This window comes from Mycobacterium paraffinicum (assembly GCF_025822865.1).
Classification (GTDB): Bacteria; Actinomycetota; Actinomycetes; order Mycobacteriales; family Mycobacteriaceae; genus Mycobacterium; species Mycobacterium paraffinicum.
Map to the genome: position 1 here is coordinate 340059 of NZ_JACKUR010000025.1, position 226054 is coordinate 566112.

Consider the following 226054-nt stretch of genomic DNA (forward strand, 5'->3'; position numbering starts at 1 on the left):
TCGGTCGACGGGTTGCGGATGACCTCGACGTCCTCCTTGCCCGGGGCGTGGCCGACGGCCGGCGGCACGTCCAGCGGCGAGGGGAGGTAGTCGATGACCGCGTCCAGCATGGGCTGCACGCCCTTGTTCTTGAACGCACTGCCGCACAGCACCGGGTACGCCTCCGAGCTGATGGTCAGCTTGCGGATGGCGCCCTTGATCTCCTCGACGGTGAGCTCTTCACCGCCCAGGTACTTTTCCAGCAGCGCCTCGTCGGTCTCGGCGACGGCCTCCAGCAGCTTGGTCCGGTACTCGTCGGCCTTCTCCTGCAGGTCAGCCGGGATGTCGACGACGTCGTACTTCTCGCCGAGCTTGGCCTCGGCGCTCCACACCTTGGCCTTCATCTCGACCAGGTCGACGACGCCCTCGAAGTCGCCTTCGGAGCCGACCGGCAGCTGAATCGGGATGACGTTGGCGCCCAGGCGCTCTTCCATCGTGCGCACCGAGAAGTAGAAGTCGGCGCCGATCTTGTCCATCTTGTTGACGAAGCAGATCCGCGGCACGTCGTACTTGTCGGCCTGGCGCCACACCTGCTCGGACTGCGGCTCGACGCCCTCCTTGCCGTCGAAAACGGCCACGGCACCGTCGAGCACGCGCAGGCTGCGCTCCACCTCGACGGTGAAGTCGACGTGACCGGGGGTGTCGATGATGTTGATCTGGTTGTCGTTCCAGAAGCAAGTGGTGGCCGCGGAGGTGATGGTGATTCCCCGCTCCTGCTCCTGCTCCATCCAGTCCATGGTGGCGGCGCCATCGTGGACCTCACCGATCTTGTAGCTGATACCGGTGTAGTAGAGGATGCGCTCCGTCGTCGTCGTCTTGCCGGCGTCGATGTGCGCCATGATGCCGATGTTGCGGACCTTGGTGAGGTCGGTCAGCACGTCCTTCTGTGCCACAGAAGTCTTCCCACTCTTTCGTTGCTTGATTGCTGTCTATTTAGCCTCCGGCATCATCGCCGGAAGCTGTCACCAGCGATAATGCGCAAAGGCGCGGTTGGCCTCGGCCATCTTGTGGGTGTCCTCACGCCGTTTGACGGAGGCCCCCAGGCCGTTGCTGGCGTCCAGGATCTCGTTCGCCAGCCGTTCGACCATCGTCTTCTCCCGGCGTTGCCGCGAGAAGCTGACAAGCCAGCGCAGCGCGAGCGTGGTGGACCGGTCCGGACGGACCTCGACCGGCACCTGGTAGGTCGCACCGCCGACGCGGCGGCTGCGCACCTCCAGCGCGGGCTTGACGTTGTCGAGAGCGCGCTTGAGCGTGATCACGGGATCGGTGCCCGTCTTGTCTCGGGCGTTCTCGAGCGCACCATAAACAATGCGCTCGGCCAGCGATTTCTTCCCCTGCAGGAGAACTTTGTTCACCAGCTGGGTGACCAGTTGCGACCCGTAGACGGGGTCGTTGACCAACGGACGCTTCGGCGCGGGCCCCTTGCGCGGCATCAGCTCTTCTCCTTCTTCGCGCCGTAACGGCTACGGGCCTGCTTGCGGTTCTTGACCCCCTGGGTGTCGAGCGAACCGCGGATGATCTTGTACCGCACACCGGGCAGGTCCTTGACTCGGCCACCACGCACCAGCACCATCGAGTGCTCCTGCAGGTTGTGGCCCTCGCCCGGGATGTAGGCGGTGACCTCGACCTGGCTCGTCAGCTTCACGCGCGCAACCTTCCGAAGCGCCGAGTTCGGCTTCTTCGGGGTGGTGGTGTACACGCGAGTGCATACGCCACGGCGCTGCGGGCTGCCCTTCAGGGCCGCGGTCTTGACCTTGGCGATCTTGTCGCGGCGACCCTTGCGGACCAGCTGCTGAATCGTTGGCATCTACCGGCTTTCTGTGTTCGTGTTGTGCGTCTGTCGGCTGTTCTCAAGTCTTCGTGCTGCAGTTATGTCCGGCCGCACTACCCCGCGGCCGGGTGTGTCGCACGCGCTGCGCACCGGAGAAGGATCCGATGCATCGTGGACATGCGAATTCGCCCGGCATTCACTTCCTTACGGTTAGGCGCCGTAAGCCGCCAGGCACGAGCCTCCACAATACCCGCCGCCGGTCTTGCAGGTCAAAGCGGCGGTTAACCGTGCGCCACGCGCCGTTCCAGACCTGCGGCCAGCCGCAGCACCATGTCCGAGAACAGCGCGTCGGTGTCGATGTCGTCCATGACACCGGTCATTTCCAGCAGCACGAAGCCGTGCAGCGCGGACCAGAACTCCAGGGCCGCGTGGAACGCCTCGTCGCCGTCGAGACCGTAGGAGGACAGCACCGAGATCACCGGCGCCGCAGCGCCTCGTGTCGCCGCCGTGTACTCAGGGTCGTCACCACCCAGCGGCATCCGGGTGAACGCCGAGTACCGGCCGGGGTGGTGATGGGCGTAGCTGCGGTAGGCGCCCGCCATGACCAGCACCGCGTCGTCGCGGGCGCGGCCCTCGCCGACCCTGTTCAGCATCGTGATGATGTCGTCGATGACGCGGATCCGCACCGCGCGGCGCAGGTCCTCCAGGCTGTCGACGTGGTTGTACAGCGACGGCCCCTTGGTGCCCAGCTGCATCGCCAGCGCGTTGATGGTGAGGGCGTCCCAGCCCTCCCGGTCCAGGAAGGTGAGCGCGCCGTCGATGATGCCTTCGCGGCTCAGCTTTGCCGGGCGCGAGCCGGTTCTTCCCGCGCGCGGGCGCCCGGCCGCCGACGGCGTTTCCGGCTGAGCTGCCATGGCGGGGCCCTTCGCTTGGGATGATCGTGGTGCTTAACTAATGACTCTAGTTGACGCCGACCGCGAAACCGTTTCAGCCACGGCCGGATGGACGTAATCTCATCGAGCAGATCCACCTGTCAAAGAGGGGGCCCGCAGTGAACTGGACAACCGTCGCCGGGTCGCTGGCAACCTGCGTCATCACCGTCGTCGCGGCACCCGCTCCCCCGGCTCACGCGAAGAACGGCGACACCCACGTCATCGGGCAGGGCATCCAGCAGACGCTGGACTGCAACGACGCCACGCTGTTCGTCAACGGCTCCTTCAACAATGTCACCGCGCTGGGCAACTGCTACGCGGTCACGGTGATGGGCTCGTCCAACACCGTCGTCGCCGACTCGGTCTCGCACGACATCACTGTCTACGGCTACGACCAGACGGTCTTCTACCACAACGGCTCGCCGTTCATCTGGGACCGCGGCCGCGAGCTGGGCATGACCAACCGGCTCCAGCAGGTGCCCGGCTGAACCAGACACCGCATCGCCATCCAAACCGAAGAGGCCATCCAATCGAGGGGAATCGAGAGACAATGTCCGCCCACATCTTTGCCCGCCCCTCGGGGCTGACGCTCGCCGTGGTGCCGGTCGCCGCGGCCGTGTTGATGGCCGGCTGCAGTTCGACGGCCAACCCGCCCGCGGGCTCGACGACCACGACGAAGAGCAGCACGACGACGAGCGCCGGGGCGACCCCCACCACGGGGTCGAGCGGGGCGAGCACCACCGCGTCGGTCGAGATCGGCAACACGCTCAACTACGGGTCGATGGGTACCACCGCGACGCTTGACTGCGCCAGCGGCAAGTCGCTGAACGTGGGCGGTTCCAACAACACCCTGACGGTCACCGGCAGCTGCGCGACGGTGACCGTCGGCGGCACGGACAACAAGATCACGCTGGACAAGGTGGACACCCGCATCAGCGTGGTCGGGTTGAACAACACCATCACCTATAAAGACGGTGAGCCCAAGGTCGACAACCTGGGTTCGGGCAACACCATCACCAAGGGCGGCTAGCCGGCAATGGCTCGCAGGTAGCTTGCGGACGCAGGTTGCAATTGCGCCACAACGACTTTCATACCCCGATGCGTCGCGGGCGGGGCGCATGGCGCCACTACTTCTGCGGCCTCGCGGTGTTTGGCCCGCACACCGCGCCGCCGAGGTGCCGCGGGCAGATCCGGGGCATATGATTCTGCCAGCAGAACGGAATCCAGCCATGCTCACCCGTAGGACTAACCACGCCCGCGCACTGGTTACGGCCATCGTGGTACTGACCGGCGTCGCGATGCTGCCCCACGGGGCAGCGGCGGCCGACCCCAACCCCGACGATCAGTTTGTGGCGCTGCTCGACCAAAAAGGAATCCCTGCGCTCGAGAACGTCCCGAGCCTCATCGCGACAGCCCACAGAATTTGCCGCCAACTCGACGGCGGAATGCCGGTGGACGGCGTGGTCGCCGACATGAAGGAACGGGCGTTCAATGCCAACTCAGGGGGCGGCCAATACCCTCCCGACCGCGTCAACCGCACCATTGCCCGCTTCATCTCTGCCGCGGTCGAGGCCTACTGTCCCAACGATCAACCCAAGATTGCCTCCCTTCAGGCCATGGCGAATCCCGTGCCCGGCTCGAGCGAATCGACCTCGCGGAGCACCTCGACTCCGTACATCGCCGCCAGCTCGTGGAGCGACCTTCGGGAGCCACAATCGACGGTCCCCGTGGTCCCCTTGGGGGAAACCGGCCAGCCGGACCCGCCGCAACTTCCGCCACCGCCGCCGCCGACGGCCCAGATCCTGACGCCGCCCGCGCCGGTCGCGACGCCGTCGCCGCGCCAACAACCGCCACCCCCGCCGCAAGAACCGCAGCCGGGGCCGCAACAGGAGGCGCCTGCTGCTCCCGCGCCGGGCGGCCCTCCCGGCGGTAGCGGCGCTGGTCCGGAGTCGCCGCCCACGCCCACGCCGCCCGGCAGGGTGAGGCTCGCGCCGTAAGAGACCGACCCGAGGCGCCGGCTAGCCGGCGGGTGCCCCGTGCCGGCCCGCGCCCGCGGCGAACCGTCCGGCCCCCTCGTTCGCCTCGGCGGCGACGCGGGAGATGCTGGCGAATTCGAAATCGATCGCCTCGGGTTCCGTTGTCCCCCATTGATGTAGCGCCGAAAGCCGGTCGGACCGCAGGCACTGCTGCGGCAGCGCGGCCAGTTGCGCCGCCAGTTCCTCGGCCGCCTGCCGCGCGTGGCCGTTGGGCACGACGCGGTTGGCCAGCCCCATCTCGAGGGCTTCGTCGGCCTTGACGCCGCGGCCGGTGAGAATCATGTCCATCGCGCGGCTGTGCCCGATCAGCCGCGGCAGCCGCACGGTGCCGCCATCGATCAGCGGCACCCCCCACCGGCGGCAGAACACCCCGAACACGGCGTCCTCCTCGGCCACCCGCAGGTCGCACCAGACGGCCAACTCCAGGCCCCCGGCGACGGCGTAGCCGCTCACCGCGGCGATCACGGGTTTGGACAACTCCATCCGCGTCGGACCCATCGGGCCCGGGCCCGTCCGGTGCACGGCGTTCGCGTCCGGTGTGCCGAAGGCCTTCAAATCGGCTCCGGCACAGAATGTTCCACCGTCTCCCCATAAGACGGCGACCGATGCGGTGTCGTCGCGGTCGAATTCGTCGAACGCCGCGTACAGCGCCGCGGCGGTGGGGCCGTTGACCGCGTTGCGCGCCGCCGGGCGGTTCAGGATCACCGTCGTCACCGGGCCGTTGCGTTCGATACGCACCGGATCGTTCATTTTGCCTCCGCAAATAGTGGTTCGCGCCGCTCGAGCAACTCGGTGGCGAAGTCGTGGTAAGCCGCGCGCAGCCGGGCGCCGGGCCAGTCGTCCGGCAGCAGTTCGTCGGGCAGCACCGGGTCGGTGAGTAGGTGCCGCACCGTCGCCGCCGCGATCACGAAACGGCCGGGAATGTCTGGCGCGCTAACCATCTCGTTGAGCATGCGGCTGCCGGCCCGGGCCCAGGCCGGCAGGTCCCACAGCTGGGCGGCCAGCTGGGCGGGATCGTCGTCGCGTGCCCGCAGGACGCGCACGCGGGCGTCGACCTCGGGGTCGAGGTCGAGCTCGAGGTTGTCGGGCCGCATCCAGACGCCTTCGCGCAGTTCGCCGAATCGCTTGCCGTGCAGGGCGGTTCGAAGCGCCGCCCGGGTGCGTGCGTCGCCGCCCACGCTGGTCACGATCAGGGTGATCCACTCCCCGCGCCACGGGCGGACTCGCGGGTTGATGGCGTCGTCCTGCCGCCGCTGGCGGGCCAGCAGGCGATCCGAGAGCCGGTAGCCGTCGGCGGAGCGGATCAGGTCGCCCGCACCCACCATGCGGGTCAGCGCCACCCGCAGGGTGGTCTCTTTGATGCCGAAATCGGCGGTGAGCCTGACCAATTCACTCGCGCTGGCGCACGCCGGGTGGGCCCCCAGCAGGACGCTGAGCACCACCGACCGGGCCGTCATGGTGGGCATGGGTTACACCTGTGACGCGCGGCGGCCGTAGTCACCGAAGGGTTCGTCGCGATGCCGCACCGCGTCCCGGAAGCCGTGCTCCACGGCGTCGGCGACGAAGGCGTGCCCCTCGGGCGTATGCCGGGCAACGCCGTCGAACACGGTGCTGACCATCCTGCTGGTGGCCACACCCTGTTGCAGCAGAGCCGAATTCAGCGCGAGCTTGACCATCATCAGCTGATTGACGGGCACCGCGGCGATCCGCTGCACGAGCCGTTCGGTGCGTTCGTCGAGATCCGCCGGGTCCGGCGCCTCGACCGCCAGGCCCCATTCGGCGGCCTGCGCGCCGGTGATGCAATCACCGGTGAACAGCAGGCGCTTGGCGCGCTGGTCGCCGAGCCGGTGCGCCCACAGCCCGGCCGCCGGGACGCCCCACACCCGCGTGGGCGGGTAGCCGATTTTGGCGTCGGCGGCGGCGATCACCTGGTCGGCATGCAGCGCGATGTCGGTGCCGCCGGCCACGCAGTAACCGTGGATCTTGACCACGGTCGGCTTGTCGGCGTGCATCAGGCTGGAGAAACCGCGCACGAACCGGCTCATCATCTGATAGTCGATCATCGGGTCCCAGGGCTGGTCGGGTAAGTGGTTGACCGCCTGGGTTTTTCCGCTCAGTACGGTGCCCGCATAGGCCCCGGTCCCGCCGGCCGAGCCGGTGCGGTCGGCGTAGGCGCTCAGGTCGAAGCCCGCGCAGAACCCCTCACCGCGGCCGGACACCAGGATGACGTGCACATTGGGGTCGAGGTCGGCGCGCTCGACCAGCGCCGAGAGCTCCAGCGGCGTGTCCGCGACGATCGCATTGCCCTTCTCCGGCCGGTTGAAGGTGATCCGGGCAACCCGGTCGGTGACCTCGTAGGTCATGGTCTTCAGGTTGTCGAAGTCGACCGGCCTGATCGCGTGAGTCATATTGGGGCTCAGCCCTTGACCAGCGCACGCTCGAGGATCGGGGCCAGGTCCAGGCCGGCGGGCATGGTGCCGTAGGCCCCACCCCACTGGCGGTCGAGCCGGGTTGTCAGGAAGGCCTCGGCGACGGCGGGGTGGCCGTGGCGCACCAACAGCGAGCCCTGCAGCGCGAGACAGATGTCCTCGGCGACCTTGCGGGCCCGGTGCGCGATGGTGTCCAGGTCGGTCAGGTCTTGGCGCAGGCGCTCGACGTGACCGCCCAGTCGCGGGTCCGCGCCGGCGTTTTCGGCCAGTTCGGTGAACACCACCTCGACGCATTCGGGCCGAGTGGCCATGGCGCGCAGCGTGTCCAGCGCACTGACGTTGCCCGAGCCCTCCCAGATGCCCATCAGCGGCGCCTCGCGGAACAGCCTCGGCATGCCCGAGTCCTCGACGTAGCCGTTGCCGCCCAGGCATTCCAGCGCTTCGGCGGCGTGCGGGGTGGCGCGCTTGCACACCCAGTACTTGCTGGCCGCCAGGCCGATGCGGCGCAGCAGCGCCTCCTGGTCGTCGCCGCGCAACGCCTTGTCGGTGGCGCCGGCCATCCGCATCGCGACGATGGTCGCGGCTTCGGCCTCCACGGCGAGGTCGGCCAGCACGTTGCGCATCAGCGGCTGGTCGATCAGGTAGGCGCCGAACGCCTTTCGGTGCTGGGCGTGGTGGATGGCGCGGGTCAATCCGGTGCGCATGCTGGTGGCGCTGCCCAGGGTGCAGTCCAGCCGGGTGAGGTTGACCATCTCGATGATGGTGGGTACGCCGCGGCCCTCCTCGCCCACCAACCACGCGGTCGCACCGTCGTACTCGACCTCACTCGAGGCGTTCGCGTGGTTGCCGAGCTTGTCCTTGAGCCGCTGCAGGAACATTCGGTTGCGGGTGCCGTCGGGGAGGATGCGCGGCAGCAGGAAGCAGGACAGCCCACCGGGCGCCTGCGCGAGCACCAGGAAGATGTCGCACATCGGCGCCGAGGTGAACCACTTGTGGCCGGTCAGGCTGTAGCTGCCATCGCCGTTCGGGTTCGCCTGCGTGGTGCCGGCGCGCACGTCGGACCCGCCCTGCTTCTCGGTCATCGACATGCCGGCGGTGATGCCGCGCTTGGTGGTGGCCAGCTTGAGTTCGGGATCGTATTCACGGCTGGTCAGCAGGGGCTCGTAGACCGCCGCGAGCTCAGGGTTGTAGCGCAGCGCGGGAACGACGGCGTAGGTCATCGAGATCGGGCAGGTGTGGCCGGGCTCGACGTTCCAGACCGACATCTTCGCCGCGCGCACCACGTGCGCGCCCGGGCGGTCGTCCGCCCACGGTGCGGCGTGGATGCCGGCGGCGATCGCCGTGCGCATCAGCTCGTGGTAGGCCGGGTCGTACTCGACCTCGTCGACCCGGTGGCCGTACTTGTCGTGGGTGTGCAGGATGGGCCGGTTGCGGTCGGCGAGCTCGCCCCACCGCTGCGCTTCGCGGCCACCCGCGATCGCGCCCACCTCGTTCACCTCTTCTGAGCCCCATTCCCCGCCCTCGCGGATCAGTGCCTCGACGAGCACCGTGGACGTCGCGGGGTTGTAGTTCTCCAGCGGAGGGACCTGGTTGGTGACGACATGCGTATCCGACATGCCACCTATGTTACATTTTTCCGACAGTCGCACAAGAGGTGTAATAGGGCGTTACCGTGGGTGCGCGGTGAAGAATTCCCACAGCGTCCGCGCGGCGAACGAGGGCCACTCGTGGCCGCCCGCCTCGATCGTGATCAGCGTGACGCCGCGGCTGCCCGCACATCCCGCCGTCGACGTGGTGAGGGGGCCATTCGTCGTGGTGGCCGGCGCGGCGCACCGATCGACGTTGCGCCAGAACGCATTCACGTCGGGTACCGAGGGTCCGTTGATGACGCTGAAACCCTGCCCGCCGCCGTAGGGCACCAGCCGATCCGCGGTGCCGTGGATGTGCATGACCGACACGGGATGCGGGGTCCGGCATTCGTTCAGCTGGATGCCGGCCACCGGGCCGATCGCCGCGAAGATGTCGGTGGCGCACGCCAGCGTGTAGGCCATGATGCCGCCGTTACTCATGCCGCTGACATAGACCCTGGCGGGGTTGGTGCCCACATGCTTGGCGATGTCGGCGACGGCCGCGCTGACGAAGGCGACGTCGTCGACACCCTCCCGGCCCGGTCGGCCGCAGCAGCCCTCCCCGTCGACGTCCCAGGCCCGGTCCAGCCCGTCCGGGTAGGCGACGACGAACTTGGCCGAATCGGCCAATTCGTCCCAGCCGTAATCCCTTTCGACTTGCCTCGCGCTGCCGGAGTAGCCGTGCAGCACCACGACGAGCGGCGCCGAAGCCGATGCTCCCCGGGGCTCGTAGAGCCGATAGCTGCGATCGTGTCCGCCCACATTGATGTGGTGCAAGCTGGTGCCGGTGACGAAGCCCGAGGGCGGCTCAGGTTTCAGCAGCGAACAACCCACAGCCAGGAGGACTACTCCGAGAAGCGCCGCGAGCCGACTGAGCACGCCGTAACTCAGCCGCTGGTCTTTTCCCGCAGGAACGCGATGTCGTCCTTGCGGCCCTCGTCTGCGGTTTCGCAGATGACCGGCGCATCGGCCGCCCTGACGACCGCGGCGAGCAGCTCGGGATCGATCTGGCCGGTGCCGAAGTTGGCGTGCCGGTCGGCACCCGAGCCGGCGGCGTCGCGCGAGTCGTTGCAGTGCACCAGGTCGATGCGTCCGGTCAGGGCCCTGATCCTGTCGACCGCGTCGATCAGCTCCTCACCCGCGGCCCAGGCGTGACAGGTGTCCAGGCAGAATCCAATTCCCTTGTCGCCGATGCGATCCCAGAGCCTGCCGATGGTGTCGAAGTGGCGGGCCATCGCGTGGTCGCCGCCGGCGGTGTTCTCCAGGTAGACCTGCACCTGGGTTTCCAGGTAGTCCAGCGCCTTGACCCAGCGTTCGAAGCCGGCCTCCATGTCGTCGTCGTCGGCATGGCCGCCGTGCACGATCACGGCCGTCGCGTTGATCTCCGAGGCGGCGTCGCAGGTGTCCTGCAGGATCTTGCGCGACGGGATGCGGATGCGGTTGTTGGCCGATGCCACGTTGATCAGGTACGGCGCGTGGACGTACAGCGGGATGGTGGACGCCTTGAGCACCTCGGCGTCGTCGCGCGGCTTGGGCTTCTTCCAGCTCTGCGGGTTGCCCAGGAAGAACTGCACCGCGTCGGCGCCGTCCGCCTGCGCGGCGGCCAGCGGGTCGTCGTTGTGGACGTGTGAACCGATGAGCACGCGGCCAGTGTAGTTGGCGAGCGGGCGTCATCGCCGCCAGAACAAGTGATGCGTGACCCCACTGGCGCTGGGCACGACCTCGTGGTGGAACCTGTCCTGAAGCTCTTCGGGGGACTCCCAGAGGCGCGATCCGGCGCCGATCTCCACCTCCGCGACCGCAACGTGAAGAGCGTCGACGAGCCCCGCGTCGAGAAATCGGCGCACGGTGCTCGCGCCACCGCCGAGCCGGACGTCCTTGCCGCCGGCGGCCAGCTTCGCCTGATCCAGGACGCTCGCCGGATCTCCGGAGACGAAGTGGAACGTCGTGCCCGACAGCGCCAACGGCGGACGGTCATAGTGCGTCATGACGAACACCGGGGTGTGGAACGGCGGTTCGTCACCCCACCACCCCTGCCAGTCGGGGTGGTCCTGCCAGGGGCCGCGGTACGGGCTGAACTTGTTGCGGCCCATGATCTCCGCGCCGATGTTGTTGGTGTAGTCGCGGGTGAAGTAGTCGTCGAGGCCGCGACTCCCGCCGGGTTCGCGGCGGCCCACCCAACTCGCGGTCGCGCCGGCCCAGGCGAACAGGGCAGCCTGGTCGGCGTCGCCGAACGGGCGCTCGAAACACTGGTTGAGGCCGGCGCCGAACCCATCGCGCGACAACATGAAATTCTGGACTCTGAGCAGTTGGGCCACGCGTTCCTCCTGAGGTCTTCGACGGTCAGAAGGTAGACCCGGACCGCTGGCCGAACTCATCGTCGACGGTCGCCGAGCGTAACGCCAGGGTCGCATTCGGTGCCGATCCTCGCCCTAGCGTGACGTTCGGAGAAAGAAAAAGCCCCCGGGACGGATCCCGGGGGCTCTTCCATACTCGACTAGCGGTAGTCGCTGTACCCGTAGTCGTCCAGCGGCACCGCGGCACCGGTGGCCTGGCCGAAGTCCGGGCTGTAGTACTGGTCCTCGTAGGACGGGATCGTGTACGCGGCGGCCCGGGCCTCCTCGGTCGGCTGCACCTGGATGTTGCGGTACCGGTTGATGCCGGTTCCGGCCGGGATCAGCTTTCCGATGATCACGTTCTCCTTCAGACCGTTGAGCTTGTCGCTGCGGCAGTTGATCGCCGCATCGGTCAGCACTCGCGTGGTCTCCTGGAACGACGCCGCCGAGAGCCACGAATCGGTGGCCAGCGACGCCTTCGTGATACCCATCAGCACCGGACGGCCGGCGGCGGGCTCGCCGCCCTCGGCCACCACTCGGCGGTTCTCCGCCTCGAACTCCGCACGATCGATCAGCGAACCGGGCAGGAACTCCGTCGCGCCCGAGTCGATGATGGTGACGCGGCGCAGCATCTGGCGGACGATCACCTCGATGTGCTTGTCGTGGATCGACACACCCTGGGCGCGGTAGACCTCCTGGACCTCGCGGACCAGGTGGATCTGCACCTCGCGGGGGCCCTGCACGCGCAGCACCTCGTGCGGGTCGGCCGAGCCCTCCATCAGCTGCTGGCCCACCTCGACGTGGTCGCCGTCGGACAGCACCCGCTCGGAACCGTCCTCGTGCTTGAACACCCGCAGACGCTGACGCTTGGAGAGCTTGTCGTACACGACCTCCTCGCTCCCGTCGTCGGGAATGATGGTGATCTTGTAGAAGCGCTCGCCCTCCTCCAGTTGCACCCGCCCGGTGAGGTCGGCGATCGGGGCCTTGCCGCGCGGGACGCGGGCCTCGAACAGCTCCTGCACGCGGGGCAGACCGCCGGTGATGTCCTCACCGACACCACCCTGGTGGAAGGTGCGCATGGTCAGCTGCGTGCCGGGCTCACCGATGGACTGGGCGGCGACGATACCAACGGCCTCGCCGATGTCGACCAGTTTTCCGGTGGCCATGGACCGCCCGTAGCAGGTCGCGCACACGCCGGTGCCGGTGGTGCACGTCAGCACCGAGCGCACCTTGACCTGCGTGATGCCGGCCGCCAGCAGGGCGTCGATCTCCGGGTCACCCAGGTCCTCACCGCGGCGCACCACGACGTTGCCGGCCTCGTCGACCGCGTCGGCGCCCAGAGTCCTTGCGTACGCCGAGGTTTCGATGTACGGGTCGCGGATCAGGGTGCCGTCGGGCTGACGCTCGGCCAGCTCGACGAGGATGCCACGCTCGGTCTCGCAGTCGTGCTCGCGGACGATGACGTCCTGGCTGACGTCCACCAGACGACGGGTCAGGTAACCCGAGTCGGCGGTACGCAACGCGGTGTCCGCCAAGCCCTTTCGAGCACCGTGCGTGTTGATGAAGTACTCCAGCACGGTCAGGCCCTCGCGGAACGACGACTTGACCGGGCGCGGGATGAACTCACCCTTCGGGTTGGTCACCAGGCCCTTCATGCCGGCCAGCGTTCGGGTCTGGGTGAAGTTACCCGTGGCACCCGAGTCGACGATCGTGATGATCGGGTTGTCGGCGGGGTAGTGCTCGCGGAGCGCCTGACCGACCTCGTCGGTGGCTTCCTTCCAGATCTCCACCAGTGCCTCGTTGCGCTCGTCGTGGTTCAAAGCGCCGCGCTGGAACTGCTTTTCGACCTTCTCGGCCCGCTCCTCGTACTGGTCGAGGATCTCCTTCTTGCGGGGCGGCACCAACACGTCGGCCATCGAAACGGTGACACCGCTGCGGGTCGCCCAGTAGAAACCGGCGTCCTTCAGCTTGTCCACGGTCTGCGCGACCACGATCATCGGGTAGCGCTCGGCCAGGTCGTTGATGATGGCGGCCTGCACCTTCTTGTGCATCTGCTTGTTAACGAACGGGTAGCCCACCGGCAGCAGCTCGTTGAACAGCACCCGGCCCAGCGTGGTCTCGGCCATCCAGGCGTCGCCCGGCTGCCAGCCGTTGGCACCGAACACCTCCGCCTCGATCTCGGCGGGCGGACGCAGCTGCGTCAGTCGCACCTTGATCTTGGCCCGCACCGAGAGCACGCCGCGGTCGGCGGCCATGATCGCCTCGGCCGGCGAGGAGTACACGCCCACCTCCGGCTGATCCTTTGCGGCCGCCCGGAATTCGCCCTTGTCGCCATCGACCTCGGTGGTGAGGAAGTACAGCCCGGTCACCATGTCCAGACGCGGCATGGCCAGCGGACGCCCGGAAGCGGGCGACAGGATGTTGTTACTGGACAGCATCAGGATGCGCGCCTCGGCCTGCGCCTCCGCGCTCAGCGGCAGGTGCACCGCCATCTGGTCACCGTCGAAGTCGGCGTTGAACGCCTCACAAACCAACGGGTGCAGCTGAATCGCCTTGCCTTCCACCAGCATCGGCTCGAAGGCCTGGATGCCCAGCCGGTGCAGGGTGGGTGCGCGGTTCAGCAGCACCGGGTGCTCGGCAATGACCTCTTCGAGGACGTCCCACACTTGGGGACGCTGGCGCTCCACCATTCGCTTGGCGCTCTTGATGTTCTGCGCGTGGTTGAGGTCGACGAGCCGCTTCATCACGAACGGCTTGAACAGCTCCAGCGCCATCAGCTTGGGCAGACCGCACTGGTGCAGCTTGAGCTGCGGGCCGACCACGATGACCGAACGGCCCGAGTAGTCGACACGCTTACCGAGCAGGTTCTGGCGGAACCGGCCCTGCTTGCCCTTGAGCAGATCGCTCAGCGACTTCAGCGGACGGTTGCCCGGCCCGGTGACCGGGCGGCCGCGGCGGCCGTTGTCGAACAGCGCGTCGACCGACTCCTGCAGCATCCGCTTCTCGTTGTTGACGATGATCTCGGGCGCACCGAGGTCGATCAGCCTCTTGAGGCGGTTGTTGCGGTTGATCACGCGGCGGTACAGGTCATTCAGGTCGGACGTGGCGAACCGGCCACCGTCGAGCTGCACCATCGGACGCAGCTCCGGCGGGATGACCGGCACCGCGTCGAGCACCATGCCCATCGGCGAGTTGCCCGACTGCTGGAACGCCGCGACCACCTTCAGACGCTTGAGCGCACGAAGCTTCTTCTGCCCCTTGCCATTTCGGATGACGTCGCGCAGGATCTCGGCCTCGGCGTCGATGTCGAAGTTCTCGATGAGCTTCTGGATCGACTCCGCGCCCATGGCGCCGGTGAAGTATTCACCGTAGCGGTCGACCAGCTCGCGGTAGAGGTTCTCGTCGACGATCAGCTGCTTGGGGGCCAGCTTGGTGAAGGTGCTCCAGATGTCCTCCAGCCGGTCCAGCTCACGCTGGGCCCGGTCCCGGAGCTGGCGCATCTCCCGCTCGCCGCCGTCGCGCACCTTGCGGCGCGCGTCGGCCTTGGCGCCCTCGGCCTCCAGTTCGGCCAGGTCGGCCTCGAGCTTCTGCGCGCGGGCCTCCAGGTCGGCATCGCGCTGGTCCTCAACGGCCTTGCGCTCCACCATCATTTCGGCCTCGAGCGTGGACAGCTCGTTGTGCCGCATCTCGTCGTCGACCGACGTGATCACGTACGCCGCGAAGTAAATGATCTTCTCGAGATCCTTCGGGGCGAGGTCGAGCAGGTAACCGAGCCGGCTCGGCACACCCTTGAAGTACCAGATGTGCGTGACGGGCGCGGCCAGCTCAATGTGGCCCATCCGCTCGCGGCGGACCTTGGCGCGGGTCACCTCGACGCCGCAGCGCTCGCAGATGATGCCCTTGAAGCGGACGCGCTTGTACTTGCCGCAGTAGCACTCCCAGTCGCGAGTCGGTCCGAAGATCTTCTCGCAGAACAGGCCGTCCTTCTCCGGCTTCAGCGTGCGGTAGTTGATCGTCTCCGGCTTCTTGACCTCGCCGTAAGACCATTGCCTGATGTCCTCCGCGGTGGCCAGGCCGATACGGAGTTCATCGAAGAAGTTGACGTCGAGCACGTAACTCCCTTTCCCCTTGCGGGTTTAGTAACTAAAAGTGATTAAGCCAGGTCCTCAACGGAGGCGGATTCGTTGCGCGACAAGTTGATTCCCAAGTTGGCCGCAGCCCGCTCGAGGTCCTCGTCCTCGCCTTCGCGCAATTCGATCGCCGCGCCGTCCGACGAGAGCACCTCGACGTTCAGACACAGCGACTGCAGCTCCTTGAGCAGCACCTTGAACGACTCGGGGATGCCCGGCTCGGGGATGTTCTCGCCCTTGACGATCGCCTCGTACACCTTGACCCGGCCGACCGTGTCGTCGGACTTGATGGTCAACAGCTCCTGCAGCGTGTACGCGGCGCCGTAAGCCTGCATGGCCCAGCACTCCATCTCACCGAACCGCTGGCCACCGAACTGCGCCTTACCACCCAGCGGCTGCTGGGTGATCATCGAGTACGGACCGGTGGAGCGGGCGTGGATCTTGTCGTCCACCAGGTGATGCAGCTTCATGATGTACATGAAGCCCACCGTCACCGGGTACGGGAACGGCTCGCCGCTGCGGCCGTCGAAAAGCACCGCCTTGCCGTCGCCGTTGACCATCACCTCGTTGTCCCGGTTGGGCAGCGTGCAGGACAGCAGCCCCTGCAGCTCCGCCTCCCGGGCACCGTCGAACACCGGCGTCGAGACGATGGCGTTCGGCTCCGCGCTCTGCAGCTCCTTCGGCAGGCTGGCGGCCCAGTCGGGCGAACCCTCGATGTTCCAGCCGGACTTGGCCACCCACCCGAGGTGGGTCTCCAGAATCTGGCCGATGTTCATCCGTCGCGGCACACCGTGGGTGTTCAAGATGATGTCCACCGGCGTGCCGTCCGGCAGGAACGGCATGTCCTCGACGGGCAGGATCTTGCCGATCACGCCCTTGTTGCCGTGCCGGCCGGCGAGCTTGTCGCCGTCGGAGATCTTCCGCTTCTGGGCCACGTAAACGCGCACCAGCTCGTTGACACCGGCGGGCAGCTCGTCGTCGTCCTCGCGGGAGAACACCCGGATGCCGATGACCTTGCCGGACTCGCCGTGCGGCACCTTGAGCGAAGTGTCGCGGACCTCGCGGGCCTTCTCACCGAAGATCGCCCGCAGCAGCCGCTCCTCCGGGGTCAGCTCCGTCTCCCCCTTCGGGGTGACCTTGCCGACCAGGATGTCGCCGTCGCGGACCTCGGCGCCGATGCGGACGATGCCGCGCTCGTCGAGGTCAGCCAGCACCTCGTCGGAGACGTTCGGGATGTCCCGGGTGATCTCCTCGGCGCCCAGCTTGGTGTCGCGGGCGTCGATCTCGTGCTCCTCGATGTGGATCGAGGTGAGCACGTCCTCTTCGACCAGGCGGTTGGAGAGGATGATCGCGTCCTCGTAGTTGTGGCCCTCCCACGGCATGATCGCCACGAGCAGGTTCTTGCCCAGCGCCATCTCGCCGTTCTCGGTGCACGGACCGTCGGCGATGACCTGGCCGGCCTCGACCCGGTCCCCGGCGTCCACGATCGGCGACTGGTTGGCGCACGTGCCGTGGTTGGAGCGCTCGAACTTGCGCATCCGGTAGGTGTGCCGGGTGCCGTCGTCGGCCATCACGGTGATGTAGTCGGCGGAGACCTCCTCGATCACCCCGGCCTTGTCCGCGACGACGACGTCGCCGGCGTCGATCGCGGCGCGCAGTTCCATGCCGGTCCCCACCAGCGGCGCCTCGCTGCGCACCAGCGGAACCGCCTGGCGCTGCATGTTGGCACCCATCAGGGCACGGTTGGCGTCGTCGTGCTCGAGGAACGGAATCATGGCCGTGGCCACCGAAACCATCTGGCGCGGCGAGACGTCCATGTAGTCCACCTCGGACGACGGCACGTACTCGACCTCGCCCGCCTTGCGGCGAACCAGCACGCGCGACTCTTCGAACCGGCCGCTGCCGTCGATCGGCGAGTTGGCCTGCGCCACGACGTGGCGGTCCTCCTCGTCGGCGGTCAGGTAGTGGATCTCGTCGGTGACCACACCGTCGACCACCTTGCGGTAGGGGGTCTCGATGAAGCCGAACGGGTTGACCCGGGCGTACACCGACAGCGAGCCGATCAGACCGATGTTGGGACCCTCGGGGGTCTCGATCGGGCACATCCGGCCGTAGTGCGACGGGTGCACGTCGCGGACCTCCAGGCCGGCCCGCTCACGGGACAGACCACCGGGGCCCAGCGCCGACAGCCGGCGCTTGTGGGTGAGACCCGACAGCGGGTTGTTCTGGTCCATGAACTGGGAGAGCTGGCTGGTGCCGAAGAACTCCTTGATGGCGGCGACCACCGGCCGGATGTTGATCAGCGTCTGCGGCGTGATCGCCTCGACGTCCTGCGTGGTCATCCGCTCGCGGACGACCCGCTCCATCCGGGACATGCCGACCCGGATCTGGTTCTGGATCAACTCGCCGACGGTACGCAACCGGCGATTGCCGAAGTGGTCGATGTCGTCGGTTTCCACCGGCACCTCGATGCCACCCGGGACAGTCATAACTCGGGCATGGCCATCCTGAGCGGCGTGGTGCAGGCGAACCAGGTATTCGATGGTGGCGACGACGTCTTCCTCGGTCAGCGTCGACGACGTGATCGGCTCACCGGCGTGCAGGCCCAGCTTCTTGTTGACCTTGTAGCGGCCGACGCGGGCCAGGTCGTAGCGCTTCTCCTTGAAGAACAGGTTCTCCAGCAGCGTCTGCGCGGACTCCTTGGTCGGCGGTTCGCCCGGACGCAGCTTGCGGTAGATGTCCAGCAGCGCCTCGTCGGTGCCGGCGGTGTTGTCCTTCTCCAGCGTGCCCATCATGATCTCGGAGAAGCCGAACCGCTCGTGGATCCGCTCGTTGGTCCAGCCGAGCGCCTTGAGCAGCACGGTGACGGGCTGGCGGCGCTTGCGGTCGATGCGCACGCCGACGGTGTCGCGCTTGTCGACGTCGAACTCCAGCCACGCGCCGCGGCTGGGGATCACCTTGACGCTGTGCAGCAGCTTCTCGGTGGACTTGTCGATGCTCTCGTCGAAGTACACGCCGGGCGAGCGCACCAGCTGGCTGACGACCACGCGCTCGGTCCCGTTGATGATGAAGGTGCCCTTCTCGGTCATCATCGGGAAGTCACCCATGAACACCGTCTGGCTCTTGATCTCGCCGGTGTTGTTGTTGATGAACTCGGCCGTGACGAACAGCGGGGCCGCGTACGTCATGTCCTTGTCTTTGCACTCGTCGACCGGCGCCTTGACCTCGTCGAAACGGGGGTCGGAGAACGACAGCGACATCGAGCCGGAGAAGTCCTCGATCGGGGAGAGCTCGTCGAGCACCTCCTCGAGACCACCCACCGGCTTGACGTCGCCGCGGGCGGCCGCGGCCTCGCGCCAACGCGGCGAGCCGATCAACCACTCGAAGGAGTCGATCTGCACGTCGAGCAGGCCGGGAACCTCGAGCGGTTCGCGGAGCTTGGCGAAAGAAACTCGGTTAGGCGCTCCGGGTACGGAGCCGTTTAGGGAACTTCCATTAGAGGAACTTTGTGGGCGATCCGTTTTGCTCTGGCGGGAATCAGCCAAGATGCATCCTTCCAGCACCTCGTGCGACTCACGAGAACCGGAACCACCGGTCTGTTCGCCGCGAATTGTGTCGGTTTGGCCGGCGAACGATCTGTCCCAATCTCACGCGCACAACTAAAGAACTAAGCCGCTAGAGGGGGCTCAGGCTTAGACCACATTGTCAAGTGGCGGGTGAGGTGGGCAGGAGGTAGCCAGCGCAACGTCCAACAATAGCGCAGGGCGGCGCATTCCTCAACTGTCCAGCACAAGCGATCCAGGGACATCGGCGCTGGCTGGCATCTCGACTTTCCACTGGATACATGCTGCCCAACAGACTGGCCGGTTTACGGCCCGTCGTCAAGGGGGCGGGCCGGGAGAGTTACGCGAAGTTATCGCGAAAACTCGGACCGGGCGTCTAGTCGCCGACTTCGTGCGCGCGGTACTTGTGGGTGCCCTCCATGTCGTCGATGATCGCGGCCTGCGCCTTCTGCGGCAGCGTGTGCAGAATCTCGCGCACCCGCGCCTGGCGGCGGGCGACGGCCTTGCGCTCCGGCATTCCCGGCGAGGCGACGATCTGCGGGGGCACTCCCTCGATCTCCTCGACACCGCCGGCGTGCTGACCGGCCTCGAGGGCGGCCTGCTCTTCGGCCATGGTCGACTCGTCCTTTTCCTCGGACATGCCGATCGGCCCGATGCGGCGGCCGTTGAGGAACTGCCGCACGACCGGCTCGTCGCTGGTCAGCAGCACCTCGCGCGGGCCGAACATGACCAGCTTGCGCCGGAAAAGCATGCCCATGTTGTCCGGCACGGTGCGCGCGATGTTGATGTTGTGCGTGACGATCAGGACGGTGGCGTCGATCTGGGCGTTGATGTCGAGGATCAGCTGGCTCAGGTAGGCGGTACGAACCGGGTCCAGACCCGAGTCGGGCTCGTCGCAAAGGATGATCTGCGGGTCCATCACCAGGGCGCGGGCCAGGCTGGCGCGCTTGCGCATACCACCCGAGATCTCGCCGGGGAACTTCTTCTCGTCGCCGCCCAGACCCACCAGGGTCAGCTTCTCCATGACGATGTCACGGATCTCGCCTTCCTTTTTCTTGGTGTGCTCGCGCAGCGGGAAGGCGGCGTTGTCGAACAGGTTCATCGACCCGAACAGCGCGCCGTCCTGGAACATGACGCCGAACAGCGTGCGGATCTCGTAGAGCTCTTTGGCCGAGCACTGCAGGATGTCGGTGCCGTCGATGACGACCGAGCCGCGCTCCGGCCGCAGCAGACCGATCAGCGACTTCAGGAACACCGATTTGCCGGTACCCGACGGGCCCAGCAGCACGCTGACCTCCCCGGCGGGGATCTCCAGCGTCACGTCTTCCCAAATCCGCGACGACCCGAAGGACTTCGTGAGGCCGTTCACCTCAATAGCGACACCCATGGGAGATCCTTCCGTCGACGCTCATGCCCGCCACCTGCCCTTTTATGTGGCATGAGTCACTGTAGCGCACGCTTGCTGCACGGCATCAGGGTTGCGCGGCACAGCCGACAAAAATTGGCTGACCTGAGATCCCGCCGCGCTCGGCGGCGGGCGTCCTATTCAACTCACGTTAGCCAGTGGGCGCCCAGTTGCCGTGGAAGCCCATCGGCACCCGCTGCGGCAAATGCACGGTGGCCACCGACTCGAGCGTCACGGCGTCCAGCAACACCAACTGGCCTTCGTCGCGGCCGCGGTGATAGCCGTAGCCCAGCAGAATGCCGTCGTCCTCGGCTGGTTCTTCTGGGGAGGCGCCGGGGTTGGGCACAAAGGACATCTCGCCGAGCAAAAGGTCCGGATCGAGCGGCGCAACAACGCTGCCCCCGGTGACGTAGTCGTGCTTGTACAGCGCGGACGTGGCGCCCTGGAAGGACGCGCCGACGGTATAGCCGAAGCGGTGTTCCCGGCCCAGCAGCGTCTCGTTGATCCGCGGGAATTCCTGCGGCCGGTCGTCACGACATTCTGTGCTCACCACGCCGGTCGCGAGGTTGACGGTCCAGCGCTCGAGGGTCGGCGGGGCTTCGCCGGGGCCGCGCCGGTCGCGGTCGAACATCCGCGCGTACCGCACCACGTCGAGCACCAAAACCTCGGTCCCGTCCCGCATCTCGGAGTAGGCGTTGAGTGGGTGGTAGACGTAGCAGGGTTCGATGTCGAACCAGCGGATGTCGGAGTTTGTGCCCTCGCGCGGCATGACCCCGATGCGCGCCGGGTAGTCGGGGTCCCAGGCGTAGGGCATCCGGTCGGAGTGCCTCGGGTTTCGGTTCATCATCGCGTTCAGCGGGCTCGGCACCCGCACGCGCCCGATCAGCGACTGCATCACCAGCCGGGCCGGCAGGCCGAACCAGCGGGGCATGGTCACCGGCAGCACCTGCATCGGGTCGAACGTCACCGGCAGGTCATAGACGACGACGTAGGAGTCGGTCAGCGAGAAGTCGTGCATCATCGGCGACCCCGACACCTCGATGTCCACCGTGCGGCGCGCGCGCCCTTGGGTGTCGATCACCGAGTACTGCACGGTTCGCCCGCGGGCGAACGAGTAAGAGACGGCGTGCAATTCGCCGGTGCGCGGGTCGCGGTGCGGGTGGGCGGTGTAGCCGCCGGCCAGGGTGCCGTCGAAGTCGCACGTCCCGATGGTGTCCAGCTCGTCGGTCAGCTGGTAGTTGGCCACACCGCCCTCGATCAGCGCCAGGGTGCGACCGGCGTGGGCCAGGACGTTGGTGTTGGCGCCCAGCGAGAGCATCCCCGCCCGCGGGTCGAGCCGGCCCGGCGTCGGCTCGCCCAGGGCGGCGCACACCGACAGGCTGCGTACCCAGCGGTTGCGGTACCACTGGGCTTTGCCGTCGCGCAACGCGACGCCGTGCACCATCCCGTCGCCGCTGAACCAGTGATAGGTGGCGGGGTCGACCTCCTCGGCCGGGTTCGGCCCGTTGCGCAGATAGCGTCCGTCGAGGTGCTCGGGGATGCGACCGGTGACCGGCAGGTCGGTGGCGGTCACTTCGGCGCGCACCGGCGCCAGCAGACCCTCCAGATAGGGATTCCGGGTTTCGGCGATTTGCGCGGACGTCATCGCTGAGCTCCTATAACATTGATATGACGTTGTTATAGGCACCGTACGCCGCGGATGGGAAGATGGCAACGATGACTTCAGAGGCGACTTCGGGCACCACGCCGGCCGGGCAGCGCAGTGTCCGTGACGAGATGCTGTCCGCGGCCGTCGACCTGCTCAACGAGCATGGGCCCGACGCGCTGCAGACCCGCAAGGTCGCCGGCGCGGCCGGAACGTCGACGATGGCGGTGTACACGCATTTCGGCGGAATGCGCGGCCTGATCGCCGAGGTGGCCGCGGAGGGTTATCGGCAGTTCGACGCCGCGCTGAGGGTGCCGGAGACCGCCGACCCGGTCGCAGACGTGTTCGCGCTCGGAGCCGCGTACCGGCGCTATGCGATCGAGCGACCGCACATGTATCGCCTGATGTTCGGCAGTACCAGCGCTCATGGCATTCATGCCCCGGCGGGCAACGTGTTGGCCCTCACGGTCGCCGAGATCGAGCGGCATATTCCCAGCTTCGCGCATGTGGTTCGCGCAGTGCAGCGGTCCGCGCGGGCGGGGCGTATCAACGTCGGTTCCGCGGCCGACGACGCGACCGTCGTTTCCACAGCCGCCCAGTTCTGGGCGTTGCTTCACGGGTTCGTCATGCTCGAATTGGCCGGCTTCTACGGCGACGACGGCGCCGCTGTCGCGCCGGTGATGAAATCAATGACGCTGAAACTGTTTGTGGCGCTGGGCGATTCACCAGAACGGGTGGCGCAATCCCTGCGGTCGGCAGGCTGAGCACACGAAAACCCCCGGGAGCGCCGCAGGGCGGTCCCGGGGGTTTTGCGAGTGGAGCTACTTGACGGTGACGGTGGCGCCGGCGGCCTCGAGCTTGGTCTTGGCCTCCTCGGCGGCCTCCTTGGCGACCTTCTCGAGCAGCGGCTTGGGCGCGCCGTCGACCAGGTCCTTGGCCTCCTTGAGGCCCAAGCCGGAGACGATCTCGCGGACCACCTTGATGACGCCGATCTTCTTGTCGCCGGCGGCCTCGAGGATGACGTCGAACTCGGACTGCTCCTCGGCGGCCTCGGCGGGTGCGCCACCGGCGGCCGGGCCGGCCGCGGCGACGGCGACCGGAGCGGCCGCGGTGACCTCGAAGGTCTCCTCGAACTTCTTGACGAAGTCGGAGAGCTCCAACAGGGTCATTTCCTTGAAGGCGTCGAGCAGGTCGTCGGTAGACATTTTCGCCATGGTGTGTGGGTCCTTCCTAATTTGCGGTTGGGGTTATTCGGCTTCGGCCGGGGATTCCGGAGCCTCGGTGGGTGCTTCCGAAGCTGGTTCTGGGGCGGCCGGTGCAGCCGCCGCGGGGGCTTCTGCGGCCTTCTTCTCCTGCAGGGCGGCCGCCAGGCGGGCAACCTGCGAGGCGGGCGCGTTGAACAGGCCGGCGGCCTTCGCGAGGTTGCCCTTCATCGCGCCGGCCAGCTTGGCCAGCAGCACCTCGCGCGACTCCAGGTCGGCGATGCGCTCGACCTCGGCGACGGTCAACGCGCGGCCGTCCATGTAGCCGCCCTTGATGACCAGCGCCTTATTGTCCTTGGCGAAGGTCTTGATGGCCTTGGCCGCGTCGACCGGTTCCCCGGTGACGAACGCGATGGCGGTGGGTCCGGCGAACAGTTCGTCGAGACCTTCGACGCCGGCTTCCGACGCCGCCCGCTTGATCAGCGTGTTCTTGGCCACCGAGTAGGTCGCCGAACCGCTCAGCGACCGGCGCAGGTCGGCCAGGTTGGCCACGGTCAAACCGCGGTACTCGGTGATCAGGGTCGCGGTCGCCTCCCTGAACTGCTCGGCGATGTCTGCAACGGCGGTGGCTTTGTCAGCCCGGGCCATGCGTACCTCCTGAAGTGAAAGCGATGCGACGTGTCGTCTGTGATCACCGGAGGAACGCCTGAGAATGAAGTACGCCCCGGCGCAGGAAGCGGCCGGGGCGTGAAAGACGCCGGCAGGTGCCGGCGTTGTTGCCTCGTCCTCCTGCGTGGGCCGCCGGGATGCTCCCGGACCTTCAACCGATTTCTCGGTGACCGACGGTCTTCGGTGGATCGGCCATCAGGATAGCCTGACCCGCCCCCGTCAGCCAAAACGGCCGCGTCCAGGTGGTCGGGGCGGTCAGTCGAGGGCCGCCAGCCGGGCGGCCCCGACCAGTCCGGCCTCGCCGGCGAGTTCGGCGGGCACCACCCGCAGACCGGCCAGGAAGTCCAGCCTGGCGTACTCGGCCAGCTTCGCCCGCAAGGGGTCGAAGAGCAGGCGGCCGGAGTTCGCGACGCCTCCCCCGATGACGACGAGGTCCAGGTCGCAGACCGCACCGACCGAGGCGATCATCGCCGCGAGCGCGGTGGCCCCCCGGCGGAACGCCCGGTCGGCGACGGGCTCCCCGGCCGCCGCCGCGGCGGCCAGGTCCCGGGCGCCCGCGGCGGGCGGTGCGGACCAACCGTTGGCCCGCGCCCACCGCACCATCGACGGGCCGGACGCGATGGTCTCGACGCAGCCGCGGCCGCCGCACACGCAGGGCGGCCCCTCGTCCTCCACCACCACGTGCCCGACGTGGCCGGCATTGCCGGTGCGGCCGGTGTAGGGGACGCCACCGAGCACCAATCCGCCGCCCACACCGGTGGACACCACCATGCCCAGCAGGAAATCGGCGCCGCGACCCGCGCCGCGCCAGTGCTCACCCAGCGCCATGCACAAGCCGTCGCCGCCGAGCCGCACGGGCACACCCGGCACGGCGGCGGCCACCCTGTCGCGCAGCGGGAACCCTTGCCAGGCCTTGATGTTGATGGGGCTGACGGTTCCGCCGCGCAGGTCGATGGGGCCGGCGGAACCGATGCCCACGGCGGCGACCGCACCGTCGGCCGCGCGCAGCGCGTCGGCGATGGCCGCTTCGACCGCGGCCCAGACCTCCTCGGCCCCACCGCCGCCCGGCGTGGGCCGGATGACGGTGTGCACCAGCGTGCCATCGGGATCGGCGAGGCCGGCGGCGATCTTGGTGCCGCCGATGTCCAGGCAGAGGGTGAGCATCGCGATCAGTGCCGGTGGACGTTGTCGGGTTGGCGGGGGTCGCCGGGATGCTCGTAGCCGGGAGCGAGCCGCACCAGCTGGGCCCGCCGCTCGTCCAGCCAGACCCGGAAGGCGCGCCGTCGCGCGGCGCCCCGCAGGTGGTCGGCGATCGCCGGCCGCACGTCGTCCAGCGGCGGCCCGATCGGTGCCGGGCCCCGCCAGCCGTGCTGCTCGTGACGCGGTTCGGCGAACCGGAGCGGGTTGCGGGCGTGGTAGGCGGCCACCTCCTCGTCGGTGACGCGCACCGCGGCGGTGATGTCGGCGAACAGCGCCCGCGCCCGCGGGTCGGCCAGCGCGGCCGCGGCGACGCTGCCGAGCTCCAGCCGGGCCGTCGCGTCGGGCAGCAGCTCGGCCTCGGTCGGCGCACCCGCCCCGCCCAGGCCGCGCGCGTCTGCCTCGGCGGCGACAACCCGCCCGGTCACGATCAGCTGGGTCAGCCAGCGCCGCAGTTGACGCCCCTCCGCGGTCCCGCCGGCCGGCAGCCCGGCCGCGGCCGGCCCGCCGCGCAACCGCGCTTCGGCCACGTCGACCTCGTCGACCAGGATCGGGACGCCGGCAACCGTCGCAACCACGCTCATGTCACCGTCACCCTTACCGCCGGGGTGTAGACCAACCGGCCGGCGCAGCCGAACCGGACCAGGGCCCACCACTGGCCGGGGTCCAGCCCGGCCGGCGGGTTCACGTCGAAGTGGACGTCAACGGTGCCGTGGGCGGGCAGCACGGCACCCACGGCGGCGGGGCCCAGCCACTCCCACGTGCCCCACGGGCTGATCAGGTGCGCCTCGAGCGCCAGGTCCGCCCCGGCGTGGGTGCCGACCCTGACGGTCAGCGTCGCCGAGGAACCGGCGGTCACCTCGACGTCGGCCGGCCCGTCGACCAGGTAGACCGGCTGCGCCCCGGCGCACGGGCCGACCTCGACCAGGCAGACATCCTCGACCGCCTGTCGCCACGCGGGCGGGACCTCTTCTCCGCCGATGCGAAGCTGGGCGCGGACCGGGTACAGCCCCGGCTCGGCGCGGGCGGGCACCGACACCGCGACGTCGGTTTCGAGGCATTCGCCGCTGCGCAGTGTCAGGGGGAGCTCGTCGGGCTTGGCCGACCAGCCCTGCGGACACACCAGGGTGACCGCCCCGGTCAGGGTGGCGTCGCTGCAGTCGCTGGCCGCCGTGAGGCGCAGCATGACCTCGCCGCCGGGCTCGGCGGCCGCCCGCGCGGGATGCAGATGAGCGACGGCCGGCAGCCCGCCGAGCGGGGCGGGGCCCCGGTTGTGCAACCAGTAGCGCGCGTACAGCGGCTGGGCGGCTTCGGCGTGCGGGGCCAGCGCGCGCGGCCCCGTCGGCACGGGGGGCGTTTGGAATCGGGCCAGCACGGTGGCCACCTGATAGCCGTGCAGGTCGAGCGGGCGGCCGCCGGCGCGCGGCGTTTCGAGGAGGTCGGCGCCGCGGAAGTCGCTGACCTCGCCGATGTCCGAGCCGATCACCACGCTGGCTGGCGACCCCGTCGTCTCCACCAGTCGCAGGGCCACCGCGCTCGGGTCGACCGGCCGGGCGCTACCCGCCGTGAGCGGGTTGCCGGCCGCCTTGAGCGCCGCCAGCTGCACCCGGCCGGCCGGCTCGACGCTCAGCAGGGATCCCGCCGCGGGCGACGCGCCCCCCGCCCGGCCGGACGCGCACGCCAGCAGCGGGTGGGAGAACTGCGCGCTGCGGCTGGGGATCTCGGCGCGCCGCCAGTCGCCCGCCCCGCAGACCAGCGCGTAATCGAAAACGTGTGTCCAGTGCTGCAGTTGGAAGTTCGAGCCGTCCGGGGCGGTGCGGCGGGGCTCATCGATCCAGATGCCCGACGGCCAACCGGTGCAGGACCGCAGCAGCGCGGTGTGCAGGGTGCCCTCGGTGTCGACGGCGAAGCTGGGCACGCCCCGGTTGAGCAGGGCGACGGTGCGGTCCTCGAATTCGCCGGTTCCCGCCGGCGCCCGTTGGCTTACCACGATTTCGGCGTCGCCGAGGTCGTCGGCCACCGATGCGATCTCGGCGGCCAGGCTCTCCGCGTCGCGGCCGGCAATCACCAGCACCGGCAGCGCGTCCGGCGCGCGCAGGTCCGCGCTCGGCACCCACACCGCGGCCAACGCCGTCGCGGCCGGCACCCAGACCCTGGCCCGCCCCGTCGTCGCCAGCTGGCGGTCGAGTTCGTCGGCGTACACCGGGGCGGCCTGCGCCAGCACCGCCTTGGTGAACGCGTTGCGGGCCGGTCCGCCCAGCGCGATGCGCACGTCGGGCAGATTCGAATCGACGTCGAGGTGGCCGTAGCGCGGCTTGTCCGCGCCGCTGCAGGTCGCCGTCACCCCGGCGCGGACCAGCGCAACCATCAGCTCGCGGGCGAGCGGACCGGACACCGCCTCGTCCGGGGACACCACCTCGGCCACCGAGATCGCGCGCACGGCTTGGCTGTGCGGCGGGCCCACCCGGACCCGCGCCGCCGAGGACAGGCCGAACCAGCCGTAGGCGGGGTTGTCCAGCGTCCACGGGTGCCGCGCGGTGTCCACCGATTCGGTCCCGTCATGCAGCAACGCGAAGCCCCGCCCCACCACGGCGTCACCGACCTCGCTGACCGGCATGGCGCCCGGCACCGGACACGGCCAGCGCAGCCGCACCAGGCGGTCGGCCCCGGTGAATTCGTCGATGGTGGTGCGGCAGTCCACCCGCGGTATCCCGCGCCACAGCGTCAGGGTCTGGGTGTAGCGCAGCAGGCTGCCGATCCGCCCGGTGACGACGATCCGCTGCCCCAGCGGGCCGCGGTAGGCCCGCGCCCGCGCCCGCGACTCCGACGAGCACACCACCGGCCCCCTGGGCAGCAGGTGCCACGGGCCCTCGGCCTGCGCCGGGTGCGCCGCGTACTCCTCGTAGACCGCGAGCTCGTTGCCCACCCGGCCCTCGGCGATCAGCTCACGGCCGTCCGCGACCAGGGACACGACTCCCCCGCCACGCGAGGGGTCGACCTCCAAGCGGTAGTGCTCGTTCGCGATCGCCGAGCCCGCCACGGGTTCCCAGCCGCTCGGGCCGTCGTGGGAAACCAGCCGGTAGGCCCGCCACCCCAACGACGGCACCTCCCGCGCCAGCCAGGTGACCGACCGGCCGCCGCGCTCGACGTGTGCGGGCATCTCGGCACCCTCGGCGTCCAGCACCCGGACCCCGCCGGCCATTGGCGGGTCGAGCCGCGCGGTGACGACGTCCGTTCGCTTCTGCGCCAGCGGATTCCACACCACGACGTCACCGCCGACCGCGCTGGAAAGCAGCGCCAGCGACGCGTCGCGCGTCGCGCGGCCCAGCTCCCACGCGTCGCGCCAGCCGGTCAGCAGGTCGAGGTAGACCTGGTCGGATTCCGAGCCGGTGATGCCGTCGTGGTGCGCCCCGTACGCGAGCTGCACCCACGCCTTGGCCAGCGCCGCCTGCGGGTACTCGGCGCCGGCCATCAGCCCGGCGAACACCGCGAACCGCTCGGCCTCCAGGAGGGCGTTCTCCGCGGCCCGGTTGGCCTGCTTGGTGTCGATGAAGGACACGTCCTTGCCGGTGTAGATCGGGTTCATGTCCCGGGTCTGCGGCGACGGCGCGCGGCCGCTCTCGGCCAGTTCGGCGCGCACGGCCGCGAAGAACTCCCGCGGCAGCGCGCACACGAAGCGCGGCCAGGTGTAGCGCGCGCCCCAGTCGCGGTGGATGGCGGTGACCCACTTGTTCGGCGGCGTGTAGTCGGTGCCGACGGGCAGCAGCACGTTTCGCGTCAGCGCGACCTTCTTGAGCTGTTCGAACAGCTCGAGCGTGGCGCCCTCGGCCTCGGCCACCGACGTCGCCGAGTCCATCCACCAGCCCGCCGAGTAGTGCGCGGGCATGTAATGGGTGAGCAGGCCGCGGCCCGACGGCGCGATCCATTCGAATTCGCTGCTGAACTGCATCCGCTCGATGTCGCCACCGCCCAGCGCCGGCCCCCACTGGTGGTGCGGGCCGCGGGCCCACGAGCTCGACGTCAGCCCGGCGTCGGCGGCCAGCCCGGGAAACTGCGGGTCGTGGCCGAAGACGTCCAGCTGCCAGGCCGTGGCCGGGTCGGCGCCCAGCACATCCCGCTGAAAGCCCATGCCGTGCACCAGGTTTCGGATGGTCGTTTCCGGGCTGGTCAGGTTGGTGTTGGGTTCGTTGTAGGTGCCGCCCATCACCTCGACGCGGCCCTGCGCGATGAACCGGCGCAGGTCGGCGCGGTCCTCGGGGCGGGTGTCCCAGTACGGCTTGAGGTAGTCCACTTCGGCCAGCACGAACTTGTACTCGGGCTCGCGGCGGGCCATTTCCAGGTGCGCGTGCACCAGCTCGAAGCCGTTCGTCTGCCGGGCGCGGCCCGGCGGGTCCTCGGTCCACTCGCTGGTGTACGCGCCCTGGGTGTTCCACCAGACCGGGTCGTAGTGGAAGTGGCTGACCATGAACATGGTCCAGCCGGGCTCGGCCACAACGAACTCGAAAGGCTCGGCGGCGCCGGCGGCCAGCGCCCGGGCCGCCCGCCGCTGCCCGACGACCGGACGGTCCACCAGCACCGGGACCTCGATCACCGCGTCGCCGACCCCGGCCACGGCCTCCCCGGCCAAGCCGTCCCCGTCGACGCGGACCGGGGTCGGGGCGGCCACTGCGGAAACGGTGACGCGGGCGAGCTGCAACGGTGTGTCCGGCGGCCCGACGAACAGCTCGGTCGAGTGGGCCGAAACCAGCTGCATCCCCGAACCTTACGGGTGTCACCCACTGCTGGAAAGCTAGGCGCCATGGCGGATATCACCACCCAACTGGCCGACCAGCTCGACTGGCACTGGCGGGGACACCTGCGCCCCCGGCTGGAGGGCCTGACCGATCACGAGTATTTCTGGCGGCCGGTGCCGAACTGCTGGACGGTACAGCCGGACGGGTCGGTGGACTACACCTACCCGGCCCCCACCCCGCCGCCGTTCACCACGATCGCCTGGCGCATGGCACACGTCATCGTCGGAGTTTTCGCCATGCGCAACCACAACCATTTCGGTGGGCCGCCCGCCGACTACCTGAGTTGGAACTACGCCACCGACGCCGCCACCGCATTAAGGCAGCTCGATGACTGCTACGCCGAGTGGATCAACGGAGTGCGGTCGCTCTCGGCGGCGGATCTAAGCCGCCGCTGCGGTCCCGCGGAGGGGCCCTACGCTGAGCACCAGCTGAGTGAGCTCGTCCTGCACATCAACCGGGAAGCGATCCACCACGGCGCCGAGATCGCTTGTCTTCGAGACCTCTACGTTCACCGCCAGATCACCGACCGGAAGGCCTGAGAATGCCCGCTCTTGCCCGGCCCGTAGCCGACGAACGCAGCGCCCTGCGCGAATACCTGGCCTACCACCAAAGCGCGTATTTCGCGGTGTCCTACGGCCTGACCGACGAACAGGCGCGGTCGACCCCGTCGGTCAGCGCGCTGTCGATCGGCGGGCTGATCAAGCACGCCACCGGGATGCAGCGCAGCTGGATGGCGCGGGTCGCGGCCGCGCCGGACGCGCCGCCCAAAGACACTCGCCCGTTCGAGCAGATCACCAAGGAGTTCGCGGATCAGCACGTGATGCGGCCCGACGAGACGTTGGCCGGCCTGCTGCGGGGATTCGAAGAGCAGAACGCGAAGTCGCTGCGCCTGGCGGAGACCGCGGACCTCGACGCGGCGGTGCCGGTTCCGCAGGACATCCCGTGGTTTCCCAAGGACCAGGAGGCCTGGTCGGTGCGCTGGGTGATCCTGCATGTGATCAACGAGCTGGCCCGGCACGCCGGGCACGCCGACATCATCCGCGAATCCATCGACGGCGCGACCATGTACGAGTTGATCGCGGGGCTGGAGGGCTGGGCGATCCAGGGGTGGGTGCAGCCCTGGAGCCCGAGCTAGAAATTGGGCCTGACTCCGCCGATTTGGCAGACTGCTGGGATGAGCTCTACCAAACATCGAGACGTGGCCAGGCTTGACCGGGTGCCGCTGCCGGTGGAAGCGGCCCGGGTGGCCGTCACCGGTTGGCAGGTCACCCGCACCGCCGCACGCATCGTGACGAAGCTGCCGGGCAGGGGTCCGTGGCAGCAGAAGGTGATCAAGCAGCTCCCGCAGACATTCGCCGACCTCGGCCCGACGTACGTGAAATTCGGTCAGATCATCGCGTCCAGCCCCGGGGCGTTCGGGGAATCGCTGTCCCGCGAGTTCCGCGGCCTGCTCGACCGGGTGCCGCCCGCCGACACGGAAGAGGTGCACAAGCTCTTCGTCGAGGAGCTCGGGGGCGATCCCGCCGACCTGTTCGCCAAGTGGGAGGAGACGCCGTTCGCGTCGGCGTCGATCGCGCAGGTGCACTACGCGACCCTGCACACCGGCGAGGAGGTGGTCGTCAAGATCCAGCGCCCGGGCATCCGGCGCCGGGTGGCCGCCGACCTGCAGATCCTCAAACGCTTCGCCCAGGCCGTCGAACTGGCCAAGCTGGGCCGCCGGCTCTCGGCGCAGGACGTGGTCGCCGACTTCTCCGACAACCTGGCCGAGGAGCTGAACTTCCGGCTCGAGGCGCAGTCGATGGACGCGTGGGTCTCGCACCTGCACGCGTCGCCGTTGGGGAAGAACATCCGGGTGCCGCAGGTGCATTGGGACTTCACCTCCGAGCGGGTGCTGACGATGGAGCGTGTGCACGGCATCCGCATCGACGACGTCGCCGCCATCCGCAAGGCCGGGTTCGACGGGGTCGAACTGGTGAAGGCGCTGCTGTTCTCGCTTTTCGAGGGCGGGCTGCGGCACGGGCTGTTCCACGGCGACCTGCACGCGGGCAACCTCTACGTGGACGACCAGGGCCGCATCGTGTTCTTCGACTTCGGGATCATGGGCCGCATCGACCCGCGCACCCGCTGGCTGCTGCGCGAGCTGGTGTACGCGCTGCTGGTCAAGAAGGACCACGCGGCGGCGGGCAAGATCGTGGTGCTGATGGGCGCCGTCGGGACCATGAGGCCCGAGGCCCAGGCCGCCAAGGACCTGGAGCGCTTCGCCACCCCGCTGACCATGCAGACGCTGGGCGACCTGTCCTACGCAGACATCGGGCGACAGCTGTCGGCCCTGGCCGACGCCTACGACGTCAAGCTGCCCCGCGAGCTGGTGCTGATCGGCAAGCAGTTCCTCTACGTCGAGCGGTACATGAAGTTGCTCGCGCCCAAATGGCAGATGATGTCCGATCCGCAGCTGACCGGCTACTTCGCGAACTTCATGGTCGAGGTAAGCCGCGAGCACCAGTCCGAAGAAGTCTGATGCAGATCCGAACGGGGCACGCCACCTCCGGCGACCTGAAGCTCTACTACGAAGACATGGGCGACATCGACGACCCACCCGTGCTGCTGATCATGGGCCTGGGCGCCCAGCTGCTGCTGTGGCGAACCGCCTTCTGCGAGCGGCTGGTTCGCCACGGGCTGCGCGTCATCCGGTACGACAACCGGGACGTCGGGCTGTCGAGCAAAACCCAGCACCGCAGCTCGGCGCAGCCACTGGTGACGCGGCTCGCGCGCTCCTGGCTGGGCCTGCCGAGTGAAGCGGCATACAAGCTCGAGGACATGGCCGACGACGCCGCGGCCGTGCTGGACCATCTGGGCATCGAGCACGCACACATCGTGGGCGCGTCGATGGGCGGCATGATCGCCCAGATTTTCGCCGCGCGATTCCACGAGCGGACGAGAACCCTCGGAGTCATCTTCTCCAGCAACAATTCGGCATTCCTGCCGCCGCCCGGTCCGCGCCAGCTGCTAGCCGTCATCAAGGGGCCGCCGCCCAGCTCGCCGCGCGACGTGATCGTCGACAACTCCATCCGGGTCAGCAAGATCATCGGCAGCCGGCGCTTTTTGGCCTCCGAGGAGCAACTTCGGGCCGAGGCCATCGAAAGCTACGAGCGCAGCTACTACCCCTGGGGTGTCGCCCGGCATTTCGACGCCGTGCTGGGCAGCGGCAGCCTGAGGCGCTACAACCGGCGGACCGCCGCCCCGACCGTGGTGATTCACGGCCGGGCGGACAAGCTGATGCGGCCGTTCGGCGGCCGCGCGGTGGCCAGGACCATCGACGGTGCCCGATTGGTGTTATTCGACGGGATGGGCCATGATCTGCCGCAGCAGTTGTGGGACCAGGTGATCGGCGTGCTGACGGGAAACTTCGCCAAGGGGAATTGAGCCAAAACAACTCGCAAGAAACGCTTCCCCCGCGATCCCAGTCCGTATCGCCGAGTTGTACGGTTGTCCAAGGAGGTGGGTCCACCAATGGCCAAACTGAAGCCGTATTACGAAGAGTCGCAGGCAACCTACGACATCTCAGACGACTTCTTCGCGCTGTTCCTCGACCCCAACATGGTGTACACCTGCGCCTACTTCAAGAACGACGACATGACGCTGGAAGAGGCGCAGCTCGCCAAGCTCGATCTGGGGCTGGAGAAGCTGAACCTCGAGCCGGGCATGACGCTGCTCGACGTCGGGTGCGGCTGGGGTGGGGCCGTGGTTCGCGCGGTTGAGAAATACGACGTGAACGTCATCGGCATCACGCTGAGCCGCAACCACTACGCGCGCACCAAAGAACGGCTGGCAGCCATTCCCACGACGCGGCGGGCCGAGGCCCGACTGCAGGGTTGGGAAGAGTTCGACGAGCAGGTCGATCGGATCATCAGCTTCGAGGCCTTCGACGCGTTCAAGAAGGAACGCTGGCCCGCGTTCTGGGATTGGGCCTACAAAACCCTCCCCGACGACAGCCGGATGATGATGCACAGCATATTCACGTACCCGCAGGCGAACTGGCAGGAGCGCGGCGTCCAAATCACGATGTCGGATCTGCGTTTCCTGCATTTCCTCGGCAAGGAAATCTTCCCCGGCGGGCAGATGTGCGGTGAAGCCGACATCGTCGACTACGCGCAAAACAGCGGTTTCTCGGTCGAGCAGATCCAATACCTGCAGCCGCATTACGCGCGGACCCTGGATATGTGGGCGGCCAATCTGGAGGCCAATCGCGAGCGCGCCATCGCCATCCAGTCCGAAGTGGTCTACGACCGCTTCATGCGCTATCTCACCGGCTGCGCGAACCTGTTCCGCAAGGGCATCTCCAACGTGGCCCAGTACACGCTGACCAAGTAGCGCCCGACCGGCGGTAAACAAGAGCAGACCGGAAAAACTCCGGCGTACGCGCGCGCAAATGCGCGGTTTTCCATCCTCGGCGAGTAGCGTGCCCCCGGAGATGGCCGCCTCTCTGGTGGCCGTCCTCTCGGGAGGACATATGTCTGACAACCCGGCCGGCGCTGTTCGTACCCGCTCCAATTTCGACGACGTACGGGCGCACTACGACCTGTCGAACGAATTCTTCGCGCTCTTCCAGGACCCGACCCGCACCTACAGCTGCGCGTATTTCCCCCACGAGGACATGACCCTGCAGGAGGCGCAGCTCGCCAAGCTCGACCTGACGCTGGACAAGCTCGGGCTCGAACCCGGGATGACCCTGCTGGACATAGGCTGCGGTTGGGGATCGATGTTGAAACGCGCCGTCGAGCGCTACGACGTCAACGTCGTCGGGCTGACCCTGTCCAGGAAGCAGCACGCCTATTGCCAGCAGGTGCTCGACGGGATCGACAGCGGCCGGTCGCGGCGGGCGCTGCTGTGCGACTGGGCCGAGTTCAGCGAACCGGTGGACCGCATAGTCATCATCGAGGCGTTGGAGCACTTCGGTTTTCATCGCTACGACGACTTCTTCAAATTCGCCTACACCGCCCTGCCCCGCAACGGCGTGATGCTGCTGCACTCGATCACGGCATTGCACGGAAGGCAGGCCATCGAGCGCGGCCTGCCCCTGACGATGGAGGTCGCGAGGTTCATCAAGTTCATCTTGACCGAGATATTTCCGGGCGGCCGGCTGCCGATGATCGAGACCGTTGAGGAGCACTCGACGAAGATCGGCTTCCGGGTGACCAATGTCCAGTCGCTGCGGGCCGACTTCGCCAAGACCCTCGACCTGTGGGCCGGCGCCCTGCAGGCGCACCGGGCCGAGGCCGTCGACATCCAGTCCGAAGAGGTCTACGAGCGCTACATGAAGTACTTGACCGGCTGCGCCGGGGCTTTCCGCACCGGGTACATCGACTGCAACCAATTCACGCTGGAAAAGTAGAGTTGGGTATCGTTGCACGTCACACCCCGAGGCAAAGCCGTGGGAAATACGCAGTGAACTTCATTCAGGAGAACCAGACGAAAATGGCTGATCAACCGGCTAGCCCGACGAAGATACGCACGGCCCCCGAGGACATTCAGGCGCACTACGACGTCTCCGACGACTTCTTCGCCCTGTTCCAGGACCCCACCCGGACCTACAGCTGCGCCTACTTCGAGCGTGACGACATGACGCTGGAAGAGGCCCAACACGCCAAGATCGACCTGAACCTGGACCAGCTGGACCTCAAGCCGGGGATGACCCTGCTGGACATCGGCTGCGGCTGGGGCACCACCATGAAGCGCGCGGTCGAGCGGTTCGACGTCAACGTCATCGGCCTGACCCTGTCCAAGAACCAGCACGCCCGCTGTGAGCAGGTGCTGGCCTCCATCGACACCAACCGGTCGCGTGAGGTTCGGTTGCAGAACTGGGAGGACTTCAACGAGCCCGTCGACCGCATCGTGTCGATCGAGGCTTTCGAGCACTTCGGGCACGAGAACTACGACGACTTCTTCAAGCGGACTTTCGACATCATGCCCGACGACGGCCGGATGACCGTGCAGAGCAGTGTGAGCTACCACCCGTACGACCTGGCCGCCCGCGGCAAGAAGCTGACGTTCGAGACGGCCCGGTTCATCAAGTTCATCATCACCGAGATCTTCCCGGGTGGCCGGCTGCCGTCCACCCAGATGATGGTCGACCACGGCGAGAAGGCGGGATTCGTTGTACCCGCACCGCTTTCACTGCGCCCGCACTACATCAAGACACTGCACATCTGGGGCGACACACTGGAGTCCAACAAGCAGAAGGCCATCGAGGTCACGTCCGAAGAGGTCTACAACCGCTACATCAAGTACCTGCGCGGCTGTGAGCACTACTTCACCGACGAGGCGCTCGACGTCAGCCTTGTGACGTACCTGAAGCCAGGGGCGGTCAGCTGATTTCTCCGCCGCTGTCGGATTAGGGCTGCGTCGTTCGTCGGATAGGTAGAGAGTGGAGCACGGGGCTTCGCTCGCTATCTGGAGGTGACGAGACATGCAGTACTTCGCCTTATTGATCAGCCGGGAAGCGGACCGTGCGCCCGAAGGCCCGGACGCGATGGCCGCCTGGGGAAAATTTCACGCCAAGGCCGGCGCGGCGATCAAATCCGGGGACGCCCTGGCGCCCGCCGCCGCCGCGGCGGTCATCACCGGCGGCCCGGATGCGCCGGTGGTCACCGACGGCCCCTTCGCCGAATCCGCCGAAGTGGCCTGCGGCTTCTACCTGTTCGAAGCCGAAAACCTCGACGAGGCGCTGGCGTTGGCGCGTGACGTCCCGCTCGCCACGTTCGGCGCGGTGGAGGTCTGGCCCACGGTGCACTCGGTCGAGCTGTCCCGCGAGCTCACCGGCAACGACTGGCTCGCGCTGCTGCTGGAGCCGGCCGAATCCGCGCACACGCCGGGCACACCGGAGTGGGAAGCGGTGGCGGCAAAGCACGCCGATCTCCATGCGGCCGCAGGGGATCACATCATCGGCGGCGCCGCGTTGCACGATCGGTCCACCGCCACCACTGTGCGGGTGCGCGACGGCGAGGTCCTGATCACCGACGGGCCATATGTGGAAGGCGCCGAAATCGCCACCGGGGTCTACCTGTTGGGTGCCGCGGACCGCGAAGAGGCCGTCAAGCTGGCCTCGATGATCCCCGCCTCGACGGTGCAGGTGCGGCAGCTGGCTGGGCTCTCGGGGCTCTGAGCGTCGCCGGTGTCCGACCTGGACGGCGTCTTTCGCCGGGAATGGGGGCCCGCCGTCGCCGCGCTCGCGCGGTGGTCCGGCGACCTCACCCTCGCGGAGGATGCCGTCCAGGAAGCCTGCGCCGAGGCGCTTGAAAGCTGGGGCCGTGACGGCCTGCCGGACAATCCCGGCGGGTGGCTGGTGACCGTCGCCCGCAACCGGGTGCGCGACCGCCTGCGCCGCGAATCCGTCCGTCCCGGAAAGGAATTGGCGGCCGTGATCGACGAAATCCGGGCGCGCACCGACCACACCGACCCGTCCCCCGTTCGTGACGACGAGCTGCGGATGATGTTCACCTGCGCGCACCCCGCCCTGGACCGCCAATCCCAACTGGCGCTCACCCTGCGGCTGGTATCGGGGCTTACCGTCCCCGAGATCGCCCGCGCGCTGCTGCAGACCGATGCGGCGATCGGGCAGCGAATCACCCGCGCCAAGAACAAGATTCGGCACGCCAACATCCCGTTGCGGGTGCCGCCCGCCGAGCTGCTGCCCGAACGCACGCCGCACGTGCTCGGTTGCGTCTACTCGGTGTTCACCGAAGGCTATTGGTCCACGGCGGGCCCGTCGGCGATCCGCGACGAACTGTGCGACGAGGGGATCAGGCTGGCCGGCGAGCTGTGCGTGCTGATGCCACAGGAGCCCGAGGCCCACGCGCTGGGTGCCCTGATGCTGCTGCACGATTCGCGACGGGCCACCCGGGTCGACGACGCCGGGATGCTGGTGCCGCTCGAGGATCAGGACCGTCGCCGGTGGGACCGCGGCCGAATCGCCCGGGGGCTGGATCGATTACGCCGGGCCGAGGGTTCGACGGGTCCCTATCTGCCACAGGCGGTGATCGCCGCGCTGCACGCGACGGCGCCCTCGTGGGACCAGACCGACTGGGTCACCATCTGCGTGGCCTACGACCGGCTGCTGGAGCTGACCGACTCGCCCGTCGTGCGCGCCAACCGCGCCCTGGCGGTCGGCTTGCGCGACGGACCCGACGCCGGCCTCGCGGCCCTGGACGAGGTGGCCCACGACCCCCGCCTCGGCCGCTCCAATCTGGTCGCGACGGTGCGCGCCGACCTGCTCAGGCGTGCCGGCAGGCCGGCCGATGCCGTCACCTGGTACCGAGAAGCGTTGCGAGCCAACGGTTCCGAGCCGGGCCGCGAGTTCCTGCGGCGCCGCATCGCGGAGTGCGGCGGGTGATTCGCGTCGGCGAGCAAGCGTGAGGTGCCCCAGCTCGCGAAGAAAACTCAGGCCTCCGCGAAGTTCCGGGTGACGGCCGGGTCCACCGGGATGCCCGGGCCAGTGGTCGTCGACACGGTGATCTTCTTCAGGTAGCGGCCCTTCGAGGCGGACGGCTTGAGCCGCAACACCTCGTCGAGCGCGGCGCCGTAGTTCTCGGCGAGGGCCTTCTCGTCGAAGGACGCCTTGCCGATGACGAAGTGCAGGTTGGCCTGCTTGTCGATGCGGAAGTTGATCTTGCCGCCCTTGATGTCGGCGACGGCCTTGGCGACGTCGGGCGTGACGGTGCCCGTCTTGGGGTTCGGCATCAGGCCGCGCGGGCCCAGCACGCGAGCGATGCGGCCGACCTTGGCCATCTGGTCGGGGGTCGCGATCGCGGCGTCGAAGTCCAGGAAGCCGCCCTGGATCTTCTCGATCAGGTCGTCGCTGCCGACGATGTCGGCGCCGGCGGCCTGCGCCTGCTCGGCCTTGTCGCCGACCGCGAACACCGCGACGCGGGCGGTCTTACCGGTGCCGTGCGGCAGGTTGACCGTGCCGCGGACCATCTGGTCCGCCTTGCGGGGGTCGACGCCGAGCCGGATCGCCACCTCGACCGTCGCGTCCTGCTTGGCCGACGCGGTTTCCTTGGCGAGCTTGGCCGCCTCGAGCGGGCTGTACAGGTTGTTGCGATCCACCTTCTCGGCGGCGGCGCGGTATGCCTTGCTGTTCTTGCTCATTGATCCATCCAATCGGGTGTTGGGTCGTGGTCAGCGGGCCGAAGCTGGCCCTCCCACGGTGTTCGATTTTGTCGGACTTCTCCTCGGGCCGCCAGCGGCCCGCATCGTCGTCCCACGGTATTCGGGCTATTCGACGGTGATCCCCATCGACCGGGCGGTGCCGGCGATGATCTTGGCGGCGGCGTCGATGTCGTTGGCGTTGAGATCGGTCTTCTTGGTCTCGGCGATCTCACGAACCTGGTCCCAGGTGACCTTGGCGACCTTGGTCTTGTGCGGCTCGGCCGAGCCCTTGCCCACGCCGGCGGCCTTGAGTAGCAGCTTGGCGGCGGGCGGCGTCTTGAGCGCGAAGGTGAAGCTGCGGTCCTCATAGACCGTGATCTCCACCGGGATGACCTGGCCGCGCTGGTTCTCCGTGGCCGCGTTGTAGGCCTTGCAGAACTCCATGATGTTGACGCCATGCTGGCCGAGCGCGGGTCCGACCGGCGGCGCAGGGTTGGCCTGCCCCGCCACGATCTGCAGCTTGATCAGCCCGACGACTTTCTTCTTCGGGGCCATGAGATGTTGGTGTTCCTTCCTGGGGGTGGGCGTAAGGGCCCGAGCTAAATCTTGGAGACCTGGCTGAACGTCAACTCGACCGGCGTTTCGCGGCCGAAGATCGACACCAGCACCTTGAGCTTCTGCTGTTCGCCGTTGACCTCGCTGATGGTCGCCGGCAGCGTGGCGAATGGACCGTCCATGACCGTCACCGATTCGCCGACCTCGTAGTCGACCTCGATGGCCGGACGCTCCAGCCCGCCCGCCTCGGCGGCCGCGGCGGTGGTGGCCGCGCCCTTGGCGGCCTTCTTGGCCGCGCCCCGCGGCAGCAGGAACTTGACCACGTCGTCGAGGGTCAGGGCCGATGGGCGCGACGTCGCGCCGACGAAACCGGTGACGCCCGGCGTGTTGCGCACCGCGGCCCACGAGTCGTCGGTCAGATCCATGCGCACCAGGATGTAGCCGGGCAGCACCTTGCGATTGACCTGCTTGCGCTGACCGTTCTTGATCTCGGTGACCTCTTCGGTGGGCACCTCGACCTGGAAGATGTAGTCGCCGACGTCCAGGTTCTGCACACGGGTCTCGAGATTGGCTTTGACCTTGTTCTCGTATCCCGCATAGGAGTGGATGACGTACCAGTCGCCGGGCTTGCGGCGCAGTTCCGCCTTGAGCGCGGCCGCCGGGTCGACCTCTTCGGCCGACTCCTCGGGAGCCTCGGCCGCTGCGGTTTCAGCGTCCGTTTCCGGGTTCGCTTCTGCGTCCGTTTCCGGGGCTGTTTCCAGGGCCTCCGCAGCGCCCTCGGCGCGCTCTTCTACGTCGACCGCTTCACCCGCGGACGTGTCACCGTCGAAGGTAGTCACGGTTTTCAGTCCTCTCTATCTTCTCGCTCAGCCGAACACCAGCAGCACAAGCTTGGTGAGGCCGAAGTCCGCGAGGCCGACCAGCGCCACCATGAAAGCCAGGAACGCCAGCACCACCGATGTGTAGGTGAGCATCTGCTTGCGGTTGGGCCAAATAACCTTCCGCATCTCTGCAACCACCTGCTTGAGGTAGTTGAAGACGAACACGAACGGGTTGGCCGAACGGTCCCCTGGCTTCTTCGGTTTCTTGGCCTTCTTGGCTTTGGCGCCCTTGGTGGCCTTGTCCTCTTTGGCAACGTCGGCCTCGTCCGCCGACTCTACGTCGACGTCCTCGCCGGCGTCGGCCGCCCGCTGCCGGGATCGTTTGCCGGTGGGGCGCTGCGGCCGCGTCACCACAGCGGTCCGACCGCCGTTCGCGCGGTCGTCCTCCCTGTCAGCGCCGTCGCTTGTGGCGTCGTTGGCAGCGTCGCCTTCGTCGCTCACCGCATGCTCCTTAAGTTTGCTAGTATCCCGCGGGCCGTCCCGTGGTGGACGGCCACTATTCCAGTGTCCACCATGGCACGCCTTTTCTACTGTCCGGCTCCTCCTCGGGCCATTCCGGCCCGCATCGTCGCCGGACGTCGCGTTCAGCAGGGGCGACAGGACTTGAACCTGCAACCTGCGGTTTTGGAGACCGCTGCTCTGCCAGTTGAGCTACGCCCCTTCGCGGTTGGCAGGCCAACCTGCGCTTACCCACCGGGGCTAACATGACACGCGCGCCTTCCGATTGCTCGACTTCACGGAAAGCGCGCTGATGCTGGGAAAACCCCGAGGTCCGAGTGTACATCGACGCGCGAGTTAGATACTAATTACGCCGTTCTGACGACCTGGCCGGACTCCGCGTCCCAACGCAGGTTCGCCGACTGGTCGGCGTGCTGGCCCATCAGCGTGGTGTAGGCCTCCATGACCAGCTCACCCTGTTCGTTCGTGCAGATGTTCTTGGTGACCACGATGTCGGCGCCGAACCGCTCGTCCACCGACATCACGTCCATCCGGGCCCACAACTTGTCGCCGGCCTTGATCGGCTTGGTAAACACGAACCGCTGATCGACCTGCACGATCACCAGAGTTTCCATGCCGATGTCGACGTGCCGGAAGAAATCCAGCTGGACCAGCTTGGCGAAGATGGTCGCGAAGGTCAGCGGCGCGAGGATCGCGTCGTGGCCGAGTGCGGCGGCCGCGTCCTCCCTGTAGTGGGCCGGGTGGCGGTCCTTGACGGCCAAAGCGAACTGGCGGAGCTGTTCACGGCCCACGACGAAGTAATCCGGGTACCGCCAGATCATTCCGCGGATATCGGTTTTTAGTGCCATTAATTAGGTCCCGCTACGCGAGAGTCGCGGACGCGATGGCCCTACCGAAGATCTTCTTGCCGCCGGTGGTGGCCGTCAGCGCGATGGTCACGGACTTGGTCTCCGGGTCCACCGACTTCACCCGGCCGTTGAAGACCAGCTCGGCGCCCTTGCCGTCGTTGGGCACCGGCACCACCGCGGTGAACCGCACGTTGTACTCGGTGACCGCACCGGGGTCACCGATCCACGCGGTGACATAGCCGCCACCGATGCCCATGGTCAGCATGCCGTGCGCGATCGCGGTGTCCAGCCCGACGACCTTGGCCATCTCGTCGTCCCAGTGGATCGGGTTCAGGTCGCCCGAGACGCCCGCGTAGTTCACCAGATCCTGACGGGTCAGCGGGTAGGTCCGCTCGGGGAGCAGGTCACCCACCTTCACCGAGCTGAACTCACGCAGTGGCATCAGAAAATCCCTCTTCTCCATCCTCACCCGCACGACCCGCCAGGGTCGTGAAGGTCTCCTGCACAACGTCACCGGCTTCGTTGGTGATGATGTTCTTGGTCACGATGATCTGGGTGCCGTGCGACACCCGCATTGCATCCACGTAGACGTCGCAGTACAGCTTGTCGCCCGCCACGATCGGCGCCTTGAACCTCAGCACCTGGTCGACCTGAACGATCTGCGCGTCTTGGACGGCGATGTTCGCGTACTTGAAAAACGCCGTCTGCGCCTTGTAGCCGAACACGCAGATGAACGTCAGCGGGGCCAACAGCCCGTCATACCCGAGTTCTGCCGCCGCCTTCTCTTCGAGGAACGCAGCGTCGTCGTTTTGCACCGCGACGGCGTGCTCGCGGATCTTCTCCCGCTCCACGACGTAATAGTCGGGATAGCGGTAGTGCATACCGACGATGTCTTCGGTTAATGGCACGGCTCTAAAATCTACCTAGTCAGTCTGAATAATCAGTCGCGGGTCGCCGCTAGCGCGTCTCGCGGTGCGCCTGGTGCTTGCCGCAGTTCGGGCAGAACTTCTTCAGCTCCATGCGGTCGGGGTCGTTCCGCCGATTCTTCTTGGTGATGTAGTTGCGGTGCTTGCACACCTCGCATGCCAAGGTGATCTTCGGCCGCACGTCGGTACTGGAAGCCATGACGGTTCTCTCTCAAATCTCTCAAAAGTGCATTGTTGTGTTGTAGCGATGGCCGGACTCGAACCGGCGACCTAACGATTATGAGTCGTTCGCTCTAACCGACTGAGCTACATCGCCTCTGGCCACCCCATTCGGGGTTGAGCCGCCACGCCTGCTCGGCGTCCGCCGAGCCCCCTAACGGAATCGAACCGTTGACCTTTTCCTTACCATGGAAACGCTCTACCGACTGAGCTAAGGGGGCCGTTCACCCGAATCGACAGTGCCGCGGGCCTAAAAGAGGGTACAACCTGGCGCACAACCGGACCAAACCACGGGCTTTGGACCCCTCAGTCGCCTGTGCGCTGCGGAACCTTCGCGGGCACGTCCTAGTCTGGTCACGTGTCAACGGACCGGCTGTACTTTCGTCAACTGCTCTCGGGGCGCGATTTCGCCGCCGGCGACATGTTTGCGACCCAAATGCGCAACTTCGCCTACCTGATCGGCGACCGTGAAACGGGCGATTGCGTGGTGGTCGACCCCGCCTACGCCGCCGGCGAACTGCTCGACACGCTCGAGGCCGACGGCATGCACCTGTCGGGGGTGCTGGTGACCCATCATCATCCCGACCACGTGGGCGGATCGATGATGGGCTTCACCCTGCAGGGCCTGGCCGACCTGCTGGAACGAAAAGCCGTGCCGGTGCATGTCAATACCCATGAGGCGCAATGGGTTTCGCGAGTTACCGGAATCGGCATGGGTGACCTCACCGCCCACGAGAATCACGACAAGGTCAGCATCGGCGACATCGAGATCGAGTTGCTGCACACTCCGGGCCACACCCCCGGTAGTCAATGCTTCCTGCTCGATGGTCGCCTCGTGGCCGGTGACACGTTGTTCCTGGAGGGCTGCGGCCGGACCGATTTTCCCGGCGGCGACTCCGACGAGATGTACCGCAGCCTGCAGCAACTCGCGACCCTGCCCGGTGACCCGACGGTTTTTCCCGGGCATTGGTATTCGGCGGAACCGAGCGCATCGTTGTCGGAAGTCAAGCGTTCCAACTACGTCTATCGCGCCGCGGACCTGGCGCAGTGGCGAATGCTGATGGGCGGCTGAGGCGGGCGGCGATCGCTCGATCGGGACGAGCCGGCAATCGGCCTGTGATATAAGCGGAGGGTGGCTTCCATGGGGTGGATCCAGGACGGCTGGCACGGAATCACGCAGGTTGGGTCCAGCACTTGGATCGCGTGGGCGGCGTGGGCGGCGATTGCGCTCGCCGTCGTCACGCTGATCTTCACCAATCGGCAGATCACCCGCAATCGCCGGCTGGTCGCGGAGCAGACCCGGCCGCAGGTCTCGATGTTCATGGAACCGCATCCCGCCGACTGGCACGTCATCGAACTGGTGGTCAGGAACTTCGGTCAGACCGCGGCGTACGACATCACGTTCTCGTTCATGAATCCGCCGACGGTGGCCGAATACGAGAACGCCACCGATGGCTACGCCGACGTCGCCGAACTGCGGCTCCCCCGCGAGTTGCCGGTGCTGGCCCCCGGCCAGGAATGGCGCATGGTGTGGGATTCGGCGCTCGACCGCGCCGAGATCGGCAGTGGCATCGAGTCTCGCTTCACCGGCACCATCAGCTACTTCGACCGGCCGGAGCGCCGGCACGGGCGGCGGTTCTGGGAGCGCGAGCGCGTTCCGCTGGAGACCCAGGTGGTGCTGGACTGGGACTCCCTGCCGCCCGTCCAGCGCATCGAGTTGATGACGACTCACGACCTGGCGAAGCGGGAGAAGCAGAAGCTGGAGCTGCTGCGCGGGCTGCTGACCTACTTCCACTACGCGAGTAAGGAAACCCGTCCCGAGGTGTTCCGCAGCGAGATCGAACGGATCAACGGCGCGGTGCGGGAAACGCAGGACAGATGGCGCACCCGCCAGCTCGATGAGCCCACCGATGTCAGCCTGCGCTGGGGCGAAGCCGAGGACGACCTGGGCAAACACCACAGTCAGCCCGCGTGACGGCAAGGAGCCAGCAACCGATGACCGGCCCGGTCCACTACAGCCTCAAGGATTCCATCGCGGTCATCAAGATGGACGACGGCAAGGTCAACGCCTTGGGTCCGACGATGCAGCAGGCGCTGGGCGAGGCGATCGACCGGGCCGAGGCGGACAACGCCGGGGCGCTGGTGATCACCGGCAACGACCGGGTGTTCAGCGGCGGATTCGACCTGAAGATCCTGACCTCGGGCGAGGCGCAGCCGGCGATCGACATGCTGCGGGGCGGCTTCGAGCTGTCCTATCGGCTGCTGTCCCATCCGAAGCCGGTCGTGATGGCCTGCACCGGGCACGCCATCGCGATGGGAGCGTTCCTGCTGTCGTCCGGCGATCACCGAGTGGCCGCGCACGCCTACAACATTCAGGCCAACGAGGTGGCGATCGGCATGGTCATCCCGTACGCGGCGCTGGAGATCATGAAGCTGCGGCTGACGCAGTCGGCTTACCAGCAAGCCGCCGGGCTCGCCAAGACGTTCTTCGGTGAGACCGCGCTGGCCGCCGGCTTCGTCGACGAGATCGTGCTGCCGGAGATGGTGGTGAGCCGGGCCGAGGAAGCCGCGCGTGAATTCGCCGGTCTGCACCAACACGCCCACGCCGCAACGAAGTTGCGCGCCCGCGCCGACGCCCTGAAGGCCATTCGGGCCGGGATCGACGGCATCGAGGCCGAGTTCGGGCTGTAGCGGACCCGGCCTAGGTATTGATGAGCTGAATGGCGAACGCGGTGGCCGCTGCTAGCCGCCACCGCGTTCCCTTCGCCTCCTCGCCGCCAGTCTGACATGCGCGCGACGTGCCGTCACTTCACTTCCGCGACGATTCATCGGAAGCGGTCCAGATACGCCGGCCAGTCCCAGGTCGACAAGAAATCCTGCGCGGCCGCGTAGCCCCTGTCGCAGAGCTCTTCCAGGCGCCCCCTGGAAATACCGAAGTCGAGAACGCTCACGTCGGTGGACGCGACTCCGATGGTGCGGCATTTGACCCACGGCAGGCTCAGCTGTGCCTGGTCATGGCCGACCAGCATGGTGGTGAAGAGGCTTTGCAGCAGGGCGGATTGCTTGAGGAACCGCAGCGGGCGCAAGGCGGGGAACACCTGTTCCATGCCCTCGGCGAGCTTGGGCATCACCGTGATCCCGAACTTCGGCCAGCGCGGCGGTTTACCGTCGGTGCGGTCCAGCGAGTCGACCGGGAAATTCGACAGCACCCCGCCGTCGACCAGGTTGGACGTGAGCCCCATGGTGTCGGTCAACCTGACCGGGGGGTAGAAGAACGGAATCGCCATCGAGGCGCGGACCGCGTCCGCGACGGGCTGCTCGTCGGGATCGAGCCCGTAAAGCCGCTGATAGTCCCAGGGCAGTCGCACCAGCTGCGCCGCGGTGACATCGGCGACCGTGACCGCCACCTTGTAGCGCCGTTCGGGAGGAAGGTCGGCGTCGTCGAGCGCGAGATCACCGAACGTGACAACCCCGAGGTTCTTCAGCTCGCTGCGGATCCACTCGTGGGCGAAATCGCCCCGATACATTGCCGTGTCTCGCACCAGCCCCCAGGCAGACCCGACGAAGGGCACCGGGCCCGCGTCCCGCCAACTGCGCAACGGCACCGACAGCGCGAGTTCCCTGACCTGACCACTGGTCAGTTGATCCCCGTTGGACGCGGCCGCCGAGATCACCGCGACCACCGATCCGGCCGAAACACCCGACACCCGATAGGCCGAGTAGCCGGCATCCATGAGCGCGGCGACCGCGCCGACCAGGCCGATGAACTTCACGCCGCCGCCGGAGAGCACGAGGTCTACCGGCTTCGCCTCGGCCGCCATTTCAGGTATCCGCCGAAACCCATTGATATGGAAGGAATTTCCCGTCCAGGGTCACCACGACGCGGTCGCCGGACGGGTGCGATTTCTTCTGCAGGTCGACGCTGAAGTTGATCGCGCTCATGATGCCATCGCCGAACTGTTCGTGGATCAGCTCCTTGATGGCACCCCCGTAAACCTGCAGGGCCTCGTAGAAGCGGTAGATCGTTGGGTCGGTCGGCACGGCGGTCGGCAGCCCGCCTCGCATGGGCGGTGCCGCCAGCACGGGCACCACCGACTCGTCCAGGTTCAGCTTCTCGGCGAGAATCCTTGCCAGTTCAGCGGGAATGGGGTGTTGGCCCAGCAGCGCCGAGGTGGTCCATACCACCGGCCGGTCGATGGCCTCGGCCAGCTGCTGCCACGTCAGGCCGAGCCTCAGGCGGGCCAGGACGATCTGCTCGGTGATCTCGTGTCTGTTCATGGCCCCAAGCATGCACGCCGGCGGCGACGCGTGCCGCCTGTATCCGGCGGTCCTCACCCCGGCTTCGTCGCCGTGACCAGGCGGGTGGAAAACCACGGACCGCCGTAGTACATCCGCCATCCGAGGTTGCGGCGCCGCACGTTTCGCCAACCCAATTCCCGTAGGTGCGCGGCATGCTGGCGCGTCTCCCATAGGTCCGCGATGGCCAGCCGCCCACCCGGGCGCAGCACCCGGACCGCTTCGTCGAGAGCCTTGTGCCGGCCGGCGCGCGTCGCGATGTTGTGGATGGCCAGGTTGCTGACGATCACATCGATGCTGTCGTCGGCCAAGGGCAGGGCGGTCATGTCTGCGGTGCGCACCTCGACGCGATCGGCAACGTGCTCCAGCGCCGCGTTCGCCAGGGTCGCGTCCGGGGAGTTGTCAGTCTGGTCGGCCTGCCACAGATCGACACCGATCGCCCGGCCCCGGGGCAACCGCTTGGCCGCGGCGAGCAGCACCGCACCGCGCCCACAGCCAAGGTCGAGCACCGTTTCGTCGCCCCGCAGCCCGAGGTCGTCCAGCACCCGGTCCCACACGATGAACTTGCCGACCCGCGTCGCGTACGCGTAAAGGGCTGCGCTAGTGGCGATCCCGACGGCCGACGTCGCTGCCAGCGCCGCCGGCGCCCGCTTACCGCGCGCCCAGCTGATGGCGCCCCACCCGGCCAGGGCGGCGGTCTGCGCGGCCAGACCTATCGCCTGCCAGCGCGCCGAGACGGTGTGAAACGAGCCGTCGATTCCGTAGTCGCCCCGGTGGTCATGCACGGTGAAGAGCTTAAGACCGCTTCCTCACCAACGACCGTGGTGGACGACCTCGTCGAACGGCCGCCGGTTCGGTGTGCGGATCGGGGTGAGCGGGCGGTCGGCGGGATAGCCGACGCCGAGCAGGAAGGCCACCAACCGGTCCTCGGGGACCCCGAGGATGGCCCGCGCCTTCTCCTGGTCCCCCACCGACGAATGCCCGGTCCCGATGCCCAGGTCCGTGGCCGCGATCATCATTGCCATCGTGGCCTGCCCGACGTCGTAATTGTCGGTCACCACCCGGCGCTCGTCGGGCGGCACGGGCACCACGATGGCAATCGCCGCCGCCGCGGCGGCGATGTGCCCCGCGCCCTGCCAGACGGTCGACAGTTCCCGCAGTTGCGCCCGGTCCGTGGCGATCACGAAGTCCCACGGCTGACGGTTCTTCGCCGACGGCGCGCGCCACCCGGCCTCGGCGATGCGGTTGAGGTCGTCTTCGGAAATCGCGTCCGGTTTGTACTGCCGGACGTTGCGCCGGGCGCGGATCGCGTCCCAAGCCTCCATTTGTTCCTCCTCATTCTCCAGCCGATTCCGGCTAAACGGGGGTAGCCTCATCCGAATTCCCCGCGTACGCGCGCCGAAGTCTGATTCCGGCAGTTGCGGGAAGCCAGGGTGAACCAGCTGAGCCGCACACTCGTGTACAGCTGAATGGCCCCGGATTCAGAAAGGCGCGTAGCTGGTATGACGGAAAACCTGACGCCGCACTTCGAGGACGTCCAGGCGCACTATGACCTGTCCGACGACTTCTTCCGGCTGTTCCTCGACCCCACCATGACCTACAGCTGCGCCTACTTCGATCGCATGCGAGACATCCCGCTGGAAGAGGCGCAGCTCCGCAAGATGGACCTGGCACTCGGAAAGCTGGGTCTGCGACCCGGGATGACACTGTTGGACGTGGGTTGCGGCTGGGGCGGCACCATGCGCCGCGCGATCGAGAAATACGACGTCGACGTCGTCGGCTTGACGCTGTCCGAGCACCAGGCCGCCCACGTGCAGAAGATGTTCGACGCCATGAACACCACCCACAGCAGGCGGGTGCTGCTGCAGGGCTGGGAACAGTTCGACGAGCCCGTCGACCGGATCGTCTCCATCGGCGCGTTCGAGCACTTCGGGTACGACCGCTACGACGATTTCTTCCAGACGGCCTTCCGGGTGTTGCCCGACGACGGCGTGATGCTGCTGCACACGATCACCATGTTCACCCCGGAGCAGATCCTCGAACGCGGCCTGCCGATGACCGAGGAGCAGACCAGCTTCAACAACTTCATCGCCACCGAGATCTTCCCGGGCGGCCAGTTGCCGCCGATCGAGATGGTGGAGTTCCACGCCTCGAAGATGGGCTTCAACCTGCTGCGCAGGCAGTCGCTGCAGCTGCACTACGCCCGCACGCTCGACCTGTGGGCCGCGGCGCTCGAGGCACACCACAGCGAGGCGGTCGCGATCCAGTCCGAAGAGGTCTACCAGCGATACATGAGGTATCTGACGGGTTGCGCCAAGGCTTTCCGGGACGGCTACATCGATATCAACCAGTTCACACTGGCCAAGTAGGCGCAGGTCACGACTCGACAAGGCGCCGAAGGTTTTTCAGGCTCTCGTCGAGGGAACGACCGACCCAGAACGCCGCCACCCGATCGGCGATCAGGCCCAGCAACCCGCCCTCCGAGCTGTAGGCGAGCCGAAATGTCACCCGGGTCCGGCCCGGTCCGGCGTCGCGCAACCGGAACCGGCCCCGCTGTGTGACGCCGGTGATGTTGATCCAGGCCAGATCCCGCGCCGAATCGAACTCCACCACTTCGGCGATGCCGCCCACCGGGATCGAGCCGATCTTCCACAGCACGGTATAGCGGGCGCCCACCCGGGCCGGGCCCTCGGTCAGGGTCTCCCAGCGCTCCAGGTGCGGCAGGAACGAGGGGTAGCGATCCGGGTCGCTGAGCACCTTCCACACGGTGTCGCGGTCCGCATTGACGACGACCCCCCGTTCGACGCGCATCAGCCGATCACCGGCAATCGGCGTTCGGCGGCGAGCCGATCGACACCGGCCTGCAGGCTGGCGATCACCGCGTCGTACACCGCCTGGTCATCGTCGTGCAGCGTGATCGGCTCCTGCACCTCGATGACGATCTTGGCGGGCAACGGGATATGCCCGAGCAGGTCGCTGACGTTGAGGCCCCACGGCAGCGCCAGCGAGATCGGCACACTCTTGAGCCGGACCACCTTGTCGAGCAGCAACAGTTTGGCCAGCCACTGCGCGCGGCCGAGGAAGAATGCCGTCTCCTGGCCGCCGACGCTGGCCACCGGGACGATCGGCACGCCGGTCTCCCGGGCGAGCCGCACGAAGCCTTTGCGGCCACCGAAGTCGACGACGTGCCGCTGCCAGGACGGGCGGAACACCTCGTAGTCGCCGCCCGGGTACACCAGCACGGCTGCACCGGATTCCAAAGCGAGACGGGCGTTTTCGGGGCTTGCGGCCACGGTTCCGAATTTGCGCAGCCAGCGCAGCGGGGGGTAGAGGGTGACCAGGTTGTGCGCGAGCTGATAGAACGGGCGCTCGACGCCGAAGTACGAGCAGAACGCGAGGGTGAAGACGAAGGTGTCGGGCGGGACGTTGCCGCCGCTGTGGTTGCCGACCAGCAGCACCGGGCCGTGCGCCGGGATGCGGTCGAGTCTGCGGACGTCGGCCCGGAAATACAGCGACGCCACCAGCCAGGTGCCGGGCAGCTGGTCTCGGATGAAGTCCGGGTCGCGCTGATCCAGGTCCGCCTTGGGAACCCGGTCCCCGATTTGCCTACTCACCCACCCGATGGCATCCGCGACGCCGGCCATGGGCTTCAGCCTGGCACAGCGGAGCCGACCGGTGCAGGGACTTTCGTCGCTATCGCGGAGGCCGATGGGTCACCACCGCCCGGTGCTCGCGCCGGCACGGGACCTCGACGGCCGTCCTGCCTCCCGGTGTCGGTGTTGGGGTCTATCGTTGCACCGCAATGGCGCTTCATCTCCACCGTGCCGAACGCACCGATCTCCTTGCCGACGGCCTCGGCGCCCTGCTGGCAAACGCGCAGACCGACCCGTTCGCCGAAGAACTGGTGCTGGTGCCCGCGCGTGGCGTGGAGCGCTGGCTCAGCCAGCGACTCTCGCATGTGCTCGGTCGTGCCCGGGGCGGTGATGGCGTGTGCGCCGGGGTGGTATTCCGTAGCCCCGGCTCCCTGATCGCCGAACTCACCGGCACGGCGGACCAGGATCCGTGGTCGCCGGACGCGATGGCCTGGCCGCTGCTGCGGGTGATCGACCGCTCGCTTGATCAGCCGTGGTGCCGCACCCTGGCAACGCATTTGGGCCACTTCGCGCCGACGGAGGCGGAGGCCGAGCTGCGCCGCGGCCGCCGCTACTCGGTGGCGCGCCGGCTGGCCGGCCTGTTCGCCTCCTACGCCAGGCAACGTCCGAGCCTGCTGGCCGATTGGCTGGCGGGCGATCCTGGTGACCTCGACGCCGACCTGGCCTGGCAACCGGAGCTCTGGCGGGCGCTGGTGGCCGCCGTGCCCGCCGATCCCCCGCACGTCCGGCACCAGCGGACCCTCGCCGAGTTGCGCGAAGGCCGGGCCGACCTGCCGGCGCGGCTGTCGCTGTTCGGACACACCCGGTTGGCGTGCACCGACGTGGAGCTGCTCGACGCGTTGTCCGCCCACCACGAGTTGCACCTGTGGCTGCCGCATCCCAGCGATCAATTGTGGCGCGCGCTGGCCGGCGCCCGCGGTGCCATCCCCCGCCGCACGGACACCGGCCATCGCACCGTGGGCCATCCGCTGCTGGCCACGCTCGGGCGGGACCTGCGTGAACTCCAACGGGGCCTGCCCGCCGATCCGCAGACCGACGAGCATCTGCCCGCGCCGGAACGTCCCGACACGCTGCTCGGCTGGTTGCAGTCCGACATCGCCGCGAATGCCGTTCGGCCGCAAGGGCGTAACCTCGCCGACGATGACCGCTCCGTGCAGGTGCACAACTGCCACGGCCCGGCACGCCAGGTCGACGTGCTGCGCGAGGTGCTGCTCGGCCTGCTGCAGGACGACCCGACGCTGGAGCCGCGCGACATCCTGGTGATGTGCCCGGACATCGAGACGTACGCGCCGCTGATCGTCGCCGATTTCGGGCTGGGCGAGGTAATGCACGGCGCTCATCCCGCGCATCGGTTGCGGGTGCGGCTCGCGGACCGCTCTCCGCTGCAGACCAATCCGCTGCTCGGCGTGGCCTCGAGGTTGCTGGCGCTGGCCGGCAGCCGGGTGACCGCCAGCGAGGTGCTCGACTTCGCCGAGGTGGCGCCCGTGCGCGCCCGCTTCGATTTCACCGACGACGACCTGGAGGCCGTCACCCGCTGGGTCCGGCAGGCCAACATCCGGTGGGGGTTCGACCAGGAGCATCGGCGCCCGTACCACGTCGACTTCGTGCACAACACTTGGCGTTTCGGCATCGACCGGGTGCTGGCCGGCGTCGCGATGTCCGACGACTCGCACGCCTGGCTGGACGCGACATTGCCCCTCGACGATGTCAGCAGCAATCGCGTCCAATTGGCCGGCCAGCTCGCCGAATTCGTGGACCGCCTGCAACACGTGGTCGACTCGCTCACGGGCGCGCGGCCGTTGCGCGACTGGTTGGCCGCGCTGGCCGACGGTATCGAGCTGCTGACACGCATCGACGACGCGGACCTGTGGCAGACCAGTCAGATGCACCGGGAGTTCGCCTCGACGCTGGCCGACGCCGGGCCGCACGCCGGCACGATGCTGCGGCTGCCCGACATCCGGGCACTGCTCGAGGGGCGCCTCGCCGGGCGCCCGACGCGGGCCAACTTCCGCAGCGGCACGCTGACGGTCTGCACCATGGTCCCGATGCGCTCGGTGCCGCACCGGGTGGTGTGCCTGGTGGGCCTCGACGACGGCGTGTTCCCCCGGCTCGGTGTCGTCGACGGCGACGACGCGCTGGCCCGCGACCCGATGACCGGCGAACGCGACATCCGTTCGGAGGACCGGCAATTGCTGCTGGACGCCATCGGCGCGGCCACCGACAAGCTGGTGATCACCTACACCGGCGCCAACGAGTACTCGGGCCAGCCGCGCCCGCCCGCGGTGCCGCTGGCCGAGCTGCTGGACACCCTGGACATGACCGTGTCGAGCGAGACGACGGGCAAGGTTCGCGGGCGCATCGTCGTCGAGCATCCGTTGCAGCCCTTCGACGTTCGCAACGTCATCCCGGGAAAACTGGTGCCGAAAGTTCCGTTCAGCTTCGACCCGACCGTGCTGCGGGCGGCGCGGGCCGCCGCGGGCGAACGCGGCGAAGCGCCCCGGTTCATTTCGGGACCGCTGCCCGCACCGCCGGCCGAGGACGTCATCCTCGCCGACCTCGTGAGCTTCTTCAAGGACCCGGTCAAGGGCTTCTTCCGCGCCCTGGAGTTCACGCTGCCGCGGGATGTGGACGGCGTACAGGACGCCATGCCCGTCGACCTCGACGGCCTCGAGGAGTGGACGGTCGGCGACCGGATGCTGAGCGACATCCTGCGCGGGTGGACACCGGACGACGCCCGGCAGGCCGAGTGGCGGCGGGGGACACTGCCACCGGGGCAACTGGGCTGGCGCAGGGCCACCGAGATTCGCGATCAGGCCGCCCTGCTGGCGGCCGCCGCGCAGCAGCATCGCCGGGCCGACGCCCGGGCGTACGACGTCGACGTCGATCTCGGCTCCGGACGCCGGCTCACGGGCACGGTGGCACCGGTGTACGGGGAGCGGCTGGTGTCGGTGACCTACTCCAAGCTGGACGGCAAGCATCTGATGGAGTCGTGGATTCCCTTGCTGGCGTTGATCGCTCACGACCCCGACCGCGACTGGTCGGCGGTGTGCATCGGCCGCCTCAAGAGGGGCACCACCCCGCGCGTGGAGGGGCTCGGGCGGCCGCACGAGGATGCCGTGGCGGTGCTGCATGAGCTGGTGGCGATCTACGACGCCGGGCGCCGGGAGCCGATTCCGTTGCCCATCAAGACATCCTATGCCTGGGCGGCCGCCCGGCACTGCGGCGACGACCCGCTGCGCGAGGCGCAGTACCGGTGGAAATCCAGCGAGCGGTATCCCGCGGAGGACTCCGCACCCGCACACGTGCGCGCATGGGGCAAGAACGCGCGGCTGACCGACCTGATGGGGCCGCCGCGCCCTGGTGAGGAGCACGGCGGCGAAGACACCCGGCTGGGCGCGTACGCCGCCCGGGTTTGGCTGCCGATGCTGCGTGCCGAAAGGAAGCCTTGAAATGAAGCAGGTGACCGAGCGGTTCGACCTGCTCGGACCGCTGCCCGCCGATCGGTCCACCACCGTGCTGCAGGCCAGCGCGGGCACCGGCAAGACGTTCGCGCTGGCCGGCCTGGTGACCCGCTACGTCGCCGACGGCGTGGCGACGCTGGACCAGATGTTGCTCATCACGTTCGGCCGGGCCGCCAGCCAGGAGCTGCGGGAGCGCGTGCGCGGCCAAATGGTCGAGGCGGTGGCCGCTTTCGACGACGGTGCCGGCGCCAACGAGCTGGTGGCCTATCTGCTGGAGGGCACCGACCACCAGCGCGCGGTGCGCAAGCAGCGCCTCCGCGACGCGCTGGCCCGCTTCGACGCGGCGACGATCGCGACCACGCACCAGTTCTGCCAGCTGGTGTTGAAGTCGCTGGGCGTGGCCGGCGACACCGCCGCGAACGTCACGCTGCTGGAGAGCCTCGACGAGCTGATCGTCCAGATCGTCGACGACCTCTACCTCGCGCATTTCGGGCAGGAGCGCGACGATCCGGCGTTGGGCTACCGCGAGGCGCTGCGGCTGGCGCGCGAGGTCGTCAGGAATCCCTCGACGCAGCTGCGGCCGCGCGACCCCGAGCCCGGTTCGCGGGCCGCCGTTTGCGTAACCTTCGCGAAAGACGTTCTCGCGGAACTCGACACACGCAAGCGGCGGCTGGGCGTCCTCGACTACGACGACCTGCTGGGCCGGCTCGCCGACGCGCTGGCCACCGACGACTCCCCCGCGCGGGCCCGCATGCATCACCGCTGGCCGATCGTCATGGTCGACGAGTTCCAGGACACCGACCCGGTGCAATGGCAGGTGATCGACCGCGCGTTCAGCGGGCGCTCGACGGTGATCCTCATCGGTGATCCCAAGCAGGCCATCTACGCGTTTCGCGGCGGCGACATCGTGACGTATCTGCGGGCGGCCGAGACGGCCGGTGAGAAGAAGACGCTGGCCGTAAATTGGCGCAGCGACGGGGCGCTCATCGATCGGCTGCAGGTGGTGCTGCGCGGCGCCCAACTCGGCGACCCCGCGATCGTGGTGGACGACGTCGAGGCCTACCACCGGGGTCACCGGCTCGCCGGAGCCCCGCACAACGATCCGTTCCGCTTGCGGGTGGTGCAGCGAGAAACGTTGGGCCGTCGCGGGATTCAGAACCTGCCCATCGACGAGCTGCGGGCGCACATCGGCGCCGACCTGGCCGCCGATGTCCGTGCGCTGCTGGCGGGCGGCGTGACGTTCGGCGGCAGGCCGCTGCAGGCCCGCGACGTCGCCGTGATCGTGGAGAAACACAAGGACGCCGCCGCCTGCTTCAAGGCACTGTGTGACGCGGGCGTACCGGCGGTGTACACGGGCGACTCCGACGTGTTCTCCTCGGACGCCGCCGAGGACTGGCTCTGCCTGCTGGAGGCGTTCGACCAACCGCACCGGCCGGGCATGGTGCGCGCCGCGGCGGCGACGATGTTCTTCGGCGAGACCGCGGAATCGCTGGCGGCCGGCGGCGACGCGCTGACCGACCGGGTCGCGGAAACGTTGCGGGAGTGGGCCGGTCACGCCCGCGAACGCGGCGTCGCGGCCATCTTCGAGGCCGCGCAGCTGTCGGGCATGGGCGATCGCGTGCTGTCCGCCCACGGCGGCGAACGCCACATGACCGACCTGGCGCACATCGCGCAGCTGCTGCAGGAGGTCGCGCACCGGGAGCGCTCCAGCCTGCCCGCGCTCCGCGATTGGCTGCGCAGGCAACGCGACGAACGCGGCGGCGCGCCCGAACGCAACCGGCGCCTGGACAGTGACGCGGCGGCCGTGCAGATCATGACCGTGTTCGTGAGCAAAGGCCTGCAATACCCGATCGTGTATTTGCCGTTCGCGTTCAACCGCAATACCCAGGACCGCGATGTGGTGCTGTTCCATGACGAGGGCGTGCGCTGCCTGCACATCGGCGGCAAGGACAGTCCCGACTTCCAAACCGTCGAGCGGCTGGGCCGCAAGGAGGACGCCAGCGACGACAGCCGGCTGACCTATGTCGCGCTGACCCGGGCCCAGGCGCAGGTCGTGGCGTGGTGGTCGCCGGCGTTCGACGAGCCCAACGGCGGGCTGTCGCGACTGCTGCGCGGCCGGCGACCGGGAGAGGCCTTCGTACCCGACCGATGCGAACCGGCCAAGATCTCCGACGACGACGCGATGGCCCGATTGCGCGAATGGGAGGCGGCGGGCGGTCCGGTGATCGAGCGGTCGGTGGTGGCCGCGGCGCCGTCCGTGCCGCCCGAGCCGGTGCCCTCCGGCCTGGACAGCCGCCACTTTCACCGCGGCATCGACACGGGGTGGCGGCGCACCTCGTATTCCGGCCTGATCCGGGTGGCGGAAACCTTCGGGTCGATCGGGGTGAGCAGCGAGCCGGAGGTCACCGAATTGGACGACGAAGCCGGTGATATTCCGTTGGCCCAGGGCGTATCCGGGCCGGAAGTGCCGTCGCCGATGGCGGACCTGCCGATGGGCGCGAAGTTCGGCACGCTGGTGCACGCCGTGCTGGAGACGACCGACCCGTTGGCCACCGATCTGGCCGCCGAATTGGAGTCGCACATCCGCAGCCACTCGGTGTGGTGGCCGGTCGACGTGGCCCCGGACGTGCTGGCGGCGGCCATGGTGCCGATGCACGACACGCCGTTGGGTCCGCTGGCGGGTGGTCTGACCCTGCGCCGGATCGGGCTCCGGGATCGGCTGCGCGAGTTGGACTTCGAATTCCCGCTGGCCGGCGGGGATCTGCGCTCGACCGCGCCCGAGATCAGCCTGGCGGACATGGGGGCACTACTGCGCGCGCACCTACCGGCTGACGACGCGCTGGCATCCTATGCCGATCGGTTGATCGGCCGCCCGCTTGGTGATCAGCCGTTGCGCGGCTACCTCACCGGCTCCGTCGACGCCGTGCTGCGCGTGCCCGACGGCGCGGCGCACCGCTATCTGGTGGTCGACTACAAAACCAACTGGCTCGGCGACCCCGACCGGCCGCTGACGTCGGCCGATTACGAGCGGCCACGGCTGGTCGAGGCGATGCTGCACTCGGACTACCCGCTGCAGGCGCTGCTGTACAGCGTTGTGCTGCATCGGTTCCTGCGGTGGCGGCTGCCCGACTACGACCCGGACCGGCATCTCGGCGGCATCCTCTACCTCTTCGTGCGCGGAATGTGCGGCGCGGCCACCCCCGTGGTCGACGGGCACCCGGCGGGGGTGTTCGGCTGGCGGCCGCCGCCGTCGTTGGTCGCCGAATTGTCGGACCTGCTCGACGGGAGGGCCGCCGCGTGACGCTGGAGGCGATCGCCGCCGAGGGCCTGCTGCGGACGTACACCGAGGCCGGTGTCTTCGAGGCCGCCGATGTCCATGTGGCGCGGCGGCTTACGGCGCTCGCGGGCGAGCCCGACGAGCGGGTGGCGCTGGCGGTCGCGCTGCTGGTGCGCGCGCTGCGGGGCGGTTCGGTGTGCGTGGACCTGCGGGCGGTTGCCGCGCAGGTCGGCGACGCCGAGCTGCCCTGGCCCGACGCCGACGAGTGGATGGCCGCCGTGCGGTCCAGTCCACTGCTCGGCTCGCCGCCGGTGCTGCGGCTGTTCGGGGAACTGGTGTACCTGGACCGGTACTGGCTCGAGGAGCAACAGGTGTGCGCCGACCTGCTCGCGCTCTCCGTTCCCCGGGCGAAGGGCGATGCGCCCGCACTCGAGCGGCTCTTCCCACCCGGATATGACGAGCAACGGGCGGCCGCCGAAATCGCGGTCTCGCAAGCGGTTACCGTGCTGACGGGCGGGCCGGGCACCGGCAAGACCACCACGGTGGCGCGGCTGCTTGCCGTCCTGGCCGGGCAGGCCGAGCTCGGCGGCCTCCCGCGGCCCCGGATCGCGCTGGCCGCGCCGACCGGCAAGGCGGCGGCGCGGCTCGCCGAGGCGGTGGCCGCCGAGGTGCAGCGGCTGGACACCGAGGACCGGGCGCGCCTGGTGGGCTTGCCGGCGACAACGCTGCATCGGCTGCTGGGCTCGCGGCCGGATACGTCGGTGCGGTTCAAGCACAATCGCGGCAACCGGCTGCCGCACGACGTCATCGTCGTGGACGAGACGTCGATGGTGTCGCTGACGATGATGGCCCGCCTGCTGGAGGCGGTGCGGCCCGATACCCGGCTGATCCTGGTGGGCGATGCCGACCAGCTCGCCTCGGTGGAAGCCGGCGCGGTGCTCGCCGATCTGGTGGACGGGCTCGCTACCCGCGACGACGTGCGGGTCGCGGCGCTGCGCACGCCGCATCGCTTCGGCGAGTCGATCGGTGCGCTGGCCGAAGCGATCCGGATCGGCGACGCCGACCGCGTGCTGGAGTTGCTGCGGGCAGGCGGCGAGCACGTCGAGTGGCTCGACTCCGACGGGCCAACCGACCGGCTGCGCGCGGTCCTGGTTCCGCACGCGCTGAGGGTGCGAAAGGCCGCGGTGCTCGGCGCCACCGGGGCGGCGTTGGCGACGCTCGACGAGCACCGGCTGTTGTGCGCGCACCGGCACGGGCCGTACGGGGTGTCGCATTGGAACCGGCAGGTGGAGCGCTGGCTCGCGGAGGAGACCGGTCAGCCGACATCGTCGGCGTGGTACGCCGGTCGGCCAGTCCTGGTGACCGCCAACGATTATGGGCTCAAGGTCTACAACGGGGATGCCGGAGTGGTCGTGGTCGGCAGCGACGGGCTGCGGGCCGTCATCGCCGGCGCCCCCGGGACGCTGAGCTTCGCGACCAGCCGGCTCACCGACATCGAGACCATGCACGCCATGACGATCCACAAGAGCCAGGGCAGCCAGGCCGACGAGGTGACGGTGCTGATGCCGCCGCAGGATTCGCGGCTGCTGACCCGCGAATTGTTCTACACGGCCGTGACGCGGGCGAAGACCAAGGTCCGGGTGGCAGGTTCGGAGGCTTCGGTGCGCGCGGCCATCGAGCGCCGCGCCGTACGGGCGACCGGACTGGCGCAGCGGCTGCGCGCCTCAGGTCAGGGCGGAGTCGCCTAGTGCGCGCCGCCGGATTGCGACTTGGCCGCCATCTGCTTGAGCATGCCGTCGTGAATGATGTCGATCCGTGAACGGGCTTCCGCGCACACGTACGGGTCCCGGATCACGGTGAGTTGGTTGTCCTGCTTGGATTCTCCGCCGGTGGACCAGTTGGTCGAACCGGTGATGACGTCGACGCCGTCGATGATCACCATCTTCAGGTGCATGATCGCCGACTTCTCACTGTGACCGATCGCGATGCTGTTGCCGGTCTTGTCGTTGAGCCACGGGGCCAGCAGAGCGCGCTCGGACTTCCCCGCGGCCTGAGTGGAGTCGAGACTCATTTGCACATAGATCTTTTCGTCGTTCAGCGACGACTGCAGCACCGAATTCAGTTCGGTGTCATCGAAGCCGTACATCGCGACCACGATGCTCTTGTCGGCCGACGTCAACAAGTCCTTGAGCGCCTCGTGCACACGGTCGACCGGACTGTAGAACGTTCGCGTGTTGTCGGGATAGCCGGGCGGAAACGGCGCGGCTTTGTACTGGTCGAGAGTGGTCAGCGAACTGAGTGCCATGGCGTTTCTCCTTCACAACGCGGGGGACGTCCAGTCGGTCGGATCGGCGCTGAGCCGTTGCGCCTCTTCGGTCAAATTCGGTAAGTAGCCCGGGTTGTCGCGACGGCGCACCAGCACGCTCGGATGCACCAGCGCGTCGGGACCCATCGGCCGGCGCCGGCAGCCGACCAGGTACCACAGCTTGCCGTTGTGGTGGATCGGCGCGTCCGCGAAGTCTTCGGTCACCGCGCACTGCTGCCGGTAGGCCGCCGCGTCGATCGCCAGTTCGCCGACGATTCCGTCGGTGACCCACTTCAGTGCGATCGTCGCGAGCCGGTGATCGGGCATGAACGTGCCGCCGACGTCGGCGTGCACGCCGGCGAACCAGCGTTCCTCCAGCCCCCGCGGATGGCGTTCGACGAGGTACTCACGGTAGGGGCGACGACGTTCGTCGATCGAGACTGCGTGCCGGATGCGCGCGACGTTGGGCAGCGAGCGGGTGTAGGGCCAGCGCAGGTTGCCGAACCGCAGGAAGCCGGCCGCCTTGACGGTGTCCCACAGGCCGAGATACGCCACCGGCACCGCGTGGTGCCACACCTGATTCGGGCTGTTCTGCCGCACCGTGGAGAACAGTGGCTCCCCCTCGGTGCGCCAACAGAACGCGCGGGCGAACTCGGCCCAGTGGGCATATTCGTCCTCGGTGAAATACCGGTTGATGGCGTACTTTTCGACCGCGTACGGCAGCAGGTTCTCCGAGCCGGGCCGCAGCAACCCCGGCCGCAGCAACATGCCGGCCAACGCGCGCGCGGTGTAGGCGCCGCGGCTGAAGCCGAAGATGTAGAGCGCGTCGCCGGGGCGCCAATGCTGCATCACGTACCGGTAGGCCTGTGCGACATTGCCTTTCAGCCCCAGGCCGAATGCCTGCTCGAACAGTAAGTCCTTGGCGCGGGACAGTGACGAATGCGCCGATGCCGGCGCCAAGGTCCCGACACCGGGGTCATAGTAGGCGAGCTGGCCGGCCGGATCGTCCTTCTCCAGCATCTCGAAGAGCTTGGCGACATTGGTGAGATTCCCGGCTCCGATTTGGTTGGCGGTGCCGTCGAGGCAGACGACGATCCGCTTGCCCCGCGGTGGTTCAGGGTGCTCGGGCATCGAGGAAGGCCTCTCACAGGTATTCAACTCCCTGATGCGTAGCACTCTACGGCGGCCGCGCACGGTCCGTGACGTCTTTCGCGGGCCGGTGCGGAAGAATCGCGGTCAGCATGGAAGACAGCGACGATTCCTTACCCGACGCCCAACCCAACGCCCGGCGTACTCACATCGTGCGGCTCGGCGTGTTCGTCGTGTTCCTCCTCGTGCTGTTCTACCTGGTGGCCGTCGCGCGAATCATCAACGTCGAGGAGGTGCGGCGGGTGGTGTCGGCGACTGGTCCGGCAGCGCCGGTGACCTACGTCGCCGTATCGGCCGTGCTGGGCGCCTTGTTCGTGCCCGGCTCGATTCTGGCCGCGGCCAGCGGACTGTTGTTCGGTCCCGTCCTCGGTGTCTTCGTGACGCTCGGCGCGACCGTGGGTACCGCGGTGGTCGCCAGCCTCATCGGCCGCCGGGCCGGCCGGGACAGCGCGCGTTCGCTGTTGGGGCCGAAACGGACCGACCGGGTGGACGCCCTGATCGAACGCCGCGGCCTTTGGGCGGTGGTCGGTCAGCGCTTCGTCCCGGGCATCTCCGACGCGCTCGCCTCCTATGCGTTCGGTGCATTCGGAGTTCCCTTGTGGCAGATGGCCATTGGCGCGTTCGTTGGGTCGGTCCCGCGTGCCTTCGTCTACACCGCGCTGGGCGCCTCGATCGGGAACCGGTCGTCGCCGTTGGCGTACGCCGCGATCGCGGTCTGGTGCGTCACCGCCGTCGTCGGCGCGTTCGCCGCACGCCGCGGATACCGGCATTGGCGCGCCAGCCGTCGCGAGGACTCCGAAGCAGACGGCCGCTAGTCTCCCGCGCGCTCGGCGGACACGAACAGGTTTCCCGGCACGGCGTCCTCGACCTCCTTGGGCGCCGCGCGGTCGTAGCCGGCCATCAGCTTGTCGGACGGGGTGACGGTCACGCTCCAGCCATGGCGGCGGAACCAGTCACCGACGTCCTCGCGCTCCTCGAAGTACCACAGCTCGTCGGTCCTCGGCACCTCTCGGTCCGGGTCCACCCGCGCCATCAAGGCGCGGACCCGGTCCATCCGCGCACGACGCTTCGCGCGGAACTCCGGGTCGAGGAACTTCGGACCCAGCGCCTCCACGGCCACCCGGCTGCCGGGGGCGGTCAGCCCGTGGACGCGGTCGAACAGCAGCTCCTGTGCGGCGGCCGGCAGGTACGGCATCAGCCCCTCGGCCGACCACACGCTGGGCGCCGAGGGGTCGAAACCAGCCTGCCGCAACGCCGCCGGCCAATCGTGGCGCAGGTCGACCGGGACGGCGATCCGGTGGCACGCGGGCCGCGCCCCGTGTTCGGCCAGCGTCGACGATTTGAAGTCCAGCACCCGGGGCTGGTCCAACTCATAGACGGTCGTGCCGTCCGGCCACTGCAGCCGCCATGCCCGGGCGTCCAGGCCCGCCGCCAGGATCACCGCCTGCCGGATGCCGGCGCGCGTCGCGGCCAAAAAGAACTCGTCGAAAAACGCTGTACGCGAGGCCATGTAGCCGACCATCGCCTGCATCTGCAACGGCAACTCGGGTTCGGCCTCGACGAGTTCGTCCGGCAGCTGCGGCGCCGAATGCCAGTTCCACACCCCGTCGCCGGCGGCGTCGAGGAAAACCTGCGCGAAGGGATCCCGGATCAAGGGATTCTCGCTGCGCGTCTCGGCCGCGCGGGCGGAGGCCACCCCCAACGCCGTCGCCCCCACGCTCTCGGTGATCTCCCAGGTGTCGTTGTCCGTTCTCCCCACGCTCACGCCCTCCGATTCGCTAGCTCACCTACGTACACGACCCTACGCGCGCCAGGTGGGTGGGAGCTGTCGCACAAGCGGGTATGGGCGTTAAGTTGTCGGCGAGCCGGCGAGCGGGATCGATCAGCGTCGCCGAACGGATCCGAAGGATCGTCACAACATGCGAGTCGACGGGCGCGAGATCAGCGTTTCCGGCAGCTTGCTGCAGCCGTTGACCCGGCGCACGAACGACATCCTGCGGCTGGCCGCGAGCGCGACCTTCCTCGCCGTGGTGATCACCAGTTCGCTGATCACCCGGCCGCAGTGGGACGCGCTGGAAAAGTCGATCTCGCAGATCGTCGGGGTGCTCTCCCCCCGGCAGTCCGATCTGGTGTACCTCGCGTACGGCCTGGCGATCCTGGCCCTGCCCTTCATGATCTTGATCGGTCTCATCGTCGGCCGGCAATGGAAACTGCTCGGGGCGTATGCGGCCGCCGCACTGCTCGCGGCGCTGCCGCTGTCGGTGGGCGGCAACGGGTTTTCGGCGCCCCGCTGGCACTTCGACCTCTCCGAACGCCTGCAGACCGTGTTGGGCCAGTTCCTCGACGACCCGCGCTGGATCGGGATGCTGGCGGCGGTGCTGACCGTCTCGGGGCCGTGGCTGCCCGCGCGCTGGCGGCATTGGTGGTGGGCGCTGCTGCTGGCGTTCGTGCCGATCCACCTCGTCGTCAGCGCCATCGTGCCGGCCCGCGCCCTGCTGGGCCTGGCCGTCGGCTGGCTGGTCGGCTCGCTGGTGGTGCTCGTGGTCGGCACCCCCGCGCTCGAGGTGCCCCTGGAGGCGGCCGTGCGCGCGATGGCCAGGCGCGGGTTCGTGGTTTCGCGGCTCAGCGTGCTCCGGCCGGCCGGTCGCGGCCCGCTCGTCCTTTCGGCCGGATGCGACGAGCCCGACCGCGCAGCGGTCGTCGAGCTGTACGGCCCGCATCAGCGCAGCGGCGGCACGCTGCGCCAGCTGTGGATCAAGTTGCGGCTGCGCGACACCGAGACCGCGCCCCTGGTGACCTCCATGCGCCGCGCCGTCGAGCATCGCGCCCTGATGACGATCGCCATCGGGCAGGTGAACCTGGCCAACACCGCGACGATCGCCGTCGCCACCCTCGATCGGGGCTGGATCCTGTACTCGCACAAGCCACCTGATGGCCTGCCGCTCGGCCGATGCGCGCAGTCCACGCCGGTGGCGAAGGTGTGGCGAGCGCTGCGGGTGCTCAACGACCAGCAGATCGCGCATGGCGACCTGCGGGGCAACGAAATCACCGTCGACGAAGGCACCGTGCTCTTCGGCGGCTTCCACAGCGCCGAATACGGCGCCACCGAAGCTCAACTCCAATCCGACATCGCCCAGCTGCTGGTGACGACCTCGGCCCTGTATGACCCCAAGTCGGCGGTGGCCGCCGCGATCGAGGCGTTTGATCGGGACACCATCCTGAGCGCGTCGCGTCGATTGACGAAAGTCGCTGTGCCGCGACCCATTCGCAGGTCCATCTCGGATGCGGGCGCCGTCATATCGGCCGCCCGCTCGGAGGTGAAGCGGCAGACCGGTGCCGACCAGATCAAACCCGAAACCATTACCCGCTTCACCCGCGGCCAGATCATCCAGCTGGTGCTCTTCGGAGCCCTGGTCTACGTCGCGTACCCCTTCATCAGCACCGCGCCCACCTTCTTCTCCCAACTGAGGACCGCGAACTGGTGGTGGGCGCTGCTGGGCCTGGGCGTCTCGGCGCTGACCTACGTCGGGGCGGCCGCCGCGCTGTGGGCGTCCGCCGACGAGACGGTGAACTTCTTAAGGCTGTCGATCGCGCAGGTGGCCAACACTTTTGCCGCCACCACCACCCCGGCAGGAGTGGGCGGCCTCGCGCTGAGCACACGGTACCTGCAAAAGGGTGGCGGGCTGTCCGCCATGCGGGCAACCACGGCGGTGGCCCTGCAGCAGTCCGTGCAGGTGATCATGCACCTCGTGTTGCTGATCCTGTTCAGCACCGTCGCCGGAGCGTCGATGAACCTGAAGCACTTCGTCCCCACCGCCACGGTCCTCTACCTGATCGCAGGCCTGGCGCTCGGGATTGTCGGCACTTTTCTGTTCGTGCCCACGCTGCGACGCTGGCTGGCCACCGACGTGCGCCCCAAACTCAAAGAGGTGACTACCGACCTCGTCGAGGTCGCCCGGGAACCGAAACGACTGGCGCTGATCGTACTCGGCTGCGCGGGAACGACTCTGGGTGCCGCGCTGGCCCTGTGGACCAGCGTCGAAGCATTCGGCGGTGGCGCTTCGTTCGTCACCTGCACCGTGGTCACCATGGTCGGCGGGACACTGGCGTCAGCCGCGCCGACGCCCGGTGGGGTCGGGGCCGTCGAGGCGGCGCTGATCGGTGGCCTGGCCGCCTTCGGGGTGCCGGCGGCCATCGGCGTGCCGTCCGTTCTGTTGTATCGGGTGCTCACCTGCTGGCTGCCCGTGTTCGCCGGCTGGCGGGTGATGCGGTGGTTGACCAAGAACGAGATGATCTAGAGCGCACCCCCAATCACTCAGTTCCCGGCTGCACGATCACGAGAATGGTTGAGGTGCGCGCGCTTTGGCCCACCGCAGAGGTCAGGTACACCAGGTAATACTCCGGGGACACCGACCGTTCGACCTTGATGGGCACGTCGATGGTCGCCGAACCGTCCGGGGAGAACTGTCCCGTCGTGGGCGTCACGGTGATGCCGACGTCCGAGGCGGTGCCGGTGACGGTGTAGCCGCCGGCATCACCGATCATTCGTTGGGCGTCGAGTTTCACGGTGCCCGTCGTGCCCGGCTCGATCGTGACGATGGGATTGGGCACGTTGACGGTTACGGCCGAACCGCCGGTACCGAACGACGGCGGTGCGGACGATTCAGTTGTGCCCCAACCCCTGTCCGGGTAGCCGGCGAGCGAGAAGTTCAGCTCCCCGCCGGTGCGGATGAAGGACTCGGGCAACCACGTGTGATCGCTTGCCCGGCCGTCGACGCGCAGCCCGCTGATGTATTTGAGGTGGTGCGGTCCGGACGCGCCCGGCGCGGAGATCCGAATGGTTTTGCCGCCGGGAAGCGCGATCGCGGCACGATCGAAGAGCGGTGCGGCCATGGTCAGGATCGAGGTCCCGGGGATGCTCGGATAGAGGCCCAGGGCCGCCCAGACGTACCAGCTGGCCAGCGCACCCAGATCGTCGTTGCCCGGCTCGCCGTCGGCCGTCGGTCCGAACAGCCCGCGGACCCGGTCGACCGCGCGTTGCGTCTTCCAGGGTTGACCGATGTAGTTGTACAGCCAGGGCACGCCGAAGCCGGGTTCGTTGCCGGCCCACAGATAGGGCTCGTTGGGACCGACGTTGAGTTTCTTGGTGAAACCGTCCAGCCGGCCGGCCACCGTCTGACGTCCGCCGAGCGCGGTCACCAGGCCGGCCACGTTGTGCGGCACCCACCAGACGTACTGCGCGGCGTTGCCCTCGTCGAAGCCGACCTGGCCAAAGTCCGAGGGGGACACCACGAACGCCGGGCCGGCGCGGAAGAAAGTGGTCCAGTTGCGGGGCGAGATGTACCGGGTGGTCGGATTGAACAGGTTCTGCCAGTACTGCGACCGGACCTGGAATTCGGCGGCGGTCGCCTTGTCTCCGAGCGAATCGGCGAACCGTGAGATGGCGAAGTCGTCGACCGACCACTCGAGCGTGATCGACGCGGCGGCGACCCAGCCATCGGTGCGGAACTCGAAGGAGAACGGCGCGTAACCGAATCGCTGGTACGTGTCGATTCCCGGCCGCTCGACGTAGCCGTTAAGCCCGACACCGCCTTTCGTCGCCGCATTCACCATGTAGCGCAGTGCCGTTTGGGTGTCGAAGTCCTCGGCCCCGAAGGCGTGAAAGTTCACGATGAGCGGTACCACGTTGTCCCCGCTCATCTCCGCGGTCGCGGCGTTGGCCAGCGCCCAGCGCGGCAGCGCGCCGCTCTGCTCGGCGTCGTTCACCAGCGATTGGGCCATGTCGCTCGCCCGGTCCGGAAACAGCAGCGCCTGCAAAGCCGCCAAACATCGGTACGTGTCCCAGTCGGAGAAGTTGGCGTACTGCGTGTGCCCCGCGGCCACGGTGTGCACGGCGCCGTCGAATCCCACGTAGCGCCCGTCCACGTCGTTGAAGGTGTTGGGGTGCAACAGCGATCGATACAGCGCGGTGTAGAACGTTTCCAGATCGTCGGCATTGCGGCCGGCAACCGCGATGCGAGACAGCGAAGTGTTCCATATTCTCGACGCGGCGCCGCGGACGTCATCGAAGCTCGCAGCACCCTCCGCCGCGAGGTTGGCCCGAGCTCCGTCGATGCCGACGTAGGAGATCGAGGTCCGCACCTCCAACACCGCCCCGGCCGGGAATTCGACGTATCCACCGCTGTATGGCGAATTCGCGCTGCGCGCACCGGGATAAACCGCGTTGCCGTCCCAGGCCCCGTACGAGGTGAAGGGCTGGCTGAACTTCATGGCGAAATAGACCGTGTAGGTGTTGTTCTTTCCGCAGAATCCGCCGCTGGTGGCCCAGCCGGTGATCGTGGTGTTGTCCTCACCGATCTGGATGGTGGCGCGGGAGTTGCCGGCGAGCGATGCGCCGGAGCGCACATGGAGGAGGGCGGGGCGGCCGTTGCGCGGGTAGCTGAATCGGCCGACACCCGTGCGCGTGGTGGCGGTGAGTTCCGCCTTCACCCCGGTTCCCGGAAACCGTACCGTGTAATAGCCCGGCACGCCGCGTTCCGTGTCGTCGTGGGCGATTCGCTCCCAGGCCCTCCACGGTTGCGAGCCAATTGCGTTGGTGGTCGGCAACATTGAGATATCGCCGAACGCGGCGCAGCCCACAGAGGCGTGGGTCATGCTGAAACCGGTAGAGCGCGGGTTGTCGTAGTTGTAGCCGGCGTAGTTGCCCTCGGTGTCCGGTGAGTACTGCACCATTCCGAATGGCACGGTGGCGCCGGGGAAGTTGTTGATCTCCCCCACCGTCTCGCCGCCCGTCCCGGTGCCCACCAGCGTGGCGACGTGGTCGACCGGATTGGCAACGAATCCGGGCTCACCGTCATACGCAATGGGCGGCGCCGCAGCGACGAACGCCATGAAGACGACCGACGCCGCCAGCAGCGCGACGAGGGCCCTTCGTGACCGCATACCTGTCTCTTACTGGACAACGCGGTTCCGGGTGAGTGTTTTCCAGACGAATTGGATAACGATTTACGGGCCGGTCGCGCCACCGCCAAAAAATGCAAAAGATACCGGCGAAGTTGCAGGCCATTTCGGCTACTGTCATTTCGGCGTGGGCGGCGCTGGTACCGGCCCCAATTTTCGGGAGATTGGATTATGAAACATTGACGCTAGCAACCATTTCCGTAGCGCTGAGTTTGGCGCTCGCGGGTTGCGGCAACGACCACAAATCCGGAAGTCAATCGTCGACCTCGACGTCCACATCCACCTCGACGTCCACGACGTCGGCAGCAACCAGCTCCGCCCCGGCCGCGAAAGCGAAATACACCATCGCGGACTACGTGAAGGACAACCACATCACCGAGACACCCGTTCACCACGGCGATCCCGGCCCCAACGTCGACCTTCCGGTGCCCGCCGGTTGGCAGCTTAACCAGAACTCCGGCACGTCGTATGGCGGCATCGTTATGACCCAGCCCAGCAACCCCGCCGATCCGCCCACCGTCTCGGCGCTGTTCTCCAAGTTCACCGGTGACGTGGACCCGGCGAAGATCATCCAGTACGCACCGGGCGAGGTGCAGAACCTGCCCGGATACGAGGGCAGCGGTGACGGCAAAGCGTCCACGCTCGGCGGCTTCCAGGCGTGGCAGATCGGCGGCACGTATCAGAAGGACGGCGGCACCCGCGCCATCGCGCAGAAGACGGTGGTGATCCCGAGCCAAGGCGCGGTCTTCGTGCTTCAGCTCAACGCGGAGGGCCCGCAAGCCGATCAGGGTCCGTTGATGGACGCCACCAACATCATCGACGACCAGACCACCATCACCCCCTGACGAGGCACGCTATGGCGCCGCGGGGACCCCGCCGCGGCGCCATCACCTCATCGCTAGGCCACGCAGCCCCATTGGCCTTACGGTAATCGCATGCCAGAGCAGTCCTATGCGATAGACGCCGGGCACCCTCCGTCGGCGCTGCTGCGCATCGTCAACCCGATGCTGGGGTTCTTGCTGCGCACCCCGCTCGCCGGCTCCGCCCGCAAGCAGCTCATGGTGCTGAATTTCACCGGGCGAAAAACGGGCCGGCCGTTCTCACTTCCGGTGAGCGCCCACATGATTGACAATCAGCTGTACGCGCTGACCGGCGCCCCGTGGAAACAGAATTTCCGCGGCGGTGCGCCCGCGCAAGTCGTCTACGACGGCAAGCAGACGCCGATGCGCGGGGAGCTCCTCCGCGACCGCGCCGTCGTCTCCGACCTCTTCCTGCGCTGCGCCGAGTCCTACGGCGTTCGGCGCGCCCAGCGGATGATCGGGCTGAAGTTTCGCGATCAACGCATACCGACGCGCGAGGAGTTCGCGGAGGCGGTCGACCGCATGCACCTGGGAGCGGTGCGCCTGACTCCGGCTGAATAGCCGCTACTCGCCGGAGCCGGCCGCACGCAGATGCGCGGTGAGCAGGCGTTGGTCGAACCGTGAGCGTGCCGCGATCAGCTCCTTGCCCAATTCGGAGAAGTCTTTCGCGATTTGTTCGGCGAGCACGCCCAGCTTCATGTTGCGCACCTGGGACAACGATTTGAGCAGGTTGAAAGCCGCCAGCTCGTCGACGCCGTAGACCAGCATCAGCATTCCCTTGGTCCGGTCGATGGCGCCGCGCCGCTCGGCGATCTCGGCCACCTCCGCGCTGATGTTCTCCTCGCGTTCGCGGTTCGATGTCGGTGTGACGTCGACGTAGAAGCCATGGGTGCCGATGACGTCGCCGCCGCTGTCGCAGAACTGATCGCCCACCACGACCACCTCATGGGTGTTGCCGCGGGTGTCGACAATGCGGTGCCTGGTGCTGAACGGCCGCCGGCGTTCGACCATCTCGTTGATGGTCGCGGCCACCTGGTTGCGATCCTCGGGATGCTTGTGGGAGATCACCAGCTCGGTGGTCGGGGTCACCGTTCCGGGTTCGTAGCCGTGCATCCGCTGCACTTGCTCCGACCATTCCCAGCGCTGGTCTTCGAAGTAGAAGCGAAACCAACCGGCGCGCTGCGGCGTACCGCCGGCCAAGGCCTGCTCTACCGCCGCCGTCTGGCCGTCTAATTCCCACGCCATGATGCACGCTCCGGGTCTGATGCCGACCTCGCCGCCCGCTTCTTGAGCGACTCGTGACAGATAACGCCGCTTTCCAGCAGCCGAAGCTCGGACACGCGACACAGTTCGCGCGATCGGTCGAGCTGTTCGCGCGCGCGTTCCACGGAACTCGCGACGGAACGCTGCAGCGATCCGGCGGCGTCCCAGTGCGCAGTCCGGCCGGCTCCCGAGCTTCGCCGAAGAGCCTCCCGCAGGACGTCCGTCCGCCGCGCCGCTCGGGCGCGATGAGCCTTTTGCCGACAGGCCGGCGAGCAGTAAACCGCGTCGGACCGTGCCGAGAAGCCCGTCCCGCACACCGCGCACGTCATCGCTGGCATATCCGTTACGTTACAGCTCTGGGGGGCGTGTCACCGCTAGGACCACGGAATTGTGCGGCCCCCGAACGGTCAACCCAGCTGGTCGCGCAGCCGTTCGACGAGCAGGACCAACGACCAACTTCGCGCAGTGCGACCCGGCGGGAGGAAATCGTTGAGCTCTGCGTACGCCCGAACTTCGACATCGCCGGTCGGCTCGGTCACCCACCCGGCCCCGCGCCGGCGGCGGCCCGGGTTCGGGCGATGACCGGTTGCTCGAAACCGGCGTGGCCCACCGCGCGTCGCACCGCCTCATCGATCGCGCCGGTGCGGTCGGTCGGCACCAGCGCGATCACACAGCCGCCGAACCCCCCGCCGGTCATCCGCGCGCCCAGGGCGCCCGCCCGCACCGCGGTGTCCGCGATCAGGTCGATGTGTTCGGTGGTGATCTCGAAATCGTCACGCATCGACGCGTGCGAGGCGCTGAAGATTCTTCCCGCCTCGGCGAAGTCCGAAACATTGAGCGCCGCAACACAATCGAGCACCCGCTGGTTCTCGCTCAGCACGTGGCGGGCCCTGCGGGCGTCGACCGGATCGCGCACCGCGGCGGCCAGCGAGGGACCACGGTCCTGGACCTCCCGCAGCGACGACACCCCGAGATCCGCGGCCGCCCGCTCACACGACGCGCGGCGCGCGGCATAGTCACCGTCGGCGTTGCTGTGGGGGGCGCGGGAGTCGATCACCAGCAGCGTGACACCGTCGGCGTCCGGGTCGAAGGCCACCGGCGTGACCGTGACGTCGCGGAAATCGATCAGCAGCGCGGTCGCCGGCCGGCCGTACAGCGAGGCCAGCTGGTCGAGCAAACCCGTTGGGGCGCCGACGTACTCGTTCTCGGCGCGCTGGGCGAGCCGCGCCTGCTCCTTCGGGTCGATGCGCACCCCGGCGGCCGCCGCGATGGCGCCCAGCGCCGCGCACTCCAGCGCCGCCGACGACGACAACCCCGACCCCATCGCCACGTCGCTGGTGATCCGCATCGCGCCGCCGGGCAGCGGGTGGCCGGCCTGACGCAGCGCCCACATCACGCCGGCGACGTAGGCGGCCCAGCCGGTCACGCCGCCTGGAGCGGTGTCCAGCGGGATGCGCACCGACCCGTCCGCGCGGTCGCTGGCCGCGGTGATCGCCTCGCCGCGGTCGGGCGTGAACGTCACCACCGTGCGTTGCGGCAACGCGATCGGCAGCGCGAACCCCAGGTTGTAGTCGGTGTGCTCCCCGATCAGGTTGATCCGCCCGGGCGCGGAGTACCGGACGGTCACGCGAGCTCCCGGAGGCGCTGGGCCACGCTCTCGGGCGTCACATCGCTGATGAACGCTTCCATGGCCGACTCGGAGCCCGCCAGGTACTTGAGCGTGGTGGCGCTGCGCCGGACCGACATCAACTCGACGTGGAAGTAGCCGTCGGCCTGCGCGACGGTATCGGCGTATTGGTGCAAAGCCGAAATGTAGGGCAGCGGCGAGGAGTACATCCGGTCGAATCGCCTCAGCACATCGAGGTAGATCCGCGCGAACCCGTCCAGCTCGTCCTCGCCGAGCTCGATGATGTTGCGCACGAACCTGTTCGGGTAGATGTGCACCTCGACCGGCCAGCGCGCGGCGAACGGCACGAACGCGGTGAACAGGTCGTCGCGCGCGATGATTCGGCTGCCGTCTGCGACCTCGCCGGCCAGCAGGTCGGCAAAAAGATTGGTGCCGTGGTGCATTCGATGCCTGCGCGCCTGGCCCAGCATGGCGGCGGTTCGCGGCGTGAGATAGGGATAGCCGTAGATTTGACCGTGCGGGTGCGTCAACGTCACCCCGATCTCCTCGCCGCGGTTCTCGAAGCAGAACACCTGCTCGATGCCCGGCGTGGCCATCAGGCCGCCGGTGCGGTGCCGCCACGCGTCGACGACCAGCCGGGCGTGCGCCGGTGCCAGCCCCGCGAACGAGCCGGTGTGGTCGCTGGAAAAGCAGATCACCTCGCAGCGGCCGTGCCCCGGGGCGGACACGAAGCCGTCACCGGCGGGCACGAGCGCCGGTCCGGTGCCGGACAGGCTGGGAAACCGGTTTTCGAAGACGACGACGTCGTAGTCCGGGGCGGGCACCTCGCTGGTCAGCCCGGTCGGACCGGGGCACAGCGGGCACTCGTCGGGGGGCGGCTTGTAGGTGCGGTTTTGGCGTAGCGCGGCGACGATCACCCACTGCCCCGTCGTCTGGTCGAACCGCAACTCGGTCTGCTGCCCGTCGCGCGCCGGCAGCGGCCTACGGTCTTCGACCGGCGCCGGACGGTGCCCGGGCAGCGCGAAGAACAGCAGGTCACGGCCGTCGGCCAGCTTCGCCCGCGTCGGCGCTGTCACGATGTCGAAGACTAGCTTGTGCCGAAGTTCGGGTAACCATGATGCGTTCAACAGGCGAGAAGGGGGGCGCGGCGATCAGCGTTTTCTACGAACAAGCCGGCAACTGGGTGATCGGCTCCGACCCCGGTCTGCTCCGGCTGCGGATGGCGGCGCGGACGACGGCCGCGCTCGGCTGTTCGCTGCTGGCCCTGTACGTCCTGACCCGGGCGACAGGACAGCCCCTGACCGTCGCCTTGTTGGGCGTCGTCATCACGATGGTCGCGTCGCGCTCCGTCAACGAGCCGGACCCGCACCAGCAGCGGATCACCATGGCGCTGCTGCCGCTGCCCGCCGCCGTCTCCATCACGGCCGCCGCGGTGCTCGCTTCTCACCAGGTGGTCAGCGACGCGGTGTTCGTGATGGTGGTGTTCGCCGCCGCGTACGTTCGCCGCTTCGGGGCGCGCGGCCGGGCGCTGGGCATGGTCTCGTTCATGTCCTACTTCTTCACCTTGTATCTGCGAGCGCGCATCTCGGAGCTGCCGTGGATGATCGGGGCTGTCGCGGTGGGCACGGTCTGCACATTCGTGATGACCACCTACGTCATGCCCGACCGGCCGGAGCGCGTGCTGCGGGCGACCGTCCGGGCGTTGCGGGCCCGGATGGCGATCGTCGTCGGCACCACGGCCGAAGCCGTGCGTACCGGCCGCCTCGACGAACGGCGCCGGCGTCGCATGCGTGCGCGCACCCTCCGGCTCAACGAGACCGCCCTGATGGTGCAGAGCCAGATCGAGGACAAGGCCGACCCCGCCATGCTGTGGCCGGGTGTCACCGCCGAGCAGTTGGCGCCGTGGCTGCTGGACGCCGAGCTGGCCGTCGAATGGGTGGCCACGGCCGGGCGCCGGGCCGCGGCGCTGACCGCGGAGAACCCGGACGCCATACCGAGCCAAACGCGGGCCGAGCTCGTCGACGCGCTCTCGCGGCTGGCGCGCGCCATCCGCCTCCCCGAACCCGGCGGCCTTCGACAGGCCGCTGCCCAAGCGCAGCGGCTGCTGGACGAGCAGTGCGGCCCCGCCGACGACGACCCGGGCAGCGCCGCCGTGCGCCGCCTCGCCCTCGCGGTAATCAACGCCGCGACAGCGACTTCCGACGTCCGGGCCATCGTCGACCGCGCGGCCACCGGGGGTGCGGGCGGCGTGGAAACCAGGGATAGCGAGCGACCGCCGGCCGCCGGCGACGCGCCCCCGGACGAAGCCGCCGAACAAGCGCAGCCGGCGGGCCTACGACCGACCACCCGGCAGGCCATCCAGGTCGCCGTCGCCGCGTCGCTGGCGATCGTCGCCGGCGAACTGGTGTCGCCGGCCCGCTGGTATTGGGCGGTGATCGCCGCGTTCGTCATCTTCGCCGGCACCAACTCGTGGGGCGAAACCTTGACCAAAGGCTGGCAACGGCTGCTCGGCACCTTGCTCGGCGTGCCCTGCGGTGTGCTGGTGGCCACGTTGCTGGCCGGCGACCGGACGGCCGCGCTCGCCGGCATATTCGTGTGTCTGTTCTGCGCCTTCTATTTCATGACGGTCACCTACAGCTTGATGACCTTCTGGATCACGACGATGCTGGCGTTGCTGTACGGCTTGCTCGGCCAATTCTCGTTCGGCGTACTGATGTTGCGGATCGAAGAGACCGCGCTCGGTGCGGTCATCGGAGCGACCGTGGCCATCGTCGTGCTGCCCACGCATACCAGGGCCGCGATCCGCGACGACACCCGCACGTTTCTGGCCAGCCTGTCGGCCCTGATCGAGGTGTCCGCCGCGACCATGTTCGGTGAGGACGAGAGCGTCAGCCCGTCGGAACAGGCACGCCAGCTCGACCGCGACCTGCAGCAGTTCCGGGTCACCGCCAAGCCGCTGCTGGCCGGGGTCGCCGGCCTCGCGGGCCGGCGCAGCATTCGCCGGGCGCTGCGCATCTTCGCGGCCTGCGACCGGTACGGCCGTAGCCTGGCGCGCAGCAGCGAGCAGTACCAGGACCCGGTGGGGTCGCAGCCCCTTGCCGACACCTTCTCGGCCGCCGCGGCCCAGACGCGGCGCAACATCGACGCGCTGGCCGCCGCGATCGGCAGCGGCCGCGCGCCGACCATCGTCTCGGCCGCCGACGACCTCGACGCCGCCGAAACTCTGGCCCGGCAGCGAGACGGCGAGGCGGGATCATCGGGCCAACCGGGGCCAGACACCCGGCGATTCCTCACCGCGGTGCACGCGTTGCGTCAGATCGAGCGAGCCGTCGTGACCGCGGCGACCAACCTGGGCGGGCGCGAAACGGCCAAGGCGCCCAGCCCGGTTCGGGGCTGAGGGAGATCAGAGGCCGGGCAGGCACGCGGGAAAGTAGCAGGGCTGATTGGGTCCTTGGGCCTTTCGCACCAGGTCGAACAACGCGAACATGGTTTGCAACAGCCGCATTTGCACCCCGGGCCGCTGCGCCGGCGGGAGGTTTCCCACCTCGTTGGACACCGCCGTGGCCTGCTGCTGCAGCTGCGTCAGCCGTTGCTGTCGTTGCGGCGGGGTGAGGTTGTCCCAGTTGTCGTGCAGTTCGGATACCTGCCGCTGCAGCTCTTCGACATCGGCTTCGGGATCGGGCTGCTCGCCCGGTGTCAACGGGTAGAAGTGGCTCGGCACCGGGGCCGCGGCGATCTCGGCCTGCGCGCAACCGGCCGCCGCCACCGCGCCGGCGGCGAGGCCGGCCGCCACGATCGCAATGATTTTCATGAAGGCTTCTTTTCTTCAAGGCTCGGCTTTATGGTGCTGGCAGTAAGGCATGTCGGGTTTGCTACCGATCCCAATAGGCACGTCTTTAGGAGAAGTCCGATGGCCACACCGAACCTCCCGCCGGGCTTCGATTTCACCGACCCCGATATCTATGCCCACCGGCTGCCGGTGCAGGAGTTCGCCGAACTGCGCGCGACGGAGCCGATCTGGTGGAACGAGCAGGCGCCCGACGCCGGCGGGTTCGGCGACGGCGGCTACTGGGTGGTGACCACGCACCGCGACATCCGCGATGTCTCGCTGCGCAGCGACGTCTTCTCGTCCGCGACCAAGTCGATCGTCCCGCGCTACCGGGACGACTTGGCGGCCGGCCAGATTGAGGCGGGCCGGGCGTCGATGATCATGATGGACGACCCCGAGCACAGCCGGTTGCGCAAGATCGTCTCGCGGGCCTTCACGCCCCGCGCGGTCGAGCGGCTGCGGGCCGAATTATCGGAGCGGGCGCGGCGCATCGTCACCGAAGCCGCGGCGGCCGGGTCGGGCGACTTCGTCCGTCAGGTTGCCTGCGAATTGCCGCTGCAGGCCATTTCCGGGCTACTCGGGGTTCCGCAGGAGGATTACGACAAGCTGTTCGACTGGACCAACAACATGATCGGTGGCGACGATCCGGAGTTCGCCGGAAACGACGCGTTGACCTCCGCCGGCGAATTGATGTGGTATGCAATGCAATTGGCCGCACGCAAGCGCGAAGATCCCGGTGAAGACATTATCTCCACGCTGATACAGGCCGACGCCGAAGGCCAGCACCTGTCCGAGGCGGAATTCGGCATGTTCGTGGTCACCCTGGCGATCGCCGGGAACGAGACCACCCGCAACTCCATCACGCAGGGAATGATGGCCTTCACCGACTATCCGGAACAGTGGGAGTTGTTCAAGGCACAGCGGCCCAAGACCACCGCCGACGAGATAATCCGTTGGGCCACACCGATCACAGCCTTTCAGCGCACCGCGTGCCAGGACACCGAGCTCGGTGGAGTCCGGATCGGCAAGGGCCAGCGCGTGGTGCTGTTCTACCGGTCGGCCAACTTCGATGAAGAAGTCTTCGACGACCCCTACGCCTTCAACGTCTTGCGCAGCCCGAACCCGCACGTCGGATTCGGCGGCACCGGAGCGCACTACTGCATCGGCGCAAACCTGGCGCGCATGACGATCGACCTGATGTTCAACGCGCTCGCCGATGACCTGCCCGACCTCACTCCGCTGGCGAATCCCGAGCGACTGCGGTCGTCGTTCATCAACGGCATCAAGCACTGGCAGGTCGATTACCGGGGCGCGCGAACCCCCGTGGCCCACTAGACCAAGCGTCACGCTCACCGCCCGTCGAATGGAATTGATCGCCGGCGTGCGTCAGCTCCCGCCGCCGCGTTGCTGATGGGCGGCGAATTGCGAACGTTCCGCCGTGAGCGGCTAGACGCCGCTTGGCAGTGGTGCCCCCTGGCAAAGCTTTTCGCGGGCAGTGTGCGCGACGACTTCGAGCTGCCGGACTACGGCATATAACTAGCGCGCCGGCGTCTGCGTGGTCGCCGGCGCTGCGGCCGGAACGTCTTTCATTGCCCTCAATCGAAGGCGCGCACCGCGATGCGGTATCAGGACAACGAATTTCAGCTTCTGCCGTTCGCCGGCCGCGGTGGTTGTGCGCAACTCGGCCCGGCGCAGAATCTCGCGCAACACCACGCGCATCTCGACCATGGCGAAGCCGGCACCCAGACAGCGGCGGTTGCCGCCGCCGAAGGGGAACCACGTCGTCGGGGTCAGGGTGGCGCCCAGCATGCGGTCCGGATCGAACCGGTCCGGATCCGGGTACACCGCGGCGCTGGTGTGCACCAGCCCGATTCCCGGCGCCACCATGACCCCGGCCGGCAGCCGGTAGCCGGCGACTTCGGCCGGTTGGGTGAGCACCCGCCCCACGTCGAACACCACCGGCCGGATCCGCAACGTCTCCTTCACCAGCGCGTCGAGATACGCGTCGCCGGCCGAATCGCCCGCGGCATTGGCCTCGGCCGCCATCACGGCCTTGGCCAAGATCGCCGGGTGGCGGGTCAACCGCTCGAGCGCCCAGGACAGCCCGTTGGCGGTGGTGTCGTGCCCGGCCACCAGCAACGTCATCAGCTGGTCCCGCAGCTCGCGGTCGGACATCGTGTGCCCGCCGTCGTCGGCGCGGACCAGCATCGCCAGCACGTCGGTGCGCCCGGACAGGTCGGGGTCGGCGCGGCGCTCGGCGATCTCGGCGTAGAGCAGGCGGTCGGCTTCGGCCATTCGCCGACGCAATCCCCGCCATGGGAGGTAACGCTGCAGCTCCGGCTTCGCCAGTGCCAGCGTCGCCCACGAACCCACGGTGAGCAGCTGCGGCATGATTTCACGCAGCGCAGTGAGCCGAGCCGGGTCCGTGGCGCCGATGACCGTGCGCAGGATCACCTCCAGAGTGATCTCCGACATCTTGGGCGCGGCCGCGAAGCTCTGTCCCACCGGCCAGCCGGCGATGTTCGCCGCCGCGATCTCGGCCATCACCCCCGCCTGACGTGCGACGGCGTCGCGATGGAACGGCGGCAGCATCACCCGGCGGCGATCCCGATGGACGTCCTCGTCGATGACGAGAAGGGAGGTATCGCCGAGCAACCCGCTCAGAATCGAATTTGCTTCGCCGGCATGGAAGACGTGCGGGTCACCGGCAAACACCGTCTTGATGTCCGCCGGGTCGGCCAGATACACCAGCGTGCCCATGCCCGCGACACGCAGCGTGAACACGCTCCCATAACGACGGCGGCAGGCGGCAACGAATTGCGATCCACGGTGCAGCATCAACGCGGCCTGTACCGCCCGGGGCAGCCGGGGCCCCGGTGGAAGCGCGGTGGGCGGGGCGGTGCGCATCGCCGCAATTTTACGACCGGCCTGCGCACCGAAGCGATGCTTAGATCACAAGTGCAGCTGTGAGCTCTCCGCTTCGCGGTGGTCGCCGGTCGCGATGAAGTCCTCGATCAGCTCGATCACCTGGTTCGGCGCCTCGACCTGCGCAAAGTGGCCGACGTCGGGCAGAATTTCGAGCCTGGCGTCGGTACGGGCCTCGTGCGCGGCGTAGGCGTGATCGACGGGAATGATGGCGTCACGCTCGCCCCAGATCGCCATCACGGGCAAGTCGTCGCGCAGCCGCAGCCTGCTGAGCGCGCTGACCGCCTGGCCCCGGTAATCGACCACCGATCGCAGCGTGCGCAGGAACGACTGCCGGGTCTCGGCGTCGGACAGCGACGAGTATGCGCTCCACATCTCGGCCCCGCGCGGCGAGTGGATGCCGGCGCCACGCAACCACGACCTGAGCCGATTGCCGACGGCGAGGACGGGCTTCGGCGCGATGATCGGCAGCACCAGCTCCGCGCCGGGCGCCGAGAGCAGCCGCAGCACCCAGCCGACGTCGGGGCCCAGGCCGCCGCTGCTGATCAGGATCAACCGCTTGGCGTAGTCGGGGTGCTGGTAGACGAACTGCATCGCGACCCCGCCGCCGAGCGACTGACCGACCAGGGTGGCCTGGCTGACGCCGAGTTCGTCGAGCAGATCACGAAGCCACACCGCGAAGGCGCCCAGCGAATAGTCCGTGCGGGGTTTCGCCGACTCGCCGTGGCCGAGCAGGTCCGGCGCGATGACCCGGAACTTCTTCGACAGCGTCGGTATCACCGATCGCCACGTCTCCGAGCTTCCGGCCATCCCGTGGATGAGTAGGAGCACCTCGCCGTCGCCCTCGTCGCGGTAGGCGACGCGATCGCCGTGCAGCTCCAGATACTTCAACTCGTTCATTGCCCGGGGATACCCGCTCTCGCCTCGCTTACGGCCGAGATCGGGCGAATCGTGACGGAAAACGCTTCCGGCCCCCACAGTGCCCGACGCCTCAGCCATGATTTAGTCCATGACCGAACCGGTTGCGGCCCGCGTGGCCGTCTACCTCGACTTCGACAACGTCGTGATCTCCCGATACGACCAGGTCAACGGCCGCAGCTCGTTCCAGCGCGACAAAGCCAAGGGGCTCGAGCAGTATTCCGAGCGGCTGGACCGGGCCACCGTCGACGTCGGCGCGATTCTCGACTTCGCGTCGTCGTTCGGGACCCTGGTGCTCACCCGCGCCTATGCGGACTGGTCGGCGGATATCAACGCCGGGTACCGCGGGCAGCTGGTGGCCCGCGCGGTCGACCTGGTCCAGTTGTTCCCCGCCGCGGCCTACGGCAAGAACGGCGCCGACATCCGGCTGGCCGTCGACGCCGTCGAGGACATGTTCCGCCTCCCCGACCTCACCCACGTGGTGGTCGTGGCCGGCGACTCCGACTACATACCGCTGGCCCAGCGCTGCAAGAGGCTCGGCCGCTACGTCGTGGGCATCGGGGTGGCCGGCGCATCGAGCCGGGCGCTGGCGGCGGCCTGCGACGAGTTCGTCATCTACGACTCGCTGCCAGGGGTGCCGGCGCTCGAACCCCAGCCCGCGGGCGCCGAGGCGGAGGCGAAGCCGTCCAAGCAACGGGCCGGGCGCGCCAAGCCGGCGCAGCCCGACGAGCCGGAGCCACCCGATCCGCAGGCCGCCGCCACCGCGCTGCTGACGCGAGCGCTGCAAATCGGCCTGGAGAAGGACGACGTCGACTGGCTGCACAATTCGGCGGTGAAGGCACAGATGAAGCGGATGGACCCGTCGTTCAGCGAAAGGTCTTTGGGATTCCGGTCATTCAGCGATTTCCTGCGTTCGCGGTCCGATGTCGTGGAGTTGGACGAGACGTCGACGACACGGATGGTCCGGCTTCGTGCCCCGGAGTGAACCCGACGTGGGGCCCCGCTGGCTCACTCGCAACGTCCGGGTGCTCTCCGGGGTCTCGTTTCTGCAGGACACGGCCAGCGAGCTGCTGTATCCGCTGTTGCCGATCTACCTGACGGCGGTGCTGGGTGCGCCGCCGTCGGTGGTGGGAGCCGTCGAGGGCGCGGCCGAGGGCGCCGCCTCGCTGACGAAACTCGCCTCGGGCCCGCTCGGCGACAGGTTCGCCCGGCGCCCGTTGATCGCCACCGGGTACGGGATGGCGGCGCTGGGCAAGGTGATCATCGCGGTGGCCGCGGCGTGGCCGGGCGTGCTTGCGGGTCGCGTCGTCGACCGGCTCGGTAAGGGCGTGCGCGGCGCGCCGCGGGACGCGCTGCTGGTCGACGATGTGGACGAGGCGCTGCGCGGCCGGGTTTTCGGCTTCCACCGCGCGATGGACACCTTCGGCGCCGTCTTCGGTCCGCTGCTCGGGCTGGTGGGTTATGAGCTGCTCGACCACCGGATCGCGCCGTTGCTGTATGTCGCCATCGTGCCCGCCGTCCTCAGCGTGGCCCTCGTCTTCCTGGTGCGCGAGCGCAGCCATCGCGTCCCGCGAGCGCAGCGGCAATCGATGTGGGCCGGCGTGCGCTCGTTGCCGCGCCCGTATTGGCGGGTGACCGCACTCCTCGTGCTGTTCAGCGTGGCGAATTTCCCCGATGCCCTGCTCTTGTTGCGGCTCAACGAGATTGGTTTCTCGGTGGTGGGGGTGATTCTGGCGTACGTCGGTTACAACGCGGTGTATGCCCTGGCCAGCTACCCGGCCGGATCGCTTGCCGACCGCGTCGGCAGGCCGGCGTTGTTCGGCTTCGGCCTGGCGTTCTTCGCGATCGGCTACATCGGGCTGGGACTGACCACCGACACCGTGACGGCGTGGCTGCTGATCGGCGCCTACGGGCTGTTCACCGGGTGCACCGACGGCGTGGGCAAGGCCTGGATCTCGGGCTTGGTCGACGCGGAGCACCAGGCCAGCGCGCAGGGCGTGTTTCAGGGCCTCATCGGACTGGCCGTCCTGGCGGCTGGTTTGTGGGCGGGCTTCCTATGGGGCGCGAATGGTCAACTGCCGCTGCTCATTTCGGGAGTCACCGGCGGGGTGTTCGCGGTCGCGCTGATCGGCGACCAGCTGGTCCGCGGCATGAGACAGGGGTAGGTCTCGAACCGCACGGCCACACACGCCTCCCAATTTGTATGGCCCGCTGGGCCGAGAGTCCGCGAGATCGTTGACACGCAATCCGTGCGGCCATACATTGTTTGAAAGTTGTCGCGGCCGGACGGCTCGTGCGACCTCGAGGAGACCGTCATGACCGTCGGTACCGCTCCCACAAGCGTTTTCGATGCCGATCTGCCGACCCTGGCCTATGGCGCCGAAGAAACCCCGGCCGACGTCTATCCCCGCCTCCAGGCGGCGCAACGGCAGGCACCCGTCGCCATCGGGCCGCACGGGCCCGAAGTCCTCTCCTACCATCTCGTCCGCTCCGTTCTTCGCGACGCCCGATTCCATATCCCGCCGGGGATCAACCTGCTCGTCCAGGGCGTCACGTCGGGCCCCTTGTGGGACAAGGTGATCAACAGCCTGCTGTGCCTGGAAGGCGACGCACACCATCGGCTGCGCAGCCTGACGTCGAAGGCCTTCACGCCCCGCGCGACCCTGCGGCTGCACGACACCATGGTCGAGGTGATGAACGGGCTGGTCGACGGGGTCATCGACGCGGGTCGCTGCGATGTCGTCACCGACCTTGCGCGCCCCTACCCCGTTCCGATCATCTGCGCATTGCTCGGCGCTCCGCGCGAGGACTGGCAGCAGTTCTCGTTGTGGGCGGACGACGTCTTCAAGGCCTTCAGCTTCAGCGTCGACCTGCGCGCGGTTGAGCCCGTCGTCATGAACGCGTGGCACCAGCTCGACGCGTACGTCGACGACATGGTCGCGCGGCGGCGGCACAGCTTGACCGATGACCTGCTCTCCGACCTGATTCGCGCCGAGGATGACGGCGACCGGCTGAACACCGCCGAGCTGCGGATGCTCGCGGGCGGCCTCCTGCTGGCGGGGACGGACACCACTCGGAATCAGGTGGCCGCCTCGGTGCACGTCCTGTGCGAGCACCCGGAGCAATGGGGCCTGCTCAAGGAGCGCCCGGAACTGGCGATGCGCGCGGTCGAAGAGACCATGCGCCACTCGCCGATCGCGTGCGGGACCCTTCGACTGGTGGTCGAGGACGCCGAGCTGGACGGCTACCTCTTTCCCGCCGGAACGATGGTCCTGGTGAACACGGCCGCGGCCAACCGCGACCCGGCGGTGTACGACGAGCCCGAGCGGGTCGACATCACGCGCGAGGGGGCGCCGCCCATCCTGACCTTCGGCGGCGGCGTGCACTACTGCCTGGGCGCCAACCTGGCCCGCCGCGAGATCGCCGAGGCGCTCAACGTCATCGCGGGCCGCCTGCTCAACCCGCGCACCGCGGGACCGGTTCCGTGGAAACCGATGGTGAGCCTCAGCGGGCCGAAGAGCCTGCCCATCGAGTTCGACCGGTAGCCGGTTGGCGGGCCGGGTGTGACCAAGACCGCCTGACACAAGTCGCGGTTACTCGCCGCCCGCCTTACGCTCGTTGGTTACACGAACTTAACGGGGGTTTTCCGATGCGGGCTTTCACGGGGCAAACTGTGCCCAAATACGGGCTTGCCCTCGTCGCGTCGGTCACCTGCCTGGCCGTCGTGTCCTGTTCGGAAACCGCGTCGCCGCCCGCGGCCACCCCGACCACCTCGACTTCTTCGTCGAAAACCGCCACCAGCGCAGCTCCGTCGCCAGCCGCGATAACGGGTCCGCTGGAGAAGGATTGGAAAAGCTATGGCGGAACGGCGTACTTCGGTTGCCCTGACAAACTTTCGACGAGCAAATCCGCGCTCGAGGACATCCGACCGAAAATCTTCGATCCGAAAACCGGTCAATACATCGCGCCGGCCGTTCCGGCGGTCGCCGCCGGCGAGAACCTCACCGGCGCCATCTGCGCGCTGACGGGCACGGCGGACGACATGAGGGTCGTCTACATCGTCACGACCGTCAAACCCGCCCAACCGCAACAACCCGCAGTCACCACAGCGACCGCGTACGCCTACGACTTCAAGGCGGCTCAACCGTTGGCGACAAAAGAACTGCAGCCGCCGACCCCCGACCTCAAATTCACCGCGGCGAAGGACTGGGGGCTCGCCTCGACCGCGACGGGTGTGGCGTGGACCAACGCCCTCACCGACGGGCACGGCGCCACGTCACCGCCCCGGACCCTGCTCCTCTCCGGCGCCGACCTGTCGACGCCGTGGAGCGACCCACAATCCGGGCGTGCCTGGCAGGACGTGCTCGCGTTTCAACGCAACACCGACCCCGCCAAGACGTCGGGCGCCGAGCTGCGCCGGCCCAGCGGGGAGGCGATCTATCAGGACAACGACATCCGCAGTGTGGATGCCGAATTGACGGATGGCCCAAACAAACTGGTCCAGATCACGCACTGGGATTCTTACAATCCCCCGGTGCTGTCGACGATGTTCTATGACCTGAACGCCAAAGCCGTCATCAAGGTCGGCGACTCGGACCGCATTCCCGGTGGCGGGTTATCCGCGACGCTGTCCGACGGGAAATTGTTTGTCGATGGCCATGATTCGGACAACTCCGCGTTCGGCTTCGGGGTGTGGAACCTGCGCGGCCAGCAGTGGGATTATCTGAAGACGCGGGACGACGCGAAGAAGATGTCGATCGCCAAGGTGGCGTTCTTCGAAGACCACTTGTACATCACCAACGCCGGCAATACGTTTGCCGTGCTCGCCCTGCCCGCCACCGATCCGATTGCGACCACTTGGTCCGTCCGGCCCTTCACGCGAATATCGGGCTGGACGCTGGTATGCCGCGGTGAGAATGCCGCGGCCTTGAACGGGGACTGCAAGGACATCGTGATGGTGCAAGACCAGGAAGGCCACTTCCCGGGCCCCTGGTCCTGATCTCTTCAGCTGTCCCGTGTCAAGTGGCGGCGGAGAAATTCCGCCTCCACCGAGCTGATCGCCTCGAAGAGCAGTTTCTCCGCGGTCACCTTGCGGTAACGCGGCAGCGCGAACAGCATGCGGGGGGCCAGCGCATTGCGCCAGCCGACGGCCTCGCCGCCCAGCGCCTCGAACGCGGCCTTCGCCTCGGGCTCCGTGAACACCGCGGCGTGGCCGGGATCGGCAACCACCGGAACCAGATACGGCTCCCGACCCCACTTGGCGCCAACCACATCGCGCACCGCTGCGACGGTGAATTGCAGCGTCCGCCACGTCACGTCCCAACTGAGACGCTGGCGCAGCCCGCGGCCCCGGTGCCAGCCGTCAATCAGCGGGACCTGCGTCACCACGGCGGCTATTTCGGGATCCGTGGCGGCGACCGCCAGCACGTGGCCACCGCTGAGGGACGTTCCCCATACGGCAATTCGACACGGATCGATGTCGTCACGGCCGCGTGCGTATCGCACCGCCGCCCGGTAGTCATCCTGTTGTTCGGCGACGTTGATGACTTGCCGCGGGTCACCACCGCTGGCTCCGAAATGCCGGTAGTCGAAGGCCAACACCGCCAGGCCCGCCGCCGTGAACTTCTCCGCGTACGCGGGCAGACCCAGGCGCTTGGTGGCGCTGCCGCCGTGCCCCATCACCACACATGCGAGCCTGTCGCTCACTTTCGCGGGCCGGTAGAGATCGGCCGCGCACCGCACCCCACCGGACTCGAAGAACACTTCCTGCAGCACTGACACCCGGTCCCACTCTGAGTCGGTACAACGTGGTCTCAATCTGCCCCGCGGCGCGCCGCCCCACCAGAACCGAGAGGACCACCCTTCGGTGACCTTGGCCCCTACTGGACGGGAAGGCGGATGTCGATGCTCTGGGTATGCGTGGCAGACGACCGCAGCTGCTGCTCGACCAACTACACGACGAACGCGGCCGGCGGGTTGTGCTCGTCTCGCACTGTCTGCTGAACGAGAACACGCGTTACGCCGGCGGCGCCACGCGATGCGGTGCGGTGTCTGAGGTGGTCGGTGAGCTGATCCACGCGGGTTACGGCATCCACCAGCTGCCGTGCCCGGAGCGGCTGGCCTGGGGCGGGGTGCTCAAGCCGCACAGCCTGCACCTGTACCACTCCAAGGGCGGATGGCTGTATCGGCTGCGCGGTCCACTGCTGCGCGCCTTTGTCGCCTGGACCCGCCTCGTCTATCGGCGCTTGGCGCGTCAGGTCGTCCGCGACGTTGTCGACTACCAGCGGTCCGGGATCACGGTTGCCGGCGTCGTCGGGATCGGCGCCTCGCCGTCGTGCGGGGTGACCACGACCCTGGACATGCGGGCCTCGCTGGAGGTGGTCGCGGCCTGCCCGGCGGCCGCCCTGACGCGGGATGTGATGAACGAGCGGGCCGTTCTCGGGTGCCGCCGCACGGGCGAGGGCTTGTTCATCGCGGCGCTGGATCGACGGTTGAGCCGTCGGGGGTTGCAGGTCCCGGCGCTCGAACACGACCTCGCCGCGGAGCTTCGCGGTGCGCGGCAGACGGTGCTCGCCGCGGGAGCGGTGCGGNCCCTGGGCGCGCTCGGGAACCGGGGCGACATCGTAAGCCACTGACCCGCTTCCGATTTCTCCCCTGAGCGACGTTACGTTGACGTCGGTACCCTACGGGGGTATGGTCGCCGAATGGAGGCGCGTGGCCTTGCTGCTGCGAACCACCGACTCCCAGCGACAGGCCGTAAGTGACCCATTCCCAACTGATTGCGAGACTCTTCGTCAGCATCGCAATTGTCCTCGCAGCCGGTGTAGGGGCAGCGCCACCGGCAAGCACCGAGCCGAATGTGTTCGGTAACCTGAGCTGCCATTGCCAGTCACCGCCGGATCCGGGTGCGGATGTGCCCGGTCAAATCGCCCGGGGACTCCACGACGGCCTCTCTCGACTGCAAACCCATCGGGGCGACTCGCCGCCGGCCAGGCCCTAAACGGACCGACATCGGCGGAACGAATGCGGACAGAGATGGCTCGCGCCCGAACCCTTTCGGGCGGTGACGCGTCGAGCCGCTAGAAGAGGTGGGGGGTGCTTCGGTGATGTCGGTGGTCGTAGTGCACGACCGCCGCGACCACGCCGGCCCCGACAGCGACACAGGACAGCAGCGCGGCGGCCGCCACCATCGCCCAACCCAGGTGGCCGGTACCGGCCGCGAAGAGGGCCATCGGCAGCGCGGCGAACGCGAGCAGCGTGGACAGCCACCCGGTCCAGGCGGCGAATCTGTTGAGCATCATGATTGAGCCTCCTTAGCCGTCAGTCACGATCATCGTCCTTGCCGTGACCGGACGGAAGGTCTAGCCAGCTCGCGGTCGCGTGGGTCGGCCGAGTGCCTTATTATCTGCGTATGCATGCAGGTAAGCGGGCAGCGTGGCGATGACCGCAGAGAGCGGCCACCACCACCATGGTCCTGATCACGGCCACCCCCACGGAATTCGCGGTATCGCGGCCCACCTCTTCGTCCCGCATAGCCACGATGCCGCCGACAGCGTCGACACCGCCCTGGAATCCAGCGCCGTCGGCATCCGGGCGGTCAAGGTCAGCCTGATCGGCCTGGCCGCGACCGCCACCATGCAGGTGGTCATCGCCGTCGTGTCGGGGTCGATCGCCCTGGCCGCCGACACCATTCACAATTTTTCGGACGCACTGACCGCGGTCCCGCTCTGGATCGCGTTCTCGTTGGGCCGTCGCGCGGCAACCCGCCGCTACACCTACGGCTACGGTCGTGCCGAAGACATCGCGGGCTTGTTCGTCATCGGCATGATCGCCCTGTCGGCGGTCATCGCCGGATACGAGGCCGTCCTGCGGCTCATCCATCCCGTCGCCGTCGAGCACGTCGCCTGGGTTGCGGTGGCCGGCATCGTGGGCTTCCTCGGTAACGAGGGCGTCGCGAGTTACCGGATCCGGGTGGGCCGCCGGATCGGCTCGGCCGCCCTCGTAGCCGACGGCCTACACGCGAGGACCGACGGATTCACCTCGCTGGCAGTGCTTTTCGGAGCGATCGGTGTTGCTCTGGGCTACCCGATTGCGGACCCGGTCGTCGGCATGATCATCACGGTGGCGATCGTGGCCGTGCTGTACCGCGCCGTGCGCGACATCTTCCGCCGGCTCATGGATGCGGTGGACCCGAGCCTCGTCGACACCGCCGAGGCGTGCCTGGCCGCCCGGCCGGGCGTCCGCAGCGTGCGCAGCATCCGGATGCGCTGGATAGGTCACCAGCTGCATGCCGACGCGGAACTCGACATCGATCCCGACACCAGCCTCGAGGACGCCCACCGCATCGCTCATGACGCCGAACACGAGCTGACTCACGCGGTGCCGAAGCTCAACAGCGCACTCGTGCACGCCTACCCGGCACACCACGACGAATAGGACGTCCTCACGTCAGGCCCAGCGCCTGCGGGACCATGTAGAGCCCGAAGCCCATGACAACGAGGCACAGAACCCAGGTGATGTATTTGTGCGGCCCGCGCATGCGCCACTGCTCGGGCAGCGCCTTGGCCTCCAGCGCCAGCAGCAATCCCAGCACGATCGGCAGCAGCAGCGCGTTCATCACTTCGACGTCCACGGCGAGGTTCACCAGGTCGACGCTGGCCAGGACGAGCACGGCGCCGACGACGTGGGCCAGCCCGTAGGTGATGTAGAACTTGGCGGTCTCACGGTTGGGGCGCTCGTTGAGCGTGTGCCGCCACCCGAAGACCTCCGCGAGCCCCCATGCCCCGGCGAGGGAGGCGACGATCGCGGCGACCAGCGCCGCGCCGAGCATTCCCAAGCCGAAGAGGACCGTCCCGCCGGTGCGGCCCAGGTAGGGGGTGAGCGAATTGGCGATCTCGCCGACGGTGTTCAGGGAGGCCCCGCCGTCGTGCTCCCCCACCGTCGAGGCCATCGTGACGACCACCGCGATCATGATCAGCTGAGTCAGCACCGCGCCGGTGGCCGTGTCGTAGCGGGCCTGCCGAATAGTGGCCTCCGACAACCGCTTATCCACCACGGCGCCCTGCTGGTAGAAGACCATCCACGGCATGATGACGGCGCCGACGTTGGCCGCGACCAGCAGCAGATACGACGAGTTGCCCAGCGGCATCGAAGACAATCCGTCCAGCAGCGCGTCCAGCCGTGGCCGCGCCAGCACCATGGCGACCAGGAACGCCAGCTCGGCCGCGCCGACGATCAGACCGATGCGCTCGACGCGCCGGTAGCTGCCGGTGAACGCCAACGCCAGCAGCGCGGCGGTTGCGACCGGGATGCTGACCCACCGCGAAACACCGAACAGCTCCCCCACTCCGGCGACGCCGGCGAACTCCGTCAGCAACGCCCCGATCGCCGAGGCGAACAGCGTGAAGGCCGACAGCCACGCCCAGCCGCGGCCGAACCGCTCCCGGATCAGCGCGCCATGACCGCGCTTGGTGACGATGCCCAGCCGCACCGTCATCTCCTGCACGACGTAGAGGATCGGCATCAACATGAGCTGCGGCAGCACCATCCGGTAGCCCCACTGGGCGCCGGACTGCGACGCGGTGATCAACGACCCCGCGTCGGTGTCCGCCAACATCACCACCAGACCGGGGCCCCAGACCGCCAGCAGCCCCCACCGCAGCCATCGGCCGCGGGCCCGCAGCGACACCGACGGCGGACCGTCGAATTCTTCCGCCACTGTGGTATCGGTCACCCTTGCCCCATTCCTTCACACGACTGCGTCACGGCCCGACTGCCGATGATAACTAAGGCTCACCTAACCGCTGCGGTTTCGCTGAAGAGGGGCATTCTCAAATCTGCGATCCGCCCTCTCCGAGGGCGAGAGTACGTGACGGGAGCATGCACCGGGACCGGCCTGCTCAATTGGGCGTGCGCCCGGTCGGGTCAGGCGTCGATCACCAGGCGCTCGCCCTTGGCCCGGGAGACGCAGACCAGCATCTCGCCGTCGCCCTCCACGGTGCGGCCGCGGCGATCAACCTGCCCCGCAAGCACTTTCACCTTGCAGGTACCGCAGAAGCCTTGCTGGCACGAGTACGCGGTGCTCGGGTCGCCGTCGAGCATCACGTCGAGCGCCGACCGGTTCCCCGGGATGCTGAGCACGCGCCGCGAGCGGGCGAGTTCCAGCTCGAACGGGACACCGTCGACGACGGGCGGCGGGCCGAAGCGCTCGTAGTGCAGTGGCGCGTTCGCGTGCCGGTCGCGCTCCGTACGCACCGCTTCGAGCATCGCGGCCGGGCCGCACACGTAGACGGCCGTCGTGGGTCCGGCGTCGGCCAGCAGTTCGCCGGCGGTGGCGATGCGGCCGCGCTCGTCGTCGGCCCACACGGTTACCCGGCCGGGCGCGATCGCCACGAGCTCGTCGAGTAGCGGCATGTACTCCCGGCTGCGCCCGGCATACACCGCGCGCCAGTCGATTCCGTGCTGCTGGGCGAGCCGGATCATGGGCAGGATGGGTGTCACGCCGATGCCGCCGATCACGAACAGCACCTCGCGCTCGTCGGTGACGAGATAGAACGCGTTGCGGGGGCCCTCGAACTCGACCGTATCGCCCACGTCGAAGGCGTCGTGCATCTCGATCGAGCCACCGCCGCCGTCGGCGATCCGGCGCACCGCGATGCGATAGTCGGTGCGCCGACCGGGCGGACCGCACAGTGAGTACTGGCGGCGGCGGCCCGAAGCCAGCCGGATATCGATGTGCGCGCCGGGAGTCCAGGACGGCAGCAGGCCGCCTTGAGCATCGGCGAGCGTCAACGCGACCACGTCGGGCGTGAGGAGTTCGCGCTTGGTGACCACCGCGGTATTGGTACGCGGCACCGGCACGATTCGCGACGGGTCCCACCGCGACGCCGATGCCAGCCCGCCGAAGAGGGTGCCGACACCCCACAACGCCGTATAGAGACGATCGCGCTTGCGGCGACCGTACAGGTCGGCGGGCCTGCTGCCCCAAATCGTCTGTGCCACAGCAATTATCCTACGTCTGCCGAACGGCGTTCTGATCGGCCCACTCGCTGGTGAGCCGGGCGATGACCTCGGGATGGGAGGAAACCACCCAGTGGCCGCCCTCGATTTCGACGACTCTGCCGTTGGGCGGTATCGAGCCGGTGAACCGCTGCAGGGGCGGCGAGACGAAATAGTCCCAGCGCGCCACCAGCACCTGCACGGGAACCTTGGTCTGCGGCAGCTCCTTGCCCGGCGCCACGAACGGCCCGGGCATGTTGGCGCGGTACAGGTTGAGCCCGTTGACGTAGTCGCGGGTCGACCGGGTGGTCGCCGCGCGCCGCCGGCCGGTCCGGCGCGGTCGGCCGATCATTTCGACCGCCGCGAAGACCGCCACGCTCGCCCGGGACCAGATCGCCAACTCCGGCACCCCCGGACACAGGAAGAACCAGATGTACGTGGAGGCCAACGCCTGCTTGAGGACGTCGAACACGCCGCGGGGTGAGCGGGCGGACCGCAGGAACTTGCCCGCATAGTTCAGGTGCGGGCCGGAGATCGACGTGAACGAGGCGACCTTGCCCATCACCGCGTCGTCGGTGACCGCCGACCAGGCCTGGATGGAACCCCAGTCGTGGGCGAGCAGGTGCACCTGGTCCACGGCGAGGCTGTCGATCACCGCGCCGATATCGGAAACCAGTTGGGGCAGGCGGTATCCCGAGCGCCTCGCCGGCTTGGACGAGGCACCGACGCCGCGCACGTCGAAAGCCACGAAGTTGAAGCGCCCGCCGAGCTCCTCGGCGACCCCGTCCCACACGTGGTGGTTGTCCGGGTAGCCGTGGATCGCCAGGATGGTCGGGCGCCCACGGTCGATCTCCGAGTGGGCGTGGACCGCAAGGGATACGCCGTCGGAAGCGATTACGTTGCTGCACTGGGTCATTCGTGCCTACTCGTGGCGCTCAGTGCGCCGCGCGGGCGGCTGGTGACCGGGCCAGGTAGTCGACCGCGCGCCCCACTCCGCCGAGTTTGGACGGGTGGAAACTCGGCGTGTAGTAGGCGCCGACGACCCGCAGGAACTGGAAGGGACCGGGCACCAGGCCACGCCGTGCCGCGCTGAAGTAGTCGCGCCAGCGCGGTTTGGTGCCCGGCGCCAAGTACGGGTCGACCGAGTACATGAACCGCACCCCGCGAATGAACAACCACAGCAGCGCGGGTGTCACCAGCAGCTGGGTGCGCACCTGGCGCCAGTAGCCGGCGCGCAGGTGCTTCATCGTGTCGAACGCCACCGCCTTGTGCTCGACCTCTTCCGCTCCGTGCCAGCGCAGCAGGTCCAGCATCACCGGGTCGGTGCCCAGGGCGTCGTGTTGCGGGGTGTCGAGGATCCATTCGCCCAGGATGGCGGTGTAGTGCTCGAGGGCCGCCACCATCGACACCCGCTCGAGCAGCCAGCTCTGGCGTCGCCGCCAACCCCATCCGGGCCGGTCCCCGATGAGTCGGGAGAACAGCCATGCCATCTGGTCGGTGAACGGGGTGACGTCGACGCCGTTGGCCGCGAAATGGTCCAGCACCCCCGCATGCGCCTGGGAATGCATGGCCTCCTGGCTGATGAAACCCTGCACGTCCAGCCGCAGCTGATCGTCTTTGATCATCGGCAACGTGTTCTTGAACGCGTCGACGATGAACTCCTCGCCGGCGGGCAGCAGCAGGTGCAGCACGTTGCAGAAGTGCGTGGTGAAGGGCTCGTTGGGCACGTAGTAGAACGGCAGCGTCGCCCAGTCGAAGTCGACGTCACGCGCCTGCAGGACGATCCGCTCGTGGTCGAGCGACGCGTCATGCGGACCCGTCGCCTGGTCGTCGACGGTGAACATGGTGGACCCCCTTGCTTGTCAGGCGCTGCGTTGCGCCTCGGCCTCAGCCTCGGTGATCAGGCGCTCACTGCGCAAGAACCGGACGAGATTCTCGACCGTCTCCGCCAGCGCCGGCTCACGCAGCCGGACGTCGGCCAGCGCGCGCGCACTTTGGTATTGGCTGTTGCCGTAGCGCTTGTCCCGCATCGCCGCGATCTTGTCCGCCGAGCGGGTGAGGAAATCCACCAGCGGGTAGATCGGATCCCGCGGCGTGCATCGCCGGTTCATCTCGGCGACGAACGATCCGATGTCGTGGTACTCGAAGCGGTAGCCGTAGCGCTCGGACAGGACGCGGGTGATGTCGGTCATGTTGTAGTAATCGTCCGCGGTCATGTTGAAAACGCGCCCACCGCCCGTGTCATCCGGCGGCAGCTCCATCAACGCGACGATGTGATCGGCGATCAGGTCCGCGGGCAGCAGGCTGAGCTGGTTGAGCGCGTTGGCGGCGACGCCGTGCTCGATCATGAACGCCATGGTGCGCACCAGGATGTCGTCCTGGCTGCCGAATCCCGCGCTGGTCGGTGAGATCAACGAGGGCCGGAAGATGCGCACGTCGAGCCCCTCCCGCTGGGCGGCGAAGGCCAGCTGCTCGGCGACCCATTTGGTCTGTGAGTAGCCGAAGTCCAGGGCGTTCATCTCCAGATTCGCGTCCGACTCCCCGACCACCGGCTTGACGCTCCACCCGTAGATGAAGGTGCTGGAGACCAGGTGGAAGGTTTTGCGGTGCGCGGTCATGGCCAGCCGCAGCAGCTCGTGCGTCCCGATCACGTTGGCGGGCCGGAGGGCGTCGTAGGTCCTGACGTAGTTGACCAGGGCGCCGTTGTGGACGATGGCGTCGACGCTCTCGGCCAGCCTCTGGAACCCCTGCTCACCGATGCAAAGCTGCGGCGCGGCGAGGTCACCGCAGACCACGCGCACCCGCTTGCGGACCTCGGCTTCCAGAGCCGGCGACCACAGCCGCGCCTTGCGCAGCGACGCGACGATCCGGTCCAGGCCGTGTGCGGAGTCCGTGGCGCGAACCAGCGCGTGGACGGTGCGCGACGTCCGGCCGAGCAGGCTGCTGACCAGGAACGGCCCGAGGAATCCGGTCGCGCCCGTCAGCAGGATGTCGCTGGGCGTGCCCGAGCGCGCCGGCGGCAGCGCCGGCAGCGGAAGCTGTGCGTCGGCACGCATCCGCGACATCTCGTATTCCTCGTACTCGGCCGAAATCTGTTCCAGGGCCTGACGTACCGCGTCCAGCGGCTGCCCGGATCCCTCACCGAACTGCCGCATGAGACGGAAGAACTCGGCGACCGTCAGCCGCTGCAGCAGGCGCGTGTTGACCTCCTCGGCCAGCTCCCCCGCGCCGTGCTCTTCCAGCAGGGCCTGCAGGTCGGCGCGCAGCTCGGCGAGCGCCAGCGAGTCGATGCCGAGGTCCGCGAAGGAGCAGTCCTCCTCGCCGGTGAGGTCGTAGCTCTCGATCAGATTCCGGAACCGGTCCAGCGGCCCCGGGTTCGCGTCGGCGCGGTCGTGCGGCTGATGGGTGTAGGTCGACAGGACGGGCAGCTCGCCGTCCAGCCAGAGCTGACGCGTCGACGACCGCCTGATCTTGCCCGACGTGGTCTTGGGAATGCTGTGCGGCGGCACGAACGCGATGGTGTGCGGGTCGATGTGGCCGTGCCGCCGGATGGCCCGCGCCAGGGCCTTGCCATCCGGTAGCGCGTGCTCGCCGCGCACCTCGGCCACCACGGTCAGCACTTCCTGCTCGTCGTGCTCCACCGAGAAGGCGGCGACGCAGCCGCCGCGGACCTCCGGAGCCGACCGCTCCACGATGCCCTCGATGTCGGAGGGGTAGCAGTTGACGCCGCGCACGATGATCAGGTCCTTGCTGCGGCCGCACACGAACAGCTCGCCCTCGTAAAGGAAGCCGAGGTCGCCGGTGCGCAGGTAGGTGTGCTCGGTGTCGCCGGGGATGCGGGCCGCGAAGGCCTCCGCGCTCAGCTCCGGGCGGTTCCAGTAGCCGCCGCCCTTGGACGGCCCGTCCAGCCAAACCTCGCCGACCCGGCCCTCGCCGAGAGCGTGCCCGGAACCCGGATCGACGATGCGGACGACGTTGCCGTCGATGGGCTTGCCGCAGCTCACCACCGGGGCTTGGTTGCTGTTCTCGGGCTGCGCCTTTTCGACCCGCGCCAGGTTGTTCTCCAGCGCGCGCTTGTTCAGCGCCAGCGTCTGGCGCCCGCGAAGCGAGACGATGAGGGTGTTTTCGGCCATGCCGTACGCGCCGGTGAGCGCGTTCGGCTCCAGGCCGTAGGGGGCGAAACGCTGCCGGAAGCGGGCGAATGTGCTGGCGCGCAGCGGTTCTGCGCCGACGACGATGCTCTCCAGGCTGCTCAGGTCGATCCCGGCGAGCTCGGACGTGGGCAGCTTGTCCTCGCGCAGGCACAACTCGAGGGCGAAGTTGGGCACCGGAGTGTGGGTGGCACGCACGTCGCTGATGAGCCGCAGCCAGGCCGACGGTCGCTTGAGGAAGTCCAGCGGGGACATCGCGTGTGTGGTCCCGCCGACCAGCAGGATGAACAGGTAGGCCGAGATCAGGCCCATGTCGTGGTGTTGCGGGAGCCAGCTGACCAGCACCTCGCCGCCGGTAAAGGCCGAGGCGTTGGCGATGACGTTGGCGTGGCTGACCACCACGCCCTTGGGGTCGCTGGTGGAGCCGGATGTGTACTGCAGGAAGAGCACCGGTCCGGGCGTGTCGGGCACGGGCGTGCCGCCGAAGTCCTGCGTGCCATCGGTTCCGTACCAGGGCAGTTCCGGGCGCCGTTGGGCGTCCGGCCAGGGCGACCCATCGTCGAGGTGGTTGAGCAGCAAGCGGTAGTCGTATTCGAACTGCTTGGTCGACAGCACCGCCTTCGCCTGGCAGTCGCGGGCGATGAAGCTGAGTTTGGCCAATCCCGACTCGAACGACATCGGCAGCGGCGGGCTGACCGGCACGGCGATCACCCCGAGGCGGGCGCACGCATAGAACGCCGCAACCATCTCCAGACCGGGCGGGTAGACCAGCAACGCGCGATCTCCCGGGCGCAGCCCGGCCTCCGCCGACAGGTAGGCGGCCAGCTCGCGCGTCCGCTCGGCAAAACTCTGATAGGTGTAGTGCTCCTGCTCGCGGCCTTCGTCGTCGACGAACCGGAAGAGGGTCTTGTCCGGAGTCAGTGCTTCCCGCATGTGCAGTTGATCAATGAGCGTCTCCATCGCAGGAGCCACCCCCTTCCGGGTTCACTATGAGCGATAAGAACTTTCGGATCAATCGATAAAGCCCAATGTAACGCCGCTAATGGACGTCAGGCAAAGCGTGCAGAGGCCTTTCCGACACTGCACATTAATCTCACAGCATAGGCTTATCATGCGTCACACATTGCGGCGAGCCGCGTCCTCAACTACGGACTTCAGTATTTCAGTTTCCGCTGTTCACCAGGGGATTTTGGCAGGGCAGCGTTCAGCAAGCGCGGGAATACTGAGATACGTATTTGCGTCAATGCTGAATTCTCGGGTTCGAATCGGTACGCAATTGGGCGGCCTTTTCTTCTCGTCTACGCAAAGGGCATAGGGGCGCCCAAACGATTTGAAATCTCGCGCTCGCGGACGACGTCGCCAAGTGATTTCCGCCACGGTTCAGCCGGGCCCCGCGTCGCGGACCTACAGAGATGCGGAGTCAGCCCGTCGGGGCGACGCGGATGAGCGGACCGGCGCGGGCCACCAGCCGGGTGATACCGACGAACCGTTCGCCGTCGATGATCGGTGAGAGCGGCTCCCCGTCGGCCTCGATGATCATTTCGCGGCCATTGACGTCGCGCACCCCACGGCCCCGGAGCGTGCCGTTGGTGAGCGCCGCGGGCAGTTGCGCGACGATTCGCGAAGGCCGCACCTCGCCGGCCTGGAAGTGCAACGCGCCGGGCTTCTCGGCCTTCGGGAAAAGCCGGAAAGGCCCGCCGATCCGCAGGTCGATGGCGCCGGCGTGCAGCACGCGGTGCATCCGTGTCGGAACCTCCTCGCCGTCGATGACGACCCGGGCGCGCGTCGGGGCGAACAGCACCGACGCGTAATTGGCGTTCTGCGAGCGGCCGACTTTCGTACCGAGGTAGTCGCGGAACGAGCGACCGATGACCCGAACGACCTCCCCTCGGCCGTGATCGGGTTTCCCGTAATACATGTCGTAGAACCGATTTCCGACACCCCCGGCGGCCAGTCCGAAACACAGACGATGGAACGCGGCGCCGTCGGCGGTTTCACCGTCGAGTTGCAAGGTGTCAAGGCGCATCTCGGGCGGGGGCCGGTCCGCCTCGGCGGCGGCCGCCAGCGCGCGGATGATGGCATCGGGCCGGCCGCGCACGCGTGCCTTGCGGGCGACGGCGTTGACACTGCCCCCGTTGGTGGGCACGAATGTCGGCCAGCGCTCCGGGTCGCGCTCGCAACGCTCGACCTCGTTGATCAACCAGTGCAGCGCGCCGTCGCCGCCGTCCCCGACGAGGTGGGTGACCCGCGGATGGAGTTGGTCCAGGGTCTTGCCGAGGTCCTCGATCGAGGCGGTTTCGTGCACCTCGCCGAACGGACCGACGATCCGGCGCAACTCGGCGACGCGGTCGCTCCGCCCGCGGCGATTCCTGCGCGCGAGCGGATTCACGATGACCCCTAGATACATCCGTGGCGTCCAGGTGAGGTTCCGCCGGCCATCCCACGCACGATACCTGCGGCGTCCCGGCGGGTGAGATCACGTAGTTAGGGTGGGCTGCATGCCTGGTTGGACCGCTGCAGACCTGCCGTCGTTCGCCGGACGCACCGTCGTGATCACCGGGGCCAACGCCGGTCTGGGCGAGGTCACCGCGCGTGAATTGGCGCGGGCCGGGGCCCGCGTCGTTCTGGCGGTGCGCAACACGGAGAAAGGCAAGGCCGCCGCCGAGCGGATGGCCGGTGATGTCGAGGTGCGCCAACTCGACCTGCAGGACCTGGGGTCGGTGCGGCGCTTCGCCGACGAGATGGCCGCGCTGGACGTGCTGGTCAACAACGCCGGCATCATGGCCACCAAACATGCGGTGACCGCCGACGGCTTCGAGGGCCAGATCGGCACCAACCACCTCGGCCACTTCGCGTTGACCAACCTGCTGCTGCCCAAGCTGACCGACCGGGTGGTGACGGTGTCCTCGCTGATGCACCACTTCGGCTACATCAGCCTCAAAGACCTGAATTGGCAGTCCCGCCCGTATTCGGCGTGGCTGGCTTACAGCCAGTCCAAGCTCGCCAACCTGCTGTTCACCAGGGAACTGCAGCGGCGTCTGGAGGCCGTCGGGTCGCCCCTGCGGGCGCTGGCCGCCCACCCGGGTTGGTCGCACACGAACCTGCAAGGCAATTCCGGACGAAAGCTGGGCGACGCGGCGGTGTTGGCGGTCGACCGCGTTGTGTCCACCGATGCCGAGTTCGGCGCCCGCCAGACGCTGTTTGCGGTGTCGCAGGATCTGCCGGGCGACACCTTCGTCGGTCCGCGCTTCGGTCTGTACGGCCGCACCCAGCCGACCTGGCGTAACTGGCCGGCCAGGCGGGCCGGCACCGCCGTGGCGCTGTGGGACCTATCCGAAGAGCTCACGGGTACCGCGTTCCCGCTCTGAACCGAGCTCGGCGGGCGGTTTGCCGGGGCCCGACTAGATTAGTGGCATGTCGAGGGCTGATATGGCGGCAATTCTCGCCCTGTGCGCCGCGCTGGCTTCGGCGATCGGCAACGTGGTCCGTCAGCGATCCGCCCAGGAGGTCACCGACAAACCCGTCGGCCACCTGGCGCTCTTCGGCATGCTGCTGCGCGATAAGCGGTGGTGGATGGGCGGTCTCGGAGATATCGCCAGCTACGTCTTGCTGGCGGCGGCCCTGGACAAGGGCTCGGTGCTGTTGGTGATGTCGCTGCAGGTGACCGCGCTGCTGTTCGCACTGCCGATCTACGCGCGGATGAGCCGCCACCCGGTCACCCGCGCGGAGTGGGTGTGGGCGGTGTTGCTGACCGCGGCGTTGGTGGTCGTCATCGCGGTCGGCGATCCGACCGGCGGCCAGCAGCGCGCAGCGCCACACGTGTGGCTGATCGTCGCCATCGCGATGGGCCCGCCGCTGCTCCTGGGATTGCTGGGCGCACGGATCTGGTCGGACCGCCCAGTGGCCGCGCTGTTGCTGGCCGCGGTCGCCGGTTCGTTGCTGGCGGTGTTCGCGGTGCTGATGAAGGGCGTAGTCGACATCCTCGAACACAACCCGGAGCAGTTGTGGACCAGACCCGAGCTGTACGGCTGGGTGTTCTGCGGGGCGGCCGGAATGATCTTCCATCAATCGGCTTACCGCGCAGGCGCTTTGACCGCTTCGTTGCCGACGATCATCGCCGCGAAACCCATTGTGGGGGCGGTTCTTGGGATCACCGTCCTGGGCGAGACGTTGGACGCCCACGGCTTCGATTGGGTCGTGCTGGCGGTGGCGGCGGCGTTGGTGATCGTCGCGACGGTGGGGCTGGCTCGCGGCGAGGCCGCGACCGTGTCGGCCGGCGCAGGGCGCGACGTGCGGACCGCCGACGAGCCGAAACCGCCGTCGCCGCAACGCTTGAGCGGGTGAACCCTCCGGTCCGACGAACGTTGGTGGCGGGTACAGGATTCGAGCCTGTCGCCGGCTCGGCGCAGGTTTGCGCGATGCTCGACCGCCGTCATCACAAAGTGCGACACTTAAGTCAATGGGTTAGGGGTCAGGAGAGGAAGAACCGATGGGCAGGGCGATCGCGGCGTCCGTGGCGGCGCTGATAGCACTGGCGCCCCTCTGCATTCCACCAGCACAAGCGCGCGCCGACGATCCCTGCGCCGGCATCACCGATCCCACGGCCTACCAGGATTGCATCAACAGATCCTCGGCCGATGACACCATGCACGGCCCCCGAATGGGCAATTGCGAGGCCAGCCCCGACTACGGACAACTGGGCCAGATTTGTCGGGACGCCTGGGTTCGAAACTCGCCGCCTGCCGGTGAGTTGGGAACTCTGTACGCGAAGAGCGCCGACGAACATCAGCCGGATGCGTTAAGCACTTAGGCCCTTTGTGTGCGCCAGGGCTTTTCGACCAAACCCGACGCTGGCGGCTGACCCGCACAGGCGTCCAATGCGCGCTTCGCGGAAAGATTCAGCGTCGGAATCCGGAGCGACTGCCGCGGCTTTCGGCGCTGGTGACGAAATGGGCGTCGCGATGCGCCGCCGAATCGGCGCCGCGGCTTGACCGATGAATCTCACAATTCCCGAAGTGAGTGACCTCGCGGGCGAATACGCTGTCAATCGACCAGTCGGGCCACGTAGGGGGCAGGAACGTCACCGAAAGGGACAACACGTGGGACGCGAGAATCGGTTCCCTGGCGGACCTCAGGCCGTGCGGGCCCGCATGCGTGGCATGAGGATCACCGACTCCGAGCTTTGACAGGGGTCAGCAATGGACTTTTGGGCTCCTCCCGAGATCACCTCGGCGCTGATTCACTCAGGGCCGGGGCCCGGGTCATTGCTCACCGCCGCCGACGCCTGGCGCCAGCTGGCGATCGAGCTGGGACAGACCGCCACCGGTTATGCCTCCATCGTGACGGCGATTCCCTGGCAAGGGCCGGCGGCGACGGCGATGACCGCATCCACCCTTCCCTATGTCGCCTGGCTACAGACCGCCTCGCTGCAGGCCGCTCATATGGCGATGGCGGCAACCACTATGGCCAGCTCGTTCGCCGCCACCCAGGCGGCCATGGTGCACCCCAGCGTGGTCACCGCCAACCGCATGCGGCTGGCCCATCTGATCGCGACAAACGTTTTCGGCATCAACTTCCCCGCGATCGCTGCCACCGAGGCCGAGTACATGCAGATGTGGGCGGGTAACACGACCGCCATGCTGGGCTATCAAGCCAGCAGCCTCCAGACCATGGCGATGCCGACGTTCAACGCCCCGTCCCCGATGACCACTCCGGCCGCCGCTACGGTTCAAACGGCTGCAGTGGGCAGGGCGGCAGCGGCCGCCCCGCTGGCGTTCGCCCCGGCGGCAACACCCGACCCCACGCAATTCTTCGCCAATCCGTTTGTTCAGACCGTCAACGGTTATCTGCAAAACCTGGTCAGCAGCGGCGTCTTCAACCCGCAGTCCCTTATAGGTCTGGTCACGGGCGGCCACGATTACTTCCCGGGTCAGTTCCCGGACGTCCTGGCCGCCACCCCCCGCAACCTGGCCATTGCGTACAACATCACCGGTCCCGAGGCTGTGGGAGGCGCTCCCAACATTTATGCCACGCCCTATCCCACGCCCGCCGCTACGGCTGGGGCAATAGAGAGTTCGGCCACCGCTTCTCTGGGCAAGGGCATGTACGTCGGCAATCTCGTGGTTCCGCCTTCGGCGGTCACGGCCCCGATCCAGCTGTCGGCCGCACAGGGCCCGTTGATGGCAACGACGGCGCAGGGCGCGCCGCTCACCCCGATGTTCATCCCGCCGATGCCACCGGGGGCACGCAAGGCCCAGCGGGATAAGCCCGACGAGAAGGGCTATGGACCGCCGATCTTCGGCAGCATCATGCGGCGACCTCCGTCAGGCGGATGAGACGAAGGCGCATCGCGGGTGTAGCGCGCTCGCCCGTGCGAAGACGTCGCCCATCTCGCTGAAATATGTTGTGCTGCAAGCAATTACTCTGGGTAGTGAAGGTCCGGAGGCGGCGGTGGCGCTCATGTGCCTGGTTGATCGATTGATCTGACTAGTTTGCTGGCCCGGTTTTCGGCGACTGGCCCATGCGACTCGAGTCGCCGTCCATCTCGATCTGCCCCATAATCAGTGACCATTAGGCGGTGCGGAAAGGACTGACCAATGAAGACGGCAGCAATGGCCGCGTCGGCGGCAGCAGCCATAACCCTGGCACTCCTCTGCACGCCGACAGCACAAGCACAAGCCGGCGATCCCTGTACCAGCATCACCGACCCCGCCGCCCATCAGGCATGCATCGCAAACCCCCCGCGCGACAACCCAATGCGCAGGTACCCGCTGGGAGACTGCGAAGGCGCGAGCCCGATTGACGGACAACTGGGCCAAGTTTGCGGGTGACTCCGGTCCCGCGCCCGGAGGCTTAGTCTTCTCCGGATAGCCAGCCCCTCGATGGGGCGCTCAGCGCAGTCAACCTGCACTGAAGCCGGCCGCAGCGGGACAAACTAGTCCCCTGACGAACGTTGGTGGCAGGTACAGGATTCGAACCTGTGAAGCTTTCGCGACGGATTTACAGTCCGCTCCCATTGGCCGCTCGGGCAACCTGCCGCCAGACAGGTTACAACGAGGGGGTAGACAAAGCACAAACGGCCATCACGGGATGAAGGGACGGATCGAATGGCGGACTCATCGTTCGACATTGTCAGCAAAGTCGAGCGCCAAGAGGTCGACAACGCACTCAACCAGGCCGCCAAAGAGCTGGCCACCCGCTTCGACTTCCGCGGCACCGACACCACGATCGCTTGGAAGGGCGACGAGGCTATCGAGCTGACGTCGTCCACCGAGGAACGCGTCAAGGCGGCCGTCGACGTCTTCAAGGAGAAGCTGATCCGGCGCGACATCTCGATGAAGGCCTTCGACGCCGGCGAACCGCAGGCGTCGGGAAAGACGTACAAGGTCAGCGGCACCCTCAAGCAGGGCATCGACAGCGAGCACGCCAAAAAGATCACCAAGTTGATCCGCGACGACGGGCCCAAGGGCGTCAAGACGCAGATCCAGGGCGACGAGATCCGGGTCAGCAGCAAAAAGCGCGACGACCTGCAGGCCGTCATCTCGATGCTCAAGCAGGCCGATCTCGACGTCGCGCTGCAGTTCGTCAATTACCGGTAGCCGCCGCGCGAGCGTAGTGGCACTGCGAAATCCCGCCGGTCATTTCGCAGTGGGGTTACGCTCGCGCCCATGGCTCCCATGCGTTCGGTTCGTGCAGTAGAATGAACTGCACGAACCGAACTCTGGAGTGACCCCCATGACCACCGTCGCCGAGCTGGCCACCGCCCACGAACGCCTGCGCGAAAGCGCGCAGGCGGTGGGTGTCGCGCTGTCGTCGGTCGCCGTCTACACCGAACCCGCGGTGGCGCGGGCGGTGCAGGCCGAGCAGAACCTGTACGCCCGCATCGAGGCTGAGTTCGGGATGCTGAGCAGCACCGACGCCGGTAAGCGGATGGGCTCACGGTCCAGCGCGCCGCGCAACCTCGCCACCACCGCCCACCGCAACAAGGCGCTGGTCGCCGTGCGGCGCGGCAACTACCTCGCCTACCCCGGCTTCCAGTTCGGCCCGGATGGGAAACCGCTGGCGGTCATCGCCCGGCTACGCGAGATCGCGGAGGACAACGGCTGGTCGGAGGCCGGGCTGGTGCAGTGGCTGTGCTCGCCCACCACCTACCTGGACGGGGAGCGGCCCGTGGACCGCCTCGCCACCCAGCCGGATCGCGTCGTTGCGGTCGCTGCGGAGGCCCTGGCCGTCTCGTGGTGAGGCGACCCCCGGACCCGTTCGATCCGGCCACGGCCACCCTGCCGGCGGGACACCCGCTCTACCGCGTGCTGTCGGCCACGCGCACCGCCACCGACTTCAACCCCGGCATCGGCGCGCGCACCCGCTTCGGTTTCTTCGGCGACCCGGTCGTGCCGATCATGTACGCGGCCGACACCGAGGACGCGGCCATCGCCGAGACGCTCCTGCACGACATTCCCGTCGAGGGCGGCCTGCTCCCCTACGACCAATACGCGGACAAAGTCCTCGTCCGGCTGGAGGTGACCCGGCCCGTGCGCCTGGGCGTGCTGCACGGCACCGGGCTGCGACGCCTCAAAGTCACCGCCGCCGAGCTCACGGCGAGCCCGGCGTCGAGCTACGACACCACGGTGCGCTGGGCCGAAGCCGCGCACGGCGCCGGGCTGGAGGGGCTGGTGTGGATGTCGCGGCAGTGCAACGACACCAAGGCCTACGTCTTCTTCGGCGACAGGTGCGGCCCCGAATCAGACCCAGCCTTCGCTCAGGACCCGTCCCACGCGCGCATCTTCGCCAGCCCCGCCGACCAGATCTGGCTGATCGACCGGTGCGCGCCGCTGCACGTCGACGTGCTGATGGAGCCGTTATGACGATCACTGGCCCGGCCAACCGCCGGGTGCCTACGCTAGTGACCAGTCCCACGATGTGAGCGAGGTTCACGATGACCGTGACGCCCCAGGAAGCCGACGGCCAGACACCGGCCGAGGCCGACTACTCCGACGTCATCATCGTCGGCGCCGGCATCTCCGGCATCGACGCGGCCTACCGAATCAGCGAGCGCAACCCCCAGCTGACCTACACCATCCTGGAGCGGCGCGCGCAGATCGGCGGCACGTGGGACCTGTTCCGTTACCCCGGGGTGCGCTCGGACAGCAGCATCTTCACGCTGTCCTTCCCGTTCGAGCCGTGGACGCGAAAGGAAGGCGTGGCCGACGGCGACCACATCCGCGAGTACCTGGCCGCCACCGCACACAAGTACGGCATCGATCGCCACATCCGGTTCAACAGTTACGTCCGCTCGGCCGACTGGGATTCGTCGGCCGACACCTGGACGGTCACCGTCGAGCAGGACGGCGCGCGGAAGCTCTACCGAGGCCGATTTCTCTTCTTCGGCAGCGGCTACTACAACTACGACGAGGGGTACACCCCCGAGTTCCCCGGCATCGAAACCTTCGGCGGCGTCGTGGTGCATCCGCAGCACTGGCCGGAAGACCTGGACTACACCGGCAAGAAGGTCGTGGTGATCGGCAGCGGGGCCACCGCGGTGACGCTGCTTCCCTCGCTGTCGGACCGGGCCGCGAAAGTGACCATGCTGCAACGCTCGCCCACCTATCTCATCTCGGCGTCGAAGTACGGCAGGGTCGCCGCCGTCGCGCGGAAAGTGTTGCCCCGCAAGCCGGCCCATCTCGTGGTCCGGATGTACAGCGCGCTCACCGAGGCGGTGTTCTTCGCCCTTTCGCGCAAGGCGCCCGGGCTGGTGCGATGGCTGCTGCGGCGCAAGGCGATCAGCAGCCTGCCCGCCGGCTATGACGTCGACACCCACTTCAAACCGCGCTACAACCCGTGGGACCAACGGATGTGCCTGATCCCCGACGCCGACCTGTACAACGCCATCGCCGCCGGCCGCGCCGACGTGGTCACCGATCACATCGACCATTTCGACGCGACCGGCATCGCGCTGAAATCCGGCGGGCACCTCGACGCCGACATCATCGTCACCGCCACCGGACTGCAGCTGCAGGCCTTGGGCGGGACCGCGATCAGCCTGGACGGCAACGAGATCAAGACCAACGACCGCTTCGTCTATAAGGCCCACATGCTCGAGGACGTGCCGAATCTGTTCTGGTGCGTCGGCTACACCAATGCGTCATGGACACTGCGCGCCGACATCACCGCCCGGGCCACGGCAAAGCTGCTGGCGCACATGACCGCTCACGGCTACACCCACGCGTACCCGCATCGGGGCAACGAGCCGATGACCGAGAAGCCGTCGTGGGACATCAACGCCGGCTACGTGCTGCGGTCGGTGCACGCGCTGCCGAAATCGGGAACCAAGCGGCCCTGGAACGTGCGGCAGAATTACCTCGCCGATGCCATCGACTACCGCTTCGACCGCATCGAGGAAGCGATGGTGTTCGGCCGGGCATCCGACCGGGCCCCCCTGGCGGGCTAGCGCTATCCGGCCGCCGGCGGTTTGGCCATCACCGACGGTTTGAATCCGTATGTCGGAGTCTGACGCCAGCCCGCGTGCCCGGCCATCGGCCCGAACGGCGTCATCGGGAAGGGATGGAGCCCGTCCGCCGCGGCGGGGGCAGCCGCGCTCGTCAGGGTGGCGACCCCCGGATTGGTCACCGCGGTCACCGGAGCCCAGCTGGGCGGGACCGACAGCACGCCGACCGGAAGCGCGCGCCCCAGCCCGGCCGCGGCCGACCCGGCGTTGCCCAGGCCGGCACCGGCGGCGCCGAGCGCGTTAGCCCCGCCCCCGGCGGCCTGAGCCGCCGAGGAGGCCGCGGGAAGCAAGCCCTTCCCGAACGTGCTCATGGCCGTGATGCCGTTGCTGATCTGCCCGAAGGACTGCGCCGTCTGAACGCCTACCTGCCCGGAAGACACGTACGGGACAACGTATTTCGAGTACATCCCGGCCATGTCGTCGAACGGCGTGTTCGCCGAAATCCAATCGTCGATCGGCTTGAGGTTGCCGAAGGTGGGCGCAGGCGCTTCGTTGGCCGCAGCGTCCTGCGCACCGGTCTGGGCCGAATTGCCGGCGGCCTTGGCCACCGCGGCGGCCTGCTCGGCCGATGCGGCCGGGTTGGTCACTTCCTCGGGCTCCGCGAAATCGGCCAACTGGCTGGCCGTGGCGGAAGCTGCCGCGTAGCCGTACATCGCCGCGGCGTCCTGGGCCCACATCTCGAAGTACTCCGCCTCCAGAGTCGCAATGGCAGCGCTGTTCTGTCCCAAGACATTCGTCGCGATCAGCGACGCGAGCAAGGCGCGGTTGGCCGCGACCACCGGCGGCGGCACCGTGAGCGCGAACGCCGTCTCGTAGGCGGCCACGGCCGCGGCGGCCCGGTCGAAAGTCAGCTCGGCGCTTTCCGCGCTGCCTTGCAGCCATGCCACATTGGCAGCGGCGGCCGACGCCAGCGCCAGCGACGCCGGACCCAGCCACGGCCCGCCGGTCAGCGCCGAGATCACCGATCGGTACGACGACGCGCTGGCGTGCAGCTGAACGGCCAGCTCACTCCAGGCCGCCGCGGCGACCAACAACGAACCGACCCCGGGGCCGGCGTACATCCGCCCCGAGTTGACCTCCGGTGGCAGTAAGGCGTAGTCCACGTCGATATCTCCGCTCGTTCTAAAGCGCTGACGCCGCGGCGTTCGCAGCCTCGGTGGCGGCGTAGGAGCCCGCACCCGATGCCAACGCGGCCGCCAACAGCTCGTGGATGGCGACGGCCCTGGCGCTGAGCGCCTGATACCGCTGCGCGTGGACGGCGAAGCGCGCCGCGGTCAGCGCGGACACCTCGTCGGCGGCTGCCGGAACCACCGCGGTGGTCGGGCCGGCCGCCGCGGCGTTGCCCGCGCTCAACGCCGCGGTGATGGACTGAAGATTGCCGGCCGCCGCCGACAGTTTTTCTGGTTCGACACTCACATAGGACACGCGGCATTCCCTTTCGGCGAATCGGACGATTGCCGCGAAACGCTATAAACACCGGTTAGGGCGATCAAGCCGGTGAATTCAATTAATCGACGGTGAACTCGCGATTTCGAGAACACTCATACTGATTTTTAATCCCGGCCTCGCCGCCCCGCCTAGTGGGCCACTTACGCAGGCCCTCCGGATCGACTGCGCGCCAGTGTTTTCCGAATGATTTGTGACTTTGACATGAATCGGACCAGCGTTCCCTGAACGCAGCGCGGACTCCTATGAATTGGCTATGCGTTTTCAATACCGAACCGCATTAGGCGGCGAAGGAGCACCCCGTCGACATATTAGACACACAACCCCCTCGAGCGCATCTATGAATTCTGCATGGAATTGGGTCGAAAGCGGGTCGAACGCCTCGCTGCGGCCCGCGGGCTGCGCCCCGGTCAACCTCTGCGACCTGAACTGCTACTAAATGAGAGGTGTCGGCAATACGCTGATCGCCATGGCAGCTGAGAAGCGCGAACCCAAAGTCGTTGTCCTTGGTGGCGGTTCCTGGGGAACCACGGTGGCATCCATCTGCGCGCGCCGCGGCCCGACGCTGCAATGGGTCCGCTCGGAGGAGACCGCAAGCGACATCAACGAGAAGCACCGCAACAGCCGCTATCTCGGCAACGACGTGGTGTTGAGCGACACCCTGCGCGCCACCACCGACTTCGCCGAGGCGGCGAACTCCGCCGACGTCGTGGTGATGGGCGTGCCCTCCCACGGCTTCCGGGGCGTGCTGGCCGAGCTGGCCAAGGAACTGCGGCCGTGGGTGCCGGTGGTGTCATTGGTCAAGGGCCTCGAGCAGGGCACCAACATGCGAATGTCGCAGATCATCGAGGAGGTCCTGCCCGGTCATCCCGCGGGCATCCTGGCCGGGCCGAACATCGCGCGCGAGGTCGGCGAGGGCTACGCCGCCGCGGCGGTGCTGGCGATGCCCGACCAGCATCTGGCGACGCGACTGTCCGGGCTGTTCCGCACCCGGCGTTTCCGGGTGTACACCACCGACGATGTGATCGGCGTCGAGATGGCCGGGGCGCTGAAGAACGTCTACGCGATCTCGGTCGGGATGGGCTACTCGCTGGGCATCGGGGAAAACACCCGCGCGCTGGTGATCGCCCGCGCGCTGCGCGAGATGACCAAGCTCGGCGTGGCCCTGGGCGGCAATCCCGAGACCTTCCCCGGCCTGGCCGGCCTGGGCGACCTCATCGTGACCTGCACCAGCCAGCGCAGCCGCAACCGGCACGTCGGCGAGCAACTGGGCGCCGGCAAGCCGATCGACGAGATCATCTCCTCGATGAACCAGGTCGCCGAGGGCGTCAAGGCCGCCAGCGTGATCATGGAGTTCGCCAACGAGTTCGGACTGAACATGCCGATCGCCCGCGAAGTCGACGCGGTGATCAACCACGGCTCGACCGTAGAAGAGGCCTACCGGGGCCTGATCGCCGAGGTCCCGGGCCACGAGGTGCACGGTTCGGGATTCTGAAGATGTCCGTCAGATGATGCGGAATTTAAATCTTTGCGTTCCATATGGGGTTGGCCCGTCCGCTTGACCCCGGGTTTGCCAGCAAAATACCGTCACTAACGCAGCCAGGGGTTCCCGGCCATGATCCTGTGGATCCGGCCGGGTCTTAACCGTTTGTGCGCCAAGGTGTTACGCCGACGTAATACGCAATTCGGGGCGGATATCGGAACTTCCCCCGCTAACTCCTAACGAGGGACGAGACCGATGCAAGACATCGAACAGCTCGGCAACCAACCTCCCGAGGGGGCCAAGGACTCACGCAAAGATCGGATCCGATCGATCATCCGCCACGACCTTCCTTCGTCACTCGTGGTTTTCCTGGTCGCGCTCCCCCTGTCCTTGGGCATCGCGATCGCATCCAACGCCCCGGTGCTCGCCGGCCTCATCGCCGCGATCGTCGGGGGCATCGTGGTCGGCGCCATCGGCGGATCACCGCTGCAAGTCAGCGGCCCCGCGGCCGGCCTGACCGTCGTCGTCGCCGACCTGGTATCCGACTTCGGTTGGGGCGTAACGTGTTTGATCACCGTCGCCGCGGGCGCCCTGCAGGTGCTGTTGGGGCTCAGCCGCGTCGCACGGGCGGCCCTGGCGATCTCACCGGTGGTGGTGCACGCGATGCTGGCCGGCATCGGCATCACGATCGCGCTGCAGCAGGCGCACGTGTTGCTCGGCGGAAAGTCCAAGAGCACGGCCTGGCACAACCTCATCGGGCTGCCGGGCCAGATCATCGGCGCGCACCGCCCCGGGGTCATCCTGGGCGTGCTGGTGATCGTCATCCTGGTGGCCTGGCGGTGGGTTCCGGCCAAGGTGCGCCGGGTTCCGGGACCGTTGGTCGCGATCGTGGCCGCCACGGTGGTGTCGGTCGTCTTCCCGTTCCATGTGCGCCGGATCGACCTCGAGGGGTCGCCGCTGGACGCGTTGCAACTGCCCGACATTCCGCACGGAAACTGGGGCGCGGTTGCGATCGGCGTGATCACCGTCGCGCTCATCGCCAGCGTCGAGAGCCTGCTGTCGGCGGTCTCGGTCGACCGCATGCACAACGGGCCGCGCACCGACTTCGACCGCGAGCTGGTCGGACAAGGCGCCGCCAACATCGTGTCGGGGACCATCGGAGGGCTGCCGGTCACCGGTGTCATCGTCCGCAGCTCCACCAATGTCAACGCGGGCGCCCAATCGCGCGCCTCGGCCTTCATGCACGGCGTATGGATCCTGTTGTTCACCATCCCGTTCGCCGGGCTGGTCGACGAGATCCCCACCGCCGCACTTGCCGGGCTGCTCATCGTCATCGGCATCCAGCTACTCAAGCCGGCACACATCGAAACCGCCATGAAGCATGGCGATCTCGCCGTGTACGTCGTGACCGCCGTCAGCGTCGTCTTCCTCAATCTGCTGCACGGCGTCCTGATCGGGCTCGCGTTGGCCATCGCGTTGACCGGTTGGCGGGTGATCCGGGCCAAGGTCGATGCCAAGCCCGTCGACGGCGAGTGGCAGGTGCTCATCGAGGGTGCGGCCTGCACGTTTCTGGCGCTCCCGCGGCTGACGCGGGTACTGGCGTCCATACCTTCCGGATCGGTTGTCACCGTGGAGGTTTCGGTGCACTACCTGGATCACGCGGCGCACCAGGCGATCAGCGACTGGCAACACCAGCATGAGGCCAACGGCGGCACGGTCCGCATCCGGGGAAGGCTCGAGACGGGCCATTCCGCTCGCAGGGATGCAAGTGAGGCCATCGGCCCCGAAAGGCCCGAGGCCGCCGCCTGAGTCCCGCTGGCCCGCGAGCGTAGCCCCACTGCGATTTTGGCGGCGAAATTTCGCAGCCAGGTTACGCTCGCGATGGCACCGGCGCTATCTAGCCCCGCGCCATCGCCTCCAGGCGCCGGATGCGGTCCTCGATCGGCGGGTGCGTCGAGAACAGCGACCCGATGCGCTCGCCCGCGCGGAACGGGTTCGCGATCATCAAGTGTGCCTGGCTGGCCAGCTGCGGCTCCGGCGGCAGCGGGGCGGCCTGAACACCGCCCGAGATCTTGCGCAGCGCCGACGCCAAAGCCAGCGGGTCGCCCGTCAACAGCGCACCCGATTCGTCCGCCTGGTACTCGCGCGACCGGGACACCGCCAGGCGCACCACGGTGGCGGCGATCGGGCCCAGCAACGAAACCAGCAGCAGCGCAAAGGGATTCTCGCCGTCCCGGTTGCCGCCGAACATGCCGGCCCACATCGCCATGTTGGCCAGGGCGGTGATGATCGACGCCATCGCGCCGGCGATGCAGGAGATGAGGATGTCGCGGTTGTAGACGTGGGACAGCTCGTGTCCCAGCACCGCGCGCAGCTCACGCTCGTTGAGGATGTCCAAAATGCCGGTGGTGCAGCAGACGGCGGCGTTGCGCGGGTTGCGGCCGGTCGCGAACGCGTTGGGCGCGTTGGTGTCGCTGATGTACAGCCGGGGCATCGGCTGGTGCGCGGCGGTGGCGAGCTCGCGCACGATCCGGTACATCATCGGCGCCTGCAGCTCGGACACCGGTTGCGCGTGCATCGCCCGCAGCGCCAGCTTGTCGCTGTTGTAGTACGTGTAGATGTTCATCCCGACGGCGAACAGCACCGCCAGGAACATCGCCGTCCTGCCGAACAGCGACCCGACAAACACGATCAACGCGGACATACCGACCAGCAGGGCGAAGGTCTTTGCCCTGTTGGCATGGGGATGCCAGGTCATCGGTGTCCTCCTACGAGAGCCCGTTCATTGCTTGACTGTTGTCAATTCAACGCCCGAGATGACCCTCCGGGTTCCACCGACGCGCTACCCGTGCCGGCTGATGGTGAATTCGACCAGCGTCTGCAGCGCGCGCCGGCCGGGAACGTCGGGCAAAAGGGCCAGCTCATCGCGCGCTTGGGCCGCGTATTCGGCCAAGGTGCGCTTGGCCTTCGCCATGCCGGGGGACGCCCGCAACAGGGCCAACGCCTCGGCCACCGCAGCGTCGTCCTCGATGGGCCCGGCCAGCAGGTCACGCAACCGCGCAGAGTCGGGCCCGGGTTCGCGCAGCGCGTAGACCATCGGCAGGGTGTGCACGCCCTCGCGGACGTCGGTGCCCGGTAGCTTGCCGGATTCGTGCGAGTCGCTGTCGATGTCGATGATGTCGTCGGAGATCTGGAAGGCGGTGCCCACGATGCCGCCGAGCCGGCTGAGCCGCTCGACCTGCTCGGCATCGGCGCCCGAGAACGTGGCGCCGAACCGGCCCGCCGCGGCGATCAGGCAGGCGGTCTTCTCGTAGACCACCTTCAGGTAGTGCTCGATCGGGTCGGCCCCTTCGGCCGGGCCCGTCAGGCCGCGCGTCTCGCGCATCTGCCCCGTCACCAGCTGGGCGAACGTCTCGGCGATCAGCCGCACCGCCTCGGGCCCCAGCCGCGACACCAACCGCGATGCCGTGGCAAACAGGTAGTCCCCGGCCAGGATCGCGACGTTGTTTCCCCAGCGGACGTTCGCGGTGGGGGCGCCGCGGCGCACCTCCGCCTCGTCCATCACGTCGTCGTGGTAGAGCGTGGCCAGGTGAACCAGCTCGATGACCGCGCCGGCGATGGTCACGTCGTGCGCGTCGGGGTCCGGCCCGATCTGGGCGGACAGCACCGTGAACAGCGGCCGGAATCGCTTGCCGCCGGCCTTGAATAGGTGCGTCAGCGACTCGGTCATCACCTCGTCGGCGCTGCGCAGTTCGGTGTCCATGAGCTGCTCGATCCGCCCGACGCCGTCGCGCACCGTCGCGGCGAACGCGGGGTCACCGAAGTCAACGCCCGCCACCACCGTCGCCGGAGTACTCACTCGACCAACATACTGGTGAGCGTGGAGACCCAAGCCGACCTGGTGGTCGTGGGCGCCGGACCCGCCGGTTCGGCTGCCGCCGCATGGGCCGCACGCGCGGGCAACGACGTCCTGGTCATCGACTCCGCCAGCTTTCCGCGGGACAAGCCCTGCGGTGACGGGCTGACCCCCCGCGCGGTCGCCGAGTGCGAGCGCCTCGGGCTGGGCGACTGGCTGGACACCCGCATCCGGCATCGCGGCCTGCGGATGAGCGGGTTCGGCGGCGAGGTGGAAGTCGACTGGCCGGGCCCGTCGTTTCCCTCGACCGGCAGCGCGGTGGCCCGGCTCGCGTTGGACGACCGGATCCGCAAGGTCGCCGAGGATTCCGGTGCGCGGATGATGCTCGGAACGAAAACCGTTGCGGTGCATCATGACTCGTCCAGACGAGTGGTGTCGCTCACGTTGGCCGACGGCACGGAGGTGGGTTGCCGCCAGTTGATCGTGGCCGATGGGGCCCGGTCTTCGCTGGGCCGCAAGCTAGGTCGGCGTTGGCACCAGGAGACGGTCTATGGCGTCGCGGCCCGCGGGTACCTGGCCACTTCGCGCGCCGACGATCCGTGGCTGACGTCGCATCTGGAGCTGCGCGGACCCGACGGCCCCAAGGACAAAGTGCTGCCCGGTTACGGCTGGATCTTCCCGCTGGGCAACGGTGAGGTGAACATCGGCGTCGGGGCATTGTCGACGGTGAAACGGCCGGCCGAGCTCGCGCTGCGACCGCTGATCAACTACTACACCGACCTGCGCCGCGACGAGTGGGGCTTCACCGGGCCGCCGCGGGCCGTCGCGTCGGCCCTGCTGCCGATGGGCGGCGCGGTGTCCGGGGTGGCCGGGCCCAACTGGATGCTGATCGGCGACGCCGCGGCCTGCGTCAACCCCCTGAACGGCGAGGGCATCGACTACGGCCTGGAAACGGGGCGGCTGGCGGCCGAACTGCTGAACTGCTGTGGCCTGTCTCAAGACCCGTCCCACGTGTGGCCGTCGCTGCTGCAGCAGCACTACGGCCGGGGGTTCTCGGTCGCGCGCCGGCTGGCCCTGTTGCTGACCTTTCAACGGTTCCTGCCTTCGACGGGGCCGATCGCGATGCGCTCCCCGAAGCTGATGACCATCGCCGTACGGGTAATGGCCAACCTGGTCACCGATGACGACGCCGACTGGGTGGCGCGGGCCTGGCGGGGCGGTGGGCGGCTGTCTCGGCTCATCGATCGCCGGGTGCCGTTCAGCTGACCCGCTGACGTGCGGAAAGAGCCTTCTGGCCTGGTGGCGGCCGTTCACAATTTTCCGCGCGCTTCGGGCAAGCGGTGTATAGTCCGGCTAATGAAGGGAACGAAGCTGGCTACTATCGGCGGCCTGGCCGCCGCCGCCATCGCGCTGGCCGCGCCGGCGCTGGCCTCGCCGCCACCGTCGAATGACTACGACGCCCCGTTCAAGAACACCGTCAACGGCTTCGGCATCTACCAGCCACAGGATCAGCTCGCGTGGCTGGGCAAGATCACCTGCGACCGGATCGGCCGGGGCGTGGACGGCGACCCGTACAAGTCGGCCAATTTCATTCAGCACAACCTGCCGCGGGGCACCACCCAGGGCCAGGCGTTCCAGTTCCTCGGCGCCGCGGTTGACCACTACTGCCCCGACCAGGTCGGCTTCGTCCAGCGCGCCGGTACCCACTAGGTCGCTCTCAGCGCAGGGGCTTGTACCCCGCGTGTAAGGCCACGATGCCGCCGGTCAGGTTGCGCCACCGCACCGCCGCCCATCCCGCACGTGAGATGTCGTGCGCCAGGCTCGCCTGGTGCGGCCACGCCCTGATCGACTCCGCGAGGTAGACGTAGGCATCGGGGTTGCTGGAGACCGCACGCGCCACCCGCGGCAGCGCACGCATCAAATACTCCTTGTAGGCCGTGGCAAAGATCCGGTTGGTGGGCGTGGAGAATTCGCACACCACCAATCGCCCACCCGGCCGGGTGACGCGTGCCATCTCGCGCAGCGCGGCCTGGGGATCGACGACGTTACGCAAACCGAAACTGATTGTGACAGCGTCGAATACGTCGTCGCCGAACGGCAGCCGCGTGGCGTCGGCGGCGATCTTGGGCACGTTGCGCGCGGCACCCGCCGCCAGCATGCCGACCGAGAAATCGGCCGCCACACACCACGCGCCCGATTTCCTCAGCTCGACGGTGGATACCGCGGTGCCCGCGGCCAGGTCCAACACCTTTTGGCCGGGTCCGATCGCCAGCGCCGACCGGGTGGCTTGCCGCCAGTAGCGGTCTTGCCCCAGCGACAGCACGGTGTTGGTCACGTCATAGCGGCGGGCGACGCCGTCGAACATCGACGCGACATCCCGGGGGTCCTTGTCCAACGCCGCGCGATTCACGATGGAGACGCTACCTGCCGGGAATTAGGTGGCGACATCGGCGTTGTAGGACTGCGTGACTGAAAAAGTTTGGTTTATCACCGGTACATCGCGGGGTTTCGGACGGGCATGGGCGATCGCGGCGCTGGAGCGCGGCGACAGGGTCGCGGCGACGGCGCGCAACACGGCGTCGCTGGAGGACTTGGCCGAGAAGTACGGCGACGCGCTGTTGCCGCTGAGGTTGGACGTCACCGATCGGGACGCTGACTTCGCCGCCGTCAAGGAGGCGCACGACCACTTCGGGCGCCTGGACATCGTGGTCAACAACGCCGGCTACGGCCAGTTCGGGTTCGTCGAGGAGCTCTCCGAGCAAGAGGCCCGCGAACAGATCGAGACGAATGTGTTTGGGGCGTTGTGGATCACCCAGGCCGCGTTGCCGTACCTGCGCGAGCAGCGCAGCGGCCACATCATCCAGGTGTCCTCGATCGGGGGCATCACCGCGTTCCCGTTGCTCGGCGCCTACCACGCATCGAAGTGGGCGCTGGAAGGCTTCTCGCAGGCGCTGGCGCTGGAGGTCGCCCCGTTCGGCGTGCACGTCACGTTGATCGAGCCGGGTGGCTTCGACACCGACTGGGCCGGAGATTCGGCCAAGCTGGCCGATCCGCTCCCGGCGTACGACGACGTTCGCGCCGCCGTGCAGGCCGAGCGCAGCAAGCGCTGGGCCAGCCCGGGCAACCCGGAGGCATCCGCCACAGCGCTGCTGAAGGTCGTCGACGCCGAAAAGCCGCCCCTGCGAGTGTTTTTCGGCGAATCGCCGCTGGAAACGGCCAAGGCCGACTACGAGAGCCGGCTGCGCACCTGGGAGGAATGGCAGCCCGTTGCGGAGCTGGCGCAGGGCTAACCGGCCCGCCGCTCCCACAACCCTCGGTGTAGCCGCGGCCGTCGGTAGCGAAATGAGGTAGTCGATTACTCATTCCAGCGGCACGGTGCGGACATATAATTGTGGGCATCTGCCAGGAAAGGCGGTCAGATGTCCGCACTCGAGTCCCATCCCGTGGAAACCTGCGACGTGTGCATCGTCGGGGCCGGCATCGCCGGGTTGAACGCCCTATTCGCCGCCAGCCGATACCTGTCCCGCGATCAAAGGGTGATCCTGATCGACCGTCGGGCACGGGTCGGCGGCATGTGGGTCGACGTCTACCCCTATGTCCGACTGCACCAGCCGCACCCCATGTTCACGGCGGGCAACATCGAGTGGACCCTTGGCAAGGACCGCAGCTACCTAGCGACCAAGGGTGAGGTGCTCGACCATTTTCAGCACTGCATCGACGTGATACGGGCGCGCGTGCAGGTCGACGAGTATCTCGGCTGGGATTTCGAGTCGGAAGAAGAAGCGGACGGAATCGTGCGGGTCACCTGCAGGGCCGCCGATGGCCGGGTGCTCGTCGTCGAGACGCAACGTTTGATCAAAGCCTATGGCTTGGGAGTGACGCCGAACGAACCGCTGGACATCTCCAGCAAGCGCGTCCATTCGGTGTCGCCTGACTACTGCGACGTGCGGGCTGGTGACATCAGGGAAAGCGATGCGCCGGTGTGGATCATCGGCGGAGGAAAGACCGCGATGGACACCGCGCACGCGCTGATCACGGCATGCCCCGGTCGCCAGGTCAACCTCGTCGCCGGCCGAGGAACGTTCTTCTCCAGCCGCGACAATCTATTGCCGAGCGGCGCCAAGCGGTGGTGGAAGGGCACACCGCTGAGCACCGTCGCCGCACAGATGAGTCACCGGTACGACGGCACCAACGAGTCACAAGTGCAAGATTGGTACCGAGCCACCTATGGCACATACTTGACCCCGCAGGCGGACAACTTCGTGTTGGGAGTGCTGTCCGAAGCCGAGAACCGCACGATCTCCGCCGGGCTGAACGATCTCGTTATGGACTACTTCGAGGATGCGGTCGACCGCAATGGCACGACCGAGATGGTGTTCCGGAGTGGATCGACGAAGACGATCGAACCGGACAGCTGGGTTGTCAACTGCACGGGATACGTCAAATTCCCCGACGAGTACCCGTACGAGCCGTACGTTTCGCCCAGTGGCGCAGTCGTTTCCATCAATGTGCGGTCGGCCATTCTGCACCTACCCGCCTTCATGGGGTACTTCCTGGGCCACTTGCTGTTCTTGAACAAACTCGGTGAGATCCCGCTCTACGAAATCGACTGGCAAGAACTGCGGCGCAAGGCGCCGTTGGCATTCCCGTACGTGCTCTTCGCGCTCGTCCAGCACAACATCAGCCTGATCTACGACAACGTTCCCAGTCGCGTGTTCGCCGACAACGGCCTCGATTTCGATAAGTGGTACCCGCTACCGCGCCGCTTGCCGGGCCTGGCGCGGTTCGTGCTCGGGCACCGCCGCGAATGCGAGCACGAGCGCCATGTGCTCGACACGGTGCGGGAGCGATTCGAAATTCGTTGCGGGCCACTGAGCGCGTAGCGCACACCCGCGCCGGGCTTACTGGTCTCGAGTTCACCCCCCTCCACAGATCTAATTTCTCGATGCCCCGGTCGCCATGGTTTCCACCCGCCGACCCGATGGGCCCAGGCGCTTTGCGAGAGTACTGCTCAAGACAGGTAGTCGACTACGCGCGTGTGGTGCCCTCGCGCCGACAAGAGTTGGTGGCGGAAGTACTCGACCGACACCTTTCGGGAGCACCACCATGATCACCACGGTTGACGCCTCGACTTGCCCGAGCGTCTTGGATGCCGGCCTTCCGACGATCGATTACGAACATTGCCTGAGCCCCGATGAGGCTCACCTGATTCTGCGCGAGGCGCGACGCCGGGCGCCGATTGCGATCGGCCCGCACGGGCCGGAGCTGCTGACGTACGAACTAGTACGAAGTGTGCTGCGCGGCCCTCGATTCCGCCTACCCCAAGGCATGTTCCTTGCCTCCCAAGGCATCACGACCGGCCCGTTGTGGGAGGGCGTCGCAACCAACCTGATCAGTCTCGACGGTGCCGAGCACCACCGGCTGCGCCGACTGGTGTCCAAAGCCTTCACGCCGCGAGCCACCGCGCGGTTGCGCACGACGATCGTCGAGGTGATCACCGAACTGTTGGACCGCCATGCCGCAATTGGACGCTGCGAGGTGGTCAACGACATCGCCCGTCAATACCCCATCCCGATCATCTGTGCGCTGTTGGGCGCCCCGGCCGAGGACTGGAAGCTGTTCTCGGAATGGACAGACGACATCTTCAAGGCCTTCAGCTGGGAGGCCGCCGCCCACCAGCGAACCATCTTGGCCGCCTGGGAAGAACTCGACGCCTACATCGATGACATGGTCGCGCAGCGACGCCACCGCCTGACCGACGACCTCATCTCCGACCTGATCCGCGCCGAGGACGACGGCGATCACCTCAACGCCGACGAGCTACGAATGCTGGCAGCGGGCCTGCTGGCGGCCGGCACCGACACCACCCGCAATCAGCTGGCCGCCTCCGTGCACGCGCTGTGCGACGTCCCGACCAGTGGGAGTTGCTGGCAGAGCATCCCGACCTCGCGAACAGTGCGGTCGAAGAGACCATGCGGCATTCGCCGATCGCCGCCGCCACCCTGCGCATCGCTCTCGAGGACGTCGAAATCGCCGGGGTGGTAATCCCTGCGGGCACAGTGGTCATCGCAAACACCGCTGCCGCCAACCGCGATCCCGGCGTCTACGACGACCCCGACCGACTCGACATCACCCGGGTGGGAGCCCCCGCTATGCAGACGTTCGGCGCCGGTGTGCACTACTGCCTGGGCGCCAACCTGGCCCGCCTCGAGCTCGCCGAAGCCCTGGCGACGATGGCACAGCGCATGCCCAACGCCCGCCGCACCGGCCCCGCGCCATGGAAGCCCCTCACCGGGCTGAGCGGACCGACCACGTTGCCGCTCGATTTCGACCCGATATCAATGAGCACCGCGACTACCGCACGGTCCGGATGACGAAGGCGTCGATGTTCTCGTCATAGCCGACCGACTCATCCACGAACAGCTCGCCCACCGGGTGGCCGTCCTCGGCGACGGCGATGAAGGTCGATTCCTCCGGGTTGTACGTCACCGATCCTTGCACGAACATCGCTGCAACCTCGTGCCCGTCGGCTCCAAAAACGACAAGCTTCAACCCTCCGGCGTCCTTGACGTACTGCGCCGCTTGAGCACGTGTCGTGATCATCGCTTCGATTCCATTCCTGTTGCGGGTCCAATTCTTTCGCCTCGCCACTTTTCCTGCAGTCAGGGTATCGAATGGAAGATCGAGCGTCGTGCCAACGGACCCGCGCAACGTGGCGAAAAAGCGTCACCCTTTTCCGCCGTCAGTCCTCCTACCCGTGTGAGTGTCCCTTCCGGGACCGACCGCCACCTAGGAGAGACGAATGAAAACCGACCGAGACGGCGACGACGGCGAAACCCGTCACGCGTCAGTGTTTCGTGAGCGCTGGCGCGACCGCCAGTCCGCGGCCACCCGCCCCGGCGAACTGATCAAGCAACAGGGGTGGGTCGACGGGGGGCTTGTCGCACTCACCGTGCTGTTGGCAGCGGGTGCCGTGACCGCCGGCACCGTCAGCATTGCGCAGACCGAGGCGCTACCAGCCGTCGCTCAAGGCATCTGGGTGACGGCGAGCCGTGGCGGCGGGATACCGCCTGCGCGGGGCGCGGCCGTCCAATTCCGGGATGCTTCCGGCACGACGCAGGCCGCCGTCGTCGTCGACGTGACCGCGACCGAGGTGAAGGCCGAGTTAGGCCACCCCGTTTCGGCACCGGCCGGTGAACTTGTTGTTCCGCAGGGACGGCGGCGGCTGATCAGCACGTTACTGCCGAGGCTCCGGTGAAGGGGCGGCGGCGCGCCATCCCGTATATCGCCCAGGCTGAGATGGCCGACTGCGGTGCCGCCGCGCTCGCCATGGCACTCGGCTATCACGGCCGCCACGTTTCGCTCGCCGAGATGCACGACGCCACCGGGACCGGGCGCGACGGTGTCGACGCGTTGCGGCTTGCCGAAGCCGCGTCCTCGTTCGGCTTGCGGGCGCGCGGGGTGGCCACCGAGCTCGACGACCTGCGACACCTGCCGCGCGGCACCGTATTGCATTGGGGCGCAGCGCATTTCGTCGTCCTGGACTCGACATCGCGGCGTGGTGTGACCATCGTCGATCCGGCAGCCGGCCGCTATCGGCTCGGCTGGGCCGCGGCCAACGACCTCTACAGCGGCGTCGCGGTCATGCTGGAACCCACCGACACATTTGCGTCGGGCGGGCGCAAGGCCCCCGGCGCGCTCCATCACGCCCGTCGGCTGCTGTCCCGATCGAGCGGACTCGGCAGAGTACTGGCCACTTCGGTGGTGGTGCGGGTGATGGCGCTGGCGGTGCCGGTGCTGACCGGCGTGATCGTCGATCGCGTGGTGCCCAACAACGATGGGCAGTTGCTGAAGGTGCTCGCCGCGGTGATGACCGCCCTGATCGCCTATTCGGTGCTCGCGACGTACCTGCGCGCGCACTTGCTGTTGCGGCTGCGCAGCCGCCTGGACGTCGACATGACGCTCGACTTCCTCGAGCACCTGGTGGACCTGCCGTACGCGTTCTTCCTGAAGCGCTCATCCGGAGATCTGATGATGCGATTGCGCAGCAACGCGACGGTCCGCGAGATCCTCACCACGGGAACCATTTCCGCTCTACTCGACGGCACGCTGGCCACCCTCTATCTGGTCGTCATATTCACCCTGTCGCCGGCCCTGGGACTGCTGGTCTTCGCGCTGGGCGCCGCCCAGGTCGCGATTCTGCTGGCGGCCCGCCGCCGCAACCAGCACCTGATGGGGGAAGCACTGGCGACCGAAGCCCGATCCCAGTCCTATGCCTTCGAGATGTTTTCCGGGGTCGAAACGCTCAAGGCAGCCGGAGCGGAGCGTCGCGCGGTGTCGCACTGGACCAACCTGTTCGTTGCCGAACTGAACGTTTCGCTGCGCCGCGGGCGCCTCGAGGCATTGGTGTCGACCGCCATCCATGGGCTGGCGCTGCTATCGCCCATCGCGGTTCTGCTGGTTGGCGCCAGCCTGACGTCGAGCGGAAAGCTCTCGCTGGGCATGATGCTTGCCCTGGCCGCGCTGGCGACCGGATTCCTTGAGCCACTTGGTATCTTGGTCGCCACCGCGCTGCAGGTGCAGCTGCTCGGCAGCTACCTCGCCCGCCTGGACGACGTCTTCGACACCCCCACCGAAACCGCCGGACGCGAGCTCCGGCAAGCGCCCGAGCTCACCGGATCGGTGCGCGCCGAACGGGTCACCTTCCGCTACACCCCCCATGGCCCACCGGTCGTCGATGGCGCCAGCATCGAGGTGCGGCCCGGACAGGTCCTGGCCATCGTGGGGCGTTCGGGCTCAGGCAAATCCACGCTCGGCCGGCTGCTGCTCGGTCTCTACTCGCCCTCGGAGGGTCGTGTCCTGCTCGACGGCGTGGACCTTGCCACCCTGCACCCGCGCAGTGTGCGCTCTCAAATCGGCGTCGTGACGCAGGACCCCTACATTTTCGGGCTGTCCATTCGCGACAACCTGGTGCTGGGCAACCCCAGTCTGCCGCTGGACCGGCTCGAGTCGGCGGCTGAGCTGGCCGGCGTCGCCGAGGACATTCGCGCGATGCCGATGGGGTTCGAGACCCCGCTCGTGGACGCGGGCGCCTCGCTGTCGGGTGGTCAACGTCAAAGGCTCGCCCTGGCCCGCGCGCTCGCTCCCCGGCCGCGGATCTTGTTGCTTGACGAGGCGACAAGCAGTCTCGACACGGTCACCGAGGCGAGGGTCCACGGCAACATCGCCCGGCTCGGATGCACCGTCATCGTGATCGCGCATCGGCTGGCCACCGTGATCGACGCCGACCACATCGTGGTGATGGACGCGGGCCGGGTCGTCGAATCGGGCTGCCACCACGACCTGATGGCCGCGGGTGGTCACTACGCACAACTCGTCGCGGGCCAACTCGTCGGCGAGACAACGCATTAGGAGCTGGAAATGAACGATTCAACATCCGCGCTGAAGCCGAGTGGCTTCTTCGTGATGCGCGCGCCGTTGCTGCCGCTGAACGAATTGGACCGCCTGCGCGCCGATTCCACCTACTGGCGCAAGCTGGTCGCACGGCCGGACGTTCGTGAGGCGCTCCACCTCGCCTCGCCCGGGTTGATGCGCCGCTTGGCAGCCGGCGATGCGGACGACCGGGTGATCGCCTCGGTGACTGCGTATCTGACCCGCATGTGCACCCGCGCAACGCCTTTCGGACTCTTCGCCGGCTGCTCGCTGGGAGAGGTGAGCGACACCACCGCGCTGGTGGTCGACGGCCCGGAGGGGACCTGCCGGCACAGCCGACCGGACACGGAGGTGCTGGCGGCGCTGGTCGAGCGGCTGTTGGCGGATGCGTCGACACGACAGACCATGCTGGTGGAGCCCAACTCCAGCCGCTACCACGCCGCCGGGGCCATGCGGCTCATCGAAAGCCGGCTTCACCAGGGCCGTCGCACGCATCATCTGGTCGTGGTCGAGGACGACGCGCCGTTGCGTTGTGCGTTGGCTGCGGCAGCCGGTGGCTGCGCGGTGGACAAGGTCGTCGAGGCCGTGGCCGAACGAGTGGGGGTCGAGCGCGACGAGGCCCGCGAATACGTCGATGCCCTGATCGAGGCCAAGGTCCTGACGCCGGTGGCCGAGCCCGCGGTGACGGGCCCGGAACCGCTGGCCCAGCTGATGTCGTCGCTGAGCGGGCCGGACTTCGCCGCCACCTCGGAGGCGTTGCGGCGGGTCTCCGACGAGCTCGCGGGTCTGGACGCCGCCGGACTGGGGAATCCGCCCGAGGCCTACGAGGCGGCGGCCGCAATACTGCTCGAGCTGGCCGGCGAAGGCGACGAAGCCCGGCTGATCCAGGTCGACCTGCACCGGGCCGGGTCGGGTCTGACCCTGGGATCCGACACGGTGAAGCTGCTGGCCGAGGGGGTGCAACTGTTGCACCGGTTGTCCACGGGCGGCGAGGATCTGGCGCTGACTCGGTTCAAGCAGCAGTTCGCGGCGCGCTACGAGGACCGAGAGGTCGCGCTGATGGAGGCGCTCGACGAGGAGATGGGGATCGGGTTCGACCCGTCGAGGCACCCGGCGGCCGACGAGTCGCCGCTGCTGGCCGGCATCGACTTGGGCGGGGCCCCGGGCGGCGTAACTCCGCAGTACGCGTTCACCGCGCGCGACGCTGCCCTGCTCGATCTGGTCATGCGCACGCGGGAGAGCGGTGCCGCGAGCCTCGAACTCGATGGCCCCACGGTCGCGCGCCTTGAATCGTCACAGAAGGATCTGCCACCGCCGTTGCCGTTGCCCGACGGCCTGGCGGTCAACGCGAACCTGCTCGAGGACGGTATCGAAATCGACTGCGCTTACGGGCCTTCGGGAGCACAGCTGCTCGGCCGGTTCTGTCATGGCGACGCGCGAGTGCACGACGCGGTACGAGCCCACCTGCGCGCCGAGGAAGTCCAGTCCCCCGGGGTGGTGTTCGCCGAGATCGTGCACTTGCCGGAAGGCCGAGTCGGCAATGTCCTGGCCCGGCCGGTGCTGCGCGACTACGAACTGGTCCTGCTGGGGCGTTCGGGCGCACCCGCGGATCGTCAGCTCAGTGTCGATGAGCTGACCGTGCGTCTCGACGGTGACCGCGTCGTCCTCTACAGCCCGCGGCTGGGCGCCGAAGTAAGGCCGCGGCTGACCACGGCGCACAATCCGGCGTGGCGCGGCTTCGGGGTGTACCGGTTTCTCGCGGCGCTGCAAAGCGACGGGGTGACCGGCGGGCTGGCGTGGGATTGGGGCGCCCTGTCAGGGGCGCCGGCGTTGCCGCGGGTCACCGCCGGGCGCCTGGTGCTGGCCCGGGCCCGCTGGCGGCTGTCGGCGGCCGAGATCTCCAAGGTCACGAAACCCGACGCCCCCGACGCTTCAGCCGGATGGGCGGCCCTGGCTCGCGAGCGGGGACTGCCCGGTGAGCTGCTCATCGCCGACGGCGACAACCGCCTGTATGTCGACACCGCCAGTCCCGTTCTCACGGCCGCGGCCGCCAAGGTGCTGCGCGGGCGGACCGAGGCGATCATCGAGGAGGTCCTGCCCACCGGGACCGCCACCGGGCCACAGGGCCGGTTCGCCCACGAACTCATCGTGCCGTTCATCCGACGTGGCGAGCCGGCACCGGCGCCCGGGCTGTGGACCGCGCCGAAGGTGCGCCGGACTTTCGGCCCGGGCAGCCAGTGGCTCTACCTGAAGGCGTATACGGGCACCGCGTCCGCCGATCGCATTCTCACCGACGCCGTGGGACCCGTGACGGAACAGCTGCGCGAAACCGGCGTCGTCGACCATTGGTTCTTCCTGCGCTATGCCGACCCCGAACATCATCTGCGGCTTCGGTTGCACGGTGACCCGACGGCATTGCGGGACCACGCCTTGCCGGCGCTGACCGACGCGCTGGCCCCACACCTCGGTGACGGGACGGTATGGAAGTTCGCGACCGACACCTACCACCGCGAGATCGAACGGTACGGGGGCGACGCCGGCATCGAACTGGCCGAGCGGATCCACGCCGCCGACAGCGAGGCCGTGCTGAAGATCATGGGCCTGCTTGACCTCTATGGCGACGACGCGGCCGAGGCCCGCTGGAAGCTGTGCCTCTACGCCACCGATCGCCTGCTGGCCGATGCCGGCCTGGCCATAGGGGAGCGGCGCGACTGGGCCAAGGACGGGGCCGACGGCTACCGGCACGAATACCCCAACGCGGCCAACCTGGATGCCGGGATCGGGCAACGCTGGCGGCGCGAGCGCGCCGACGTCACGGCGCTGCTCGACGACACCACGGCGCACCCATACGAATCCGCGCGCCAAGCATTCAGGCGGCGATCCGAGCGAATGGCGCCCTTGCTCGCGGAACTGGCGGACCTGTCCACGCGGGGCGAGCTGACTCAGTCCTTTCCGCAGCTCCTGCACAGCTTCAGCCACCTGAATGCCGTGCGGCTGCTGCGCTCGGCCGCCCGCACCCACGAACTCATCCTGCTGAGCTTCCTTGATCGCCACTACGCGAGCCAATTGGCGCGTGCCAAATAGCGTCACGCTTAGCCCGGCTTCTCGCTCTTACCTGTGAGCACGGGCCAAAACCGGTCCGCGCTAACACAAATCACAGTAAGGAGAAACAAAATGAACACCAATCACGACAGGCTGGCACTGCGCCGGCAGAGCATCCGCACCCTGACCGCCGACGAGCTGCGCATGGCCCAAGGCGGCGAGGGCGGCAACGGCACCGGAACGGGCAGGGCCACCAAACACACCACGGTGCCCACCACGGGAACGCGCACGGGCACCCGCCCCAATCCGACGCTGACGGCTACGCATTCGCCCCCGCAGACGCTGACGGTGGCCTAGCAGAGCTCGGCGCTCATCCGAAACATACCGCCCCGCAACCGATTTGCCATCGATTGCGGGGCGGTTCTCGCCGTGCGGCAAGTAAGGCCGGATGCCACGAATCTGCGAAATTCTGCGGAAAAATGGTCACCCTTGGACGTCGCCGGCACTCCTACCTATGAGCGGACCCACCCGGGCTTGCCATCACCACATCACACAAGAAGGAAAGATCAAATGAGTATCAACCACGACAAGATTGCGCTGCGCCGACAGAGCATCCGCACTCTCACCGCCGACGAGCTGCGCATCGCTCACGGCGGCCGCGGCAACGGCACCGGCACCGGCACCGGCCACGGCACCGGAACGGGCACCGGAAACGGCACCGGCACGCGCACGGCGCACACCAAGACGAAGGCGTGAGCTGCTCCAAAACACGTCACAATCGTCGTCGCCGCCCCATAACCCACGGTTATGGGGCGGCGGTCGTACGCGTGCTCCAGGTAACGACCCTTACCAAATGGGTAGGAAACCCTTCCCTTGCGGAAGGTGAAACTGGCTTCCACGGTAATTACGAAATCACCCGCCAACCCCGAGCATTTCAGTCATGACTTTCATGACCACGGTGCCGAAGCACCGCATCATCAGCGACACGGACCTCGCCCGCGCCGCGGCCACCGGCGATCGCGCGGCGCTGGCCGCTATCTACAACCGCTATGCCGCCCCACTTCACGCCTACTGCGTCGGCATGCTGCGTGACCGCCACGCGGCCTCCGACTGCGTGCAGGAGGTCTTCTGCATCGCGACGACAGAGTTGCCGAAGCTCCGTGATGCGGACAAGCTGAGGCCCTGGCTGTACGCCATCGCCCGTCGCCGCGCCCTGCGGGCCCTATCGGAACGTCGCCGTGAGGCCGCCTGTGACGAGCTGCCCGATGATGTGGCGACGGGTCCGGGGCCGTTTACGCTGACGGCCCAGAACGAGCTCCGCCAACTGATCGCCCAGGCCGCCGGCGGCTTGTCCGAGCGCGACCGCCACGTGCTGGATCTTGCCTACCGCCACGGCGTGACCGGAACCGAGCTCGCGCAAGCGCTGGGCATCAGCTATGACTCCACCAAGAAGCTCCTACAGCGGCTGCGCGACACCATCGAACGCTCGCTGGGTGCGCTATTGGTGGCAAAGCGCGCCCCGCGGAACGGCTGCCCTCGGCTCGCCGCGGATCTGGCGGGCTGGGACGAACAGTTCACCGTCCTGATGCGGAAACGCATTGCCCGCCATATCGAGTCGTGCCCCACATGCGACGAATACCGTCGCAGTGCCCTCAATGCCGTCGCCATGCTCGGCGGCGGAGTGCTCGACAAGATCTCCTAGTCACCCGGCCGCTCACCGTTGCGTACGACGGTCACGCAGCATGGAGCGGTTGACGGCACCGAGCCGGATGGCCGCGTTGGCCAGTCTTACCCGGCGGTCTCCATCGGCTTTGATGCCGAACTTGTCGTACAGGTGTTGCAGATGTTGCTTGACGGCTGCCTCCGTGACGAATAACTCCTGGGCCATCCGACGAACCGATGCAGGCTCGGGAAACGGGTCGTCGGATACGAAGGGCCGGCACAAGATTTTGAGGACGTCGAGTTCGCGCTGGGTCATCCGAGGCGGCCGCAGGATGGACTTGCCGGTTTCGGTTTCTTGATCGGCCGGTGCTTCGTCAGCGCCCCTGGTCATCCAGAAGACCAACCGTGAACTGCCGAGGCGCAATTCGTCACCAGACCGCAGAATCCGTTCCGCAGCGATCTTTTCCCCGTTGACATAGGTGCCGTTGCGGCTACCCAGGTCCCGCACCGACCACGCTTGACCGAAGTTCTCCAAGACGGCGTGTACACGGGACACGGTCGGGTCGTGCTCGAACGACACCGCGTTGGTCAAAGACTTGCCGAGGGTCATTCGTTCACCGCTCAGCGCGACCAGCTCTCGCCCTGACGGCTTCCAGACCTCCAAATGGGACGCCATACTGACCCTCCTATCGGGCCAATTCTGCCCCTGCGGCTCCAAGCTTGGCCGGGAACCGTCCGCTAAGCCACAAATCGCCCGCTCGGCTGCCGATTCCCCCGGTATTCGGGTCCGCGACGCCCAGTTGCGGTTGGACCGTGGTGACGTATCGCCGGAAGCCGCTTTCCGTGCCGGCAGCAAGCCATAGGATCTACGAGCATGCGTCGCCGCATCCCTAGCCCGGCTTCGTGATGGCAATCACGAATGTTGAGCTCAGCTTCCTGCTGGAGGCGTCGCGCCGCGGCCTGCTTCCTCAGCAAGGCCGTCTCCTGGAATTCGGTGAAGCCGAGACCATGATCGATGTGGTGCAGGCGATCCCGCTCCTTCTCGCCGAAGGGCCACGGCGCGACGCGTTGCTGGCCGAGACGCCGCCGGACGGCATGGCCCAGGTCTATGCCGACGCCAAGCGAATCTACCGAGCCCTGTTCGACTTCAGCAGCTACAACGCCATCGATCTGCTCCCGCCCAATCACTATCGTCTGCAGCAGGATCTCAACCTGCCCTTCGACCTTGGGACAAGGTTCGACGTCTGCATCAACAACGGCACCACCGAGCATGTCTTCAATCAGGCCAATTGCTACAAGGCGATTCATGATCACACCGCCCCGGGGGGCGTGATGATCCACTGGACGCCCTGCCTGGGATGGATCGACCATGGCTTTTACAACATCCAGCCGGGGTTCTTCCACGACCTGGCCACCGCGAACGGCTATGAGGTCCTGCTCGCCGTGCTGTCGAGCGACAGCATGATGATGCCGATCATCCCAGGCCGGATCACTTCCGAGTTGGTCGCCGCCAATCCGGGCATCCGGGACAGTCTCGCGTGCGCCGTGCTGCGCAAGACGACGGATGAACCGTTCCGCTTCCCCCTGCAGGGGGTCTATTCCTTTCTCAAGGAACTGGCGGGTGTGGCAGATCCGCAACGTATTACGCAGCTGCTAGCGTCGCGCTCCGGCCAGGCACCAGAGCAACCACACACGGGGCGACCCGACAATCCGATTGAGGACGCCGCGCCCGGGCGCGACGACTGACGTCAGCACCTGGGGTTGATACCGCGCGGGCCGACCGCTGACTCACTGGCCCTGCGCGTACCGCTTGGCGAACATCCGCCTGCGGGCAAACGGCGAGAGCACCGCCTCATAGTGGCCGAGCAGCTCATCACAGATGACCGGCCAGCTGCGGCCGAGCACGCTGCGCCGGGCGGCCAGCGCGTAGCGGTGGCGTTCGTCGATCAAATGGGTGACGGCCGCGGGCAACCTCGCCTCGAATTCGCCGACGCCCAGTAACAAACCGGTGCGCCACGGCGTGACGAGGTCGCGTGGGCCGCCGGCGTCGGGGGCGATCACCGGCAACCCCGACGCCAGCGCTTCCTGCACGACTTGGCAAAACGTTTCGTGCTCACCGGGATGCACGAAGACGTCCATGCTGGCGTACGCCGTTGCGAGTTCGTCGCCGTACAACGCGCCGGTGAAAACCGCTGTCGGCATTGCCTTCTGCAACTTGCTTCGGTCGACGCCGTCACCGACGATGACGAGCTGCACGTCGTCTCGGGCCGCCAGCGGGATCAGCCGCTCGACGTGCTTCTCGGGCGCCAGCCGGCCCACGAAACCGACGATCGGCTTGGCTTGCGGCGACCATCGCCGCCTGAGTGCCTCGTCACGCGCCGACGGAGCGAACCGCAGCACGTCAACCCCGCGTGCCCAGTGGTGAACCCGCGGGAAGCGATGCGCCACAAGTGATTCCATCGTCACGCTGGACGGCGCCAGGGTCCGGTCGGCGAGGCTGTGCAGATGGCGGAACCAGGCCCACGCGGCCCGTGTCGTCATGGGAATGCCATAGCTGGCCGCGAAACCCGGTACGTCCGTTTGATACACGGCGACCGTCGGCACCCCCAGCCACCGGGCCGCCTTCACCCCGCCGTACCCCAGCAGCGCCGGGGAGGCCAAATGCACAACGTGCGGGTCGAATCCGCGCAACACGCTCACCATCCGGGGCATCGGCACACCGAGGGGCAGCGTGGTCACTTTGGGAAACATCCGCGATGGAACCCGATGCACGCGGATCCCGTCGTAGACGCGATCCGCCGGGGCCGCACCGGGCGGGGTGTCCGGGGCGATGACGAGGGCTTCGTGACCGGTCCGGCGCAGGTGCTCGAGCACCCGGATCACCGAGTTGCTGACACCATTGACTTCCGGCAGGAACGATTCGGCGACGATGGCAACGCGCACGACACCACAGTGTCAGCGCCGACTTTCGACAAGGTTGCCTACGGGCATACGTCGTGCGAAATCTGCTGGTCGGGAGCCTCAGCGCGACGATCCAGCATCTTGTCCAGCAGCGCCAGGCCCACCAGGAGGACCGTCGCCACCAGCCAGCACACCACCGCGATCGACCCCGCCGGGATGATGGCCAGCCCGGCATTGCGGTGCTGCACGCGAACCAGATTCGGGTCGTTCTTGTTGTACTCGACGTAGATTCGCATGCCCGTGGCCAGATGTGACGGGTACAGCACGCCGAGCTCGGGACGGTACGTGACGCGCTCGGGTGTGACGAATTCGATGGTCGAGCGGCGCGGCCCGGCGCTGAGCACTTCGGCCTGCGCCACCCCCATGTTGTGTTGGATCGCAAGGTCGTTGCGCCAGGCGCCCGCGACGAGCAGGGCCGATTGCAAGGTCACCAAGCCGGCCACGATGAGCACCGCAATCCGGGCCCAGCGCAACGCAATTCTCGACGGGGTGCTCGGCGGCTTATCGCTGCGGCCGTGAATCAGTATGTGCAGCACCCTTTTCGGGTAGTTCACGAAACCCTCACAGGGCCGCCTTGATGGCCGCATGCAGCTGCCGCAGCGAGGACCGGTCGGCCTTGACCTCCAGCACCCGCATCCCGGTCGCGGGTTCGTCGAGGGCCGCGCTGAGCTGCTCCACCTCGATCTGGCGGCTCTCAACGTGATAGGCGCGGCACAGCGCGCCCACATCGACGTCGTGCGGCGTTCCGAAGATTCGCGACGACACGTCGGAGAACCGCGGGTCGCCCTGCTCGAGCAGTTCGAAGATGCCGCCGCCGTTGTCGTTGGAGACAACGATGGTCAGCTTGCGCGGTGTCGGCTCGGTGGGGCCGATCAGCAGGCCGGAGCTGTCGTGGACGAACGTCAGGTCGCCGATCAGCGCGACGGTGCGTCCTTCGTAGGCGAGCGCGGCCCCGATCGCGGTGGACACGGTGCCGTCGATGCCGGCGACGCCGCGGTTGGAGCGGACCCGGATGCCGTGGGTGTCCAGGCCGACCAGCGCCGCGTCCCGGACCGGGTTGGACGCGCCGAGCACCAGCTGGTCTCCCGGCCGCAGCGCGCCGGCCACCGCCGCGGCGACGTGCAGGCCGGTGGTGAGCGGGTGCGCCTCGAGTTGGCCGCGCACCGCGTCGATCGCGTGCCTGTTGACCTCCGCGCAGCGCTTCAGCCACGCCGGATTCGGCGTCCCGGTGGTCACCGCCCGCGTGCCGGTCGCCTGTGAGTTGCCCGAGACGTCCGGCCAGCGCGGCCCGGTGGTCAACGCGTACACCGGCACCTTCGGGTCGGCCAGCAGCGCCGAGACGGGCCGGTGCAGCGTCGGGCGGCCGAGCATGATCACCTGCTTGGGACGCAGCAGCGGGAGGGCCAGCGGGTGCAGGGGGTTGGCCGGGGCCGGTGCCGTCGGCTCCGCGACGGTCGGCAACTCGGCCAGGTTGGGGTGCGCGCCCGCGCCGTGTCCGGCAATGACGACGGTGTCGGGCGACAGGTCGATGTCCAGCGGCTGGTCGAACGTGACCGGCGGTGTGTACGTCCACGGCCGTACGCCGGGCCGTCCCTGCGGGATCGCGGCGCCGTGCGGTTCGGGGTCCGGCACCAGAGGCTCGCGCAGCGGGATGTCGAACTGCACCGGGCCCGCGTTGGCCGTGCGAGACCCCGTAGCGGCAGTCAAGACCCGGCAGGTGGCCGATCGCCAGGTGGCGTTGAGGGCGTCCAGCCGTTCGGGCGCGTCCTCGGCCAGGCCCAGGCTGATGGCGGCGCGGACCTGGGTGCCGAAGTAGCCCAGCTGCTCCATCGTCTGGTTGGCCCCGGTGCCCAGCATTTCGTAGGGCCGGTTGGCCGACAGCACGATCAGTGGCACCCGCGCGTAGTTGGCCTCCACCACGGCCGGCCCCAGGTTGGCCACGGCGGTGCCCGACGTCATCGCGACGCACACCGGGGCGCCGGCGGCGATCGCGAGCCCGATGGCCAGGTAGCCGGCGGTGCGCTCGTCGATGCGGACGTGCAGCCGGATCCGGCCGGAACGGTCGGCGTCCTGCAGCGCGAAGGCCAGCGGCGCGTTGCGCGACCCGGGGCAAAGCACCACGTCACGGACGCCGCCGCGAATCAGCTCGTCAACGACGACGCGCGCCTGTGTCGTCGAGGGGTTCACCAGTACAGCCTGTCACAACCCGCGCACCGGGGGCGCGGAGCGGAGGGGCGCCAGAACTAGTTGCTGGCGAAGAACTTCAGCGCCGCCTCGTTGACGGCGTCCGGGCGCTCGAAGAAGCCGAGGTGGCCGGCGTCGGGGATCTGCACGTAACGGCCGTTGGGCAGCGCATCGGCGACCTCGCGCCCCAGGTAGGGCGGCGTCAACACGTCGTCGGAGAAGCCGATCACCAGCACCGGCGTCGCGATGCTGCGGTAGGCCGGCAGCCGGTTGGTATACGGGGCGATGTCGAGCTGGCAACGCGTGCCCGGGGTGGCCTTGACGGGCCACATGCTGAACATGGCGATCCAGTCCGCGACCGCGACGTCGTCGTTGAGCGTCTTGTGCGAAAAGTTTTCCAGCAGACGGATTTTCGCCTCATACGAGCTCGGCAGCTGGACACCGGCGTCGGCCAGCTCGGCCTCGGCGTCGCGGAAGAACTCGCGGGTTTTGTCCATGCGGCCCCGGGTGCCCATCAACACCGCGGAGCTGACGAGTTCGGGCCGGGCAAGCATGAGTTCCTGGGCGATGAACGCGCCCATCGACATCCCCACGACGCGGGCCGGAGCGGCACTCAGTCCTTCGATCAGCGCCGCCGTGTCGGCCACCATCGTCTGCGTCGTGAAACCCTGCGCGTTCTCGGTGGCGCCGATGCCCCGATTGTCGAAGGTGATGACGCGGTAGCCGGCCGCCAGGAACGCGGGAACCTGATACGGCTGCCAGGTCCGGCCGGCCCCGCCGTGACCGCTGATGAACACCACCGGCTCACCAGAGCCGCGGTCGTCGTAAGCCAGGTTGATCACTCGGACGACGGTACAAGGAGTGCGTGGCAGGCCTTGACCCGGTCGATCCACCACTGCCGCCGCTCCGCGGGCGCGGCGAGGGCCCGCAGCCGCGCCGGGTCGGGGGTGACCGGCCCGACCGCCAGGGCCCCGTCGACGGGGGACGCGACGTCGGCCACGTCCTCCACGAACAGCCCGCCGGTGCCGAGCCCGCACGCGTGGCTCAGTACCGGCAGGGCCGCCGCGGCGGCCAGACCCTGGCTGATGCCGACCGCCGAGTCGATCGCGCTGGAAACCACGACCGGGATGTCGATCTGCGCGGCGATCGCAAGCATGGCCGCGACGCCGCCCAGCGGGGCGACTTTCAGCACCGCGATGTCGGCGGCGCCGGAGCGGACCACGGCGAGCGGGTCATCCGCCTTGCGGATGCTTTCGTCGGCGGCGATCGGCACGCGTGGCATGTCCGCCCGCCGGCGCAGGGCCGCGAGCTCGTCGACGGTCGCGCATGGTTGTTCGAGGTACTCCAGGGGGCCGTCGGCGGTCAGGGCGGTGACCGCCCGCACCGCCTCCTCGACCGTCCAGCCGCCGTTGGCGTCCACCCGCACGGTCGGCACGAGCTGACGCACGGCGTTGACCCGGTCGACGTCGTCGGCCAGCGTCTGGCCGGGCTCGGCGACCTTCACCTTGGCCGTGCGGGCGCCGGGGAACCGGGCCAGCACCTCGGCCACTCGGCCGGCGTCGACGGCCGGCACGGTCGCATTGATCGGAATGCGGTCGCGCCGCCGCGGCGGCGGCGGGCGGTAGGCGGCCTCGATGCCGGCGGCCAGCCAGTGCGCGGCCTCGGGCGGCGCGTATTCCAGGAAGGCCCCGAACTCGCCCCAGCCCGCCGGGCCCTCGATGAGCGCGACCTCGCGGGTGGTGATGCCGCGGAAGCGCACCCGCATCGGCAGCGCCACCACGTGCAGGCCGTCGAGCAGGTCCTGACACGTGGGCGTCACGCGCGGTAGACCTGCCGACCCGCCAGGAACGTCGCGCGGACGTCCAGGTCGGCGATCTGCTCCGGCGGCACGGCCCGCGGGTCGGCCGACAGCACCACCAGGTCGGCGTACTTGCCCACCTCCAGCGAGCCGATCACGTCGTCGGCGAACAACTGCCAGGCCGCGTCGATGGTCTGCGCGCGGATGGCCTGCTCGACCGTCAACCGCTCCTCGGGCGCCAAGACCCGGCCGCTGGGCGCCGTCCGGGTCACGGCGACGCTGATGTTGCGCAGCGGCTCCTCGGGTGTGACCGGCGGGTCGTTGTGCAGCGAGATCCGCATACCGGTGGCCACCGCGGAACCCGCTGGCATCCAACGGGATCCGCGCTCCGGCCCGAACAGGCCGTCGACGATGATGTCACCCCAGTAGTGGATCTGGTCGACGAAGATGCTGCAGGTGACCCCGAGGGCGGCGGCTCTTCGGAGTTGCTCGAGCCGGATGGCGCCGACGTGCTCGAGGCGCAGCCGGTGGTCGTCGCGCGGATGGCGGCGCAACGCCTCTTCGTAGACATCCAGGATGGTGTCCACACCGGCGTCGCCCTGCACGTGGCAGGCCATCGGCCAGCCAAGCGGGAAGTAGGCGCTTACGATTTCGGCCAGCTGTTCGCGGGTGTAGTTGGCGTGTCCGCAGGAGCCGGGCGGCACCCCGATGGCGCGGGTGGCGTCGGTGTCCAGGTACGGGAAGGACAGGGCGATGTTGCCGACCCACGGGGAGCCGTCCACCCAGATCTTGATGCCGACCTGGCGCAGCATGTCGTCGCCCTGGCCGGGGGTGGCGTCGGTGCGCATCTGCGGGTTGGAGATCTCGTAGGTGCGCAGCCGGACCGTCAGCTCGTCGCGCAACTGCTCGACCAGCGGCCGAAACGCCGGGTCGAAGGCCATCTCCGAGCAGGTGGTCAGGCCAGCGCGGTTGAGCCGGGCGCACTCGGCGCGCAGCATCGCCGGGTAGTCGCCGGGCGCGATGGCGCCGGCCAGCAGCGGGAACACCGCGCCGGTCTCCTCGGCGGTGCCGTCCAGCTCGCCGTGCGCGTCGCGGCCGTACCGGGCGCCCTTGGGGTCGGGGGTGTCGCGGCTCAGGCCGGCGCGGCGGGCCGCGTGCGAATTGAAGTAGGCCTTGTGCCCGGAGTTGTGGATGATGATCAGCGGCCCGTCCGGCGCGGTCGCGTCGAGCCAGGCGAGCGTCGGCTGGGGCAACCCGGGCTGCAGCAGCGGATCCCAGCCGTTCAGGTAGGCGCCGTCGGCGCCCCTGGCGTCGACCTCGCGGCGCACCGCGGCGACGACGTCGTCGGCATTCTTGATGGTGACGGGCCGGATGTCGACGATCCGGTCCGACAGCGCCAGGGCCTCCATCAGCGGATGCCCGTGCGCCTCAACGAATCCCGGCATGACGCAGCCGTCGCCGACGTCGAGGGTCCGGGTATTCGGGCCGGCGAACGCTGCGACTTCGGAGCGGCTGCCCACGGCGACGATGCGCCCGTCGGCGACGGCGAGCGCCTCGGCGGTGGGTCGCGCGTCGTCGACGGTGAGCACAGTTCCGGTGACGACGAGATCTGCAGCGGCCATGTGCAGGGATGCTAGTGATCGATGGCGCTCAACATGGCGTCATGGCCGTTCCAGGTAGGACTGGAGCCTGAGCGCCTTCCACGGCCGCCGGCCCCCGACGATCATCAGCCCCCGCCGCGCGGCCGTGACCGGCCCGATGCGTTGGTACATCATGTCGCACAGCGTCGATGCGGGCGCCTGAAGTACGGCATCCGGGCGATCAGCGGGGCGACGCGCGCGGATCTCGATGACGCCGTCGTGGATATGAATGACGTACGGGCGAGCGCCGGGAACCTTGACCGCGACGCACACGTCGGTGCCGGCCGACAAACCGGTGCGCAGGTAGCCCGGGCCATCGGCGAACTGCATAAGACCTCTCGCGATCAGCAACATGTCGCGTTCTTGGATCTCCCACGGCGCCTTGATCGCTCGCGCGACGTCCCGCCCATGGAGAATCAATTCGCCCAGCCAGTTCGTCTGCGCCGTGATGCCGTCCGCGAAGGCTCCACAATGCAGCTCGTATACGCGGTCGTTCGAACAGGTGTCGAAGAATGCGTCCATCGTTGGTGCGAGGCCGTTGAGTTCGTCTGCGATCTCGGTTACGGGCGCCATCAGCGCATCAAGCTCTGCCCGGTTGATTTCGTCCAGCTCGCGCGGATGATGGCGCGGCGGAAATCTCTCCCCTCTGCCACCGCCTGATAGCGGTGCGCAACCGAGAGCATGTGAGCGGCGACTTGTTGAACGGTCCAGTCCAAACCTGGTACGCGCGCATTCGGGTCGGCAGTGCGAACCAGCCGGTCGAAGCGAACCCGCGCCTGCCCGATGCGATCCCGCAATTCGTCCCTGGTGGTCTCGACGAGCGCGAGGTAATCGGTGTCGTTCATCCTGCACCTCCATACTCCAGTTTGGAGTTAAATTACTCCAGGATTGAGTATTGTCAAGGAATGGCCTCCCAACCGACCACCACATCTTTCGCGCTTCTCGGCTTGCTCGGCATCAAATCGTGGACCGCGTACGAGATCGTCGCGCAGATCAAACGCGGCGTGCACTTCTTTTGGCCGCGGTCGGAGGCTCACCTGTACGCGGAGCTGAAGCGGCTCGTCGAGCGCGGTCACGCCAGCGCCGAGACAGTCGAGGGCCGCCGCCGTCAACGCACTCGGTACACCATCACCCCGGAAGGCCGTGCGGCCCTTGAGGACTGGTTCGGCAGCCGGCCGGCCGTGCCGGTGATCGAAGCCGAGGGGTTCCTCCGGCTGTTTCTCGGAGACCAGGCAACCAAGCACGATCTGCGCGAGTCACTCGAAGCCACCGCGCGCGAGGCGCGCGAGATGCATGCCAAGGGCAAGGCGCTCATCGAAGAGCTCCTGCACACGGGTGGACCTTTTCCGGAGCGGCTTCACCTCGTGGAACCCGAGGCGACGTTCATCGCCGAGTTCTACCGAAACGTCATCGCATGGTGCGAACGGACAATCGAGGAAATCGAGGAGTGGCCCAACACTCGCGACGTCGGCCTCACGCCGAGGGGGCGACAACGGTGGCAGCGCATACTTGCCCAGCCCGACCCCTAGGCGTCTCTTTCAAGGGGGTGGCTGACTGAAACTGCAACACGTTCTAGTCTTGGCCCATGAGTGACGAGCTGCTGCGCCATCCCATTCATTCCGGACACCTGACCGTCGGTGCGCTCAAGCGCAACAAGGACAAGCCGGTGCTGCATCTCGGCGACACCACGCTGACCGGCGGTCAGCTCGCCGAGCGCATCAGCCAGTACATTCAGGCGTTCGAGGCGCTCGGTGCGGGCACCGGCGCGACCGTCGGGCTGCTGTCGCTGAACCGGCCCGAGGTGCTGATGATCATCGGCGCCGGCCAGACCCAGGGTTACCGGCGCGTGGCGCTGCATCCTCTGGGTTCCCTGGACGACCACGCCTACGTGCTGGGCGACGCCGGCGTGACGTCGCTGATCATCGACCCCAACCCGATGTTCGTCGAGCGGGCGCTGGGCCTGCTGGAGAAGGTGCGCGGCCTCAAGCAGGTCCTGACCATCGGCCCGGTTCCCGAGGCGCTCGGCGATTCGGCGGTGGACCTGGTGGCCGAGGCCGCGAAGTATCAGCCCAAACCTTTGGTGGCGGCCGAGCTTCCGCCCGATCACATCGGCGGGATGGCCTACACCGGCGGCACCACCGGCAAGCCCAAGGGTGTGCTGGGTACCGCGCAGTCGATCACCACGATGACCACGATCCAGCTCGCCGAGTGGGAGTGGCCGGAGAACCCGCGCTTTCTGATGTGCACCCCGCTCTCGCACGCCGGGGCGGCGTTCTTCGTGCCGACGATCATCAAGGGCGGCGAGCTGGTGGTGCTGACCAAGTTCGACCCGGCCGAGGTGCTGCGGGTGATCGAGGAGCAGAAGATCACCGCGACCATGCTGGTGCCGTCGATGATCTACGCGCTGATGGACCACCCCGATTCGCACACCCGTGACCTGTCCTCGCTGGAGACCGTCTATTACGGTGCCTCGGCGATGAACCCGGTGCGGCTGGCCGAGGCCATCCGTCGCTTCGGGCCGATCTTCGCCCAGTACTACGGGCAGTCCGAAGCACCGATGGTGATCTCGTATTTGGCCAAGAAGGACCACGACGAGAAGCGGCTCACCTCTTGCGGGCGGCCCACCCTGTTCGCCCGCACGGCACTGCTGGGTGCCGACGGCCAGCCCGTGCCACAGGGCGAGGTCGGCGAGATCTGCGTGTCCGGGCCGCTGCTTTCCGGCGGGTACTGGAACCTGCCGGAGGAGACGGCCAAGACGTTCAAAGACGGGTGGCTGCACACCGGTGACATGGCCCGCGAGGACGAGGACGGCTTCTGGTTCATCGTCGACCGGGTCAAGGACATGATCGTCACCGGCGGATTCAACGTGTTTCCGCGCGAGGTCGAGGACGTCGTCGCCGACCACCCCGCCGTCGCGCAGGTCTGCGTGATCGGCACGCCGGACGAGAAGTGGGGCGAAGCCGTCACCGCGGTGATCGTGCTGCGGCCCGACCATCCCTCCGACGAGGTGTCGGTAGCGCGGGTGACCGTCGAGATCCAGACCGCCGTCAAGGAGCGCAAGGGTTCGGTGCAATCACCCAAGCAGGTGATCGTCGTCGAGTCGGTGCCGGTGACCGCGCTGGGCAAGCCGGACAAGAAGGCCGTGCGCGCCCAGTTCTGGGAGGGCGCCGACCGCGCCGTCGGCTGAGTGTGCTCGAGCGCCCGGCTGGCCGGGCGCTGGGCTGCGCCGAGCGTGAAATTAGCCTCACGTTCGGCGCCGAGCGTGAAATTAGCTTCACGTTCGTGGTGCGGTGACGCCGGCGACCAGCAGGTCGAGCATGCGGCCGGTCTGCTCGGGCGAGCCGCTGGCCAGGAAGATGCCGATCAGGCTGGACACCACATCGTCGGCCTGCAGGTCGGGGCGCAGGCTGCCGTCCTCGGCCCCGGCCCGCAGCAGCAGGTCGACGGCGCCGACGATGCTGTCACGAGTCTGGCTGGCCTGCATGGCGCCGGAGGCGAAGATCGCCTGCAGCGACTCGGCCATCCCACGCTTGGCGGCCACGAATGACGCGTAGCGGTCCATCCAGCGGCGCAGCGCCGTCTCGGGCGGGTGGCGCTTGAGCAGCCGCTCGGCCGCCGCGGCCACTTCGTCGAGCTCGGCGCGGTAGATCGCCTCGACAAGCGCCTCTCGATTCGGGAAATGGCGGTACAGCGTGCCGATCCCCACGCCGGCCTCGCGCGCGATGGCCTCCAGCGACACCGGTCGCCCATCGGCGGTGGCGAACGCCGCCGTCGCCACCTCGAGCAGCCGCTCGCGATTCCGGCGCGCGTCCGATCGGATCTCGGCCAAGCGGAGGAACCTCCGTTTCTGCTACGCTCGGATAAGCGGAGGATCCTCCGCATTTTCTCCAGTGTGGCACTAGGGAGCACCATGACGGACAAACCACGGCCCGGCGGTCCCGGCGGCATCGGCGCGTCGACCGTCGCGCGCATCGGCTACGGCGCAATGCAGTTGTTCGAGGCCCCGTCCGTCGAGGACGCGGCCGGGGTGCTGCGCCGCGCGATCGAGCTCGGCGTCAACCACATCGACACGGCGTCGTTCTACGGCCCCGGCGAGGTGAACCGCCGGATCCGGGCGGCACTGTTCCCCTACGCCGACGACCTCGTCATCGTCAGCAAGGTCGGGGCGCGCTTCACCGGCGAACAGCCCATACCGCTGGCGGCGGCGCAAAAACCCGCGGAACTGCGCGCCGCGGTCGAGGACGACCTGCGACAGCTCGGCCTGGACTGCGTCCCGGTGGTCAACCTGCGCCGCATGGACCTCGGGCCCGGCGTGGCCGCCGAGGGCGATCAGCTGGTGGACATCGACGACCAGCTCGCCGAGATGGTCGCGCTGCGCGACGAGGGCAAGATCGGCGTGATCGGCATCAGCGCCGTGCCGGTGGACGTGGTGCGGCGCGCGCTGCCGGCGGGCATCGTCTGCGTGCAAAACGCCTACAGCCTGCTCGACCGCTCGCAGGAAGCCGCCCTGCAACTCTGCGCGGACGAGGGCATCGCGTGGGTGCCCTACTTCCCGCTGGGCTCGTCGTTCCCGGGCTTCCCGAAGGTCGCCGACCATCCGGTCGTGGCCGAGATCGCCCGCCAGCTCAGCGCCACCGGTGCCCAGGTCGGCTTGGCGTGGCTGCTGGCGCACGCGCCGAACACGTTGCTGATTCCGGGCACGCGATCCGTCGGGCACCTCGAGGAAAACCTCGGCGCGGGCGACGTCACCCTGGCTGCCGAAGCGCTGGAAAGGCTGGACGCCATCGGCACAACCGAGCCCCAGCCCCATGGCGTGGATTCCTTTCAGAGGTAACGTCGCTGGGTATGGGAAGCGGCAAACCGATCAAGCCGCCGTGGTGGCTGAAGCCGGCCAACAAGGTCTTCATCCAGATGTCGCGGCTGGGAATGAGTTTCGGCGGCGAGAGCCCCGTCGTGTTGACGGTGACCGGCCGAAAGTCCGGTGCGGCCCGCTCGACCCCGGTGACCCCCATGACCGTCGACGGCCGGCAGTACGTCGTCGCCGGATTCCCGGGCGCCGACTGGGTCGCCAACGTGCGGGCGGCCGGTGAGGCCAAGATCGCGCGCGGCCGGCACGTCCAGCGGGTAAGGATGGCCGAGCTGTCCGCCGACGACGCTCGGCCGATCCTGCGGCTGTTCCCCATTGAGGTGCCGACGGGCGTCGGCTTCATGAAGCGGGCGGGGCTCGTCACCGAAGGGCGCCCCGACGAGTTCGAAGCCCTGGCCGGCCGCTGCGCTGTGTTTCGCCTGGACCCGGTATAGGAGCTCGAAAACCTTGACTGACAATCCCTTTGACGCCCAGGCCTGGCGGCCCGTGCCCGGGTTCGACGACCTGACCGACATCACCTACCACCGCCACGTCACCGACGCGACCGTGCGGGTGGCGTTCGACAGGCCCGAGGTGCGCAACGCGTTTCGGCCGCACACCGTCGACGAGCTCTACCGGGCGCTCGACCACGCCCGGATGTCCCCCGATGTGGGCGTGGTGCTGCTGACCGGCAACGGCCCCTCCCCCAAAGACGGCGGCTGGGCGTTCTGCTCCGGCGGCGATCAGCGCATCCGTGGGCGCAGCGGTTACCAGTACGCAAGCGGCGACACCGCCGAGACCGTCGACCCCGCCCGCGCCGGCAGGCTGCACATCCTCGAGGTGCAGCGGCTGATCCGGTTCATGCCCAAGGTGGTCATCTGCCTGGTCAACGGCTGGGCGGCCGGCGGCGGGCACAGCCTGCACGTGGTCTGCGATCTAACCCTGGCCAGCCGCGAGCACGCGCGCTTCAAGCAGACCGACGCCGACGTCGGCAGCTTCGACGGCGGCTATGGCAGCGCGTATCTGGCGCGCCAGGTCGGACAGAAGTTCGCCCGCGAGATCTTCTTCCTCGGCCGCGCGTACACCGCCGAGCAGATGCACCACATGGGCGCGGTCAACGCGGTCGTCGACCACGCCGGCCTGGAGCGGGAGGCAATCGAGTGGGCCGCCGAGATCAACGCCAAATCGCCTCAGGCGCAACGGATGCTGAAGTTCGCCTTCAATTTGCTCGACGACGGGCTGGTCGGCCAGCAGTTGTTCGCGGGCGAGGCCACCCGGCTCGCCTACATGACCGACGAGGCCGTCGAGGGCCGCGACGCCTTCCTGGAGAAGCGGCCGCCGGATTGGAGCCGGTTCCCGCGGTACTTCTAGCGGGTCGCGCTGGCGTGACGCTCGGCGGCCCACTTCACGCTGGCGTGACGCTCGTGGGACTCAGGCCCGCCCCTAGACTCCCCACGTGAGCAAGAGTCCCCTGCGCCGGATCACCGATCAGCTCGTCCTGGCCACCATGCGCCCCCCGATGGCCCCGCAGGTGCTGATCAACCGGCCCGCCATCAGGCCGGTCGACCTCAACGGCAAGCGCATCCTGCTCACCGGCGCGTCGTCGGGCATCGGCGAGGCCGCCGCCGAGCTGCTGGCCCGCGAGGGCGCGACGGTGGCCGTCGTCGCCCGTCGGCAGGATTTGCTCGACGCGCTCGCGGAACGGATCACCACGGCGGGCGGCACCGCGCTGGCCCTGCCGTGCGACGTCTCCGACATGGACGCCGTCGACGCGTTGGTCGCCGACGTCGAGAAGCGGCTCGGCGGGGTGGACATCCTGATCAACAACGCCGGCCGGTCCATCCGCCGGCCGCTGGCCGAGTCGCTGGAGCGCTGGCACGACGTCGAGCGGACGATCACGCTCAACTACTACGCGCCGCTGCGGCTGATCCGCGGGCTGGCGCCCGGCATGCTCGAGCGCGGCCAGGGCCACATCATCAACGTCTCCACCTGGGGGGTGCTGTCGGAGGCGTCGCCGCTGTTCGCGGTTTACAACGCATCGAAGGCGGCGCTGTCGGCGGTCAGCCGCGTCGTGGAAACGGAGTGGGGCCACCAGGGTGTGCATTCGACGACGCTGTACTACCCGCTGGTGGCCACGCCGATGATCGCGCCGACGAAGGCGTACGAGGGCATGCCGGCGCTCACGTCGGAAGAGGCGGCCGAGTGGATGCTGACCGCCGCCCGCACCCGGCCGGTGCGGATCGCGCCGCGGATGGCGATCGCCGCGAAGGCGATCGACACGTTTGGTCCCCGGTTGGTGAACACGCTCATGCAGCGGCAGCGGATCCAGCCCAACCGCGAAAACGGCAGCTGAACCGTCCCATGTGATAGACACGACGCTATGGAGATCCTGGCCAGCCGGATGCTGTTCCGGCCGGCGGACTATCAGCAGTCGTTGACGTTTTACCGGGACCAGATCGGGCTCGCGATAGCCCGTGAATACGGCGCGGGCACAGTCTTTTTCGCCGGCCAGTCGTTGCTGGAGCTGGCGGGCTACGGCTCCCCGGACCATTCCCGCGGCCCGTTCCCCGGCGCGCTGTGGCTCCAGGTTCGCGACATCGAAGCGACCCAGGCCGAGCTGCAGAGCCGGGGCGTGCCGATCGCGCGCGAGGCACGCCAAGAACCGTGGGGCCTATACGAGATGCACGTGACCGACCCGGACGGGATCACGCTGATCTTCGTTCAAATCCCGCCCGACCACCCACTACGCCGCGACACTCGAAGTAAACCGCAGGGGAATTCCGGTTAACTGAGAGGTAACATCTGGCGACGACTCAAAATACACCCGCGATTCAGGTCTTCCTGCATTCGACAATGGAATCCCCCTACCACCAGAATCGGGCGCTGTGAACATCCAGTTGTTCCTCTTGATCATCGTCGTAATCACGGCACTGGCTTTCGATTTCACAAACGGCTTCCACGACACCGGCAACGCGATGGCGACCTCCATCGCCAGCGGCGCGCTCAAGCCCAAGGCGGCTGTCGCACTGTCCGCGGTGCTGAATCTGGTAGGCGCGTTCATGTCCACCGCAGTCGCCGCCACGATCGCCAAGGGCCTGATCGACGGGCACATCGTGACGCTGGAGCTGGTCTTCGCCGGCCTGGTCGGCGGCATCGTGTGGAACCTGCTGACCTGGCTCCTCGGTATCCCTTCCAGCTCCTCGCACGCCTTGATCGGCGGCATCGTCGGTGCCACGATCGCCGCCGTCGGCGCGCATGGGGTGATCTGGAAGGGCGTGGTGTCCAAGGCGATCATCCCGGCGGTCGTGTCGGCGATCCTGGCCATCCTGGTCGGGGCGGTGGCGACCTGGCTGGTGTACCGGATCACCCGCGGCATCCCGACCAAGCGCACCGAGGCCGGCTTCCGGTACGGCCAGTGGGGCTCGGCGTCGCTGGTCTCGCTGGCGCACGGCACCAACGACGCGCAGAAGACGATGGGCATCATCTTCCTGGCGCTGATGTCCTACGGCTCGGTCAGCAAGAATGCCGCCATGCCCCCGCTGTGGGTCATCGTCGGCTGCGCGGTCTCGATGGCGTTGGGCACCTACCTGGGTGGCTGGCGGATCATCCGCACCCTGGGCAAGGGACTGGTCGAGATCCAGTCGCCGCAGGGCATGGCGGCCGAGTCCTCCTCGGCCGCGGTGATTTTGCTCTCCGCCCACTTCGGCTACGCGCTGTCGACCACCCAGGTGTGCACCGGTTCGGTGCTGGGCAGTGGGCTCGGCAAGCCCGGCGGCGAGGTCCGCTGGGGCGTCGCCGGTCGCATGGGTGTCGCCTGGCTGGTGACGCTGCCGCTGGCCGGGCTGGTCGGTGCCGTCACCTACTGGATCGTGCACTACATCGGCGGCTACCCCGGGGCGATCGTCGGCTTCGCGCTGCTGATCGCGGTTTCGGCGACCATCTACGTCCGGTCGCGCAAGGTCAAGGTCGACCACAACAACGTCAACGCCGAATGGAAGGGCGACCTGACCGCCGGCCTGGACGCCGCGGACGGCCACGAACCGCCGTCCGACGTTCACCCGACCAACGGCAGCGGCACGCCTGGCAGGTACGACTCCGATGACCCGACGATGAAGGCGAACGCTTGATGAGTCACTTCGGCGACTGGTTCAACTACCAGGCCTCCCTCAAGATCCTGCTCTTCGCCATGCTGGCCGGAGCCGCGTTGCCGGCGCTGTTCGCCCTGGGGCTCCGGTTTCACGCGGTGGGAGCCGGGCAGGTAAGCACCGATGGCAGTTCACCGCAGAAGAACCCGGCGCTGCTGGCCCTCGCCTGGGCGATCTATGCGCTGGTCCTACTGGTGATCGCCTTCGCTCTGGCCTACATCTCCCGGGACTTCATCGCCCATCACACCGGCATCGCCTTCCTTGGAGCCAAACCCAAGTAGCATCGAGCGATGCCCACCGCGTCAACGAGCCGGACACCGGGGGGAGTTGGACCAGCGTGAACGGATTTCTCAATTCGATCGTCTCGTGGCTGCGCGCGGGATACCCGGACGGCGTCCCGCCGACGGACACCTTCCCGGTGCTGGCGCTGCTGGCCCGCCGCATGTCCAACGACGAGGTCAAAGAGGTCGCCTGCGAGCTGATCCGGCGCGGCGAGTTCGACGACGTCGACATCGGGGTGTTGATCACGCAGATCACCGACGAGCTACCCACCCCCGGCGACGTCGAGCGGGTGCGGGTCCGGCTGGAAGCGCAGGGCTGGCCGTTCGATGACGCGGACCAGGTCGAGGACCCCGCATAGCCGTACTGCGCGCAAAGACCGTCCTGCCGGGTTCGGCCGTCACGTCGCTGTTGCCGGCCCTGGAACGGGTGCTGGATGGCCGCGACCCCGCCCTGGTCGCCCTGGCCCCCGGCTCGGAAGCGCTGGCGGCGGCCCTGCGGGTCGGGGCGGACATCGACGACGACGTGGCCCTGGTGGTGACGACGTCGGGAACCATGGGTGCGCCCAAGGGCGCCCTGCTGACTTCGGCCGCGCTGACGGCCAGCGCCGCGGCCACCCACGACCGCCTCGGCGGGTCGGGCGGCTGGCTACTGGCGTTGCCGCCGTACCACATCGCGGGGCTGCAGGTGCTGGTGCGCAGCGCGCTCGCGGGCTCGACGCCCGTCGAGCTGGACATGTCCGAGGGCTTCGATGTGGCCGAATTGCCCAGCGCGATAACGCGATTGGGACCCGGCCGGCGCTACACGTCGCTGGTCGCGGCGCAGTTGGCCAAGGCGCTGACCGATCCCGCGGCCACGGGCGCGCTCGCCGAGCTCGATGCCGTGTTGCTCGGGGGCGGACCGGCCCCGCAGGGCGTGCTCGACACCGCGGCCGCGGCCGGCATCACCGTGGTTCGCACCTACGGCATGAGTGAGACCGCCGGTGGCTGCGTCTACGACGGCGTACCGCTGCGCGGCGTATTGGTCCGGGTGGACGACGGGCGCATCGCCCTCGGGGGCGCGACCCTGGCCAAGAGCTACCGCAATCCGGTGGACCCCGACCCGTTCGCCGAGCCGGGCTGGTTCCGCACCGACGATCTCGGCGTTGTCGACGCGGCGGGCGTGCTGACCGTGCTGGGCCGCGCCGACGACGCGATCAGCACGGGCGGGTTGACCGTGTTGCCGCAGCTGGTCGAGGCGGCGCTGGGCACCCATCCCGCCGTGGAGGACTGCGCGGTTTTCGGCGTGGCCGACGACCGGCTGGGCCAGCGGGTGGTCGCCGCGATCGTGCCGGCCGAGGGTTGCCCGGCGCCGACGCTGGACGCGCTGCGCGCCCACGTGACGCGCACCCTGGACGCCACCGCCGCCCCGCGCGAGTTGCACGTGGTCGACGCGCTGCCGCGGCGCGGCATCGGCAAAGTCGACCGGGCGGCGTTGGTGCGCCGCTTCGCCAATTCTGGCGATCAATAGGCTTCTCGACCGTGAGGGTGGCACGTCGGGAGTTAGCGGCCGTCGCGGTCGGGGCGGTTCTGGTCGGGGCGGCGTTCATCCTGCCGCGGCTGCACTGGGGTGTGCGCCCACGGACCGATGTGGGCCAGGAGCGGTTCGGCACGCACACCGGGGCCGCGCCGATTTTCGGCGCCTGGGAAATCCACGCCAGTTGGGGTACCGGGCCTGCCATCGCCCTCGCGATTGCCGCGGTTGCGTGGGGACCGCTTCTGGCGCAACGCCTTTCGTGGCGGATCCTGACGCTGAGCACCTGGGCCACCGCCTTCGCCTGGGCCTTCGCGCTGGCGATGATCGACGGGTGGCAGCGCGGCTTCGCCGGCCGGCTGACCACCCGGGACGAGTACCTGTCCCAGGTGGGAAGCATCGCCGACATCCCGGCTACGGTGCGCACGTTCGCGAGCCGGATCGTCGACTACCAACCGAACTCCTGGACCACCCACGTCTCCGGGCATCCACCCGGCGCGCTGCTGACCTTCGTCTGGCTGGACCGGATCGGCCTGCACGGGGGCGCGTGGGCTGGGCTGCTGTGCCTGTTGGTCGGCTCCAGCGCGACGGCCGCGGTGCTGATCGCCGTTCGCGCGCTGGCCGACGAGCAGACAGCGCGGCGCGCCGCGCCGTTCGTGGCTGTGGCGCCGACCGCGATCTGGGTCGCGGTCTCCGCCGACGGCTACTTCGCCGGGGTCGCGGCGTGGGGCATCGCGCTGTTGGCCATAGCGGTGCACCTACCGGTCCGGTTCCCGGCCCTGACAGGCGCCGCCGCGGGCCTGCTGCTGGGCTGGGGCGTGTTCTGTAACTACGGCCTGATGTTGATGGGGCTCCCGGCGCTAGCGGTGCTGGCATCGGCCGCCGACTGGCGCGCGGTGCTGCGGGCGCTCGGCCCGGCGACCCTGGCCGCGGTGGCCGTGGCGGTCGCCTTCGCGGTCGCGGGGTTCTACTGGTTCGACGGCTATACCCTTGTGCAGCAACGCTATTGGCAGGGCATCGCCAAAGACCGCCCGTTTGCCTACTGGAGCTGGGCCAACCTGGCGTCGGTGGTGTGTGCGATCGGGTTGGGCAGCGTCGCCGGCGTCAGCCGGTTGTTCGACGCGGTGGCCATCCGCCGCCGTTCCGGGTTCCACCTGCTGCTGCTGGCCGTGCTCGCCGCCCTCGCCTGCGCGGACCTGAGCATGCTCAGCAAGGCCGAGGTCGAGCGCATCTGGCTGCCGTTCACCATCTGGCTCACCGCGGCGCCCGCGCTGTTGCCCGTCCGGTCGCACCGAGTGTGGCTTGCGCTCAACGTCGCCGGCGCCCTGTTGCTCAACACCCTCATCGTCACGAACTGGTGATCCCGTGTGTACTGGCGGCTTTCGGTGTGCGCGCAGGGCGCGATTTCGGCGAGTTTCGCGCCCTGGGCGCACACACAAAACCCTGGACGCACACCGAATTGCTTTACAGGCCGGCCGCGCGGGTCACCTTCGCGAAGCGACTCGACGGCCCGCACGCCTCGCGCACAGCGGCCACGTCGTCGACGATGTCGAAGTCGGCCAGTCGTGGCGCCGCATAGGGCTCAATTCCCAAGTCGTGCAACGCCCGGTACGTGAGCAGTCCGGTATCGGGCTGCGACATCGGGACGGTGCGCAGGCATGCGGCCGCTTCGGGGCTCCGTAGACCGAGCACCCACCAGCCGCCATCAACGGCCGGCCCGAGCACCGCCGGCGCCTCCTGCAAGCGTCGCGCGCAGTCGATCAACATGTCGGCGGTCACCTGCGGGGTGTCCATTCCGATCTGCACCACCGGATAGCCGTCCGCCGCGTCGGCATGGGCGTTGGCGAGGCGGTCGGCGAAGTCGTCGCCGCGCTGGGGAATCACCGTGAAGGACCCCAGCCGTTGCCGGATCTCGTCGGCGGCGGCCGCGGCGCTCAGATCGCCGGTCATGGCCACCACCCGGTTCGCCGCGGGCGCGGCGGCCACCGCGTCCAGCGTGTCCAGCAGTGCGGCGGCGGCGATTTCGGCGGCCACGACGTCCCCGACCGTCGCCGCGAGCCGGGTCTTGGCCCGGCCCGGCTCGGGCGCCTTCGCGACCACCAACAGCGTCACCGGCAGTGTCACGAGATCACCTTCCAGAAGTCGAGGATCGCGGTGATGCTCCCCCGCAGCGAACCACTGACCTTCGACTTACCGCCGGTGCGGGGGCCGTAGCTGACGTCGAGTTCGACCACGCGCCAGCCGGCAGCCGCGGCCCGGACCAGCAGCTCCAGCGGGTAACCCGAACGCCGGTCGGCGACACGGAGATTCAGCAGAGCCTCGCGCCGGGCCACCCGCATCGGCGCGATGTCGTGCACCGGCAATCCGTGGCGCGTGCGCAGCCGCCAGCTCATCACCACGGTGCCGACCCGGGCCACCCACGGCCAATGCAGCCCGGCTACCGGCCGGCGCCGTCCGATCACCAGATCGGCACCATGCTCGAGCGCGGCGACCAGCCGCGGCAACTCCCCGGCGTCCATCGAGCCGTCGGCATCGATCACCGCCACGATCGGCGTCCTCGCGGCCACCACGCCCGCGTGCACCGCCGAGCCGTACCCGGCCCGCGGCTCGACCACGACCTCGGCGCCGTGCCGCCGCGCGACCCCGGCGGTGTCGTCGGTGCTGTTGTTGTCGACGACCAGCGCCCGGTATCCGGCGGGGACGGCCGCCAGCACGGCGGGCAGCGACTCCTCTTCGTCGAGACAGGGCAGCACCACCGTGACGGCGTCGGGCATGGACGCCTCAGAACCCGCGATGGGTGCGTGGCTCCTGCGGGACCAGCGGCTGCTGGGTCTGCGTGCGCGGCGCCGCCGTCGTTTGGTGCGTGCTGGGCGGCGGCGCCTGGGTTGTCGGCGTTTGCGTCGAGGTGAACGGCTCCTTCGAGCTCGTCGGCGGGGTGGTCGTGGTGACGTGCGGCGTCGTTGTCGTCGGCGTCGTCGTGGTTGGTGTCGTGGTGGACGGCTCCGTCGTCGTGGTTGGCGTCGTCGTGGTCGGTGTCGTGGTCGTCGGCGTCGTGGTCGTCGGCGTCGTGAATGTCGGCGGGGTGTATGGGGGATACACCGGGACCGGAACGATGATCGGGACCGGAACGGGCACAGCGGGATTCGGGTTAGGTACGAAGCCCGGAGTGCCGGGCGACACCGGCGCGGCGGGGACGGCCGGCCCACCGCCGCCCTGTGCCGGAATAAGACCGTTGGCGTCCGGGATGACGCCGCCCTGGAAACCCGCGTTGGGCTGGTCAACCGGGGGAGGTGGCACCGGCGCCTGCTGCTGGGTCGGCAGCAACGGCATGAACTTGCCCGGGGCGGCGTTCTGGTGTCCCACCACCGGCTGTTGACTCGCGGTGGGACGGACCGCAATGGCCACCGCAGCGGCCAGCGACGCGAAACCGACGACCGCGAAGGCGATCACGGCGTTGCCCACCACCAGGGATCGGCGGCTCAGCCGCGAGGGGATGGCCGTGGTCTCGTCGAAGTCGTCGAAGTCGTCGTATTCGGGGCCGTACTCGTCGCCGGCGAACGGCTCGGCATCCTCGGTCAGCGAGTACGCCAGCTGTGGTTCCTCCACATCTGCCGGCGGCACGAGCGTCGTCTCATCGCCGGTGAGCCCGGGTGCCATCGCCGTCTCGTCGCCGGTGAGTCCGGGCGCCATCGCGGTCTCGTCCCCGGTGAGTCCGACGGCCGGCGCCATCGCGGTGGCATCCCCGACCGACAACGCCGTCTGCGCCGCGGCGGCCATCGCCGCGCCCCGGGCGATCGCGAAGGAGGGGTCGTCGGCGACCTGCACCCGCATGGTCGACGCATCGCGGAACTGGTCGGCGAACTGGGCCAGCTCAGGCGAAGCGCCCACCAGGTACACGTCGCCCGGGGCGTCGGGCCGGGCGCTGAGTTGGGCCATCATCGTGTTGAACGTCGCGGTCGCGTCGCCGCCGGCGACCGCCTCCCTGGCCAACACGGTCGGCGGTGCGTTCTGGTCATCGGCGGAACCCGGCACCGACAGCGTCGCCGTCGCGTCGTCCAGCACCAGCGCGGCGGCGCCGGGGCGGCCGGCCGCGCGCATCAGTGCGGCCACCGCCTGCGAGTCGGAGAGCAACGCGACGTTGGAAACGCCGGAATCTTCCAGCGCCTGCCGCAGTTGGCCTGCTCGCGGATCGTCGCTCCAGCACACCCGGGTGCCGACCAGCCGGTGGTTCTCGTCCGCCAGGAGCCGATTGGTGCCAACCACCGTCTCGGTGAGTTTGCCGACCGGGTTCTCCTCCAGGTCGACGACGGACTGGTCGATCACGTCCGCGCCCGGCCCGACAAGCGCCAAGCGGGCAACCGGGCCCGTGACCGCGACCCCCAACACGACGTCCATCCCGGTTCTCCTTCGGCTGGCTACCCCACGACCAGCAATGTCCCGGCATCATTACACTTGCGATACCGTTGGCAGTATCCGTTATTCGGGCGACAACGTTTGCCCATAGCGCAGCGTAACCAGCTTCTCGAACGACAGGACGGTCGCGGGGGAATCTGCGAGGGCGTCCGAACGGAGAATATGTTCGCAAGCGAGCAGTCCGGCCGCCTTGGCAGGGCATTCACCCGCCGCGCAACCGAACCTGCGCCACGATTGACCGTCCTTGAATTCCGGGGGGCATGGTGATCCAGAGCAGTGACGACGCGCCCACCGGCCCCATCGATCCCGTACAGGCGCAGCAAACCGCTCGCATCATCCGGCCGGCCGCCGACGCTCCGCCGGCGGCGGGGAACGCGACGACGCGGCGCTGGCACATCGTCAGCGACCTGACCGCGATCGCGCTGCTCGTCTGCGCGCTGTTCCTGCCGTGGAATCTGTACTTCGGCGTCGGGATCCCCGGCAGCGGTCCGACCCTCTTCGCGGTGTTGCTCGCCGTGACCGCGCTGTCCGTCATCGCCGTCGTCGTGGCCGGTTCCTGGAGGTCCTCCGGCGCGCGTTTCAACCCCGCGCGGGCGGGCCGGCTTCGCCTGGGGCTCAACGTCCCCTACGCGCTGCTGGTGCTGGCGTTCGTGGTCTTCGACGCGTTCGAGACCGTCCGGTTCGGTGGCACGGTGAACGTGCCGGGCGGGGTGGGGCCGGGAGCGTGGGTGGGAATCGCCGGCTGCATGCTGAGCGCCCAAGCGGTGGCCGCCGGCGCCCACACGGGACCGGTTCCCGAGGGCGACGAGCACACCGGCTGGCTGAGGTCGGCCCGGTTCATCGGCTACGCGTCGATGGCGTTGGCGGCGCTCAGCTTTGGCTTCAACCTGTACTGGCGGGTTCGCTACGCGCTGCAGAACACCGGCGGCGCCGCCGCGTTCGGCAAGCAGAACGTCGCCGTCATCGTGACGGCGGTGGTGTACGGCGCCGTGGCGCTGGTGGCCGTGCTGGTCGCCGCCAGGTGGTTGCTGCGCAGCACCAGCGCCGGGCGGCTGGCCACCGTCGCGCTCGGCACGTCGACACTGGTCGCCGGGATACTGGTGTGGATTCTGCCCCTGGGACGGGATGTCGACGCGTTCCATGGCATCGCGCAGAACACGTCGACCGCCGGGGTGGGCTTCGAGGGATATTTGGCGTGGGCGGCGGCCGCCGCGATGTTCGCGCCACAAACCCTGTTCGGTCACCGCAACACGACGGGGGCCGAGGAGAGCGCCTGGCGGGTGGCGGCCCGAAACGGCTTGCTGCTCATCGCCGTATGGGGCCTGGGCTCGATGCTGATGCGGTTGACCGACCTCTTCGTCGCCGTGAGCCTGGATTACCCCTTCTCTCGGTACGACAGCATGGTGCTGGCCGCGTTCGATCTGGCCACCGCGGTGCTGGCGATCTGGCTGCGCATCAACCTGCGCCACGCCGCCCACTCGGCGCGACTGATCTCGTCGCTGTGCGGCCTGGTCGCCACGCTCAGCGTCGCCCGCGTCGTCGTGGGCGTGGTGCTGGCGCCGCGGTTCGCGGACTCAGCCAACTCCCCCGCGCAGCACCCGGTCTACGGCAACAACCTGGCCCAGCAGATCACCAGCACCTTCGATGTGACGCTGTGCGGCCTGGCTTTGTGCATCCTGGGGGCCGCCATCGTCACCGGGCAGCTGCGCGGCCGCCGCGTGCGCCGCCGCCGCGCCGCCCCCAAGCCCCCCGTGCCGGCGGGCGGCGCTACGCCCGCGCCGAGGGCGCGCGTCCCGGTGGGCCACGCCGCCCCGCCGTCGGCCGCGGCCACCACCCGGATCACCACCGGCCCGCGGCTCTTCCGCGGCGACGACTCCGCGACGCGACAGATTCCGGTCCAGAAGCCCAAGATCTACCGGCCGCCGCAGGCGTAGGGCGCTCAGCGCAGCGGGGCGAACGCGAACTCGCGCAGGCCCTCGGCCGGGTCGATCGCCGCGCGGAAGCCGAGCACCTCGGCCGCCCGGGACGGATCGGCGACGATGTGGCGCACGTCGCCGCTGCGGTACTGGCCGGTGATCACGGGCGAGAGTGAAGCGCCGCGCGCGTCGCATAAGGCGCCGGCCACCTGCTGGATGGAGATGGGCCGCCCCGAACAGACGTTGACCGCGGTGAAACCGTCGATCTCCTGGGTCGCCGCGAGGTTGGCGGCGGCCACGTCGTCGACGTGGACGAAGTCCCGCATCTGGCCGCCGTCCTCGAAAACCCTTGGCGGCTCGCCCCTTTCGAGCGACGACCGGAAGATGGCGGCCACCCCGGAATACGGGGTGTCGCGCGGCATCCCGGGGCCGTAGACGTTGTGGTAGCGCAACGCCACCACCGAACCGCCCGTCGACTCCGACCACGCCAGCGCGTAGTGCTCCTGCGCGGTCTTGCTGGCCGCGTACAGACTGCGCGGCCGCAGCGCGGCGTCCTCGTCGACGAGGCGCCACTGCAGTTCCTCGCCCCCGATCGGGCAGCGGTGTTCGAAGCTCCCGGCGTCGAGGTCGGCGCGCCGCCGGGGCAACGGGTCGACCTGTCCGTGCTGCCCGCAGTGGTAACGGCCCTGCCCGTACACCACCATCGACGACGCCAGCACCAGGCGGCGCACCCCGGCGGCGAACATCTGCGCCAGCAACACCGTGGTGGCGAAATCGTTGTGGCCGCCGTAGGCGGGGGCGTCGGCGGCGTCCACGCCGGCACCGACCATCGCCGCCTGGTGGCAGACCAGGTCCACCCCGTCCAGCAGGGGCGCCAGGGCGTCGGCGTCGCGGACGTCTACGCGGTGACATCCCTGCGGCAGCACCGGATTCGGGCCGTGCGCCGCTGGCAGCAACGCGTCGACGCCGACCACGTCGTGGCCCGCCGCCCGCAGCGCCGCGGCCACCCGCGAACCGATGAAACCGGCAGCCCCGGTGAGCAACACCCTCACGGCAGCTCGAGGGGCAGCGTGACGCCGGTGTGCGGCAGGCAGTGCGTGCAGTTGCGTTCGTCGGCGACGCGGCCGATGGCCCGGCGCACCAGCTCCTTGAATCCGGAGATGTTCTTCTCGAATTCGGCGAACACCTCAACGGTCGTCACGCCCTCGCCGGCCGCGATACCGGCGTCCAGGTCGGTAACCAAAGCGATTGTGGCATAGCACATTTCGAGTTCACGCGCGAGCACGGCCTCCGGGTAGCCGGTCATGTTGACCAGCGAGAACCCCGCCGAGGCGAACCACTGACTTTCCGCACGCGTGGAAAACCGCGGGCCCTGGATCACCACCATGGTGCCGCCGTCGACCACATTGGGCAGGCCGGCCACCGCGGCGCGCAGGGTGGGGCAGTAGGGGTCGGCGAAGTCGACGTGGATGCCGCCGGAATCGAAGTAGGTGTCGGGGCGGCCGCTGGTGCGATCCACCAGCTGGTCGGGCACCACCACCGCGCCCGGCCCGTTGTTGAGGTTCAGGCTGCCGACGGCGCACGGGCCGAAAACCCGTCGCACCCCGAGCTTGCGCAGCGCCCACATGTTGGCCCGATACGGCACGGTGTGCGCCGAGAACTGGTGCGTGGTCCCGTGCCGGGGCAGGAACGCGACCTCGTGTCCCCCGACGGCGCCGATCGTCACCGGGGCGCTGGGCGGGCCGTACGGGGTGTCGACGTCGACGGCGCGGGTGTCGGACTCGAAGAAGGTGTAAAAGCCGCTGCCGCCGATGACTCCGAGCATCAGCCCATTGTGGTGCATGGCCGCACGCCGATCGCGGGTGCGGGGGCGCGCGGGCTCCTGGCAGGATGCGTGCGTGGCCAATTTCGGGCAGTGGATCTCTGGTGCGCGGCCGCGGACGCTGCCCAACGCGGTGGCGCCGGTGGTCGCGGGCACCGGCGCGGCGGCGTGGCTGGGATCCGCGGTGTGGTGGAAGGCGCTGCTGGCGCTGGCCGTCGCGGTCGCGCTGACCGTCGGTGTCAACTACGCCAACGACTACTCCGACGGCATCCGCGGCACCGACGACGACCGGGCCGGCCCGGTGCGGCTGGTGGGCTCGCGGCTGGCGTCCCCCCGCTCGGTGCTGGCCGCCGCGGTGACGAGCCTGGCGATCGGGGCGGCGGCCGGCCTGGCGCTCGCGCTCGTCAGCGCGCCGTGGCTGATCGCCGTCGGGGCGGTGTGCATCGCCGGCGCGTGGCTGTACACGGGCGGCTCGAAACCCTACGGCTACGCCGGTTTCGGTGAGGTCGCGGTGTTCGTGTTCTTCGGCCTGGTGGCCGTGCTCGGCACCGAGTACACCCAGTCGCTGCGGGTGGACTGGGTGGGGGTGGTGCTCGCGGTGTCGATCGGCGCGTTGTCGTCGTCGGTGCTGGTGGCCAACAACCTGCGGGATATCCCCACCGACGCGCAGTCGGGGAAGATCACGCTGGCGGTGCGGCTGGGTGACGCCCGCACTCGCGTGCTGTACCAGGCGCTGCTGGCGATCGCCGGGGTGTTGACCCTGGTGCTGATGGCCGCCACGCCGTGGTGCGCCATGGGATTCGTTGCCACGCCGCTGGCGCTGCGCGCGGCGGGTCCGGTGCGGTCGGGACGCGGCGGCCGGGAGCTGATTCCGGTGCTGCGGGATACCGGGCTGGCCATGGTCGCCTGGGCGATCGCGGTGGCCGCGGCGCTGGCGCTGGCCGGCTGACCGGGCGGGCGCCCACGGCGTTGACTGTGCACTGGCGGCGGCGTTTCACGGCGTGTCGCCGCCGTAAATGCACACTCGAGTGAACTAGCGCGGCCGGATCCGATAACAATGAGGGACCGGCGTCGGAGACGTATGCCGTTCACAGCGAGCACCGATCGGGGACAGCAATGAAGCAGATCGCCGCGACCAGTGGACCGAAGAACATCGGCATGCTCAGCGTCGGGGCGTACCGCCCCGACCGGGTGGTCACCAACGACGAGATCTGCGAGAACATCGAATCGTCCGACGAGTGGATCTACTCGCGCACCGGGATCAAGACCCGCCGGTTCGCCGCCCGCGACGAATCCGCCGCGTCGATGGCCACCGAGGCCGGGCGGCAGGCGATCGCGAACGCCGGGTTGACGTCGACGGACATCGACTGCGTGATCGTCGCGACCAGCACGCATTTTCTGCAGACCCCGGCCTGCGCGCCGGCCGTCGCCGCGGCGCTGGGCTCCACCGGCGTGCCCGCGTTCGACGTCTCGGCGGGGTGCGCCGGGTTCGGCTACGCGCTCGGCGTCGCGGCCGACATGATCCGCGGCGGGACCGCCGCCAAGGTGCTGGTCCTCGGTTCGGAGAAGCTGTCCCCCACCGTGGACATGCAGGACCGCACCAACTGCTTCATCTTCGCCGACGGCGCGGCCGGAGTGGTGGTCGGCGAGACGCCCGATCAGGGGATCGGGCCGACCGTCTGGGGCAGTGACGGCGAGCAGGCCCTGGCGATACGCCAGGACATCGACTGGATCGACTACATGGACGCCCCCACGGGGCCCCGCCCGTTCCTGCGGCTCGAGGGCAGCGCGGTGTTCCGGTGGGCGGCATTCGAGATGGGCAAGGTCGGCCGGCAGGCGATGGACGCGGCGGGCGTGCGGCCCGACGAGATCGACGTGTTCGTGCCGCACCAGGCGAACAGCCGCATCAACGAGGTCCTGGCCAAGAGCCTCGAGTTGCGGCCGGACGCCGTCGTCGCCAACGACATCGAGCACACCGGCAACACGTCGGCGGCTTCCATCCCCCTGGCGATGGCCGAACTGCTGGCGACCGGGGCGGCCAAGACGGGCGACCTCGCGCTGCTGATCGGTTACGGCGCGGGCCTCAGTTACGCCGCGCAGGTCGTCCGGATGCCCAACTTCTGACCGGTCTCACCCGTCGTCGGTCGGCGCCTCGCCCTGCAACCGCGCCCGCAATTGCTCGCGCTCCCGGCGCCGGCGCTCGCCGGCGATCGCCAGCGACGCGGTAGCGCGCCGCCGCAGCGGGCCGAACAGCCAAATGCCCAGGGGCATGGCGATGATGAGGGCGAACAACGCGGCGACCGCGATCGGAAACTGGCTGACACCCATCAGGCGCGCCACCCCGTAGATCGCCGCGGCAAGCGCCACCGCCAGCAGCAGCCGCGCCCCCGCATACAGCAGAACGTCGACGACCGCCCGATGGCCGGCGCGTTGCGGCCCGCCCTCGTCCACGCGGTCCCCGGCGCCGTCGTCGCTAGCTCCTTCTGACACAGGGGAGAGCCTACGACGCGGGTATATTCGTCAACGGAGGTGTCGAGTGCTCTACCTGCTGCTCGTCCTGATGTTGGGGACGCTGATCTACGTGGGCTGGCGGACGGCCCGGTCACAAACGAACCGGGCGAAGACGCGCGTTATCGGGCCTGACGACGATCCGGACTTCTTACGGCGGTTGGGGCGCGGGGACAACAACCCCCGGTAAGCCTCGCGCTACGCGACTCCGGGATTGCGCTGGTCGCCCGGGAACCCGTCGGCGACGATGGCCGCCAGCTCGGTGAGCGCCTCGCGGGTCGAGCGCTTGAGCCGGTCCAACTCGATTTCGGCGCCCTCTTCGAGGTGCGGGTCGAACGGCACGATCTGGACCGCGCGGCAGCGGCGGGAGAAGTGGTCGACCACCTTGTTCATGTCGACCTTGCCCGTTCGCGACCGGACCCCGTTGATGACCGCGACCGAGTTGCGGACCATCTCCTCGTGGCCGTGCGCGTCCAACCAGTCCAGCGTCGCCGACGCGCTGCGGGCCCCGTCGATGGATCCCGAGCTGACCACGACGAGAACGTCCGCCTTCTCCAGCACCGATGACATCACCGAATGCAGGAGTCCCGGGCCGCAGTCGGTGAGCACCAAGCCGTAGAACCGCTCCAGGACGTCCAGGACCCGGGTGTAGTCGTCGGCGCCGAACGCCTCCGAGATCGCCGGGTCGGTCTCCGACGCCAGCACCTCCAGCCCGCTCGGGCCCTTCGAGGTGTAGCGGCGCACATCGCTGTAGCGCTCGATGCTGCCGGCGTCGTGCAGCAGCTGGCGCACCGTCGCGGCCGTTTCCAGCGGGATCTTCTGGCTCAGGGTCCCGCGGTCGGGGTTGGCGTCTACCGCCACCACCCGGTCACCGCGGATGGAGGCGAAGGTGGCACCCATGGTCGCGGCGATGGTCGTCTTGCCGACGCCGCCCTTGAGCGACACCAGCGCGATCCGGTAGCACCCGCGCAACGGCCGGTTCACCTGCGCCACCAAGTTGTTGTAACGGGCGGCCCGGGGACCCTCCCCGAGGTTGATCAGGTGGCCGGACAGTTCGTAGAGCAGCCGGCGCCAGCCCTCGGAGGGCGGTGGCTTGACGGGCCGCAGCAGCATTCCGGTGGACAGCTCCGGGTACGGCGTGTGCGGCAGCGGCTCCGGGCGCGGCGGGGCTTGCGGGGGCGGCGCGTCGGCCGGGCCCGTGTAGTAGGCGCCGTACGCGGTCGGGTCGACCCGCGGGATCCCGGTCACCGGGGTGGCGTCCCACGGCGGCATCCCCGCGGGCCTGGGGGTGGTGGGCGGCGCCGCCTCGCGCCGCTCGGGGCCGGGGACCCGCCGCTCGGTGCGAAATCCGGCGAAGGCGCGAGTCGGCGCTTCGCCGCCGTCGGCAAGCGATTCGTCAGCGTTTTCCGGCGATGGCGTGGCGGAAAACTCCTGCGGAGGCAATTGCGTCGTCGGTTGATCGGGCGTCCCGACGCCCATCATTGGATGGTCGGACACGTGCACTCCCCCTTGTTGTGTTACCTGGGTCGGTCGCTGCGGTCACCCCACGCCCGCATACGAATGCAGGCCCACGGTCACCAGGTTAACGAAGAACAGATTGAAGACCATGGCCACGAACCCCGCGACGTTGATCCAGGCCGCCTTCCTGTCCCGCCAGCCCGCCGTCGACCTGGCGTGCAGGTATGCGGCGTAAATCACCCACGCGACGAAGGACACCGTCTCCTTGGGGTCCCAGCCCCAGTACCGGCCCCAGGCCTCCTCGGCCCAGATCGCCCCGAAGATGACCCCGAAGCCGAACACCGGGAAGGCGAAGATCGTGGTCCGGTAGGCGACGCGGTCCAGCGTTTGCGCGTCGGGAAACCGCCGGACGATCCGGGCCAGGGCGCCCTCGGCCCCGGGTTCGCCCAGCCGAGACGTACGCAGCAGGAAGAGGATGCTGGCGATGCCGGCGACCATGAACACCCCGGAGCCCAGGCTGACCACCGACACGTGGATGGGCAGCCAATAGGACTGCAGCGCGGGCATCACCGGCGCGGCGTTGGTATAGAGCCAGCGGCCGGACACGGTGAGCAGGATCAGCACCGGCACCAGCAGGAAAACCCACAGCGGGCGGTACTGCGGGCGGCGCAGGACGAAGGCCCCGGCGAGCAGGGCGCACATGCAGGTCAGGTTGATGAACTCGTACATGTTGCCCCACGGCGGCCGCAGGGTGGCCAGGCCGCGCAGCACGATGCAGGCGAGCAGCAGCCCGACGCCGAGGTAGACGACGGCCAGCCCGGCCCGCCCCACCCGTTCGTCCACCGGCCGGCCGGGCGCCTCCTCGACGATGCCGGGGGTGAAGCTGTCGGAGGAAACCGAACCGACCAGCATCTGCTCGCGCCGGTCGACGCGGCGGCCGCCGGCGTAGGCCAGCTCGAAGGCCAACAGCAACAGCGCGATGACGAGCGCCACCACGGCCGAGGTGTACGCCCAGTCGGAGTACCGCGCCAAGCCGATGTTGACGTGCACCGTGTTCATTTGACGTCCACCTGAGAACTCCTTTTGGACGCGGGGGGCTTGGGTGACTGCGCCGTTCCGGGCTCAGCCAGGCCGGTGAGCACCCGCTCGGTCAACCGCTCGAACTCGTCGCCCCAGCCGGAGTTGTCGGTGCGCGCCAGCCCGCCCAGTTCGACGTTCACCGTACCGGCCCCCGGGGTGAGCCTGACCCACACCCGGCGCCGGCGCACCAGCAGCGATACCACCAGGCCCGCCATCATCGTGATGGCGAAGACCAGCACCCAGGCCTGCCCGGGGTCGTGGGACACCTGCAGGTTGACGAACGGCACGGCGCCGTCGAAGCGGACGACGGTGCCGGCCGCCGGGCCCGCCTCGATCCGCACCTCCTGCCCGGCGCGCAGGTTGACGCGCTTTTCCCTGGTCAGCCGGCCCTGCTGGATCAGCCGCGGGTCGAGCGTGAACAGCGATTGCGGTCGCCCGGTGTCCAGCCCGGTGTCGCCGCGGTAGATGTCGACGGCCACCGCGGGGGCGTTCAGCGCCGGGAAGCGCGACGACAAGAGCGTGCCGTCGAGCTGCTCGGTCGGGGCCAGCAGGCCCTGGATCGCGATCTCGTGCTGTCGGCGATCGGCGGCGTTGGGATAACTGCCGGCGGGCGGGTCGATGCGCGCCACCCCGGACGAGAGCAGGGTCTGCGGGTTGTCGGGCCGCCATTGCACGGTCGACGAGCGCGTCTGACCGTCCGGGAAGGTCACCGTGAAGGAGGGCGCGTAGCCGTGGCCCTGCAGGTACACCCGGTCACCGCCGACCCGCAGCGGGTGGTTGACCTCCAGGAGGTAGTGCCGCCAGCTGTTGGCCGCCAGATCGTGCCCGGCCTGGTAGTCGATGTCGGCGGCGAACGAGGTGGCCTGCCCGGACGGCAGGTAGTGCGCCTGAAAGTCGTTGACGCGTATGCAGATCGGGTTGAGCGACGTGCCGTCGACGGTGTTGCCGGCGCGGAACGAATCGAATGCGGCCGGCGAGGCCGAGCAGAAGCCCGGGCCGGAGTCCGCGATCACGATCACGTTGCCCTCGTAGCCGAACAGCTTGCCGACGGCCACCGCGACCAGCAGGCCCAGCAACGAGAAGTGGAAGGCGATGTTGCCGAACTCGCGCAGATAGCCCTTCTCGGCGGACACCTCGACGGCTTCGCCTTCGTGCCGGATGGCCGTGCGCCAGCCGCGCAGCCGGCCGGTGATCTCGTTCGCCAGGGCGTTCAGCTCGTCGGCGTCGGCCGCGATCTCGGCGCTGGCGTGCTTGGGCAGCCGGGCCAGGTTGCGCGGGGCGGCCACCGGGGTGGCGCGCAGGCTGCGGGCGTGCTCGATCATCCGCGGGGTCAGGCAGCCGACCAGCGAGACGAACAGCAGGACGTAGACGGCGGTGAACCAGAAGCTGGAGAACACGTTGAAGGCCTGCAGCCGATCCAGCCATGGCCCGATGACGCGGTGGGCCTTCAGGTAGTCGTCGACCTTGCCGGCGTTGAGGCTGCGCTGCGGCAGCAGCGCCCCGGGGATCGCTCCCAGCGCGAGCAGGAACAGCAGCACCAACGCGGTGCCCATCGACGTCAGCGCGCGCCAGGTGTTGCGGGCCCAAGCGAGAACTTGCCTCAAATCGGCAGCCTCACGTCGGACACGAAGGCGTCGCGCAGCCACGAGACGAAGTCGTTCCACGCCCCGCTGACCAGCAGCGCACCGACCGCGATGAGCAGCGCGCCCCCGAAGATCTGGATGGCTCGGGTGTGGCGGCGCAGCCAGCCCAGCGCCCCCACCGCGCCCGCCGAGCCGAAGGCCAGCAGCACGAACGGGATGCCCAGCCCCAGGCAGTACGCGATCACCAGCGTGATCCCGCGGGCCACGCTCGCGCCTTCGGTGGCCGAGGCCACGGTGATCACGCCGGCCAGCGTCGGCCCCAGGCACGGCGTCCAGCCCAGCGCGAACACCGCGCCCAGCAGCGGCGCCCCGGCGACCGTCGTCAGCTGCCGCGGGCTGAACCGCGCCTGGCGTTGCAGGGCGGGGATGAGGCCGACGAACACCAGCCCCATCACGATCGTCAGCACGCCACCGACCCGTTGCAGCAGCAGCTGGTTGGTGATCAGCGCGGTCGTCATGCCGAGGACGGCCACGGTGCCCAGCACGAACACCGTGGTGAATCCGGCGACGAACAGCGCCGCCGAGCCCGCGACCCGCCACCGCGCCGAGGGTGGGGCCTTGATGGCGCCGGGCGGCGGCTGCTCGTCCACGCCAACGACCGCGGCCAGGTAGGACAGGTAGCCGGGTACCAGCGGCACCACGCAGGGCGAGGCGAACGACACCAGCCCCGCCAGCAGGCACGCGCCGAGGGCCACCAGGAGCGGTCCGGCCGCGGCGATCTGGGTGAACCCGCTCACTCCTGGGCCACCTTCTGCACCACGGGCTGCAGGTCGGCCGCCAGCAGTTCGCGCAGGAACACCGCCGCGACCCGGTGCTGACGGTCCAGGACGAGCGTGGACGGGATCACGGTGGTCGGGTATTTGCCGCCGAACGCGATCAGCGTGCGCATCGCCGGGTCGTAGATGGAGGGGAACGTCACGTGCCGGTCGTTGACGAAGTCAAGCGCCGCCTGCCGGTTGCTGTCGCGCACGTCGATGCCGAGAAAGGACACCCCCTTGTCACGGGTGGCGTCGTACACCTGCTGCAGTTGGCTGACCTCGGCCCGGCATGGGCCGCACCACTGCCCCCAGATGTTGATGACGACGACGCGGCCGGCGAAGATCGGATCGTCCAGCGACAGCGGGTGAGCGGGGTCCGCCAGGTCCGGCCCGGACAGCGGGCCGGGGTGGCCGCGGCTGGACGGGGGGTGGTAGTAGATGTCGGTCTTTCCGCCGGGCGAGACGAATTCGAACGTGCCACCCTGCGCCACCGCGTCGCGACCGGAGGAACAGCCGGCAACCAGGGTCGTCAGGACGACCCCGGCCGTCGCCAGTCGCCGCATGACTATGGCGCCGCTCCTCTCCCCCGCAAGCGGGAGGTAACCCCACATCGCTTTCACGCTCTGCATCGTCGCCGGCGCGATCAAGCGCCCGCCGGTTCCTGGTACTCGACGTCGACCAGCCGCTCGCCCTCGTACACCAGGGTGGTGATCGAGCACAGCCCGCACTCGCGGCGCCGCGGGTCGTGCCACAGCCGCCGGCCGGTCAGGTGCAGCCGCAGTGTCCACACCGGCAGCTGATGGCTGACGCACACGACCTCGCTGCCGGCTGCGCGGGCGCGGGCCTTGTCCACCGCGGTCGTCATCCGCGCCGCGATCTCGGCGTACGGCTCGCCCCACGACGGGGTGAACGGATTGCGCAGCTGCCACCAGAACCGCGGGTCGCGCCAGGCGCCGTCGCCGGGACCGACGCGTCTGCCCTCAAAGAAGTTCGCCGATTCGATCAGGTCGTGGTCGGTGTCCACGGCCACGTCATGCTTGGCGGCGATGGGCGCGGCGGTTTCCTGGGCCCGCTGCAGTGGGGAGGCGACCACCGCGACGATGTCGCGGCCGGACAGCGCATCGGCGACCGCGGCCGCCTGCTCACGGCCCCGGTCGGACAGGTGGAACCCGGGCAGCCGGCCGTAGAGGACGCCGCTGGGGTTGTGCACCTCGCCGTGGCGCACGACGTGGACGCGGGTTTGCTCGGCCATCAGGGCTTGTCCTCCTGGGCGGCCGCGCGGGCCGCGTTGGGCAGGGCTTCGGCGATCCGGTCGAACGCCGCGTCGTCCAGCGCCGCCGAGACGAACCATGCCTCGAAAGCACTGCAGGGCGGGTAGACACCCGCGTCCAGCAGGGCGTGGAAGAACGGCGGATAACGCCACGTCTGGCTGGCCCGCGCGGACGCGAAGTCGGTCACCGGGGCGTCGCCGAAGAACACACTGAGCATGTTGCCTGCCCGCGAAAGTTGGTGCGGCACAGCGGCGCTGGTCAACGCTTCGGAGAGCAGGCCGGCCAGCCGGTCGGCGTTGGCGTCCAGCGCCGCGTAGACCGCGGCGTCGGCGGCGCGCAGCGTCGCCAAGCCGGCGGCCACCGCCACCGGGTTGCCCGACAGCGTGCCGGCCTGATACACCGGCCCCAGCGGCGCCAGCCGCTCCATCACCTCGGCGCGCCCACCGAACGCGGCCGCGGGCAGTCCGCCGCTCATCACCTTGCCGAAGGTGAACAGGTCGGCGGCGACGGGATCGATTCCGTACCAACCACTTCGGCTGACCCGGAACCCGGTCATCACCTCGTCGACGATCAGCAGCGCGCCATGCTCGGCGGTGATCGCGCGCAGTCCGGCGTTGTAGCCGGCGGCCGGCGCGACGACACCCATGTTGCCCGGGCTGGCTTCGGTGATCACCGCGGCGATCTGGTCGCCGAATTCGGCGAACGCCCGCCGCACGGCGTCGATGTCGTTGTACGGCAACACAATCGTGTCGGCCGCCGCCGCGCCGGTGACCCCGGGCGAGGACGGCAGGCCCAGTGTCGCCACTCCGGAGCCCGCGTCGGCGAGCAGCGCATCGGCGTGGCCGTGATAGCAGCCGGAGAATTTGACGATCTTGGGCCTGCCGGTGAATCCGCGGGCCAGCCGGATCGCGCTCATCGTCGCCTCGGTGCCTGAGTTGACCAGCCGTATCCGTTCGACCGGCGCCACCCGCTCGATGATCTCGGCGGCCAGCCGGCTCTCCCCCGGCGTGGGCGCGCCGAACGACAGTCCGGACGCCGCGGCCGTGGTGACGGCTTCGACGACGGCGGGGTGCGCGTGTCCGAGGATCATCGGGCCCCAGGAACAGACCAGGTCGACGTAGCGATTGCCGTCGGCGTCGGTGAGCCAGCACCCGCGGGCCTCGGTGATGAAGCGCGGCGTCCCGCCGACCGCGGTGAACGCGCGCACCGGGGAGTTCACCCCGCCGGGGATGACGGCGCAGGCATCCTCGAACAACCGGGCCGACGCCGCCGTCGTCGCGGCGTGCGCGGTTGCCTGGTCACTGCTTCCCATGACAACCAGTGTCCCAGCCTCCGCGGCCGGTTCAACTACAGGGTGTAGCAGGAAGGGTTAGTCGTCATATTGCTGGTCGGCTTGTTGGGCGGCCTGGAAGTGATGGCGAGCGGCTTCGCGCTCCTTTTCCGCCGCGCGCCGGTGCGCCTCGACGTCCCCGAGGCCCTCGACGACCGCCAGCTCGTGGACTTCGGCGGCCCGCTCGTGCGCGGCGGCGGCCTCGTAGTGGCGGTCCCGGTCGCGGCGGTGCGCCTCCTGGTCCCGCTCGTGCGCATGCTGGGCGCGGTCGGTCGCGCGCTCGACGTCCTCGGAGGTGATGGGCTTGCGCGCGGCCAAGTCTCGGCCCCTGCGCAGCAACTCCTCGGCGCGCTGGGCCGCTTCGTTACCTGGCGAGTCGCCCATGTTCAGACACTAGACCCGATCGCAGCCAAGAGTTGGGTTGATGCCCGGCGGCGCAGGCGAGTTGGATAGCGGTATGCAGATGCCGCAGGGGCTCGCCCGGTTCAACCGTCGCGTCACCAATCCGGTTCAGCGGCTGTGGGCCGGCTGGCTGCCACCGTTCGCCATCGTCGAACACGTCGGCCGCCGCTCGGGCAAGCCGTACCGCACCCCGGTGAATGTCTTCAGCACGGACGTCGACGGCAAGGCCGGGGTGGCGATCCTGCTGACCTACGGCCCGGACCGGGACTGGCTGAAGAACCTGACCGCGGCGGGAGACGGCCGCATGCGCCGCAACGGCAAGAGCTTCGGCATCGCCGAGCCGCGAGTGGTCACCAAGGACGAGGCGGCCCGGTATGTGACGCGGGGCCGCTCGGTGTTCGCCCGACTGCCGTTCGAGCGGGCGGTCTTGCTCACCAGGACCGAGTGAGGCGGGGCCCGCACTCCCGGGAGGTCGTCAAACCCCGGGAGGCGTCCGGCGGGCCCGCGCGCGTCGTTTGCCCTCGTGCATCGCGGCCACCCGGGCGACCGGAATCGCGCGGCCCTGCTCGATCAGATCGTCCGGCAGACGCTGCGGATCCGGCATGTGCTCGGCCCACGGGTCGCGCCCGGCAAGGGCATCGATCGCGGTGTGCATGGTGAAGTCGCCGGGGCGGGCGGAATCGAGATCCGACCAGGCGAGCGGGAAGGACACCGGCATCCCCGGGCGCAGGCGCGGGCTGTAGGCGGCGACGACGGTCGCCCCGCCGGCCCGGGTGGAGTCGACGAACACCTTGCCGGCGCGGTCGGCCACGATGAAAGCCGTTGTCGCCCTTCGTGGGTCAAGCGCTTCGACGCGGGCGGCGAGCGCCCGGGTAGCCGCCGCGACGTCGTCCACCGCAGCGGTGCCGTCGACCGGTACGAAGACGTGAAGCCCCTTGGCGCCGCTGGTCTTCACCGCGCCCGCCAAGCCGCTGTCGGCCAGCGCCTGCCGGACCAGGTGCGCGACGCCGACCACGGCGGAGAAGTCGTCGTCGGCCGGCGGGTCGAGGTCGAGCACCAAATGGGTGGGCCGACGCAGGTCGCCGGCCGGTCCGAGCGACGGGTGGAATTCGAGGGCGCGCTGATTGGCCAGCCAAAGCAGCGTCCGCAGGTCATCGCAGACGACATAGTGCACTTGGCGTTTCGATGCTTCGGCCCATACCGGGACGGTCGTCACCCAGGCCGGTGCGTATTTCGGCACGTTCTTCTGCATGAACGCGGCTCGGCCCCGCAGCAGGCGCAGCACCGTGAGCGCGCGACCGGCCAGGACGGGCAACATTCGGTCGGCGACCGCCTCCAGGTAGTCGATCAGGTCGCGCTTGGTGGCTCCGGCGTCCGGGCTCAGCGGCTGGTCCAGGTTGGTCAACTCAACGCCGGCGCGCCGCTCGTCGGCTGTCATGACACACCGATCGGCGGTCCACACCAGCCGCGACGGGACCGACGCCACGCGGCGCGGTTCACGGCGTGGGTCACATGGCAGAACACTAGGTCATCAGTCGACTCGTTCAACCGAACGCCAGCCGGCGCAGCACGCGCAGAAAGACGTTTCGGTCGCTGGTGGACAGCTGCGCAAGCCAGCGCTCCTCGCCGGTTTGGATGTCGCGCTGCGCGGCACTCTTGATCGAACGTCCGGCGCTGGTGATCGCAAGCAGGCGCACGCGACGGTCATCGGGATCGGGTGAGCGCTCGATGTAGCCGCGCTCCTGCAGTTCGTCGAGCGTGGGAATGATGCGCGTCTTGTCGGCGCCGATCGCCTCGGCGAGGGCCGCCTGCGTGCGGATCGGCGAGCCGTCAAGGGCGCTGAGAATGACGTAACCCCACATCGACAGGCCGTGCGCGGTCAGCACCGGCCGCTCGGCGGCCACGGCTTGACGGGTCAGCGGCACGAGCATTGCCGCAAGATCTGGACGCGTCGACTTTCGTGCCATGCCGTGATGATAGACATTGGCATTTTATACGCATTGTCACATCATCTGCGATCGCCTATTATTTTGCCCGTACCGGTTGGGCCTGCCGCGCCTGCCATCTGACATTGAGCTGTCCATGACCACAACCCAACCCGGCGACGTCCTGGCCAACGCTGACGATGGCCGGTCATCCTCGGGTGGGGTGAAACCGGCCGGCCAACCGCCGATCACGCCCGGCGCCGGACTCATCAGCACCGACTGGCTGCCGGGCCCGTCCGACTCGACCCGGCTCCCGGTTGTGGTGAGTTTCACCGACTTTCATACCGAATCCGAGAAGGACTGGCAACAGGTCGCCGAACTCGGTATGAAGCTGGCGGAAAGCTGGCCGATCATGCACGGGGCCGTTGGGCTGTGGCTCTGGGGCAAGCCCGCGGAGTGGCGCGGCGGATCGCTATCCGTCTGGGACAGCAGAAGCGATTTGCGCCGCTTCATCCGTTGGCCGGTGCACGCCGACATCGTGAAGAACTGGCGGGGACGGGTGCGGGTGGAATCGGTGATTTGGACTGACGAGCGGTTCGTCTCGACCGTGACATGGCGTCGCGCCGAGGAACACATGCGGATGCCCCGCCCCGCCACCCGGCCCGAGGCCTAAGCTGCCTACTCCCCCGCGGGGATCGCGCCGCGACTACCGATTCGGCCGCGGGCGCGGGCGGCGAAGTACACCCCGATCACCACCGCCCACGACAACAGGCTGAGCCAGAGCTGGCTGCGCGCCGAGCGGTCGAAGGCCATCTGCACCAGCACGGCGGTGATACCCGCCAGGGTGAGGATGGACAACACCGGGAAGAACCACATCTTCACCCGCAGCTTCTCGGCGGGGGTGCGGCGGCGCAGGATGATCTGCGAAAGCGCGATCAGCCAGTAGACGAACAAGATGATGGCGCCCGAGGAGTTGAGCAGGAACAGGAACACGGTGTTGGGCGCGACGCGCGCCATCACGACGCAGCCGAACCCGACCGCCGACGAGCACAAAATCGCGATGTGCGGAACGCCACGCCCGCTCAACCTGACCAACCGCGTCGGGGCCTCGCCCCGCTCGGCAAGCACGAACAGCATGCGCGACGCGGTATACAGTCCGGAGTTCAGGCAGGACAGCACCGCGGTGAGCACCACGGCGTTCATCACCTGGTCCGCGCCGCGCAGCCCCAGGTGGTTCAGCGCGGCCACGTAAGGCGACGCGCCGAGTTCCACGGAGTCCCAGGGCAATATCGCCACCAGCAGGAACACCGACCCCACGAAGAAGACGCCGATCCGCGCGACCACCGATCTGGTGGCCTTCTGGACCGCCAGTTCCGGGTCCCGGCTTTCCGCGGCGGCCACGGTGACGATCTCGGCGCCGACCATGGAGAAGATCACCACCACAATGGCGGCGAAGACGGCCCCGACGCCCTTCGGGAAGAAGCCGCCGTGCGCGGTGAGGTTGGCCAGCCCGCCGTGATGGCCCGGTACGAGTCCCAGGACGAAGGCCGTGCCCACACCGAGGAAGATCACGATGGTCGCGACTTTGATTCCGGCGAACCAGAATTCGAACTCACCGAAGGATGAGACGGAGAACAGGTTGGTCGCTGTCATCAAGACCATCAGGCACAGCGACAGCAGCCACAGCGGCGCGTGAAACCAGTAGTTGAGGACCTTCCCGCCGGCGACGGCCTCGAAGCCGACCACGATCACCCAGAAGTACCAGTACAGCCAGGCAACCGAGAAACCCGCCCAGCCGCCCAACGCCTTGACCGCGTAATCGGCGAACGATCCGGTCGACGGGTCCGCGGCCGCCATCTCGCCCAGCATGCGCATCACCAGGACGATCAGCAGGCCGCACAGCGCGTACGTCAGAAACGCGGCGGGGCCGGTGTCTTTGATCACCACACCCGAGCCGACGAACAAGCCGGCACCGATGACGCCGCCGAGGGCGATCATGCTGAGCTGGCGCTGCGACAGCCCTTGGCGCAGTTGCGGAGTGCTAGCCATGCCGGTCGGTGCAGCGCTGCTCAGTCGAGGCGGGTGGCCACCACCGACCACACCGGGAGGTGCACCCGGTGGTCTTCCAGCAGGGGGTCGATGACGCCCAGGCGGTGTACCAGCGGCCGCATCCGCTGCAGGATCTCGCCCTGCTGCTCGGACGCCAGCGTCTTCATGGCGTCGAACGTCTCCTTGAGGAAGCGGGCCTGGTAGGTCGTGCTGCCCAGGTAGTCGATGCGCCATCCGTTGCCGCCGAACACCCGCTCGAAGTTGTCGGCGGGTATGGCCGTCCACTGCAGGCCGTTGACGTTGTGGGGGCTGAATTCGAACATGTACAGCCGCGCCCCGGGCCTGGTGGCCCGGTGCAGCGCCTGCGCGTAACGCGTCTGGGTGTCCTCGTCATTCAGGAACACGTGGTAGAACGCGCTGTCCACCACCGTGTCGAAGCGGCCCTCGAACCCCTCGAGCCTGGTGGCATCGGCCACCTGGAAATCCACCTGGACCCCGGCCCGCTCGGCGTTGCGCTTGGCGCGCTCGATGGCCGAGGGTGAATCATCGATTCCGGTTGCCGAATATCCATGCGCCGCAAAGTGAATGGCGTGATAGCCGGGGCCCGTACCGGGATCGAGTACCTCGCCGCGGATCCCGCCGTACGCCACCAACTGCTGCACCGCCGGCTGCGGGCCGCCGATGTCCCAGGGAATCCGCCCGTCGGTATGCTCTGCCTCGTCGTACAACGGCTCGAAACCGGCGACGTTCCCGTCAGTCATTGCCTTCTCGCTTCCTCGCGACTCCCGACGGGAACGACACTAGTGCGAAGTCAGCTCAAAGATGTAGGTCTTGCTCGCGGATCAGTGCCGTGGCGAGCACGCTGATGACGGCCGTCGCCACCAAATAGCCGCACGCCAGCCAGGGCGCGCCGCCGAGGGCCGCGATGAGCGCGGTCACGATCATCGGGGTAACCCCGGAGGCGTAGATGCCCGAGAACTGATACACGAAGGACAGACCGGTGTAGCGAGTGCTGGTGGGATACAGCGACGAATACAAGGTGCCCTGGGCGCCGTAGAACAGCGCGTGCACCACACCGAACACGACGATCAGCGCCACCGCGAACCAGGCCAGGTTCTTGGTGCCGAACAGCGCGAAGGCGGGGAACGCCGCGATGCCATAGCAGGCCACACCGGCCAGATACACCCGGCGGGCGCCGAACCGGTCGGTCAGCGCCCCGGACACCGGCAGCAGCACCGCCATCAAGAGGGCGGCGATGGTCACCACCACCAGCACCGACACCCGATTGAAGCCCAGCGCCCCGGTTGCGTAGCTGATCGCGAAGACGCCCCAGGTGTTGAACGCCGAGCCCTCGGCCCAGCGAGACAGCAAGCCCAACACGGTGTTTCGCCGCGAGCGGGGTTCGCGGACGATCTCGCGGATGGGCACCGTGGCCGTGGCCTGGAGCTCACGCAGTTCGCGGAAGGCCGGTGTCTCCTCGACCCGCAGCCGCACCACCACGCCGATCACCACGAGCACGAGGCTCAGCAGAAAGCCGATGCGCCAGCCGTAGGCGAGAAACCGGGCCGGACCCAAGGCGATCTGCAGAAACGCGAAGATGCCTGTGCCCAAAGCCAATCCGTGCGCCAGACCGATCTGGGGGATCGCCCCGAAGCGGCCGCGCCGGCCTTCGGGGCTGTGCTCCACCGCGAGCAGCACGGCACCGGCCCACTCGCCGCCAAGGGCGAAACCCTGCAAGATCCGCAGCGCCAACAGCAACAGCGGCGCCCACACTCCGATCTGGGCGGCGGTGGGCAACACCCCGATCAACGCCGTGGCGACGCCCATGATGAGCATGGTCAGCGCCAGGCTGCGCTTGCGGCCGATCCGGTCCCCGATGTGGCCGAACACCAGCCCCCCGACCGGCCGCATGACGAACCCGACGGCGAACGTCGCGAAGGCCAGCAGCGTGCCGACAAGTGAGCTCTCGCTGGGAAAGAAGACCTTGTTGAACACCAGGCCCGCCGCGGTCGCGTAGAGGAAGAAGTCGTACCACTCCACGGTCGTGCCCAACAGGCTGGCCGCGACGACGATGCGCAGCCGCCCGCGTTGCTGCGCTGCGGACTCTCGACCGCGCCGGCGCTCGCGTCGAGGCCTGCGCCGGTCGCCGGCGCGGGCAAGGTGGCGGCCATGGCCTTAGTGGGCCGAGGCGACAGCGAACGGCGTCGCCGATGCCGGGTGCGACTGGCCGGTGGGCCGGCTGGGATGACGCCACAAGCCCATTCGCTCCAGCAGCGGCAGGACGCCCTCGCCGAACCAGTAGGCCTCTTCCAGGTGCGGATATCCCGACAGGATGAAGTGCGTGATGCCGAGTTTGGCGTATTCGGCGAGCCGTTCGGCGACCTCGGCGTGCGACCCGACCAACGCGGTGCCCGCCCCCCCGCGGACCAGCCCCACGCCGGCCCACAGGTTGGGCCCGACCAGCAGCCGGCCGCTGCTGCCGCCATGCAGGTCCAGCATGCGGCGCTGGCCCTCCGATTCGCTGCGGGCCAGGCTGGCCTGCACCCGCTCGACGTCGGCCGGGTCGACGGCGGCCAGCAGCCGGTCGGCCTCGGCCCACGCCTGTTCGGACGTGTCGCGGCTGATCACATGAATCCGCAAGCCGTACTGCAGGATTCGGCCGGCGTCCACGGCCAGCCCACGGATCCAGTCGAGCTTCTGTGCGACCGCCGAGGGCGGCTCACCCCAGGTGAGGTAGACGTCGCTGTGTTTGGCGGCGACCGGGCCGGCCGCTGCCGACGATCCACCGAAGAACACCGCCGGCACCGGATCGGGCGGATTGTTCAGCTGCGCGCCCTCGACGCGAATGTGCTCTCCCGCAAAGGTGACCGGCTCCGATGAGGTCCACAGTTGGCGGACCACGTGCAAGAACTCGGCGGTGCGCGCATAGCGCGCCTCTTTGCCGAGAAAGTCCCCGTAGGCCCGCTGCTCGTGCGGTTCGCCACCGGTGACGACGTTGAGCAGCAGCCGACCGCCGGAATGCCGCTGGAACGTTCCGGCCATCTGGGCGGCCAGGGTGGGGCTCAGCAGCCCGGGCCGGAAGGCGACCAGAAACTTCAGCGTCTCGGTCGCCTCGACCAGCATCGCCGTCGTCAACCAGGCGTCCTCACACCACAATCCGGTGGGGGTGAGCACCGCCTCGAAGCCATTGTCTTCGGCGGCCGCACAAATCTGGTGCAGGTACTTCAGCGTGGCGGGCCGGTCCCCGGACATCGACGTCCCGTGTCCGCCCGCCACCAGGTTCCGGGAATCACCGTAGGTCGGCAGAAACCAATGGAACGCCAGACTCATCCTCAATCCTCTTTCACTCCACGACGCCAGACACGAAAGCTCCATCCTGCGAAACTTGCGTCCGACACGGGAGGGTTGAAACCGTCGAGATTGCATCCCCGTCCGGCAGCCGTGGCGCCGCGGCGGGCGGCGTCCTCCGGGGGCATCGACCCTCCCCGCCCCATACCCGTCTTTTCTCTTCTGGCACAAGGGAATAGCAGCGCGCGGTGATGCGGCGCAACTCGGCCGCTGGACCCACCCGCCGGTGCACCACAGGTAACCGGTTCATGACCGATCGGTCACGCGAGATCACACAAATATTCCATTTCGGCGTGGCTCGGGCAGGAATGCCCGGTCAGCGCGGCATTATTGCGATCATGCCTGACCTGACACGCCGGGCGGTGCTGAGAATGGGAGCCGGCACCGGCCTGGGAGCCGCTGGCGTGTTCGCCTTAAGCGCCCTGCTCGATCCGGTCAGGCCGCTAGCCGCGACGTTGCCGCAGGCTCCCGCGCCGTTCGAGCCGTCGGCGGCGAGCAGCAACCTCCCCACCAAGCTCACGGGTTCGTTCGTCTCCGCCGCCCGTGGGGGGGTCAAGACGAATTACGTGATCGCGCTGCCGCCGGGCCAAACCGGGATGTTGCGACCCGTGATCGCCCTGCACGGCAAGGACGGCGACGCGAACATGATGCTCGACTGCGGCGTCGAGAGGGGCCTGGCCCAGCTGGTCAGGGAGGGCAAGCCGCCGTTCGCGGTGGTGGGCGTCGACGGCGGCAGCGACTCCTACTGGCACAAACGGGCCGACGGCACCGACTCCGGCGCCATGGTGCTCGACGAGCTGTTGCCGATGCTGTCGTCGATGGGTTTCGACACCTCCCGGGTGGGCTTCATGGGCTGGTCGATGGGGGGCTACGGGGCGCTGCACCTGGGCGGCAAGCTGGGGCCGGCGCGGACCGCGGGGATCTGCGCGATCAGTCCGGCGCTGTACACGTCGTTCGCCGAGAGCGCCCCCAAGGCGTTCGACAGCGACGACGACTTCACGCAGAACAGCGTGCTGGGCTTGCCGGCGTTGTCGCAGATCCCGCTGCGCGTGGATTGCGGCACCTTCGACCGCTTCTATCCCGCCACCCGCCAATTCGTCAGCCAACTCAAAACGCCACCGGCAGTCAGCTTCACGGTCGGCGGACACGACATGACCTGGTGGCGGCTCATGTTGCCCGGCGAGCTCGCCTGGATGGCGACCTAGCGGAAACCCGATGAGCATCCGGCCGAGCGAACTGCCCACCCGCCCCGAGCAGCGGGCGGTGAAGCGGACCGGATTTCGCCCCGACATCGAGGGCCTGCGGGCGGTCGCGGTCATCGCGGTCGTGCTGTACCACGCCGGCCTGCCGGGGGTAGCCGGCGGCTACATAGGCGTGGACGTGTTCTTCGTCATCTCCGGGTTCCTGATCACCGGGCTGCTGGTCCGCGAGGTCACCAACACCAATACCGTTGCGCTGGGACGCTTTTACGCGGCGCGCGCCCGTCGCCTGCTGCCCGCCGCGGCCGTCGTCGGCGTTGTCACCGCCATCGGTGCGGCCGTGGTGCTGCCGCCGCTGCAGGCGCGCAGCGTGTTCCTCGACGGCATCGCCACCGCCCTCTATGTCGGCAACTACCGGTTCGCCACCCAGGGCACCGACTACCTGACCGCGCACCTGGCGTCGCCGTTCCAGCACTACTGGTCGCTGGGCGTGGAGGAGCAGTTCTATCTGGTCTGGCCGGTCCTGATCATCGGCACGGCCTGGCTGGTGCGGCGCATCCCGGCGCTGCGGGGCGCGGCACCGTACGCGGTGGTCCTGGGAGTGGTCGGGGCGGCGTCGCTGGCGGCGGCCGTGCTGTGGACCCGGACGTCGCCGCCCTGGGCGTTCTTCTCGCTGCCGACCCGCGCCTGGGAACTGGCCGCGGGTGGCCTGGTGGCCCTGTCGATCCGGCACTGGCGTCATCTATCGCTGCTGACCGCGTCGATCGCCGGATGGGGCGGCCTGACGCTGATCCTGCTGACTTGCACGCAGCTGGACGCTCGGACCCCCTACCCCGGCACCGCGGCGCTGCTGCCGGTCCTGGGCACTGCGCTGGTCATCGGCGGCGGCAGCGTCACCCGCGGCCTGGGGGCAGGTCGGTTGCTGTGCCGGCCGGCGATGCGCGCGGTCGGCCGGATCTCCTATTCCTGGTACCTGTGGCACTGGCCGGTGCTGCTGCTCATGCCGGCGCTGCTCGGTGAGCCCGCCGGCCTGCCGGCCAGGCTGACCGCGACGGCCGTCTCGGCGGGGCTCGCCATGATCACGCTGCACCTGGTCGAAAACCCCGGCCGGTTCGCCGCCGCCCTGCGCCGGTCGGCGAAGGCGAGCCTGGCCGTCGCGGGCGCCGCCAGCGCGGCAGCCGCGTGTGCCTGCGTGCTGCTGCTGAATGTGGTGCCGGTGCCGATCGGTCACGGGGTGGCCGCCCCGCGGGCCAACATCCTCGCGGTGCCTCCCACCGCCGCGCCCAACGTCAGCCCGCAGGAGGCGGCGGTGCGGGACGCCTTCGCCCAGGCCCGCGCGGCCGTCGCCGCATCGGCGAACCTGAAGGCCGTCCCGGTCAATCTGGATCCCCCGCTCGCCAAGGCGCCCGCCGACAAGGCCGCCGTCTTCGTCAACGGCTGTGTGCGCTCCTGGCGCGAGGTAGGTCAAAATGATTGTGCCACAGGTGATTTCGCGTCGCCGACGACCGTCGCGTTGATCGGCGACTCGCACGCCGCCATGTGGGACCCGGCGTTCCAGCAGGTCGCCGAGCAACGGCACTGGCGGTTGGAGACGCTGGCCAAAGTGACCTGCCCGCTGCTGGATCTGCACATCCTCAGCCCTTACCTGGGCCGCGAGTACACCGAGTGCGAGCAGTGGCGCGGCCAGATCATGGGCCGCCTGGCCGCCGAACACCCACGCCTGGTCGTGGTCGACATGAGCCGGCGTTACGGCGCCGACTTCAGCTTCACCTCCTACGACCCCGCCTGGATCGACACGCTGGGCCGGACCGTGGCGCAGTTGCGCAGCACCGGCGCGGCGGTACTGATCCTGGGGCCCGCCCCGGATCCCCATTCCTCGGTGCCCACCTGCCTTTCCGCCCACCTCGACGACGCCGGCGCCTGCGCGCCGGCGCGGGCCGCCGCGGTCGATGACGACGGCATCGGGGCCGAACGGGCGGCAACCACGGCCGGCGGCGGTCAGTACGCCGATCTCACCGACTTGTTCTGCACCCCCGACCGCTGCCCGACGATCGTCGGCAACACCCTGGTGTTCCGCGACGACAACCACGTGACGACCGAGTACGCGCAGTTGCTCGCGCCGGTGATGGGCGCGCTGGCGGACCGCGCCCTGGCGGGCGGGTGAACGGCAATGAACTTCCGGTGGTCGATGAACGTCATATCAGCAAAGGGTTTTGGGAGGTTGTGGGGATGACTCCGCTGCTGCTGGCCTGCATTGCGGCCGCCGCTCCGATCGCCGGGTTCGGCTTGCTGAACTTGCAAGCCCGCCTGGAGCGATGGGACTACGAACGGCACGCCGAGGACTGAACCCGGGTCGTAGCTCCGCGTAGTGGCAGGCGGAGTTACGCGCTTTCGCTGATGTTTGCCACTCACAGTCCCCGCATGCTGGCTAACATGATCGACATTCATTCGTCGGCGGACACGCCGCTGCTGGACTGGAGCGAGCAGAGCGTGAGCGAGCTGCCCACAGGGACCGTGACGTTGCTGCTTGCCGACGTGGAGGGCTCAACACGGCTGTGGGAAACCCAGTCCGACACCATGACGGCGGCGCTCGAGCAGCTGAATCAAACCGTGAACGATCTCGTCGCCGCCCACGGCGGGGTGCGGCCCGTCGAACAGGGCGAGGGCGACAGTTTCGTGGTCGCCTTCGCCCGGCCCAGCGACGCCGTCGCGTGCGCGCTTGCACTCCAGCTGGCCGTGCCGCCGCCGATCCGGATCCGCGTCGGCCTGCACACCGGCGAGGTCCAGCTGCGCGATGCCGGCAACTACGCCGGACCCACCATCAATCGGACGGCGCGGCTGCGCGACCTTGCCCACGGTGGGCAGACCGTGCTGTCCGGTGCCACCGAACCGCTGGTGCTCGACCGGTTACCGGCCGATGCCTGGCTCACCGACCTGGGCTTCCACCCGTTGCGCGACCTGCCGCGGCCGGAACGCGTCGTGCAACTCAATCATCCCGGCCTCGCCAACGACTTCCCGCCGTTGCGAGGGGCGAATGACGTTGCCAATGCCCACCTTCCGACGCAGTTGACCAGCTTCGTCGGCCGGGGCACGCAGATCAGCGACATCGGACAGATCTTGCGGGACAACAGATTGGTGACCCTGACCGGCGCGGGGGGTGTCGGCAAGACACGGTTGGCGGTGCAGGTCGCCGAGCAGGTTGCGGACACGTTTCCCGGCGGGGCCTGGTTTGTCGACCTGGCTCCGGTCACCAATCCCCTCGTCGTGCCGGTCACCCTGGCGCGCACCCTGGGTCTTGCCGACCAACCGGGCCGCTCCACCACGGAGACGGTGTCGAAGTTCGTCCGGGACCGCAAAATGCTGTTGGTACTGGACAATTGCGAGCACCTACTGGACGCCAGCGCGGCCCTGGTCGTGGCGCTGCTCGATGCGTGCCCGGGCGTCACCGTGCTGGCGACCAGCCGGGAGCCGATCGGCGTCGCCGGGGAACTGACCTGGCGCGTGCCGTCACTGTCGGGCGACGGCGAGGCCTTCGAATTGTTCGTCGACCGCGCCCGCCGCACCAGACCGGATTTCCAACCCACCGAAGACAATTCGGCCGCCATCGCCGAGATCTGCCTGCGCCTGGACGGCATGCCGCTGGCGATCGAGCTGGCGGCGGCGCGGACCCGCGCCCTGTCCCTGACCCAGATCGTCGACAGCCTCCATCACAACTTCCGCCTCCTGGCCGGGGGCGCCCGCAACGCCGTGCGCCGCCAGCAGACACTGCGCGCTTCCATCGACTGGTCCCACGCGATGCTCACCGAGCCGGAGCGCATCCTGTTTCGCCGCCTCGCCGTGTTCATGGGCGGTTTCGACCTGGACGCCGCGCACGCCGTTGGCGCCGACGCCGGTGTGGAGCACTTCCAGCTCATCGACCTGCTCGGGCTGCTCGTCGACAAGTCGCTGATCGTCACCGAGGAAATCGACGGCATGATGCGCTACCGGCTGCTGGAGACCGTCCGCCAGTACGGCCTGGAAAAGCTGGCCGAGTCGGGCGAGGCCGAGGCCGTGCGGATCCGGCATCGCGACCACTACACCGCCGCCGCGGTGGCGCTGGAATCGCGGATGCGCGGCGACGGGACGCCGCTGGTCCCCTGGGCCGAACGCGAGATGGACAACCTCCGCGCGGCCCATGCGTGGAGCTGCGACGCCGCCGAGTTCGGACCGGCGTTGCGACTGGTGTCGGCGCTGCAACGGGTCTGGCTCACGCGCGGCCGATTCCGCGAGGGCGTGGCCGGGTTCGACGCCGTCCTCGGCGACGAGCGCTACCGCGACGCGGACGTCGAGCCCGAGGTCTGGGTGCGGGCGGTCGCCGACGCGGGGCTACTTGCCGTCTGGTTCTCCGTCCCGTTCAGCCTGCGGCGCGCGCAACAAGCCCTGGCAGTGGCGCGTGAGGTCGGCGACGAGGCGCTGGTCGTGCACACCCTGATGACCTGCAGCATGCTGGCATTCAACGACCCCGAACTGGCCGCGCCGTACTTCGTCGAGGCCGCGGATCTGGCTCGCGCGTCGGGTGACCTTGCCGCGCTTGCCCAGCTGCGCGCCTACCAGAGCTTCGCCACCGCGGCCGCAGGCGACCCCATCGCCGCGCAGGCGGCCGGCGAGGAGGGCCGGGACCTCGCCGACGCGCTCGGCGACAGCTTCGCGTCTCCCTACAGCCGGACGTTCCTCGGCGTTGCCCTGGTGCAGCAGGGCAAGCTGGCCGAGGGTGTCGCTGTGGCCCGTTCGCTGGTCGAGGAGGCGCAGGCGGCCGGGGACCGCCCGATGGAGGTGTTCGGTCTAATCACCTTGGGGCAAGCAGTCGCGTTCACCGGAGACGCCGCGGTGGCGCGCGAGTCAGCCGAAGCCGCCCTCAAAGTCGGGGCCACACTGGGCGGCTTTCACGACGACAGCGCTTACGCGGCGTTGGCCGGGGCCGCGCTGGCCGAAGGTAACGCCGCCGCCGCCAGGCGTGCGTGCGAGGCGGCGATGCGGCACACCTATCCGCTGAAGGAACTGCTCACCAGATGCACGGTGCCGATGGCCGACGCCGCCCTGGGATGTGGCGATCTGGTCGCCGCCCGTCGCTGGGCAAATGACATGGTCGGGGTCGCACCGGGTTTTCAACAGATGCTGGCGCTGACTTCGCGCGCCCGCATCGCCATCGCCCAAAGCGAGGCGCAGCAGGCCGAAACCGACCTGCACGAGGCCCTCGCGGTCGCCGAGCGCACGGGCGGATACCTATTCGCCCCCGATGCCCTCGAGGGCCTCGCGGCGCTGGCCGCCGACACCAATCCCGAGCACGCCGCGCGGCTATTCGGTGCGGCCGACGGTATGCGGCAATGCCATGGCTCGGTGCGCTTCAAGGCTTTTCAATTCACCTATGACGCGTCGCTCGCGAAGACACGGGAAGCATTGGACCCCAGTGCTTTTGATGCCGCATGGGCGGAAGGCAACGCGCTGTCGACCGCCGAGGCCATCAGCTACGCGCAGCGGGGGCGCGGTGCACGCAAGCGACCGGCCAGCGGTTGGGAGTCGCTGACGCCTACCGAACTCGACGTCGTCCGGCTCGTCAGCGAAGGACTGCCCAACAAGGACATCGCCGCGCGGCTGTTCATCTCCCCGCGCACCGTGCAGTCTCATCTGACGCACGTCTACACCAAACTCGCCGTGTCGTCGCGGGTGCAACTCGCTCAGGAAGTGGCCCGCCACAGCTAGGTCAGGTCGACAGCTGCGTGCGGATCAGCGGCGCGATCTTGTCCGCCATGTATTGATGCCCCGCGTCGTTCGGGTGCACACCGTCGGCCCCGATCAGATCGGGCCTGCCCACGAACCAGCTTTCGGCGATCGGGTCGATCCACGTCGCACCCGCGGCCGCGGCCGCCGCGCCGAGCACGTCGCGAACCTGCAGCATGGGGATGGGCACATCGGCGGTCGGCCACGGCGGTCCGATCACCAGGAACCTCGCGGACGGCGCCAGCTGGCGAGCCAAATCGAATGTGCTGCGGGCCTTTTGAGCTATCAGACCCGGATCGATGGTCTCGTCGTTGCGCGAGCCGAAGAACACCACCAGCACATCGTCGCGCTGCACGGCCCTTGCGGTCAGGTCTTCGAAGACGCTGCCATGGTCGCCCGGCATGCCGTAGCCGGCCCTGCCCTCGGCGGCGACGTCGGCCGAGATCCGTTCGCCGCGCGCGGCGAGTCCGTCCCAGGCGCGGGCGGGCCATGACCTCGGGCCCAGCCCACCTTCATTGGTGCCGGTGGTATATGAGTCCCCTACTACGGCAATGTGGTTCAACCGGAAATCCAGGGTCAGCGTGTCGTAGGTGCGCACCTGAGCGGGGTATGCGATGCCGACGCCGACCAGAAAAGTCAGGCCGATGACAAAGGTGGCCAGACGACTCACCACTACCTCCCCCGTCAACGGCATCGTCATGTGCCACCGGATTTTCATCGATTATCCGCCGCCGGCCCGCGGCCGTGCGCCCACGCAACCGTCACACCGCGCGGACCGAAACGGCTTCCAGCGAGCGGTCGATCGGATGGACCTTGCCGTTCGCGGGCTCGTCGGGCTCGCTTCTCGCGGTGACGGCTTTGACATCGACCATCCGGCGCATCCAGCGGCGGGCGGGCTCCTCGACGAAGTGATACATCACGATCGAGATGAGCACGGCGATCGCAAGCAGGCCGATGATGTTCCATTTCCATGGATTGTCCTGCGGCCGAAGCTCGAACTGCTCGACGGACCAGCCCCACGCGGTGTGCACCAGCTCGTGAACCATGTACAGGCAGAACGAGATCTGGCCTCCGTAGACCATCAACCGGGTGGAGAGCACCCTCGGCAGGCTGCCGACGCCGATGGCCAACGTGATCACCAGCGGAATGAACAGGATGTCGACGACCCCGCCGCTGTCGTTCTCCACCACCCCGGAGATCGGGTGCGCGTCGAACCAGTAGAGGACGCCCACCATGGCGGCCAGCAGAACCAGGGAGAGGTAGCCCGCCAGTCGGCGGCCGCGATCGGTCAGCCGCAGCCTGCGCACCGCGGCGCAAGCAAGCGCGCCGGCGATGAACTGGGTGACGATCCGCGGCAACCAGCTCCACGGGGTGTAGAAGTGGCCACTGGCCAGGAGCATGACCACGGGCGGCAGTGCCGCCGCGAACGCCAGCACCATCAGGCTCCGCGCCCGCGTCGCCTGCTTCATCCGCAGAATCACCAACACCAGAAGGCCGAAGAGCAGATAGGCCAGCCACTCCGCGCTGATCGACCAGGCGGGCCCGTCCCAGCTCGAATCATCGAAGAACGGCACGAACCACAGCTGCACCAGCAGGATCTGGCGCACATAGCTGATCGCGGTCAGCTGGGCGGCGTCGGGCGACGGCACGTGGCCGACGTGCAGGGTGAAGATCACCCAGAGGGCGGCGAGATGCAGCGTGACCAGGTACACCGGCCACACCCTGGCCAGCCGCAGCCACAGGAAGTGCAGGGTCGCGCGCGTCGACCATGACCGGCCCATCCGGTCGAGGTAGTTCCAGGTCAGCACGAATCCGCTGAGGATGAAGAACAGGTCGACGCCCTGGGCTCCGCAGTTGAGCACCGGCGCGAGGGCGTCGTGGAAATCGGTCCCCACGTCGCCCAGCATCGGGCGGAAGTGAAACAGCACGACCCACAGCGCGGCGACGATGCGCAGCCCCGTCAGGGCCTTGATCTCGCCCCTGATCTCTGCGCCGCGCACGATGCTCTTTCCGCCTGGACTCTGCTGTTCGTTCGCCTGTTAGTCGGCTGACCGGGCGACCACGCGATGTCACCAGCCCCCGCATCGCAACCGGCAGCCCTGGCAGCCTAGCAGCGCAATGGCCCCGGCGCGCGGACGGTTGTGGTGTGGCATGCGGCATTTCGCCCGCAATTCGCGCCTGGCGACCTTTGCTCGGGAACGGCGGGAAGGGCGGTGACAATCGCTTCTTAGCAAACCGTTAGCTGCGGCTTTCACCCTCCTTAAGCTTGGGGTTTAGCGTCAGAAGCACAGCGAACGCCACGGAGAGCGAGGGGTGTTCATGACGATCGCCGAAGTCCTGACGCGGGAGCAAAACGGCGTCCTCCACTGCGACGGCGCTTGGATCCGGGCCCACCGTCGCCAGCTGGCCACCGTGGTGACGATCCGGGGTGAAATCGACGCTCTCAATGCCGACCGAATCGCCGGGTGCATTCGCCGTTTTATCCTCGGAGAGGACCGCGTGGTGCTCGACATGAGTGGCGTCACCGGATTTGCTGCGCCGGGCATTTCGCTTTTGCAAACCTTCGACGACGACTGCCGCGCCGAAGGGGTGCAATGGACGCTGGTCGCGAGCCCGGCGGTCACCGAATCCCTGGGTGACAGCGGGTTTTCGGACGAACATTCGGTGCCCGAGGCTCTGCAGGACCTGGCCGACGCCATCGCCCTGCGCCGTCGGCTGGCGCTACCGCTGGTCAGGACGTCTTAGGGCGTCGCTCACGGAGGTGCCGGGTGGTTCCGACCACCGCCAGCACCCCAGCGCTCGTCAGCAGCAACAGGGTCAGCAACAGCAGCTGCGGGTCATACACCGTTGACGTGGTGAACGGCTGCCCGTCCGCGATGGGCGCCACCGCCACCGGGTGATGCGAACGCGACCAGCTCACTCCCGCGCCGACGAACGCCGCGCAGGCCAGGCCGAGTTCGACCAGCACCCTGGTACCCCAGCGTGGGGCGGTCACTGTGCGGGCCCGGCGTCGTCGTCACGATCGGCGTCGATGACATCCGAGCGGGCGGGTTCGACCCGCTCCTGGACCAGCGGGGTCAGCGCCTCGCGGAGCTGACGATGCCGGCGGGCCCAGGCCTGAACGGTGCGTTTTCCGGTCAGCTGGAGCCCGATACCGATCCGGCCCCGGGGCACCCCGACCAATTCGCCGAGCGCCCGCGCCGACTGCCACCGGGCCAGCTCCTTACCGGACGCTTCGTGGTTTTCGGCGTCGGGATACACCTTGAGGATCTCGCGCACCAGGATGGTCTCGGTGCCTTGGCGCAGCGCGTCTTCGGTGAGCTCGACCGAGACGTGGATCCGGGCCGCCTTGACCTGCAATCCGACGAACCCGGACACCAGGATCAGGAAGATCACCGGGATCAAGAACGACACCGGGGCGCCGCTCCAGACCTCGATCAGGACCATCGAGCCCGCCGCCACCGGGCCCCATGCCACCCACCACCAGCTGGCGCCCGGCTCGTAGAACAACGGCTTCGGCTCGCCCCTCGTCGACTGTGATGTCAAAGCAAGCCCCATCTCACGAAAGCCAACCGGCCGCGTCCACGGCCCAATAGGTCAGCACGATATCGGCTCCGGCACGGCGGATGCTGGTCAACGACTCGAGCGCCGCCACCCGCTCGTCGATCCAATTATTCGCGGCGGCAGCGCAAATCATGGCGTACTCCCCCGACACCTGGTAGGCCGCCACCGGCACCGGCGAGACCTCCGCGGCGGCGGCCAGCACGTCGAGGTAACCCATCGCGGGTTTGACCATGATGATGTCCGCGCCCTCGTCGAGGTCCAGCCGGATCTCGCGCAGCGCCTCGCGGAAGTTTCCCGGCTCCTGCTGATACGTGCGCCGGTCCCCGGACAGGCTGGAACTGACCGCGTCGCGGAAGGGGCCGTAGAACGCCGAGGCGAATTTCGCGGCGTAGGCCAAGACCACCACGTCGGTGTAACCGGCGGCGTCCAGTCCGTCGCGGATCGCGGCCACCTGGCCGTCCATCATCCCGCTCGGCCCGACCACGTGTGCGCCCGACTCCGCCTGTGCGACAGACAGTTTCACGTAGCGGGCCAGGGTGGCGTCGTTGTCGACCCGGCCCCTGGCGTCCAGCACGCCGCAATGGCCGTGGTCGGTGAACTCGTCCAGGCAGGTGTCGGCCATCAATACCGTCGCGTCGCCGAGATCCTTGGCCAGGTCCCGCAGGGCGAGATTGAGGATGCCATCGGGGTCGGTGCCCGCCGACCCCGTCGAGTCCTTGTCCTCGTCGCGAGGCACGCCGAACAGCATCAGCCCACCAACGCCGGCGTTGACGGCGTCGGCCGCGGCGCTGCGCAGCGAGTCGCGGGTGTGCTGCACGACGCCGGGCATCGACGCGATCGGCCGCGGTTCGTCGATACCGTCGGCGACGAACATCGGCAGCACCAAATGCCTTGGCTCCAAAGATGTTTGCGCCACCAAACGGCGCAACGCGGGGGTGGAGCGGAGCCGACGCGGGCGCTGCCGCGGGAATGGGCTCATCAGCGGCGACCCGCTGCGCCCGGCTGCGCCGCGCTTGCGATCGCCGCAACCACTAGCGCCTGCGGCTCTTCTTACGCGGCGGTGGCAGCGCACCCTCGGCGCGCAACCGCGCGGCGTGCTCGGCCAAAGCGTCGACCAACGGGCCGACAGCGGCCGTTTCCGGCTGCACGTCCACCCGCAAACCGAACTCGGCGGCGGTCTCGGCGGTCTTGGGACCGATGCAGGCGATGATCGTCCGCGCGTGCGGCTTGCCGGCGATGCCGACCAGGTTGCGCACCGTGGAGCTCGAGGTGAAGCACACGGCGTCGAACCCGCCGGTCTTGATCATCTCCCGCGTCTCCGCCGGCGGCGGGGCGGCCCGCACCGTCCGGTAGGCGGTGACGTCCTCGATCTCCCAGCCGCGTTCGCGCAGCCCCTCAGCCAGCGTCTCGGTGGCGATGTCGGCCCGCGGCAGCAGGACTCGGTTCACCGGGTCGAAAATGCTGTCGTAGGGCGGGAAGTCGTCGAGCAGACCCAACGACGACTGCTCGCCGGCCGGCACCAGCTCGGGGCTAATCCCGAAGGCGCGCACCCGATCGGCCGTGGACTCACCGACACAGGCGATCTTCACGCCGGAGAAGGCACGGGCGTCAAGACCGAACTCGCCGAACTTCTCCCACACCGCGCGCACCGCGTTGGTGGAGGTGAACACCACCCACTGGAAGCGGCCGTCGACCAGGCCCTTGACCGCCCGTTCCATCTGGGCGGGGCTGCGCGGCGGCTCGACGGCAATGGTCGGCACCTCGATCGGCAGCGCACCGTAGGACGTGAGCCGCTCGCTCATCTCGCCTGCCTGGTCCTTGGTGCGCGGCACCAACACGGTCCAGCCGTACAGGGCGCGGCTCTCCCACCAGTTCAGCTTCGCCCGGCTGGCCACCGTCTTGCCGATGGTCACCACCAGCGGCCCGGTCAAGGGGCCCGCCGGGTCAGTCGCGCCCAGCACGGCCGAGTCGGTCAGACCGCCCAGCGTGGTCTCGATCGAACGCTGCTGACAGGTGGTGCCGTGCGCGGTCACCACGCACGGAGTGGTCTCGGCCAGCTCGTGCTCGATCAGGGTGCGCGCCGCATCGGCCAGATGCGACGTGGTCGCCTGCAGGATCAGCGGGCCGGGCGCCGCGGCCAAAGCGTCCCAGTCCACATGTGGGTCGCGCACGTCGGCGACCGTGTGCGACGAGCCCAACGGCAACCCCGCGTAGGTGGGCACAGAGTCCGTGGGAGCCAGGCCGGGCACGATCTCGAGGTGCAGGTGGCTCCGCGCGACGGCGTTCACCTCGGTGATGACCGCGTCGACCGTCAGCGGATCCCCAGCCACCAGCCGCACCACGTCGGCGCCGCTGCGGGCCTCGGCCGTCAGCGTCTTCGCCACCTCGGCGGGCTCGCCGAGCGCCGGGCGGACATCGGGACCGGCCGATATCACCGCGGGTTGCTCCGCGCCGGTGGCGGCGTCGCCGTGCCCGGCAGGGGCATCGGCGGGCGCCGGGCCCGAAACCGGCGGCAGGTCTTTGCCGATCAGCGCCAGCACCGGCTCCGGCACGTCCGGGTCGGTGAACACCAAGGCGGCGTTCGCCAGCACCGTGGCGGCCCGGGTGGTCAGAAGTCCCGGATCGCCGGGACCAGAACCCACGTACGTGATGCGGCCGGGTCTCGGCTTACGCCCTCGCGTCGTCATTGTCGCTCCCACGTCACTCGCAATTAATTTCCTCGTGCCGGGTCCTGCCGCGCTTCCTGCATGAGTTCTCGGGCGCCGAGTTCGAACAACTCTGCGGCGACCGAAACCCCCAGCTCACGCGCCCGATCGGCGGTGCCGATGCCGGACGCGCGGATCACGTCAGATCCGTCCAGTGCCGCCACGCACCCGCGCAGCGACAGCTCTTCGAAGACTCGGCCTTCCTCATCGATGGACTCGACCACCTCGGCGATCGCGCCCACCGGTGCGGAACAACCGGCCTCCAGTTCGGCCAACAGGGCTCGCTCCGCAGTGACCGACGCGCGCGTGTCGGCGTCGTCCAACTCCGCCAGCACTGCCACCAACCCATCGCTTGCGCGGCATTCGACGGCGAGCGCACCCTGAGCCGGTGCTGGCAACATCTGCACCGGCTCTAACGTCTCGGTGACATCGTCGAGCCGACCGAGCCGGGCCAGTCCGGCCCGAGCTACCACGATCGCGTCGAGATCACCATTGCTTACCCTGTTCAACCTGGTATCTAGGTTGCCTCGTAGGGGGCGGATTTCCAAACCGAGACCCAATGCTCTAAGCTGCGCGGCCCGCCGCGGGGACGAGGTGCCCACCAGCGAACCGGCCGGCAACTCACCGAGCACCAGCCCGTCGCGGGCCACCACCACGTCGCGGGGGTCGTTCCGCGGCGGAATGGCCGCGATGGTGAACCGCGGGTCGTCCGCCGTGGGCAAATCCTTGTGGGAGTGCACGGCGGCGTCCACCCGGCCGTCGTTCATGGCCTCGCGCAGGGCGGTGGTGAAGGCGCCGACGCCCAAGGTCTCAATGGGCGCCGACGACCGGTCGCCGGCGGTGGTGATGATCACCAGCTCCGCGGGATGACCGTTGGCGATCAGGGCGTCCCTGACGACGCCGGCCTGGGTGGTGGCCAAGAGACTGCCCCGGGTACCTATCCGGATCACGTTCGCCAATCGGCTACTCGGCGGACGGTTCGTGCGTTCCGGCATCGAATCCCGTTGAGATGACGGGCAATTCACCGGCAGCTACGGCATCGACGGCGGTCTGGTCGAGTTCGAAGAGTTCGCGCAGCGCTTCGGCGTAGCTGTCCCCGCCGGGGGCGCTGGCGAGTTGTTTGATCCGCACGGTGGGCGCGTGCAGCAGCTTGTCCACCACCCGCCGCACGGTGCGCGCCACCTCCTCGCGGTGCGCGCTCTGTAGGCCGGGCAGCCGGTTGTCCAGGCGCAGCAGCTCGGCCTCCACCACGTCGGCGGCGCGCTGGCGCAGGGCGGTCACCGTCGGCGTGACCTCGGCCATGCGCTGCCCCGCCAGGTAGGCGGCGACCTCGGCGGCGACGATGTGGCGCGCGGCGTGGACATCGGAGGCCGCGGCGTGCGCCGACGGCTCATGCTGCACGCGGTCCACGTCGACGACCCACACACCGGGCAGACCGGCGACCGCGGGGTCCACGTCACGCGGCATGCCCAGGTCGCAGATCACCAGCGGGCGGGTCGACTCGTCGCGGCGCGCGGCGGCCAGCGCGTGGTGCACGTCGGCCAGCGTGACGACCGGGCTCACCGCGCCCGTGCAACTGACCATGACGTCGGCGTCAGCCACCGCGTCGGCCAAGTGGTCGAGCGACATCGCGTCGGCCTGCACACCGGATTCACGGAGCTTGCGGGCCAACCGCTGTGCCCGGGACAACGAGCGATTCAGGACCTGCACGTGCCGGATGCCGGCCCGGGTCAGGTGGGCCGCCGCCAGGGCGCCCATCGCGCCGGCGCCGACCAGCACGGCGGTCTTGCCCTGCAGCCCGTCCAGCCGGCGTTCGGCCATGTTCAGGGCGACCGACACCACCGAGGCGCCCGCCGCGTCGATGGCGGTCTCGGAATGCACCCGCTTCCCCACCGACAGCGCCCGCTGAGCCAGCTCATGCAGCACCCGGCCGACCGTGCGGTTGGTTTCCGCGGTGGCATAGGCGCGGCGGACCTGGCCGAGCACCTGCTGCTCACCCACGACCGCGGAGTCCAGTCCACTGGCCACCGCGAACAGGTGCTCGACGGCGGCCTCGCTGTACCGGACGTACGCGTACTTGGTCAGGTCCCCCATCGACATTCCGGAGTGATCCGACAGCACCTGACCGATTGCCGCCAGCCCGCCGTGGAACGCATCCACCACCGCGTAGACCTCGACCCGGTTGCACGTCGACAGCACCATCGCCTCGGTCACCAGCGGCGACTGCAACACCCGGTCGACGATCTTGCCCTGATCGGATTCGTCGATGGTGAGTTGTTCCAGGACGGAAACCGGCGCACTGCGGTGCGAAACCCCGAAAAGCAAGACGCTCACGGCAGCATCACCTGGCCAGCTCCCTTGCTTTCTCCAGTAATTGAACTGGTTTCCACGGTAATCGTTTATCAGGTGGGCTACCAAATAATTGCCCGGCGGCCCTCATCGAGCGAGATCCGCGCGCAGCCTGGCCTCGTCGATATCCCAGTAACTGTGCTCGCGGCCGTCGAGCAGGATCACGGGCAGCCGATCGCCGAACTCGGCTCGCAGTGCCGGACTTCCGGCCGAGGCGGCAGCGTCCACGTCGATCGTCGACAGGTCGAAGCCCAGCTCAGCCGCCAATTCGCCGAGCCGGGCGTGTACCCGCTCGCAGATGGTGCAGCCGTCTCGGGTCAGCAATTCCACGTGTGGCCGCCGGGGGGCGTCGGTCATGGTCACAAGTGTCGCATCGGTGACTTGTGAGGCCACCTACCAGGCGTTATGTTCCGGCTATGGCTGACGAGATCCTGCGGGTTGATCCGGTGGTGATGCAAAGCCATGCCGTCTCCATCGGCGGCGCCGCCGAGCAGCTTTCGGCCGAGCTGAGCCGACTCGACGATCGGGTGGGTCAGATGCTGGGCGGCTGGCAGGGAGCGTCGGGAACCGCATACGCCTCCGCATGGGAGCTCTGGCATCGGGGCGCCCGCGAGGTACAGCTCGGCCTGTCGATGCTGGCGCACCTGGTAGGTGAGGCCGGCGAGGGCTATCAGGCCAACGAGGCCGGGTCCGCCCGGGCCGAGCGGGCGGTGCGTGGTGGCTGAGGCGTTCCGGGTGGATCCCCAAGCGCTGGCCGATGCGGTGCAGCGCATGACGGCGTTTCAGCGCTATGCCGAGGACATGATCACCGAAATCGATTCTCGGGTAACACGTTTGCACACCGCGTGGACCGGTGAGGCCGCCGCGGCCCATGCCGAGGCGCATCGGCACTGGGTGCGCGGCGAGGCGATGATGCGTGAGGCGCTGGCGCAACTCGAGAAGGCAGCCACGACCGCCCACGGCAACTACACCGGCGCCATGTCGACGAATCTCGGTATGTGGTCGTGAGCTAGGTGCGGCGCTGCCCCGGGGAAGTCAATAGGCCGCACCCCCGAGCCGATCGGACGCGGACGAGAAGCCGGACATACCCAGCCCTCCCCACGCCTCCCGGATAGGGTTGAACGTCGGGACCCACTGGNTCGTCAGGCAACACAGCGATCTAGGAGGTTTGGCGATGACTTCCTCTGACCCGGTCAACGGAGACCTCAGTCGCGTTGACTTGGAGTCGCTGGCCGCCGAAGCCAGCGCCGCCCGCGCGCTGGAAGGCCTGCAGGCCGAAAAGGAAACCGCCGCCGAGGATCGCCCGCAGCCGCCGATCGATTTGACCGCGGCCGCCTTCTTCGACGTGGACAACACGTTGGTGCAGGGCTCCTCGGCGGTGCACTTCGGCCGCGGGCTGGCGGCGCGCAACTACTTCACCTACCGCGATGTGCTCGGCTTCATCTACGCCCAGGCCAAATTCCAGATCCTCGGCAAGGAGAACAGCAACGACGTCGCCGCCGGCCGGCGCAAAGCGCTCGCCTTCATCGAGGGCCGCTCGGTCGAACAGCTGGTGGCCTTGGGCGAGGAGATTTACGACGAGATCATCGCCGACAAGATCTGGCCGGGCACCCGCGAGCTCACGCAGATGCACCTCGACGCGGGCCAGCAGGTCTGGCTGATCACCGCGACGCCGTACGAACTCGCGGCGACCATCGCGCGGCGGCTCGGCCTGACCGGCGCCCTGGGCACCGTGGCCGAGTCCGTCGACGGCGTATTCACCGGGCGGCTGGTCGGCGACATTCTGCACGGCACCGGGAAGGCGCACGCCGTGCGGTCGCTGGCCATCCGGGAGGGGCTCAACCTCAAACGCTGCACCGCCTACTCCGACAGCTTCAACGACGTGCCCATGCTGTCGTTGGTGGGCACCGCCGTCGCCATCAACCCCGATGCCCGGCTGCGCACTCTGGCCCGCGAACGGGGCTGGGAGATCCGCGACTTTCGCACCGCCCGCAAGGCCGCGCGGATCGGGGTGCCGTCGGCGTTGGCGCTGGGGGCGGCCGGCGGCGCACTGGCCGCGGTGGCGTCCCGACGACAATCGCGCTGATAGGCTGCGCCGCTGAGACCTACTCGAGCGGAGAGCGACAGCGGTATGACAATCCCCAAGGGAGCCGAAGGGCTCATCGGCAGCCATTACCGGGCGCCGGATTACTTCCTCGTCGGCCGCGAGAAGATCCGGGAGTTCGCGCTCGCCATCAGGGACGATCATCCGACGCACTTCAGCGAGGCGGACGCCGCGGCCGCCGGGTATGACGCGCTGGTGGCCCCGCTCACATTCCTCGCCATCGCGGGCCGGCGTGTGCAGCTGGAGATCTTCACCAAGTTCAGCATTCCGATCAACATCGCGCGGGTCATGCACCGAGACCAGAAATTCAAGTTCCACCGGCCGATCGTCGCCGGGGATAGGCTTTACTTCGACACCTATCTAGACTCTGTCATTGAGTCCCATGGCGCCGTGATCACAGAGATCCGCAGCGAGGTCACGGACGCCGAGGGCAAACCGGTGATCACCAGTACAGTCACGATGCTGGGGGAAGCCGCAAACAACGAAGCCGACCACGAAGCAACCGTCGCGGCAGTCGCGTCCATATCAGCGGGAAAGTAGGTTCGAATCAATGACTTCACAGGGGGAAACGGGTAGCACCCAGCTCAAGCCACCGGTCGAGAAGGTCCGGTCCCATTACGACAAGTCGAACGAATTCTTCAAGCTCTGGCTTGACCCGTCGATGACCTACAGCTGCGGATACTTCGACGAGAATCCGGACCCGCAGAATCTGACCAAGACGCTGGAAGAGGCGCAGTACGCCAAGCGAAAGCTGGCCCTGGACAAGCTGAACCTCGAGCCCGGCATGACGCTGCTCGACATCGGCAGTGGCTGGGGTTCGACCATGCGGCACGCGGTGGCCGAGTACGACGTCAACGTCATCGGCCTGACGCTGAGCGAGAACCAGTACGCCCACTGCGTGGCCGAATTCGACAAGATGGACAGCCCCCGCCGCAAAGAGGTGCGGATCCAGGGCTGGGAGGAATTCCCCGGGGACGTACCGATCGACCGCATCGTGTCGCTGGGCGCGTTCGAGCACTTCGCCGACGGCGCCGGCGACGCCGGGTACGAGCGGTACGCCACCTTCTTCAAGAAGTACTACGACCTGCTGCCCGACGACGGCCGCATGCTGCTGCACTCGATCGTGGTGCCCACCGCCGAGGAGGGCAAAGCGATGGGCTTGCAGGTGAACATGACCCTGCTGCGGTTCATCAGCTTCATCCTCAAGGAGATCTACCCGGGCGGAAAGTTGCCCCAGGTCAACCTGGTCGACAAGTACGCGACCGATGCGGGTTTCAAGATCGAGCGACACCACTTCATCGGCAAGAACTACGTGCCGACGCTGACCGCCTGGGGGGATGCCCTCGAGGCGCACAAGGACGAGGCGATCGCCCTGAAGGGGCAGGAGACCTACGACATCTACCTGAAGTACTTGCGGGGCTGCTCGGACTTGTTCCGCGACGGCTACACCAACGTCTGCCAGTTCACAATGGTCAAGTAATCCAAGCGCAAAACGCCCCGAAGCCGTTGGCTCCGGGGCGTTTTCGCGTCAGGAGAGGTTCAGCCGAAGAAGATGTTGCGCCGGCCGGCGAGCAAGCGGTACAGCGTCTGCTGGATCGTCTCGCGAACCTGATCGGTCAACTCGAAGGTAACCATCGGGTCCTCGGCGTCGGAGGCGGCGTAGTCGTTGGTGTAGATGGGCTCACCGAACGCGATGCGCCACTTCGACGGCAGCGGCACCAGCCCGGCCGGCCCCGCCAGCGGGAACAGCGGCGTGATCGGGAAGTAGGGCAGGCCGAACAGCCGGGCGAGCAGCTTCACATCGGTCAGCATCGGATAGATCTCTTCCGAACCGATGATCGAGCACGGGATGATGGGCGCCTTGGTGCGCAGCGCGGCCGTCACGAAGCCCCCGCGGCCGAACCGCTGCAACCGGTAGCGGTCCTCGAAGCGCTTCCCCAGCCCCTTGTAGCCCTCCGGGAACACGGCGGTCAGTTCCCCGGCGGCGAGCAGCCGGTGCGCGTCCGTCGTGCAGGCCATGGTGTGGCCCGCCTTGCGGGCGGCCTCACCCACCACGGGCAGGTCGAACACCATGTCGGCGGCGAGCAACCGCAGGTCCCGCTGGCCGGGATGCTCGTCGTGGACGGCCACCGACAACATCAGCCCGTCGAACGGCAACACCCCGGCGTGGTTGGCCACCACCAACGCGGCCCCGTCGCTGGGCAGGTTTTCGATTCCGCTGACCTCGACCCGGAACCACGACCGGAAGAAGAACCTCAGCAACGGCCGGACGATCGCGCTGTTGAAGTGCGGATCGAAGCCGAACTCGTCGACGGTGTAGTCACCGGTGAGCCGCTGACGCAGGAAGCCGGCAACCGCGGCGACGCGCTGAGCGAGTTCGTTGAGCGGGGCGTCCGCCGACCCCGCGCCCGCGGCACGACGATGCTCGTCGATCTCGCGGACGACGGCGGCGATCTGTTCGGCCGAGGCCCGACCGTGCGGGTCCGAAAGCAAGGAAGGATGCTGGCGAGCTGACTCCGCCCGCTGGTCGGCTCTTTTACGCGCCGCTACCCGACCCCGATTTGTATGCAGTGGAATGACATTGGCTCTGGTTTCACCAGCCACGATACCTACCTGACCCCACCCCACGGAACTGGATTTCGGCTACCCCAGCGCTGAGCTAAAGATATGGCTCGACCTTCCAGGGAGCGTACCCGATGCGGGTCGATAATGGGAGTCATGCCGCGGCCGCGAACGTAGTCGTCGAAAGCCTCGGCCGTCGTCCATTTCGGCTGGTATCCGAGCTCCGAGCGCATCCGGGTGGTGTCCATGACCCGGCCGTAACTCAGGTAGGCGAACTGATCGCGGCTGATCTCGTTGTAGCGATTGGCCCGCCTCAGCGAATCGAGCGCCCAGACGCCAAAACCGGGTACCGGCAACGGAATCCGGCCGGCCCGCCGGATCGCCTGCGACAGCATGATGATCCCGTCGGCGCCGATGTTGAAGGTGCCGGCCTTGCCGGCCATCGCCGCTCGCTCCAGCGCGCCCAGCGCATCCTGCTCGTGCAGCAGCTGCAGGCGCGCGTCGCGGCCGAACATCGTGGGCACCAGCGGCCCGGCCAGGTACCGCGACAGCGTGGTGTCCATGGCCGGCCCGATCATGTTGGCCAGGCGCAGGATCGTCACGGCGATATCGGGGCGGCGCCGGCCCAGGCCGCGCGCGTAGGCCTCGATGTCGAGACTGTCCTTGGCGAAACCCCCGCGCAGCGGTCGACGGCTGGTGCTGTCCTCGGTGAACATCACCGGATCGTGAGCGCTCGAGCCGTACACCTCGGAGGTCGACTTGAGCACGACGCGGCGCACCGAGGGCGCCTTCTGGCAGGCCGCGAACAGCTGCATCGCGCCCATCACGTTGATTTCCTTCAACGCCGCGGTGCCCCCGGACCGCGGAGCGTACGACGCCGCCGCCGCGTGCACCACAGTGTCGACGTCGCCGTTGCGAATCACCTTGGCTATGAAGGGATTACGGATGTCGGCGCGGACGAACTCCGCGCGGCCCATCCGGCGCAGCATGTCCTTGCTGGGCGCGATCGCGTCCACCGCGATGACCGCGTTGATCATCGGGTTCTGCGCGAGCCGAGCGGTCAGGTAGCCGCCCAGGAACCGGCACGCACCGGTGACCAGCACAACCTTGGGGTAATGCACCGTGTTGCTCGCGGCGTCGCCGGTTCCGGCGCCTTCCCCACTCGACTGATCCACCCAGACAGCCTATCCACCGACAGAGACCGCAGCACTACGCCGCGGGCGGGCCTACTTGCCGAGTTTTCTGCGCTGCACCCGCGTGCGGCGCAACAACTTGCGGTGCTTCTTCTTGGACATGCGCTTGCGCCGCTTCTTGATTACTGAACCCATGAACTCCGCTATCTGACCCGTGACCTGCTTGCAGGATTGACCCGGACACTTTACCCGGCGGGACGCACCGAACACCAAACCGGCGTCGACGACCGCCGCGTAACCGCGGAGCGCACCGCTGGCTGCCCGCACACTCCGCGCGAGCGGCCAGTTTCAGGGTCAGCCCGCGTCGAAGTAAGACGTCTCCAGCATGTCGTGCACCGCCTTGGCGTGCACCCGGAAAGACCGCCCGACCCGGACCGCGGGCAGCTCGCCGTTGTGCACCAGTCGGTACACCGTCATCTTGGAGACCCGCATCAGCGCCGCCACCTCGGCGACCGTCAAGAATTGTGTCCTGCCCTGCTGGCCCTCGCCGGAACCGGCGTCCCGCTTACCAGCAGAATCTCGCGCCGATGGCCCGTTCGTAGACGTCATCGCAACCCAATCGTGTCAGGCCCGCGCAATGCCAGCGGCTTCCCCTCCGCTGGCACCCACACGTGCATACAAAGAGGAGAATAGCGGGACTAATGGGGTTACTGGTACTGGTGGGGGACAATCAGTTTAAAATTCTTGGATTACTCCGATGTAATTCTTAGCTGCTCAGAGCGCGTTTTGGCGGCCTGAACCGCCGCATCGACGGCCGCCCGCAGTCCGCCCTTTTCCAGTTCGCGAAGCCCCGCGGCGGTGGTGCCACCGGGTGAGGTGATGGTCGCCCGCAGCTGCGTCGCCGTGGCGTCCACCCGCAACCCAGGCGCCTCCCCCTCGCCCGGCCGCCGCTCGGCGTCCATCCGTTCCAGCAGCATGGCCGCGGACCCGGCCATCGTCTGCGCCGTCAGGTCGGCGGCCACGTCCCGGCTCAGGCCCGCGGCGACCCCGGCGTCCACCAGGGCCTCCACCATCAAGAAGAAGTACGCCGGGCCGGACCCCGACAGCGCCGTCACGGCGTCCATCTGGGCTTCCGGCACGGTCAGCACCCCGCCGACCGAGTCGAACAGCGCCGAGACGCCCTCGAGCTGCGGGACGGTGACGAACCGGCCCTTGGCCAGCGCCGTCACCCCCGCGCCGACCAGCGCCGCCGCGTTCGGCATCGCCCGGACCACCGGTGTGCCGGCGGGAAGCTTCGACTCGAAGTACGAGATGCCGATCCCGGCCGCCACCGTGACGAACACCTGCTCGGCGGAGTCGCTCTCGGACTCGGCGGCCACCCGGGCCAGCTCCGCCATCACCGGCTCGACATCGCCGGGTTTCACCGCGACCACGACGAAGGACGCGTTCTCCACCGCATCGGCCACCGACGTGATCAGCACGGAATAGGTGTCGGCCAGATACTGGGCGCGCTCCGGAACCCGTTCGGCCACCACCAGGTCTTTGACCTGCCGGCCCGCGCGCAGCAGACCCGACAGCAGCGCCTCCCCGATGCTGCCGCCACCGACGATCGCGATTCTTGCCATGCCCGACAGCATCGCAGACAGCGGCGGCTACCCGGCGGCAGGGACCAGCGCCAGTTGGCGGGCTTGGACCACGAGACGGCCCAGGCTGTCGACGACGGTGTGGTCCTCATCGAACCAGTCGTGCCCGATCTCCGTGCACGTCGCGATGATTCGCAGCCACCCGTCGGCGGGCAGGCCGCGCAGGAATGCGGTCAGCTGGACCGTCGGCGCCCAGCCGGTCCGTTCCACGGCAAAGGTCACGGGCGCCGAGAGGTCCCCGCACATGAGCGCGAACAGCGCGTCGGGGGCCACGCCCCGCGGACGCGCCCACATCTGGATCACCGGCGGGCCGCCGTCGGCGGACGGTCCCAACGTCGACAGCACGGGTCGCACGTCGCACCCTTCGCCCAGGTGCACCAGGCCGGCCAGCGGGTGGCCGGGCCCGATCGGCGCGATGTCGTCGGGCGGCTCGGGTGCCATCAGATCCACCACGGGGTTGGCCGACAGCAGCGGCTTGGCATCACCGTCCGGCGGAAAGTGCTCCGGCTCGCCGAGATTGACCACGGCATGCACCGCGGTGCGGTCGCCCTGGGTGAGCTCGACGTCGACGACGCTGATCCGGCGGCCGCGCTTGCGGATCGAGGTCACCAGCCGCATCGGCCCCGGATCGGGGGCCCACAGGAAGCTCGCCGAGACCGCGACCGGTTCCAGCACCGGCCCCAAGCCGGCCTGCTCACCAGCCGCGCTGCGGGCGGCCTTGGCACACAGCGCGAGCATCGCGCCGCCGTGCACCTTCGGACCGATGGTCCAGTGCTTGTTGAGCTCGCCTTCGAAGACACCGGGGTCGACCTGCCGCAAGGCCATTGCGGTGGTGAATAGCGCGTTCATGGTCTCCTGGGTTGTCAGCGGAGCAGGTGTGTGCGGGCGAACTGCAGCGATTCGGCGAGCATGCTTTCACGCTCACTGGCGCTGCGCGCGCTGGACGTGGACACCTCCAGGATGACGTGGCCGGCGAAGTGGCTGCCGGCCAGCATCTGGCACACCTCGGCGGTGGGCTGCGTGCCACGTCCGGGGACCAGGTGCTCGTCAGCGGGCAGACCGCTGCCGTCGCACAGGTGCAGGTGGACCAACCCGCCCCCCATCCGCTCCGCCATGTCCAGCGAGTCGCTGCCGGCGGTCGCGGTGTGGGACAGGTCCAGGGTGTAGTGCTCGTGGTTGCCGTCCAGCGGGTCGTACGAGGGCGCGAACGCCGATATCGCCGGCCCCGGGCCGCCGCCGCGCCGGCGCATCCGCTCCCGCGATTGGCCGGACCCGAAGAACCGGTCCGCCCGGAACGGGAACATGTTTTCCACCGCGACCATCACCTCGCTCGACGCTTCCAGCTCGGCGACCTGGTCGCTGAATCCCTCGGCGTAGCGACGCTGCCAGCGAAACGGCGGGTGCACGACGACGGTCTGCGCGCCGAGTTGCTCTGCGGCCCGCACGCTGCGGTCCAGCTTGGAGATCGGGTTGGCGCCCCACACCCGCTGCGAGATGAGCAGGCAGGGCGCGTGCACCGACAACACCGGTACGCGGTAGCGGCGGGACAGCTTCTGGACGGCGTTGATGTCCTGGCTGACCGACTCGGCCCACACCATCAGCTCGACGCCGTCGTAGCCGAGCCGGGCCGCGTACTCGAAGGCGGCCTCGGCCCGCAATGGGTACACCGAGGCCGTCGAAAGTCCGACTTTGATAGCTGGGCGCAACGGTCTGTGTGGTTCCGGGTCCGCCTAGCCCGACTGCAACGACAGCGCCAAGGGGCCCAGGGTGATCAGCGACCCCACCGCCACCGCGATCAACGTGCTGGCGATGTCCTCGGTCTTGCGCACCACCCGAACGCCGGCCACCAGGCCCAGGATCACCAGCACCGAGAGCACCAAGGCCACGATGCTGTTCCAGCGCCACAACTGGTCGAAGGCGACGAACAATCCCGCGCCGAAAGCGACGGCCAGAATCGACTGAAATACGACCAAGCTGCCGCGCCACAGCGACTCGAGCCTGCCCTGCGCCGGGTGGACGTCGGTGGCCGCGGCCGCGCGCACGGTCTCGCCGTCGAGGTGATCCTCGTCCGCCACGAATCCGGTGGCCAGCGGGTCCGCGTCCTCGTCGGCCTCGTCGATCTCGGTGCGCAGGAAGGAACGCACGTATGCGGAGTCCTCCTGCACGGGTTCGGCGTCGCGCACCTCCGAATCCATCACGTCCACCGGGAGATCGCTGTAGTGGTCCAGCGGGTCGGGATTCATGCCCTCGGCACCGGATTGCCCGGCGCCGTTGGTCTCCCCCGCCTCCAGGTGGCTCAGGGGGCGGGGATACGCGCTGCGCTCAGGCCCCGCCGCCGTCCTGGGTTGCGACGGCGACTTGGGCCAGCGCGGCTCCGGCTGCGACCAGTACGCGGTGGCGGGCTTGTCTTCGGTTTGCTGCTCCGAGGCGGCAACGACGGGTTCGGCGCCGGGCCGTTCGGCCGTGCGGGGGTCCTCTTGGTCGTCACGGATGACCGGAATCTCGCCGGTCAGCTCGGCGACGGTCACCGCGTCGCTGTCGCCGCGGCGGCGGCGCCGGCGCCGGGTGACTGCCGGGGCGCCGATGGTTCCGTTCTTGGCCAGAAGTTCGGCCACCGAGATCGGCCGAGTGCCGGGGCTCTCGGTCTCGGAATGTGGTCCGGTCATGCTTTGTCGCCTCTCGATCGGTTCCCGTCCCGATCACCTGCCTGGCCTCCAGCATCGCGCACGGATCGCTTCATGAGGGGCGTTCCGTCGGCTTCGCTGTCGAGTTTGCGCAAGATGAGACCTTCCCGTAATGCCCACGGGCAGATATCCACCGATTCAATCGACAGCGCTCGCATGCTCGCCTCCGCCACCAGCGCACCCGCCACGATCTGCGGCGCCCGCTCGGCGCTCACCCCTTCCAGTTCGGCCCGGTCAGCGGTCGTCATCCTAGAGATGAAAGATATGAGTTGCCTGAGGCCGTTTGCTGTGAGCGTCCTTTTCGCCCGCGGTCCGGCCGCCGACGGCGCCGCGCCGGTGAGCCGTGCCAGGGAGCGGAACGTCTTGGACGTCGCCACCGCCAGGTCGGGGGCGCCGGCTTCCAGCACGGTCACGGCGGCATCGGCGAGCTCGGCGTCCAGCCAGTCCCGCAGCATCCCCACCCGGCGCCGGCCGGGCGGATCGTCGGGCAGCCATTCGCGGGTCAATCGGCCCGCACCAAGGGGCAGCGACAGGGCAACCTCGGGCTCCTCGTCGACGCCGCTGGACATTTCCAGCGAGCCGCCACCGATGTCGAGGTTGATGATCCGCCCCGCGCTCCACCCGTACCAGCGACGCACGGCCAGAAAGGTCAGCCGCGACTCGTCGACGCCACTGAGAGCCTCCAGCTCGACACCGGTTTCTTTGCGGACGCGGGTGAGCACGTCGTCGGAGTTCACCGCGTCACGGAGCGCGGACGTGGCAAAGGCCATCAGCTCGGCGCAGCCCGAGCTGTCGGCGATCTTGGCGAACTCGTCGATCGTGGAGATGAGTTTCTCGGCGCCGCGCTTGGTGATCTTGCCGGAGCTGTCGATGGACTCGGCGAGGCGCAGCGTGGCCTTGGTCGAACTCATAGGCGTGGGATGCCCACCACGGTGCGCATCAACCACCAGCAGATGCACCGTGTTGCTGCCCACGTCGAGCACGCCCAATCGCACGGGAAACAACCTAGTCGGCGAAGATGCGGCCCGCTGTGGAGGTTGCCGATGTTGCACCGTCGGGCCCCGAGTGTCAGCAGGCCGAAGAGCCGGAATCGTCGACTAACGTGGACCCGTGGCGAATGCTTATCCGGGGCCGGGGCACGAGGTCGAACTCGACTTCGCCCGTGAGTGGGTGGAGTTCTACGACCCGGACAATCCCGAGCACCTGATCGCGGCCGATCTCACCTGGTTGCTGTCCCGCTGGACATGCGTGTTCGGCACGCCCGCCTGCCACGGCACGGTGGCCGGCCGCCCGGACGACGGATGCTGTTCGCACGGGGCGTTCTTATCCGACGACGACGACCGCGCCCGGCTCGACGACGCCGTGCAGCACCTGACCGACGACGACTGGCAGTTCCGCGAAAAGGGCTTGGGCCGCAAGGGATATCTCGAGCTCGACGAGCACGACGGGCAGGCCCAGTACCGCACCCGCAAACACAAGGACGCCTGCATCTTCTTGAACCGGCCCGGCTTCCCCGCCGGCCCCGGGTGCGCGCTGCACAGCAAGGCCCTCAAGCTGGGCGTCGCGCCGTTGACCATGAAGCCCGACGTCTGCTGGCAGTTGCCCATCCGGCGCAGCCAGGAGTGGGTGACGCGGCCCGACGGCACCGAAATCCTCAAAACCACTGTCACCGAATACGATCGGCGCGGCTGGGGCTCCGGGGGTGCCGACCTGCATTGGTACTGCACCGGCGACCCCGGCGCCCATGTCGGCGCCAAGCAGGTGTGGGAGAGCATGGCCGACGAGCTCACCGAGCTGCTCGGCGCCAAGGCCTACGCGGAGCTGGCGGCGATGTGCAAGCGCCGCAGCAAGTTGGGGCTCATCGCGGTCCATCCGGCGACTCGCCTCGCCGAGTAGCTTCAGTCTTGTTGTAAGACAAAACCATTCGCTGTGCGCTGGCGCGCAGGTACTCCTCCACCGCCGCGGCCGCCCCATCCTCGTCGCCCGACAGCACGGCGTCGGTGATGGCACTGAGGCCGGCTACCACGGGCCCGGCGTCGTCATAAGCGGCGGTGAGGTCGTGCTCGCGGCCGCCGAAGGCGTGCTCCACCCAGCGGTACAGCAACGCCAGCGCGCGGTTGCCGCTGTGATGGATGAGCACCCGGAAGTAGGCGAGGTCGGCGGCCTGGCGCGCGGCCGCACTGTCGGCCCCGCCGACCGCGGCCAACGCGACGCGTAGCGCCTCGGCATCCCCGCGGGCGCCGTGCCGCGCGGCCGACCGGCCGATCAACGGGCCCAGGGCGGCCCGGATTTCGAACAGTTCCACCAGGAACTCGGGGCCCAGTTTGCGGACCAGCGCCTCGACGACGGCAGGGTGGGTGAGCGCCTGCGGGTCAGCGACCACGTTGCCGCTGCCGTGCCGGGCTTCGATCAGGCCCATTTGCTGCAGCCTGGCCAGCCCCTGCCGCAGCGACGTGCGGTTGACACCGAGCTGTTCGGCGAGTTCGCGCTCGGGCGGCAACGCCGAATCCGGCGGAAACGCGCCGTCGAGGATGGCGTCGGTGATGGACGCGGCGATCTGTTCATCGACGCGTTGGCGGTCGGGCGGGCGCAGCGGACTTGACTGGTTCATTGGCTCAACCAATATAGTGGACGGACCCACGGGAGGTGAGCAATGGACGGCGAGATGCGATCGGCGGCGGCCCCGCGCTGGCGCGGCAAGGCCGGGCGCCTGGAGGTCTGGTACGCCACCCTCTCGGATCCGGTGACGCGCGCGGGGCTGTGGGTGCACTGCGAGACGGTGGCCCCGCTGCCCGGCGCCGACGCTGCCTACGCGCACGGCTGGACCACCTGGTTTGCCCCCGACGGGCCGCCCCGCACGGAGCGGTTCGGGCCCGTGCCCACCCGGCCCGCGGCCGGCCCATGGTGGTTCGACGCCGAGGGCGTGCGGGTGGGCGAGGAACGGCTGAGCGGACGCGCCGGATCACTCGCCTGGGATCTGTCCTGGACCGACACCGGCGCACCCCTGTGGACGTTTCCCCGCGCCGCCTGGGAGCGCGAGCTGCTGCCGGGCGCCCAGGTCGTCCTGGCCCCCACCGCCGACTTCACCGGCTCATTGACCATCAACGACGCCGCCGCGCGCATCGAGGGGTGGCGCGGCGGCGTCGCGCACATCTACGGGCACGGCAATGCCAAACGCTGGGCATGGGTCCATGCCGACCTCGGCAACGGCGACGTGTGCGAGGCGGTCACCGCCGTCTCGCACAAGCCGGGCCTGAACAGGCTCGCGCCGATGGCGTTCATCCGGTTTCGGATCGACGGAAAGGATTGGCCCGCAAGCCCATTGCCGTCACTGCGGATGCGCACGACGCTCGGTCTGGCGCACTGGCAGCTGGAGGGACGCATCGGCGGTCGCCGGGTTCTCATCCGGATCGACCAGCCCGAGGACAGGTGCGTGAGCCTGCAATACACCGATCCCGACGGCGGCAAGGCGGTGTGCACCAACACCGAACAAGCCGACGTCCACATCGAGATCGACGACCGGCACTGGTCGGTGCTGGGCACCGGGCACGCCGAAGTGGGCCTGCGCGGCCGCGCGGCACCCGACGTCAACGAAAGGATTCCGACATGAGCTTTCTGCTGGACCCACCACTGCTGTTCGCCTCCGGCGTGCTCATCGAGCGGCGGCTGCCCGCCGACCGTCGCGATGTGGCCGAGGCCGCCACGCTGGGCGTCTTCTTCGGCGGGTCGTTCGGGCTGTACAACAACGTCCCCGGATTGGGAGTGTTGTGGCGGCCCTTCCGCGCCCGCAATGGCCGCGACTTCATGTGGAACAGCGGGGTTTTCGGCGTGAACACCGCTGAAGCGGACTGGCCGCTGCACGCCGCGGCGGCTGCCATCTTCGCCACCTATCCGTTCTTCATCAAGATGGGCCGCCGGCTCGCGCGGGTGATATGAGCCTGGTCGGGTCGTTCGGGAGCGCGTTACTACCCGAGGAATACGGCGGCCCAACACCGCCCGATCTGACCGACCGCGTCGAACGCTACTTGCGACAGCTGCCGACGACATCGCGGGTCGCGATGCGCGCCGGGATGCTCGCGCTGGCCGCGGCGAGCTACGTCACCACCGGGCGGTCACTGCCCCGGCTCGGCCCCGACCGGCGCGAGCAGGTGGTGCGGCGCGTCGCCGCGCTGAGCCCGGACGCCGGCGCGGCCGTCGAGGCCATGAAGGCGGTCGTGCTCTTGGCCAATGGCGCGGAAACCTATGCGCCGGAACTGCTTTCGCATGCCAAAGAGCAGGGAACGGCCCGCCCCGACGCGACGGTGAACGTCGTCTCCTCGGCCGAGAGCGGTTCCGTCGTCACCGCGGATGCGGTGATTGTCGGGTCCGGTGCCGGGGGCGCGATGGTGGCCCGCACCCTGGCGCGGGCCGGACTGGACGTCGTCGTTCTCGAGGAGGGGCGCCGGTGGACGGTCGAGGAATTCCGCACCACTCATCCCATCGACCGCTATGCGGGGTTGTACCGCGGCGCCGGGGCCACCATCGCCCTGGGACGTCCGTCGGTGGTGCTGCCCATCGGCCGGGCGGTCGGCGGCACCACGGTGGTGAATTCCGGCACCTGCTATCGCCCGCCGGCGGCCGTGCAGCGGCGCTGGCGCGACGAGTTCGGGCTTGCCCTCGCCGATTCGGACCGGCTGACCGAGCGCCTCGACGACGTCGAGCACACGCTGCGGGTTGCCCCGGTGCCGCTGGAGATCATGGGCCGCAACGGGCGGCTGCTGCTGGATGCCGCCGCCACGCTGGGCTGGCGGGCGGCGCCGATTCCGCGCAACGCGCCGGGCTGTGAAGGCTGTTGCCAGTGCGCGATCGGTTGTCCCCGCAACGCCAAGTTCGGCGTGCACCTCAACGCGCTGCCCGAGGCGTGCGCGGCGGGCGCACGGATAATCTCCGATGCCCGCGTCGAGCGGGTGTTGCATCGGCACGGGCGCGCCCGGGGCGTGCGGGCCCGCCGGGATGACGGCACGGCGCTGGACGTGCTGGCCGACACGGTCATCGTGGCGGCCGGCGCCACCGAGACGCCAGGGCTGTTGCGGCGCAGCGGCTTCGGTGCGCACCCGCGGCTCGGCCGCAACCTGGCGCTGCATCCGGCAACGATGCTCGCCGGGCGTTTCGAGGACGACGTCGTCGCGTGGCACGGGGTGCTGCAAAGCGCCGCGGTTCACGAGCTTCACGAATCACACGGCGTGCTGATCGAAGCGACCTCGACCCCACCCGGCATGGGTTCGATGGTGTTTCCCGGCTACGGCGCCGAGCTGCTCGGCTGGCTGGACAACGCGCCCCGCGTCGCGACATTCGGCGCCATGGTGGCCGATCGCGGCGTCGGCTCGGTGTCCTCGGTGCGCGGCGAAACGCTGGTGCGCTACAACATCTCCCGCGCCGACATCGCCAAGCTCGTCGTCGCGATCGAGGCCATGGGCCGGCTGTTGTTCGCGGCGGGGGCGACCGAGGTGCTCACCGGTTTACCCGGCGCGACGACGGTGACGTCGCTGCCCGCCCTGCAGGACGCCTTGCGCCGCAGCGACCCAAGGAGCTTGCACCTGGCCGCCTTTCATCCGACGGGCACGGCAGCCGCCGGCGTCGACGCTCAGGTCTGTCCGGTCGACGAGACCGGGCGGCTGCGCGGCGTGGATGGCGTATGGGTCGCCGACGCCTCGATCCTGCCGAGCTGCCCGGAGGTGAACCCGCAGGTGTCGATCATGGCGCTGGCGTTGGGCGTGGCCGACGAAGTGGTGGGCGCGCGCAGCTGATCGAGTGCGCGCCCGGTCACCGTTGCCATGAGCGCCTCCCGGAACGTGCGCCCCGGCGGCGCGGCATCCACGCTGAAAGCCGTTGACGACAGCGCCGGTTCGACCTGCGGGGCGGTCGCCGTCCAGGCCGGCGGCACGGACAGCGAACCGAGCGAGGCCGCCTCGCCGACCCCTGCGGACGGCGCGCCAACCCCGGACGAGGGATGGAAAGGCCACCGCACGTCGCCTCCTGCCACGATTTGCCTATCCTGAACCGGCAGTTGCCAGGTCGGCAGCCGAGATGGTTCGAGCCCATTCCGACAACCCGTCCACGTCGAGCTGAGGCTGAATGCCTGCCGTACCCGCCAGGCCTGGCGAGGCCAGCCCGCCTACAGCGGCCCCCAATGCACTCGATGAGCTGGGGATGGGGGTGACGGAGGCGATGCTGACGGTGCCGAAGACGTTGGTGATGGACGCGCCGGCGGGGCCGGCGATAGCGGTGGCGGTGTTCGCGAAGGTCTGGACGGCGACCTGTTCCGTGCCGACGACGGGGAGCGTGGCGGAGCCGTTGACGAGGGTGACCAAGACTTCCTGGAACGAGCCGGGGGTGAGGACGACTGGACTCGCTCCGGCGGTGAAGTCGACGCCTTGGGGGATCAGAACACCGTCCGCGGAACAGTCGATGATCGTGTGAATTGTGCTGCCGGGGTTCATGATAACGCTGCCGAAGCTGATGAGGTTAGTGCCCGGGCCGGTGATCGTGATCGAGCCGCTGTTGAGGAACATGCCGGTGTCGGCCCCGAGGGTGATGGTGTCGCCCGGGGCGGCGGTGGCGGTTTCGCCGGGAGCGACGGGCCCGACGCTGGTGGAGCTGAGGGTGTGCATCGTGGCGTTGGTCGAGGCCAGCTGCTGGGTGACACTGGTGGCGTTCTGGCCGGTGGCCTGCGCCACCGTCTGGGCCTGGGCGCCCTGCCCTGCGGGGTTGGTGGTCTGCGGTGGCTCGTCGAAAGGGGTTAGGGTGCTGGCGGTCTCACACGCCGCGGCATAGCCGTACATCGCCGTGGCGTCCTGGACCCACATCTGCATGTATTGAGCTTCGGTGGCCGCGATCGCCGGCGTGTTCTGCCCGAAGAAGTTGGTCGCGATCAGCGCCATCAGCTGCGCCCGATTGGCCGCGATCACCGGCGGCGGCACCGTCATCGCGAACGCCGCCTCGTAGGCCGCCGCCGCCGCGTAGGCCTGGACGCCAGTCTGCGCGGCCTGCGCGGCGGCAGTGGACAGCCACTCCACATAGGGTGTGGCCGCCGCCGTCATCAGCAGCGACGACGGGCCGGACCACGCCTGGCCGGTCAGCCCTGCGAGCTCGGCAGCGTAGCCACTGGCGGTGGACTCCAGTTGGGCGGCCAACGCATCCCAACCCGCGGCGGCCGCCAGCATCGGCCCCGACCCGGGGCCCGCGTACATCAGTCCGGAGTTGACCTCTGGAGGCAGCGACGCAAAGTCCATGTCGTCAGTCCTCTCCGCGGTGAGCAGCGCCTGTTTTCAACAGCCATGGAATATCTTTTCAACGGCGATAGAATAACGCGGTGGGTCGTTGAGCACCAGCACTGCTTGAACGGGGCGGGACAATCGTCCCTCGGCCTTGCGCCGGCGCGTGCTACGTCTGGGGATCCGGCGCAGCCGCGTGCCGCGGCTGGTGCAACAGCGCGCGAACCAGCGGGCGCGGCCCGATGGAGCGGAGCATCTGGCTGGCCGGACGGACGCGTACCCGCTTCGGCCACCAGAACCAGCGTCCCATCACCGTCATGATCGACGGCGTGATGAGCGATCGCACGACGAAGGTGTCGAACATCAGGCCGAGCCCGATCGTCGTACCGAACTGACCGATCGCCCGCAGGTCGCTGGAGAGCATCGTGGCCATGGTCACGGCGAACACCACACCGGCCGCGGACACCACCGGGCCGGTCACGCCGACGCCGCGGATGAGTCCGGTGTTCAGGCCGGCCCCGATTTCCTCCTCGATCCGCGACACCAGCATCAGGTTGTAGTCGGACCCCACCGCCAAGAGCACGATCAACGCGAATTCCGTTGCCACCCAGTGTAACTGGAAGTGGCACAGGTGCTGCCAGATCAATGTCGAGAATCCGAACGCTGCGCCTAGCGACAGCACGATCGTTCCGACGATGACGGCCGCTGCTACCAGGGCGCGGGTGACGATCACCATGATGATGAAGATCAGCACGATCGACGCCACCGCGGCGATCAGCAGGTCGTACCAGGCGCCGGTGGCGATGTCGTTGAATGTCGCGGCGGTGCCGCCGAGGTAGATGTCGGCGTTCTCCAGCGAGGTGAGCTTCAGCGCCTCCTTGGCCGCGTTGCGCTCTTGCTCGACGGACTTGATGCCTTCCGCGGTCGCCGGGTCCAGGGCGTGAGTGATGATGAAGCGCGCGGCCTTTCCGTCGGGCGACACCATCAGGCTCAACCCGAGCTGGAAATCGGAGTTCTGGAAGATCTCCGGCGGCAGGTAAAACAGGCTTTCCACCCGAGCGTCGTTGAACGACTTGCCCATCACAGCATTGGTGTCGGTGAGCCGGTCGAACTGGTCGATCAGACTGTCGAACGAGCTGTAGATGGTCAGCGTCGTATCCCGGATCGCCTTCGACACGGCGATGTTCTCGGGAATGATCGCCAACAATTCGCGCGTGGCCGCGGCCGTGTTGGTGAGATCGCCGGTGAGGGCGTGGAACTTCTCGGCGAGCTGATCAAACCCGTCCAAGGCATCGAACAGGCTACGCAGCGACCAGCAGATCGGGATGTCGTAGCAGTGCCTCTCCCAGTAGAAGTAGCTGCGGATCGGTCGCCAGAAGTCGTCGAAATCGGCGATGTGGTCGCGAATTTCGTCGGTGATGGCGGCGGTCTCCGCCGTGGTCTTTGCGCTGTCGTCCGTCGCGTTGGCGAGCTTCTGGGTGATCGCGTACTGGCGTTCCAGCAGGGAGATCTGGGTGTCGAGGAAACCGGTGATCTTCTTGATGTCGCCGACGCGGTCTCTCAGGTAGTTGAGGTTGTCACGGATCGGCGCGGTTTGCACGCTGAGCTGGAACGGAATTGACCCGTCTTCGATCGGTGGGCCGAGCGGTCGGGTGATGCTCTGCACCCGTTCGATGCCCGGCACCCGGAAGATGGCACTGGCAACCTTGTCCAGCACCAGCATGTCTCGGGGATTGCGCAGATCGTGGTCCGATTCGATCATCAGCAGGTCCGGGTTGAGGCGGGCCTGGGTGAAGTGCCGATCGGCCGCGTCGTAGGCCTGCACCGAGGCGGCGCTATGCGGCAGGTAGTAGAGGTCGTTGTAGCGCGGGGTGAAGCCCGCGAGACCAAGGGCGCCAACGATGGCAAGAACGACGGAAACGGCGAGGATGGGCGCCGGCCAGCGCACCATGGCCGTCGCCAGGCGGCGCCACCGGGTGTAGTTGAACTTGCGCTTGGGGTCCAAAAGACCGAAGCCACTGGCGACTGCGATGAGAGCGGGCGTCAGCGTGACCCCGGCCGCCACCACCACCAGCAGACCTATCGCGCACGGGAACGCCAGCGAACTGAAGTAAGGCAGCCGGGTGAACTTCAAGCAGGCCAGCGCCCCAACAATGGTCAGACCCGAGCCCAGGACCACCTTGCTGACACCGGCGAAGGTGTCGTAATAGGCGGCTTCCCGGTCCAGACCGCGTTCACGGCCCTCCTGGTAGCGGCCCACCATGAAAATCGCGTAATCGGTACCCGCCGCGATCGCGAGTGAGGTCAGCAGGTTCACGGCGAAGGTCGACAACCCCATGACGCCGGTTTCGCCCAGCAGCGACACCACGCCGCGGCCGGCCGCGAGTCCCACGAAGAGGATCACCATTGTCAGCAACACGGTGCTGATGGACCGGTAAACGAACATCAGCATGATCGCGATGATGACGACCGTGATGATGGTGATCTTGGCCAGACTCTTATCACCAACGACGATCACGTCGGCGGTCAGCGCTCCCTGGCCCGCGACGTAGGCCTTGACGCCGGCGGGCGGCTTGGAGTCCGCGACGATCTTGCGCACCGCGGCAACGGATTCGTCGCCGACCGCCCCTCCCTGATCGCCTTTGAGGTTGACCTGGACGTAGGCGGCCTTATGGTCGTAGCTCTCCACACCCGAGGACGTGAAGCGCTGTCCCCAGAAGTTCAGCGCGTGCTCGACGTGTTCGTGGTCGGCCTGGATCTTCTTGACCAGGTCGTCGTAGAACCGGTGCGCGTCTGGGCCGAGCGGTTTATCACCGACCAGGGTGACCAGGACGAGGTTGTCGGAGTCGTACTCCTTGAACTTCTCGCCGATGTGCTTCATCCCGGTGACCGACGGTGCGTCAGACGGCGAGAGCGGGACGGAGATCTCCTGGGCCACCTTCTCCAACTGTGGGACGAAGACGTTGACGCCGACCGCGATCAGCACCCAGCAGACGACGATCGGCAGCGCCAGGACGCGGACAGCGCGGGCGAGACGCGGTTTGCGCTCGACGTCGGCGGGGCGCGCGACGGGTATTTCGTCGGTGTCGCTGGTGTTGTCGGTCATGCGGACTTGTCCAGGCAGGAGACCTGCGCATTGCGCGTCTCGGCTTGCCGTTGATCGACCAACTTGCCGTCGACCGTGATCCGGCAGCCGATGGTGGTGCTGTCACCTTGCGCGACGACGTAGGCGAAGATGCCGGGCATCGCGGCGACGATCGTGTGCGACCACGGCAACGTGGTGAAGTTGGCCTTCTGCGGCTGCGCGTCCGCATCCATCCAGTTGACGACGCCGGTCGTGCCCGGCGGTCCCAAAATTTCGTAGATGGCGGTCTTCGCCGCGTACGGCGGGGTCGCGTCCCGCGGATCGGGCTTGGGCAGGCCGGGTCCCGGGAAGACGCCGTTCAGGCGGTCCACGGCAACGCCGCCGATGATCACCGCCACGACCACGACCAGCGGAACCCATGCCCGCTTCAGCAGCGTCAACACCGTTCCCCCCGGTGACGTTTGCCCAATGGGCTGATGCTAAGACACTTCATCTGTTCCAGCATTTCGTCCGCGTGCGCCACGGCTACCCCCAACACCATGTCCGCCGATTTAATTCCTGCGGTGCGCCGTCGTGCCGCGGCCACGTCACCGCCCGGGCGGTGGCCGCACCGCTCGACGTACCCGGGCTGGGGCCCTCGCCCGACGCCGGCCGGCGCGGCGAACATGCAAGGGCCTGCGCTGCAACGTATTTCGCTGTCGGCCGCCGATCTAGGAGCCTATTGAGCTGTCACGCGGGCGATTTCGTCCGAAGCCGGGCCGGACCGCGGCGCAATCAAACCAGAAACAAGGCCCGAGTTAGTTGGAAAAAGTAATTCGCTGAAGTAGGCGATGTTGGGTTAAATCGCACACTTGGCGATTTTTCGAATTGCAGAAACCGGCAGCGATCGAGGGGCGCTGCGCGTACCCTGACGACATGGCTACCAAGGTCAGGACCTGCGTCCATTGCGGCCACACGTTCGATCCCAATGATCGACCGCGCGACCTGTCCGACCCGGATTGGCTTCCGGCCGCGTCAATTTATTGTTCGCACGAATGCAGCGACCGGTTTCATTGCGAAATGACGCATTGCTGCTCGACCCATGCGAATAAGAAGGGACAGCGCAAAGCCGCCAAGGCGGCGCGCTAATCGCGCGCTTTCACCGACTCCATCTAGCCCTCGAGCTTGTAACCCAGCCCTCGCACGGTCACCAAGTGGACCGGGTTGGCCGGGTCGGCTTCGATCTTGGACCGCAGACGCTTGACGTGGACGTCGAGCGTCTTGGTGTCGCCCACGTAATCGGCGCCCCACACCCGGTCGATCAACTGTCCGCGCGTCAGCACCCGACCGCTGTTGCGCATCAGGTACTCCAGCAAGTCAAACTCCTTGAGCGGCAACGTGATTGTGTCGCCGTTGACGGAGACGACATGTCGCTCGACGTCCATGCGCACCGGCCCGGACTCGAGCACACCGTCGCTGATTTCGGAGTCGTCGTCACCGCCACGGCGGAGCACCGCGCGGATCCGGGCGATCAGCTCGCGCGCCGAATACGGCTTGGTCACATAGTCATCGGCGCCCAGCTCTAACCCGACGACCTTGTCGATCTCGCTGTCCCGTGCGGTCACCATGATCACCGGCACGCTGGAGCGAGCGCGCAGCTGCTTGCAGACGTCGGTCCCCGACATGCCGGGCAGCATCAGGTCGAGCAGCACGATGTCGGCGCCGCCACGATCGAACTCGGCCAGCGCGGCTTGTCCATCGGTCACGACCGTGGCCTCGAAGCCCTCCTTGCGCAACAGGAATGCCAGCGGATCGGCCAGCGACTCCTCGTCTTCCACGATCAGCACACTGGTCATGCGCGCCACTCCTTGTCGTCGCGATGCTGTGCATCGCCGTAAGCGCGGGTCATCGACTTAGTTCTTCCTCTCGTTGTGACCTGTTGGGCCGCACTTCGCGACCCTGCGGTTGCTCGGGTTGTTCGTCATTGTCCGTGTAGGCCGGAATCGACAGGGTGAATGTCGATCCGGTCCCCGGCTTGCTCCACACGCCGATGCTGCCGTTGTGGTTGGCGGCGACATGTTTGACGATGGCCAGGCCCAGCCCGCTGCCGCCGGTGGCGCGCGAGCGTGCCTTGTCTCCCCGGAAAAACCGCTCGAAGACCCGCTCCTGGTCTTCCAACGCGATCCCGATGCCACGGTCGGTGACGGCGATCTCGATGTTGTCGCTGCGGCGGCGGCGGCTGATCGAGACCGGCGAACCGGGCGGCGAATAGGCGATGGCGTTGGACACCAGGTTGGCCAGCGCGGTGACCAGAAGCGTTTCGTCGCCCAGCACCCGCAAGCCGCTGGGCGCGTCGGTGCGAATCTCGATATGCGCGTTGTCCGCGGCCACCTTGTGGCGTGCAATCGCCTCGGACACAACGGTATCCACGTCCACTTCGGTGACGTTGGGCAACCGCTCCGCGCCCTGCAGCCGGGACAGCTCTATCAGCTCGGCGACCATGTCCCCCAGCCGGTTGGCCTCGACGAGCACCTTCTCGGCAAAGCGGCGAACGGTTTCGGGGTCGTCGGCGGACGCCAACAGGGCCTCGGCGAGCAGGGCCATGGCGCCAACCGGGGTCTTCAGCTCGTGGCTGACGTTGGCCACGAAGTCGCGCCTGGTCGCCTCCATGCGCGCATAGTCGGACTGGTCGTGGGCGAACACCACGGCGAATCGGCGGTCCTCTTCGCTGAGCAGCCGGGCCTGCCCGTGCACCGAGAGCCCGGACCGGCCCGCCGCCCGTTTGGCCGGCCGCAGGTCGAATTCGACGTCGACCCCGCTCAGCGCCTGCTGGGCCGCCTCCCACGCCTGGTCGTCAAGCTGCCGGTCCCGCACCAGGCCCAGTTCCCTGGCCCGGTCGTTGAGGTAGACGACGTCGCGGTGGGAATCCACCACCGCGACTCCAAGCGGCATCAGCGCGACGATGCGTTGCAGCATTTGCGCGACGGTGATCCCGGTCCATTCGGTGCTCGCTCGCTCCCGGCGAGCTTTCGGCGACAGCCGGGTCCCGGCTGCTACCCCTATGGCCAGCCCCAGCACGGACAAGACCCCGGCCAGCAACAGCGCCGAGAACACAGTCACATAGCAAATCCTACAAATCTTCCTGAACGCCGCCCTAGCGGAACGAGGCCAAAATCGGACAAGTCACACTTTGCGCTTCAGGTGTTCCACTTCCGTTAACGCGATGTTCGGCAAACAGGCCTTTAAAACTCGCAATAGCCCCGCGGCCCGGCGTTACCCGCGCCCCTGGCTGGCAACCGCCGCCGCACCCGCGGCGGCGGCCTCCGGGTCCAGGTAGGTGCCGCCAGGCACCACCGGTCGCAGGTCGGCGTCCAGGTCGTAGCGCAGCGGAACCCCGGTCGGAATGTTCAGCCCGACGATGTCGTCGTCGGACATCTGGTCGAGGTACTTGACCAGGGCCCGCAGCGAGTTGCCGTGCGCGACGATCAGCACCGTCTTGCCGCTGCGCAGGTCCGGGACGATGACGTCGGTGAAGTACGGCAGGAACCGAACCACCACGTCAGCCAGGCATTCGGTCAACGGGCCGCCGCCGATGTTGGCGTACCGGGGGTCGGTGTCCTGGCTGAACCGGCTGCCCTGCTCGATCGGCGGTGGCGGCGTGTCGTAGCTGCGCCGCCAGGCCATGAACTGCTCGTCGCCGTAGCGGGCCTTGGTCTCGGCCTTGTCCAGCCCCTGCAGCGCCCCGTAGTGCCGTTCGTTGAGCCGCCAGCTGCGCCGCACCGGGATCCACAGCCGGTCGACGGCGTCCAGCGCCAGGTGCGCGGTGGTGATCGCGCGGCGCAGCAGCGAGGTGTAGAGGACATCGGGCAACAGGTTCTGTTCGGCCATCAACTCCCCGCTGCGCACCGCCTCGGCCCGACCCTTTTCGGTCAGCCCGACGTCCACCCAACCGGTGAACAGGTTCAGGGCATTCCAGTCGCTCTCGCCGTGGCGCAGCAGCACCAGCGTGGCAGTGTCTCCCATGCCGGCTAGCTTATTCGTCGTCTTCGTCGATCAGGTGAGCGAACGCCTCGAGGTTCTTGAGCGATTCGCCGCGGGACACCCGCCACTCCCACTCTTTCTGTATCGACGAGCGAAAACCCAACTCCAGCAACGTATTAAAGTCCGAATCCACCGCTTCGAGCACCTGCCCGAGCACTCGGTCGATCTCGTCAGCGTCCACCGACGCCAGCGACATGCGGCCCACCAGGTAGATGTCGCCGACCTTGTCCAGCGTGTAGGCCACCCCGTAGAGGCGGCGGTTGCGCTTGAGCAGGAAGCGGTAGACGCCCTCGTGGTTCTCGTCGGGCTTGCGGCACACGAACGCCTCGATGCGCACCGAATGCTCGCCGACGCTCAGGATGGTGTTGGTCTTGAGTTTGCGCTCGCCGGGCAGCTCCACCACCAGGCCGGACAGCCCGCCGTGCGCCCCCTCGTGTTTCGAGTACTCCAGACCGCTCGCCTGCAGCGCGTCCTCGATCACCTGCTCAACGGTGGACGTCATGCGCCCACCCCGCTTCGCTCGGCGGTGTACGCGCGGATCGCGCGCCGATAGCTGACCAGCAGCGCGTCGGTGGTGTTCTCCCAGGAGAACGTGGCCGCGTGCTCGGCGGCCGCGCGGCTCATCGCCTCGGCCTGTGGCGCGCGCAGCCGCAACACCCGGTCCAGGGCGTCCGCCCACTGATCGACGTCGTGGCCGGACACCAGCGTGCCGGTGACCCCGTCGCGCACGGCCACCGGCAGACCGCCGACCGCGGCGGCCACCACCGGCGTGCCACACGCCTGCGCCTCGACGGCTACCAGGCCGAACGACTCCGAATAGCTGGGCACGGCGACCAGGCTGGCGGCCTGGAACAAGGTGGCCAAGTCCGTGCGGGACTGCGGGGGCAGGAAGGTCACCCGGGCCGCGATGCCCAGCTCGTCGGCCAGCCGCCGCAGCCCGTCCGGGGAGGCCATGCCGCTGCCCGACGGCCCGCCGGCCACCACGATGCGCACGCCCGGCAATTTCGCGGCAGCGCGCAGCACGATGTCGGGCGCCTTCAACGGCTGGATCCGCCCGACGAACGCCACCACGTCTCCGTCGAGCGGCAACCCCAGCGCGGCCCGCGCCGCCCGGCGGTCGCCCGGGCGGAACACCTCGAGATCCACTCCCGGGTGGACGACGTCGATGCGCGCCCGGTCGGCGCGGTGGATGGAGACCAGTTGCCTGGCTTCATCGTCGGTGTTGACGATCAGGCGGTCGGCCTCGTCGACCACCTGCTGCTCACCCACGGTGCGCAGCGGCGGCTCGGGCGCGTCACCCGCGGCCAGCGCCGCGTTCTTGACCGCGGCGAGCGTGTGCGCGGTGTGCACCAGCGGGACCGCCCAGCGGTCACGGGCCAGCCAGCCGACCTGGCCGGACAGCCAATAGTGCGAGTGCACGATGTCGTAGTAACCCGGTTCGTGCGACGCTTCCGCGCGCAGCACCCCGGCGGCGAACGCGCACAGCTGGGTGGGCAGGTCGTATTTGTCCAGGCCCTCGAACGGCCCCGCGACCACGTTGCGCACCAACACGCCGGGCGCGACCCGCGCGACGGGCGGGTCGGCGGACGCGGTGGCCCGGGTGAAGATCTCCACCTCGATGCCCCGCCGTGCCAGGTGTAACGCCGTCTGCAGCACGTAAACGTTCATGCCCCCGGCGTCGCCGGTGCCCGGCTGGGCCAATGGTGAGGTATGCACCGCCAACACTGCGACGCGGCGCGGTTTCAGCCGGAATACGTCATCGTGCCGCACTCTGTCATCTTTACAGGACGTTCCGCTCACCAGCCCAACGCCCACGACATGGCTTCGCGCTAAGCGGAAGAGTCGTCGACGGCGACGCCGCGCAGGCTCGGATTGAGCGCCCCGGCCCGCCGCATCGCCCCGAGCGGATCGGCGTACAGCCCGCCCAGCGACACGGTCCCCGCGCCCGCCTCCTGGACCCGGTTGCCGAAGACGGTGACGCGAATATCGCGCGGCGGCAACACCGAGCGCCCGGCGAAGGCCGCTTCCACGTGTTCCATCGCCTCCGGGTACTCGGTGAAAGCCTGGCCGCCGACGACCAGTTCGTCGGGGTTGAGCATGTCGCGCAGCAATGCGACCGCCTCCCCTAGCACCCGGCCGCGCTCGTTCAGCAGTTCTTTGGCCTGCTCGTTGCCGGCCCGGGCCAGCCGCAGCAGGTCGGCGATGCCGGCGGCCGGCGCGTTGGGTCGGCCCGGGGAAGCCAACGGCAGGACCCGCAGCCTGCGGGCGGCGGCCAGCACCGCCTCGTCGCTGACGGTGGATTCCAGTTGGCCGGTGCCGCCCAGCAGCTCGGAGTGGGCGGGCAGCGTCGCGATGGTGCCGGGGCCGCTGGCCGGGCAGTGCACCCGTCCGCCGATCACCAGCGCGTAGCCCACGGTCTCGCGGGCGTAGACGTAGAGACTGGTGGGCGAGCTGGGCAGGAATCGCCGCATGCCGAGCAGCAGCTCTGCCCCGGCCATGGCGTCGACGTGCGAGGCCACCGACACAGGCAGTCCCAGCGCGTCGGCCAGCACCGGGCCGACCGGCGCCTGCCGCCAACCGAGCCGGGGGTGGTCGACGTGACCGGTGGCGCTGTCGACGGTGCCGCCGATCGCGACGCCGACCCACAGCGGGCGGCGCCGATGCCAACGCCGCAGGTAACGAGCGGCGCTCTCGGCCAGCGAAGCCAGCGCGGGCCCGGCCGGGCTGAGCGGTGTCGGCGTCTCGACGGTGTCGAGCGTGCGTCCGAACAGGTCGGTGGCCACGATGCTGGTGGTCCGGGCGCCGATGTGGATGCCCAGCGTCACGAACGGTTCGTGGTTGACCTCGACCGGCACGCGTGGGCGCCCGATCGCTCCGGAGACGGCCAGGTCGGCGCGTTCCCGCAACAACCCGGCATCGAGCAGGGCGATGACTTGGCGGTTGACCGTCGCAATGCTCAGCGAGGTAACGCCGGCGATGACGTCACGCCCGACGGGGCCGCGCAATCGGACGGCCCGGAACACCGAGGCCGCCGCCGAGTCGGCGATGTGCAGTGCCGGCGGCACGATTTGACGACGCACCGACCGGTGGCCCTTGTAGCCGGCACGGGTGGGCGAATGATGAGGCTGGGTGAGGGTATTCGAGCGCACGAGCGTCCTTTGTCCGATTTGTGTTGGCCGTCACTGGCCACGCCTGAAAAAGTCAGGAGCGGCAAAGTGCGCGACAACAACACGCACCCGCCGCGCAAAGACACGCGGTGGTGGTGCTGGACAGGGCGCTGAGGTGCACCAAGAAAATTTAGCACGCTCACTAAGGTTGTTTCTATGGTTGGAAATGTCAGGAATGAACGGGTCGCGGTGGTCACGGGCGCCAGCTCGGGAATCGGCGAGGCGACCGCCCAGATCCTCGCTGCGCAGGGCTTTCACGTGGTGGCGTTGGCGCGCCGGGCGGAGCGGATCAACGCCCTGGCACGGGAGATCGGCGGAACCGCGATTGTGGCTGACGTCACAGACGATGCGGCGGTCGCCGCTCTGGCCGACGAACTGGCCCGGGTGGACGTGCTGGTCAACAACGCCGGCGGCGCCCGCGGGCTGGCACCGGTCGCCGATTCCGACTTCGAGCATTGGCGGTGGATGTGGGAGACCAATGTGATGGGCACGCTGCGGGTCACCCGAGCGCTGCTGCCCAAGCTCATCGACTCCGGTGACGGCCTGATCGTCACGGTGACTTCGGTTGCCGCACTTGAGGTTTACGACGGCGGCGCTGGGTACACGGCTGCCAAACACGCCCAGGGAGCGCTGCACCGCACGCTGCGCGGCGAGCTGCTGGGTAAGCCGGTGCGGCTGACCGAGATCGCACCCGGCGCGGTCGAGACCGAGTTTTCACTGGTTCGCTTCGACGGCGATCAACAACGCGCCGACGCCGTCTACACCGGCCTCACACCGCTGGTTGCCGCCGATGTCGCCGAGGTGATCGGCTTCGTGGCCTCGCGGCCGCCCCACGTCGACCTCGACCTGATCGTCATGAAGCCGCGCGACCAGGCGTCGGCCACCCGATTCAACCGCCGGGGCTAGTCGCCGGGCTGGATGAGGTGGTCGTCGTCGTGGGCGTGCCGGACAGGCTCGGCGCGGTCGACGGCGTGACCGGTGCGGTCACCGGAATCTGCGTGGACGGCGGGTGTGCGGTGGCGGGCGGGAGCGCCGACATGGCCACCCAGGTGTCCCAGTCGACGGCCCAGTCCCAGAGGTCACCGTCGGAGTAGGACAGCTGGATCGAGCTCCCGGTCACCTCGACCGGGTCGCCGTACATCGCCGACTGGAAGTACTGCTCCGCGTCGCCGGTCGACAGGTTGATGCAGCCGTTGGTGACGTTGCTGTTGCCCTGCGCGCCGGCGCTCGACGGGTTGGCGTGGATGAACTCGCCGTTGTTGGAGATCCGCACCGCCCAACGTTCGTGCACATGGCTGTAGCCGGCCGCCGGGTTGGACATGTAGAAGTCGGCGTACTTCTCGGTGACCACGTGGATGCCGTTACGGGTGACGTTGCGCGCCTTATCGGCCTCGCCGTAGCTGCACGGGAAGTCCATGATGACGCCTTCGTCCCTGACCACCTGGATACGGTGCGACGTGACCTCGGCCTTCACCACCTGCCGCCGACCGATCTGGAAGTTCAGTGAGATGTCCTCCGCCCCGTACGCGCTGTCGCCGAACGGCAGGCCGTACAACTTGGCGTCGACGTTGACGGTCGTGCCCGCGGGGTAGTACTCGCGCGTGCGCCAGTGCACCCGGGCGCCCTGCGCCTCGTCGGGCAGCCACGCCCAGCTGCCCTCGACGGGCGGATTCGTGGTGACGGTCAGCGCCTTCTCGACGGCGGCCTTGTCGGTGATGGGGGCGTCGAACTGGATGATGATCGGCGCCGCCACCCCGACGGTCTGCCCGTCGGCCAACTGGAACGCCCCGCCGATCTTCTTGGTGGGAGACACCGTGGTGAACTTGCCCTTCACCGGGATCGCCTTGCCGTCATGCCCGACGGCCGAGCCGCTCCATGTGTAGGTCGCGTCGTAGCCCAGCGGCTCGGTGGTGGTGTAGACCGTGCGGTCGGAGTTGAACTTGCCCGCCACGGGCTTGCCCGCGGAATTTGTCAGCGCGACGTGCTGGAACCAGCCGTCGCTGATCTGGACGCTGACCGGCGCGATCGGCACCACGTTTTCGGTCGCATCGGCCGGCTGGAACTTCAGCTGCGGCGCGGGCTGCTCTTTCTTCTCGGCCTGCCTGGCCGTGGTGCCGCCACACGCGGCCAACAGGCTGGGGGCGAAGACCCCCAGTCCGAGGGTCGCCAAAGCCACACGCCGGTTGATCGGCGGCGGGGTGTGCGACGTGCTCACGAAAGTCAAAGATACCGGGCAAAATCCACCAACCCCGCCGCGACAAATCGGGGCCGGGGCGGTCATTCACAGGATTCGGAGCTACAGCCTGCAGCCGAGCAGGACGGGCTCGGGTTTCAATGTGACACCAAACACATCACGAACCCCGTCGCGGATGACGCGGGCCAGTGCGATCACCTCGTCAGCGGTGGCGCCGCCGCGGTTGGTCAGCGCCAGCGCGTGCTTGGTGGACAGCCGGCAGCGCGCCGCGGGATCGTCGGGATAACCCTTGGTGAAGCCGGCCCGCTCCACCAGCCAGCCCGCCGCCAGCTTGACGCCTTCCGGCGCCGGGTAGTGCGGAACCTCCCCCTGGACGCTCGCGACCAGCCGCTCGTACACCTCGGGCGCGACCACCGGGTTGGTGAAGAACGACCCCACGCTCCAGGTGTCGTGGTCGTCCGGGTCGAGCACCATGCCCTTGCGGCCCCGCAGCTTCAGGACCGCCTCGCGGACCGACGGCGGATCGGCCCGCTCGCCGCCGCTCAACCCCAGCGCGGCGGCCAGTTCCCCGTAGCGCAGCGGCGCACTGCGGCCCGAGGAGTCCAGGGCGAACTCGACTTCCAGTACCACCCAAGGGGTTTCGGGCGCGGCCTGCTTGAGCACGCTGGTGCGGTAGCCGAAGCCGAGCTCGCTGCCGGGCACCCAGCGCACCTGGCCGCTGCCGCGGTCCAATACCCGGACCCGGGTGATGGTGTCGGAGACTTCCGCACCGTAGGCCCCGACGTTTTGCACCGGGGTGGCCCCGGCCGACCCGGGGATCCCGGACAGGCATTCCAGCCCGCCCAGACCGTGCTCGATGGCACTGACCACGACGTCGTCCCACACCGCGCCCGCCTCCGCGCGCACCAGGCCGCCGTCGATGGTGATGGCGCTGTTGGCCAACCGCACGGCGGTCAGGCCGGTCAGGGTATCGGCGATCACCAGGTTGGACCCGCCGGCGAACACCAGCACCGGGGCATGTTCTCCCGCACGGCTTTCGGCGTCCAGCTCCCGCACCGTCGCGATCACCTGTTCGGTGCTGGCGCAGGTGATCAGGCGGCGCGCGACCGGCCCCACCCGCAACGTCGTCAGCGGCGCGAGCGACACCGCCGCGGCGACATGCGCACCGGCGAATGTCGAACCGGCATCGCTGGATTTCATGGCCCGTAACGGTAGCCTCACCTGCTATGCCGCGTTCATTCGACTTGTCGGCCGACTACGACGGCAGCGTTGAAGAGGTGCATCGGGCGTTCACGGACGAGACCTATTGGCGGGCACGGCTGGCCGGGTCCGGTGTCGACCTCGCCACGCTGGAATCGATGCGGGTCGGCGGTGAAACCGGGGACGACGACACCGTCGAGGTTGTCACCGTGCAGGTGATCCACAGTCACAAGTTGCCGGGGATGGTCACACAGTTGCACAGCGGCGACCTCCGCATCAGGCGCGAGGAGGTCTGGGGACCCGTCGCGGACGGCGCCGCGCGGGGTTCGGTCGTCGGCTCGATATTGGACGCCCCGGTGAATCTGAAGGGCACCGCCACGCTCTCGACAATCCTGGACACCGGCGGCGCCCGACTGACCTTCCGGGCCACCGTCCAGGTACGCGTCCCGATCATCGGCGGCAAGCTGGAGAACATCATCGGCACCCGACTGGCCGAGCTGGTGGCGGCCGAGCAGCGGTTCACCACGGAGTGGATCGCGGGAATGGCGTGAGACCGCGTCGAGCCTAAGCTGGCGCTCATGCGAATCGCGTTGGCGCAGATCCTCAGCGGCACCGATCCGGCCGCCAACTTGGAGCTGGTGCGCGAGTACAGCGGCCGGGCCGCCGACGCCGGCGCGAAGTTGGTGGTGTTCCCCGAGGCGACCATGTGCCGGTTCGGCGTTCCGCTGGCGCCGATCGCCGAGCCGGTCGACGGGCCGTGGGCGGCCGGGGTGCGGGGCATCGCGGCCGACTGCGGGATCACGGTGGTTGCCGGCATGTTCACCCCGGCCGGAGACGGACGGGTGAAGAACACACTGATCGCGGCCGGTCCGGGCAGTCCCAACGAGCCGGACACGCATTACGACAAGATCCACCTCTACGACGCCTTCGGCTTCACCGAGTCACGCACCGTCGCACCCGGCCGCGAGCCGGTGGTGATCACGGTCGCCGGCGTGGGGGTGGGGCTGACCGTCTGCTACGACATCCGCTTCCCGGCCCTGTACACCGAGCTGGCCCGCCGCGGCGCCCAGCTGATCGCCGTCTGCGCATCGTGGGGCGCGGGGCCCGGCAAGCTCGACCAGTGGACGCTCTTGGCGCGGGCCCGCGCGCTCGATTCGATGAGCTACGTCGCCGCGGCCGGCCAGGCCGACCCGGGCGAGTCTTTGACCGGGTCGGGCGCGCCCACCGGGGTGGGCGGCAGCCTGGTTGCCTCCCCGTTCGGCGAGGTCGTCGCGTCCGCCGGCTCCGCACCGCAGCTGGTGCTGGCCGACCTCGACGTCGATCGGGTCGCCAAGGCTCGCGAGAGCATCGCGGTGCTGCGCAACCACTCAGATTTTGCTCAGCTCGATAGGGCAGAATCAGTCGGGTGACGAACCCACAGGGACCACCGAACTCCGACCCGTCGAGGTGGGGCCGTCCGGCCAACCAAGGCCCCTTCGGCCAGCCCCCCACCGAGCGGCCGACCGAGCGGATCAACACCGGCGGCCCGCCCGCCGCGCCGCCGCCTCCCGCCGCAGGTCCGCCGCCGGGTCAGACCGAACGGATCGGCACGCCCCCGCCGAACATGCAGCGGCCCGACTACCCGCCGCCGCCCCCGCCGATCCCGCACGCGGGGGCGACCGAGCAGCTGCCCACGCCCGGCGAGGAACCGGCCGCGGGGAAGAAGCGTCGCTTCCTGCGCGACCCGCTCTCCGTGGTGCTGGTCTGCATCATCGTGGTTTGCCTGGTGATCGCCGCGCTGGTCGGGGGCGAGCTGTACGTCCGTCACGTCGCCAACAGCAAGGTCGCCGAGGCGGTGGCGTGCGAGGTCAAGGACCAGGCCACCGCGTCGTTCGGGGTGGCGCCGCTGATGCTGTGGCAGCAGCTCACCAAGCACTACACCAACATCTCGGTGTCGACCGCGGGCAACCAGGTGCGTGACGCCAAGGGCATGAAGATCGACATCAACATCCGCGACGTCCAACTCAGGGACACGCAGGACTCCAAGGGCACCATCGGGTCGCTCGACGCGACCGTCACCTGGACGTCCGACGGCATCAAGGAATCCGTCCAGAACGCGATTCCGGTGCTGGGCCCGTTCGTCACCAACACGGTGACCACGCACCCCAACGACGGCACGATCGAGCTGAAGGGCATGTTGGACAACCTGACCACCAAGCCCGTGGTGTCGGGCACCGGCCTGCAGCTGCAGATCGTCAGCTTCAACGCGCTCGGCTTCACGATGCCGAAGGAGTCGGTGCAGTCGACCCTGGACGACTTCACCTCGCAGTTCACCAAGAACTATCCGCTGGGCATCCACGCGGACAGCGTTCAGGTCACCTCCAGCGGTGTGACGAGCCACTTCTCGACGCGGAACGCGAGCATCCCCACCGGCAACAACAACGACCCCTGCTTCGCCAACCTCTGACGCCAGCTCAGTCGAGCCCGTCGAGCACCGCCCGCGTGCCGGACAGGCCGAGCCGGGTGGCACCGGCGTCCAGCATCGCCAGCGCGGCGGTGGCGTCGCGGATGCCGCCGCTGGCCTTGACGCCCAATCTGCCGCCGACGGTCTGGCTCATCAGGGCGACCGCGCGCACCGAGGCGCCGCCGGCGGGGTGAAACCCGGTCGAGGTCTTGACGAAGTCGGCGCCGGCGTCCTCGACAGCGCGACACACCTGCACCAGCCCGCGCTCGTCCGGTCCCGATAACAGCACCGCCGACTCCACGATCACCTTGAGCACGGCGCCGGGGACGGCGGCGCGCACGGCGGCGATATCGGCCCGCACCGCCTCGATGTCTCCGGCCAGCGCGGCGCCGATGTCGATGACCATGTCGACCTCGGTGGCGCCGGACGCCACGGCCTGTTCGGCCTCGTGGGCCTTGACCGCCGAAATGTGCTTGCCCGACGGGAAGCCCGCCACGCTCGCCACCGCGACGCCCCCTTCGGCTCGCACCGCGGCCGAAACCATCGACGGCGAGACGCACACGGCGTAGACGCCCAATTCGGCGGCCTCCGCGACCAGGGCGGCCACGTCCGCCTCGGTGGCTTCGGGTTTGAGCATGGTGTGGTCGACCATGGCCGCCAGCTGAGCCCGGGTGGGTTTGGTCGCCACTAGAACCTTTCCTCGGGTCCGCCCGGATTGCATCCGGACGCGACCATGTCGGTGTCGTCGACGACCGGGCGCCACGGCTCCAGGTTCCAGCTGGTCTTGCCGGGCTCGGCCAGTTCGGCGAACTGCCAATGACAGATGAACTGCGCACGCATCCCGGCGGTGTCGGCGTCCGGCGACAGCGCCAGCACCTCGGCCCACGCCTCGTCGGCGAGGGCCGCGTTGCCGGACTGCCTGGCGGCCAACCGCCCCGACGGAGTGGGGAAAACCCGCAGACTGCTCAAGCCGTGCCACTGCGCCCACTCGATGTGGTCGATGAATGGCGGGGACATCGTGGCCGGGTCCGCTGCGGCGGCACCCGCCGGGGCCCACAGCGCGACGAGCACCGCGGCGGGCGCCGTCAGCAGGGCCTTCATCCCGCTAGCGCGACTTACCTTGGATTTCAAGAAGTTTCGGCCGCACGTCGACCAGATACACGCCCGCCGCGCACGCGGCGATCGCCATCCCGAGTACCCCGAAAACAAAACTCAGGATGGATGTCAGGGCGACAGCCAGACCGAGGATCACCAGCCACACCGGCTTGGTCAGCTTGTCGGCGGCGGTGTAAGCGTCGGGCCGCTGCAGTGCTGCATGCACGAACGCGTATACCGCCGTTACCAAAACGGCGATCTGCAAGACCAACATGACGGTACCCACGAGGTGGCTCACGCCTTAAGCGTATGCGGGCGCCGTGCAAAACGTCGACTCAGAGTCGCCCGAAGGACAACTCCGAGTCGACGTCTTGACTTACTTCTGGGTGACCTTCTTGGCGGGAGCCTTCTTGGCCGGGGCCTTCTTGGCGGGCGCCTTCTTGGCGACAGCCTTCTGAGCCTTCTTGGCAGTCTCGTCGGACTTCTTGGGCAGCTCGATGCCGACCAGCTTGGCCGCGCGCTCACCGACCGCGCGGGTCTGCGATGCGACGGTGCCCAGCGCCTCCTGCGTCAGCTCGACGGCCTGGTCCACGTAGCCCTCGGCGCGCGCGGAGGCGTCGTCGATGCCCGTCTGGCTGCGCAGGCGCTGCAGGGCGGCCTCGCCCCGCTCGACCAGCTCGTTGTAGCGGTTGGTCGCCGCGTCCAGGTAGCCCTCGGCAGCCTTGCGCAGTTCCTCGCTGGTGAACCGCTCGCGCAGCTCGTCCAGCTGCTCGGGCAGGTCCTCCTGCAGCCGGGTCAGCCGGGCACGGCTCTCCTCCACCCGGGTGCGGGTGTCGGCGCGGGTCTCCTCGGCACGCTCGCGCAGGCTCGCGATCAGGTCATTGACAGTGGCCAGGGCCAGGTCGGCCGCGCCCAGCGCCGCGAGCAGGGGTGCCCGCAAATCTTCGATGTTCGAATTGTCCGCCATGGTTATTCCTTTCATGGTTTTCCGTTATTGGCGTTCTTGGGTGTTGGTTGTGAAAGTTAAGGCGAGCGTCTCCTTCTCGTCGCGACCGCCGGATTCACGCTCCTGGGTAACCCGTGCGGTCGGTGGTTGATACATCACCACCCACTAGCGTGACGCGGAAGTCCCGACGGCCGGAAGGGCCATTGATCACTCGTCGCCGTTGGGTTCGGTGGAACACTCCTCGTCGCTATCGATTGATTCGTTTTGTTGGGTGAACGATGCGTAGACGTCGAGCAGAACCTGCTTCTGGCGCTCGGTAATCGCGGTATCGGTGATGATGGCGTCGCGCACTTGACTCTTGTCGCTGGGCTCAAGGATCCCGGCCCGCACATAAAGGACCTCGGCGGAAACTCGCAGCGCCTTCGCGATTTGATTGAGCACGTCGGCGGACGGCTTACGCAATCCACGCTCCACCTGGCTCAGATACGGATTGCTGACCCCGGATCTCTCGGCGAGTTGGCGCACCGAGACCTGCGCGAGTTCGCGCTGGCTGCGGATGAAGCTACCGATGTCCGAGGCCATGTCGGAGGCGGCGTTGGACACCTTGGCGGAGAGTTTCTCCTCGGGTGCCATGGCGTGCTCCTGGTCGGCTGATCGATGTTGACGGCCCCAGATTACTACAAGTGCTTGCTTTTGCAAGCACTTGTTAGCACTACTAGAAAAGTAGATGGGCGACGGCGTAGATCACCAGACCGGCCAGGGAGCCGACCACGGTCCCGTTGATCCGAATGAACTGCAGATCACGGCCCACGTGCAGCTCGATGCGCCGGCTGGCCTCCTCGGCGTCCCAGCGCTCGATGGTGTCGGTGATGATGGCGGTGATCTCCACGCCGTACTGCGAAACCAGGTGCTGGGCCGCCCGCACGATCCAGTTATCCACCTTGTCGCGCAGGTCGGCGTCGTCGCGCAGCGACTCCCCGATGCGTACGACGGTGTCGGTGATGCGGGTGCGCAGCGTGCTGGAGGGGTCGTCCACGCCCTCGAGCACCAGGCGCTTCAGCGTCTTCCAGGCCGTGGCGGCGGCGTTGGCGATCTCGTCGCGCGCCATCAGCTGCTCCTTGATCGCATCGGCTCGCGCGATGGTGTCCGCGTCGTTTTGCAGGTCGTCGGCGAATTCGAACAGAAAGCGCGTCGCCGACCGGCGCAGCTCGTGGTCGGGATTGCGCCGCACCTTGTCGGTGAAGTCCATCAGCTCGCGGTGGATGCGATCGCCGACCAGATGGTCGATGAAGCGTGGCGACCACGTCGGGGAGTCACGCTCGACCACCCGCTGGATCACCTCGCCGGCGTTCAGCGACCACTGGAAGGCCCGGTCGGCCAGCAGCTGGATCAGCGCCTCCTGCCGGTTCTCGGCCAGCAGCGTCCCCAACACCCGCCCGACCGGCGGCCCCCACTGCGGTTCGGCGATGCGGCGCACGATCATCCGGTCGATCACCTGCTGGACGTCGTCGTCGCGCAGTAACTCCACCAGCACCCGCAGCACCGTGGCCGTCTCGCTGGCCACACGTTCGGCGTGCGCGGCCTCCGACAGCCACTTGCCGAGCCGTCCGGGCACCTCGGCGTCCCGCAGCTTCGTCTCCACCACCGGCGGCGACAGGAAGTTCTCCCGCACGAAGGTTCCCAGCCCCTCGCCGAGCTGATCCTTCTTGCGCTTGATGATCGCGGTGTGCGGGATGGGGATACCAAGCGGATGCCTGAACAGCGCCGTCACCGCGAACCAGTCGGCCAGCGCGCCCACCATTCCCGCCTCCGCGGCGGCACCGACGTAGCCGACCCAGGCACCCAGGTGGGTGTGGGCCTGGGCCCACCGGCACGCGAGGAACAGTCCGGTGGCGCCGATGAGGAAGCCCAGCGCGACCGCTTTCATCCGGCGCAGCGCCAGCCGGCGCTCTGCGTCGGCCTGCGGATCGGCGCCGGCGAAGGATTCGGCTAGCGACGGGTGCGGGCGCCCGGTTCCGGTCAAAGGTGTCGTCGAGTCCGGCCCCGCCGCTAGCGGGCCCGGTGCTGCGCCTCGAGGCGAGGCTCTGTGTACCACCACTCCATCATTCATCGTCCCGGCCGATTGGTGTGACGGCACTGCTAGGGAGGCTCGTGGCGGGGTGCGGCCAAAGTCCGGAACAGGCCCGCACACCGTAGTATCGAGTGCGTCTAGTGAATGGGAAATAGGCGACAGTGACAGAGCAAATGTTGGCTGTGACCGCCAAGACGGATGGTCGCAAGCGGCGCTGGCATCAACACAAGGTGGAGCGCCGCAACGAGTTGGTAGACGGGACCATCGACGCGATCCGGCGGCGCGGCGGCACGTTGAGCATGGACGAGATCGCCGCGGAGATCGGCGTGTCCAAGACGGTCCTGTATCGCTACTTCGTCGACAAGAACGACCTGACGACCGCCGTCATGATGCGGTTCACCCAAACCACCCTGATTCCAAATATGGCGTCGGCGCTGACATCCAATCTCGACGGCTTCGACCTGACCCGGGAGGTCATCCGGGTGTACGTCGAAACCGTCGCCAACGAACCCGAGCCGTATCGCTTCGTGATGTCCAACAGCTCGGCCAGCAAAAGCAAGGTGATCGCCGACTCCGAGCGGATCATCGCCCGCATGCTGGCGGTGTTGATGCGCCGCCGCATGCAACAGGCGGGGATGGACACCCGCGGCGCGGAACCGTGGGCCTACCTGATCGTCGGCGGCGTTCAGCTGGCCACTCACTCCTGGATGTCGGATCCGCGGATGAGTCGCGACGAGTTGATCGACTACCTGACGATGCTGAGCTGGAACGCGCTGAAGGGCATCGTCGAGGTGGGCGGATCGCTGGAGAAGTTCCGCGAAGAGCCCCATCCGTCGCCCATCGTGCCGCCCCGCGGGCGTGAGAATGAGGCACCGCTCTAGTACTGCAGCCGTAGATCGAGATCACTGTTGTTCACGTCGTTTGTAGTGGGATTGGCGGGCTCGGTATTGGTGTCTTCGGCGCCATCGTGACCAGGCCAGCAGGGTCGCGACGGTGTGGTTGCTAGTACTGCAGCCGTAGATCGAGATCACTGTTGTTCACGTCGTTTGTAGTGGGATTGGCGGGCTCGGTATTGGTGTCTTCGGCGCCATCGTGACCAGGCCAGCAGGGTCGCGACGGTGTGGTTGGTGGCGAGTAGCAGGGCGTCGAAGAGGCGGCGAAACTCGTTGACGGTCAACGCGATCAGCCCGGCCGGGGTGGGTGTGGTATCGCGTTCGATCGCGGTGGCCACCGCCAGGAAGGCATGGGCGAGCATGGCCAGGGTGGTCCAGCGGTGCCAAGAGCGCCATCGGCGGACCTGGTGTTGGTCGAGTCCGACCAGTCCTTTGGCGGCTTGGAAGGTTTCCTCGATGCGCCACCGCTGGCCGGCCACGGCGACCAGGGTGCGCAACGGTACCGGACGTGGGCTGTAGCAGCGCAGGTAGGCGTGCTCGCCGGTGGCGTCGTTGCGGCGGATCAGCAAATGGTGCACACCGGTGTCGTTGTCGTCTTCGGCAAGGAGCCGAAACCACGCCCACGAATACACGCGCGGGCCGTGCGCTCCGACACCAGCGGAGTGGCGCTGCCAGGCACGCGGCGGGATCAGGGCGGGTAGCGCGTCGACGCGGATAGGTCCGGCGTGGGTGGGAACACACCGGTTGGCTGAGACGGCCAGCACGTATCCCAGCCCGTGGCCGCGCACCGCGGCC

213 protein-coding genes, 4 tRNA genes and 4 pseudogenes (2 of these 221 only partly in view) are annotated in these 226054 nt (G+C 68.4%); 90 read left to right on the top strand and 131 right to left on the bottom strand.

Annotated elements, in window-relative coordinates; translation table 11 throughout:
- The 4 genes from fusA to H7J89_RS16165 all read right to left on the bottom strand — a co-directional run.
- Window positions 1-932, bottom strand: the beginning of a protein-coding gene (fusA, locus tag H7J89_RS16150) for an elongation factor G (RefSeq protein WP_264044645.1). It extends 1174 nt beyond the left edge of the window; only the first 932 of its 2106 coding nucleotides appear in the window; it begins with the start codon at window positions 930-932; the stop codon falls past the left edge of the window.
- Window positions 933-1001: 69 nt separating this feature from the next.
- Complete coding sequence (rpsG, locus tag H7J89_RS16155; RefSeq protein ID WP_007167813.1) at window positions 1002-1472, bottom strand: 30S ribosomal protein S7; 471 nt, start codon at window positions 1470-1472, stop codon at window positions 1002-1004.
- Window positions 1472-1846, bottom strand: a complete 375-nt coding sequence (rpsL, locus tag H7J89_RS16160) for a 30S ribosomal protein S12 (protein WP_007167812.1) — start codon at window positions 1844-1846, stop codon at window positions 1472-1474. Before rpsL ends, rpsG begins: the two co-directional genes overlap by 1 nt.
- A gap of 245 nt (window positions 1847-2091) precedes the next feature.
- A complete protein-coding gene (locus H7J89_RS16165; RefSeq protein ID WP_264044646.1) occupies window positions 2092-2724 on the bottom strand; it encodes a TetR/AcrR family transcriptional regulator in 633 nt (210 codons plus the stop codon).
- A 137-nt stretch (window positions 2725-2861) separates the two neighbouring features.
- Here H7J89_RS16165 and H7J89_RS16170 point away from each other — a divergent pair, with 137 nt between their 5' ends.
- The 3 genes from H7J89_RS16170 (at window position 2862) to H7J89_RS16180 (ending at window position 4739) form a co-directional block, all read left to right on the top strand.
- Entirely contained in the window at window positions 2862-3230 is a 369-nt protein-coding gene (locus tag H7J89_RS16170) for a DUF3060 domain-containing protein (protein WP_264044647.1), read from the top strand.
- 62 nt (window positions 3231-3292) lie between these two features.
- Window positions 3293-3772 carry a DUF3060 domain-containing protein gene (locus tag H7J89_RS16175; RefSeq protein ID WP_264044648.1) on the top strand — a complete coding sequence of 160 codons (480 nt, stop codon included), beginning with the start codon at window positions 3293-3295 and terminating at the stop codon, window positions 3770-3772.
- 199 nt (window positions 3773-3971) lie between these two features.
- Window positions 3972-4739, top strand: a complete 768-nt coding sequence (locus tag H7J89_RS16180) for a DUF732 domain-containing protein (protein ID WP_264044649.1) — start codon at window positions 3972-3974, stop codon at window positions 4737-4739.
- Window positions 4740-4760: 21 nt separating this feature from the next.
- Here H7J89_RS16180 and H7J89_RS16185 read toward each other — a convergent pair whose 3' ends face one another.
- The 11 genes from H7J89_RS16185 to H7J89_RS16235 all read right to left on the bottom strand — a co-directional run bounded on the left by H7J89_RS16185 (window position 4761) and on the right by H7J89_RS16235 (window position 21914).
- Window positions 4761-5528 carry a crotonase/enoyl-CoA hydratase family protein gene (locus tag H7J89_RS16185; protein WP_264044650.1) on the bottom strand — a complete coding sequence of 256 codons (768 nt, stop codon included), beginning with the start codon at window positions 5526-5528 and terminating at the stop codon, window positions 4761-4763.
- Window positions 5525-6244, bottom strand: coding sequence for a PaaX family transcriptional regulator C-terminal domain-containing protein (locus H7J89_RS16190; protein ID WP_264044651.1), 720 nt, complete (start codon window positions 6242-6244; stop codon window positions 5525-5527). Before H7J89_RS16190 ends, H7J89_RS16185 begins: the two co-directional genes overlap by 4 nt.
- A 3-nt stretch (window positions 6245-6247) precedes the next feature.
- Window positions 6248-7186 (bottom strand): crotonase/enoyl-CoA hydratase family protein, encoded by a 939-nt coding sequence (locus H7J89_RS16195; RefSeq protein ID WP_067211782.1) that lies wholly within the window; start codon window positions 7184-7186, stop codon window positions 6248-6250.
- An 8-nt stretch (window positions 7187-7194) separates the two neighbouring features.
- Window positions 7195-8823 (bottom strand): acyl-CoA dehydrogenase family protein, encoded by a 1629-nt coding sequence (locus H7J89_RS16200; RefSeq protein ID WP_264044652.1) that lies wholly within the window; start codon window positions 8821-8823, stop codon window positions 7195-7197.
- 51 nt (window positions 8824-8874) lie between these two features.
- Entirely contained in the window at window positions 8875-9714 is an 840-nt protein-coding gene (locus H7J89_RS16205; RefSeq protein ID WP_264044653.1) for a CE1 family esterase, read from the bottom strand.
- Between the two features lie 8 nt (window positions 9715-9722).
- Window positions 9723-10478, bottom strand: coding sequence for a deoxyribonuclease IV (locus H7J89_RS16210; RefSeq protein ID WP_264044654.1), 756 nt, complete (start codon window positions 10476-10478; stop codon window positions 9723-9725).
- A 27-nt stretch (window positions 10479-10505) separates the two neighbouring features.
- Entirely contained in the window at window positions 10506-11153 is a 648-nt protein-coding gene (locus H7J89_RS16215) for a dihydrofolate reductase family protein (protein WP_264044655.1), read from the bottom strand.
- Between the two features lie 179 nt (window positions 11154-11332).
- The gene (locus H7J89_RS16220) at window positions 11333-15283 is read right to left on the bottom strand and encodes a DNA-directed RNA polymerase subunit beta' (RefSeq protein WP_264044656.1); all 3951 of its coding nucleotides are present in this window, start codon (window positions 15281-15283) and stop codon (window positions 11333-11335) included.
- Between the two features lie 41 nt (window positions 15284-15324).
- Entirely contained in the window at window positions 15325-18846 is a 3522-nt protein-coding gene (rpoB, locus tag H7J89_RS16225; protein ID WP_264044657.1) for a DNA-directed RNA polymerase subunit beta, read from the bottom strand.
- A gap of 394 nt (window positions 18847-19240) precedes the next feature.
- A complete protein-coding gene (locus H7J89_RS16230; RefSeq protein WP_066951969.1) occupies window positions 19241-20251 on the bottom strand; it encodes an ABC transporter ATP-binding protein in 1011 nt (336 codons plus the stop codon).
- Window positions 20252-20420: 169 nt separating this feature from the next.
- The gene (locus H7J89_RS16235; protein ID WP_264044658.1) at window positions 20421-21914 is read right to left on the bottom strand and encodes a carotenoid oxygenase family protein; all 1494 of its coding nucleotides are present in this window, start codon (window positions 21912-21914) and stop codon (window positions 20421-20423) included.
- Between the two features lie 62 nt (window positions 21915-21976).
- Here H7J89_RS16235 and H7J89_RS16240 point away from each other — a divergent pair, with 62 nt between their 5' ends.
- Entirely contained in the window at window positions 21977-22678 is a 702-nt protein-coding gene (locus H7J89_RS16240) for a TetR/AcrR family transcriptional regulator (protein ID WP_372513785.1), read from the top strand.
- A 57-nt stretch (window positions 22679-22735) separates the two neighbouring features.
- Here H7J89_RS16240 and rplL read toward each other — a convergent pair whose 3' ends face one another.
- From rplL to H7J89_RS16265, 5 genes are all read right to left on the bottom strand, one after another.
- On the bottom strand, window positions 22736-23128 hold the full coding sequence (gene rplL / locus H7J89_RS16245) for a 50S ribosomal protein L7/L12 (RefSeq protein WP_066951972.1): 393 nt from the start codon (window positions 23126-23128) through the stop codon (window positions 22736-22738).
- Window positions 23129-23161: 33 nt separating this feature from the next.
- A complete protein-coding gene (gene rplJ / locus H7J89_RS16250; RefSeq protein WP_264044660.1) occupies window positions 23162-23764 on the bottom strand; it encodes a 50S ribosomal protein L10 in 603 nt (200 codons plus the stop codon).
- A 276-nt stretch (window positions 23765-24040) separates the two neighbouring features.
- A complete protein-coding gene (locus tag H7J89_RS16255) occupies window positions 24041-24949 on the bottom strand; it encodes an ROK family protein (RefSeq protein ID WP_264044661.1) in 909 nt (302 codons plus the stop codon).
- A 5-nt stretch (window positions 24950-24954) separates the two neighbouring features.
- Window positions 24955-25566, bottom strand: coding sequence for a DUF7158 domain-containing protein (locus H7J89_RS16260; RefSeq protein WP_264044662.1), 612 nt, complete (start codon window positions 25564-25566; stop codon window positions 24955-24957).
- Window positions 25563-29735, bottom strand: coding sequence for a glycoside hydrolase family 38 N-terminal domain-containing protein (locus H7J89_RS16265; RefSeq protein WP_264044663.1), 4173 nt, complete (start codon window positions 29733-29735; stop codon window positions 25563-25565). The genes H7J89_RS16260 and H7J89_RS16265 overlap by 4 nt, the downstream gene beginning before the upstream one ends.
- 45 nt (window positions 29736-29780) lie before the next feature.
- On the opposite strand from H7J89_RS16265, the gene H7J89_RS16270 reads away from it, so the two are divergent.
- The 9 genes from H7J89_RS16270 to H7J89_RS16310 all read left to right on the top strand — a co-directional run bounded on the left by H7J89_RS16270 (window position 29781) and on the right by H7J89_RS16310 (window position 38164).
- Window positions 29781-30314 carry a DinB family protein gene (locus H7J89_RS16270; RefSeq protein ID WP_264044665.1) on the top strand — a complete coding sequence of 178 codons (534 nt, stop codon included), beginning with the start codon at window positions 29781-29783 and terminating at the stop codon, window positions 30312-30314.
- Window positions 30315-30316: 2 nt separating this feature from the next.
- Window positions 30317-30910 carry a DinB family protein gene (locus tag H7J89_RS16275; protein WP_264044666.1) on the top strand — a complete coding sequence of 198 codons (594 nt, stop codon included), beginning with the start codon at window positions 30317-30319 and terminating at the stop codon, window positions 30908-30910.
- 39 nt (window positions 30911-30949) lie between these two features.
- Window positions 30950-32293, top strand: coding sequence for an ABC1 kinase family protein (locus H7J89_RS16280; protein WP_264044667.1), 1344 nt, complete (start codon window positions 30950-30952; stop codon window positions 32291-32293).
- On the top strand, window positions 32293-33198 hold the full coding sequence (locus tag H7J89_RS16285) for an alpha/beta fold hydrolase (RefSeq protein ID WP_264044668.1): 906 nt from the start codon (window positions 32293-32295) through the stop codon (window positions 33196-33198). The genes H7J89_RS16280 and H7J89_RS16285 overlap by 1 nt, the downstream gene beginning before the upstream one ends.
- A gap of 87 nt (window positions 33199-33285) precedes the next feature.
- Window positions 33286-34146, top strand: coding sequence for a cyclopropane mycolic acid synthase family methyltransferase (locus tag H7J89_RS16290; protein WP_264044669.1), 861 nt, complete (start codon window positions 33286-33288; stop codon window positions 34144-34146).
- 139 nt (window positions 34147-34285) lie between these two features.
- The gene (locus H7J89_RS16295; RefSeq protein ID WP_264044670.1) at window positions 34286-35167 is read left to right on the top strand and encodes a cyclopropane mycolic acid synthase family methyltransferase; all 882 of its coding nucleotides are present in this window, start codon (window positions 34286-34288) and stop codon (window positions 35165-35167) included.
- Between the two features lie 83 nt (window positions 35168-35250).
- Complete coding sequence (mmaA4, locus tag H7J89_RS16300; RefSeq protein WP_264044671.1) at window positions 35251-36147, top strand: hydroxymycolate synthase MmaA4; 897 nt, start codon at window positions 35251-35253, stop codon at window positions 36145-36147.
- Window positions 36148-36241: 94 nt separating this feature from the next.
- Complete coding sequence (locus H7J89_RS16305; protein WP_264044672.1) at window positions 36242-36937, top strand: YciI family protein; 696 nt, start codon at window positions 36242-36244, stop codon at window positions 36935-36937.
- A gap of 9 nt (window positions 36938-36946) precedes the next feature.
- Window positions 36947-38164 (top strand): RNA polymerase sigma factor, encoded by a 1218-nt coding sequence (locus H7J89_RS16310; protein ID WP_264044673.1) that lies wholly within the window; start codon window positions 36947-36949, stop codon window positions 38162-38164.
- 47 nt (window positions 38165-38211) lie between these two features.
- Here H7J89_RS16310 and rplA read toward each other — a convergent pair whose 3' ends face one another.
- The 11 genes from rplA to H7J89_RS16365 form a co-directional block, all read right to left on the bottom strand.
- Window positions 38212-38919, bottom strand: coding sequence for a 50S ribosomal protein L1 (gene rplA, locus H7J89_RS16315; RefSeq protein ID WP_264044674.1), 708 nt, complete (start codon window positions 38917-38919; stop codon window positions 38212-38214).
- Window positions 38920-39045: 126 nt separating this feature from the next.
- Window positions 39046-39474, bottom strand: coding sequence for a 50S ribosomal protein L11 (gene rplK, locus H7J89_RS16320; protein ID WP_066952006.1), 429 nt, complete (start codon window positions 39472-39474; stop codon window positions 39046-39048).
- A 44-nt stretch (window positions 39475-39518) separates the two neighbouring features.
- Window positions 39519-40313: a transcription termination/antitermination protein NusG gene (gene nusG / locus H7J89_RS16325; RefSeq protein ID WP_264044675.1), complete on the bottom strand. Its 795-nt coding sequence runs from the start codon at window positions 40311-40313 to the stop codon at window positions 39519-39521.
- 27 nt (window positions 40314-40340) lie between these two features.
- A complete protein-coding gene (secE, locus tag H7J89_RS16330; RefSeq protein ID WP_264044677.1) occupies window positions 40341-40796 on the bottom strand; it encodes a preprotein translocase subunit SecE in 456 nt (151 codons plus the stop codon).
- A gap of 147 nt (window positions 40797-40943) precedes the next feature.
- Window positions 40944-41016: transfer RNA gene (locus tag H7J89_RS16335), tRNA-Trp, on the bottom strand.
- Between the two features lie 145 nt (window positions 41017-41161).
- Complete coding sequence (hadC, locus tag H7J89_RS16340; protein WP_264044678.1) at window positions 41162-41662, bottom strand: (3R)-hydroxyacyl-ACP dehydratase subunit HadC; 501 nt, start codon at window positions 41660-41662, stop codon at window positions 41162-41164.
- 13 nt (window positions 41663-41675) lie between these two features.
- Window positions 41676-42104, bottom strand: coding sequence for a (3R)-hydroxyacyl-ACP dehydratase subunit HadB (hadB, locus tag H7J89_RS16345; RefSeq protein ID WP_067951118.1), 429 nt, complete (start codon window positions 42102-42104; stop codon window positions 41676-41678).
- The gene (hadA, locus tag H7J89_RS16350) at window positions 42091-42570 is read right to left on the bottom strand and encodes a (3R)-hydroxyacyl-ACP dehydratase subunit HadA (protein WP_264044679.1); all 480 of its coding nucleotides are present in this window, start codon (window positions 42568-42570) and stop codon (window positions 42091-42093) included. The genes hadB and hadA overlap by 14 nt, the downstream gene beginning before the upstream one ends.
- Window positions 42571-42619: 49 nt before the next feature.
- Window positions 42620-42787 (bottom strand): 50S ribosomal protein L33, encoded by a 168-nt coding sequence (rpmG, locus tag H7J89_RS16355; RefSeq protein WP_007167776.1) that lies wholly within the window; start codon window positions 42785-42787, stop codon window positions 42620-42622.
- Between the two features lie 43 nt (window positions 42788-42830).
- A tRNA-Met gene (locus H7J89_RS16360) sits at window positions 42831-42904 on the bottom strand.
- A gap of 51 nt (window positions 42905-42955) precedes the next feature.
- A tRNA-Thr gene (locus H7J89_RS16365) sits at window positions 42956-43028 on the bottom strand.
- A 137-nt stretch (window positions 43029-43165) separates the two neighbouring features.
- On the opposite strand from H7J89_RS16365, the gene H7J89_RS16370 reads away from it, so the two are divergent.
- The 3 genes from H7J89_RS16370 to H7J89_RS16380 all read left to right on the top strand — a co-directional run bounded on the left by H7J89_RS16370 (window position 43166) and on the right by H7J89_RS16380 (window position 45498).
- Window positions 43166-43879 carry an MBL fold metallo-hydrolase gene (locus H7J89_RS16370; protein ID WP_264044680.1) on the top strand — a complete coding sequence of 238 codons (714 nt, stop codon included), beginning with the start codon at window positions 43166-43168 and terminating at the stop codon, window positions 43877-43879.
- Between the two features lie 69 nt (window positions 43880-43948).
- Window positions 43949-44782 (top strand): DUF8453 domain-containing protein, encoded by an 834-nt coding sequence (locus H7J89_RS16375; RefSeq protein ID WP_264044884.1) that lies wholly within the window; start codon window positions 43949-43951, stop codon window positions 44780-44782.
- A gap of 20 nt (window positions 44783-44802) precedes the next feature.
- Window positions 44803-45498: a crotonase/enoyl-CoA hydratase family protein gene (locus tag H7J89_RS16380; RefSeq protein WP_264044681.1), complete on the top strand. Its 696-nt coding sequence runs from the start codon at window positions 44803-44805 to the stop codon at window positions 45496-45498.
- 134 nt (window positions 45499-45632) lie between these two features.
- On the opposite strand, the gene H7J89_RS16385 is transcribed toward H7J89_RS16380, so the two are convergent.
- The 4 genes from H7J89_RS16385 to H7J89_RS16400 are packed head-to-tail and all read right to left on the bottom strand — an operon-like array spanning window position 45633 to window position 48428.
- Window positions 45633-46628, bottom strand: coding sequence for a patatin-like phospholipase family protein (locus tag H7J89_RS16385; protein WP_264044682.1), 996 nt, complete (start codon window positions 46626-46628; stop codon window positions 45633-45635).
- Between the two features lies 1 nt (window position 46629).
- The gene (gene cynS / locus H7J89_RS16390) at window positions 46630-47085 is read right to left on the bottom strand and encodes a cyanase (protein WP_443677611.1); all 456 of its coding nucleotides are present in this window, start codon (window positions 47083-47085) and stop codon (window positions 46630-46632) included.
- A gap of 53 nt (window positions 47086-47138) precedes the next feature.
- Window positions 47139-47888 (bottom strand): class I SAM-dependent methyltransferase, encoded by a 750-nt coding sequence (locus tag H7J89_RS16395; RefSeq protein ID WP_264044683.1) that lies wholly within the window; start codon window positions 47886-47888, stop codon window positions 47139-47141.
- Between the two features lie 24 nt (window positions 47889-47912).
- The gene (locus H7J89_RS16400; RefSeq protein WP_264044684.1) at window positions 47913-48428 is read right to left on the bottom strand and encodes a nitroreductase family protein; all 516 of its coding nucleotides are present in this window, start codon (window positions 48426-48428) and stop codon (window positions 47913-47915) included.
- 177 nt (window positions 48429-48605) lie between these two features.
- Between H7J89_RS16400 and H7J89_RS16405 the strand changes: the two genes are divergently transcribed.
- Complete coding sequence (locus H7J89_RS16405; protein ID WP_264044685.1) at window positions 48606-49472, top strand: cyclopropane mycolic acid synthase family methyltransferase; 867 nt, start codon at window positions 48606-48608, stop codon at window positions 49470-49472.
- A gap of 7 nt (window positions 49473-49479) precedes the next feature.
- On the opposite strand, the gene H7J89_RS16410 is transcribed toward H7J89_RS16405, so the two are convergent.
- Window positions 49480-49914: an SRPBCC family protein gene (locus H7J89_RS16410; protein WP_264044686.1), complete on the bottom strand. Its 435-nt coding sequence runs from the start codon at window positions 49912-49914 to the stop codon at window positions 49480-49482.
- Complete coding sequence (locus H7J89_RS16415) at window positions 49914-50747, bottom strand: lysophospholipid acyltransferase family protein (RefSeq protein ID WP_264044687.1); 834 nt, start codon at window positions 50745-50747, stop codon at window positions 49914-49916. The genes H7J89_RS16410 and H7J89_RS16415 overlap by 1 nt, the downstream gene beginning before the upstream one ends.
- A gap of 158 nt (window positions 50748-50905) precedes the next feature.
- On the opposite strand from H7J89_RS16415, the gene recC reads away from it, so the two are divergent.
- Genes recC through recD form a run of 3 tightly spaced genes read left to right on the top strand, consistent with a single transcriptional unit; the run spans window position 50906 to window position 59242 of the window.
- Window positions 50906-54205 (top strand): exodeoxyribonuclease V subunit gamma, encoded by a 3300-nt coding sequence (gene recC, locus H7J89_RS16420; protein WP_264044688.1) that lies wholly within the window; start codon window positions 50906-50908, stop codon window positions 54203-54205.
- A 1-nt stretch (window position 54206) separates the two neighbouring features.
- On the top strand, window positions 54207-57518 hold the full coding sequence (recB, locus tag H7J89_RS16425; protein ID WP_264044690.1) for an exodeoxyribonuclease V subunit beta: 3312 nt from the start codon (window positions 54207-54209) through the stop codon (window positions 57516-57518).
- A gap of 2 nt (window positions 57519-57520) precedes the next feature.
- Window positions 57521-59242 carry an exodeoxyribonuclease V subunit alpha gene (gene recD, locus H7J89_RS16430; protein ID WP_276042227.1) on the top strand — a complete coding sequence of 574 codons (1722 nt, stop codon included), beginning with the start codon at window positions 57521-57523 and terminating at the stop codon, window positions 59240-59242.
- Here the strand turns inward: recD and H7J89_RS16435 are convergent.
- Together H7J89_RS16435 and H7J89_RS16440 are read right to left on the bottom strand one after the other, a co-directional pair.
- The gene (locus H7J89_RS16435) at window positions 59239-59799 is read right to left on the bottom strand and encodes a phospholipase D-like domain-containing protein (RefSeq protein ID WP_264044692.1); all 561 of its coding nucleotides are present in this window, start codon (window positions 59797-59799) and stop codon (window positions 59239-59241) included. The two genes, recD and H7J89_RS16435, sit on opposite strands and share 4 nt — an antisense overlap.
- 12 nt (window positions 59800-59811) lie before the next feature.
- Window positions 59812-60930, bottom strand: a complete 1119-nt coding sequence (locus H7J89_RS16440) for a T6SS phospholipase effector Tle1-like catalytic domain-containing protein (RefSeq protein ID WP_264044693.1) — start codon at window positions 60928-60930, stop codon at window positions 59812-59814.
- Window positions 60931-61040: 110 nt separating this feature from the next.
- On the opposite strand from H7J89_RS16440, the gene H7J89_RS16445 reads away from it, so the two are divergent.
- The gene (locus H7J89_RS16445; RefSeq protein WP_264044694.1) at window positions 61041-61763 is read left to right on the top strand and encodes a TVP38/TMEM64 family protein; all 723 of its coding nucleotides are present in this window, start codon (window positions 61041-61043) and stop codon (window positions 61761-61763) included.
- Here the strand turns inward: H7J89_RS16445 and H7J89_RS16450 are convergent.
- Complete coding sequence (locus H7J89_RS16450; RefSeq protein ID WP_264044887.1) at window positions 61760-62707, bottom strand: class I SAM-dependent methyltransferase; 948 nt, start codon at window positions 62705-62707, stop codon at window positions 61760-61762. The two genes, H7J89_RS16445 and H7J89_RS16450, sit on opposite strands and share 4 nt — an antisense overlap.
- A 160-nt stretch (window positions 62708-62867) precedes the next feature.
- Here H7J89_RS16450 and H7J89_RS16455 point away from each other — a divergent pair, with 160 nt between their 5' ends.
- Window positions 62868-65246 carry a lysylphosphatidylglycerol synthase transmembrane domain-containing protein gene (locus H7J89_RS16455; protein WP_264044695.1) on the top strand — a complete coding sequence of 793 codons (2379 nt, stop codon included), beginning with the start codon at window positions 62868-62870 and terminating at the stop codon, window positions 65244-65246.
- Between the two features lie 13 nt (window positions 65247-65259).
- Here the strand turns inward: H7J89_RS16455 and H7J89_RS16460 are convergent, their stop codons facing one another.
- On the bottom strand, window positions 65260-67890 hold the full coding sequence (locus H7J89_RS16460) for a GH92 family glycosyl hydrolase (protein ID WP_264044696.1): 2631 nt from the start codon (window positions 67888-67890) through the stop codon (window positions 65260-65262).
- Window positions 67891-68087: 197 nt separating this feature from the next.
- Between H7J89_RS16460 and lpqN the strand changes: the two genes are divergently transcribed.
- Both lpqN and H7J89_RS16470 read left to right on the top strand, forming a co-directional pair.
- Window positions 68088-68753: an envelope biogenesis lipoprotein LpqN gene (lpqN, locus tag H7J89_RS16465; protein WP_264044697.1), complete on the top strand. Its 666-nt coding sequence runs from the start codon at window positions 68088-68090 to the stop codon at window positions 68751-68753.
- A 90-nt stretch (window positions 68754-68843) separates the two neighbouring features.
- Complete coding sequence (locus tag H7J89_RS16470; RefSeq protein ID WP_264044698.1) at window positions 68844-69329, top strand: hypothetical protein; 486 nt, start codon at window positions 68844-68846, stop codon at window positions 69327-69329.
- A 3-nt stretch (window positions 69330-69332) separates the two neighbouring features.
- Here H7J89_RS16470 and H7J89_RS16475 read toward each other — a convergent pair whose 3' ends face one another.
- The 4 genes from H7J89_RS16475 to galT form a co-directional block, all read right to left on the bottom strand.
- The gene (locus H7J89_RS16475; protein ID WP_264044699.1) at window positions 69333-70013 is read right to left on the bottom strand and encodes a PAS and ANTAR domain-containing protein; all 681 of its coding nucleotides are present in this window, start codon (window positions 70011-70013) and stop codon (window positions 69333-69335) included.
- Window positions 70014-70438: 425 nt separating this feature from the next.
- Window positions 70439-70570, bottom strand: coding sequence for a hypothetical protein (locus H7J89_RS16480; RefSeq protein WP_264044700.1), 132 nt, complete (start codon window positions 70568-70570; stop codon window positions 70439-70441).
- Window positions 70567-71658 carry a galactokinase gene (locus tag H7J89_RS16485; RefSeq protein ID WP_264044701.1) on the bottom strand — a complete coding sequence of 364 codons (1092 nt, stop codon included), beginning with the start codon at window positions 71656-71658 and terminating at the stop codon, window positions 70567-70569. The genes H7J89_RS16480 and H7J89_RS16485 overlap by 4 nt, the downstream gene beginning before the upstream one ends.
- Window positions 71655-72734: a galactose-1-phosphate uridylyltransferase gene (gene galT / locus H7J89_RS16490; RefSeq protein WP_264044702.1), complete on the bottom strand. Its 1080-nt coding sequence runs from the start codon at window positions 72732-72734 to the stop codon at window positions 71655-71657. Before galT ends, H7J89_RS16485 begins: the two co-directional genes overlap by 4 nt.
- Window positions 72735-72841: 107 nt before the next feature.
- On the opposite strand from galT, the gene H7J89_RS16495 reads away from it, so the two are divergent.
- A complete protein-coding gene (locus tag H7J89_RS16495) occupies window positions 72842-75055 on the top strand; it encodes an FUSC family protein (RefSeq protein ID WP_264044889.1) in 2214 nt (737 codons plus the stop codon).
- Window positions 75056-75061: 6 nt separating this feature from the next.
- Here the strand turns inward: H7J89_RS16495 and H7J89_RS16500 are convergent, their stop codons facing one another.
- Window positions 75062-75469 carry a hypothetical protein gene (locus tag H7J89_RS16500; protein ID WP_264044703.1) on the bottom strand — a complete coding sequence of 136 codons (408 nt, stop codon included), beginning with the start codon at window positions 75467-75469 and terminating at the stop codon, window positions 75062-75064.
- A 99-nt stretch (window positions 75470-75568) separates the two neighbouring features.
- Between H7J89_RS16500 and H7J89_RS16505 the strand changes: the two genes are divergently transcribed.
- On the top strand, window positions 75569-76822 hold the full coding sequence (locus H7J89_RS16505; protein ID WP_264044704.1) for a cytochrome P450: 1254 nt from the start codon (window positions 75569-75571) through the stop codon (window positions 76820-76822).
- Between the two features lie 201 nt (window positions 76823-77023).
- Here H7J89_RS16505 and H7J89_RS16510 read toward each other — a convergent pair whose 3' ends face one another.
- A complete protein-coding gene (locus H7J89_RS16510; RefSeq protein ID WP_264044705.1) occupies window positions 77024-78394 on the bottom strand; it encodes a cytochrome P450 in 1371 nt (456 codons plus the stop codon).
- 45 nt (window positions 78395-78439) lie between these two features.
- The gene (locus tag H7J89_RS16515; protein ID WP_264044706.1) at window positions 78440-79312 is read right to left on the bottom strand and encodes an alpha/beta fold hydrolase; all 873 of its coding nucleotides are present in this window, start codon (window positions 79310-79312) and stop codon (window positions 78440-78442) included.
- A gap of 109 nt (window positions 79313-79421) precedes the next feature.
- Between H7J89_RS16515 and H7J89_RS16520 the strand changes: the two genes are divergently transcribed.
- The 4 genes from H7J89_RS16520 to H7J89_RS16535 all read left to right on the top strand — a co-directional run bounded on the left by H7J89_RS16520 (window position 79422) and on the right by H7J89_RS16535 (window position 84329).
- Window positions 79422-80315, top strand: a complete 894-nt coding sequence (locus tag H7J89_RS16520) for an NYN domain-containing protein (RefSeq protein WP_264044707.1) — start codon at window positions 79422-79424, stop codon at window positions 80313-80315.
- On the top strand, window positions 80302-81495 hold the full coding sequence (locus H7J89_RS16525; protein WP_264044708.1) for an MFS transporter: 1194 nt from the start codon (window positions 80302-80304) through the stop codon (window positions 81493-81495). Before H7J89_RS16520 ends, H7J89_RS16525 begins: the two co-directional genes overlap by 14 nt.
- A 150-nt stretch (window positions 81496-81645) precedes the next feature.
- Window positions 81646-82875: a cytochrome P450 gene (locus H7J89_RS16530; protein WP_264044709.1), complete on the top strand. Its 1230-nt coding sequence runs from the start codon at window positions 81646-81648 to the stop codon at window positions 82873-82875.
- 104 nt (window positions 82876-82979) lie between these two features.
- Complete coding sequence (locus H7J89_RS16535) at window positions 82980-84329, top strand: hypothetical protein (protein WP_264044710.1); 1350 nt, start codon at window positions 82980-82982, stop codon at window positions 84327-84329.
- 5 nt (window positions 84330-84334) lie between these two features.
- On the opposite strand, the gene H7J89_RS16540 is transcribed toward H7J89_RS16535, so the two are convergent.
- Window positions 84335-85147: an alpha/beta hydrolase gene (locus tag H7J89_RS16540; RefSeq protein ID WP_264044712.1), complete on the bottom strand. Its 813-nt coding sequence runs from the start codon at window positions 85145-85147 to the stop codon at window positions 84335-84337.
- Window positions 85148-86409: 1262 nt separating this feature from the next.
- Complete coding sequence (locus tag H7J89_RS16550; RefSeq protein ID WP_264044715.1) at window positions 86410-86631, bottom strand: hypothetical protein; 222 nt, start codon at window positions 86629-86631, stop codon at window positions 86410-86412.
- A 139-nt stretch (window positions 86632-86770) separates the two neighbouring features.
- Here H7J89_RS16550 and H7J89_RS16555 point away from each other — a divergent pair, with 139 nt between their 5' ends.
- The gene (locus H7J89_RS16555; RefSeq protein ID WP_264044716.1) at window positions 86771-87766 is read left to right on the top strand and encodes a cation diffusion facilitator family transporter; all 996 of its coding nucleotides are present in this window, start codon (window positions 86771-86773) and stop codon (window positions 87764-87766) included.
- A gap of 7 nt (window positions 87767-87773) precedes the next feature.
- Here the strand turns inward: H7J89_RS16555 and H7J89_RS16560 are convergent, their stop codons facing one another.
- The 6 genes from H7J89_RS16560 to H7J89_RS16585 all read right to left on the bottom strand — a co-directional run bounded on the left by H7J89_RS16560 (window position 87774) and on the right by H7J89_RS16585 (window position 96886).
- Window positions 87774-89063 carry an NRAMP family divalent metal transporter gene (locus H7J89_RS16560; protein ID WP_264044717.1) on the bottom strand — a complete coding sequence of 430 codons (1290 nt, stop codon included), beginning with the start codon at window positions 89061-89063 and terminating at the stop codon, window positions 87774-87776.
- Window positions 89064-89254: 191 nt separating this feature from the next.
- Complete coding sequence (locus H7J89_RS16565; RefSeq protein ID WP_264044891.1) at window positions 89255-90337, bottom strand: PDR/VanB family oxidoreductase; 1083 nt, start codon at window positions 90335-90337, stop codon at window positions 89255-89257.
- Between the two features lie 4 nt (window positions 90338-90341).
- Window positions 90342-91244 carry an alpha/beta fold hydrolase gene (locus H7J89_RS16570; RefSeq protein ID WP_264044718.1) on the bottom strand — a complete coding sequence of 301 codons (903 nt, stop codon included), beginning with the start codon at window positions 91242-91244 and terminating at the stop codon, window positions 90342-90344.
- A gap of 19 nt (window positions 91245-91263) precedes the next feature.
- A complete protein-coding gene (locus H7J89_RS16575) occupies window positions 91264-92172 on the bottom strand; it encodes a metal-dependent hydrolase (protein ID WP_264044719.1) in 909 nt (302 codons plus the stop codon).
- Window positions 92173-92190: 18 nt separating this feature from the next.
- Window positions 92191-95439, bottom strand: a complete 3249-nt coding sequence (locus tag H7J89_RS16580) for a thioester reductase domain-containing protein (RefSeq protein WP_264044720.1) — start codon at window positions 95437-95439, stop codon at window positions 92191-92193.
- A 460-nt stretch (window positions 95440-95899) separates the two neighbouring features.
- Window positions 95900-96886, bottom strand: a complete 987-nt coding sequence (locus H7J89_RS16585) for a diacylglycerol kinase family protein (RefSeq protein ID WP_264044721.1) — start codon at window positions 96884-96886, stop codon at window positions 95900-95902.
- A gap of 91 nt (window positions 96887-96977) precedes the next feature.
- On the opposite strand from H7J89_RS16585, the gene H7J89_RS16590 reads away from it, so the two are divergent.
- The 4 genes from H7J89_RS16590 to H7J89_RS16605 all read left to right on the top strand — a co-directional run bounded on the left by H7J89_RS16590 (window position 96978) and on the right by H7J89_RS16605 (window position 100814).
- On the top strand, window positions 96978-97847 hold the full coding sequence (locus tag H7J89_RS16590; protein WP_264044722.1) for an oxidoreductase: 870 nt from the start codon (window positions 96978-96980) through the stop codon (window positions 97845-97847).
- A gap of 46 nt (window positions 97848-97893) precedes the next feature.
- Window positions 97894-98823: a DMT family transporter gene (locus H7J89_RS16595; protein WP_264044723.1), complete on the top strand. Its 930-nt coding sequence runs from the start codon at window positions 97894-97896 to the stop codon at window positions 98821-98823.
- Between the two features lie 145 nt (window positions 98824-98968).
- On the top strand, window positions 98969-99289 hold the full coding sequence (locus H7J89_RS16600; protein ID WP_264044724.1) for a hypothetical protein: 321 nt from the start codon (window positions 98969-98971) through the stop codon (window positions 99287-99289).
- A gap of 388 nt (window positions 99290-99677) precedes the next feature.
- Complete coding sequence (locus H7J89_RS16605) at window positions 99678-100814, top strand: PPE family protein (RefSeq protein WP_264044725.1); 1137 nt, start codon at window positions 99678-99680, stop codon at window positions 100812-100814.
- A gap of 618 nt (window positions 100815-101432) precedes the next feature.
- On the opposite strand, the gene H7J89_RS16610 is transcribed toward H7J89_RS16605, so the two are convergent.
- Window positions 101433-101516: transfer RNA gene (locus tag H7J89_RS16610), tRNA-Tyr, on the bottom strand.
- A gap of 69 nt (window positions 101517-101585) precedes the next feature.
- Here H7J89_RS16610 and H7J89_RS16615 point away from each other — a divergent pair.
- The 4 genes from H7J89_RS16615 (at window position 101586) to H7J89_RS16630 (ending at window position 104926) form a co-directional block, all read left to right on the top strand.
- Window positions 101586-102077: a YajQ family cyclic di-GMP-binding protein gene (locus tag H7J89_RS16615; RefSeq protein WP_066956577.1), complete on the top strand. Its 492-nt coding sequence runs from the start codon at window positions 101586-101588 to the stop codon at window positions 102075-102077.
- Between the two features lie 136 nt (window positions 102078-102213).
- On the top strand, window positions 102214-102720 hold the full coding sequence (locus H7J89_RS16620) for a hypothetical protein (RefSeq protein WP_264044726.1): 507 nt from the start codon (window positions 102214-102216) through the stop codon (window positions 102718-102720).
- A complete protein-coding gene (locus H7J89_RS16625; protein ID WP_264044727.1) occupies window positions 102717-103343 on the top strand; it encodes an RES family NAD+ phosphorylase in 627 nt (208 codons plus the stop codon). The genes H7J89_RS16620 and H7J89_RS16625 overlap by 4 nt, the downstream gene beginning before the upstream one ends.
- Window positions 103344-103414: 71 nt before the next feature.
- Complete coding sequence (locus tag H7J89_RS16630; RefSeq protein ID WP_264044728.1) at window positions 103415-104926, top strand: flavin-containing monooxygenase; 1512 nt, start codon at window positions 103415-103417, stop codon at window positions 104924-104926.
- Between the two features lie 2 nt (window positions 104927-104928).
- Here H7J89_RS16630 and H7J89_RS16635 read toward each other — a convergent pair whose 3' ends face one another.
- Together H7J89_RS16635 and H7J89_RS16640 are read right to left on the bottom strand one after the other, a co-directional pair.
- Window positions 104929-106086 (bottom strand): PPE family protein, encoded by a 1158-nt coding sequence (locus tag H7J89_RS16635; RefSeq protein ID WP_264044729.1) that lies wholly within the window; start codon window positions 106084-106086, stop codon window positions 104929-104931.
- Between the two features lie 19 nt (window positions 106087-106105).
- Complete coding sequence (locus H7J89_RS16640) at window positions 106106-106408, bottom strand: PE family protein (protein WP_264044730.1); 303 nt, start codon at window positions 106406-106408, stop codon at window positions 106106-106108.
- A 490-nt stretch (window positions 106409-106898) separates the two neighbouring features.
- Here H7J89_RS16640 and H7J89_RS16645 point away from each other — a divergent pair, with 490 nt between their 5' ends.
- Together H7J89_RS16645 and H7J89_RS16650 are read left to right on the top strand one after the other, a co-directional pair.
- Entirely contained in the window at window positions 106899-107924 is a 1026-nt protein-coding gene (locus H7J89_RS16645) for an NAD(P)H-dependent glycerol-3-phosphate dehydrogenase (protein ID WP_264044731.1), read from the top strand.
- Between the two features lie 243 nt (window positions 107925-108167).
- Entirely contained in the window at window positions 108168-109721 is a 1554-nt protein-coding gene (locus H7J89_RS16650; protein ID WP_264044732.1) for a SulP family inorganic anion transporter, read from the top strand.
- 88 nt (window positions 109722-109809) lie between these two features.
- Here the strand turns inward: H7J89_RS16650 and htpX are convergent, their stop codons facing one another.
- Window positions 109810-110670, bottom strand: a complete 861-nt coding sequence (gene htpX, locus H7J89_RS16655) for a zinc metalloprotease HtpX (RefSeq protein ID WP_264044733.1) — start codon at window positions 110668-110670, stop codon at window positions 109810-109812.
- 84 nt (window positions 110671-110754) lie between these two features.
- Window positions 110755-111771: a nonaprenyl/(2E,6E)-farnesyl/geranylgeranyl diphosphat synthase gene (gene grcC1 / locus H7J89_RS16660; protein WP_264044734.1), complete on the bottom strand. Its 1017-nt coding sequence runs from the start codon at window positions 111769-111771 to the stop codon at window positions 110755-110757.
- A gap of 15 nt (window positions 111772-111786) precedes the next feature.
- On the opposite strand from grcC1, the gene menJ reads away from it, so the two are divergent.
- Both menJ and H7J89_RS16670 read left to right on the top strand, forming a co-directional pair.
- Complete coding sequence (gene menJ, locus H7J89_RS16665; protein ID WP_264044736.1) at window positions 111787-113034, top strand: menaquinone reductase MenJ; 1248 nt, start codon at window positions 111787-111789, stop codon at window positions 113032-113034.
- 90 nt (window positions 113035-113124) lie between these two features.
- Complete coding sequence (locus H7J89_RS16670) at window positions 113125-113478, top strand: DUF732 domain-containing protein (protein WP_067213104.1); 354 nt, start codon at window positions 113125-113127, stop codon at window positions 113476-113478.
- A gap of 7 nt (window positions 113479-113485) precedes the next feature.
- Here the strand turns inward: H7J89_RS16670 and H7J89_RS16675 are convergent, their stop codons facing one another.
- The gene (locus H7J89_RS16675) at window positions 113486-114178 is read right to left on the bottom strand and encodes a demethylmenaquinone methyltransferase (RefSeq protein ID WP_264044738.1); all 693 of its coding nucleotides are present in this window, start codon (window positions 114176-114178) and stop codon (window positions 113486-113488) included.
- Window positions 114179-114233: 55 nt separating this feature from the next.
- Here H7J89_RS16675 and H7J89_RS16680 point away from each other — a divergent pair, with 55 nt between their 5' ends.
- From H7J89_RS16680 to H7J89_RS16690, 3 genes and pseudogenes are all read left to right on the top strand, one after another.
- A complete protein-coding gene (locus H7J89_RS16680) occupies window positions 114234-115058 on the top strand; it encodes an SDR family oxidoreductase (protein WP_264044739.1) in 825 nt (274 codons plus the stop codon).
- A 129-nt stretch (window positions 115059-115187) separates the two neighbouring features.
- On the top strand, window positions 115188-116651 hold the full coding sequence (locus H7J89_RS16685; protein ID WP_264044740.1) for an FAD-dependent oxidoreductase: 1464 nt from the start codon (window positions 115188-115190) through the stop codon (window positions 116649-116651).
- Window positions 116652-116874: 223 nt separating this feature from the next.
- A pseudogene (locus H7J89_RS16690) lies at window positions 116875-118142 on the top strand (cytochrome P450).
- Here the strand turns inward: H7J89_RS16690 and H7J89_RS16695 are convergent.
- Complete coding sequence (locus tag H7J89_RS16695) at window positions 118123-118371, bottom strand: hypothetical protein (protein ID WP_264044741.1); 249 nt, start codon at window positions 118369-118371, stop codon at window positions 118123-118125. The pseudogene H7J89_RS16690 and the gene H7J89_RS16695 sit on opposite strands and share 20 nt — an antisense overlap.
- 199 nt (window positions 118372-118570) lie before the next feature.
- On the opposite strand from H7J89_RS16695, the gene H7J89_RS16700 reads away from it, so the two are divergent.
- The 6 genes from H7J89_RS16700 (at window position 118571) to H7J89_RS16725 (ending at window position 125944) form a co-directional block, all read left to right on the top strand.
- Window positions 118571-119026: a hypothetical protein gene (locus tag H7J89_RS16700; protein WP_264044742.1), complete on the top strand. Its 456-nt coding sequence runs from the start codon at window positions 118571-118573 to the stop codon at window positions 119024-119026.
- Window positions 119023-121179, top strand: a complete 2157-nt coding sequence (locus H7J89_RS16705) for a peptidase domain-containing ABC transporter (RefSeq protein ID WP_264044743.1) — start codon at window positions 119023-119025, stop codon at window positions 121177-121179. Before H7J89_RS16700 ends, H7J89_RS16705 begins: the two co-directional genes overlap by 4 nt.
- Before the next feature lie 9 nt (window positions 121180-121188).
- Entirely contained in the window at window positions 121189-124284 is a 3096-nt protein-coding gene (locus tag H7J89_RS16710) for a lantibiotic dehydratase (RefSeq protein ID WP_264044744.1), read from the top strand.
- Between the two features lie 90 nt (window positions 124285-124374).
- Window positions 124375-124599, top strand: coding sequence for a hypothetical protein (locus H7J89_RS16715; protein ID WP_264044745.1), 225 nt, complete (start codon window positions 124375-124377; stop codon window positions 124597-124599).
- Between the two features lie 213 nt (window positions 124600-124812).
- Window positions 124813-124998 (top strand): hypothetical protein, encoded by a 186-nt coding sequence (locus H7J89_RS16720; protein ID WP_046182717.1) that lies wholly within the window; start codon window positions 124813-124815, stop codon window positions 124996-124998.
- A 193-nt stretch (window positions 124999-125191) separates the two neighbouring features.
- Window positions 125192-125944, top strand: coding sequence for an RNA polymerase sigma factor (locus H7J89_RS16725; protein WP_264044746.1), 753 nt, complete (start codon window positions 125192-125194; stop codon window positions 125942-125944).
- A gap of 12 nt (window positions 125945-125956) precedes the next feature.
- On the opposite strand, the gene H7J89_RS16730 is transcribed toward H7J89_RS16725, so the two are convergent.
- The gene (locus tag H7J89_RS16730) at window positions 125957-126580 is read right to left on the bottom strand and encodes an FHA domain-containing protein (RefSeq protein ID WP_264044747.1); all 624 of its coding nucleotides are present in this window, start codon (window positions 126578-126580) and stop codon (window positions 125957-125959) included.
- 227 nt (window positions 126581-126807) lie between these two features.
- Here H7J89_RS16730 and H7J89_RS16735 point away from each other — a divergent pair, with 227 nt between their 5' ends.
- Window positions 126808-127650 (top strand): class I SAM-dependent methyltransferase, encoded by an 843-nt coding sequence (locus tag H7J89_RS16735; protein ID WP_264044748.1) that lies wholly within the window; start codon window positions 126808-126810, stop codon window positions 127648-127650.
- Between the two features lie 42 nt (window positions 127651-127692).
- On the opposite strand, the gene H7J89_RS16740 is transcribed toward H7J89_RS16735, so the two are convergent.
- The 8 genes from H7J89_RS16740 to H7J89_RS16775 are packed head-to-tail and all read right to left on the bottom strand — an operon-like array spanning window position 127693 to window position 135332.
- Window positions 127693-128847, bottom strand: a complete 1155-nt coding sequence (locus H7J89_RS16740) for a glycosyltransferase family 4 protein (RefSeq protein WP_264044749.1) — start codon at window positions 128845-128847, stop codon at window positions 127693-127695.
- A gap of 38 nt (window positions 128848-128885) precedes the next feature.
- Window positions 128886-129452 (bottom strand): DUF3592 domain-containing protein, encoded by a 567-nt coding sequence (locus H7J89_RS16745; RefSeq protein WP_276042160.1) that lies wholly within the window; start codon window positions 129450-129452, stop codon window positions 128886-128888.
- Window positions 129427-131052 (bottom strand): 2-succinyl-5-enolpyruvyl-6-hydroxy-3-cyclohexene-1-carboxylic-acid synthase, encoded by a 1626-nt coding sequence (gene menD / locus H7J89_RS16750; protein WP_264044751.1) that lies wholly within the window; start codon window positions 131050-131052, stop codon window positions 129427-129429. Before menD ends, H7J89_RS16745 begins: the two co-directional genes overlap by 26 nt.
- 56 nt (window positions 131053-131108) lie before the next feature.
- Window positions 131109-131891, bottom strand: coding sequence for an alpha/beta fold hydrolase (locus tag H7J89_RS16755; RefSeq protein ID WP_264044752.1), 783 nt, complete (start codon window positions 131889-131891; stop codon window positions 131109-131111).
- Complete coding sequence (locus H7J89_RS16760; protein WP_264044893.1) at window positions 131888-132814, bottom strand: o-succinylbenzoate synthase; 927 nt, start codon at window positions 132812-132814, stop codon at window positions 131888-131890. The genes H7J89_RS16755 and H7J89_RS16760 overlap by 4 nt, the downstream gene beginning before the upstream one ends.
- Window positions 132815-132864: 50 nt before the next feature.
- Window positions 132865-134469 carry an amidohydrolase gene (locus H7J89_RS16765; RefSeq protein WP_264044753.1) on the bottom strand — a complete coding sequence of 535 codons (1605 nt, stop codon included), beginning with the start codon at window positions 134467-134469 and terminating at the stop codon, window positions 132865-132867.
- A gap of 39 nt (window positions 134470-134508) precedes the next feature.
- Window positions 134509-135060, bottom strand: a complete 552-nt coding sequence (locus H7J89_RS16770; protein WP_264044754.1) for a hypothetical protein — start codon at window positions 135058-135060, stop codon at window positions 134509-134511.
- Entirely contained in the window at window positions 135060-135332 is a 273-nt protein-coding gene (locus H7J89_RS16775) for a maleylpyruvate isomerase N-terminal domain-containing protein (protein ID WP_264044756.1), read from the bottom strand. The genes H7J89_RS16770 and H7J89_RS16775 overlap by 1 nt, the downstream gene beginning before the upstream one ends.
- 60 nt (window positions 135333-135392) lie before the next feature.
- Between H7J89_RS16775 and H7J89_RS16780 the strand changes: the two genes are divergently transcribed.
- Complete coding sequence (locus H7J89_RS16780; protein ID WP_264044757.1) at window positions 135393-136016, top strand: PadR family transcriptional regulator; 624 nt, start codon at window positions 135393-135395, stop codon at window positions 136014-136016.
- 56 nt (window positions 136017-136072) lie between these two features.
- A complete protein-coding gene (gene fadD8 / locus H7J89_RS16785; protein WP_264044758.1) occupies window positions 136073-137674 on the top strand; it encodes a fatty-acid--CoA ligase FadD8 in 1602 nt (533 codons plus the stop codon).
- An 87-nt stretch (window positions 137675-137761) separates the two neighbouring features.
- On the opposite strand, the gene H7J89_RS16790 is transcribed toward fadD8, so the two are convergent.
- The gene (locus tag H7J89_RS16790; protein ID WP_264044759.1) at window positions 137762-138316 is read right to left on the bottom strand and encodes a TetR/AcrR family transcriptional regulator; all 555 of its coding nucleotides are present in this window, start codon (window positions 138314-138316) and stop codon (window positions 137762-137764) included.
- Between the two features lie 81 nt (window positions 138317-138397).
- Here H7J89_RS16790 and H7J89_RS16795 point away from each other — a divergent pair, with 81 nt between their 5' ends.
- The 10 genes from H7J89_RS16795 (at window position 138398) to H7J89_RS16840 (ending at window position 146630) form a co-directional block, all read left to right on the top strand.
- Window positions 138398-139321, top strand: coding sequence for an aldo/keto reductase (locus tag H7J89_RS16795; RefSeq protein ID WP_264044760.1), 924 nt, complete (start codon window positions 138398-138400; stop codon window positions 139319-139321).
- An 11-nt stretch (window positions 139322-139332) separates the two neighbouring features.
- The gene (locus tag H7J89_RS16800; RefSeq protein ID WP_264044761.1) at window positions 139333-139788 is read left to right on the top strand and encodes a nitroreductase family deazaflavin-dependent oxidoreductase; all 456 of its coding nucleotides are present in this window, start codon (window positions 139333-139335) and stop codon (window positions 139786-139788) included.
- A 13-nt stretch (window positions 139789-139801) separates the two neighbouring features.
- Window positions 139802-140704 carry a 1,4-dihydroxy-2-naphthoyl-CoA synthase gene (locus H7J89_RS16805; protein ID WP_264044762.1) on the top strand — a complete coding sequence of 301 codons (903 nt, stop codon included), beginning with the start codon at window positions 139802-139804 and terminating at the stop codon, window positions 140702-140704.
- Window positions 140705-140789: 85 nt separating this feature from the next.
- Window positions 140790-141686 carry an SDR family oxidoreductase gene (locus H7J89_RS16810; protein WP_264044763.1) on the top strand — a complete coding sequence of 299 codons (897 nt, stop codon included), beginning with the start codon at window positions 140790-140792 and terminating at the stop codon, window positions 141684-141686.
- A 27-nt stretch (window positions 141687-141713) separates the two neighbouring features.
- Entirely contained in the window at window positions 141714-142121 is a 408-nt protein-coding gene (locus H7J89_RS16815; protein WP_264044764.1) for a VOC family protein, read from the top strand.
- A gap of 97 nt (window positions 142122-142218) precedes the next feature.
- Window positions 142219-143460, top strand: a complete 1242-nt coding sequence (locus H7J89_RS16820; protein ID WP_264044765.1) for an inorganic phosphate transporter — start codon at window positions 142219-142221, stop codon at window positions 143458-143460.
- Window positions 143460-143759, top strand: a complete 300-nt coding sequence (locus tag H7J89_RS16825; RefSeq protein ID WP_264044766.1) for a hypothetical protein — start codon at window positions 143460-143462, stop codon at window positions 143757-143759. The genes H7J89_RS16820 and H7J89_RS16825 overlap by 1 nt, the downstream gene beginning before the upstream one ends.
- 56 nt (window positions 143760-143815) lie before the next feature.
- Complete coding sequence (locus tag H7J89_RS16830) at window positions 143816-144118, top strand: DUF3349 domain-containing protein (RefSeq protein ID WP_264044767.1); 303 nt, start codon at window positions 143816-143818, stop codon at window positions 144116-144118.
- A gap of 59 nt (window positions 144119-144177) precedes the next feature.
- The gene (gene menE / locus H7J89_RS16835) at window positions 144178-145266 is read left to right on the top strand and encodes an o-succinylbenzoate--CoA ligase (RefSeq protein WP_276042244.1); all 1089 of its coding nucleotides are present in this window, start codon (window positions 144178-144180) and stop codon (window positions 145264-145266) included.
- Between the two features lie 11 nt (window positions 145267-145277).
- On the top strand, window positions 145278-146630 hold the full coding sequence (locus H7J89_RS16840) for a hypothetical protein (RefSeq protein ID WP_264044768.1): 1353 nt from the start codon (window positions 145278-145280) through the stop codon (window positions 146628-146630).
- Between the two features lie 103 nt (window positions 146631-146733).
- Here the strand turns inward: H7J89_RS16840 and H7J89_RS16845 are convergent, their stop codons facing one another.
- The 3 genes from H7J89_RS16845 to H7J89_RS16855 are packed head-to-tail and all read right to left on the bottom strand — an operon-like array spanning window position 146734 to window position 149664.
- Window positions 146734-147393 (bottom strand): TIGR04282 family arsenosugar biosynthesis glycosyltransferase, encoded by a 660-nt coding sequence (locus tag H7J89_RS16845; protein ID WP_264044769.1) that lies wholly within the window; start codon window positions 147391-147393, stop codon window positions 146734-146736.
- Window positions 147390-148043, bottom strand: a complete 654-nt coding sequence (locus tag H7J89_RS16850) for a glycosyltransferase family 2 protein (protein WP_264044770.1) — start codon at window positions 148041-148043, stop codon at window positions 147390-147392. The genes H7J89_RS16845 and H7J89_RS16850 overlap by 4 nt, the downstream gene beginning before the upstream one ends.
- Before the next feature lie 7 nt (window positions 148044-148050).
- Window positions 148051-149664, bottom strand: coding sequence for a DUF7159 family protein (locus tag H7J89_RS16855; RefSeq protein WP_264044771.1), 1614 nt, complete (start codon window positions 149662-149664; stop codon window positions 148051-148053).
- A gap of 278 nt (window positions 149665-149942) precedes the next feature.
- Here H7J89_RS16855 and H7J89_RS16860 point away from each other — a divergent pair, with 278 nt between their 5' ends.
- Window positions 149943-151616, top strand: coding sequence for a DUF7937 domain-containing protein (locus H7J89_RS16860; RefSeq protein ID WP_264044772.1), 1674 nt, complete (start codon window positions 149943-149945; stop codon window positions 151614-151616).
- 5 nt (window positions 151617-151621) lie between these two features.
- Here the strand turns inward: H7J89_RS16860 and H7J89_RS16865 are convergent, their stop codons facing one another.
- Both H7J89_RS16865 and H7J89_RS16870 read right to left on the bottom strand, forming a co-directional pair.
- A complete protein-coding gene (locus tag H7J89_RS16865; RefSeq protein ID WP_264044773.1) occupies window positions 151622-152650 on the bottom strand; it encodes an NAD-dependent epimerase/dehydratase family protein in 1029 nt (342 codons plus the stop codon).
- On the bottom strand, window positions 152647-153426 hold the full coding sequence (locus H7J89_RS16870) for an S-methyl-5'-thioadenosine phosphorylase (RefSeq protein WP_264044898.1): 780 nt from the start codon (window positions 153424-153426) through the stop codon (window positions 152647-152649). Before H7J89_RS16870 ends, H7J89_RS16865 begins: the two co-directional genes overlap by 4 nt.
- A gap of 70 nt (window positions 153427-153496) precedes the next feature.
- On the opposite strand from H7J89_RS16870, the gene H7J89_RS16875 reads away from it, so the two are divergent.
- Together H7J89_RS16875 and H7J89_RS16880 are read left to right on the top strand one after the other, a co-directional pair.
- Entirely contained in the window at window positions 153497-154369 is an 873-nt protein-coding gene (locus H7J89_RS16875) for a 1,4-dihydroxy-2-naphthoate polyprenyltransferase (RefSeq protein WP_264044774.1), read from the top strand.
- Between the two features lie 167 nt (window positions 154370-154536).
- Window positions 154537-155544 (top strand): beta-ketoacyl-ACP synthase III, encoded by a 1008-nt coding sequence (locus tag H7J89_RS16880; protein ID WP_264044776.1) that lies wholly within the window; start codon window positions 154537-154539, stop codon window positions 155542-155544.
- A 6-nt stretch (window positions 155545-155550) separates the two neighbouring features.
- Here the strand turns inward: H7J89_RS16880 and H7J89_RS16885 are convergent, their stop codons facing one another.
- The gene (locus tag H7J89_RS16885; RefSeq protein ID WP_264044900.1) at window positions 155551-155871 is read right to left on the bottom strand and encodes a DUF4229 domain-containing protein; all 321 of its coding nucleotides are present in this window, start codon (window positions 155869-155871) and stop codon (window positions 155551-155553) included.
- Between the two features lie 85 nt (window positions 155872-155956).
- Between H7J89_RS16885 and H7J89_RS16890 the strand changes: the two genes are divergently transcribed.
- A complete protein-coding gene (locus tag H7J89_RS16890) occupies window positions 155957-156118 on the top strand; it encodes a hypothetical protein (protein ID WP_264044777.1) in 162 nt (53 codons plus the stop codon).
- A gap of 8 nt (window positions 156119-156126) precedes the next feature.
- Here the strand turns inward: H7J89_RS16890 and H7J89_RS16895 are convergent, their stop codons facing one another.
- The 8 genes from H7J89_RS16895 to H7J89_RS16930 form a co-directional block, all read right to left on the bottom strand.
- Complete coding sequence (locus H7J89_RS16895; RefSeq protein WP_264044779.1) at window positions 156127-157425, bottom strand: MinD/ParA family ATP-binding protein; 1299 nt, start codon at window positions 157423-157425, stop codon at window positions 156127-156129.
- Between the two features lie 42 nt (window positions 157426-157467).
- Complete coding sequence (ccsB, locus tag H7J89_RS16900) at window positions 157468-158445, bottom strand: c-type cytochrome biogenesis protein CcsB (RefSeq protein ID WP_264044780.1); 978 nt, start codon at window positions 158443-158445, stop codon at window positions 157468-157470.
- Window positions 158442-160019, bottom strand: a complete 1578-nt coding sequence (locus H7J89_RS16905; RefSeq protein WP_264044902.1) for a cytochrome c biogenesis protein ResB — start codon at window positions 160017-160019, stop codon at window positions 158442-158444. Before H7J89_RS16905 ends, ccsB begins: the two co-directional genes overlap by 4 nt.
- Window positions 160020-160066: 47 nt before the next feature.
- A complete protein-coding gene (locus H7J89_RS16910; RefSeq protein ID WP_264044781.1) occupies window positions 160067-160846 on the bottom strand; it encodes a cytochrome c biogenesis CcdA family protein in 780 nt (259 codons plus the stop codon).
- A complete protein-coding gene (locus H7J89_RS16915; RefSeq protein WP_264044782.1) occupies window positions 160843-161430 on the bottom strand; it encodes a TlpA disulfide reductase family protein in 588 nt (195 codons plus the stop codon). Before H7J89_RS16915 ends, H7J89_RS16910 begins: the two co-directional genes overlap by 4 nt.
- An 80-nt stretch (window positions 161431-161510) precedes the next feature.
- Window positions 161511-162119 (bottom strand): histidine phosphatase family protein, encoded by a 609-nt coding sequence (locus tag H7J89_RS16920; protein WP_264044783.1) that lies wholly within the window; start codon window positions 162117-162119, stop codon window positions 161511-161513.
- The gene (hemL, locus tag H7J89_RS16925) at window positions 162119-163450 is read right to left on the bottom strand and encodes a glutamate-1-semialdehyde 2,1-aminomutase (RefSeq protein WP_264044784.1); all 1332 of its coding nucleotides are present in this window, start codon (window positions 163448-163450) and stop codon (window positions 162119-162121) included. The genes H7J89_RS16920 and hemL overlap by 1 nt, the downstream gene beginning before the upstream one ends.
- 57 nt (window positions 163451-163507) lie before the next feature.
- A complete protein-coding gene (locus H7J89_RS16930; protein WP_264044785.1) occupies window positions 163508-163852 on the bottom strand; it encodes a hypothetical protein in 345 nt (114 codons plus the stop codon).
- 73 nt (window positions 163853-163925) lie between these two features.
- Between H7J89_RS16930 and H7J89_RS16935 the strand changes: the two genes are divergently transcribed.
- Complete coding sequence (locus tag H7J89_RS16935) at window positions 163926-164318, top strand: nitroreductase family deazaflavin-dependent oxidoreductase (protein WP_264044786.1); 393 nt, start codon at window positions 163926-163928, stop codon at window positions 164316-164318.
- A 27-nt stretch (window positions 164319-164345) separates the two neighbouring features.
- On the opposite strand, the gene ligD is transcribed toward H7J89_RS16935, so the two are convergent.
- Together ligD and H7J89_RS16945 are read right to left on the bottom strand one after the other, a co-directional pair.
- Window positions 164346-165308, bottom strand: a complete 963-nt coding sequence (gene ligD, locus H7J89_RS16940; protein WP_264044787.1) for a non-homologous end-joining DNA ligase — start codon at window positions 165306-165308, stop codon at window positions 164346-164348.
- 106 nt (window positions 165309-165414) lie between these two features.
- On the bottom strand, window positions 165415-165837 hold the full coding sequence (locus tag H7J89_RS16945; protein WP_264044788.1) for a MarR family winged helix-turn-helix transcriptional regulator: 423 nt from the start codon (window positions 165835-165837) through the stop codon (window positions 165415-165417).
- A gap of 115 nt (window positions 165838-165952) precedes the next feature.
- On the opposite strand from H7J89_RS16945, the gene H7J89_RS16950 reads away from it, so the two are divergent.
- Window positions 165953-166468 carry a hypothetical protein gene (locus H7J89_RS16950; protein ID WP_264044789.1) on the top strand — a complete coding sequence of 172 codons (516 nt, stop codon included), beginning with the start codon at window positions 165953-165955 and terminating at the stop codon, window positions 166466-166468.
- Window positions 166469-166473: 5 nt separating this feature from the next.
- Here H7J89_RS16950 and H7J89_RS16955 read toward each other — a convergent pair whose 3' ends face one another.
- The 4 genes and pseudogenes from H7J89_RS16955 to H7J89_RS16970 all read right to left on the bottom strand — a co-directional run bounded on the left by H7J89_RS16955 (window position 166474) and on the right by H7J89_RS16970 (window position 171174).
- Window positions 166474-167844, bottom strand: coding sequence for an amino acid permease (locus tag H7J89_RS16955; protein ID WP_264044790.1), 1371 nt, complete (start codon window positions 167842-167844; stop codon window positions 166474-166476).
- A 20-nt stretch (window positions 167845-167864) separates the two neighbouring features.
- Window positions 167865-168605, bottom strand: a complete 741-nt coding sequence (locus H7J89_RS16960; RefSeq protein ID WP_264044791.1) for a class I SAM-dependent methyltransferase — start codon at window positions 168603-168605, stop codon at window positions 167865-167867.
- Between the two features lie 55 nt (window positions 168606-168660).
- A pseudogene (locus H7J89_RS16965) lies at window positions 168661-170015 on the bottom strand (MFS transporter).
- Window positions 170016-170019: 4 nt separating this feature from the next.
- Window positions 170020-171174 (bottom strand): LLM class flavin-dependent oxidoreductase, encoded by a 1155-nt coding sequence (locus H7J89_RS16970; protein WP_264044793.1) that lies wholly within the window; start codon window positions 171172-171174, stop codon window positions 170020-170022.
- 356 nt (window positions 171175-171530) lie between these two features.
- Here H7J89_RS16970 and H7J89_RS16975 point away from each other — a divergent pair, with 356 nt between their 5' ends.
- The 3 genes from H7J89_RS16975 to H7J89_RS16985 all read left to right on the top strand — a co-directional run bounded on the left by H7J89_RS16975 (window position 171531) and on the right by H7J89_RS16985 (window position 178130).
- Window positions 171531-172397: an alpha/beta hydrolase gene (locus H7J89_RS16975; RefSeq protein ID WP_276042161.1), complete on the top strand. Its 867-nt coding sequence runs from the start codon at window positions 171531-171533 to the stop codon at window positions 172395-172397.
- Window positions 172398-172407: 10 nt separating this feature from the next.
- Window positions 172408-174555, top strand: a complete 2148-nt coding sequence (locus tag H7J89_RS16980) for an acyltransferase family protein (protein ID WP_264044794.1) — start codon at window positions 172408-172410, stop codon at window positions 174553-174555.
- A gap of 257 nt (window positions 174556-174812) precedes the next feature.
- Complete coding sequence (locus H7J89_RS16985; protein WP_264044795.1) at window positions 174813-178130, top strand: helix-turn-helix transcriptional regulator; 3318 nt, start codon at window positions 174813-174815, stop codon at window positions 178128-178130.
- Window position 178131: 1 nt separating this feature from the next.
- Here H7J89_RS16985 and H7J89_RS16990 read toward each other — a convergent pair whose 3' ends face one another.
- Both H7J89_RS16990 and H7J89_RS16995 read right to left on the bottom strand, forming a co-directional pair.
- On the bottom strand, window positions 178132-178818 hold the full coding sequence (locus tag H7J89_RS16990) for an Rv0518 family GDSL lipase (protein ID WP_264044906.1): 687 nt from the start codon (window positions 178816-178818) through the stop codon (window positions 178132-178134).
- Window positions 178819-178909: 91 nt separating this feature from the next.
- A complete protein-coding gene (locus H7J89_RS16995) occupies window positions 178910-180148 on the bottom strand; it encodes an acyltransferase family protein (RefSeq protein ID WP_264044796.1) in 1239 nt (412 codons plus the stop codon).
- A gap of 319 nt (window positions 180149-180467) precedes the next feature.
- Between H7J89_RS16995 and H7J89_RS17000 the strand changes: the two genes are divergently transcribed.
- The gene (locus H7J89_RS17000; protein WP_264044797.1) at window positions 180468-180893 is read left to right on the top strand and encodes an STAS domain-containing protein; all 426 of its coding nucleotides are present in this window, start codon (window positions 180468-180470) and stop codon (window positions 180891-180893) included.
- On the opposite strand, the gene H7J89_RS17005 is transcribed toward H7J89_RS17000, so the two are convergent.
- From H7J89_RS17005 to H7J89_RS17035, 7 genes are all read right to left on the bottom strand, one after another.
- The gene (locus tag H7J89_RS17005; RefSeq protein WP_264044798.1) at window positions 180880-181143 is read right to left on the bottom strand and encodes a hypothetical protein; all 264 of its coding nucleotides are present in this window, start codon (window positions 181141-181143) and stop codon (window positions 180880-180882) included. The two genes, H7J89_RS17000 and H7J89_RS17005, sit on opposite strands and share 14 nt — an antisense overlap.
- On the bottom strand, window positions 181140-181706 hold the full coding sequence (mce1N, locus tag H7J89_RS17010) for a transport-regulating membrane protein Mce1N (protein ID WP_264044799.1): 567 nt from the start codon (window positions 181704-181706) through the stop codon (window positions 181140-181142). The genes H7J89_RS17005 and mce1N overlap by 4 nt, the downstream gene beginning before the upstream one ends.
- A 1-nt stretch (window position 181707) precedes the next feature.
- Window positions 181708-182691 (bottom strand): porphobilinogen synthase, encoded by a 984-nt coding sequence (gene hemB, locus H7J89_RS17015; RefSeq protein WP_264044800.1) that lies wholly within the window; start codon window positions 182689-182691, stop codon window positions 181708-181710.
- A 52-nt stretch (window positions 182692-182743) separates the two neighbouring features.
- Window positions 182744-184399 carry a bifunctional uroporphyrinogen-III C-methyltransferase/uroporphyrinogen-III synthase gene (locus tag H7J89_RS17020; RefSeq protein WP_264044801.1) on the bottom strand — a complete coding sequence of 552 codons (1656 nt, stop codon included), beginning with the start codon at window positions 184397-184399 and terminating at the stop codon, window positions 182744-182746.
- Between the two features lie 23 nt (window positions 184400-184422).
- Window positions 184423-185367 (bottom strand): hydroxymethylbilane synthase, encoded by a 945-nt coding sequence (hemC, locus tag H7J89_RS17025; protein WP_264044908.1) that lies wholly within the window; start codon window positions 185365-185367, stop codon window positions 184423-184425.
- A 13-nt stretch (window positions 185368-185380) separates the two neighbouring features.
- Window positions 185381-186751 carry a glutamyl-tRNA reductase gene (locus tag H7J89_RS17030; RefSeq protein WP_264044802.1) on the bottom strand — a complete coding sequence of 457 codons (1371 nt, stop codon included), beginning with the start codon at window positions 186749-186751 and terminating at the stop codon, window positions 185381-185383.
- Window positions 186752-186853: 102 nt separating this feature from the next.
- Entirely contained in the window at window positions 186854-187123 is a 270-nt protein-coding gene (locus tag H7J89_RS17035; RefSeq protein WP_264044803.1) for a glutaredoxin family protein, read from the bottom strand.
- A 59-nt stretch (window positions 187124-187182) separates the two neighbouring features.
- On the opposite strand from H7J89_RS17035, the gene H7J89_RS17040 reads away from it, so the two are divergent.
- The 5 genes from H7J89_RS17040 (at window position 187183) to H7J89_RS17060 (ending at window position 190350) form a co-directional block, all read left to right on the top strand.
- On the top strand, window positions 187183-187491 hold the full coding sequence (locus H7J89_RS17040) for a WXG100 family type VII secretion target (protein ID WP_264044805.1): 309 nt from the start codon (window positions 187183-187185) through the stop codon (window positions 187489-187491).
- Entirely contained in the window at window positions 187484-187774 is a 291-nt protein-coding gene (locus tag H7J89_RS17045) for a WXG100 family type VII secretion target (RefSeq protein WP_264044806.1), read from the top strand. The genes H7J89_RS17040 and H7J89_RS17045 overlap by 8 nt, the downstream gene beginning before the upstream one ends.
- A 166-nt stretch (window positions 187775-187940) precedes the next feature.
- Complete coding sequence (locus tag H7J89_RS17050; RefSeq protein ID WP_264044807.1) at window positions 187941-188852, top strand: HAD family hydrolase; 912 nt, start codon at window positions 187941-187943, stop codon at window positions 188850-188852.
- Between the two features lie 45 nt (window positions 188853-188897).
- A complete protein-coding gene (locus tag H7J89_RS17055) occupies window positions 188898-189410 on the top strand; it encodes an FAS1-like dehydratase domain-containing protein (RefSeq protein ID WP_264044808.1) in 513 nt (170 codons plus the stop codon).
- A 10-nt stretch (window positions 189411-189420) separates the two neighbouring features.
- Window positions 189421-190350, top strand: a complete 930-nt coding sequence (locus tag H7J89_RS17060; RefSeq protein WP_264044809.1) for a cyclopropane mycolic acid synthase family methyltransferase — start codon at window positions 189421-189423, stop codon at window positions 190348-190350.
- Window positions 190351-190409: 59 nt separating this feature from the next.
- On the opposite strand, the gene H7J89_RS17065 is transcribed toward H7J89_RS17060, so the two are convergent.
- The 9 genes from H7J89_RS17065 to H7J89_RS17105 form a co-directional block, all read right to left on the bottom strand.
- Window positions 190410-191498: a lysophospholipid acyltransferase family protein gene (locus tag H7J89_RS17065; protein ID WP_264044810.1), complete on the bottom strand. Its 1089-nt coding sequence runs from the start codon at window positions 191496-191498 to the stop codon at window positions 190410-190412.
- Entirely contained in the window at window positions 191480-192607 is a 1128-nt protein-coding gene (locus tag H7J89_RS17070; RefSeq protein WP_264044811.1) for an SDR family oxidoreductase, read from the bottom strand. The genes H7J89_RS17065 and H7J89_RS17070 overlap by 19 nt, the downstream gene beginning before the upstream one ends.
- Window positions 192608-192658: 51 nt before the next feature.
- Window positions 192659-192760: a 30S ribosomal protein bS22 gene (locus tag H7J89_RS17075; protein WP_003402602.1), complete on the bottom strand. Its 102-nt coding sequence runs from the start codon at window positions 192758-192760 to the stop codon at window positions 192659-192661.
- A 159-nt stretch (window positions 192761-192919) separates the two neighbouring features.
- Window positions 192920-193174, bottom strand: coding sequence for a cell division/environmental response transcriptional regulator (locus H7J89_RS17080; protein ID WP_066956383.1), 255 nt, complete (start codon window positions 193172-193174; stop codon window positions 192920-192922).
- A gap of 140 nt (window positions 193175-193314) precedes the next feature.
- Window positions 193315-194190: a pyrroline-5-carboxylate reductase gene (gene proC / locus H7J89_RS17085; protein ID WP_264044812.1), complete on the bottom strand. Its 876-nt coding sequence runs from the start codon at window positions 194188-194190 to the stop codon at window positions 193315-193317.
- A gap of 27 nt (window positions 194191-194217) precedes the next feature.
- Window positions 194218-195057 (bottom strand): thioesterase family protein, encoded by an 840-nt coding sequence (locus H7J89_RS17090; RefSeq protein ID WP_264044813.1) that lies wholly within the window; start codon window positions 195055-195057, stop codon window positions 194218-194220.
- 14 nt (window positions 195058-195071) lie between these two features.
- On the bottom strand, window positions 195072-195914 hold the full coding sequence (locus tag H7J89_RS17095) for a sugar phosphate isomerase/epimerase family protein (protein WP_264044814.1): 843 nt from the start codon (window positions 195912-195914) through the stop codon (window positions 195072-195074).
- Between the two features lie 24 nt (window positions 195915-195938).
- On the bottom strand, window positions 195939-196874 hold the full coding sequence (locus H7J89_RS17100; protein ID WP_264044815.1) for an Rv0497 family membrane protein: 936 nt from the start codon (window positions 196872-196874) through the stop codon (window positions 195939-195941).
- Entirely contained in the window at window positions 196871-197887 is a 1017-nt protein-coding gene (locus H7J89_RS17105) for a Ppx/GppA family phosphatase (protein ID WP_264044816.1), read from the bottom strand. Before H7J89_RS17105 ends, H7J89_RS17100 begins: the two co-directional genes overlap by 4 nt.
- A gap of 115 nt (window positions 197888-198002) precedes the next feature.
- Between H7J89_RS17105 and H7J89_RS17110 the strand changes: the two genes are divergently transcribed.
- Window positions 198003-198788 (top strand): DUF3109 family protein, encoded by a 786-nt coding sequence (locus tag H7J89_RS17110; RefSeq protein ID WP_264044817.1) that lies wholly within the window; start codon window positions 198003-198005, stop codon window positions 198786-198788.
- Here the strand turns inward: H7J89_RS17110 and H7J89_RS17115 are convergent.
- Window positions 198751-199503, bottom strand: coding sequence for a FadR/GntR family transcriptional regulator (locus tag H7J89_RS17115; RefSeq protein WP_264044818.1), 753 nt, complete (start codon window positions 199501-199503; stop codon window positions 198751-198753). The two genes, H7J89_RS17110 and H7J89_RS17115, sit on opposite strands and share 38 nt — an antisense overlap.
- A gap of 42 nt (window positions 199504-199545) precedes the next feature.
- Between H7J89_RS17115 and H7J89_RS17120 the strand changes: the two genes are divergently transcribed.
- The 3 genes from H7J89_RS17120 to H7J89_RS17130 are packed head-to-tail and all read left to right on the top strand — an operon-like array spanning window position 199546 to window position 202678.
- Window positions 199546-200502 carry a tocopherol cyclase family protein gene (locus H7J89_RS17120; protein WP_264044819.1) on the top strand — a complete coding sequence of 319 codons (957 nt, stop codon included), beginning with the start codon at window positions 199546-199548 and terminating at the stop codon, window positions 200500-200502.
- Window positions 200499-200828: a hypothetical protein gene (locus H7J89_RS17125; RefSeq protein WP_067212893.1), complete on the top strand. Its 330-nt coding sequence runs from the start codon at window positions 200499-200501 to the stop codon at window positions 200826-200828. Before H7J89_RS17120 ends, H7J89_RS17125 begins: the two co-directional genes overlap by 4 nt.
- Window positions 200825-202678: a GMC family oxidoreductase gene (locus H7J89_RS17130; protein ID WP_264044820.1), complete on the top strand. Its 1854-nt coding sequence runs from the start codon at window positions 200825-200827 to the stop codon at window positions 202676-202678. Before H7J89_RS17125 ends, H7J89_RS17130 begins: the two co-directional genes overlap by 4 nt.
- Window positions 202679-202713: 35 nt before the next feature.
- On the opposite strand, the pseudogene H7J89_RS25950 reads toward H7J89_RS17130, so the two are convergent.
- The 4 genes and pseudogenes from H7J89_RS25950 to H7J89_RS17145 form a co-directional block, all read right to left on the bottom strand.
- A pseudogene (locus H7J89_RS25950) lies at window positions 202714-202914 on the bottom strand (PE/PPE C-terminal domain-containing protein); the annotation flags it as partial.
- A gap of 7 nt (window positions 202915-202921) precedes the next feature.
- Window positions 202922-204163 carry a PPE family protein gene (locus H7J89_RS25680; RefSeq protein ID WP_276042163.1) on the bottom strand — a complete coding sequence of 414 codons (1242 nt, stop codon included), beginning with the start codon at window positions 204161-204163 and terminating at the stop codon, window positions 202922-202924.
- 151 nt (window positions 204164-204314) lie between these two features.
- Window positions 204315-207251 (bottom strand): MMPL/RND family transporter, encoded by a 2937-nt coding sequence (locus H7J89_RS17140; RefSeq protein WP_264044821.1) that lies wholly within the window; start codon window positions 207249-207251, stop codon window positions 204315-204317.
- Window positions 207248-207670, bottom strand: a complete 423-nt coding sequence (locus H7J89_RS17145) for an MmpS family transport accessory protein (protein ID WP_264044822.1) — start codon at window positions 207668-207670, stop codon at window positions 207248-207250. The genes H7J89_RS17140 and H7J89_RS17145 overlap by 4 nt, the downstream gene beginning before the upstream one ends.
- 475 nt (window positions 207671-208145) lie before the next feature.
- On the opposite strand from H7J89_RS17145, the gene H7J89_RS17150 reads away from it, so the two are divergent.
- Window positions 208146-208358, top strand: a complete 213-nt coding sequence (locus H7J89_RS17150; protein ID WP_264044823.1) for a ferric uptake regulation protein — start codon at window positions 208146-208148, stop codon at window positions 208356-208358.
- A gap of 23 nt (window positions 208359-208381) precedes the next feature.
- Here the strand turns inward: H7J89_RS17150 and regX are convergent, their stop codons facing one another.
- The 6 genes from regX to H7J89_RS17180 form a co-directional block, all read right to left on the bottom strand.
- Window positions 208382-209065, bottom strand: coding sequence for a two-component sensory transduction protein RegX (gene regX / locus H7J89_RS17155; protein ID WP_007167631.1), 684 nt, complete (start codon window positions 209063-209065; stop codon window positions 208382-208384).
- A 49-nt stretch (window positions 209066-209114) separates the two neighbouring features.
- Window positions 209115-210329 (bottom strand): sensor histidine kinase, encoded by a 1215-nt coding sequence (locus H7J89_RS17160; RefSeq protein ID WP_264044824.1) that lies wholly within the window; start codon window positions 210327-210329, stop codon window positions 209115-209117.
- A 153-nt stretch (window positions 210330-210482) separates the two neighbouring features.
- Window positions 210483-211232 carry a phosphoglyceromutase gene (locus H7J89_RS17165; RefSeq protein WP_264044825.1) on the bottom strand — a complete coding sequence of 250 codons (750 nt, stop codon included), beginning with the start codon at window positions 211230-211232 and terminating at the stop codon, window positions 210483-210485.
- Window positions 211233-211242: 10 nt separating this feature from the next.
- Window positions 211243-211752 carry a type III secretion system chaperone family protein gene (locus H7J89_RS17170; protein ID WP_264044826.1) on the bottom strand — a complete coding sequence of 170 codons (510 nt, stop codon included), beginning with the start codon at window positions 211750-211752 and terminating at the stop codon, window positions 211243-211245.
- Window positions 211749-213020 (bottom strand): D-inositol-3-phosphate glycosyltransferase, encoded by a 1272-nt coding sequence (gene mshA, locus H7J89_RS17175; RefSeq protein ID WP_443677612.1) that lies wholly within the window; start codon window positions 213018-213020, stop codon window positions 211749-211751. Before mshA ends, H7J89_RS17170 begins: the two co-directional genes overlap by 4 nt.
- Window positions 213021-213079: 59 nt before the next feature.
- On the bottom strand, window positions 213080-214330 hold the full coding sequence (locus H7J89_RS17180; protein WP_264044910.1) for an ROK family transcriptional regulator: 1251 nt from the start codon (window positions 214328-214330) through the stop codon (window positions 213080-213082).
- A gap of 243 nt (window positions 214331-214573) precedes the next feature.
- Between H7J89_RS17180 and H7J89_RS17185 the strand changes: the two genes are divergently transcribed.
- Complete coding sequence (locus tag H7J89_RS17185) at window positions 214574-215323, top strand: SDR family NAD(P)-dependent oxidoreductase (RefSeq protein WP_264044828.1); 750 nt, start codon at window positions 214574-214576, stop codon at window positions 215321-215323.
- On the opposite strand, the gene H7J89_RS17190 is transcribed toward H7J89_RS17185, so the two are convergent.
- On the bottom strand, window positions 215307-216698 hold the full coding sequence (locus H7J89_RS17190) for a L,D-transpeptidase (protein WP_264044829.1): 1392 nt from the start codon (window positions 216696-216698) through the stop codon (window positions 215307-215309). The two genes, H7J89_RS17185 and H7J89_RS17190, sit on opposite strands and share 17 nt — an antisense overlap.
- Before the next feature lie 15 nt (window positions 216699-216713).
- Window positions 216714-217811, bottom strand: a complete 1098-nt coding sequence (locus tag H7J89_RS17195) for a UDP-N-acetylmuramate dehydrogenase (RefSeq protein ID WP_264044830.1) — start codon at window positions 217809-217811, stop codon at window positions 216714-216716.
- A 26-nt stretch (window positions 217812-217837) separates the two neighbouring features.
- Between H7J89_RS17195 and H7J89_RS17200 the strand changes: the two genes are divergently transcribed.
- The 3 genes from H7J89_RS17200 to H7J89_RS17210 are packed head-to-tail and all read left to right on the top strand — an operon-like array spanning window position 217838 to window position 220257.
- A complete protein-coding gene (locus tag H7J89_RS17200) occupies window positions 217838-218362 on the top strand; it encodes a DUF2505 domain-containing protein (protein WP_264044831.1) in 525 nt (174 codons plus the stop codon).
- Window positions 218363-218389: 27 nt separating this feature from the next.
- On the top strand, window positions 218390-219220 hold the full coding sequence (locus H7J89_RS17205) for a carbon-nitrogen hydrolase family protein (protein ID WP_264044832.1): 831 nt from the start codon (window positions 218390-218392) through the stop codon (window positions 219218-219220).
- Window positions 219217-220257 (top strand): LmeA family phospholipid-binding protein, encoded by a 1041-nt coding sequence (locus tag H7J89_RS17210; RefSeq protein ID WP_264044833.1) that lies wholly within the window; start codon window positions 219217-219219, stop codon window positions 220255-220257. Before H7J89_RS17205 ends, H7J89_RS17210 begins: the two co-directional genes overlap by 4 nt.
- A gap of 7 nt (window positions 220258-220264) precedes the next feature.
- On the opposite strand, the gene deoC is transcribed toward H7J89_RS17210, so the two are convergent.
- The 6 genes and pseudogenes from deoC to H7J89_RS17240 all read right to left on the bottom strand — a co-directional run bounded on the left by deoC (window position 220265) and on the right by H7J89_RS17240 (window position 224405).
- The gene (gene deoC, locus H7J89_RS17215) at window positions 220265-220942 is read right to left on the bottom strand and encodes a deoxyribose-phosphate aldolase (protein WP_264044834.1); all 678 of its coding nucleotides are present in this window, start codon (window positions 220940-220942) and stop codon (window positions 220265-220267) included.
- Window positions 220942-221355 carry a DUF2599 domain-containing protein gene (locus tag H7J89_RS17220; protein ID WP_264044835.1) on the bottom strand — a complete coding sequence of 138 codons (414 nt, stop codon included), beginning with the start codon at window positions 221353-221355 and terminating at the stop codon, window positions 220942-220944. Before H7J89_RS17220 ends, deoC begins: the two co-directional genes overlap by 1 nt.
- 4 nt (window positions 221356-221359) lie before the next feature.
- Window positions 221360-221647: a DUF2516 family protein gene (locus H7J89_RS17225; RefSeq protein WP_040621261.1), complete on the bottom strand. Its 288-nt coding sequence runs from the start codon at window positions 221645-221647 to the stop codon at window positions 221360-221362.
- A gap of 78 nt (window positions 221648-221725) precedes the next feature.
- Window positions 221726-222316, bottom strand: coding sequence for a heparin-binding hemagglutinin (locus tag H7J89_RS17230; RefSeq protein ID WP_264044836.1), 591 nt, complete (start codon window positions 222314-222316; stop codon window positions 221726-221728).
- Window positions 222317-222450: 134 nt separating this feature from the next.
- Window positions 222451-222928: pseudogene (locus H7J89_RS17235) on the bottom strand (helix-turn-helix domain-containing protein).
- Between the two features lie 82 nt (window positions 222929-223010).
- Complete coding sequence (locus H7J89_RS17240; protein ID WP_264044838.1) at window positions 223011-224405, bottom strand: DUF445 domain-containing protein; 1395 nt, start codon at window positions 224403-224405, stop codon at window positions 223011-223013.
- A 134-nt stretch (window positions 224406-224539) separates the two neighbouring features.
- Here H7J89_RS17240 and H7J89_RS17245 point away from each other — a divergent pair, with 134 nt between their 5' ends.
- On the top strand, window positions 224540-225247 hold the full coding sequence (locus H7J89_RS17245) for a TetR/AcrR family transcriptional regulator (protein WP_276042164.1): 708 nt from the start codon (window positions 224540-224542) through the stop codon (window positions 225245-225247).
- Window positions 225248-225393: 146 nt separating this feature from the next.
- On the opposite strand, the gene H7J89_RS17250 is transcribed toward H7J89_RS17245, so the two are convergent.
- A protein-coding gene (locus tag H7J89_RS17250) for an IS701 family transposase (protein ID WP_264044840.1) crosses the window boundary here: on the bottom strand, window positions 225394-226054 show its 3' portion. It continues 587 nt past the right edge of the window; only the last 661 of its 1248 coding nucleotides appear in the window; its start codon lies off the right edge, out of view; it ends in the stop codon at window positions 225394-225396.

Excerpts from the sequence above, each read along its gene's own strand:
- rpsG (WP_007167813.1), bottom strand. The coding sequence starts at position 1,472 with ATGCCGCGCAAGGGGCCCGCGCCGAAGCGTCCGTTGGTCAACGACCCC.
- rpsL (WP_007167812.1), bottom strand. The coding sequence starts at position 1,846 with ATGCCAACGATTCAGCAGCTGGTCCGCAAGGGTCGCCGCGACAAGATC.
- H7J89_RS16165 (WP_264044646.1), bottom strand. The coding sequence starts at position 2,724 with ATGGCAGCTCAGCCGGAAACGCCGTCGGCGGCCGGGCGCCCGCGCGCG.
- H7J89_RS16175 (WP_264044648.1), top strand. The coding sequence starts at position 3,293 with ATGTCCGCCCACATCTTTGCCCGCCCCTCGGGGCTGACGCTCGCCGTG.
- H7J89_RS16180 (WP_264044649.1), top strand. The coding sequence starts at position 3,972 with ATGCTCACCCGTAGGACTAACCACGCCCGCGCACTGGTTACGGCCATC.
- H7J89_RS16185 (WP_264044650.1), bottom strand. The coding sequence starts at position 5,528 with ATGAACGATCCGGTGCGTATCGAACGCAACGGCCCGGTGACGACGGTG.
- H7J89_RS16190 (WP_264044651.1), bottom strand. The coding sequence starts at position 6,244 with ATGCCCACCATGACGGCCCGGTCGGTGGTGCTCAGCGTCCTGCTGGGG.
- H7J89_RS16195 (WP_067211782.1), bottom strand. The coding sequence starts at position 7,186 with ATGACTCACGCGATCAGGCCGGTCGACTTCGACAACCTGAAGACCATG.
- H7J89_RS16200 (WP_264044652.1), bottom strand. The coding sequence starts at position 8,823 with ATGTCGGATACGCATGTCGTCACCAACCAGGTCCCTCCGCTGGAGAAC.
- H7J89_RS16230 (WP_066951969.1), bottom strand. The coding sequence starts at position 20,251 with ATGGGTGTCGCTATTGAGGTGAACGGCCTCACGAAGTCCTTCGGGTCG.
- H7J89_RS16235 (WP_264044658.1), bottom strand. The coding sequence starts at position 21,914 with ATGACGTCCGCGCAAATCGCCGAAACCCGGAATCCCTATCTGGAGGGT.
- H7J89_RS16240 (WP_372513785.1), top strand. The coding sequence starts at position 21,977 with ATGGCAACGATGACTTCAGAGGCGACTTCGGGCACCACGCCGGCCGGG.
- rplL (WP_066951972.1), bottom strand. The coding sequence starts at position 23,128 with ATGGCGAAAATGTCTACCGACGACCTGCTCGACGCCTTCAAGGAAATG.
- rplJ (WP_264044660.1), bottom strand. The coding sequence starts at position 23,764 with ATGGCCCGGGCTGACAAAGCCACCGCCGTTGCAGACATCGCCGAGCAG.
- H7J89_RS16255 (WP_264044661.1), bottom strand. The coding sequence starts at position 24,949 with ATGCTCACCCTCTGCCTGGACATCGGCGGCACCAAGATCGCCGCCGGC.
- H7J89_RS16260 (WP_264044662.1), bottom strand. The coding sequence starts at position 25,566 with ATGAGCGTGGTTGCGACGGTTGCCGGCGTCCCGATCCTGGTCGACGAG.
- H7J89_RS16265 (WP_264044663.1), bottom strand. The coding sequence starts at position 29,735 with ATGCAGCTGGTTTCGGCCCACTCGACCGAGCTGTTCGTCGGGCCGCCG.
- H7J89_RS16270 (WP_264044665.1), top strand. The coding sequence starts at position 29,781 with ATGGCGGATATCACCACCCAACTGGCCGACCAGCTCGACTGGCACTGG.
- H7J89_RS16275 (WP_264044666.1), top strand. The coding sequence starts at position 30,317 with ATGCCCGCTCTTGCCCGGCCCGTAGCCGACGAACGCAGCGCCCTGCGC.
- H7J89_RS16280 (WP_264044667.1), top strand. The coding sequence starts at position 30,950 with ATGAGCTCTACCAAACATCGAGACGTGGCCAGGCTTGACCGGGTGCCG.
- H7J89_RS16285 (WP_264044668.1), top strand. The coding sequence starts at position 32,293 with ATGCAGATCCGAACGGGGCACGCCACCTCCGGCGACCTGAAGCTCTAC.
- H7J89_RS16290 (WP_264044669.1), top strand. The coding sequence starts at position 33,286 with ATGGCCAAACTGAAGCCGTATTACGAAGAGTCGCAGGCAACCTACGAC.
- H7J89_RS16295 (WP_264044670.1), top strand. The coding sequence starts at position 34,286 with ATGTCTGACAACCCGGCCGGCGCTGTTCGTACCCGCTCCAATTTCGAC.
- mmaA4 (WP_264044671.1), top strand. The coding sequence starts at position 35,251 with ATGGCTGATCAACCGGCTAGCCCGACGAAGATACGCACGGCCCCCGAG.
- H7J89_RS16305 (WP_264044672.1), top strand. The coding sequence starts at position 36,242 with ATGCAGTACTTCGCCTTATTGATCAGCCGGGAAGCGGACCGTGCGCCC.
- rplA (WP_264044674.1), bottom strand. The coding sequence starts at position 38,919 with ATGAGCAAGAACAGCAAGGCATACCGCGCCGCCGCCGAGAAGGTGGAT.
- rplK (WP_066952006.1), bottom strand. The coding sequence starts at position 39,474 with ATGGCCCCGAAGAAGAAAGTCGTCGGGCTGATCAAGCTGCAGATCGTG.
- hadC (WP_264044678.1), bottom strand. The coding sequence starts at position 41,662 with ATGGCACTAAAAACCGATATCCGCGGAATGATCTGGCGGTACCCGGAT.
- hadB (WP_067951118.1), bottom strand. The coding sequence starts at position 42,104 with ATGCCACTGCGTGAGTTCAGCTCGGTGAAGGTGGGTGACCTGCTCCCC.
- rpmG (WP_007167776.1), bottom strand. The coding sequence starts at position 42,787 with ATGGCTTCCAGTACCGACGTGCGGCCGAAGATCACCTTGGCATGCGAG.
- H7J89_RS16375 (WP_264044884.1), top strand. The coding sequence starts at position 43,949 with ATGGGGTGGATCCAGGACGGCTGGCACGGAATCACGCAGGTTGGGTCC.
- H7J89_RS16380 (WP_264044681.1), top strand. The coding sequence starts at position 44,803 with ATGACCGGCCCGGTCCACTACAGCCTCAAGGATTCCATCGCGGTCATC.
- H7J89_RS16385 (WP_264044682.1), bottom strand. The coding sequence starts at position 46,628 with ATGGCGGCCGAGGCGAAGCCGGTAGACCTCGTGCTCTCCGGCGGCGGC.
- cynS (WP_443677611.1), bottom strand. The coding sequence starts at position 47,085 with ATGAACAGACACGAGATCACCGAGCAGATCGTCCTGGCCCGCCTGAGG.
- H7J89_RS16400 (WP_264044684.1), bottom strand. The coding sequence starts at position 48,428 with ATGGAGGCTTGGGACGCGATCCGCGCCCGGCGCAACGTCCGGCAGTAC.
- H7J89_RS16405 (WP_264044685.1), top strand. The coding sequence starts at position 48,606 with ATGACGGAAAACCTGACGCCGCACTTCGAGGACGTCCAGGCGCACTAT.
- H7J89_RS16410 (WP_264044686.1), bottom strand. The coding sequence starts at position 49,914 with ATGCGCGTCGAACGGGGGGTCGTCGTCAATGCGGACCGCGACACCGTG.
- H7J89_RS16415 (WP_264044687.1), bottom strand. The coding sequence starts at position 50,747 with ATGGCCGGCGTCGCGGATGCCATCGGGTGGGTGAGTAGGCAAATCGGG.
- recC (WP_264044688.1), top strand. The coding sequence starts at position 50,906 with ATGGCGCTTCATCTCCACCGTGCCGAACGCACCGATCTCCTTGCCGAC.
- recB (WP_264044690.1), top strand. The coding sequence starts at position 54,207 with ATGAAGCAGGTGACCGAGCGGTTCGACCTGCTCGGACCGCTGCCCGCC.
- H7J89_RS16435 (WP_264044692.1), bottom strand. The coding sequence starts at position 59,799 with ATGGCACTCAGTTCGCTGACCACTCTCGACCAGTACAAAGCCGCGCCG.
- H7J89_RS16440 (WP_264044693.1), bottom strand. The coding sequence starts at position 60,930 with ATGCCCGAGCACCCTGAACCACCGCGGGGCAAGCGGATCGTCGTCTGC.
- H7J89_RS16445 (WP_264044694.1), top strand. The coding sequence starts at position 61,041 with ATGGAAGACAGCGACGATTCCTTACCCGACGCCCAACCCAACGCCCGG.
- H7J89_RS16455 (WP_264044695.1), top strand. The coding sequence starts at position 62,868 with ATGCGAGTCGACGGGCGCGAGATCAGCGTTTCCGGCAGCTTGCTGCAG.
- H7J89_RS16460 (WP_264044696.1), bottom strand. The coding sequence starts at position 67,890 with ATGCGGTCACGAAGGGCCCTCGTCGCGCTGCTGGCGGCGTCGGTCGTC.
- H7J89_RS16470 (WP_264044698.1), top strand. The coding sequence starts at position 68,844 with ATGCCAGAGCAGTCCTATGCGATAGACGCCGGGCACCCTCCGTCGGCG.
- H7J89_RS16475 (WP_264044699.1), bottom strand. The coding sequence starts at position 70,013 with ATGGCGTGGGAATTAGACGGCCAGACGGCGGCGGTAGAGCAGGCCTTG.
- H7J89_RS16500 (WP_264044703.1), bottom strand. The coding sequence starts at position 75,469 with ATGAAAATCATTGCGATCGTGGCGGCCGGCCTCGCCGCCGGCGCGGTG.
- H7J89_RS16505 (WP_264044704.1), top strand. The coding sequence starts at position 75,569 with ATGGCCACACCGAACCTCCCGCCGGGCTTCGATTTCACCGACCCCGAT.
- H7J89_RS16510 (WP_264044705.1), bottom strand. The coding sequence starts at position 78,394 with ATGCGCACCGCCCCGCCCACCGCGCTTCCACCGGGGCCCCGGCTGCCC.
- H7J89_RS16515 (WP_264044706.1), bottom strand. The coding sequence starts at position 79,312 with ATGAACGAGTTGAAGTATCTGGAGCTGCACGGCGATCGCGTCGCCTAC.
- H7J89_RS16520 (WP_264044707.1), top strand. The coding sequence starts at position 79,422 with ATGACCGAACCGGTTGCGGCCCGCGTGGCCGTCTACCTCGACTTCGAC.
- H7J89_RS16530 (WP_264044709.1), top strand. The coding sequence starts at position 81,646 with ATGACCGTCGGTACCGCTCCCACAAGCGTTTTCGATGCCGATCTGCCG.
- H7J89_RS16535 (WP_264044710.1), top strand. The coding sequence starts at position 82,980 with ATGCGGGCTTTCACGGGGCAAACTGTGCCCAAATACGGGCTTGCCCTC.
- H7J89_RS16550 (WP_264044715.1), bottom strand. The coding sequence starts at position 86,631 with ATGATGCTCAACAGATTCGCCGCCTGGACCGGGTGGCTGTCCACGCTG.
- H7J89_RS16555 (WP_264044716.1), top strand. The coding sequence starts at position 86,771 with ATGACCGCAGAGAGCGGCCACCACCACCATGGTCCTGATCACGGCCAC.
- H7J89_RS16570 (WP_264044718.1), bottom strand. The coding sequence starts at position 91,244 with ATGACCCAGTGCAGCAACGTAATCGCTTCCGACGGCGTATCCCTTGCG.
- H7J89_RS16575 (WP_264044719.1), bottom strand. The coding sequence starts at position 92,172 with ATGTTCACCGTCGACGACCAGGCGACGGGTCCGCATGACGCGTCGCTC.
- H7J89_RS16580 (WP_264044720.1), bottom strand. The coding sequence starts at position 95,439 with ATGGAGACGCTCATTGATCAACTGCACATGCGGGAAGCACTGACTCCG.
- H7J89_RS16585 (WP_264044721.1), bottom strand. The coding sequence starts at position 96,886 with ATGTATCTAGGGGTCATCGTGAATCCGCTCGCGCGCAGGAATCGCCGC.
- H7J89_RS16590 (WP_264044722.1), top strand. The coding sequence starts at position 96,978 with ATGCCTGGTTGGACCGCTGCAGACCTGCCGTCGTTCGCCGGACGCACC.
- H7J89_RS16595 (WP_264044723.1), top strand. The coding sequence starts at position 97,894 with ATGTCGAGGGCTGATATGGCGGCAATTCTCGCCCTGTGCGCCGCGCTG.
- H7J89_RS16600 (WP_264044724.1), top strand. The coding sequence starts at position 98,969 with ATGGGCAGGGCGATCGCGGCGTCCGTGGCGGCGCTGATAGCACTGGCG.
- H7J89_RS16605 (WP_264044725.1), top strand. The coding sequence starts at position 99,678 with ATGGACTTTTGGGCTCCTCCCGAGATCACCTCGGCGCTGATTCACTCA.
- H7J89_RS16615 (WP_066956577.1), top strand. The coding sequence starts at position 101,586 with ATGGCGGACTCATCGTTCGACATTGTCAGCAAAGTCGAGCGCCAAGAG.
- H7J89_RS16620 (WP_264044726.1), top strand. The coding sequence starts at position 102,214 with ATGACCACCGTCGCCGAGCTGGCCACCGCCCACGAACGCCTGCGCGAA.
- H7J89_RS16630 (WP_264044728.1), top strand. The coding sequence starts at position 103,415 with ATGACCGTGACGCCCCAGGAAGCCGACGGCCAGACACCGGCCGAGGCC.
- H7J89_RS16645 (WP_264044731.1), top strand. The coding sequence starts at position 106,899 with ATGGCAGCTGAGAAGCGCGAACCCAAAGTCGTTGTCCTTGGTGGCGGT.
- H7J89_RS16650 (WP_264044732.1), top strand. The coding sequence starts at position 108,168 with ATGCAAGACATCGAACAGCTCGGCAACCAACCTCCCGAGGGGGCCAAG.
- htpX (WP_264044733.1), bottom strand. The coding sequence starts at position 110,670 with ATGACCTGGCATCCCCATGCCAACAGGGCAAAGACCTTCGCCCTGCTG.
- H7J89_RS16670 (WP_067213104.1), top strand. The coding sequence starts at position 113,125 with ATGAAGGGAACGAAGCTGGCTACTATCGGCGGCCTGGCCGCCGCCGCC.
- H7J89_RS16685 (WP_264044740.1), top strand. The coding sequence starts at position 115,188 with ATGTCCGCACTCGAGTCCCATCCCGTGGAAACCTGCGACGTGTGCATC.
- H7J89_RS16695 (WP_264044741.1), bottom strand. The coding sequence starts at position 118,371 with ATGATCACGACACGTGCTCAAGCGGCGCAGTACGTCAAGGACGCCGGA.
- H7J89_RS16700 (WP_264044742.1), top strand. The coding sequence starts at position 118,571 with ATGAAAACCGACCGAGACGGCGACGACGGCGAAACCCGTCACGCGTCA.
- H7J89_RS16710 (WP_264044744.1), top strand. The coding sequence starts at position 121,189 with ATGAACGATTCAACATCCGCGCTGAAGCCGAGTGGCTTCTTCGTGATG.
- H7J89_RS16715 (WP_264044745.1), top strand. The coding sequence starts at position 124,375 with ATGAACACCAATCACGACAGGCTGGCACTGCGCCGGCAGAGCATCCGC.
- H7J89_RS16720 (WP_046182717.1), top strand. The coding sequence starts at position 124,813 with ATGAGTATCAACCACGACAAGATTGCGCTGCGCCGACAGAGCATCCGC.
- H7J89_RS16725 (WP_264044746.1), top strand. The coding sequence starts at position 125,192 with ATGACCACGGTGCCGAAGCACCGCATCATCAGCGACACGGACCTCGCC.
- H7J89_RS16730 (WP_264044747.1), bottom strand. The coding sequence starts at position 126,580 with ATGGCGTCCCATTTGGAGGTCTGGAAGCCGTCAGGGCGAGAGCTGGTC.
- H7J89_RS16745 (WP_276042160.1), bottom strand. The coding sequence starts at position 129,452 with ATGCGGCCATCAAGGCGGCCCTGTGAGGGTTTCGTGAACTACCCGAAA.
- H7J89_RS16760 (WP_264044893.1), bottom strand. The coding sequence starts at position 132,814 with ATGCGGGTGCGCTTCCGCGGCATCACCACCCGCGAGGTCGCGCTCATC.
- H7J89_RS16765 (WP_264044753.1), bottom strand. The coding sequence starts at position 134,469 with ATGGCCGCTGCAGATCTCGTCGTCACCGGAACTGTGCTCACCGTCGAC.
- H7J89_RS16770 (WP_264044754.1), bottom strand. The coding sequence starts at position 135,060 with ATGGCGCCCGTAACCGAGATCGCAGACGAACTCAACGGCCTCGCACCA.
- H7J89_RS16775 (WP_264044756.1), bottom strand. The coding sequence starts at position 135,332 with ATGAACGACACCGATTACCTCGCGCTCGTCGAGACCACCAGGGACGAA.
- H7J89_RS16780 (WP_264044757.1), top strand. The coding sequence starts at position 135,393 with ATGGCCTCCCAACCGACCACCACATCTTTCGCGCTTCTCGGCTTGCTC.
- fadD8 (WP_264044758.1), top strand. The coding sequence starts at position 136,073 with ATGAGTGACGAGCTGCTGCGCCATCCCATTCATTCCGGACACCTGACC.
- H7J89_RS16795 (WP_264044760.1), top strand. The coding sequence starts at position 138,398 with ATGACGGACAAACCACGGCCCGGCGGTCCCGGCGGCATCGGCGCGTCG.
- H7J89_RS16800 (WP_264044761.1), top strand. The coding sequence starts at position 139,333 with ATGGGAAGCGGCAAACCGATCAAGCCGCCGTGGTGGCTGAAGCCGGCC.
- H7J89_RS16815 (WP_264044764.1), top strand. The coding sequence starts at position 141,714 with ATGGAGATCCTGGCCAGCCGGATGCTGTTCCGGCCGGCGGACTATCAG.
- H7J89_RS16825 (WP_264044766.1), top strand. The coding sequence starts at position 143,460 with ATGAGTCACTTCGGCGACTGGTTCAACTACCAGGCCTCCCTCAAGATC.
- H7J89_RS16850 (WP_264044770.1), bottom strand. The coding sequence starts at position 148,043 with ATGCCCGACGCCGTCACGGTGGTGCTGCCCTGTCTCGACGAAGAGGAG.
- H7J89_RS16855 (WP_264044771.1), bottom strand. The coding sequence starts at position 149,664 with ATGGACGTCGTGTTGGGGGTCGCGGTCACGGGCCCGGTTGCCCGCTTG.
- H7J89_RS16860 (WP_264044772.1), top strand. The coding sequence starts at position 149,943 with ATGGTGATCCAGAGCAGTGACGACGCGCCCACCGGCCCCATCGATCCC.
- H7J89_RS16880 (WP_264044776.1), top strand. The coding sequence starts at position 154,537 with ATGAAGCAGATCGCCGCGACCAGTGGACCGAAGAACATCGGCATGCTC.
- ccsB (WP_264044780.1), bottom strand. The coding sequence starts at position 158,445 with ATGAACACGGTGCACGTCAACATCGGCTTGGCGCGGTACTCCGACTGG.
- H7J89_RS16905 (WP_264044902.1), bottom strand. The coding sequence starts at position 160,019 with ATGGGCACCGCGTTGGTGCTGCTGTTCCTGCTCGCGCTGGGAGCGATC.
- H7J89_RS16915 (WP_264044782.1), bottom strand. The coding sequence starts at position 161,430 with ATGCGGCGACTGGCGACGGCCGGGGTCGTCCTGACGACCCTGGTTGCC.
- H7J89_RS16920 (WP_264044783.1), bottom strand. The coding sequence starts at position 162,119 with ATGGCCGAGCAAACCCGCGTCCACGTCGTGCGCCACGGCGAGGTGCAC.
- hemL (WP_264044784.1), bottom strand. The coding sequence starts at position 163,450 with ATGGGAAGCAGTGACCAGGCAACCGCGCACGCCGCGACGACGGCGGCG.
- H7J89_RS16930 (WP_264044785.1), bottom strand. The coding sequence starts at position 163,852 with ATGGGCGACTCGCCAGGTAACGAAGCGGCCCAGCGCGCCGAGGAGTTG.
- H7J89_RS16935 (WP_264044786.1), top strand. The coding sequence starts at position 163,926 with ATGCAGATGCCGCAGGGGCTCGCCCGGTTCAACCGTCGCGTCACCAAT.
- ligD (WP_264044787.1), bottom strand. The coding sequence starts at position 165,308 with ATGACAGCCGACGAGCGGCGCGCCGGCGTTGAGTTGACCAACCTGGAC.
- H7J89_RS16945 (WP_264044788.1), bottom strand. The coding sequence starts at position 165,837 with ATGGCACGAAAGTCGACGCGTCCAGATCTTGCGGCAATGCTCGTGCCG.
- H7J89_RS16950 (WP_264044789.1), top strand. The coding sequence starts at position 165,953 with ATGACCACAACCCAACCCGGCGACGTCCTGGCCAACGCTGACGATGGC.
- H7J89_RS16955 (WP_264044790.1), bottom strand. The coding sequence starts at position 167,844 with ATGGCTAGCACTCCGCAACTGCGCCAAGGGCTGTCGCAGCGCCAGCTC.
- H7J89_RS16960 (WP_264044791.1), bottom strand. The coding sequence starts at position 168,605 with ATGACTGACGGGAACGTCGCCGGTTTCGAGCCGTTGTACGACGAGGCA.
- H7J89_RS16970 (WP_264044793.1), bottom strand. The coding sequence starts at position 171,174 with ATGAGTCTGGCGTTCCATTGGTTTCTGCCGACCTACGGTGATTCCCGG.
- H7J89_RS16975 (WP_276042161.1), top strand. The coding sequence starts at position 171,531 with ATGCCTGACCTGACACGCCGGGCGGTGCTGAGAATGGGAGCCGGCACC.
- H7J89_RS16980 (WP_264044794.1), top strand. The coding sequence starts at position 172,408 with ATGAGCATCCGGCCGAGCGAACTGCCCACCCGCCCCGAGCAGCGGGCG.
- H7J89_RS16985 (WP_264044795.1), top strand. The coding sequence starts at position 174,813 with ATGCTGGCTAACATGATCGACATTCATTCGTCGGCGGACACGCCGCTG.
- H7J89_RS17000 (WP_264044797.1), top strand. The coding sequence starts at position 180,468 with ATGACGATCGCCGAAGTCCTGACGCGGGAGCAAAACGGCGTCCTCCAC.
- mce1N (WP_264044799.1), bottom strand. The coding sequence starts at position 181,706 with ATGGGGCTTGCTTTGACATCACAGTCGACGAGGGGCGAGCCGAAGCCG.
- hemB (WP_264044800.1), bottom strand. The coding sequence starts at position 182,691 with ATGAGCCCATTCCCGCGGCAGCGCCCGCGTCGGCTCCGCTCCACCCCC.
- H7J89_RS17020 (WP_264044801.1), bottom strand. The coding sequence starts at position 184,399 with ATGACGACGCGAGGGCGTAAGCCGAGACCCGGCCGCATCACGTACGTG.
- H7J89_RS17035 (WP_264044803.1), bottom strand. The coding sequence starts at position 187,123 with ATGACCGACGCCCCCCGGCGGCCACACGTGGAATTGCTGACCCGAGAC.
- H7J89_RS17040 (WP_264044805.1), top strand. The coding sequence starts at position 187,183 with ATGGCTGACGAGATCCTGCGGGTTGATCCGGTGGTGATGCAAAGCCAT.
- H7J89_RS17050 (WP_264044807.1), top strand. The coding sequence starts at position 187,941 with ATGACTTCCTCTGACCCGGTCAACGGAGACCTCAGTCGCGTTGACTTG.
- H7J89_RS17055 (WP_264044808.1), top strand. The coding sequence starts at position 188,898 with ATGACAATCCCCAAGGGAGCCGAAGGGCTCATCGGCAGCCATTACCGG.
- H7J89_RS17060 (WP_264044809.1), top strand. The coding sequence starts at position 189,421 with ATGACTTCACAGGGGGAAACGGGTAGCACCCAGCTCAAGCCACCGGTC.
- H7J89_RS17075 (WP_003402602.1), bottom strand. The coding sequence starts at position 192,760 with ATGGGTTCAGTAATCAAGAAGCGGCGCAAGCGCATGTCCAAGAAGAAG.
- H7J89_RS17080 (WP_066956383.1), bottom strand. The coding sequence starts at position 193,174 with ATGACGTCTACGAACGGGCCATCGGCGCGAGATTCTGCTGGTAAGCGG.
- proC (WP_264044812.1), bottom strand. The coding sequence starts at position 194,190 with ATGGCAAGAATCGCGATCGTCGGTGGCGGCAGCATCGGGGAGGCGCTG.
- H7J89_RS17090 (WP_264044813.1), bottom strand. The coding sequence starts at position 195,057 with ATGAACGCGCTATTCACCACCGCAATGGCCTTGCGGCAGGTCGACCCC.
- H7J89_RS17100 (WP_264044815.1), bottom strand. The coding sequence starts at position 196,874 with ATGACCGGACCACATTCCGAGACCGAGAGCCCCGGCACTCGGCCGATC.
- H7J89_RS17115 (WP_264044818.1), bottom strand. The coding sequence starts at position 199,503 with ATGAACCAGTCAAGTCCGCTGCGCCCGCCCGACCGCCAACGCGTCGAT.
- H7J89_RS17120 (WP_264044819.1), top strand. The coding sequence starts at position 199,546 with ATGGACGGCGAGATGCGATCGGCGGCGGCCCCGCGCTGGCGCGGCAAG.
- H7J89_RS17125 (WP_067212893.1), top strand. The coding sequence starts at position 200,499 with ATGAGCTTTCTGCTGGACCCACCACTGCTGTTCGCCTCCGGCGTGCTC.
- H7J89_RS17130 (WP_264044820.1), top strand. The coding sequence starts at position 200,825 with ATGAGCCTGGTCGGGTCGTTCGGGAGCGCGTTACTACCCGAGGAATAC.
- H7J89_RS25680 (WP_276042163.1), bottom strand. The coding sequence starts at position 204,163 with ATGGACTTTGCGTCGCTGCCTCCAGAGGTCAACTCCGGACTGATGTAC.
- H7J89_RS17140 (WP_264044821.1), bottom strand. The coding sequence starts at position 207,251 with ATGACCGACAACACCAGCGACACCGACGAAATACCCGTCGCGCGCCCC.
- H7J89_RS17150 (WP_264044823.1), top strand. The coding sequence starts at position 208,146 with ATGGCTACCAAGGTCAGGACCTGCGTCCATTGCGGCCACACGTTCGAT.
- regX (WP_007167631.1), bottom strand. The coding sequence starts at position 209,065 with ATGACCAGTGTGCTGATCGTGGAAGACGAGGAGTCGCTGGCCGATCCG.
- H7J89_RS17165 (WP_264044825.1), bottom strand. The coding sequence starts at position 211,232 with ATGGGAGACACTGCCACGCTGGTGCTGCTGCGCCACGGCGAGAGCGAC.
- H7J89_RS17170 (WP_264044826.1), bottom strand. The coding sequence starts at position 211,752 with ATGACGTCCACCGTTGAGCAGGTGATCGAGGACGCGCTGCAGGCGAGC.
- H7J89_RS17185 (WP_264044828.1), top strand. The coding sequence starts at position 214,574 with ATGGTTGGAAATGTCAGGAATGAACGGGTCGCGGTGGTCACGGGCGCC.
- H7J89_RS17190 (WP_264044829.1), bottom strand. The coding sequence starts at position 216,698 with ATGACCGCCCCGGCCCCGATTTGTCGCGGCGGGGTTGGTGGATTTTGC.
- H7J89_RS17195 (WP_264044830.1), bottom strand. The coding sequence starts at position 217,811 with ATGAAATCCAGCGATGCCGGTTCGACATTCGCCGGTGCGCATGTCGCC.
- H7J89_RS17200 (WP_264044831.1), top strand. The coding sequence starts at position 217,838 with ATGCCGCGTTCATTCGACTTGTCGGCCGACTACGACGGCAGCGTTGAA.
- H7J89_RS17205 (WP_264044832.1), top strand. The coding sequence starts at position 218,390 with ATGCGAATCGCGTTGGCGCAGATCCTCAGCGGCACCGATCCGGCCGCC.
- H7J89_RS17220 (WP_264044835.1), bottom strand. The coding sequence starts at position 221,355 with ATGAAGGCCCTGCTGACGGCGCCCGCCGCGGTGCTCGTCGCGCTGTGG.
- H7J89_RS17230 (WP_264044836.1), bottom strand. The coding sequence starts at position 222,316 with ATGGCGGACAATTCGAACATCGAAGATTTGCGGGCACCCCTGCTCGCG.
- H7J89_RS17240 (WP_264044838.1), bottom strand. The coding sequence starts at position 224,405 with ATGAATGATGGAGTGGTGGTACACAGAGCCTCGCCTCGAGGCGCAGCA.
- H7J89_RS17245 (WP_276042164.1), top strand. The coding sequence starts at position 224,540 with ATGTTGGCTGTGACCGCCAAGACGGATGGTCGCAAGCGGCGCTGGCAT.